This is a genomic window from Nocardioides imazamoxiresistens (assembly GCF_032378595.1).
GTDB lineage: Bacteria > Actinomycetota > Actinomycetes > Propionibacteriales > Nocardioidaceae > Nocardioides > Nocardioides imazamoxiresistens.
Map to the genome: position 1 here is coordinate 184367 of NZ_JAVYII010000003.1, position 222022 is coordinate 406388.

The window sequence follows — 222022 nt, forward strand, 5'->3', positions numbered from 1 at the left end:
GACCAGGACGCGCTGGCCGAGCTGCGCCAGCCCGGCGGCCAGGTTGACGGTCGACGTGGTCTTGCCGACGCCACCCTTCTGGTTCGCCACGACCATGATGCGGGTCGCCGGCGGACGGGGGAGCGACATGCGTCGCGCTCCGTCGCGCACCAGGATCTCCGCCTCGACCGCTCGCGCGAGCGGCGTGGTGTCGTCGTCGCTCGGAGGGGTGGTGTCCTCGAGATCGGCGACGGTCCGCACCCGGTACGGCACGGCCTCGCCGTCGGGCGTTTCACGTGAAACCACGTCGTGGCCTTTCGTCATAGCTTGTGGACGAAGAGCCCGATTCTGTGGAGAACCGGTCCCTCACCCGCACAACCGCGCGGTTTGCACCTGTGCACAACTCGATCGTCCCAGCGTTCCGTCGTGCCCCTGACGAGGCGACGGCAGCGCCGGCGAAGCCGCACGAGGGTCAAACCTAGTCACCTCAGCGCGTCCGCACCACTCGAACGAGCGTCGTCGGGGGATCGACGACCCCGGCCCCGACCTGCACGACCTCGGCCGGGCGGTCCGACCACTTCTTCAGCATCGTCCGCGCCCCGTCGATCTCCTCCTGCGCGCGGCCACCCTTCATCACCAGCAGCTCACCGCGCCGCCGCACGAGCGGCATGGACCACCGTGCGAGCTTGTCGAGCGCAGCGACCGCACGGGAGGTGACGACGTCGAACTGCTGGCGTCCGTGTACCTCGTCGGCGCGACCGCGCACCACGGTGACGTTCTCGAGGCCGAACGTCTCGACGACCTCGTCGAGGTACGTCGTCCGTCGCAGCAACGGCTCGATGAGCGTCACCTGCACATCCGGGCGAGCGATGGCCAGGACGAGCCCGGGGAGGCCGGCACCCGAGCCGATGTCGGCGAGCGTGACGTCGCGGGGGACTGCCTCGGTCATTACGGCGCAGTTCAGCAGGTGACGGTCCCACAGCCGGGGGACCTCGCGGGGTCCGATCAGGCCCCGCACGACACCATCGGTCGCGAGCGAGGCGGCGTACCGCTCGGCGAGCGGAAGCCGCTCGATGCCGAACACCCCCCGGGCCGACTCCGGCACGGGGGGTGTTTCACGTGAAACGTCCGACACGGGGTGTCCCGTCAGCCCGGGACCACCACGACGTGACGTCGCGGCTCGACGCCCTCGGACTCCGACGTCAGGCCGGCGGCGGCCACGGCGTCGTGCACGACCTTGCGCTCGAACGGCGACATCGCGTCGAGCGAGACCCGCTCGCCCGAGGCCTTGGCCTCCGCGACGGCATCCGCAGCGATCGCCTCGAGGCGCGTGCGACGCTCCGCACGGTGGCCCGCGACGTCCAGCATCAGCCGCGACCGCTCACCGGTCTCGCGGTAGACGGCCAGCCGCGTCAGCTCCTGGAGCGCGTCGAGGACCTCGCCCTTCGACCCGACCAGCTGCGACAGGTCGCCGCCGACGATCGAGACCGACGCCCGGTCGCCCTCCACGTCCATGTCGAGGTCGCCGTCCAGGTCGGCGATGTCCAGCAGCTCCTCCAGGTAGTCCGCCGCGATGTCGCCCTCCTGCTCGAGGCGCTCCACCCGGCTGTCCGTCTGGGGGGAGTCGGTCTTCTCGACCGTCTCCTGCTCCGTGGTGTCCGTCATCGGTGATCCCTTCGTCTGCCGTCGACCGCGCGTCAGCGCTTCTTGTTCGACTTGTTGGGCACGTTCTTCGAGCCGCCCTTGCCGCCCTGCCCGCTCTTGCCACCCTGCCCGGGCTTGCCGCTCTGGCCACCCTGCTGCTTGGCCCGCTGCGCCTTGGTCAGGCGCTGCGGCTGGGCCCGGGTCGCGCTCGGCTTGGGCTCCTCGACGACGGCCGTCGTGGTGTCGGAGTCGCCCTTGGTCAGGTCGAGGCCGGGGCCGCCCTTCTTGCGGGCCTTGGCCGCATCGCGCTCGGCCTTGGCCTTGGCGGCCGGCGTGCCCGGGGCAGGGTTGCGGCGGATCACGTAGAACTGCTGGCCCATCGTCCACAGGTTCGACGTCGTCCAGTAGAAGAGGACGCCGATCGGGAAGGCCACACCGCCGACGGCGAAGACCACCGGGAGGACGTAGAGGAGGATCTTCTGCTGCTGCGCGTAGGGGCCCGTGAGGGCCTCCGGGGGCATGTTCTTGCTCATCAGCTGCCGCTGCGTGAGGAAGGTCGTGGCCGTCATCGCGACCACCAGCACGGCGGCCAGGCCCATCACGGACGCGCCGTCACCGCTGAGGAACGTGCCGGCGATCGGGATGCCGAACAGCTCCGCGCCGCCGAAGTTGCTGGCGAGCTCCGGCGTCAGGAAGCCGTGCGCGGTGTTGTTCCGCGCGGCCTGGTCGATCAGGCGGAAGAGCGCGAAGAAGATCGGCATCTGCAGCAGGAGCGGCAGGCAGGAGGCGAACGGGTTGGTGCCCGCGTCCTTGTAGAGCGCCATCGTCTCCTGCGCGAGGCGTTCGCGGTCGTGCTTGTACTTCGCCTGCAGCTCGCGCACCTTCGGCTGCAGCAGCGCCATGTTCCGCGAGCTCTTGATCTGCTTGACGAACAGCGGGATCAGCGCCGCGCGGATCACGATCGTCAGGCCGACGATCGAGAGGATCCACGTCAGGCCGCTGTCCTCGGGGAGGAACAGGGAGAACACCTTGTGCCAGGCCAGCATCACCGCCGACACCGCGTAGTACAGCGGCGTCATGATGGCGCCGCCGATCGCGCCGAAGAAGTCGAACACGGACCTAGCTCCTCGTTCTCAGTAGCGCGTCGCCGGCCGGCGACGCTCGGGTACGGGGTCGTAGCCGCCCGCAGCCCACGGGTGACAGCGTGACAGACGCCGGGCCGCGAGCCAGGTGCCCCGCAGGCTCCCGTGCGTACGCACCGCGTCGAGCGCGTAGGCCGAGCAGGACGGGTGGTAGCGGCAGACCTGGCCGTAGAGCGGGCTGATGAGCAACCGGTAGAGGCGCAGGAAGCCGATGAGCACGTACTTCACGCCGCTGCCCCCGTCCGCCTGATGCCGCGCACCAGGTCCGACCGCAGGTCCGCCAGCTCCGCACCGGCCGCCGCGGGCAGCGCCCGCACGACCAGGAGGCCCTGCTCCCGCAACGCGTGGTCCGCCAGCAACAAGGCCACCTCGTGACGCAGCCGGCGCTTGACCCGGTTGCGGGTCACAGCAGGCCCGACGGCCTTGCTCACGACGAAGCCGACGCGGAGGGGATCCTCCGCGTCGGCCCAATGACACACCAGCGTCCGCGACCCTGCTCGTCGCCCGGAGCGGACGGCGACGGCGAAGTCATCACCGCGGCGCATCCGCTGCTCACGCGCGAGCACGGTCGCTCGACCCGCTGCCGGGTCAGACGGTCAGGTCCTTGCGGCCCTTGCGGCGACGCGAGTTCAGGATGGCGCGGCCGGCGCGCGTCCGCATACGCAGACGGAAGCCGTGCACCTTGTGACGACGACGGTTGTTCGGCTGGAACGTGCGCTTGCTCACGAGTCTCTCCGGGGATCGGGTGCGTTTCGGTGCTGTCCGTTGTCACCGGGAGCGAGCGGCTCGATGCCCTTCGGCTGGCACCGCCCACCCACGGCGAGACCCTCGCGGGCCGTTCCATGGACGTGCGGCGTCGGTCGAGACACTCCTGGCGACCTACGAACGGTACGCGCAGCCCGACCGGAGGGTCAAACCCTCGCGGCCCTGTGGACAGACGCGAGGGCCCAGCGGACCACGACGACACCGTCGAAGGCCAGTCGACGCCTCCGGCGACGGTCCGTCGCCGACCGAGCCCGGGGGTACGCCGGCCCGCCGGCGCCACGCGTACCTCCCTGACCTGCGCAGACCCGTGGCGAACCCGCGCCGGTGCGGCGGGCGACGCGCGAGGCGTACCCGGTCCCTCGTCCCTCACAACCTGTGGAGAAGGTTGTGGAATCCCCGGGGGGATGAGGCAGGATCAGCCCTCAGCGATCCCGATCGACGGCCCCCAGGAGGACCGAGATGGACAACGGCCCCACCGAGCTCGCAGCGGTCTGGCGTGCCGTGCTCGACGACCTCCAGGCGCACCAGCGGGCCTGGCTGCGCGCGAGCGAGCCGATGACGATCCACGAGACGACGGCGATCATCGCCGTGCCCAACGAGTTCACCCGCGGCCAGCTCGAGGGCCGGCTGCGCTCGCAGATCGAGGACGCCCTCACGGACGCGTTCGGCCACGAGGTGCGGATCGCGGTCACCGTCAACCCGGCGCTCGAGAACGCCGCGTCGGAGAGCGACGACCCCGAGGACGAAGAGGTCGAGTCCGAGGAGGTGTCTTTGTCGACAAAGACACAGGTCGACACGCCCGCCGATCCCGTCCGTACGTCCGCCGGCTCGTCGCTGGAGACCCGGCTCAACCCCAAGTACACCTTCGAGACCTTCGTCATCGGCTCGTCGAACCGCTTCCCCCACGCGGCCGCCGTCGCGGTCGCGGAGGCACCGGGCAAGGCGTACAACCCGCTGATGGTCTACGGGGAGTCCGGCCTCGGGAAGACCCACCTGCTGCACGCGATCGGCCATTACGTGCGCAGCCTCTACACCGGCGCGAAGGTCCGCTACGTCTCGTCGGAGGAGTTCACCAACGAGTTCATCAACGCGATCCGCGACGACCGGCAGGACCGGTTCAAGCGGAAGTACCGCGACGTGGACGTGCTCCTCATCGACGACATCCAGTTCCTGGAGGGCAAGACCCAGACCCAGGAGGAGTTCTTCCACACCTTCAACACGCTCCACAACGCCAACAAGCAGATCGTGCTGACCTCCGACCGCCCGCCGAAGCGGCTCGAGGCGCTGGAGGACCGGCTGCGCAACCGCTTCGAGTGGGGCCTCATCACCGACGTGCAGCCGCCGGACCTCGAGACCCGCATCGCGATCCTGCGCAAGAAGGCCGCGATGGACCGCCTCACGGCGCCGCCGGACGTCCTCGAGTTCATCGCCTCCAAGATCCAGACGAACATCCGCGAGCTCGAGGGCGCCCTCATCCGCGTGACGGCCTTCGCCAACCTGAACCGGCAGCAGGTCGACCTCACGCTCGCCGAGATCGTGCTGAAGGACCTGATCCCGGAGGGCGGCGAGCCCGAGATCACGCCGGCGGCGATCATCGCGCAGACGGCCGCCTACTTCGGTGTCTCGATCGAGGACCTGACCGGGCCGAGCCGCGGACGTCACCTCGTGCAGGGACGCCAGATCGCGATGTACCTGTGCCGCGAGCTGACCGAGCTCTCCCTGCCGAAGATCGGCGCGCAGTTCGGCAACCGCGACCACACGACGGTCATGTACGCCAACAACAAGATCAACCAGCTGCTCGCCGAGCGTCGCTCCGTCTACAACCAGGTCAGCGAGCTCACGAACCGGATCAAGATGCAGGCCAGGCAGTCCGGCTGAACCACACACATGTGGTTCGTCGCGCGACTTCGTCCCGTCGGCGGCGAACTACACGGATGTCAGATGTGGAGCCCGTGTTGACCCACCCCCCGATCTGTCCACACACCTTGTGGACACGTGGTGGGGAACCACCCAGGGCGCTCGCTGGGTCCACACGGGGCGTGTAGTTCGACCGGAGCTCCATCCACCGCTCCCCCACAGGCCGTCAAGCACCTGACCTGGGCGTACGCGAGTTATCCACACGTTCCACACCTCCTATGACACCTACCTCCTGACATTCGGGACCGATTTCCGACCGACGCCCTCCTGGGCCCCGACCTGGGGATGAACGCACTTCCTCGGCCCCGCTGCACGGGCTGGTGGGGACGTGGCAGGATGCGACTCCCAGCCGTCGCGCCCGTCGGAGCACTCCGTCGCGGTCCGTCGTCGACTGCACCTGACCGCCTCAGGAGGGCTCACCGTGAAGTTCCGCGTCGACCGCGACGTCCTCGCCGACGCCGTCGCCTGGGCTGCCCGCAGCCTCCCCGTGCGACCGAGCGTCCCCGTGCTGGCCGGCCTCCTCGTGGAGGCCAAGCGCGACGGGCTGGTGCTGTCCACCTTCGACTACGAGACCTCGGCGCGCGCCACGCTGTCGGCCGACGTGATCGACGAGGGCACCGTCCTCGTCAGCGGCCGCCTGCTGGCCGACATCACCCGCAGCCTCCCCAACAAGCCGGTGGAGCTCACGCTCGACGGCTCCCGGGTCTCGCTCGTGTGCGGCTCGGCCCGGTTCACGCTGCAGACGCTGCCGGTCGACGAGTACCCCTCGCTGCCCGAGATGCCGACGGCCACGGGCACCGTGCGCAGCGACGTCTTCGCCCACGCGGTCGCCCAGGCCGTGACCGCGGCCGGCCGCGACGACATGCTCCCGGTTCTGACCGGCGTCCGGATCGAGATCGACGGCTCGTCGATCTCGCTGCTGGCCACCGACCGCTTCCGCCTCTCGCACCGTGAGCTCGAGTGGGAGCCGAACACCCCGGACGTCTCGCACGCCGCGCTCGTGCCGGCCAAGGTGCTCGCCGACACGGCGAAGTCCCTGACCGCGGGCACCGACGTGACGATCGCGCTCTCCGCCGGCGGCGCCGGCGAGGGCATCATCGGTTTCGAGGGCGCCTCCAACGGCGGCGTGCGACGCACGACCACCCGCCTGCTCGACGGCGAGTTCCCCAAGGTCCGCAGCCTGTTCCCCAACGAGCACCTGACGGTCGCCACCCTCAGCAAGGCCGAGCTGATCGAGTCGGTCAAGCGCGTCTCCCTCGTGGCGGAGCGCAACACCGCGGTGCAGCTCGCCTTCGACGACGGGGTGCTGACCCTGGACGCGGGCTCGGGCGACGAGGCGCAGGCCTCGGAGTCGATCGAGGCGCAGATGACCGGCGGCGAGATCGTCACCGGCTTCAACCCGCAGTTCCTCCTCGACGGCCTGACCGCGATCGACCAGCCGAACGTGAAGCTGTCGTTCACGCAGGCCTCGAAGCCCGTGGTGATGAGCGGCGTCGCCGAGGGCGACGACGCCGACCCCGGGTTCCGCTACCTGCTGATGCCGCGGCGCCTGCTCTCCTGACCCGCCGGGCCCCCGGCACGTCGCGCGTCGAGGCGTACGCACGCGCGTTGGCCGCGGTGCGTACCGTCAGGCAGCGAGCACGTGCACAGCTGACCACCCTCGTCACCAGGAGCACTCATGGAGATCGGTCTCGTCGGACTCGGCAAGATGGGCGGCAACATGCGCGAGCGGTTGCGCCGCGGCGGCCACACGGTCGTCGGCTACGACCGCGACCCGGACCTCGCCGACGTGGGCAGCCTCGAGGAGCTCGTCGAGGCGCTCCCCTCGCCGCGCGTGGTGTGGGTGATGGTGCCGGCGGGAGGTCCGACCCACGACACGATCACCGCGCTGGGCGACCTGCTGGGCGGGGGCGACCTCGTCGTCGACGGCGGCAACTCGCGCTGGACCGACGACCAGGCGCACGCCGAGCAGCTCGGCGCGAAGGGCATCGGCTTCGTGGACTGCGGCGTCTCCGGTGGCGTCTGGGGCCTGGAGAACGGGTACGCGCTGATGTACGGCGGCAGCCCCGACGACGTCGCCAAGGTGCAGCCGGCCTTCGACACCCTCAAGCCGGAGAGCGACTTCGGCTCGGTGCACGCCGGCAAGGTCGGCGCCGGGCACTTCTCGAAGATGGTGCACAACGGCATCGAGTACGCGGTGATGCAGTCCTACGCCGAGGGCTGGGAGCTGCTCGAGAAGGTCGACATGGTCGAGAACGTGACCGAGGTCTTCCGCTCGTGGCGCGAGGGCACCGTGATCCGCTCGTGGCTGCTCGACCTGCTCGTCGCCGCGCTGGACGAGGACCCGAACCTGGGCTCGATCCGCGGGTACGCCGACGACTCCGGCGAGGGCCGGTGGACCGTCGAGGCGGGCATCGAGAACGCGGTGGCGACGCCGGCGATCACGGCTGCGCTGTACGCCCGCTTCGTCTCGCGCCAGGACGACTCCCCCGCGATGAAGGCGATCGCCGCGATGCGCAACCAGTTCGGCGGCCACGCCACGCACACCGCTCCCCCGCCCGGCGGCGACGTCAACCCCGACTGAGGTCGGGGGCGGGGCGGCCGACTCTGTGCCGTTCCGCTCGACCTGGGACCCGTTCAAACGGGGCCTAAGTCGAGCGTTACCCGGTGAACCGGGTAGTCCAGACGGTTCAGAACGCCAGCACGAGCCGCACCAGCGCCCACCCGAGCCATCCGGCGAGCACGACCTTCGCCACGGTGCTCCCGAGCAGCGCGTCGATCGAGATCGGCGCGCGCCTGCGCACGCGTCGTGCGATGGAGAGACCGGCGACGACGAGCACGAACGCCAGCAGCGGCAGGCCGAACGGGTGGGAGGCGAACGAGTCGCCCCACCAACCGTGCACGGCGTAGACCCACGAGCGGGTCAGGCCGCAGCCCGGGCAGGGCAGGCCGGTGAGCAGGCGGAACGGGCAGATGATCGGCCCGTCCTCGATCCCGGCCGGGTCCATCGCGACCGCCACCCCGACGGCGACGACCCCGCCGGCCGCGAGCCACTCGGTGGCCGCGATCGACGGGGTCGTGCGCCGCGCGGGCGGCGCGGTCGGTGCGGTCGTCACCCGTCCATGATGCCGGGTACGGCGACCGGCGGGGGTCACGGCAGGGGACGGCCCTGCGCGTCGGTGACCTTGCGCATCAGGATGAGGATGAAGTCGATCAGCGACCAGATGCCGATGCCGCCGCAGGTGATCAGCTTGAGGATGCCGAGGCCGGTGTAGCCGAGGAAGAAGCGGTCGACACCGAGGCCGCCGAGGAAGAACGAGAGCAGGACGGTGGTCAGCCACTCCCGGTTCGAGAACAGGCCGGGCACCTGCTTGGCCGGGAACGCGTTGGGGTTGTCGTGCGTGCGCACGAACGTGTCGCCCTTGACGTTGCCGGCCGCGACGGCCTGGCGGAGCTGGTTGAAGTCCAGCGGACCCTGCTCCTGGCCCATGACGGAGATGTAGAAGGCGGCCTGCTGCGGGGCGCCGTAGGGGGACTGGGGGTAGCTCATGGACGGAACCCTAGGCCGTGGCGGCCCCCTGCGAAGGTCACTCGCCGCGAGATCTCGGCCGCGGTCGGCCGGCGGCCGGCGCCCTCGTTAGGCTGGCTGCCCGCCCCACGCCCCGATCGCCCGCTCCCGGACAGGCCCCGCCCCCGTGCACGTCGCGCACCTCTCGCTCTTCGACTTCCGCTCCTACCCGAGCCTCGAGCTGCCGCTCGAGCCGGGCGTGACGGCGTTCGTGGGTCGCAACGGGCAGGGCAAGACCAACCTGGTCGAGGCGGTCGACTACCTCTCGCGGCTCTCCTCGCACCGCGTCGCCTCCGACGCTCCCCTGGTGCGCCACGGGGCGGAGCGCGCGGTGGTACGCGCCGCCGTGGTGCGCGAGGGACGCTCGGCCACGCTGGAGGTCGAGATCAACCCGGGCAAGGCGAACCGGGCCCGGGTCAACCGCGCCGCGCTCCCCCGCGCCCGCGAGCTGGTCGGCCTGGTGCGCACGGTGGTCTTCGCCCCCGACGACCTCGCCCTGGTCAAGGGCGACCCCACCGACCGGCGGCACTTCCTCGACGACCTGCTGGTGTTGCGGGCCCCGCGGTACGCGGGCGTCCGGGCGGACTACGAGCGGATCCTGCGCCAGCGCAACACCCTGCTCAAGACCGCGGGCGCGGCGCGCCGCGGCTCGGCGGAGGGTGCGCTGGCCACGCTGGAGGTCTGGGACGACCACCTGGTGGAGGTCGGCACGCAGCTGCTCGCCGCGCGGCTGGCGCTGGTCGCGGACCTGCGGCCCTACCTCGCGAAGGCGTACGCCGCCGTCGCCCGCGGGGCCGGCCGCGACGCCGCGGACATCGCGTACCGCTCGTCGTTCGAGCCCGACCCCGAGGGGAGCGGCGACACCGAGCGCCCGGCGGCGGCCGACCTCGCCGCGCCGTTCCGCGCCGCGCTGGCCGAGCGCCGCAAGGACGAGCTCGACCGCGGGCACTCGCTCGTGGGGCCGCACCGCGACGAGCTGCTGTGCACGCTGGCGTCGAGCGAGACGCGGCTACCGGTGAAGGGGTACGCCTCGCACGGCGAGTCCTGGTCCTTCGCCCTCGCGCTGCGGCTGGCCTCCTACGACCTGCTGCGCGACGACGGCGACGACCCGATCCTCGTGCTCGACGACGTGTTCGCCGAGCTGGACGCCGGGCGCCGCGACCAGCTGGCCGAGCTCGTGGCCGGCGCCGAGCAGGTGCTGGTCACTGCCGCGGTCGCCGAGGACGTCCCGGCCGCCCTGGCCGGCGCACGGTTCCGCGTCGCGGACGCCGGGGTCACGCGTGAGTGAGCAGGGCCCGGAGCCGGACCCGACCGAGGAGACGGCCGGGGAGACAAGGCAGGGCACCGAGCCGGACGAGCCCCACGACCCTGCCGGCCTCGACCTCGCCCGGGCGGCCGCCCGCGCGGCCGCGGCGGCGGGCGGCGACCCCGCGAAGGCCCGGCGCCACCCGCGGCGCGGCGGCCCGGGCGCCCTCGGATCCGCGGGCGAGGAGCAGGTACGCCGCTCCGGTCGCCGCCGCAGCCGGCTCTCCGGTCCGGGCCCCGACGAGCGCGACCCCCAGCCGCTCGAGGGCGTGGTCGCCCGGCTGATCGGCGCCCGCGGGTGGGAGATCGACCTGCGGGTGCACGCCGTGATCGGCCGCTGGGAGGCGCTGGTCGGTGCGGAGATCGCCGACCACTGCACGCCGGAGTCGTTCGTCGACGGCCGGCTGGTGGTGCGTACCGACTCCACCGCGTGGGCCACCCAGCTGAAGCTGCTCGCGCCCACGCTGCTGCGGCGGCTCAACGAGGAGGTGGGCGCCGGCACCGTGACGGCGCTCGACGTGCTCGGCCCGCAGGGTCCGTCGTGGAAGAAGGGGCCGCGCAGCGTGCGCGACGGCCGGGGTCCGCGCGACACCTACGGCTGACCGAGCGACCGTGCCGCGCGAGTCGCCGGAACGCACAGGCCGCCAGGAGACGTTCTGAGGGGTCGGCGGACGGGGTGGACCCCATCCGGACCCCTGCGCGTCCGTCCCTGATGCCTTCCGTGGACGCCTGGGGGCACGTCTGCGTCGAGATTCCCCTCCACAGGGAGGGTGGCGGGCGTGTCCGAGGGCCCTGGGACCGCTAGAATCGACGTCGGGTGGCCGCCCGCGTGCCGGGGCGGCCACGTGCGTGTCCGCCCGTTCGGGCCGCACGCCGGGTCGAGAGAAGAGGAGTCGCCTTGAGCGACGAGCAGGTCGATCAGACGCAGCAGGAAGCACTGGACGCGGCGGCGGCCCAGCAGCCGGCGGCCGGGAACGTGTCGTCGTCGCTCGTCGAGGAAGGGGCGTACGACGCCTCGGCCATCCAGGTCCTCGAGGGGCTCGAGGCGGTGCGCAAGCGTCCGGGCATGTACATCGGCTCGACCGGCGAGCGCGGCCTGCACCACCTGATCTGGGAGATCGTGGACAACGCGGTCGACGAGTCGCTCGCGGGCTACTGCGACACCGTGAAGGTCTGCCTGAACGCCGACGGCTCGGTCAGCGTCTCCGACAACGGTCGCGGCATCCCCACCGACACCGCCCCCGGCCAGGAGCTGCCGGCCGCGACGCTGGCCCTCACGGTCCTGCACGCCGGCGGCAAGTTCGGCGGCGGCGGCTACAAGGTCTCCGGCGGTCTGCACGGCGTGGGCTCGTCGGTGGTGAACGCGCTGTCGTCGACGCTGCGCCTGGAGATCAAGAACCGCGGCCAGCTGTGGGAGCAGGACTTCACGGCCGGCGTGCCCGACTACCCGCTGCGCGCCGTGCGCGCGCTGGAGGACGGCGAGCGGACAGGCACCACGGTGACGTGGTTCGCCTCGCCCGAGATCTTCGAGACCACGGAGTACACGCTCGAGACCATCTCCACCCGCTTCCGCGAGACCGCGTTCCTCAACAAGGGGCTGCGCATCGAGCTGCTCGACGCCCGGCCGCAGGCCGAGGACCTCGCCGAGGCGGTCGAGGACGGCACGGCGACCGAGGGCGGCGACGTCGCCGCGACGGCCGAGATCCACGTGGAGGAGGTCGACGGGCACAAGGCCGTCGAGCAGGTCTTCCAGTACGAGAACGGCCTCGCCGACTACGTCGACTTCCTCAACCGTCGCAAGACCCCCGTCAGCCCGATCATCGCCGCCGAGGCGGAGACGCCGGACGGCGCGCCGAACCCGATGAGCCTCGAGCTGGCGATGCAGTGGCAGGTCAGCTCCTACAACGAGTCGGTGCACACCTTCGCCAACACGATCAACACCCCGGAGGGCGGCACGCACGAGGAGGGCTTCCGTGCGGCGCTGACCACCCTGATGAACCGCTGGGGCGAGGAGTGGGGCCTGATCAAGAAGAAGGAGGACCGGCTCACGGGTGACGACATCCGCGAGGGTCTGACCGCGATCATCAGCCTCAAGCTCTCCAACCCGCAGTTCGAGGGCCAGACCAAGGCCAAGCTCGGCAACACCGAGGCCAAGGGCTTCGTGCAGACGGTCGTCAACGACCAGCTCGGCGCCTGGCTGGAGCAGAACCCGGCGCAGGGCAAGGAGATCGTGCGCAAGGCGCAGGCGGCGGCGACCGCGCGGCTCGCGGCCCGCAAGGCCCGCGACCTGGCTCGCAACCGCAAGGGCCTGCTGGGCGGCGGCGGTCTGCCGGGCAAGCTGCGCGACTGCAGCTCGCGCAACCCGGAGGAGTGCGAGGTCTTCATCGTCGAGGGCGACTCGGCCGGCGGCTCGGCCGTCATGGGCCGGGAGAACCGGATCCAGGCGATCCTGCCGATCCGCGGGAAGATCCTCAACGTCGAGAAGGCGCGCATCGACAAGGTCCTGGCCAACCAGGAGGTCCAGGCGATCATCTCGGCGCTCGGCACGGGCGTGCACGAGGAGTTCGACGTCGCCAAGCTGCGCTACCACAAGATCGTGCTGATGGCCGACGCCGACGTCGACGGCCACCACATCAACACGCTGCTGCTGACCCTGCTGTTCCGCTTCATGCGCCCGCTGATCGAGGGCGGGTACGTCTACTTGGCGCAGCCGCCGCTGTACCGGATCAAGTGGAACAAGCCCGCCGAGCACGAGTACGTCTACTCGGACGCTGAGCGCGACGCGGTGCTGCGCGACGGTCGCGCGAACGGCAAGAAGCTGCCCAAGGAAGCGCCGATCCAGCGGTACAAGGGTCTGGGCGAGATGAACGCCGACGAGCTGTGGGAGACCACGCTCGACCCGGACAACCGCGTGCTGCTGCAGGTGACACTGGAGGACGCGGCCCAGGCCGACGAGATCTTCTCGATCCTCATGGGCGAGGACGTCGAGCAGCGGCGCTCCTTCATCCAGCGCAACGCGAAGGACGTCCGCTTCCTCGACATCTAGGCGCTCTCGCGCCCTCTCGGCGCGTATCGCACGAGCCCTAGACATCGATAGACCCACGGAGAGAGAGCAATCGTGACCGAGACCCCCCAGGGACTCCCGGACGACACCGACGGCCCCGGCGGCGGCGCGGACGGCGGTGACGGCGACGGCACCGACCTGCGCGTACGCCCCGTCGACCTGCAGGAGTCGATGAAGCGGTCGTACATCGACTACGCGATGGCGGTCATCGTCGGCCGCGCGCTGCCGGACGTGCGTGACGGCCTCAAGCCGGTGCACCGGCGCGTGCTGTACGCGATGTACGACGGCGGCTACCGCCCCGACCGCGGCTTCAACAAGTGCGCCCGCGTCGTCGGCGACGTGATGGGTAACTACCACCCGCACGGCGACTCGGCGATCTACGACACCCTGGTGCGCCTCGCGCAGCAGTGGGTGATGCGCAACCCGCTGGTCAACGGCCAGGGCAACTTCGGCTCCGCGGGCAACGACCCCGCCGCGGCGATGCGGTACACCGAGTGCCGGATGGCGCCGCTGGCCATGGAGATGGTCCGGGACATCGACGAGGACACCGTCGACATGGTCCCGAACTACGACGGCAAGACGGAGGAGCCGTCGATCCTGCCGTCGCGCTTCCCGAACCTGCTGGTCAACGGCTCGGCCGGCATCGCGGTCGGCATGGCGACGAGCATCCCGCCGCACAACCTGCGCGAGGTCGCCGACGGCGCGACGTGGGCGCTGGAGCACCCCGACGCGACGCGCGAGGAGCTGCAGGAGGCGCTGCTCGAGCGGATCAAGGGCCCCGACTTCCCCAACGGCGCGCTCATCGTCGGCAAGGAGGGCATCGAGCAGGCCTACCGCACCGGCCGCGGGTCGATCACCCAGCGGGCGATCATCGAGGTCGACGAGGAGAAGTCGGGCCGCACGGTGCTCGTCATCACCGACCTGCCCTACATGGTCAACCCCGACAACCTGCTGATGAAGATCGCCGAGCTGGCCGACGCCGGCAAGGTGCAGGGCATCGCGGACGTGCGCAACGAGACGTCCTCGCGCGTGGGTCAGCGGATCGTCGTGGTGCTCAAGCGCGACGCGGTGGCCCGCGTGGTGCTCAACAACCTGCTCAAGCACACCGAGCTGCAGACGAACTTCAGCGCCAACATGCTGGCGCTGGTCGACGGCGTGCCGCGCACGCTGAGCATCGACCAGTTCATCAGCAACTGGGTGACGCACCAGATCGAGGTCATCCGCAGGCGCACGGAGTACCGGCTGCGCGAGGCGGAGAAGCGCGCCCACATCCTGCGCGGTTACGCGAAGGCCCTCGACATGCTCGACGAGGTCATCGCCCTGATCCGCAGCTCGCCCGAGGTGGACGACGCCCGGCGCGGGCTGATGGAGCTGCTGGACGTCGACGAGGTGCAGGCCATCGCGATCCTCGACCTGCAGTTGCGGCGCCTGGCCGCGCTGGAGCGGCAGAAGATCATCGACGACCTCACCAAGATCGAGGCGAACATCGCCGACCTCAAGGACATCCTCGCCTCCGAGACGCGGCAGCGCTCGATCATCGCCGAGGAGCTCGCCGGCATCGTCGAGAAGTACGGCGACGACCGCCGCACGCAGATCATCGCGGCGGCCGGCGACATGTCGATGGAGGACCTGATCCCGGACGAGGACCAGGTCGTCTCCATCACCCGCGGCGGCTACGCGAAGCGGACCCGCGCGGACCAGTACCGGCTGCAGAAGCGCGGCGGCAAGGGCGTACGCGGTGCGTCCCTGCGCGGCGACGACGTGGTGCAGCACTTCATCGCCACGACGAGCCACCAGTGGCTGCTGTTCTTCACGACGGCGGGGCGGGTCTACCGCACGAAGGTGTACCACCTGCCGGAGGCCAGCCGGGACGCCAAGGGCGGCCACGTGGCCGGCCTGCTGAGCTTCCAGCCCGACGAGGACATCGCACAGGTGCTGGCGATCCGGGACTACGACCAGGCGCCCTACCTGGTGCTCGCGACCCGCAACGGCCTGGTGAAGAAGACCCGCCTGGGCGACTACAACAGCCCGCGGCAGGCCGGCGTCATCGCGATCAACTTCCGCGAGGACGACGACGAGCTGATCGGCGCCGAGCTGGTCGACGACGCCGACGAGATCCTGCTGGTCTCCCGCAAGGGCCAGGCGATCCGGTTCGCGGCGGACGACACCCAGCTGCGCCCGATGGGCCGGGCGACGTCGGGCGTGACGGGCATGAAGTTCCGCACCGGCGACGACCTGCTGTCGATGTCGGTGATCCGCTCCTCGCAGGTCGAGGCCGAGGAGGCGGCGGAGGCCGCCGCGGCCGAGGCCGGGGAGTCCACCGCGCCGGGCGACCTGCCGGGCGTCCAGGAGCAGTACGTCTTCACCATCACCGACGGCGGCTTCGCGAAGCGCACGCGGATCAGCGAGTACCGCAGCCAGTCGCGCGGCGGCCTCGGGATCAAGGCGATGGCGCTGGCCAACGAGGACCGTGGGTCGCTCGTCGGCGCGTTCATCGTCGAGGAGGGCGACGAGATCCTCTCGATCACCCAGTCGGGCCAGGTCGTGCGCAGCCCCATCAACGAGGACTTCCGGGCGACCGGACGCTCCACGATGGGCGTGAAGTTCGTGACCCCCAAGGCCAAGGACGCGGTCGCCGTGGTCGCCCGCTCGGTCGAGGCCCGCGCCGAGGAGCTGCTCGAGGAGACGGGCGACCGGACGGGCGAGGACGTGGAGGTCGCGGGTGGGGATGCAACAATCGCCCCCGACGCCGCGGAGCCCACCGCGACGCCCATCGACGAGAACGACGCTGACGAAGGCGAGGCCTGATGAGCGACAAGGCCAGCACCACCGGCACTGCCGTCCGACCGAAGGCCGGCACGTCGCGCCCCCAGGGCGGCGGCAGCGGGTCGACCACGCAGTCGGGCGAGGTCCGCAAGCGGCGCGTCCGTCGCGCGCGCCTGCGCCTGACGCGCATCGACCCGTGGTCGGTCATGAAGACGGCGTTCCTGCTGGCGATCGCGTTCGCGATCGTCACGATCGTCGCGGTCTTCATCGTCTGGTCGGTCCTCGGCGTCGCCGGCGTCTGGGAGTCGATCAACTCGACGATCGCCGACGTGATCGGTGGCGACGGCGCGGGCGACTTCGACGTCGAGGACTACGTCGGCATGTCGCGGGTCATGGGCTTCACGATGCTGATCGCCGCGGTCAACGTCGTGCTGATCACCGCGATGGCCACGCTCGGCGCGTTCCTCTACAACCTGGCGGCGGCCCTGCTCGGCGGCGTCGAGGTGACGCTGGCGGAGGAGGACCGCTGAGCTGAGGAGGCTCCGGAACAGGAGAGCCCCCGCCGCGCTGCGTGAGCGCGACGGGGGCTCGTTCGTGTCCGGGGCCTAGTCGGCCGCGGGCGCGACGCCGCCGACGGGCAGCACCGCGAGGAGCAGCCGACGCCGGTCGCTCATCACGAGGGTCAGCTGACGGGTGTCGTCGGCGGGGAAGCAGCCGGTCTTGACGATCCGGCCGGCGACCTGGACGGCGCGGGGTCGGTCGTCCCAGTCGGGCGGGGAGTAGAGGATCCGCGAGACGTGGCCGGCGCTGGCGGGCCACGCGTCCATCAGGCGGGGGATGTCCTCGACCAGCGAGCGGCTGCCCTGCTGCCAGGTCCCGTCGTCGGGGAGGGCGTTGGAGGGCTCGGCTCGCAGGGTGAGCGGAGAGGTGGACGTCGTGACCATGGGGTCACCGCTTTCGATCGCCGCTGGGCCGGTGCCGTGGGTCCGGCGACGGAGTCGCCCGGGTGACCCGGCGCTCGCGGTCGTCCCGCCAGCGTACCCGCCCGGTCGCGGGGATGACGGCGCCGCGCGCGCCCGCTGCTACCTTGCGAGGGTTGGGTGGGCCTCGTGCCCTACGAGCGGCGACAGGTGCCGCTCCCACATCTCTTCGTCTCTTGGTCTTCAGCGCCGCTGGGCATCAGGTCGCCTCCAGATGTTCCAGCTGGCGACGGGCACCGCGCTCGCGTCGTAGCACCAGAAGGACGTATCGACATGACTCAGGGCACCGTGAAGTGGTTCAGCGACGAGAAGGGCTTCGGCTTCATCACGCCGGACGACGGCACCGGCGACGCGTTCGTCCACCACTCTGCGATCAGCGGCAACGGCTACAAGAGCCTGAGCGAGAACCAGCGCGTCGAGTTCGACGTCACCGCCGGCCCCAAGGGCCCGCAGGCGGAGAACGTCCGCGCGGTCTGATCCGACCCGCTTTTGGTGGTGCGCCGGGGGCTCTAGTAGTCTCTCGCCTCGGCGTACCGCCACCCGGGCCTATAGCTCAGACGGTTAGAGCGCTTCCCTGATAAGGAAGAGGTCACAGGTTCAAGTCCTGTTAGGCCCACCCACATCGAAGCCCCACGGATCTCCGTGGGGCTTCGGTCGTTCCCGGGGGTCGCGTCCTACGCTCGGCGCGTGGGCCGACCCTCCTGGAAGCCGGCGACGCCGGTGCGTTCCGACGAGTTCCCGCTGCCGATGCTGCCGGAGCCGCTCTTCCTGCAGGTGTACGCCCGCTCGCCCGCCGGGACCCCGGCCGGCTCGTTCCGCTACCGCCTCGAGCTGCGAGAGCGGCGCCGGGTGCTGGGCCTGCCGTGGTGGCCGCGGCTGGTCGCGCACGACGAGGTCGGGGCTGGGGCCGTGCGGGACGCCAAGGCGCGGCGGCGAGCCGTCGCCGCGTTCCTGCAGCGGCTGGTGGCGGAGGGCCACGTCGAGGTGACGGACCTGCCGGCGAGGTATCAGAGGCCGTCGAAGTAGATCTCGTCGTCGCGCTCGGCCCACGCGACGCCCTGCGGGGACGTGACCACGGCGCGTACGGCCCGGACGGTCAGCGCCAGCTCCACGCGCGCGCCGCCGGGCAGGGTCCATCGGCGGACCTGCGCGAGCGGGTCGTCGCGCTGCGACTCGCCCGCCGCGGAGGTGCCCCACCGTGCGGAGGCCTCGCGGACCGTCGCCGCGAAGGCGTCACCGAGGAACGCGGCCGCGGCGCGGGAGCGGTCGCGGGTCGCGTCGGTCGCCGTGAGCCGCACGTCGCTGAGCTGTCCCCGCCGGAACGCGACGCCGACGTCGCGCCGGTCGATGCCGGGGGAGGGGTGCACGACGTAGCGCCGCCCGTCCTCCACCTCGATCTCCCAGCCCAGGTCGCGGGTGGCGACGGCGTACGCGTCCTCCTCCGCGAGCGGCCACGAGCGGCGGGCCCAGACGTCGAGCGCGTCGCAGAGCGCGGCCGGGTCCATCGCCTTCCATGAGGCGACGGTCGCGGGGTCCGGTGCCGGCGTGGGCGTACGGCCGGGCTCGAGGTCGGGCAGGACCAGGGGGTCCTCACCGGGGTCGAGCGCCTCGAAGCGGGCCCGTGGCCAGGTGACTCCCGACGGCGCGACCTCGCGCTCGCGCCACGCGCGGTAGGCGAGGTCGTCGGGGGACCTGACGCCGTACGCCTCCCGCAGCGCGGCCACGCACCGGGCGACGAGCTCCGCGTGCTCGGCGGTGCTCGCCGCGCGGGGGAGCCGGCTGCGCCAGTTGACCTCGAGCGGGTGCGGCGGCTGCCAGCCCTGGTCCTCGAGCAGGTACGCCAGGGGCCCGGCGCCCGCGCCCGACGCCTCGGCGTCGACGGCGTCGGGGCCGCCGGCGAACTGGACGTACGCCAGGGGCCGCTCGCGCGCGGACGCGATCAGGAAGACCCGGTCCCCGACCGTGCGCAGCGCGGCGGTGAGGTCGTCGGCGTACTGCTCCCACCCGGTCACGCGGTCATTGTGGCGTGACCGGGTGGGGTCGCGTCAGAGGGCGGGGCCGTAGCCGGTGCAGGTGGGGCGGAAGTCGTCCGGTCCGCCGGCGAGGGCGTTCACGGTCAGCTGCAGGGTGGGCTCGTCGAGGAAGAGGCCGACGTGCCCGACGCGGTTGTCGGCGCAGAGGTCCTGGAGCACGACGTTGTTCGCGCCGGGGATGGACTGGGTCTCGTAGGGCGTGACGACGGTGTCGTAGCGGGTCTGGATGGTCGTGTAGTCGGGGCCGGCGGGCACGGCCGGGTCGGCGCGGAAGCCGTCCATGAAGCGGCTGCCGATGGCCTGGTCGGTGACACCGGGTGCCTGGAGCAGGCCGGCGAAGGCCTCGGCGAAGCCGAGCAGGTTGAGCGAGCGGCCGAGCGTCGCGATGCCGTTGAGGGTGGTGCCGTTCTGGCTGCCGCCCCAGGCGACGTAGTCGTCGACGGTGGCGGCGCCGCCGGCGGTCTTGATGTAGGCGTACGCGACCAGGCCGCCCTGGCTGTGGCCGACCACGTCGACCTTCTCGCTGCCGGTCGCGGTGCGTACCCGCTCGACGAACGCGGCAAGGCTGCGCACCGAGGTCGTGACGGAGCCGAGGCCGCCGACGCGGCCGAACGACGACCACGTCATGCCGTAGTTCTGCGCGTAGACGCAGTAGCCCTCGTTGAGCAGCCGCGGCGCGAGCTTCACGAAGTTCGACCCGAAGTTCACGAACGTCGCGTGCTGCAGGACGACCGGCTCGGGGTGCTCGGGGCTGGGCACGCAGTCCCAGTCGTTGACGCCGCGCAGGTAGGACGGGCTGAGGGCGAAGTTGGCGACGGCGGTGGCGAGGGTGCCCTCGCGGTACTGCGTCGTGGTGGCCGCCTGGGCGGTCGTGCCGGACCCGGCGACGACGAGGCCGAGACCGAGGGTGAGAGCGCACGCGACGGCGCGCAGCAGCTGCTTCATGAGGTGCTCCCGAGAGGTGTCCACAGCCGCGCACGCGGGTGTGACGCGGCACACAGAGGGTACGCCTCCCGCGCGCGGCCGGTAGCCGCCCGCGCGCGCCGTTGCGGTAACCTCCGCAGGAAGCTGACCGGGGAAGGGTGCGGAACGTTGAAGAAGATCATCATGGGTCTGATCGCCGTCGGCGGCGCGCTGCTGGTGAAGAAGAAGATGGACGAGAGCAAGGCCGAGCAGGCGCTCTGGGCCGAAGCGACCGACCCGGTCAGGAAGTAGCAGCACCACTCCGCGACGCCCCGGCGTCGCGACGCGGGGCCTTGGCGCAATTGGTAGCGCACCTGCTTTGCAAGCAGGGGGTTAGGGGTTCGAGTCCCCTAGGCTCCACTGGAGTACGTCCGTAAAAGCGATCGGCACTCGACGCACTTCGAGCCTTCCATCTTCTCGGGCAAAGCCCGTGATGGTACTAGCGGTTCTGGGGCCGGTAGCTTCTGCGCCTTGGAGCTGCGAAGCTGCGGCACGTGGATGGATACGCGCGCCACGTCAAGGTGAATGTTCTGGCGGGGCAGGCTGAGGAGTTGGCCGCTGTTGATCGCCTCGCGGCGAGACTTCTCGCGCACATCGAGGCGACTCAGGCCGAGATCGCGCTGCTTCACGTGCACGGCGCCTCAAGTAGGTCCATTCAAGATCACTTTGCCAAGTTGCTGCGCGAAGATCTCGGCTTCGGTGAGGAAGTCGTACTCACTCCGCAAACCGGTCTCGTCACCAGAGCCCGTCCCGATTTCTTCTACTCGCTCAGCGACGGACGCGGCATCATTGCCGAGGTCGAACGCGGTGGAACAACCACGAACAATCATGACCTGAAGGACCTTTGGAAGGCTCACGTGGCGCCAGACGCCCACCATCTGTTCCTGATGGTCCCTCACAACAATTGGAAGGGAGACGGCTCTCGGCGGGAGCGCGTTTTTCCACTTGTCGCGCGCCGACTAGGCGCCTTCTTCGGCGACCCACGCCGCGAGATCGACGTGCTCAGCGTGCACGTCTTCGCCTACTAGGGGCTGGGTTCACAACGGCGCCCACGCGGGCGCTGTCTCAACGCCGCGGTGACGAGAAGAAGGGACGCAGGTGCGAACGCAGCGCTTCGTCGCATACGTAGACGTAAGTCCCCGACATGCCACGTGTTAACAGGACCGCGTAGATGTTGCGGACAAGCGCCAGGATGTCGTCGTCGCTATAGGTGATGCCCAGTAGTTTGTTGTTCGTCGTTCCCCGCGGATCGAAGTACTGGCTGCGATCGAAGACTACGCGCCGTTGTTGTTGGTCGAAGCGCAGATCGCGGCCGACGACGACGCCTGCATAGTTGAGGTCGTAACCCTGAATTGTGTGAATCGATCCCACCTGCTGAAGCGAGCCTGGCGAGCTGACCCAGTCGACGTCCGTCCCGTTCCATTGCAGATCCAGACCGCCAAGGCGAATATCAACGGCCGAGCGGTCCTTTTTCGACGCGTACTTCCAGGCGAAACCTGCTAGGACTCGGGAGAGTCCGACCTCCGCGTCCCGAGCGAAGATCGCGCGGCGCATCTCAGAGAAGTCGTCGAAGAAGCGCAGGTCGTAGTCACCGAACGACTTGGGTTCCGTGACTGATCCGTCGAGCAGACCCCGGATGTACGCGACGTAGTCGTCGCCAGCTCTCACCCTCATTTGTGAAGTCAGGCGATATAGCCGCCGATCCATAGCGGCATCCTCCCGGAGCCGGGTCGTCGCTGCGAGCGGTAGATCTGCGGGGCGGATCGCTTGTGCGCCGTCGAGCAGGTAAATCTGGTGCTTGCTTTGAACGTTGATCCAGTCCAATTGCGTTCGTGTCGGGTCGTCCGAGCCGAACAGGCGACGGTTAATCGCAGCGAACATGGTGTTCAGCGGACCGGCAGCCTGCGCAGCACGTTGGTTCAGGCGGTGGGTCTCATCCACGACGAGCAGGTCGAAGGGGTGAGGCGAGTTTCCTACCTCGAACGGACTCAGGACTTGCGCAGGGCGGAGACCCGGCGTCTTCTTGAAGACACCTTTGATGGAGGTGCGAAGTGACTGCTGCGGTACGACGAGGCCCACGCGAAAGTTGCGCAACAACTCGGGGTACCCAGGAACGAAGAATTCGGCGAGCAACGCGTCCGTCTCTGGCGGTGCAGCAGGGTCGGCGTGCTGAATGTCGCTAAGGAGCTTCATCAGGAATATAGCCACTACGGTCTTGCCCGTTCCAGGCGAGCCGCTGATGACAATCCGACTGCCCGCGCCAGATTCAAGGTCGTCGAATAACCCCGAAAGGATGTCTTCGACAGCTATCGCCTGTTCCTGAGTCAGCGCTTTGAAAGGCGACAGTTTGAATAAGTCCGAGTTCTCGATCTCTTGAATCGGACGGGTGAAGGCGCCGCGATCCCTTAGCGCCTCGAAAATCTCGCCGAACGTGGTGCGATAAGCGTCTCGACCGAAGTAGTCGGCGTTCGTGATGCCATGGTTCCCATTAAGCACCTGATACTTTCCGTCACCAGCGAAAAGTCGGATGAGGTACGACTCGAGATCAAGGCACACGGACTTATTGAAGGTGTCATCAACGACCACGCGCGCGGCCCGGAGGTGGCGCCGGCCAGGTGACTCCAAGTGCTGCTTGAATCGTCCCGCTGCGTTGAGTGATTCGCCGACGTAGATGTCACGGCCGTCCGACAGGGTGTAGACGACCGGCCAGTTCCGGAACCTGGGTTCGAGACGCGACCAAGCACTGACCTCGGCAGCCCGGAACGTGACCTCCTCGATCCTAAAACTGGTCATACCTAGTGCTTCGCCCACGTGCGAGGTCAACGGGATACTTTTGGGCGGTCTCGATCAGCTTGTCGCGGACGATCTGATCCGGATCGAGACCGAGCTTTGCAGCGAGGAGATGGCAATAGGTCAGAACATCTGCCAACTCGCCAGCCACGCGGTCCGAGTCGGCGTCGTCGTCCCACTGGAAGCACTCCAGCAGTTCACCTGCTTCGATAGCCACGCTCTTGGCCAGATTTGCGGGCCTGTGGAACTGGTCCCAGTCGCGTTGAGCGACGAAGAGCCGAAGCACCTCTGCGAGTGAATCCATAGCGCCCACCCTAAGCACCCGTCGCGGTGTCCGGACGTCGATTAGACCCCGCGTCCTGCTCCGCCCGCCACCGCCGGTTCATAGCGATCACGCGATCCAACGACCCCAGTGTCTCCGTCAGCTCCGCGATGTGCGCCGCGAGCCGGTCCCGCTCGGCCGTCATCCGCTCGAACGCGTGGTCGTTGGTCTCGATGCTGGGGGCGTAGGTGCAGGGGAGCACCTCCGTGATGACGCTGCTGGTGAGGCCGGCGGCGTACAGGCGCTTGAGCAGCAGCACGCGCTCGACGGCGTACTCGTCGTAGTGCCGTTGCCCCGACGGGCTGCGCTGCGAGGTGAGCAGGCCCTGCTCCTCGTAGTAGCGCAGCGAGCGCACGCTCGCGCCCGCGCGTTCCGCCAGCTCGCCGATCCGCATCTGCCACCTCCATGACCCGGTTCACACGCCGAAGACTTGCCTCTGACGTCAGTGTCAGGTTCTAGCGTAACCGTCATGACCGAGAACCGCTCCCTGTTCGACCGCCACGAGATCGGCGGCCTCGCCCTGCCCAACCGCGTCGTCATGGCGCCGATGTCGCGTGTCCGCGGCACGGCCGAGGGCCTCGCCACCGAGGCGATGGCGACGTACTTCGCCCAGCGGGCCAGCGCCGGCCTGCTCATCTCCGACGGCATCCAGCCCAACCGCGTCGGCACCGCCAACCCCGGCGCGGCCGGTCTGCGCACCGACGCCGAGGCGGCGTCGTGGCGTCCGGTCACCGACGCGGTCCACGCCCAGGGTGGGCGCATCTTCGGCCAGCTCATGCACGGCGGGCGGATCGGCCACGAGTCGGTCAGCGGTCTGCAGCCGGTCGGGCCGTCGGCCGTGGCGGCCAACGCCCCGCTCTTCACGCTGGCCGGCCCGCAGCAGGCTCCCGTCCCGCGGGCGCTGACCCTCGACGAGGTGGGCGAGCAGGCGCGGTCGTACGCCGAGGCCGCGGTGCGCGCGGTCGGCGCCGGATTCGACGGCGTCGAGCTGCACGGCGCGAACGGCTACCTGATTAGCCAGTTCCTCTCCTCCAACGCCAACCTGCGTACCGACTCCTACGGGGGATCGATCGCGAACCGCATCCGCTTCGCCGTCGAGGCCGTCGAGGCCACCGCCGACGCGATCGGCGCGCACCGCGTCGGCATCCGCCTCTCGCCGGACGCCGGCATCTGGGACGTCGTCGAGGAGGACGTGCCCGAGCTGTACGCCGCGCTGCTCGCCGAGCTGGACCGGCTCGGCCTCGCGTACGTCCACCTGGAGGCCACCACCGACGAGGCGACGATGCTTGACCTGCGTCGCCGCTGGAGCGGCACGTTCATGGTCAACCCGAGCACGTGGACGCAGCGCGGTGGCGCGCCGTACGGCCCCGTGCCCACCAACCGCGAGTCCGCCGACCACTGGCTCGGCCTGGGCGCCGACCTGATCAGCTTCGGGCGGGCGTACATCGCCAACCCCGACCTGGTCGAGCGCCTGCGCCACGGGCTGCCGCTCGCGGAGGCCGACCTGGCGACGTTCTACGGCGGGGGGGAGGCCGGGTACGTCGACTTCCCGGCGTACCAGCAGACGGCCTGATCGAGGGGGGAGCACGCCCGGGCGCGGGCGGGGTGAGCTGGTACACGGAACAACCCGCCCGCCTCGGCTGCTGAGACCTGCATGGCTGATCTTTTCGACTCGCTGACCGTCGGCGCCTGGACGCTGCCGAACCGCCTCGTGATGGCGCCGCTGACCCGCAACCGCGCGAAGGGCACCGTGCCCGGCGACCTGGCGGTGGAATACTACTCGCAGCGCGCCTCCGCCGGTTTGATCATCACCGAGGGCAGCCAGCCCACGGCGGACGGCCAGGGCTACCTCGACACCCCCGGGTTCCACTCCGACGAGCAGCTGGCGGGCTGGCGCCGCGTCGCCGACGCCGTGCACGCCGACGGCGGCCGGATCGTCGCCCAGCTCATGCACGCCGGGCGCATCTCGCACCCGGACAACACCGGCGGGCAGCAGATCATCGCCCCCAGCGCGATCGCGGCGCCGAACGAGATGTTCACGGCCGAGGGGCCGAAGCCGCACCCGACCCCTCGGGCCCTCGAGCTCGACGAGATCCCCGGCGTCATCGAGGGCATCGTGCAGGCGGCGCGCAACGCCGTCGACGCTGGTCTCGACGGGGTCGAGGTCCACGCGGCCAACGGCTACCTCATCCACCAGTTCCTCGCGCCGGGCTCGAACCACCGCACGGACGAGTACGGAGGGTCGCCGGAGAACCGCGCCCGGTTCGCCATCGAGGTCACCCGCGCCGTCGCGGAGGCGATCGGCCCGGACCGGGTCGGCATCCGCATCTCTCCCGCCCACAACATCCAGGGCGCGACCGAGGAGGACCCCGCCGACGTCGCAGCCACCTACGGCCTGCTCGTCGACGCGCTCGCGCCGCTGGGGCTGGCGTACCTCAGCATCCTGGCCGACCCGAAGCTCGAGCTGGTGCAGGACCTGCGCCGCGCCTTCGGTGGCGTGGTCATCGCGAACGACGGCTTCGGCGAGATCACCACGCGCGAAGCGGCCCAGGAGATCCTGGACAAGGACCTCGCCGACGCCGTGGCGGTCGGGCGGCTGTTCCTCGCCAACCCCGACCTCCCGCGGCGCTGGGAGATCGGGGCGGAGCTGAACGAGCCCAACCCGGACACGTTCTACGGCGGCGGCGCCGAGGGGTACACGGACTACCCGGCGCTGGGTGACTGACGCGCTGACGCAGCTCGGTCTGCTCTAGCCGGCGTCGAGAAAGCGCTGGTACCGAGCATCGAGCAGGGTCCTGTCCGGGCGATGAGTTCGGCGCTCGGGCAGGACCATCAGCGGCTTGCCGTGGAACTCCTGGATGCCGTGGCGCAGCATCGGGCCGTCGACCTCTTCGAGCACGTCGCGGTTGACGCGGATCTCGTAGTCCGGGGTGATGCCGATGATCCGACGGTCGTAGGCGGCGTGGTGCATCTTGCACAGTGTCAGGCCGTTGGTGATGACGGGTAGCCCACCGGCTCCGTCCTCGTGAATGTGCGCGGCATCGAGCAGGTCGCTGTGGCGGAACGAGCAGATCGAGCACGAGGTCCGGTACGCCCGCAGCACGGCCGCCCGGAACGGGCGCTGGTGAAGTCGGATCTTGGCGAGTTGTTGCCGGTAGGACGGATCGAGCTCAAGGTCGACCGACGGCCAGACGATGTCAGGCTGGGGCACCGCTTCGATGTCCACGACGAACTGCATTTCGAGCGGCTCCTCGTTGATCAGGTAGATCGGATAGAGAGCGCTGTATCCACCGCCCTGGACTCCGAGCCACCAGATCAACGGGAGACGTTCGACCATCGCTGCGCGTAGCGCCCGGTTCTCGAAGTGGTTCGGATCGTCGCCGCGCATCTTGTATCGGTGGAACCCATCGGGATCGATGTTGTCGTCGTACGGCCGGTCCGTGCCCTCGGGGCGGTAGACCGTGCGGAAGGACAGCGCGGCCTCCAGCTGTCCCGGTTTCCAGATGCCCTGCTGCGTCGGCATCAGACGCAGGGTCTCGCCGCCGAGGGCGAGGCCGCTGGTGTCGGCTTGAGTGAAGGTCTCCTTGCCGGCGGCACGTTGGCGGTCGAGCCAGGCGAACGCTGCGTGCCGCAGGGCCAGCTCCCGCAGCCGCTCATCCGGAGTCACCGTCGGATCATCCCAGAGGGTGCGCTCGCATGACGGGCTATTGGCTGTGTCGGACGCTCACCTGACCGCCCCCACCACCGCGGCGCCGAACGCGGCGGCGGCACCACCGAGGCGTACGGCGTCGGCGACCGCCAGCCGCCGCAGCAGGGCGGCGCGGCGCGCCGGGTCGTCCGTGCACCCCAGCGCACCGTGGAGGGGCGCGCCCGCAAACGCGGTCGTTGCCACGACAAAACCCGACAGGCCCAGGGCCACCCCCTGCCAGACGTCGATCCCGTCGAACAGCACGGACACCCCGGCCAGGGCCAGCACGCCGTAGACCGCGACGACCAGCGGCGCGATCCGCCGCGAGTGCGCGTCGTGCACCGCCCGCCACCGCTCGGCGGGGGCGTCGCGCTCGACGCGCAGCGCCGGGTACACCACCAGCGTCACCACCGCCTGGAACCCCAGGTGCAGCGCGGTCGCCGCGAGCAGCAGCGCGGCGGCGAGGGTCACAGCGTCCGGGCGAGCGCGGCGCCCAGCTCGTGGCCCGAGCGCCACGCCGTCGCGACCCGCGGGGTCGGGCCCCAGCCGTCGCCGCAGACGCCGATGCTGCGGTCGTCGAGGAGGTACGCCTCGTCGCGCTCGCCCGTCGGCCGCGCCAGGCCCCAGCGCTTGACCAGGGACGACGCCGGCTCGGGGAGGTCGAGCACAGCGCGCAGCGCCGCGACCATCTCCGGGCCCGCCGCGTCCGGGTCCTCGAGGTGGCGGCGGGCGAAGTCCGGCGTCGAGTGCGCCACCAGCACCGGCGCGCCGTCCCCGCGGCGGCGCCCGTCGTCCGCGACGAACGAGAGCACCTCGGAGTCGTTGACGAACACCCCGTCGACCTCCCACGTCGACCGGTCCCACGACGCCACCAGCGCCAGCACCGGCTCCCACTCCCGGTCGAGCCGCGCCGCCACGTCGGCGAGCGAGTCGTCGAGCAGACGGACCGCCTGCGCGTCGGGCATGGCCAGCACGACGGCGCGGACGGTCGCGCCGCCGACGCGTACGCCCGAGGGGCCTGCACTCACCGCGGCGACCGCGCCGCGGCGTACGTCGAGACCCTCGGCCAGCTGCTCGACCAGCGAGCGCAGGGCGCCCGGCGCCGACCAGCGCACCGGCCCGTCCTTCGGCTCGAGCCCGTCCGCGGACGTGGCGTGGAAGCGTCGAGTCCACTCCCGAGCCAGCCCGGCCGCGCGCCAGGACTCGACCACGGCGGCGAAGGCGGGGTCGTCGTCGGGGACGGTGAAGTACGCCGCGCCCAGGTCGACCGGGCGGTCGTCGACGCGCTTCGAGGCCATCCGGCCGCCGACGCGGTAACCGCGATCGACCACGACGACCGGCACCCCGGCGTCGACCAGCGCCCGCGCGCACGCGATCCCGCTGATCCCGGCCCCGGCGACCAGCACGGCGTCCTCGGCGATGTCCTCCATGCTCACGATCCCGTCCCTCGTAGGTGCTCGAGTGCGGCCCGCGCCGCGCGGTGCCCGCCGACCAAGGCGCCCTGGATCGACGCGGTGTCGCGGTGGTCGCCCGCGACGAACAGCCCGTCGCCCAGCGCGACCGGACGTCGCAGCGACAGCGGCGGCGCCTGCGCCGGCAGCGCGTGCGGCACCTCGTCGCGCCGCAGCAGCTCCCAGCCGCCCGGGTCGCGCCCGAACAGCTCGCCCGCGTGGTTGCGCATCGCCGCGCTCGACGGCGACGGGCGCCCCGGCCCGAGCAGCGCGGACGCAGCCACCGTGTGCCGGCCCGGCGGGGCGTAGCTGGGCGCGGCGGCCGACATCACCGCCGCGTTGACCAACGGCCCCCTCGGGCGCGCGCGGCCGTCGACGTGCAGGATCCGGGCGCGGTCGGCGGGGGCTGGGGACGAGGGCGCGGAGTACCACTCCGTCACCACCCCGCGCCACGGCGGCGCCGCGATCCCGAGCAGCCGCTCGGCGGCCGTCGCGTCGCCGGCCACCACCACGGCACGGGCGATCACCTCGCCCGCGGAGGTCCGCACCCGGGCGGGCGCGCCGCCGGTGACCGACTCGACCTCGACCCCGGTGCGCACCGGCTCGCGCAGCCGCGCCGCCAGCTGCCGCGGCAGCGCCTCCATGCCCTCTCGCGGCAGCGCCGGGGTGTCCTCCACGAACGAGCTGACCAGCAGCCGCGCGAACTGCGCCGACGTCGCACCGGTGTCGTCGAGCACGACACCGGCGAGGAAACCGTCCAGCACCCGCCGCGGCAGGCCACCGACCCCGGCGGCGTCGAGGCTGTCGGCCAGCGCGGCGTCCGGGGCCGCAGCCAGCCGTTCCCCGAGCCCCGCGGTCGAGCGCCCGGGCACCGCCGTCGGCAGCACGGGCGCGACCCACCGCGCCAGGCGCAGCGCGTCCGGGACGCTGGTGGCCATCGCGGCGGCCGAGGCCGGCAGCAGCGCGGGGGCGTGCCAGGGGTGACCGAGGCGGCGTACGCCCGTCTCCCCGCGCACCGCGACCCCCGCGGTGAAGGCGTGCAGGTCGAGGGCGGCGACGTCGACCCAGCGCCGCACGGCGGGGTAGCCGGGGTTGAGCAGCTGGAAGCCGCGGTCGACGAGGTGCCCGTCGACGGTGTCGGTGCGGATCCGGCCGCCCACGGCGTCCGCGCGCTCGAGCACCACGACCCGCAGGCCCGCGTCCTCCAGCTCGCCGGCGCAGCGCAGCCCCGCCAGCCCGGCCCCGACCACGACGACGTCGGCCTCGTCCACCCCGCCCATGGGGGAAGGATGCTGGGGCGCGCCAAGCGGTCTCGACTCCCGAGGATCAGGCCGGCGTCGTCCACCCGTGGAAGCGCACCTCGCGCCGGGCGGTGAACCCCAGCCGCTCGTAGACCCCGAGCGCCGGGTTGTCGGCCGCCACGTGCAGGAACGCGCGCTCGCCGCGCGTCGCGACCCCGCGGACCAGCTCGGCCACCAGCGCCGTCGCCAGCCCCTGGCCCCGCGCCTCGGGCCGCGCGCAGACCGCGCTGACCTCGGTGAACCCGGGCGGGCGCAACCGCTCGCCGGCCATCGCGAGGAGCACGCCGTCGCGCCGGACGCCGACGTAGCGACCCATCCGCACCGTGCCCGCCCAGAACGGTCCGGGACGGGTGGCGGCGGCCAGCGCGAGCATGTCCGGCACGTCCGCGGCGCCCAGCTCGACGTGGCCCTCGGGCCGCGGGGTCCTGGGTGCGGAGATCGGGCCGACCATCTGCAGGCCGTCGAGCTCGAACACGGGCGCCCAGCCGTCGGGAGGCGTGGCCGGGTGGCTGAAGAGGTCCGCGAACGCGCCGGGGCTGAGCAGCCGGGCGAGGTCGGCCCAGTCGTCGGCGTCGGGCTGGTCGGGCGGCGCGCAGAAGGTCGCGACCTCGGGGGCGTACGCCACCGCGCTCCCGACCCGGCGCGCGAGCGGCGCGTGGGCGCCCAGCAGCGCGGCGCGGACGGGGTGGTCGAGGACGCTCACGTCGTTGCTCCGTGGACGTCGGTCGACGGCACGAGACCCCGCCGCAAGGCGTCGAGCCGTTCGGCGGCAAGCCGCCGCCCGACGGGGCTGCCGACCATCGCTTCCACCAGAGGCGTCGCGGCACGGGGCTCCAGCTGATCGGCGACGCGTCGCGTGACCGCCGCCGCGAAGTCGCGGCGGATGAGGGAACCGGTGCGGAACGGTCCGGCCAGGTCGGGCAGGTGGTCGCCCGCCGCCAGGGCCGTCTCGTCCGACCACACCTCCGCCTCGTAGCCGCCCTGGTGGCTGGCGTCGAGGAGCAACGCGAGGTCGCGGGCGTCACGCGTGCTCGTGCGACCCCGTGCCTGCCAGGCGATGATCTTGAGGACGACCTGCGCGTGCAGCGACGCGGACCGGATGACCAGGTCGGGAGCGAGGCGCACGTCGATCGTGGACCGGGCTGCGTCGGCGAGACCGGTGACGTCCAGGGTCGTCGACTCGTCGACGAGCTCGTCGCCCGGCGCCACACCGCCGTAGGCGATCACGTCGACCGCGTACCCCGCGGCTCGATGACGGATGCGGCCGCCACCGGACTTCCGCAGCGGGGCGACGATGCTGCGGTACGCCTCGTCGTCGGCCGCTGCGACGGCGATGTCGACGTCGTGGGTCACGGTCGATCGGGGCAGCCCGGCTGCCATGTGCACCACGACGTCGCGAGCGAACGCTCCGATGAGGAACCAGTCGGCCAGCGCGGCGTCGAGCTCGGCCAGCGCGGCGAGCGGCAGCTCGTCAGCCCACGCGGAAGCGTCGAAGATCGGCATGGTCCTCCCACATCTCCTCGGCGGCGGTGGCGACACGCGGGTCGTCGCCGCTGATCGCGTCGGCGTACACCAGCAGGGCGGGAGCGAGGTACGGGTCGTCGCAGAGCTCGGTGCTCCAGAACCGCTCGCGCAGCTCGACGTTCCAGGGCTCCTCGCGGCGCAGCCGGGCGTGGCGGCGGATCTCGGCCCACGGCGGCGTGCCGTAGACCAGGGCGACGGACGGCGTGACCGGCGCCCCGGCGCGGGCCAGGGCCGCGCCGCCGCTCAGGGCGACGTCGGGAGGTCCGGCCTGCTCCCGCCACCACTCGAGGTCGGGGCCGGCAGCGCGGGCCGACTGCAGGTGCGGCCGGATCGTGGTCTGGTACGTGGCCAGCCAGAGCTCGGCGAGGCGGGGCAGGTGGAGGAGTCGACCACCGTCCGAGGACAGGTGGCCCCCACGGCGCAGGTCGTCGAGGACGTGGCTCGTCGTGCCGATCGAGACGCCGCTCAGTGCGGCCAGCCGCCGCACGGGCGTCCCGGCCAGCTCGGGCCGGACCAGCAGCGCGAAGAGGACGCGCGCGCCCGACCGGGTGAACGCGCGACCGGTGACGGGGCGCGCCGGCGTCCGCCGGGGCCGTCCGCGGACGTCGAGGAGGAAGCCGGGTAGCCGGATGTACGCATTGCCGCTCGCATCGACGAAGAACCGCTCGTCCGCACGGAGGCGCTCCGCGGTCCTGGTCGCGATGTGCTCCGTGGCGATCACGTCGCCTGCGCCCGGACGCCGGCCGCGCGGGAGCTGTGACCTGACGTCGACGTGCAGCTCCTGCCCGCCGTCAGCCGTGGGGACCGTCACCGTCAGGTCCGACTCGCCATCGACCGCGATCTTCGTGGGGGGTAGGTCGAGGGAGGTGAGGACCTCGGCGACCCTGGCGAGGAGGTCGGGTTCGTTCAGGTCATCCACGCGTTCAGCCTACGTGAACATTGTCCCGTTGTGAACGTATGCACTCATCCCGCCGTTACAGACCGCGCACAGGGAACCCACAGCGGGGCGGCGGAGCGTACGGGCATGACGACCTCCACGCCCCTGCGCCGCCGGTTCCTCGGCGGCCTCTCCGCCCTCGCCCTGGCCGGCGCCGTCGCCCTCGGTGGCTGCGCGGCCGACTCCACGACGTCGACGACGTCCAGCACCTCCAGCACGTCGAGCACGGTGGCCGGCCTCGCCGACGCCAGCGCCGGCACGACCGACGCCACGACCACCGCCGAGACCATCTCCGACACCGCCGCGGCGGCCGAGGCCTTCCTCGCGACGCTGAGCGAGGAGCAGCGCGAGGCGGTGCTCTACGACTACGACGACGAGACCAAGACGACGTCGTGGTCGAACTTCCCCGTCACCTTCGTCGAGCGCGCCGGCGTCAACCTGGCCGACCTCACCGAGGAGCAGCAGGACGCTGCGATGGCGGTGCTGGAGGCGCTGCTGAGCGAGGAGGGCTACGAGACGGTCACCGGGATCATGGGCGGCGACGCGTACCTGGCCGAGAACAGCAGCAGCACCGAGGACTCGCTGGGGCAGTACTACATCGCCCTCTTCGGCGACCCGTCCGACACCGACGCCTGGGAGGTGCAGTTCGGCGGCCACCACCTCGGCATCAACGCCAGCCTCGACGGCGCCAGCGACGCGATCACCTTCGCGCCCACCCACCTCGGCGTGCAGCCGGCCGTGTGGACCGACGACGACGGCGAGGAGGTGCAGCCCTTCGACGGCATCTACACCGACGCGTTCGCGTTCTTCGACAGCCTGACCGAGGAGCAGCAGGCCACGCTCACCTCCGGCGAGGTCAGCATGTGCGCGCCCGGCGACACCTGCGACTTCGCCACCGGCTCCGGCCTGCAGGGCTCCGACCTCACCGACGAGCAGCGCGACCTGCTGCTCGAGCTCATCGCCAACTGGGCCGGCATGGCCGACGAGGAGACGACCGCGACCACGCTCGCCGAGATCGAGGCCACGCTCGGCGACACGTGGATCAGCTGGTCCGGCGAGACCACCTACGACATGACCAGCGGCGACGGGATCAACTTCTCCATCTCGGGCCCCGACGTCTACGTCGCGCTCCAGGCCCAGCAGGGCTCCGCCGGCGCCGACGTCGACGGCGTCACCACCTCCGGGTGGGGCCACGTGCACTCCATCTACCGCGACCCGAGCAACGACTACGCGGGCAGCGTCGAGCAGCAGGCCGGCAGCGGCGTGGGCGGGGGAGCGGGTACGCCTCCCGGCGGTGGCGCGGGTGGTACGCCCCCGGGTGGGACGCCGCCGTCGACGGAGGACTGAGGGTCAGGGGGTGGAGCGGGGACGCAGCAGGACGGTCATCACGAGGAATGCGGCGAACATGAGTGAGGCTGCCCCGAACTCGAGGGCCTCGTCGCGGTCCGACGCCTGTACGGCACGGACGAAGAAGTAGGACTGCAGTCCGAGCCCTACGACGAAGACGGCCACCTGGAAGCGGAACCATCCCCGGGTCGTGGAGCGCCGCGGATCCCAGCGGGGATCGACGAATCCGCTGAGGGTCGTCACGGTCAGGATCACCACGAGGAGCGTCACCGCCAGGCCCATCGCCGCCAGCCACGGGAGGCCGGCGAGGCCGAGCAACGCGCCGAGCGCCACACAGGCGACCGTGGTGACGCGGGTGAACAGCCGGGCTGACGCCGCTCGGTCGGAAGCCATGGTCGCCGACCTTGTCCGTCAGGGCCTCGCGCAAACCGGGGGTCTAGACCCCCGACCAGCACGGAAGTCGGAAAACCGAGCTCAGACCGGCCTCGAGGACCCCTTCCGACGCCCGTTTTCCGACTTCCGTGCTCGGGCCCCCCGCTCACACCAGCGCCACGATCCGCCGGTCCTCGCGCGCCGGCCCGTGCGCCACGGAGCCCAGCGGCACGCCGAGCTCGCGCGCGATCAGGTCGGCCGGGTCGTCGGCGTACTCCTCGACCACCGGGACCACGGACGCCAGCATCCGCGTGAGCCCCTCCTGGTGCGCGAGGTCGCGGAACGGGCCGGGGGCGACGGGGCCGTACGAGTCGACGACGCCCGCCGGGGCCAGGTCGAGGTGGCTGACGGCGAGGCGGTCGAGGCCGCCGTGGCGGCGGCACACCTCGGCGGCGTAGCGCAGCAGCACGAGGTCGAGGTGCCCGACGCGCCAGTCGCCCTGGTACTCGCCCGTGCCGTTGTGCGGCTCGGGCAGCGACCCGAGCAGCGCGGCCGCCTCCGAGGGGAACGGCCCGGCGCCGTGGCGGGTGGCGTACGCCCGCGTCGCCCCCCACACCTCGCAGCGGGTCAACCCGGCCGCCGCCAGCAGCTCCTGAGCGGGCGCGGGCGTGACCGTCGACCACGTCGTGTGCGGGTGGAAGCCGCGCCACTCGTCGAGCAGCACGCCCTGGGACCCCTCGAACACGAGCGACCCGCGGGCGGCAGCGGCGGTGAGGTACGCCGAGTCCGGCACGATCGCGACCGCCTGCGCGAACTCCAGCAGGTCGAGCGCCATCTCCCGCACGCTCGGCGCCTCGTGGCGACCCTGCGCCAGCAACGGCTCGTAGAACTCGACCAGCGCCACCAGCTTCGTCCGCAGCACCATCGGGTCGAGGCAGTCGCGCACCCGGATCGCCGCGGACCCGGCGCCCGCGCCGCCCTCGGCGACGGGCAGGGCGTACCACTGCGTCTCCCCGATCCCGAGCCCGCAGGAGCCGTGCCGCGCGTCGCCGCGCAGGTCCTCCCGCGTGCGGTTCGCGGCCCGGTGCACCGGGGTGACGACGAGGGCGTCCGGGCTGACGGCGACGAGTCCGAGCGGGTCCGCGACGCCCAGCGCCGCGAGCTCCTCGGCCTCCGCCGCCAGCCCGTCCGGGCTGACCAGCACGTGCCGGCTCAGGTAGGACGCCACCCCCGCGAGCGTCCCCGACCCGAACTGCCGGAACGTGTGGTGCACGCCGCCGGCGACCACGTTGTGCGCCGCCTGCCCGCCTCCCGAGAACCGCACCACCGCGGACACGCCGCCGGCCACGCAGAGGTGGTCGACCGTCGCCCCCTTGGCCTCGTCGCCGAAGCCGAGCCCGACGACGATCCGGTGCGGTTGTTCCACGGGAAACATCTCCTCTCGATCGTGCTGCTGGGACGAATGCCCAGGTCAGGCCAGGTCGTCGGCGTCCGCGGCGAGACCGCTGGCCACCGTGGCGGGCAGGCGTCCGGTCGCGCCGCGAGCGGCGGGCGTACGCGCGGGGGCACCGATCGTGGCCAGCGCCCGGCCCACCGAGGGACCGCTCGCGCTGCCCAGGTCGCGCAGGTCGTCGAGCCCCTCGTCGAGGTCGATCGAGTCCTCCAGCAGGCCCACCGTCAGGGCGATCAGGTCGCACACCGCGGCCGGGTCGTCGAGGCGCAGCAGCCGCTCGCCGAGCAGGTCGGCCCAGTGCTGGTTGACCGTCGGGTTGTCGTAGTGCGCCGTCTGGCGCGGCAGGACGAAGAAGACCTCCCAGCGCTCCTGCACCTCGCGCCACAGCGCCGCGGTGTCGAGGTCCTCGCCGACCCGGTCGCCGAGGATGCTGCGCACGTGCTTCGCCCTCAGCCGCGGCTTGCAGGTCTCGTCGCCGATGACGAAGAGGTAGCCCTTCCTCCCACGCTTCTCCCACGCGTCGGTCGCGGTGTGGCGGGCCATGAAGTACGCCGCGAGCTCGTAGGACTCGCTCATCTGCCCGCCGCCGTTGCCCTCGAGGAAGATCGAGCGCAGCTGCTCGTCCATGCGGTTGTCCGACTCGAACTGCCCGACCTGCAGCGGCACGTAGTCGGTGTCGGCGTCACCGATGGCGCCGAACATGATCTGCGGGTCCTCCGCGTAGCCCTTGCGCTGCAGCAGCCCGTGCAGCTTCGACAGCTCGGCCTGCATCTGCCGCGGCACCGAGCCCATCGAGCCGGTGACGTCGAAGAACACCGCGATCGGCGTGCTGTTCGGGTGCTCGGCCGAGTCGCGCGACTCGCGCACGCCGACGCCGAGGGGGTCGAGGTCGGCGTGCGCCTTCCACTGCGAGGTCGGCCGGCGCCGCAGGTCGTCGCTGTAGCCGAAGTCCGTCGCGCCGCTGCGCCGCCGGAAGGTCGCCGCCGCGGTGTACGCCCGGTCGCTCCATGCTCCGTTGCCCATCGTTCTCTCCTTCTCGCTCGGTGCGTCTGGGTGGGTCTGGGTAGGTCTGGGGGTGTCTCGGTAGGTATCGGATCTGCGCTAGACAGCCAGATCGAACGGTCGGAACCGTCGAGGGCCGTGGAGCCGCTCGAGCAGGTCGTCGTACTCCTCCAGCAGTCCCGCCGCCGTCGGCCGCATCCGCGGCTCCGCCTGGCGGCAGCCCTGGGCGAAGCGGCGCTGGGCGCGCTCGCCGGGGCGCAGCATCGTCAGCGCGAGGGCGCCGAGCATCGCCACGTCGGTCGCCGGGGTGACGAGGCCGTCGGTGGCCTCGGGCGGGTACGCCCCCGCCTGCGACCGCACGACGCCCTCGGCGCGGCGGCCGGGCCGGGTCGCGAACGACCAGCCGGCCAGCACGACGCCGTGCTCGCGGGGATGGATCAGCACGTTCTCGGGCAGCACCGCGCCGTGCACCAGCCCGGCGGCGTGCGCGCCGGCCAGCGCCCGCAGCAGCCGCCGCTGCATCCACGCCCAGTCGCGACCGTCGAGGCCGTCCGGCGCGGCGTCGCGCACCGCAGCCAGGCTGACGAAGCCGTCGGCCCGGCCCAGGGACCCGAGCACGTTCGCCTCGAGCACCTCCCCGCCGGCCTCGTCGGCCGCCGCGGTGGCGGTGTCGACGAGGCGCGGCACGTACGGCGCCAGCCAGGCCTCGGTCCCCGTCGCGTACCGCGCCAGCGTGCGCAGCGCCGCCCGCTCGTTGCGGACGAACCGGTTGGACCCGGGGCGCCGGACCAGCTTCACGACCGTGTCGGTGCCGGGCACCGCGTAGACGTTCGCCACCGTGCCCCGCGCCAGCAGCGGGCCGAGGCGGTGGGTGCCGCGGCTGCCCACGAGCACCTCGCCCCGGTCGTCCGTGTCGCCGCCACCGGTGCCGCCCGTCGGCCGCGACCACGCGGCGTACAGCGCCGTCGCCTTCGCGAACGCCGCCGCCGCGCGGGCGGAGTCGAGGCCCGCGGCCGGGCGGTCGGGGTGGAGGTGGAGGGCGAGCACCCGGTGGGTACGCCGTGCCCTCCGGACGCCGGCCGGGTCGCCGTCGGCGGGGCCGTAGAGGTCGGCCGGGGTGGTGGCGTCCTCGACCCTGCGGAGGAGGGCCTGTGCGGTGTCCATGATTAATAGTCTGCATGACAAGAAGTGGTGTGGCAAGGACTTAGTGTCAGATTGGCAATAAATCTTTCCGTGGACGACCGCCGGGGTTGTCGGTGGCGTCGCCTACGGTCGGAGCACGCTCACGAGCGACGGCGCGAAGCCCCCGGCTGGCCGTCCGGCAACCCCTCACGCGGTGGGTGCCCCGGGGAGAGAGCGGGCCGGCGACGCCCGTCGTCCGGCAAGCGGAGGCGCCTGCTCGGCGCCGGATCGGAGATCGTCATGCCCAGCACCACCGTCGTCGGCCTCGCCCACGACGCCACCCACCTCAGCCTGGTCGCGGACGACGCCGCGCTCACCGTGCCGCTCGACCCGGCGGGCGACGCGGAGCTGACGTCGTGGCTGCGCGAGCGCCGCCCGCGCACCCTCCACGTGCTCGACGCGGACCCGGAGGCGCTGCGCCGCGGCGTACCCCGCTCGGCCGGCGCGCTCGTCGACCACGTCGACCTGACCCCGTTGGTCGAGCGCCTCGACGCGCGGTTGCCCGACCGCAGTGACGAGCGGGCGCGGGTGGCGTACGACCTCGCGCGTCTCGTCCGGACCTTCCCGACGGACGCCGGCGAGCGCGACGCCGGGCGGCTGCCCGTGCAGCGGTTCGACGGGATCGGGCCGGCGCTCATCGGCTCCGAGCTGTGCCGGCTGACCGGGGTCGGCGCCGTGGAGCTGCACGAGGCGACCCGGCAGCGGCGGGTGCTCGGGGTGCAGGTCAGCGCGGTGCGCTGGGTCTACCCGCGCGCGCAGTTCCGCGACCCCGAGCGCCCGGCCGGGATCGCGCCGGCCGACCTCGTGCCGGACCTCGCGGCGACGCTGCAGCGGCTGGCCGGGCTGGGGCTGACGCCGCTTGAGCAGGCGCGCTGGTTGCGGCGGCGCTGAGCTGCCGCGGTCCGCAAGAAAACGCGGACGGCTCGCAGGAAAACGCGGACGCCGCCGGCTCGGGATCGGGTCGGCGTCCGCGTTCTCCCGCGGCCGGTCCGCGTTCTCCTCGGTCGCGCCCGGCGCGGGCACCGCATCTCGCCCGCCGAGAGATCCAGCAGTGCCGTCACGGCGTCGGTCCCGCCCCAGGCGGCGGGCACCCGGTCCTCGGTCACGCCCCGCGGCGCCACCGCCCTCCGCAGCTCGGCCCGGATGCCCTCGGCCTCGGCGCTGGGACGACCGTCGTCGCGACGCGCGTCACCGGAGCTCGACCCGCATGAGCTGGGCGAGGTCCTGGGCTGCGGACCGGGGGCTGACGTCACCCAGGTCGGTGTCGCCGCGCACCTGCTCCCACCGGTTCCACTGCTCGTCGCCCCACTGGTCCATCGGCAGCCGTCCGCCGTCGGGCGTGGCGAAGACGTTCACCTCGGTGCCGTCCTCCGCGACCTGGGTCAGCAGCTCCTCGGGCATGTGCTGGTACGCGGCGTTGTCCAGCACCGCGACGGCCGCGCCCTCGGTGTAGAGGACCTGGTCGCCGACCTGGGCGAGCACCTGGGCCGAGGTGTCGACGTCGTTCGCGCTGTTCAGCCCGCCCACGACCCCGTCGACCGCGGAGCCGATGGCCGGCGACAGGATCCCGCCGCCGGGCAGCATGCCCAGGCCGAACCCCGTCACCCCCTTGACGACCAGGCCGATGCCGCTGCGCGTCGAGTCGCCCCGAGCGCTCGCCGCGGCGTCCTCGGCGCTGCCGGTGTCGATGGCCGACTCGGCGCTGCCGTCGGCGACCAGCCCCAGGGCGTACCCGTAGGGGGTCGAGACGTGGGTGGAGGCGTTGCCCAGGTTCGTCAGGTACTGGTCCACCGGGTCGCGGCCGGGGTCGTACGCGTTCTGCGGGGCGTCCTCGTTGGCCTGCCCGCTGAGGTAGTAGTCGTACTCGCTGGCCGCGTAGGCGGTGAAGCTGCCGGTCAGGACGGCGGCGGCGTCGGGGTTCTCCGAGACGGCGGGGATCAGCAGCCTCAGGTCCTGGGCGGTGAGGCTCGCCGAGGTGCCCTCGCCGGGCTCACGGACCGGGCGCCCGTCCGTTCCCTCCTGGGCGACCGTCTCGATGCCGTCGAACACGTCGCCCGAGTACGCCCCGAGCATCGTCGCGAAGTCCTCCTGCAGGTAGTAGTTGAGCTGGGCGGCGTCCCCCTCGGCGCGCAGGTCGTCGGTGACGATCGCGACGGAGTGCTCGAGGATTCGCGCGCCGCGGTCGTCCGGCGGGTCCGCGGAGGGGTCGATGCCCTCGACCGTCGCGGCGACGAGAGCGTCCCCCAGGGCGTCCTGCCCGTCGTTCGCCTGCAGCTGACCGGAGAACCAGTCGCGCTCCGTGAGGTGGTACTCCAGCCGCGACGCGTCGCCGTCCGCGACGGCGAAGAACGTGCGCGCGGCCTCCGGGGAGTGCGAGAGCCCCCGCATGACGCCCTCCATCGGGTCGTACCGGTGCGACGGGTCGAGGGAGTACGCGCGGTCGAGGTCGGTGCCGGGGTGCGAGGGCCAGACGGACGACCCGCCGTTGGCGCGCTCGAACTCCTCGACGGCCGTCGCGACCTCGAGCACGAAGTGCGGGCCGTGGCCCGGCTCGCCGAGGAGCGGAGCCAGGATCTGGTAGCCGTACGGCAGCGCGCCGTCGGGCCCGACGTAGCTCCCCTGCTCCTCGCCGACGGCGAGGAAGTCCTGCACCCACTGCTCGTCGACCGAGGGGCCGGCCGGAGCGCCGTCCGCCGTCTCGACCCCGTACAGCTGCGTGCCGCCGGCGAGCACGGTGCCGAGCCCGCGCTGGAAGGCGGCGATCTGCTCGTCCGAGTACGCGCTGCCGTCGGCCGGCGCGACGCCCGAGAGGACCGTGCGTTGGGCGTCCACGAGGCCCTGGGGCCCGAGCCGCTCGAGCACGGTGGTGGCGACGCCGGGGTGCTCGCCGAACGCCAGCAGCTGCTCGGCCGTGAGCGCGACGTCGTCGCTGCTCGGTGGCACGCCCCCGCCACCGTAGACGTCGAAGGCCGCGTCGCTGAACACCTCGGCGTTGTCGGCGAGCTCCTCGCCGAGCAGGTCGAGCTGCCGCGGGGTGAGCAGGTCGAGGTAGGTCGAGGTCGCGGTGGGGTTGGCCAGCAGGTACTCGACCACCTCCTCGTCGTCGAGGCCTCGCAGCTCCTCGGGCAGGACGGCCTCCGACAGGTCGCCGGCCCCACCCCGGATCCGGTTCTCCCGGGCTGCCGCCAGCACCGCCTGGAGGTTCGCGTCCACCTCGGTCAACCCGCTGAGCGCGTCCTCCAGCTGGCTCACCCAGGCCGAGATGCGCAGGACGTCCAGGACCGACGAGGAGCTGTCGGGGGGTGCGGTGACGACGAAACCGGTGCCCGCAGGCGTGACGGAGAAGCCGTTCACCGCGATGTCGTCGAGGGTCCCGGTGAGCGCGGCGCCGTGGGTGCCCATGGCCTGTGCGGCGATGTCCAGCTCGGCGACCACCCGGCTCAGCTCGGAGATCTGGTCGGCCAGCGCGCTGCTGATGTCGGCGTGGGTCGCGCGGGCGGCGTTCGCGGTCATCCCGGTCCACGCGTCGTCGGGCGCGCCGGCCTCGAACTCGTCGACCAGGTCGAGCAGCTGCTTGCGCTTGGCCGCCAGCGCGTCGGAGGCGGCGGCGACCGCCTCCGGCGACCACGTCACGGCGTCCTGGAGGGTGACCATCACCAGGCCTCCGGGCCGGGTCCGTCGACCGGGGGCGGGGTGCCGTACGCCTCGGCCTCGGCGCCGTCGGTGACCTGGAACCCGGTGGCGGCGTCGTTCATCGACGCCACGTAGCCCTCGACGGCGGCAGCGAGCAGGGCGTTCTCCTCGTCCCACGCAGCGCCGAGCGCCGTGCTCTCCGGGCCCGAGACCGAGCCGGGCAGTGCGCCGGGCAGCGGTGACAGGTCGTGGCCGAGCAGCAGACCCGAGACGGTGCTGCCCAGCTCGCTCATGCCGGCGGCAGCCGCCTGCAGCTGGGACGGATCGACGCTGAGTGTCATGCGGTGGCTCCCCCGAGCGACGGAGGCGGTCACCCCGATGCGACCGCCGACGTGGCTTCGGGTATGTCCGGGATACAGCGGTCGGAAACCTGCTCGGTGGTCCGGCGCCGCGTCTCTGGACTACCCGGTGAACCGGGTAATCCAGAGGCAGGACCTCAGGCGCCGACGACGGCGTGGAACGCGCGCAGCGCGGCGGCGTACAGCTCGCCCAGGTCCGGCTCGGGTGCACCGGGGTCGTCGATCGCGGCGGCCCAGCGGTCGAGCGCGACGCGCACGACGGCGGTGGTGGTCTCGACGAGCAGGGCGGGCGTCGGGTCGTCCTCGGCCGCCCCGGTCAGCTCGCGCAGCGCGGCGACGAACCCGGCGCGGCGCTCGTCGTCCACCGCGACGGCGGCGGCCCGCAGCGCGGGCTCGACGCGAAGCAGCCGGTAGAGCGCCCGCAGCTGGACGCCCGAGGCGCTGCGTCCGTTGTCGTGGCGGCGCAGCACCTCCGTCCACAGCGCCTCGAGCTGGGGCAGCAGCGGCTCGGCGGGGCGCAGCGCGGCGACGCCCTCCTCGAAGGCATCCTCGATGTCGCCCTGCACCAGCAGCGCGGCGCGCTCCTTGGTCACGGCGTAGCGGTAGAAGGTACGCGCCGACACCCCGGCCGCCGCGGCGATGTCCTCGGAGGTGCAGCCAGCGACCCCGCGCTGCTCGAACAGCGCCAGGGCGGCAGTGCAGATGTCCTCCTCGGTCTGGCGCCGTCGGCGTCGCCGCAGCGAGTCCTCGCCCGGATCGCTCGTCATTCCCGTTCTCCTCGTCGCCGTCGTCACGTCCACGACAGTTTCCGCCATCTTGGCAGTGACTGCCACTATTACCGGGTCGAGAAAGGACCCGTGTGACCACCGAGCAGACCCTCCCCGAGAACAAGTCCGACGCGACGTCGTCGACCCCCGCCCTGCCGCGCGGGGTCGTGCCGCTCCTCGTCGTCTCCGCCTTCGTCGTCATCCTCAACGAGACGATCATGAGCGTGGCGCTGCCGCAGCTGATGGTCGACCTCGACATCTCCGCCGCCCGCGCGCAGTGGCTGACCTCCGCGTTCCTGCTGACGATGGCCGTCGTCATCCCGCTGACCGGGTGGCTGCTGCAGCGCCTCCACGTGCGTACCGTCTTCATCTTCGCCATGTCGACCTTCTCCGTCGGCACGCTGCTGGCCGCCGTCGCGCCCGGCTTCGAGGTGCTCGTCGTCGGCCGCGTCGTGCAGGCGGTGGGCACCGCGATCATGATGCCGCTGCTGATGACGACCATCCTGACCACGGTCGCGCCCGAGCGACGCGGCCGGATGATGGGCACGATCTCGATCGTCATCTCCGTGGCGCCGGCGCTCGGCCCCACGGTCTCCGGCCTGATCCTGCAGTCGCTCTCGTGGCGCTGGATGTTCTGGATCGTCCTGCCGATCGCCCTGGTCTCGCTGGCCCTGGGTGCGGTGTGGGTGCGCAACGTGACCCAGCCGGGCCGCCCCTCGCTCGACGTGCTCTCCGTCGTGCTCTCGGCGGTCGCGTTCTCCGGGCTGATCTTCGGCCTCTCGAGCATCGGCGAGTCCGCCGGCGGCCACGCCCCGGTGGCGCCGTGGATCCCGATCACCGTCGGCGCGCTCGCGCTCGTCGCCTTCGTGGCGCGGCAGCTGTCGCTGAAGGAACGGGCGCTGCTCGACCTGCGCACCTTCGCCACGCCGGCGTTCAGCATCGCGGTCAGCCTCGTCGTGGTCAGCATGATGGCGCTGTTCGGCACGCTGATCCTGCTGCCGATCTACCTGCAGAACGTGCTCGGCCGCTCCACCATCGAGACCGGCCTGGTGCTGCTGCCGGGCGGTCTGACCATGGGCCTGCTCGCGCCCTTCGTCGGCCGGCTCTTCGACCAGCACGGCCCGCGGCCCCTGGTCGCGCCCGGCGCGGTCGTCGCCTCCGTCGCGCTGTGGAGCATGTCCCTGCTCGGCCAGGACACCTCGATCGCCCTGGTCATCGGCATCCACGTGGTGCTCAGCGTCGGCCTGGCGCTGATGTTCACGCCGCTGCTGACCTCGGCGCTCGGGGCGTTGCCGCCGCAGCTGTACTCCCACGGCTCCGCCATCGTCGGCACCGTCCAGCAGGTCGCGGGCGCGGCTGGCACCGCCCTGTTCATCACGGTGATGACCCGGCGCTCGATCGCCGAGACCGAGGCCGGCGCGGACGTCGTGACCGCCACCGCCGAGGGCGTCCACGCGGCGCTGCTGTGGGGCGGCATCATCTCGGCGGTCGCCATCGCGGTGGCGTTGTTCGTACGCCGTCCCCCGGCCGCCGCGGACGGCCCCACGGTCCCCGCGGGGCACTGAGCCGCCTGGCCCGGGCCCGCGGGGCTCGGGGGGCTCAGGGCCCCTCGGGCCCCCGCTCCGGCTCGACCGGCACGGGGTCGGGCGCCGGGTCGCCGCGCCGCTCCGGCGGCGAGGACGGCTCGACGGTCGGGTCCGTGCCCGGCTCGGTCCCGGGGTCGGTGACGGGCTCGGTCGGCGTGGGCGAGGTGGGTACGGTCGTCATGGCCTCCCGGTACCCACCCTCACCCCAGCCGCAGCGTCACGTCGCCGCCGTCGGGGCGTACGCCCGCGAGCACCGTGCTCGGGACGCGGAAGACGCGACCGGGCGCGGCCGGCCACCACAGCCGACGCCGCTCCACGACCTGCCCGTCCTGCACGACCTCGACCACCGGCCGGTCGACCCAGGCGTCGGTCCACAGCAGGAGCCGGCCGCGGGCGGGTGCCGGGCCCGTCGGGTCGACGACCTGCGGGGCCACCCAGCGCAGCGGGGCGTCGACCCGCAGGCGTACGCCCGGCGGTGCGGCGGCGGGTGCCACCCCGGCGTCGAGCCAGTCCAGCACCGCGGTGGCCGCGTGCCGCCCGTCCAGGGCCGCGACGTCGGCGGTGTCGACGGGGTGCAGCAGGTTGCCGACCGCGAACACCCCGGGCCCGGACGTGCGCAGGCCCGCGTCGACGAGCGGACCCCGCGTGCCGCGGTCCAGCTCGATCCCGCCGCTGCGCACCAGCTCGTGGTCGGGGATCCAGTCGCCGGTGGTGACGACGAGGTCGCACGGCACGGTGCGACGGGCACCGTGGGCGTCCTCGACCACCACGCCGGTGACGCGGCCGCGGCCCTCGATCGCGACCACGCGGCTGCGGTGCAGGACCGGGGCGCGCAGCGCGAGGCGCCCGGCGAGGCGGAACGCGGCGTACGCCTCCGCCCGCTCGTGCTCGGTGACCATCGCGACCGTCCGGCACCCGGCCTCGCGCAGCGTCATCACCGCGGAGTAGCTGACCAGCTCGGCGCCGACCACGACGGCCCGCGTGCCGACGGGACGGTGGTGCAGGTGCACGAGGTTCTGCAGCTGCCCGGTGGTGAGCACGCCGTCGGGGCGGTCGCCGGGGATCACCCGGGCGGCCCGGGCGCGCTCGCGGGCGCCGGTCGCCAGCACCACCGCGTCTCCGGTGACCACGCGACGACCCGTCGGGGCGGTGATCTCGAGCGCTCGCTCGCCGGCCCACCCGGTCACCGTCGCCGAGGTCTCGACGACGACCCCGGCGGCCTCGGCGCGGGCCAGCAGGGCGCGGGCGTACGCCGGCCCCCGCAGCACGCGGCGCAGGTCGCGCATGCCGTAGCCGGTGTGGTCGCTGTGCCGCGGGATCCCGCCGGCGGTGCGCTCGCGGTCGAGGACCAGGACGGTCCCGCGCCCCGCGAGGCGTCCGGCCAGCTCGGTGGCGGCCGTCAGGCCCGCGGGCCCGGCGCCGACGACGACCACGGTGGCCCGGTCGAGGGGGACGGCGCTCATCGGTCGGCTCCCGCGAGCAGGCTGGTGCCGCGCGTCTCGAGGGCGACCTGGGCGTCGGCGCCGCAGTAGAACCCCTGGCAGCGGCCGTTCATCAGACGGGTGCGCCGGCGCAGCCCGTCGAGGTCGCGCGGCGGCACGGGCGAGGCGAACGCGTCGCGCACCTCGCCGGCGGTGACGCGCTCGCAGAAGCAGACGACCTGGCCGTACGCGGGGTCCGCGGCGATCGCGGCCGCGTCCTGGTAGGGCCGCACCCCGGCCTCGCCGATGTTCGGGATCCGGGGCGGGTCGGGCAGGTCCGGCCGCTCCGCGACCTCGAGCCCCGCGTCGGCGAGCAGGCCGGCCACGTGCTCGGCGAGCGCCAGGCACGCCGTCAGACCGGTGGACCGGATCCCGCCGACCAGCACGTAGCGGGCGTCGTCGTCGAGGTCGACGAGGTAGTCGCCGCCGGGAACGGCGGCGCGCAGCCCGGCGTACGTCGCCGTCACCTCCTCGTCGAAGAGGTCGGGCAGGATCCGGGCGCCCTTGCCGCGCAGGAACGCGAAGCCGGCCTCGGAGGTGCCGGTCGCGCTCTTGTCGTCGAGGTCCTCGGCGGTCGGGCCGAGCATCACGTTGCCGTAGACGGTGGGGCTCACCAGCACGCCCTTGCCGAGCGAGGAGGGCACCGGCAGCACGATCAGCGGCGCCAGCGGGCGCGCGAGCTTGTCGAAGACGAAGAGCTCGCCGCGCCGCGGCGTCACGGTGAACCGGTCGTGCCCGAAGAGCGCGTCGACGGTGTCGGCGTGCAGGCCCGCGGCGTTGACGACCCAGGTGGCGAGGACGTCGCCGCCCGAGGTGCGCAGCAGGGTGGCGCCCCCGACCGGCTCGACGGCCTCGACGCGGTGCTCGAGCAGCAGCGTGGTGCCGCGGGCCACCGCGTCGGTGGCCAGCGCGACGGTGGTCGACCAGGTGCAGATGATCGACTCGCCCGGCACGGTCAGGCCGCCGAGCGCGCCCGGCCCGAGGGCGGGCACCCGGGCGTACACCTCGTCGGCGCCGACGATCTCGCAGGCGTCGTAGCCGTTGCGCAGCGCCTTGTCGCGCAGGCCCGGCAGGGCGTCGAGCTCCTCCTCGGTCCACGCGACCAGCAGGGCGCCGGTGTGCTCGACGGGGATGCCGGTGGCCGCGGCGTAGGCGTCGAGCAGGTGGTAGCCCTCGGCGACCAGCCGCGACTCGAGCGTGCCGGGCGAGGCGTCGAAGCCGGTGTGCAGGATCGCGGTGTTGGCCTTGCTGGTGCCGTCGCCGACGTCGCAGCGCGCCTCCACCAGGGCGACGTCGAGGGCGCTGCCGGCCAGGCGACGGGCGATCGCCGAGCCGACGACGCCACCGCCGATCACGGCGACGTCGACGCGGCGGGGAGCGCTCGCGGGGGCGGGCGGGGTGGTCATCGAACCTCCGGGGTGGGGGTGGTCGGGGCGTCGGCGACCGCCTGGGCGGCCGCCGACCAGCGCGCGCCCTCGGCCTCGGCCCTCTCGGGCGACCAGCGGGGGAGCACGGGGGACGGGGAGTCGCCCTGCGGCAGCGCTGCCGCAGGGGTCAGGTCGGGGTCGAGCGCGAGGTGGGCCGCGACGGCGGCGCCGACGGCGGTGGTGTGCTCGGAGCGGTGCCGCTCGACGGGCACCTGGGTGCGGTCGGCAAGGGCCTGGACGAGCACGTCGGAGCGGGTCAGGCCGCCGTCGACGCGCAGGCTGCGGACCTCGGTGCCCTCCGCGCGCACGACCGCGAGCAGGTGGGCGACCGAGGCGGCCACGCCCTCGACCACGGCGCGCACGACCTCCGCGCGCCCGGTGCCGAGCCGCAGCCCGGTCAGCGACGCGGCGGCGTCGGGCTGCCACCACGGCGCCGCGAGCCCGGTCAGGGCGGGCACGAACTGCACGCCGCCGGCGTCCGGCGCCGCGACGGCGTCGATCTCCGCGGCGCTGCCGAGCACGCCGAGCCCCGCCAGCCAGTCGACCGCGGAGGCGGCGGTGTAGACCTGCCCGTCGACGCAGAACCGGGTCTCGTCGCGCAGCCGCCAGGCGGCGGACGTGGTCAGGCCGCCGGGCGAGAGCACCGGGGTGGTGCCGGTCTGCACGAGCAGGAACGCGCCGGTGCCGAACGTGCACTTGGCCGTGCCCGCCTCCCAGCAGCCCTGCGCGAGCAACGCGGCCTGCTGGTCGACCACGAGACCGGTGACGGCCAGGGTCGGCCCGAACACGTCGGTGGCGCCGACGACGTCGTCACCGGCCACGATCGCAGGCACGGGCTCGTCGGCCAGGCCGAAGGTGGCCAGCAGGTCGGCGTCCCAGCGCGTCGGGTCCTCGAGCGCGGTGAGCAGCGAGCGGCCGGCGGTGGAGACGTCGGTGACGAAGGCGCCGCACATCCGGTGCACGAGCCAGGCGTCGGTGGTGGTCACGACGCCCTCGGAGGTCACGTGGTCGCGCAGCCAGCGCAGCTTCGGGGCGGAGAAGTAGGGGTCGAGCACGAGACCGGTGCGGCGGGCGAGCGGCTCGGCGTACCCCTGCGCGCGCAGCGGGTCGGTGACCGTGACCGCCCGGCGGTCCTGCCACACGACGGCCTGCGAGAGCGGGCGCCCGGTGTCGCGGTCCCAGGCGAGGACGGTCTCGCCCTGGTTGGCGAGGGCGACGGCGCCGACGGCCCCGACCGGCAGGCCGGCCGCGGCGAGCGCGCGGCGGCCCGTGGCGACGACGGCGTCCCACAGCTGCTCCGGGTCGTGCTCCACTCCGCCGCCCGGCAGGTGGCGCGGTGCGTGGGCGACCTCCGCGGAGGACAGCACGGCCCCGGAGGCATCGACGACGACGGCCTTGGTGCCGGACGTCCCCTGGTCGACGGCGAGCACGTGCTGCATGGAACACCTCCTGGTCAGTTGGTATATACCATGCGCCCTAGGCCATGACCGGCGCAAGTGCTACGTTGCGCCGGTGCCCCGACCCGCCGTCCCCCGCTACGCCGAGATCGCCGCCGACCTGCGCGCGCGGATCCTCGGCGAGGAGCTGGCGCCGCACACCCTGCTGCCCTCCGAGCGCGAGCTCGGCGAGCAGCTGGGCGTCTCGCGGATGACGGCACGCCAGGCCCTGACGGTGCTGGCCCACGAGGGGTACGTCTACCGCCGCCCGCCCCGCGGCACCTTCGTCGCCGAGCAGCGCCACGTCTTCCGGATCGGCAGCTTCAGCCGCGAGGTCGAGCGCGGCGGCCGGGTGCCGGCCGCGGTCGTCCTGCGCGCCGAGGAGACCGCTGCCGACGCCGAGACCGCCGCCGCGCTCGGCCTCGAGGAGGGCGCGCCCGTGCACGTGGTGCACCGGCTGCGCAGCGCGGACCGCGAGCCGCTGGCCCTCGAGACCTCCGCGTTCCCGGTCGCGCTCACGCCCGGTCTGCTCGACCACGAGCTCACGGGGTCGCTGTGGACGCTGCTGGCCGACGCGTACGCCCTCGTGGTCACGACCGCGCGCGCCACCCTCGCCTCTGTCGTCCTCGACGACGAGTCGTGCCGGCGCCTCGACGCGCTCGCCGCGACCCCCGGGATGCGCCTCGTGCGCACCGCCCACGACGCCGACGGTCGCTGCGTCGAGTTCGCCCGCGACCTCTACCGCTCGGACCGTGCCGTGTTCGAGGTGGAGGCCGACGTCACCAGGTGAGGACGTGCACGTCCGGCCAGCGCCGCCGCGCAGCCGCGACGACCGGGCGCGAGGCGTTGACCAGGTAGCGGTGGCGGGCCGGCTCCAGCAGCGGGAAGTCCGAGGCCGCGTCGGTGTACGCGTGGTCCCACGACCGCAGGCCGCTCGCCGCGGCCCGCACCACCTTGGCCGGGCCGTAGGTGTGGTCGCCCAGCTGCGCCCCGCCGAGCGCGCCCGCGACCCGCGAGGCCACGACGCGCACGTCGGAGAGGCCGAGCTCGTCCAGGTACGCCCGCACCGTCGAGCCCAGGCCCGCCGACACGACGGTGACGTCGCCGTCGACGAGGTGCGCCCGCATCGCGCGTACGCCCGCGTCGACGCGCCAGCGGGGGTCGGCGGCCAGCGTCGCGCCGAGGAGCCGGCTCTCCTCCTCGACCGCCGCCCGCCGGGCGCCGAGCAGACCGGCCCGCACGACGACCCGGGCCGCCGGGGCCCGCAGGGGCGGCACCAGGCCGGTGGCCGCGTACGCCGTCAGCGGCCCGGCCGCCAGCGGCAGCAGGACGGGGTGGCGCCGGAACCGGCGGCGCAGCAGCTCGACGGTGGAGTCGCGACGCACGAGGACGCCGTCGAAGTCGAAGACGGCGTGGGGACGGGCCGGCGGGTCGGGCTGGTCGGGCACGCCGTGCACCGTACCGCCCGGCGCGCGGGCGCCCGGCGCGGCTGCGGAGACCGTCGACTCCATAAGCGCGCCGTGTGATGCTGCATGGATCTGCGCATCGAGGCCCGGGCGGCGGGTTCGTGTAACACGGAGGTGACCCGGCGTCCGTACCGTGCGGGAGGTGACCGTGTTCCGACAGACCCTCGGGCCGACGACCTACCGCTTCGAGCACCTCGTGGACCTCATGGCGAAGGCCTCGCCGCGCCGCTCGGGCGACGAGCTCGCCGGGTGCGCCGCCGCGACCGACGCCGAGCGGGCCGCCGCCCAGTGGGCGCTCGCCGAGGTGCCGCTCGACCTCTTCCTCACCGAGCTGCTCGTGCCCGGCGAGACCGACGACGTCACCCGCCTCATCCTCGACCAGCACGACCCGGCGGCCTTCGCCGAGATCTCCCACCTCACGGTGGGCGGCCTGCGCGACTGGCTGCTCGACGTCGTCGCCGGGCCCGAGCCGGCCGCCCGCCTCGCGGCCGTGCGCTGGGGCCTGACCCCCGAGATGGTCGCCGCCGTCAGCAAGCTGATGCGCAACCAGGACCTGGTGACGGTCGCGCGCGCCGTCGACGTCGTCACCGCGTTCCGCACCACCGTGGGCCTGCCCGGCCGGCTCTCGACGCGCCTGCAGCCCAACCACCCCACCGACGACCCCCGCGGGATCACCGCGGCGACCCTCGACGGCCTGCTGCTGGGCGCCGGCGACGCGGTGATCGGGATCAACCCCGCCACCGACTCCCCGCAGGCGGTCAGCGACCTGCTGCACCTGCTCGACGACGTGCGGCTGCGCTACGAGATCCCCACGCAGTCCTGCGTGCTCACCCACGTGACCACCGCGATCGGGCTGGTCGAGGCCGGGGCACCCGTCGACCTCGTCTTCCAGTCCATCGCCGGCACCCAGGGCGCCAACGAGGGCTTCGGGGTGACCCTCGACCTGCTCCGCGAGGGCAACGAGGCGGCGCGGTCGCTGCAGCGCGGCACCGTCGGCGAGAACGTCATGTACTTCGAGACCGGCCAGGGCTCGGCGCTCAGCGCCGACGCCCACCTCGGCACCGGCGGACGGCCCGTGGACCAGCAGACGCTGGAGACGCGGGCGTACGCCGTGGCCCGCGAGTTCGACCCGTTCCTCGTCAACACCGTCGTCGGCTTCATCGGCCCCGAGTACCTCTACGACGGCAAGCAGGTGGTCCGCGCGGGCCTGGAGGACCACTTCTGCGCCAAGCTGCTCGGTGTCCAGATGGGCGCGGACGTCTGCTACACCAACCACACCGAGGCCGACCAGGACGACATGGACGTCCTGCTGACCATGCTGACCGCCGCCCGGGTGGGCTTCGTCATCTGCGTGCCCGGCGCCGACGACGTGATGCTCGGCTACCAGAGCCTGTCGTTCCACGACGCGATGTACGCCCGCGACCTCTTCGGCGTGCGCCCGGCCCCCGAGTTCGAGGCGTGGCTCGCGCGGGTGGGCCTGATGTCGGAGACCGGGCGCGTGCTGCCCGTCGACCCGCGCACCTCGGCGCTGCGGTCCCTGGGCGCGGCGGGGGCGGGCGCATGAGCGATGCGGACTTCTGGGCGGCGATGCGTCGCACGACCCAGTCGCGGATCGGCCTCGGGCGCACGGGCGACACGCTCGCCCTCGGCGACGTGCTGGCCTTCCGGGCGGCGCACGCGCAGGCCCGCGACGCGGTGCACGTGCCCGTCGACGTCGACGCGCTGGTCGCGGACCTCGAGGGCCGCGGCCTCGGCACGCCCCACCGGGTGACCAGCCGGGTGCACGACCGGGGGGAGTACCTGCGTCGCCCCGACCTGGGCCGGCTGCCCCTGGACCTCGACGACGTGCCCGTCGACGTGGGCGCCGACGTGGGGATCGTGCTGGCCGACGGCCTCTCGGGCCAGGCGCTGACCGACCACGCGCCCGCGCTCGTCGAGGCGCTGCGCGACGCCCTGGTGCCCGCGTACTCCCTGGCGCCGCTCGTCGTCGCCACCAACGCGCGCGTGGCGCTCGGCGACCACGTGGGCGAGCGCCTCGGCGTCGAGACCCTCCTCGTCGTGGTGGGGGAGCGGCCCGGGCTGTCGGTGCCGAGCAGCCTCGGCATCTACCTGACCCACCGGCCCCGCCCCGGGCGGCGCGACGCCGAGCGCAACTGCGTCTCCAACGTGCACCCGCCGGACGGCCTCGACCACGCCGGCGCCGCGCGGATCGTGGCCGCGCTGGTGCGGGGCTCGCGCGAGCTCGGCGAGTCGGGCGTCCGGCTCAAGGACACCTCGCGCGCCCTCGCCGCCCCGGAGTGAGTCCCGCGTGGGGCCCGTGTGGGTCCCGCGCGAGTCCGCGATACGGACGGAACCGGCCTTCGCCCGCCCCGCCTGTGGCCGCGGTCACCGGCGTGGTGACGGCGGCCACAGCTGCGGCCACCGGCGCACCGGCGAGACCTGCCCCACACGGCTGACCTGCGCCGTTAACCCACGAGCACCGCACGAGGTGCTGTTCGGGTGTTCGTGTGTCACCCGAATTGCTTGCTCGTGACGGCTGGATTACATAAGCGAATGCTTATTCTGATGCGCAGTAGAACTATTGGACGCATATGTTGCGACCCCCGCATGATCCTCTCGACCCCCCGCCTGACGCTCGGTTCGAGGCGGTACCTCGCCGGTCCCCCCGCCGGCCTGGACACCTTGAGAGGACCCTCATGCGCACCACCTTCACGTCGCGGCTCCGCGCCGTCGCCCGTCCCACGGCCGCCCTCACGGCCGCCGCCGTCGCCTCCATGACCCTGGCCGCCTGCGGCGGTGGGAGCAGCGCGGCTTCCACCGACAACCTGCGCTTCGGCCTGTCCGCCGAGCCCGTCACGCTGACCACCGGCGTGTGGCAGGGCTCCGCCACGAACTTCGTGATGACCCTGATCCACCGCGGCCTGATGACCCTCGACGAGTCCGGCGAGCTGGTGCCCGGCCTGGCCGAGTCCTTCGAGACGCCCGACCCCACGACGTACGTCTTCACGCTGCGCGACGACCTCACGTTCTCGGACGGCTCGCCGCTCACGGGCGAGAACGTGAAGAGCTCGCTGGAGTACTACGCGAACCCGGACGCCGGCTCGACGCTGATCGCGGGCCTCTCGGACATCTCCGACATCACCGTCGACAGCGACACGCAGGTCACGATCACGCTCGCCGAGCCGAACAACGCGTTCCTGGAGTACCTCGCGGTCCCCACCGCCGCGATCGTCCCGGAGGCCAGCCTCAACGCGGAGACCCCCAACACCGTCGGTGCCGGTCCCTTCGTGCTCGAGGACCAGCAGGAGGGCGTCGGCATGACGCTCGACAAGTTCGACGACTTCTACGGCGCCGAGGACGTCGAGCTCGAGGGCATCGACGTCTCCTACTACGCCGACGGCGACGCCCGCGCGAACGCCCTCGTCAGCGGCGACGTCGACATGATCGACTACGTCACCTGGGAGAACTTCGACCGCGTCGGCAGCACCGACGGCGTCGAGCTGGCCGCCCAGCCCGGCCCGTTCCAGTACGTGCAGTTCAACACCACCGAGGGCCCCTTCGCCGACCCGCAGGTGCGCGAGGCGGTGGCGTACGCCATCAACCGCGAGAACGCGCTGACCGCGGCCTTCCAGAGCAACGGCGAGGAGCTCGCCGGCGTCGTCATGCCCGACGACGCCGCGCTGGAGGGCGTCGGCGACGACCTGTGGAGCTACGACCCCGACCGCGCGCAGGAGCTGCTCGCCGAGGCCGGCTACCCCGACGGCTTCGAGGCCACCCTGCTCGCCACGTCGCAGTACACGTTCCTCCAGGACACCGCCCTGTCGGTGCAGCAGGACCTCCAGGCGATCGGCATCGACGTCACGCTCGACGCCCCCGACTGGTCGGGCCGGCTCGAGAAGGGCGCGGCGGGCGACTACGACCTCGCCGTCTCCGGCGACGTGGGCATCGTGACCAACCCGTCCTACCTGCTCGGCTTCGTCGAGGGCCCGGACAACTTCAACCGCAGCTTCGGCTACTCCAGCCCGGAGATCACCGAGGCGCTGACCGCCGGTCTGCGCGCCACCGACGACGAGTCCCGCGTGGCGGCCTACGAGGAGGCCTTCGACCTGTTCGCCACCGACGTGCCGTTCGCGTCGATCGACACCCGCGACCAGGCCTGGGCCTACAGCGACGACGTCGAGGGCTTCACGAACCTGTCGGGCTTCCACACGTTCTTCAGCGGCTACACGCTGGTGAACACCTCGATCGAGCGCTGAGAAGGCCCGGGGAGGAACTGTCGTGTACTCCTACGTGCTGCGCAGGATCGGGGTGGGTGTCGGCCTCGTCCTGCTGGTCCTGACGCTGATCTTCCTGGCCCTGCACCTCGTGCCGGGCGACCCGGCGATGCTGCTGCTCTCGCAGGGTGACGGCGCCTCCGCGACGCCGGAGGCGGTGGCCCGGGTCAGGGCCCAGCTCGGGCTCGACGAGCCGCTGCTCACGCAGTACTGGCAGTTCCTCTCCGGCGCCCTCACCGGCGACCTGGGACAGTCGTTCCGCAACGGCCAGGAGGTCTCCACGGCCATCGGCGAGCGGCTGCCCCGCACGCTCGAGCTGGTCGGCCTGGCCACGCTGATCGCCGTCGTCGTGGGCGTCCCGTGGGGCGCGCTGGCGGCCCGCAAGGGCGGCTGGTTCGACTCCGTCACCTCCGTGCTCACCTCGATCGGCGTCGCGCTGCCGGTCTTCGTCTTCGGCTCGGTCCTGATCCTGGTCTTCTCGCTGCGGCTCGGGCTCCTGCCCGCCGGCGGCTACGCCGAGTGGGGCGTCGACCCCAACCGGCACACCCAGATCCTGGTGCTGCCGGCGGTCGCCCTGGCGGTCGGCTTCGCCTCCACGGTGGCCCGGATGACCCGGTCCGCGGTGCTGGAGATGCTGCACCAGGACTGGGTACGCACCGCGCGCTCGCTCGGGCTCTCCCGCCGTGCCGTCTTCCGCCGCTACGTGCTGCGCAACTCGCTCACGCCGGTCGTGACGACCGTCGGCATCGGCGTCGGCACCCTGCTCGGCTCGACCGTGCTCGTCGAGCGGGTCTTCAACTACCCCGGCCTCTCCAGCCTGCTGGTCGAGTCCGTCACCGCCCGCGACTACCCCGTCGTGCAGGGCGTGGTGATCACCATCGCCGTGCTCTTCGTGTCCATCAACATCCTCGTCGACGTGCTCTACGGCGTCCTCGACCCGAGAGTGAGGCGCTGACGTGCGACGTCGTCTGGCTCATGCCCTGACCCCGCTGCGGGTGGTCGCGCTCGCCTACGTCGGCCTCATGGTCGTCGTGCTGCTCGCCGCCCCGCTCGTCTCCCCGAGCGACCCCCTCGCCCAGGACGTCGCGAACCGGCTCGCCGGTCCCGGCGCCGCGCACCTGCTCGGCACCGACGAGCTGGGCCGCGACATCCTCAGCCGCGTCATCTACGGCGCGCGGGTCGAGCTGCTCATCGCGCTCGGCGCGACCGTCGTGGCGATGGTGCTCGGGACGGTCCTCGGTCTGCTCGGCGGCTACTTCGGCGGCATCGTCGAGGTGGTCACCATGCGGGTCGTCGTCGACGTGCTGCTCGCCTTCCCGCCGATCATCCTGGTGCTGCTGGCCGTGACCCTGCGTGGTCCGGGCACGGGCACGCTGATCGTCGCGATGGGCGTGCTGTTCGCCCCGACCTTCGCCCGCATCGCCTACGGCCAGGTGATCAGCGTGAAGCGCCTGGAGTTCGTCGAGGCGGCCACCGCCTTCGGCGCCCCGACACGCACGCGGCTGTTCGGCGTCATCCTGCCGAACATCTCCGCGCCGCTCATCGTGCAGGTCTCGCTGACGATCGCGACCGCGATCCTGCTCGAGTCCGGCCTGAGCTACCTCGGTCTCGGCGTCGTGCCGCCCACCCCGTCCTGGGGCTCGATGGTGGCCCAGGGCCAGCGCTACCTGTCCACCGACCCGCACGTCCTGCTCGTGCCCGGTGCCTTCGTGGTCCTGACCATCCTGGCCTTCGGCCTGGTCGGCGACGCGCTGCGCTCGGGGCTCGACCCGAAGTCGAGGAACGACCGATGACCCAGCCCCTGCTCGAGAAGGCCCCCGCGACCACCGCGCTGCTGGAGATCCGCGACGTCAGCGTCGAGTTCGGCGGCGGGCGGAGGTGGAAGGCGGTCACCCACGACGTCACCCTCTCCGTCGCCCCGGGCGAGACGGTCGCCCTCGTCGGCGAGTCCGGCTCCGGCAAGTCGGTCACGGCGATGGCGATCCTGGACCTGCTGCCGGCCAACGCGCGGCGTACCGGCTCGATCCTGCTCGACGGCGAGGAGCTCGTCGGCGCCGGCGAGAAGCGGCTGCGCCAGGTGCGCGGCAACGACGTGGCCGTGATCTTCCAGGAGCCGATGACGGCGCTGAACCCCGTCTACACGATCGGGCACCACCTGGTCGAGGCCATCCGCAGCCACCGCGACGTCAGCAAGGCGGACGCGGAGGTGCGCGCCGTCGAGCTGCTGCGCCAGGTGCACATGCCGGAGCCCGAGACCAAGGTGAAGCACTACCCGCACCAGCTCTCCGGCGGCCAGCGCCAGCGCGCGATGATCGCGATGGCGATGGCCTCCGAGCCCCGGCTGCTGATCGCCGACGAGCCGACCACCGCGCTCGACGTGACGGTGCAGGCCGAGATCCTCGACCTGGTGCGCGAGCTGCAGCAGCGCACCGGCATGAGCGTCCTGATCATCACCCACGACATGGGCGTCGTCGCCGACGTCGCCGACCGCGTCGTCGTGATGCGAGACGGACGCGTCGTCGAGAGCGCCCCGGCCCGCGAGCTGTTCGCGCGGCCGCGGCACGAGTACACCCAGGCGCTGCTGGCCGCCGTCCCGCGGCTCGGGTCGGGTGCGGCGAGCAAGGCCGTCGTCGACCGCGGGACGGAGCCGGTGCTGCGCCTCGAGGGCGTGGCGATCGAGTACCCCGGATCGTGGCGCAAGGCCGGCTTCCGCGCCGGCGACGACCTCGACATCAGCGTCGCCCCGGGCGAGATCGTCGGCCTCGTCGGCGAGTCGGGCTCCGGCAAGTCGACGATCGGCCGCCTCGCGATGGGCCTGCTGCCGGTCGCCGAGGGCCGGATGACGGTGGACGGTCGCGACGTCACGGGCGGTACGCGCGCCGACCTCGCCCACGTGCGGGGTGCGGTCTCGATGGTCTTCCAGGACCCGGCGTCCTCCCTCGACCCGCGGCGCACCATCGGCCAGTCGATCACCGACCCGCTGCGCTGGACCGGCGTCCTGCGCAGCACGAAGGCCTGCCGGTCACGGGCCCAGGAGCTCCTCGACGACGTGCGGCTGCCGAAGGACTGGGTGGACCGCTACCCCCACGAGCTCTCCGGCGGCCAGCGCCAGCGGGTCGGCATCGCCCGCGCCATGGCGACCCGGCCGCGCCTGCTCGTCGCGGACGAGCCCACCTCGGCGCTCGACGTCTCGGTGCAGGCCGCCGTGCTCGACCTGTTCTCCGAGCTGCAGCGCGAGCACGGGTTCTCCTGCCTCTTCATCACCCACGACCTCTCGGTCGTCGAGCAGCTCGCGACCTCGGTCGTCGTGCTGCAGAAGGGCCGGGTGGTCGAGCAGGGCAGCACGGCCCAGGTGCTCGCCGCCCCGCAGCAGGAGTACACGCGCCGGCTGATCGCAGCCGCGCCGGTGCCCGACCCCGACCTGCAGGCCCAGCGCCGCGCCGAGCGGCTGGCCGGCTGATGGAGACCCGACGGCTCGAGATGTACGTGTCGCTCGTGGACGCGCAGAGCTTCCGCACCGCCGCCGAGCAGCTGTTCATCAGCCAGCCCGCGCTGAGCCAGCAGATCATCCGGCTGGAGACCGACCTGGGCATCCAGCTGCTGGACCGCTCGACGCGTCCGTTCACCGTGACGGCCGCCGGTCGCGAGTTCTACCTGCGCTGCCGGGCGGTGCTCGAGCAGGTCCGCGACCTCGAGGGCCTGCTCAACGAGCTGCAGGCCGGGGAGCTGGGCCGGGTGCGCGTGGCGCTGACGCGTGCGCTCGTCTACGGCCACCTGCCCGCCGTGGTCAAGGAGTTCCGCGACGCCTCGCCGCGGGTAGACCTGCCGATCACCTACTCGACGACCGTGCAGATCCTCGAGGAGCTCGAGGGCGGGCGCCAGGACGTCGCGGTGCTCTTCACCCGGCACACCGACAAGGGCTTCGAGTGCGCGGAGCTGTTCCGCGAGCCCTACCTGCTCGCGCTGCCCGACGACCACCCGCTGGCCGACCGGGACGAGGTCTCGATCGCCGACCTGCGGCACGAGCAGATCATCTCGATCCCGCGCCACGCCGCGCCGGAGGTGCACGACGCCCTCGTCGTGGCCTGCATGAAGGCGGGCTTCTCGCCGCGTGGCCCGGTCGCGGCCGGCTCGTACCTCGACCACGTCGGCATGGTCTCCGCCGGCGCCGGCGTGTCGTTCCTGCCGCGCTCGCTGACGGGTACGCGGCTGCCCAACGTGGTCTACCGGCCCCTGGTCGAGCCGCGCCTCGACGCGACGGCGTACGTCATCTGGCACCCCGACCGCCTCACCCCCGAGGTGGCGCGCTTCCTCGAGGTCCTGGCCGCGGCGTACCGGCGTCCGGCCGACGAGACGCGGCCCTGGATGCCGGCCTACCAGGACGCCCTGGCCGCCGACGGCCTGCACAGCCACCGCGACGGCGCCGAGCCCTGGCTCGCCGCGCCGACGGACGCCCCCGTCCCCTTCCGCACCCGAGCCTCCCGAGAGGAGAACAGCGCATGAAGATCGCCCTCTGCCAGATGCTGACCACCGAGGACAAGGCGGCCAACCTCGCCGAGATGCGCCGCCTCGCCGAGGACGCGGTCGGCCGCGGAGCGGACCTCCTGGTCTTCCCCGAGTTCGCCATGTTCGAGCTCCCGCAGCTGACCCGCGCCTTCGTGGACGCCGCCGAGCCCCTCGACGGGCCGTTCGCGGGCCAGGTCGGCCAGCTCGCCAAGGAGCTGTCGGCGACCATCGTCTACGGCCTCGTCGAGACCTCGCCGGACCCGGACCGGGCGTACAACACGCTCCTGGTCGTCGGCCCCGACGGCGAGCGGGTCGCGGCGTACCGCAAGCAGCACCTCTACGACGCGTTCGGCTACCAGGAGTCCGCCTTCATCTGCCCCGGTGACCTGGACGCCCCGCAGACCTTCACCGTCGACGGCGTCGAGGTCGGCATGCTGACCTGCTACGACCTGCGCTTCCCCGAGCCGGCCCGCCGAGTCGTCGACGCGGGCGCCGAGGTGCTGCTCTACCCCGCCTCGTGGGTGCCCGGCCCCCGCAAGGAGTTCCACTGGAAGACGCTGCTGCTGGCCCGCGCCATCGAGAACACCGTCTTCGTCGCCGGCGTCTCCCAGGCGCCGCCGATGGGCGTCGGCTCGGCCCTGGCCGTCGACCCGATGGGCTCGACGATCGCCGAGCTGGCCGAGGCCGTCGACGTCGCCGTGTTCGACGTCGACACCTCGCGCATCGGCGTGGTGCGGGCCAGCAACCCCAGCCTCGCCAACCGCCGCTACACCGTCGGCGCCTGAGCGCCGCCCCCACTCTCCCCACCCCGAAAGGACACCGACCCACCATGACCACGACCCCGCAGCTGGGCGCCTGGCTCTCCGACTCCACCACCGCCGTCGCCGAGATCGTCGCCAAGATCGGCTACGACTTCGTCATCCTCGACATCGAGCACGGTCCGTTCGACCTCGAGACGCTGGAGCGGTTCATCCCCTTCGTGAAGGGGCTGGGGCTGAAGGTCCTCGCCAAGGTGCTGGTGCCCGAGCGCGGCCCCATCCAGCAGGCCCTCGACTTCGGCGCCGACGGCGTGATCATCCCGCACATCGAGAACCTCGAGCACGCGAAGCTGATCACCGGCTACGCCAAGTTCCCGCCCCTGGGCGACCGCAGCGCCGCCGGCGGCCGGACGGTCAACTACGGCGGGTTCTCGGAGGAGTGGTACCGCGACGCCGACGCCACGACGCTCGTCTTCCCGATGATCGAGGACGCGGGCGCGTTCGACGACGCCGAGGCGATCCTGGCGCTCGACACCGTCGACGGCGTCTTCGTCGGCCCCACCGACCTCTCGCTGCGTCGCGGCCGCGGCCACTACACGCGCAGCGAGGAGGACTTCGCCGACATCGCGCACATCGCGAAGCTCGCCGAGGCCGTCGACAAGCCGTGGGTGCTCCCGGCCTGGTCGGAGGAGGAGAAGCGCCTCGCGGTCGAGCACGGCGCGGCCTTCATCGCGCTGCAGATGGTGCACGGGGCGATCGTCGAGGGCTTCACGGGGCCCAAGGAGCTGATGGACTCCATCGTCGCCGGCTCCTGACTCCCGGCTCCTGACCCGGTCCCCGTCTCCCCGGCGCCCCTCGTGCCGGGGAGACGGTCCGGTCCAGGGCTCGGCCGGGCCGGGCTCAGCCCAGCACGGACGCCGGCTCGACGGCCTCGATCCCGACGGCCGCGCCGACGCCCGCGTTGGTCAGCGTCCCCGCGTGGGTGTTGAGGCCCTTCGCCAGCGTCGGGTCGGCGCGCAGCGCCTCGCGCCAGCCGTGCTCCGCGAGCGCGGTGACGTAGGGCAGCGTCGCGTTGGTCAGGGCGTACGTCGACGTCGTCGGCACGGCGCCCGGCATGTTCGCGACGCAGTAGAAGGTCGAGCCGTGCACCTGGTAGGTCGGGTCGGCGTGCGTGGTCGGGCGGGTGTCCTCGAAGCAGCCGCCCTGGTCGACGGCGATGTCGACGAGCACCGAACCCGGCTTCATCCGCGCGACCAGGTCGTTCGAGACCAGCTTGGGCGCGGCGGCGCCCGGGATCAGCACCGCGCCGATCACCAGGTCGGCCTCCAGCAGCTGCTGCTCCAGCACCAGCCGTGAGCTGGCCAGCCCGCGCACCCGGTTGTCGTAGCGCCAGAACGACATCCGCAGCTTGTCGAGGTCGGTGTCGAGCAGCGTGACGTCCGCGCCCATCCCGAGCGCGATGTTGGCGGCGTTCTGCCCCGAGACGCCCGCGCCGATGATGACGACCTTGGCGCTGGCCACGCCGCCGATCCCGCCCAGCAGCACGCCGCGGCCGCCCTGCGCCTTGAGCAGGGCGTGGGCGCCCACCTGCGGCGCGAGGCACCCCGCCACCTCCGACATCGGGTAGAGCAGCGGGAGCGCGCCCGAGGGCAGCTGCACGGTCTCGTACGCGACGGCCGTGGTGCCCGCGGCCAGCAGCGCCTCGGTGAGCGGCTTGTCGGCGGCCAGGTGCAGGTACGTGAACAGCGTCAGGTCGTCGCGCAGCCGGTGGTACTCCTCGGCCACGGGCTCCTTGACCTTCAGCACCAGCTCGGCCCCGGCCCACGTCGCGTCGGCGTCGTCGACGATGCGGGCGCCTGCCGCCGCGTACTCCTCGTCCTCGATGGCCGAGCCCGCCCCGGCGCCGGTCTCGACCAGCACCTCGTGCCCGTGGGAGGTCAGCTCGTGCACGCCGATCGGCGTCAGGGCGACGCGGTACTCGTGGTTCTTGACTTCCTTCGGCACGCCGACGCGCATGAGGTCTCCTCGGTGGTCACGGTCGCGGGTTGGGGCGACGAGTGTGCGCATTCGTGCGGCCCGGAGGGAAGGGCGTCGAAGAAAAGTTCGCGCCGGCGGTCGGATCCGTGACAGATTTCGACGATGGACGAGGAGAGGCCGGTCGCGGCGAACATGATTCGCCCGGCCGGCGAGGTCGCGCTCGACGACGTCGACCGTGCGATCGTCCGGATCCTCGCCGCGGACGCGCGTACGCCCAACAGCACCATCGCCCGACGGGTGGGCGTCGCGCCGTCCACCTGCCTCCTGCGCGTGCGGCGGCTCCAGGAGACGGGCGTCGTGCGCGGCTTCCACGCCGACCTCGGACCCGAGGCGCTCGGGCGACCGCTGCAGGCCCTCGTGTCCGTGCGGCTGCAGTCGCACGCCCGGGCGGCGCTCGGCTCGTTCGCCGAGCGGCTCGCGACGCTGCCCGGCGTGCTCAACGTCTTCTTCCTCGCGGGCGCCAACGACTTCCTCGTGCACGTCGCGTCGACGTCGCCGGAGGACCTGCGCGAGTTCGTGGTGCGCAACCTGAACGCCGCGCGCGAGGTCGCCTCGACCGAGACCAGCCTCGTGTTCGAGCACGTGCCGGGCCGCGGCCTGCAGCCGGACTGACCGGTCCGGCAGGGAAGCGGAGCGGTCAGCCGCCCATCCGGTAGCCGACGCCGCGGACCGTGTGGATCAGCCCCTTGTCGCCGGAGGCCTGCGTGAGCTTGCGGCGCAGGTTGCCGATGTGGACCTCGACGAGGTGCGCGTCGCCGACCCAGTCGTTGCCCCACACCGTGCGCAGCAGCGCCTCGCGGGTCCAGACCCGGGCGGGCGTGCGCATGAGGTGGGTGAGCAGGTCGAACTCGGTGCGGGTCAGCTCGACCTCGTCGTCGCTGACGAACGCGCGGCGCCCGTCGACGTCGACGCCCACGGGCCCGTGCACGAGCACCTCGTGGCCCTCGGGCACGGCGGAGCCGCCGAGCACGACGGACGACGACTCGCTGCCGGCGGTCGTCACCGTCGCGACCTCCCCGGCGCCGCGCGGACGCCGGAACATCGCGGTGACGCGGGCCTGGAGCTCGCGGGGGCTGAAGGGCTTCACGAGGAAGTCGTCGGCACCGGTCTGCAGCGCCATCAGGCGGTCTACCTCGTCCTGGCGCGCGGAGACGACGACGAGGTAGGCGTCGGAGAACTCACGCACCCGCCGGCACACCTCGAGGCCGTCGATCCCGGGCAGGCCCAGGTCAAGGGTGATGAGGTCGGGCTCCCACTCACGGGCCAGCTGCAACCCGTCGCGGCCGGTGGCCGCGGTGCGGATGACGAACCCCTGGGCTGACAACGTGAGGTCGATGAGAGACCGGATGTCGGCATCGTCCTCGACGACGAGGGCGCGACGATCCGGAGTCCCGTCTCCGGCGACACCTGGCTCCACGGAGGGGATTCTGTCAGACGCGGGCCCGCCTGGCCGGTAGCACGCTCCTACTTGTCCGTACGCTTGTCGCGTGGCCGCCCGCGATCTGCACCCCGCGCTGCGTCCGCGGGTGCTCCCGATCCACCTGCTCGGGGTGGTCGCGGTCGCCGTCGCCGTCGGTCTGGGCAACTGGCAGCTGGACGCCTGGCAGGCCCACCGCGACCTCGCCGCCGCCGAGGTCGTCGAGCGCGACCCCGTGCCGCTGTCCGACCTCCTCGAGCCCGGCGGGTCGTTCCCGGCCGCCGACGCCGGCGCCCCCGTCGAGGTCGCCGGCACCTGGGTGCCCGACCAGACCTTCTTCGTCGACGACCGGGTCGTCGACGGCGTCGACGGCTTCTGGGTCGTCACGCCGATCGCCCCGGACGGGGGCGACGGCACGCTGCTGCCCCTGGTGCGCGGCTGGACCCCGTCCCTCGACGCGGTGCCCGCCGACCCGACCGGCCGGGCCGAGGTCGTCGCCTGGCTGCAGCCGGGCGAGGGCACCGGCGCCGCCGATCCCGACGCCACCGACCGGGTGCTGCCGCAGGTGCGGCTCGCCGACGTCGTGCGTCTGCTCGACACGAGGATCTACGACGGGTACGCGGTCGTCGACGCCACCGGCGAGGCGGGCGCGGCGCCGGTCAACGGCGGCGCGGACGGCCTGGAGGCGGTCGACCCCGACCAGGTGCCGAGCCCGGGCTTCGGCACCGGTCTGCGCAACCTGCTCTACGCCATCGAGTGGTGGATCTTCGCCTCGTTCGCGGCCTTCGTCTGGTGGCGCTTCGTGCGCGACGAGGTGGAGCGGGCACGCGCCGCCGACGAGGTGGCCCGCTCGGAGTCCTCTCAGGAGGAATCGGTACCGTCGGCGCCGTGAGAGGCACCCTTCTGCGCTACCGCGTCATGGCCACGATCGTCGGCGTCCTGCTCATCGTGCTGATCCTGGTCGGCGTGCCGCTCGCCAACTTCGACGGCTCCTCCATGTGGGGCTTCATCCCGTCGACGCCGTCGCTCGTCGCGGAGGGCTCGACCGCACAGCAGGTGGGCGAGGGCATCACGCACTACCTGGGCGTCGCCCACGGCTGGCTCTACATGATCTTCCTGCTGACCGCGTTCCTGCTCGCCCGCAAGGCGCTGTGGGAGCCGGGCTTCACCATCGTGGTGCTGCTGTGCGGCACCATCCCGGTCCTGTCGTTCTGGGCCGAGCACCGCGCGACCGCCCGGGTCCGCAAGGAGTACGCCGCGGAGCTCGCGGCCCCGACCCCCGCGCGTACGCCCCCCGCCTGAGGGGTCCTCCCCGGGCTGTCGGAGTTCCCGGTCAACCGGGAACTTTCACTGTGTGCCCGTTTCGACGGGCACAGAGTGCAGGACTTCCCGGTTGACCGGGAAGTCCGGCGACGTCCGTCCCCGGACGCAGCGACGCCGGCCACCCCCGCGGGGTGGCCGGCGTCGTCGTGCGAGGGCCGGTGCTCAGGCCTTCTTGTCGTCCTCGATGTCGACGACCTCGGCCGGGTCGTCCGGGGTCGTGACGGGGTGCGGCTCCTCGGCGGAGTCCGCGATGGCCTCGCCCGGGGCGGCGCCCGCGGCCTCGTCGGCCTTGGCGGCCGTCGGCGGAGCCGGGGCGGGGGCCGGGGGCGGCGGCGGGGTGTAGGTCGACTGCCAGTTGTCGCCCTTGTCGGCCGTGAGCTTCTTGACGGCGAAGGCGGCGAGGCCGGCCAGCGCACCGAAGACCAGGACCTTGCGGAAGCGGCCCTTCTTCTTGGGGGGCTCGCTCTGGAGCGAGGCGACCTTGGCCTCGGCGGCGGACAGCCCGACGAGCGCCTTCGCGGCAGCCGCGTCACGGCCCTCGTTGAGCTTCTCCTTGGCCTCGGCGACGTAGGGGGCCGCCTTGTCGCGCGCGTCGGCGACGTAGGGCGCCGCCTTGTCGCGGGCGTCGGCGATCACCGGGCCGGACTTCTCCTTGGCCGTCGCGACGGCGGCCTCGATCTGGGGGCGGACGGTGTCGGCGAAGTCGCTGGCCTGCTCCTTCGCCTGGTCCAGGAGCGTCTTCTTCTTGCGGAAGCCCATCTCTGTCCTCTCTCGTGGCGTTGCCGACCATTCGACCACGCCGCGCCAAGCGGCGCGACGGCTGCGCGCCCTGCGGGACGCGGTACCCACCCCGAACCCGGCCCACACCTCTTCGCTCCGCGTGCGAGGATCGTCGGGGCGACACGCCAGTGCCGCCCACGGACCCACCGAAAGGCTGACATGGCTGACCTCCAGGCCACCCTGAAGACGAACCGCGGCGACATCGTGGTCACCCTCTTCCCGAACCACGCGCCGAAGACGGTCGACAACTTCGTCGGACTCGCCGAGGGCACCAAGGACTACACCGACGACGCCGGCCGCAGCGGCGTGAAGTACTTCGACGGCCTCGGCTTCCACCGGGTCATCGACAGCTTCATGATCCAGGGCGGGTGCCCCCTCGGCACCGGCACCGGCGGCCCCGGCTACACGTTCGACGACGAGATCCACCCCGAGCTCGTCTTCGACAAGCCGTACCTCCTCGCGATGGCCAACGCCGGCCAGCGCGGCGGCAAGGGCACCAACGGCTCGCAGTTCTTCATCACCGTCACGCCCACCGCGTGGCTGAACCGCAAGCACACCATCTTCGGCGAGGTCGTCGACGAGGCGTCGAAGAAGGTCGTCGACGCCATCGCCACGACGAAGACCGGCCCCGGCGACAAGCCCGTCGAGCCGGTGATCATCGAGTCCGTCGAGATCACCCGCCCGTGAGCCACCCCCCGGCCGGGGTGCCGGTCTGCTACCGGCACCCCGGGCGGGAGACGCACATCGCGTGCCAGCGGTGCGGACGACACATCTGCCCCGACTGCATGAACGAAGCCTCCGTCGGCTTCCAGTGCCCGGAGTGCCTCGCGGAGGGCCGCCGCACGGTGCGCGCCCCCCGCACGCCCTACGGCGGCGCCCGGGCCGGTCGGCCCGAGATCACGTCCTACGTCCTCATCGCGGTGAACCTGGCCGTGTACGCGGCCCTCGCGGCCGCCGGGGGCTCCGCCAGCGCCCTGGGCCGGGCGCTCCTGCTGACCCCCCGCGGCGCCTGCGAGCTCGGCGACGGCCGCGTCTACCTCAACGTCACCAGCGCGGACACGTGCGCCAGCCTCGGCAGCTGGACCGACGGCGTCGTCTCCGGCGCGCCGTGGCAGCTGTTGACCAGCGGGTTCGCGCACGTCGACCTGCTGCACATCGCCTTCAACATGCTGGCCCTCTACTTCCTCGGCCCCCAGGTCGAGCGCGTGATGGGTCGCTGGCGCTTCCTCGCCGTCTACGTCGTCTCGCTGCTGGCCGGCTCGGCCGCCGTGATGTGGCTGGCCGCGCCGTACTCCTCGACGCTCGGCGCCTCCGGCGCCATCTTCGGCCTCATCGGCGCCCTCATCGTCGTCGTGCTCAAGGTCGGCGGCGACCCGAAGCCGCTCGCGTTCTGGCTGGGCATCAACGTGCTCATCACCTTCACCGCGAGCTCGTCGATCTCCTGGCAGGGCCACCTCGGCGGTCTGCTCGGCGGCGTCGCGGCCGCGAGCGTGATCGTGCTGGCGCCGCGGGAGCGACGCGTACCGCTCCAGGTCGCCGGGCTGCTGCTCGTCAGCGCCGTCGTGCTCGGCCTGGTCGCGCTGCGCGCGCTCGAGCTGGCCTGAGCGCCTCGGACCGCTGGGACCGGTCTCCGCGCCGGCGTCTTACACCCGTGTAGTTCTCCACAGGGGTTATCCACAGTGTGGAGAACTCGGTCTCACGAGACCCCCGGGAACGGCGACGGCGCCGGCCCCCAGGGGGACCGGCGCCGTCGGCGACTCAGGAGCGGGCGTTCACTCCCACTTGGTGGCGTAGGAGAAGCCCACCGCCATGAACGCGATGCCCACGACGAGGTTCCACTGGCCGAGGGCGCCCAGCACCCAGATGTCGGTGATGTTGTCGGCGAACAGGTAGAACGTGCAGATCCACAGCAGGCCGATGCCGAAGCAGGCGAGCATGCCGACGACGACACCGTTGCCCCGGCCGAGCGGGGTGGAGCGGTGCGCGCCGATGATGAGGCCGACGAGGATCGCGCCGAAGCCGATCGCGTAGTTCCACAGGTCGAGCTCCCAGACCCAGCGTCGGGTCTTGGGCTCCTCGAGCGCGTCGTAGAGCGACCAGGTCTCCAGCGGGGTCGCGCCGAGGGCGCGCCAGGTCATCACGATGTACGCGACGCCGGCCACGATCAGCGCCACCATGATCACGAAGCGCGGCGTGATGAGGGAGGGGCGCTCGCCGTACGCCCGGTCGCCGGAGCCGAGGCGGCCCCGCAGCGCGGACCTCGTGCCGGCCGAGGCGGACTTGTCCTTGGCGCCGACCTTGCCCTTGCTGCTCGGCTTGTCCTTCGTCACCGTCTTCCCGGCCGCCTTCCTCGTGGTCGCGGCGGCGCTCGACTTCTTCGCGGCGGAGGACGAGGCCTTGCCGGACGAGGTCGCGGAGGACTCCTCGGTCGACTTCGCGGTCGACTCCTCGTCGGCGGTGTTCTCCGGCTCGGACGGGGTCTTGCTCACGACATCTCCTCGACGCAGGGAGGCGGTGGGCGTTCGCACCGCCGCGGGTTAGCGTAGTCGTCGTGTCACCAGGTTCCCACGCGAGTCCTTCCGAGCCGGGCCCCGACGCCCCGCGCCGGCGCCCCGGGTGGCTGCGGCGTGCCGGTGGATCGGGCGGATCGCCCTGGCGCTGGGGCACCCCGACCGTGCTCCTGCTCAGCGGCGGCCTGTTCGTCACCAGCGCGATCAGCAGCGCGGGCACGGACCTGCGCCCCGGTCGCTACCAGGACCTCTCGGCCATCGTCGCCGCCGAGGGCGCCCAGGCCGAGTCGCTGACCGACCGGGTCGCCCGGCTGGACGAGGAGGTCGCGGGCCTCTCCGAGAACCTCGGGGACGCCGACGTCGACGACCTCCAGGACCAGGTGGAGGAGCTGTCGGCGACCGCGGGCCTCACCGAGGTCTCCGGCGAGGGCCTCACGATCACCCTCAGCGACTCGCCCGCCGAGGTGCGCGAGGCCTCCGACCGCAACCAGAACCTCTTCGTCGTGCACCAGCAGGACATCCAGGTGATCGTGAACGCCCTGTGGGCCGGCGGCGCCGAGGCGGTCACCATCCAGGGCCAGCGCGTCGTGACCACGACCGGCATCAAGTGCCAGGGCAACGTGATCTTCCTGCAGGGACTGCCCTACCCGCAGCCCTACGAGATCTCCGCCATCGGCGACGCCGACGCGCTCCAGGACGCCATCGACGCGGACCGCCGGATCGGCACCTACCGCGAGCAGGCGGCCGACCCCGAGATCGCGATCGGCTGGGACCTCGACGAGGAGCCCGCGCTCACGGCCCCGGCGTACCGCGGTCTCCTCGACCTGCAGTACGCCGAGCCCATGGGCTCCTGACCGGCCGCACCCTCCGAGGGGCTCGGCGTCAGGGGAGCAGGCCCCCGCCGTCGCCGCCCCCGGGCTCGCCGCCCGGGTTCTCCGGGTCCTCCGGGTCGGTCGGCGGCGGCTCGGTGGTCTCCGGCGGCGTCGTCGGCTCCACGTAGTCGTTGTAGACGATCGTGATCGTGTTGCCCTGCTGCAGGGTGCGCTGACCGTCGCCCTGGGGCTGCTGCTCCAGCACGATGTCCGTCGGCTGCGAGGGGTCGGTGCGCGGCAGCGCGTACGGCTCGAAGCCGGCGTCGCGGATGGCCTGCTCCGCCTGCGCGCGGGACTGGCCGACGACGTTCGGCACCAGCTCGGGGCCGCGGGAGACCTGCAGGGTGATGGTGGTCTCCGGGGCGTACTCGCCGCCGACACCGCCCTCCGGGCGCATCCCGACCACGGTGCCCTGCGGCTCGTCGCTGTCGACCTGCTCGGCGTCGGCGACCACGAACCCGAGCTCCGTCAGGGTCGCGGACGCCTCGTCGAAGGGGTCGCCGACGACGTCGGGCAGCTCGATGGTGTCGGGTCCGGCCGAGACGGTGAGCGTGATCGTGGTGCCGGGCAGCAGGAAGCTGTCGGTGGGGTCGGTGCGGATCACGCGTCCGGCCTCGACGGTGTCGCTGGTCTCCGACTCCGCGTTCGGCGCGACGTCGAAGCCGGCGTCGGCGAGCTCGGTGCGGGCGTCCTGCTCGGCCATCCCGACGACGTCGGGCACCCGCACGTCGTCCGGCGGGCTCTCGAACAGGTCGACGCTGCGGGCCAGGACGACGAGCGCGACGATGAGGCCGATCAGGAGCACCGCGATCGCGACGATCCACGGTGCGCGCGACGACTTCTTCTCCGGCTCGACGACCTCCTCGGTGACCGCGCGGGTCGGCGGGGCCGTGGTGGTCACCGCGGTCGCGTCCTCCGGGGCCGCGACGACGGCGGGCGCCTCGACGGGACGCCCGGCGAGGTAGCGCTCGATGTCGGCGCGCATCTGCGCGGCGCTCTGGTAGCGGTCCTGCACGCGCTTGGCGAGGGACTGCATGACGATCTGGTCGATCTCGGGCGACAGCGACGGGTCGATGTCGGACGGCGGCGCCGCCTGCTCGCGCACGTGCTGGTACGCCACCGCCACGGGGCTGTCGCCCACGAACGGCGGGCGGCCGGTCAGGAGCTCGTAGAGCTGGCAGCCGGCCGAGTAGACGTCGGAGCGGGAGTCGACGGTCTCGCCGCGGGCCTGCTCGGGCGAGAGGTACTGCGCCGTGCCGACCACCGCGGCGGTCTGGGTCATCGTCGAGGAGGCCTCGGAGACGGCGCGGGCGATGCCGAAGTCCATCACCTTGACGTCGCCGCTGGGCGTCAGCATGACGTTGCCCGGCTTGATGTCGCGGTGGATGATCCCGGCGCGGTGGCTGTAGTCGAGCGCCGAGAGCACGCCGGAGGTGATCTCCAGCGCCCGCTCCGGCAGGATCTTGCGACCCTCCTTGAGCACGTCGCGCAGGGTGCGGCCCGCGACGTACTCCATCACGATGTAGGGCTGCGCGATCCCGTCGGGACCGATCTCCTCGCCGGTGTCGTAGACCGACACGATCGAGGGGTGGTTCAGCGACGCGGACGACTGCGCCTCGCGGCGGAAGCGGGCCTGGAACGTCGCGTCGCTGGCGAGGTCGGTGCGCAGCCGCTTGACGGCCACCACGCGTCCCAGCCGGGTGTCGGTGCCCTTGCGGACCTCGGCCATGCCGCCACGGCCGAGCAGCTCGCCCAGCTCGTAGCGTCCCCCGACGAGCGTCCTGCTCTCGGAGTCGGTCATCGCTCTCCCTCCGCGAGGTGAGCGCCCGCGCGGGGCGTCACCCTCGGGTCGGCGGTCATGGCGGTCGTCGGGCTCACGGCTGCGTCGTGGTCTCGGTGTCGGTCGGGAGCTCGGACGGCAGCCCGGTGGTGGGCTCCGACGACGGCGGCGCGTCCGTGGTCGGGTCCGGGGTCGGCTCGGGCTCGGGCTCCGGCTCGGGCTCCGGGCCCCAGTAGTCGACGGTGACGCTGTCGCCGGCGGTCAGACCCGAGGTCGGGCTGACGTCCTCGACGGTGCTCGGCACCTCGCCGCCGTCGTTCGTCAGCTCGTTCGGCCGCACGGACAGGCCGTAGTCGTCCTCGAGCGTGCGCGTCACGTCGTCGAGCGTCAGGCCGCGGAACTCGCCCGGGTCCAGGTCGAACGTCGTCGGCTCCGAGGTCTCGGAGGTCGGCGGCGGCTCGCTGGTCTCCGTCGTCGGCGGGGGCTCGGAGGTCGCGGACGTGGTCGGGTCGTCGTTCGCGTCGTCGGTGTCGTCGCCCGGACCGGTCGCCACGAACAGGTAGATCAGCAGACCGACGAGCAGCAGCGCCAGCGCACCGGCGACCCACGGCAGCACCGGGCGCTTCTTCGGCTCGTCCTCGGGGTCCACAGGGGCGACGGGCCCGGTGGGCTCGGGGTCGCGCTGCGGCACGGGCACCGGGGCGGGGACGGGCGCGCCGACCCCGGTCATCACCTGGGTGCTGTCGTCCGCTCCGGCGGCGCCCATGGCCCCGGTGGCCCCCGCCGCACCGGCGGCCGAGGGGTCGCGCAGGGCCCGGGCGAACGCGGCGCCGTCGGCGTACCGGTCCTCGGGCTTCTTCTGGAGCGCGCGCACGACCACGGCGGCCAGCGGTGCGGGGACCGTCGGGGGCAGGTCCGGCACCGGCTCGCGCAGGTGGGCGAGCGCGGTGGCCACCGCGGTCTCCGCCACGAACGGCCGGCGCCCGGCGAGGCACTCGTAGGCCACGACGCCGAGGGAGTAGATGTCGGCGGCCGGGCCGGCGGTCATGCCCTGGGCCTGCTCGGGGGAGATGTACTGCGGCGTCCCCATCACCATGCCGGTCTGGGTCAACGCGACGTTGTCGCCGGCGCGCGCGATGCCGAAGTCGGTGATCTTGAGCGTGCGGTCGCGCGTCACCAGCAGGTTGGCCGGCTTGATGTCGCGGTGCACGATCCCGGCGCGGTGGGCCGCCCCGATGCCGTCGGCCGCCTGGGCCATGAGGTCCGAGACGATCTGGGGGTCCATCGGCTCGCCCGCGCGCAGGAGCGCGGACAGCGGCTGGCCCTCGACGAGCTCCATCACCAGGTACGGCCGCGGGGTCGCGGAGCCGTCCGTCGACGTCGACTGGCCGAAGTCGAAGATGCCCGCCACGTTCGGGTGGTGCAGGGCCGCGGCGTTGCGCGCCTCGGTCTCGAAGCGGCTGCGGAACGTCGCGTCGTCGGCGTACTCCGCCTTGAGGATCTTCACGGCGACGGTGCGACCGAGCACGGTGTCGGTCGCGCTCCACACCTCGCCCATGCCGCCGGTCGCGATGCGCGCGGCGAGGCGGTAGCGCTGCGCGTCGTCGGCGAACCGCTCGGGGCCGTCGGGGCTGGTCGGATCCGTCATCAGTCTCCCACTCCCAGGGCTTCGGCCATCACGGCTCGGGCGATCGGCCCTCCCAGGCCACCGCCGGAGATCGTGACGTTCTCGGGCACGTTCTGCAGCATCACGGCGACGGCCACCTGCTCGCCGTCGCGCTCCGCGAAGGACACGAACCAGGCGTACGGGCGGCAGTCCTCGCAGTTCTCGGCGGTGCCGGTCTTGCCGCCCACGGTGACGCCCTCGATGCGCGCCTGCGACGCGGTGCCGTCGTTCACCGTGTTGACCAGCAGGTCCTGCAGCACCTCGGCGGTGCGGGGGCTGGTCGCCTCCCCGATCTCCTCCGGGTCGGTGCGCTCGACGACGTCGCCGTTGGGCGAGCGCACCTGGTCGATGAGGTAGGGCTGCATCAGCACGCCGTCGTTCGCGATCGCGCCGACCACCATGGCCATCTCCAGCGGCGTGGCCCGCACGTCGCGCTGCCCGATGCCGGAGACCGCGAGCGCGTCGTCGCCCTCGTTGTCGGGGTACGCCGACGCCACCGCGCCCGGGTAGTCCTCGATCGGCGTCTCGTTGAAGCCGAACGCCTCCGCCGTGCGGGTCATGTCCTCCTGGCCGACGTCCACCGCGAGCTGCAGGAACGTCGTGTTGCAGGAGTTCTCCATGGCCTGGGTCAGCGAGACCGTCGAGTCGCCGCAGGCGCGGCCGCCGTTGGCGATGGAGGTGCGGGTGCCCGGCAGCTGGTAGCTGTCGCCGCCCGGCACCTGCGAGTCCGCGGTGATGTCGGGGTTGTCCTCGAGGTACGCCGCGGCCGTGACCAGCTTGAAGGTCGAGCCGGGCGGCAGGGTCGTCTCGGTGGCCCGGTTCGTCAGCGGCCGCGCCTCCGCGGTGTCGAGGATCTCGTAGTTCTCCTGTACCTGCCCGACGTCGCGCAGCGCGAGGTCGTTGGGGTTGTAGGAGGGCAGCGACACCGACGCCAGCACCTCGCCGGTCGTCGGACGCAGCGCGACGACCGCGCCCTGCACGTCCCCGCCGCCCGCGAGCGCGGACAGCTGCTCGTACGCGACCTGCTGGACCCCCGGGTCGATCGTCAGGCGCACGTCGCTGCCGGCCGGGGTGCGGTTGTCGATGAGGTCCGAGAGCTGGTTGATGAACAGGCTCGGGTCGTCCCCGGACAGCAGCGAGTTCTGCGAGCGCTCCAGACGCGTCTGGTTGCCGTAGTAGAACCAGCCGGTCAGGTGCGCGTACTGCTGCGGGTAGGGGTACGTCCGCTGGTACTGGTAGCGGTCGTCGACGGGCTCGCTCACGGCGACCTCGAGGTCGCCGGCCAGGATCGAGCCGCGCTCGGCCGCGAACCGGGTCTCCAGCACGCGCCGGTTGTCGGCGCGGTCGTAGTAGCCCCCGGCCTGGAAGAACTGGACGTTCGTCGCCTGTGCCAGCAGGGCGACGAACAGGATCAGGCAGAACACGCTGACCGTGCGGATCGGCTTGTTCACGGCTTCACCACCTTCACGACCTGGGTGGCCTCGTCGTCGGCGCCCGTGCCGTCGTCGTAGGACGACGGCGTGCCCGGCAGCGGCCGGCGGGCCTGGTCGGAGATGCGGAGGAGCAGGGCCACGAGCACCCAGTTGGCCACGAGCGAGGAGCCTCCGTAGGACAGGAACGGCGTGGTCAGACCGGTCAGCGGGATCAGCGTGGTCACGCCGCCGATGACGACGAACACCTGCAGCGCGACGATGCTCGCCAGGCCGGTGGCGACGAGCTTGCCGAAGCCGTCACGGCAGATCAGCGCGGCCCGCAGGCCCCGCTCGACGATGATCCCGTAGCACAGGATCACGGCCATGACGCCGGTCAGGCCGAGCTCCTCGCCGATCGCGCCGAGGATGAAGTCGGACTCGGCGTAGGGGATCCGCCAGGGCTGGCCCTCGCCGAACCCACGACCGAGCACGCCGCCCCAGCCCATGCCGTACAACGACTCCACCAGCTGCCCGCTGCCGGGCGTGCGGTCGATGTAGTCGAACGGGCTGAGCCAGATCTCGAAGCGGTTCCGCACGTGGCTGAACGCCTGGTAGCCCATGAACGCGCCCGCAGCGAAGAGGGTGCCGCCCACCACGAGCCAGCCCGGTCGCTCGGTGGCGACGTAGAGCAGCACGAGGAAGACGCCGAAGAACATCAGCGACGACCCGAGGTCGCGCTGGAAGACCAGGATGCCGAGGCTGATCAGCCACATGCCCAGCACCGGACCGAGGTCGCGACCGCGGGGCAGGTCGACGAAGAGCAGGCGCCGGCCGGCCAGGGCCAGCGCGTCGCGGTGCAGCACCAGGTAGCCGGAGAACGCGATGACCAGCAGCAGCTTGGCGACCTCGCCGGGCTGGAAGCTGAAGCCGGCGACGTTGATCCAGATCCGCGCGCCGTTGACCGTGTTGCCGATGACCGGCAGCAGCGGCAGGAGCAGCAGGCCGATCGCGACGAGGCCGGAGGTGTAGGTGAAGCGCTGCAGCACGCGGTGGTCGCGCAGGAACGCCACCGTCAGCACGAAGAGGGTGACCCCGAGGGTCATCCAGATCAGCTGCTGGCGCGCGAAGTCGGTGTCGCGGGCCAGGTCGAGCCGGTGGATCACGGCGAGACCGAGCCCGTTCAGGGCGGCGACGACCGGCAGGAGGATGGGGTCGGCGTACTGCGCCGTCATCCGGATCGCGATGTGCGCGACGATCATGAGCGCCGCGAGCCAGCCGCTGTAGGCGATCATGTCGGCCGGCACCTCGCCCTCGATGCCGATCCCGACGGCCGCGTAGGCGCCCGCGCCGACCGCGAGGGCGAGGAGGAGCAGGAAGAGCTCCGCCCCCCGCCGGGAGCGGTGGACGAACAGGGCCTGCACGGGAGCCTGGGTCATGACCGCGCGGCTCCGTCGTCGGACTTGGTCGGCTCGGCGGACGGGGCGTCCGACGGGGACATCTCGCGGTCGCTGCTGCCGGTGGTCGGCCCCTCGGCCGGGTCCTCGGCGGCGAGGCTGTCGTCCAGGTCCTGGCGCGCGTCGGCGGCCGAGTCGTGGTACTCCAGCCCGTTCTCGATCCGGTCCGCGAGCGACTCGTCGACCTCGCGCACGTCGGCGAGGTCGAGGCCGCTGTCGGCGATCGGCGTGTACAGGTCCAGGCCGAGCAGCGAGTAGTCGAAGCCGCGGTAGACCAGGACGTTCTCGTCCGCGTCGGCCTTCACGAAGTAGCGCTGCTGGGTCCAGGCGTACACGGCACCGCCCGCCGCGGCCAGGATGCCGACGACCAGGAGCAGGGTGAAGATCCGCCGCAGCCACAGGAAGCGGCGCGGCGGCAGCGGGGCGTACCGCTGGGCCTCGGGGTCGACCGGGTCGTTGGGGACCGCGAACCCGACCGACGGCGGGATCTCGGCGGGCACCGGGTCCAGCTCGCCGGTGTCGCCGGAGCGGTGGCCGCGGAACAGGCCCGTCGCGCCCGCGCCGCCGCCCGCGCCGCGCGGCAGGTCGGAGGCGGCGCCGACCAGGAGCGGCTCGATGCTCGCGGTCGAGCTGCGGGTCACGTCGGCGACCACGCAGGTCACGTTGTCCGTGCTGCCGGCCTCGAGGCTGGCGCGGACGAGCTCGACCGCCGCGAAGTCGGGGGTGCCGTCGGACAGGATCGAGGCGAGCCGGTCGTCGTCGAGGACGCCGCACGCGCCGTCGCTGCACAGCAGCAGGCGGTCGCCGTCCGCCACGTCGACGGTGAACAGGTCGGGGTCGGTCTCGTGGACGCCGTCGAGCGCCTTGAGGATGAGGTTGCGGTGCGGGTGGGTCCGCGCCTCCTCCTCGGTGATCCGGCCCTCGTCGATGAGGCTCTGCACGAAGGTGTGGTCCTTCGTGAGCTGGGTGATCTCGCCGTCGCGGAAGAGGTACGCCCGGCTGTCGCCCACGTGGGCGATCCCGAGCCGGTCGCCGTCGAAGAGCGCGACCGTGGCGGTGGTGCTCGTGCCGTTGAGGCTCGGGTCCTCGTCGACGATCTCGCCGATCCGGGTGTGGGCGCGCAGCAGCCCGCCGGCCACGTGGCCCAGGAGGTCCTCGCCGGGCTGCGCGTCGAGCCGGCGCAGCTGGGAGATGGCGGTGCTGGACGCGACGTCGCCGCGGGCCGCGCCGCCGACGCCGTCGCAGACGGCGAGCAGGTGGGCACCCGCGTACCCCGAGTCCTGGTTGTCCTTCCGGACCCGGCCGACGTCGGAGACCGCCGAGAAGTCCAGGTGCAGGCGCCCGGTCACGGGCGGGACCTCGCCGGTCGTCTCGTTCGGGTCGAGCTCGGTGTAGCCGAGGTCGTCCGACGCCTCGTCCACCTCGATCCGCGGGCGCGGCCGGGTGTCGTCGTCGCTCTCCGGCGCCGGCGGCGTCGGCGGAGCGGTGATCGTCGGGACCTCGCGCGTGTCCTCGACGTCGGGCGTCGGGGCGGCCTGGGGGTCCTGGGGATCGCGGGGATCGCGGGGATCGCGGGGGGAGCCCGCGCCGGGGTCGTCGGTCGTCACGCCGCGGCCTACTTCCTGAGCTCGAGAATCGTCTTGCCGATCCGCACCTGGGTGCCCAGGGTCAACGTCGTCGGCTGCGAGACGCGGGCCGAGCCCACGTAGGTGCCGTTGGTGGAGCCGAGGTCCTCGACGAACCACTGCTCGCCCGAGGGCACGATGCGTGCGTGCCGCGTCGAGGCGTAGTCGTCGTCGAGGCGGATCGCTGCGTCGGTGCCGCGGCCGATCAGGATCGGACGGCCGTCGAGCTCCGCCCGGGCGCCCGCGTTGGTGCCCTGCACGACCAGCACGTGCGTCGGCGAGCCGCGGCGGCGGGCGGGCTGCTGCTTGGGCTGCTTCTTCGACGGCTTCGTCGCGGCCCCGGACGGCGCCCGGGCGCCGAACATGTCGGCGCGCACGACGGAGACCGCCGCGAGCACGAAGATCCAGAGGATGGCGAGGTAGCCGATCCGGATGAGGAAGAGGGTCAGCTCGCTCATCACACCCCCTCGGGCACGAGACGGACGGTCATCGTGGTGTTGCCGATGCGGACGGTGGAGCCGTCGTCGAGCGGGGACTGCGCCACCTTCTGGCCGTCGACGAGCATGCCGTTGGTGGAGCCGAGGTCGCGGACCGAGACCTGCAGCGGGTAGCCGTCCTCCGGGCGACCGTGCGCCACGCGGAACTCGATGTGGCGGCGGCTGACGCCCGGGTCGTTGATCCGCACGTCGGCGTCGGTGCCGCGACCGACGACGACGCCGGGGGTCGTCAGCGGGTGCCGGGTGCCGTTGATGTCGAGGTACGCCGTGGCCCGGCCGGCCTGGGTGTGCGTCGCGTTGCTCGTGACCTTCGCCTGGGCGCGGCTGCGCACGCGCAGGCGACCGGTCGGCAGGTCGTCGGCGAGCTCGAAGCTGATCCGCACCGGCCCCGGGAAGACGTACGACTGCTGGTCGGCGTGGTCGCGCAGCGCGTCGGACATCTCCTGCGCGAGCGTCGAGGTGTAGGGCCCGAGCCGCTCGAGGTCGGAGCGGGAGAGCTCGACGTTGAAGTCGTTGGGCACGAGGCGACGGTCGCGGCTGAGGATCTGCGCGTTGTTGTCGACCTCGCGCTGCAGGGCCGCGGAGATCTCGACCGGCTGGACGGCGCTGCGGAAGGCACGGGCGAACACGCCGGAGATCATGGACTCCAGCCGGTTCTCGAAACGTTGGAACCCGCCGCTCATCCGCACCTCCTCCTCGCTGGCCGCCCGGTCGGCGTCTCGGTCACGCTCGGTCGGTGGACGCGCGGGACGACGGCGCGGCACACCGGCCCGCGGCGCGGGCTCCTGCCCGATCGTAACCATGCGGGCCCGTCCCGCGCGGGCGCGGCACGACGCGGCGGCCGGGCCACCGGGCGTGCCGCGGGGCTCCGGCAGGGTCCCGGTTTGGGGAACGCGAGGGGTGCGGGGTACGTTTGCCCGGCTTCACGCGCGAGTGGCGGAATAGGCAGACGCGCACGGTTCAGGTCCGTGTGTCCGAAAGGACGTGGGGGTTCAACTCCCCCCTCGCGCACGTCGGAGCACGAGGCCCCGGGTCACCCCCGGGGCCTCGTCGCATTTGCGGACGTGGTCTCCCTGGATCACCCGGTTCACCGGGTAACGCTCGACCCAGACCCTGTTCGAACGGGGCCCAGGTCGAGCGTTCCGGCACATGGTCGCCGCCGATATCGTGTCGGCGTCCGCGTCGTCGCCTCGCTCGGGAGTTCATCGATGTCGTCTCTTCCGCCCCCGCCCGGTCCTGCCGCGAGGCCGGGGGGTACGCGTCGCTGGCTGGTCGTCGGCGCCGTCGCCGTGGTGCTGGTGCTGGTCGTCGGGGTCGTGGCGGCGCTGTCGTTCGGTCGCGGCGGCGACGACACGGCGGATCCGCGCCCGTCCGACCCGACCTCCGCAGGCAGCGAGGACGCGACGGACGAGTCGTCGGGGCCGACGGACGAGCCCGAGACCGAGGAGCCCCGCGACGAGCTGGTGCTGGCCGACCTGTACGGGGCGGAGAGCTACGGGCCGATCTGCGAGGGGACCGCGGTCATCACGGACGCCCAGCCCTACCCCGAGGACCCGCAGCAGCTGTCCGACCTGGTGCTCGAGGTCGCCTGGGGCGTCCCGCAGACCGACCCGCCCATCGACGCGACCTGGGTGCACGGCGCGCCGCCGACCGAGGTGACGCCGCCGACGGGGCTCGCCGGACTCAACGCCTTCGTCTGCGTGGTGCCGGTCGACGGCACCGTCGAGCTGCGGGAGTCGTGCGTCGACGGCACGCGGGTCGACGGCACCCGCGGCTCGTGGGACGTCTACTCCTCCGACTACGAGATCTTCACCGTCGACCCGACCACCGGGGAGGTCGTGCGCGAGGCCGAGCGATTCTCCAGCCTCGACCTCCCGAACTACGGGGAGGGCTGCGAGAACGGCCCGGCGGGGATCCTCGGCGAGCCCCCTGCCGTCGCCACCGACGTCACGCTCCCCGACACCTCGGCCGTGCTCGGGCCCTACGTCGAGGAGCTCGTGGCGTCCTGAGGAACGCAGCACGGCCCCGGGCGCTCGCCCGGGGCCGTGCTGTCGTCGGTCCGTCCGCGCCGCGCGTTCAGCGCAGGACGGACGGACCCGACGGCTCGTCGTCGATCCAGTCGTCCGACTCGTACAGCTCGATCTTCTGCGGCTTCTCGTCCTCCTGGCTCCCGCCGCCACGCCGGCCGCCGAGCGCCCCGGCGCCCAGCGACGTGCGCGTGCCGCGCGAGCCGGAGACGCCGTTGGCGCCCTTGCCCTTCGCGGTCCCGCCCGCGCCGCCCGCGCCGCCCTTGCCGCCGGCCGCTGCCGCGCCACCGCGACCAGCCGCGCCGGCCCCGCCGGCCGCGCCACCCGGGCGGGAGGCCGCGGGGCTCTGTCCGCCGAGCGAGGTGCGCGTGCCGCGGCTGCCGGACGGCGCTGCCGCCCCCTTGCCGGCCGCTGCGCTGCGGCCGGCGGCAGGCGCGCCCGCACCCCGGCCCGCGCCCGCGCCACCGGCCGAACGACCGCCCGTCACGGGGTTGCCGCCCAGAGAGCTGCGCGTTCCGCGGCTGCCGGAGACCGGTGCACCCGGACCGCGGCCGAGGGCCCCGTTGCGGCCGACGCCGGTGCCCCCACCGCCGCGCCCGGCCTGCGAGGGCGGCACGCTCGCGCCGCCGGAGCGGCCCAGCGCGCCGCGGGTCAGCGCGCTGCCGCGGCCCGCGGTCGCGGGAGCGGCTCCGCCCAACGAGCCGTTGCGCAGCGCGCGCACCAGCCCGAGACCGGCCGCGATGCCGGCCGCTCCGGCACCGATGCCGCTGACGAGGCCTCCGCCGCCACCCACGCCGGGCTGGATGCCCGCCTCGATCGGCCCCACCGGGGTGGTCGGGCCGGGTCCGCCGTCCCAGTCGGGCGGGGGGATGGTCGGATCGATCGGAGCGGTCGGCTCGGTCGGCTGCCCGGGGTCGCGGTCGATCCCGACGACGTCGGCCCGCCCGCCCCCGACCTCGTAGCCGCTGAGGCTCGCCCGCGAGCTCGCGGGCGCGATGGAGCCGGACGAGCCGGACGACCCGGACGACCCGCCGGGCGACGAGCTCGCGGGGATGCGGGGGTCGATCTGGGCGTACTTCTCGGCCGAGAGGTACATGCCCTCCTCGAACGCCAGCACGCGCTGGCGGAAGTACTCCTCGCGCTCGGCGACGGAGGTGTTGTACGCGGTGCGGCCCGAACGCCAGGCCGCCTCGCGGGCGGCGGTGTCCTCGACCTCCTCGCCGGCGATCGTCTCGAACGTGCCGGGGTCCTCCGCCAGGCCGGGTGCGCCGGCACCCGAGCCGCGCAGGGTGGTAATGGCGGTGGTGGCCAGCCCGGCGGCGTCCCGGCCCGTCTGGAAGGCGACCGCCCGCGCCGCGACGGCGTCGCGGAACTGGCCGATGGCCTGCAGGAAGGCCCCGTGGCTCATGGTTCCGAGCAGGGTGGTCGAGGAGACCCGCTGGTAGGAGTTCTCGGCGTTCGACCGGGCCTGCTCGAGGGCGCGGTGCCCGTCCAGCCAGGCCGTCTCCTCGCCGCTCGTTGTGCTCTCGTTGGCGCTCGCGAGGATCTCGCCGTGGCGCTGCTCCCAGTAGCCCATGTCAGACCGCCTGCGGACCGTTGCCGGGGCGGATGTACGTCGCCGCCGCTGCGCCCGGGTTGAAGACGGCCGAGACGGTGTTCACCGCCTGCTGGATCGCGTACGCGATCGCCTCGTCGGTGCGGCCGAACTCCTCGACCGTGCCGCGGAAGGCGGCGAGCACGCCCTGGGTGTCGACGTCGATCGTCTGGAGCAGGTCGGTCTCGGCGACGTGGGCGCCGTCCCGGTGGTAGCGGGCGACCTGCGCCGCGGCGGTCGGCCCGAAGACACCGCTCGATGCGCCGCCGGCCGCAGCGGTGGCGGCGGCGACGTCGGAGAGCAGCTGCGCCAGCTCGCGCTCGACCTGGTCGATCACGAACTGCTCGACGGCGATGTTCGGCTCGCCGCTCATCGCGCACCCCCCGTCGGGTGGGCGCGGAACGCGGCAGGGGGACGCGGCACGGGGCACGCGCCGGTCAGGACACCCGCGACAGGCATGGCAACACTCCCGGTAGTGGCGGACTCGGGCCTCGCCCGACCACGATAGGCGGGCCGGGCGGGACGCTGAAGACTGCTGGCGGAGGTACCCGCCACCCCCGGGGGTGAAACACCGACCCGGCCGGGAAACCGCGACGGACCCTCAGACCCGCACCGCGATCTCGGCCCCCAGGGCGGCCCCGCCGGTGAGCTCGAGGTCGTCGCCGGACCAGAACTTGCCGGGGTCGTAGTAGTTCGTCGGTCGCTGCCCGTCGAGCAGCCCCATGGCCTGGTAGGTCGCCGCGACCACCTCGGCGCAGTAGGTCTCCTCGACGCGCGCGGCGCGGCGTACCCGGCCCCTCGCCCAGCGACCCGCCAGCGCCACGGTCGCGGGGAAGGGGGTGCCGTCGAGTCGCGCGACGGTACGCAGCACGGCGGCCTCCTGCTCGGCCGTCACGCCGCTGGCCCCGGCGCCGGGGACGCTGAGCTGGCGCAGCCACGCCGACTGCTCGTAGCGGCCGCACCACTGCACCACCGCCTCGCGCAGGTCGTGCAGCTGCACGCCGCGGTGGTGGGTGCCGGTCCACACGTCGAGGAGGCCCTTGCCGAGCTCGGCGTGCCACATCAGCGGCGGCAGGTCGTCGAGCACGACGGCCATGCCGACGTGGTTGACGGGCGCGTTGGTCACCGCCCGGATCGCGCGGTCGGCCCCGGAGCGGCCGCGGAACAGCCAGAGGTCGCCGGTGCGGGTGAGGTCGACGGCGTCGGACAGACTGAGGCTCGAACCGGTCATCGGATGAGGAGGTCCTCTCGTGAAGCTGTGGAAGGTGCTCGGCGTCGCCGGGCTCGCCGGTGTGGCGGCCACCGGGGTCATCATCGCGCGCGACCAGCGTGCCCGGACCCAGCTGACGCCCGACGAGGTGAAGGGTCGGCTGCACGAGCGGCTGGCGCAGGCGGACGAGCAGCGGGCGGACGACGCCTGATCGGCGCGTCCCGACCAGTCCGGACCGGACGCGTTTGACCGCGCCGCCGCCGGGCATCCGCACCCGGGTGCCTCCGTCGGGGAGGCGGGTCCGAGGAGGAACGCAGTGCCGATCTCGCTGAGCAAGGGTGGCAACGTCTCGCTGACGAAGGAGGCCCCGGGCCTCACCGCCGTCGACGTCGGCCTCGGCTGGGACGTCAGCACGTTCTCCGGCGGCGACTTCGACCTCGACTCCTCCGCGATCGTGGTCGGCGGCGACGGCAAGGTGTTCTCGAACGGCCACTTCGTCTTCTTCAACAACCTGTCCTCGCCCGAGGGCGCGGTCACGCACGCGGGCGACAACCGCACGGGCGCCGGCGAGGGCGACGACGAGGTGATCAAGGTCGACCTCGCCACGGTGCCCGCAGGCGCGGAGAAGATCGTCGTGGCGGTCTCGATCTACGACGCCGACTCCCGGGGGCAGAACTTCGGCAGCGTCCGCAACGCGTACATCCGCGTCGTCAACCAGGCCGACGGCACCGAGATCGCCCGCTACGACCTCTCCGAGGACGCCTCGGTGGAGACGGCGATGGTCTTCGGCGAGCTCTACCGCCACGGCAGCGACTGGAAGTTCAAGGCCGTGGGCCAGGGGTACGCCTCGGGGCTGGTCGGCATCGCGTCCGACTTCGGCGTCGACGTCTGAGGCGCGCCCGCGCCGTTCAGTCGAGGCGCTGGCCGCGCAGCACGGGCAGCATCGAGCCCAGCAGCACCGCGATCGCGACCAGCGCCACCGACGCGCCACCGACCGCCGCGACGCCGAGCACCGACGGCACCACGATCTGACCGGCCCGGTTGCCCGCCAGGCGCAGCGCCACGGCCTGCGCCTTCTGCTCCGCGGGCGCCCGCCGCGTCAGCCACGCCATCGTCAGCGGCTGGCCCACCCCGAGGCCGAGCCCGACGACGGCCAGCACGACGAACATCGCGGGCACCGGGAGCGGCAGGGCCAGCACCGCGAGGCCGAGCGACGAGGCGACGAGGCTGGTGACCAGGACCGGGCCGCGGCCGAACCGAGCCGTCAGGCGCCCCAGCCCGATCCGGGACACCATCGAGAAGACCGCGCGCACCGTCAGGAGCGCACCGACCGTGCCGGCGCCCAGGCCGCGCTCGGCCCCGAGCGCGGGCAGGTAGACCAGGGTCAGGTCCACGGCGGCGATCACGACCGCGCTGGTCAGCAGCGCCTGGCCCAGCCCGGGCAGGCGGAGCAGGGAGCGCAGGCCGCCGCGGGCGCCGGCGTCGGGCGTACGCGGTCGGGGCCGCAGGCCCAGCGCGGGCGCGGCCGCCACCAGCAGCAGCGACAGCCCCGACGCGGCCAGGAAGATCAGCGCGGTGTCGGGGGTCGCGGCCGCGCCGCCGACCACCGCGATCAACGCGGGGCCGACCGCCTGGCCGAGCGAGGCGGCGAACGTGTAGTAGCCGTAGGCCGCGTCGAGGCGCTCGGAGGCGAAGTGGTGGGCGACGTACGTCTGCTGGCCCACGATGCAGGCCAGGTGACCGGCCCCCATCAGCGCGTTGCCGAGCACGAGGGTCAGCGGCGTCGTCGGCGCGAGCAGCAGCACCAGGCAGGCGCCGGCGAGCACGAGCCCGCCGACCAGCTGCAGGGCGCCCTCGCCGATCCGGTCGGCGAAGGTGCCCAGGGGCACGGCGAGCAGCAGGGGCGCGAGGGCGAAGGCGGCGCCGATCGCGCCGAGGGCGGCGGCGGGCACGCCGACATCGATGGCGGCGTACGTGCTCGCCGGGCGGGCCAGGAAGACGGTGGCCTGCACGACGAGCGACGAGGCCAGCAGCAGCCACAGGCGCAGCGACGGCACACGGGGACTCACGGGCGGTTCACGCGGCGCTCGGGCTCCTCGGGATCGGGCGGACGTCAGCGACCACGAGCCTATAGGCTCGTCCGATCGCCGACGGCGACGGGCCGCCCGTCAGCGCAGCCCGGAGCCCGGTCGGCGACCCAGGAAGCACAGCAGCCGCTCCGACGGTGTGCTCGACCACGCCGGGTTCGGGCGGGCGAACCGGCTCGGACGGTCCTCGGGGGCGATCGTCGCCTCGGCGACGGGCAGCAGCTGCAGGGCGAGCGCGCCCGGCAGGACCGAGTCACCGTCACCGGGACCGGCGAGGGCGGACGCGACGTCCCACCCGTGCACGGCGATCTCCAGCGCGGCGGCCGCGACGAGCACCCGGGCCGGCAGCACCGCCGACCCGGTGCGCACGAGCGGCACGACGGGCCGGGTCCACGAGCCCAGCAGGGCGCCGGCCTTCGCCTGCAGCACCGGGACGCGCGCGACCGGGTGCTGCACGAGCCGGGCCGGGGGCAGCGGCACGACGAACCCGGCCGCGGCCTCGGCGAACGCGTCGAGCGAGTCCTCCATGTGGGCCAGCAGCGCCCGCAGGTCCCAGTCCTCGCAGGGCGTGGTCCGGTCGAGGTCGGCGGGCCGCACGCGGGCGAGGTGGCCGCAGGTCCAGGCCAGGGCCCGCTCGAGGAGCGCGACCTCGGGCAGGGCCCCGGCGGGTCCGGGCGCCGGGTCGGCGCCCACCGCTCACACCGTCCCGGGCCCGGCGCCCGCGGCGGCCGGGGTCGGCGCGTAGTCCGCCGGCAGCGTCGCGGGGAGCCCGAACTTCTCGAAGAGCCGCACGTCGAAGAACGCGCTGACGTGGCGCACCCGGTCGCCCTCGAGGTCGAGGACCTGGAGGTGGAAGGGCTCGAAGTGGCCGGCCGGGGTGCGCATGTAGAGGCCGAACGCGGGGGCGCCGTTGGCCGTCGTCGGCACCATCGGCATGTCGAACTCCTGGCCCGGGCACTTGGTGCCGATGAGCTCGGCGACGACCTCGGCCCCGACGTACCAGCCGGTGAACGGGGGCATCTCCCAGCTCGCCTCCGTGGTCAGCAGGTGCACGATCTCGGAGACGTCCTTGCGCCAGAAGGCGTCGACGTACCGCTCCAGCAGCCGCTGCTGCGCGGGGTTCAGGGTGTCCTCGACCGTCTCGTCGGTCAGCGCCTGCGACCCCATCTGCGCGTGTGCCCGCTGCAGCGCCGAGTTCACCGCCGCCACGGTGGTCTCCAGGGCCTCCGCCGTCTCCTTCGCGCTCCAGCGCAGCACGTCGCGCAGGATCAGCACGGCGCGCTGGCGGGCCGGCAGGTGCTGCAGGGCGGCCACGAACGCCAGCCGGATCGAGTCGCGCTCCGCGACGACGACCGCCGCGTCGGGCACCGGCTCCAGCCACGGCACCTCGGGCTGCGGGTCGAGCTCGCCGACGGTGGCCTCCGGCGTGCCGATCGCGCTGGGCAGCGGCCGCTTCGGCTTGTTCTCCAGGTTGGTCAGGCAGACGTTGGTGGCGATGCGGTAGAGCCAGGTGCGCACCGAGCTGCGGCCCTCGAAGCTCCGCGACGCCTTCCAGGCCCGCAGGAACGTCTCCTGCACCAGGTCCTCCGCCTCGTGGGTGGAGCCGCTCATCCGGTAGCAGTGCGCGAGGAGCTCGCGTCGGTAGCGCTCGGTGAGCGCGTCGAAGTCGTCCAGCTCGGTGGAGGTGGTCGGGGTCGGGCCGTCGAGCGTGGTCACCGTTCGTTCTCCTGGAGGCGCGGGCGGTCCCTGGCGGGCGTACGGCCATCATGACCCCGGTCGCCCCCCGGACTCATCGGTCGGACGGAGGAAAGTTCGCGGCCGCTCGGACCGATGAGTTCCGTGGTGGGACCCGGTCGATGCACTCGACCACCGCAACGAGCGCTCGAGGAGCCCGCCATGACCACCACCGAGACCACCAGCCCCGCCCCCTCCGCCGCGACCACCGAGCGGATGCTGTTCGTGAACCTGCCGGTCTCCGACCCGGCCGCGACCCGCAGCTTCTGGAGCGGCCTCGGGTTCGCCATCAACGAGGGCTTCTGCGACGCCAACGCCACCTCGGTGCAGCTCAACCCGCTGACGTCGGTGATGTTCCTCGAGCACGACTACTTCCACTCGTTCCACGGCACGACCGCGCCGACGTCCGGCACCGGTGCCCTCTACTGCCTCTCCGCGCCCTCGCGCGACGACGTCACGGCCCTGTGCGAGGCGGCCTTCGCGGCCGGGGCGACCCGTTCGGCGGACCCGACCGACCAGGGCCCGATGTTCGGCTGGTCGTTCGTCGACCCGGACGGCCACCTGTGGGAGGTCATGTGGATGGACCCGGCCGCGATGGGCTGAACCGACCCGGGCCGCTCACCCATCCGATCGGCCCGCGGCTCCGAACGCCCACACGACGAGCTCCGTGTCACCCCGGGGTGTGACGCGACGCTCGTCCGCGTCCCGCAGCCGCCAGGCGTCTCCCTCCCGGAGGCCCGGCGCTGCGGGATCCGCGCGTCCGGGCCCGCGCCCCTCCGGTCCGCCCGCTGCCTCGAGTCCCTCGACGTCGACGCCGCCACGCGCCACGTACAGGTGCACCAGCGGCGCCCGGGGCAGCAGCAGCGGTACGCCGTCGCGCGGCCGCCCGACGTACAGCGCGGCGCCCCGCACCCCCACCGGCAGCCCGCCGGGCCCGGCGACGAGCGCGAGACCGTCCGTGTCGGCGAGGTCGGGCAGCGTCCGCTCCGTGCGGGGCACGGACCCCGGCGTGTCGGGGCGCAGCCAGACCTGCAGGAACCGGGTGGGCCCGGCGCCCGGCGCGACCAGCTCGCTGTGCCGGATCCCGCTGCCCGCGCTGGTGACCTGCACGGTGCCGGCGCCGAGGTCGACGCCCGGGCCGGCTCCCGGGCCGGCCCCCGCGGAGGTGTCGGTGTGCGTGAGGGTCCCCTCCAGCACCCAGGTGACGATCTCGAGGTCCGTGTGCGGGTGGTCGGGGTAGCCGCCGCCCGGGCGCACGTGGTCGTCGTTGTGGCAGACCATCGGCCCGAAGCCGAGGTTGGTCGGGTCGTAGTGCGACCCGAAGGAGAACGCGTGCACCGTGGTGCGTCCGTCGGTGACGGTGCGCGGGGCGGCCGCGCCGCGGCGTACCTCCGCGCTCACGCGCCGAGACCCCGCGCGATGCGCACCACCAGCTGCTCGAGCCGCTCCGGGGTGGTCGCGACGTTGAGCCGCACGTGGCCGTCGAGACCGGGGGCGTAGTCGTGGCCGGGGGCGGGCCAGGCGCCGGCGGCGCGGGCGGCCGCGGCGGGGTCGGCGACGCCGTACGCCCGCAGGTCCAGCCAGGCGAGGTACGTCGCCTCGAACGGCCGCCACCGCGCCTGCGGCAGGTGGGCGGCCAGCAGGTCGCCCAGCTGGGTGCGCTGCGCGTCCAGGCGCACCAGCAGCGCGTCGAGCCACGCGTCCCCGTGGGTGAACGCGGCCTCGGCCGCGGCCACCCCGAGTCGGGACGGTCCGTCGTTCTCGGCGGTCGGCAGGGCCCGCAGGCGGGCGGTGTCGCCGTCGGCCGGCGCCGACACGAACGCGCAGCGCAGGCCCGGCACGTTGAACGTCTTGGACGCGCTGCCCACGGCGACCCCGCGCGGGTCGACGTCGAGGTAGGGCGTGAAGGTGGCCCCGGGCAGCGTCAGCGGGCCGTGCACCTCGTCGGCGACGACGCGGGCGCCGTGGCGTTCGGCCAGGCGGGCCAGGTCGGTCAGCTCGCCCCGCGTCCACGCCCGTCCGAGCGGGTTGTGCGGCGAGCAGAGGAGCAGGCCGCGGGCCCCGGCGGCGAAGGCGGCCTCGACGCGGTCGAGGTCGAGCCCGACCCGGGTCGCGTCGGGGTCGGTCGGGATCGTCACGACCTCGCGGCCGACCAGGTCGAGGAAGGCCAGGAACGGCGGGTAGCAGGGGGTCGGCACCACGACCGGCCCCGCGGGCACGAGGTGGCGGAACACGATCCGCAGCGCGGCGGTGACGTCACCGGCCAGGGTGGTGGCGGCGGTCGTGGGGGTCCAGCCGAGCGAGGCCGGGTCGCCGGACGGCCAGCGGCGGGCGGCGAAGCCGGCGAAGGCGCGGGCGACCACGTCGGTGTCGGAGCCGTCGCCCTCGGCGTCGGTCGCCGAGGTGTGGGCGTAGGCAGTGCGCCCGGCGCGTACCGCCGCGACGACGGCGTCGGTGACCTGCTGCGGCGGTGCGTAGTCCATCTCCGCCACCCAGGCGGGGATCGCGCCCGGCGGCACGGCGGCCCACTTCAGCAGCGCGGCCCGGGCCTCGTCGTCGGTGAGGTCGCGGAGGAGGTCGGCGGTCACGCGCCCGAACCTACGCCGGGGGCCGTGCCGGGTCCGGGCGCAGCCAGGCCGAGGTGACGACCTCCTGGCCGTCGACGATGTCGAGGGGCAGGGCGGGCGAGTCGATCGCGACGCCGACGCCCGGCCCGTCGGAGGTGCCGTCCGGCACCACCTGCAGCCACCCGGTCAGCTCGTCGCGGTACTGCTGCCCGTCCCAGGTGCCGACCTGGTCGCCGCGCCAGCCGACGAGCACGACCGCCGCCGCGCTCGGCGCGAGCTCGACGGTGCGCGCCGTGCCGTCGGCCGGGTCGTTCCAGCTGCCGTCGGTGCGGACCAGGTCGAGGTCGGTGCCGTCGACGCCGGTCGCGTCCACGCCGGCGAACCCGTCGAGGGTGCAGGCCAGGTCGGAGGTGTTGGTGACCGTGACGTCGACCTGCCGGTAGCCCGTCGCCGCGTCCACGACGCCGGCCACCGCCGAGAGCTGCGAGGGCTGGCACGGCGCGCCCGCGGTCGGCGTCGCACCGTCCGGGTCGGAGATCGGCTCGGAGAAGGTCGGGACGCTCGTCGGCTCCTCGGTCGGCTCGGTGGGCTCGGTCGCGGAGGCGACGACCTCGGGCGTGGGCCCGCCGTCGGCGCCGTCCGTCTGGTCCCCGGCCCCGCAGCCCGCCAGCGCGAGGGCCAGCAGGGCGGCGAGCGCCGGCGTACGCCCTCGCGGCGCAGCCGCCGCACGTCCCCCGTCGATCACGTCCCGCACCCTAGGCGCCGGCTCAGCCCGCGAGGCCGGCGACGGTGCGCGTCGCCTGCTCGATCGCGCGCTTGGCGTCGAGCTCCGCGGCGACGTCGGCTCCGCCGACGAGGTGCACCGTGGCTCCGCCGACGAGGTGGGCCGGGGCGCGGAGCCCGTCGTACACCTCGCGCACCGACTCCTGGCCGGCGCACACGACGACGTGGTCGACGGCGTACAGACGCTGCTCGCCGTCGACGGTCACCCACAGCCCCTCGTCGTCGACGCGGTCGTAGGTCACGCCCGAGACCTGCACGACCCCGGACTGCTTCAGCACGGCGCGGTGTGCCCAGCCCGAGGTCTTGCCGAGGCCGACGCCGATCGGCGTGGTCTTGCGCTGCAGCAGGTAGACCTCGCGCGCCACCGAGCGCGGCTTCGGCTCGCGCAGCCCGCCGCGGTCCAGCGCCGGGTCGCCGACCCCCCAGTGGTCCTTCCACGTCTCGACGTCGTCGGCCGCCTCGGCCGGGTCGTGGGTGAGGAAGTGGGCCACGTCGACACCGATGCCGCCGGCGCCGATCACCGCGACGCGGCGGCCGCACTCGACGCGGCGGGCGAGCACGTCGGCGTACGAGACGGTCTTCGGGTGGTCGATGCCCTCGATCAGGGGCACGCGCGGGGCGACGCCGGTGGCGACGACGACCTCGTCGAAGGCCGCGAGGTCGTCGGGCGTCGCAATCGTGCCGAGCCGGACCTCGACGCCGAGCACCTCGAGGCGGCGCGCGTAGTAGCGCAGCGTCTCGGCGAACTCCTCCTTGCCCGGGATCTGCATGGCCAGCCGGAACTGGCCGCCCAGGTGCGGGTCGCGCTCGAAGAGGGTCACTGCGAAGCCCCGCTCGGCGGCGCTGGTCGCGGCGGCCAGCCCGGCCGGGCCGGCACCCACGACCGCGACGCTGCGACGGCGGCGGGTGGGGGCGAGCACCAGGGTCGTCTCGCGGCAGGCGCGCGGGTTGACCAGGCACGACGAGCGCTGGTTGGCGAAGATGTGGTCGAGGCAGGCCTGGTTGCAGGCGATGCACGTGTTGATCTCGTCGGCGCGCTCCTCGGCGGCCTTGCGCACGAGGTCGGGGTCGGCGAGGAACGGCCGGGCCATGGAGACCAGGTCGGCGTCGCCGGCGGCGAGGATCTCCTCGGCGACCTCGGGGGTGTTGATCCGGTTCGAGGCGCAGACCGGGACGTCCAGGCCCGCGGCCCGCAGGCTCGCGCGCAGCCGCGCGGTCGAGTCGCGCCAGGCGGCCCGCGGCACCTGGGTGATGATCGTCGGGACCCGGGCCTCGTGCCAGCCGATGCCGGTGTTGAAGACGTCCACGCCGGCCTCGACGAGCGCCAGCGCGAGCTCCTCGGTCTCCTCCCACGTCTGGCCGTCCTCGACCAGGTCGAGCAGGGAGATCCGGTAGTCGACGAGGAAGTCCGGCCCGACCAGCTCGCGGGTGCGACGCACGACCTCGATCGGGAACCGCATCCGCTTCGCCGCGCTGCCGCCCCAGCGGTCGGTGCGGTCGTTGGTGCGGGCGGCCAGGAACTGGTTGATCAGGTAGCCCTCGGAGCCCATGATCTCGACGCCGTCGTAGCCGGCGCGCTGCGCCAGCCGCGCCGCCTGCGCGAAGTGCGTGGCGGTGGCGTCGACCCCGCGGGTGCTCAGCGCGCGGGGGCGGAACGGCGTGATCGGGCTCTTGCGGCTCGAGGCGCCGACGTTGAACGGGTGGTAGCCGTAGCGCCCCGCGTGCACGAGCTGCAGCGCGATCGCGCCCCCGTGCTCGTGCACCGCGTCGGTGACCTGCACGTGGCGGGCGGCCTGCAGCCGCGTCGTCATCTCCGAGCCGAACGGCTTCAGCCAGCCGCGCTTGTCGGGGGCGTAGCCGCCCGTCACGATCAGCCCGACGCCGCCCGCGGCGCGCTCGGCGAAGTAGGCCGCCAGCTTCTGGATGTTCCAGAACCCGTCCTCGAGCCCGGTGTGCATCGACCCCATCACGCTGCGGTTGCGCAGCGTGATGCTGCCGGGGGTGCCGGTGGTGCGGCCCGTGGTCAGCGTGATCGGGGAGAGGAAGTGCGGGTACGCGGTCACGAGGGCTCCTCGGTGGGCTCGTCGGTCTGCGGGTCGGTCCGGGGGTCGGTCCGGGGGTCGGCCCGGGGCGGGAGGGCGCCGTGCGCGGCCAGGTAGTCGCCCAGCCAGGCGATCCAGAACTGCTCCATCAGCACGCCGCCGCGCAGCACCAGCCAGCGGTCGCGGGCGGCCTCGCCCAGGGCGGCGGGGTCGGGGAACTGCTCGCGCTCCATGGCGCGGTACGCCTGCAGCCGGGCGCGGTGGTCGGCCAACCGCGTCGTGAGCTCGGCGAGGAGGGCGCCCCGGTCGCCGTAGGAGGCGCCGCGCATCTTCACGGCGATCTCCGTGCGCAGCCGCTCGGGCGGGCTGGGGGTGGCGAGCCACTCCGCGAGCACCTTCGCGCCGAGGGGCGAGACCGCGTACACCTTCTTGTCCGGCCGCCCCGCCTGCGCGACCGTCTCCACCTCGACCCAGCCGTCGTCGGCCATCCGGCCCAGCGTGCGGTAGATCTGCTGGTGGCTGGCCTGCCAGAAGAACCCGATGGTGCGCTCGAAGCGGCGCGTCAGCTCGAGTCCGGAGCCGCCGCGCTCACGCAGAGCGACGAGGAGGACGTGCTCGAGGGCCATGCCGGGAGAGTGGCATGCAACTGGTTGCATTGCAACCCGTTGCACAGCCCGTGCGGCTCACCAGTCCCGCGTGACGGAGTCCAGCGCGTCGACGATGCCGTGCTGCCAGCACAGCCAGGAGTGCTGGCCGTGGAACTCGGCGTACCCCGTGTCGTAGCCCTTCGCGAGCAGCACGTCACGCAGGTGACGGTTGACCGGCACCTGGTCGCCCTCGAGCAGCCCGACCTCCAGGTGCACCCGCAGCGGCAGCCGGGGTCGGGTCGCGATCTCGTGCATCAGCGCGCCGTGCCCGCCGTGGAACTCCGGTCCGGTGCCGAAGTCCGGGCCCCACCAGAACGACCCGGACTGGGCGATCACGTTGCCGACGACGTCGGGGTGCCGCAGGCCCGTGAACAGGGCGTTCAGCGCTCCCCAGCTCTGGCCCGCGACGATCGTGCGTGCCGGGTCGTCGATCACGTTCCACCGCGCGCGGACGCCCGGCAGCAGCTCCTCGACCACCGAGCGGGTGAACTCCTCGCCGCACCCGAGGTCGCCGGGCAGGTCGCGGCGGCTCTCCACCGCGACGAGCACGAGCGGCGCCGCCCCGGCGGCCACGCGCCGGTCGAGCGTGCCGGCCACGTCGGTGTGCGCCATCCAGTGCTGGCCGTCGTGCAGCACGAGGACGCCCAGCGGCGGCCCGTCGGCCGCGTACCCCTCCGGCACGTGCACCCACACCCGCCGCGTCGAGGGGAAAAGGACGCTGGTGAACGACTCCTCGTGGGTACGCCCGGACAGCGGGCCGCCGCGCAGGCTCGCCCGCCGCGGGGCGTCGGGGAGCTCGACGACGGACTCGGGCACCGTGTACGCCGCGTCGCCCACCGGCACGCGCGCCGGTGGCGGGAAGCGGTCCGGGTTCAGCGGGTCCACGTGCGCGTCGAACGTGCCGATCGAGGCCCGCGGCGCCGCGGGGTCGCCGGTCAGCTCGCGCAGCTGGTAGACGGTGCGCAGGTCGGCGCGCACCCGCAGGGTCGCGGCCCACACGTCGCTGGCACCGATGCGCCGCAGCGGCATGCTCGCGCCGGTGTGGTCGGCCATCAGGCCGCTGGTCAGGGCGGTCGCGTGGACGTGGCGTGGCAGCGGGACGACCTCGACGCCGTGGGCGTCGGGCGCCTGCTGGCGCCACACGAAGGTGAGCAGCCGGTGGGTCGCGGACGTCGGGTCGCGCTCCACCAGCGGGGTACGCGTCGTGCGCGCCCAGAACGCCTCGACCGCGGCCGGGTCGTCGGCGACGGCTCGCAGCGCCTCGATCGTCGGGCTCGGCGGCGGGTCGCCGACACCGTGCGCGGCCAGCCAGCGCCGCGCCATCTCCTGGTCCACCGGACCTCCTCGCCCGTCGGGTCAGGCAACCCTAACGAGCGTCGGGACGCTCAGTGCGCGAGCTTCAGGCCGATCACGCAGGCGACGATGCCGAGCAGCAGGAGGGCCTTCACGGCGGAGAAGGCCTCGGCGCCGCTCGCCATGGCGTACCCGGCCGTCAGCGCCGCGCCGATGCCGACCCACACCGCGTACGAGGTGCCCACCGGCAGCGTCCGCATCGCCCACGCCAGGCCGAGCATGCTCGCGACGACGGAGACGCCGAAGACGAGCGACGGGGTCAGCCGCGTCAGGCCCTCCGACCGTGACAGCGCGGTCGCCCAGACCGCCTCGAGACACCCGGACACGACCAGCACCACCCACGCCATGGGCCCATCGTGGCGCACCCCGATGACGATCGGATGACGGCCGTCTCACGGACGGTGGATCGACCCTCGCGACCGTGACAGCAGTTCTGTCATGATCCGCGCATGCCACTCTCGCTGGGACAGGGAACGGGGCCGCTCAAGGGCCTCAAGGTCGTCGAGCTCGCCGGGATCGGACCCGGCCCGCACGCCTGCATGCTGCTGGCGGACCTGGGCGCCGACGTGATCCGGGTCGACCGGCCGGGCGGCGGGGCGCTCGCCGTGGTGCCGAACCCCGAGCACGACCTGCTCACCCGCGGCCGCCCGAGCGTCGCGGCCAACCTCAAGGACCCCGTCGCCCGCGACACGGTGCTCGACCTCGTGGCCGAGGCCGACGTGCTCGTCGAGGGGCTGCGGCCCGGCGTGACGGAACGGCTGGGGCTGGGGCCCGACGAGTGCCTGGCGCGCAACCCCCGGCTGGTCTACGGCCGCATGACCGGCTGGGGCCAGCACGGGCCGCTGGCCGCGCGGGCCGGTCACGACGTCGGGTACGTCGCGGTCGCCGGCGCCCTGCACGGCTCGGGGCAGGACCCGACGCGGCCGCACTTCGCGAGCAACCTGGTGGGCGACTTCGGCGGCGGGTCGACGTACCTGGTGATCGGGATCCTCGCCGCGCTGCTCGAGCGCGGGGTCAGCGGGCGCGGCCAGGTGGTCGACGCGGCCATCGTCGACGGCACCGCCCACCTCAACACGATGGCGGCCGCGATGCTCGCCGGCGGGGCGCTGCAGGAGCGGCGCGCGGCGAACGCCCTCGACGGCGGGCTGCCCTACTACGACCTGTACGCCACCTCCGACGGCGAGCACATGGCCGTCGGTGCCCTGGAGCCGCAGTTCTTCGCCGAGCTCGTGCGGGTCCTGGAGCTGGACGAGTCGGCGCCCGGCCAGGTCGACCTGGACCGCTACGACGACCTGCGCGACCTGCTGACGACCACGTTCGCGTCCCGCACGCGCGACGAGTGGACCGCCGCCTTCGAGGGCACCGACGCCTGCGTCGCCCCGGTGCTGCGGCTCAGCGAGGCCGCCGACCACCCGCACCTGCGCGAGCGCGGCGTCTTCGTCGAGCGCGACGGCGTCGTGCAGCCCGCCCCCGCGCCGCGGTTCTCCCGCACGGAGCCGACCCTGACGATGCGCCCGTCCCGGGCGGGCGAGCACACCCGCGACGCGCTCGAGGCGTGGGGCGTGGCCGACGTGGACCGGCTGATCGCGTCGGGCGCGTTCGTCCAGGCCTAGTCCGGCGGGCTCGGCGGACCGGGTGACCTCCGCCCGGCCTGGCACGCTGTGCCGGTGATCCTCTCCGCCGTGCTCGCCGCGGCCGCGTGCCTGGTCGCGGCGGTGGCGCTGCAGGGCTGGCGGCAGCTGGCCGTCGGCGTGCTCGCGGCCGGCGCCGCCGTGGTCTCGGGCGCCGTCGACCCGCCCCGTGCGTGGGACGCGGTCACGGGGCTGCTGCCGGTGGTCGGCTACCTCGTCGCGATCCTCCTGCTCGCCACCCTCGCGCAGCGCGCCGGTGTGTTCGCCTGGCTCGGCGCGGCGGTGGCGCGGGGCGCGCGCGGCAGCACGTCGCGGCTGCTCGGGCTCGGCGTCGCGGCCGCCGCGGTGGTCACCGTGCTCCTCACCCTCGACGCGACGGTCGTGCTGCTCGTCCCGGTGCTCGTCCTCGCCGCCCGCGCGCTGGCCGCCGACCCGTGGCCGCTCGACCTCGCGTCCGTGCGCCTCGCCAACAGTGCGTCGATCCTGCTGCCGGTCTCGAACCTCACGAACCTCGTGGCCTTCACCGCCTCCGGCCTGACTTTCGCGACGTTCACGCTGCTGATGGCGCCGGCGTGGCTGCTCGCCGTCGCGGTGGAGTACGCCGTGGTGCGGGCCGCCGCACGCCGGCGCCCGGCCGCCGCGCCGTCCGCGGGCCCCGAGCCGGACCTGCCGCAGCCGGCGCCGGACCGGCTCACCCTGGTCGTCCTCGCGGCCGCCCTGGTCGCGATCGTCGTCGCCGGCGAGCTGCACGTCGAGCCGGTCTGGCCGGCGCTGGTCGCCGCGCTCGTGCTGGCCGCGCGGGCGGTGACCACCCGGCGTACCGACCTGCACCTGGCGCCCCGCGCCGTGCTCGCCGCCGCCCACCTGCCCTTCGCCGTCTTCGTGCTGTGCTGGTCGGTGGCGGTCGCGGCGCTGGCGGAGCGCGGCGGCGCCGACCTGCTCGCGCGGCTCCTGCCCGACGGCACGTCGGCGCCGGCGCTGGTGGGCATCGCCCTCGTCGCGACCCTCGCGGCGAACGTCGTCAACAACCTGCCCGCCACGCTGCTGCTGGTCCCGCTCGTGGCGCCACTGGGGTCGGTGGCGGTGCTCGCGGCGCTGATCGGCGTCGGGGTGGGCGCGGGGGCGACGTACGCCGGATCGCTCGCCAACCTGCTCTGGCTGCGCAACCCCGGCGTCGCCCACCCGGCCGACGTCGGGCGACGCTTCCACGTCGTCGGGCTGGCGGTCTCGCCGCTGCTGGTCGTGGCCGCGACGCTCGTGCTGGCGGCGACGGCGCACCTCGCCGCCGGCGCCGGGCTGGCGGTGCCCTGACCGAGCCGCCCGTTTCCCGCCGCGCCCGCGCGGGCAGACCGGGGCCCGTGCCCGTCGAGCTGCTGCGCCCCGTGACCGACGACGACCTGCGCGGCCTCGCCGAGTGGACCTGGCTGGAGGGGATCACCGCGCTGCGGCCGTGGCTCGTCACCGCGTGCGCCGACGTCCTGCTGCAGGACGACGACGGCGGGGTCTGGTTCCTGTCGACCACGCTCGGCACCCTCGAGCGGCACTGGGACGACGTCGACGCCCTGCGCGCGGCGCTCGGCGACCAGGAGCAGGCCGACGAGTTCCTCTCCGCCTGGCTGGTCGAGGGCGCGGCGCGCCGCGGCCTGGAGCCCGGTCCCGGCCAGGCGCTGGTCCTGGTGCCCGCGCCCGCGGTGGGTGGGGCGTACGCCGTCGACAACCTCGCCATCTATGACACCGTCGTGGCCCTCTCCCTGGCGGGCCAGCTGCACCGGCAGCTGCAGCACGGACCTGCCGCGGGCTGATCCGCGCGGCAGTGCCTACGCTGTGCGGCATGTACCGGCTGCGCAACGGTGTCCAGAACTACTCGTGGGGCTCGCCCGACGCGATCCCGCGCTTCCTGGGGGAGCGGCCCGACGGCACCCCGGTCGCCGAGGTCTGGATCGGCACCCACGCCCTGCAGCCGTCGACCGTGGTCGACCCCGCGGGCGAGGCCACCGCGCTCTCCGAGCTCTCCGGCGACCTGCCGTTCATGCTCAAGGTGCTCGCCGCCGACCAGCCCCTGTCGCTGCAGGTGCACCCCAGCAAGTCGCAGGCCGAGGACGGCTACGCCGACGAGGAGCGCGCCGGCATCCCGCTGGATGCCCCGAACCGGGTCTACAAGGACGCCAACCACAAGCCGGAGATGGTCTACGCGCTGACCACCTTCGACAGCCTCATCGGTTTCCGGCCCACCGTCGAGATCCTGCGCGTCCTGGCGCCCCTCGAGACGCCGCTGACCCAGCGGCTGGCCGAGGACCTGCGCGCCGACCCCGGCTTCGCCGGCATCGTGCGGCGCGTCGAGTGGCTGCTGTCGTCGGAGGTCAGCGCCGCGCAGGTCGGCGAGGTCGTGGGCGCGTGCCGGGCGCTGGGCAAGCTCGGGATGGACATCAAGCGGGCGTACTCCACCGCCGTCGAGATCGCCGAGCACTACCCCGACGACGTCGGCGTCGTGATCTCGCTGATGCTCAACCGGATGACGCTGCAGCCGGGCGAGGCCGCCTACCTGGGCGCGGGGATCATCCACGCGCACCTCAAGGGCCTGTGCCTCGAGGTGATGGCCTCGTCCGACAACGTGCTGCGCGCCGGCCTGACCAAGAAGCACGTCGACCCGCGCGGCCTGGTGACCTGCCTCGGCACGACCGGCATGGCGCGGATCGCGCGCGTCAACCCCGAGTTCGTGCTGGCCGACACCGAGGTGTTCAGCCCGGCCGACGTCGAGTTCGCGCTGGCGGTCACGCAGGTCTCCCACGCCGAGCCCGAGGGCGTGGCCGTGGTCGACGCCAAGCAGTCGCTGCTGATCTGCACCGGCGGCGAGGTCGAGGTGCGCAACGGCGCGGGGGAGCGGGTCGCGCTCGCGCGTGGCGAGTCGGTCTACCTCGGCCCCGACGACCACGAGTGCGTCGTCGTCGGACTGGGCGAGGTCGCCCAGGCCTTCGAGCCCGCCCGCCGCGCCGTGCACTCGCGCCTCGTGGACGTCGTCTGAGCGGCCGCCCGAGCGGCTCCCCGACGGCGTACTACGCCGTCGAGGCGGCCCACGACCCCGACGACCTGGCCGACGTCGACGCCGTCGACGACTGGTGGCCGCTGGATCCCGCCGAGGTGGCTTGGGTCCGCTCGCTCGGCTCTCCGCAGGCGCGGGCCGACGCCGCCGGCGTGCGCGCCGGGCTGCGCTGGTTGGTGGCCGACGTCCGGGGCGACGACGCGCCCGAGGACGTCGAGGTACGCCGGGAGTGCCCGCGCTGCGCCCGCGCGCACGGCCCGGCCGTGCTCCCCGCCCTGGGCTGGGCCTCCTCGGTGAGCCACGGCGGGGGACTGGTCGCCGCCGCGGCCGCGACGCACGGGCCGGTCGGGATCGACGTCGAGCACCGCGACGTGGAGGTCGTGGGCTGGGCCCTGGCTCCCGCCGAGCGGGCCCTCGTGGCGATGCGCCCGGAGCTGTTCGCCCGGATCTGGACCGCCAAGGAGGCCCTGCTCAAGGCCAGTGGCGAAGGGCTCGACGGCGACCCGGCCTCGCTCGAGGTGGACCCCGTCGCGCTGACCTGGAGCGACCGCCGTCGGCGGCCTCGGCTGCGGGGCGTACGCCTGCACGCGCTCGAGGGGCCGCAGGCCCCGTGGCCGTACGTCGCCACCCTCGCGACCACCGCCGACGCCGCGCGGGTGCACCGCCGGCACCCCTGAGGGCGCGCGGCCGGCGGGCGTGCGTCAGGCGTTCGGGTCGGGCTCGCCGCGCAGCTCGGCGGGCGTCTTGCGGTCGCGGGTGTGCGGGACGTCGTCGGGCAGGGCCGGGTTGGCCCCGGCCGGGCCGTCGGGCCCCTCGGCCCCGTGCGAGTCCTGCAGCGGGGCGGCGGCCGCGACCTCCCGGTCGACGCTCTCGTTGAGGTAGCGGAAGACCTCCGCGACGATCGCCGCGACGGGCACGGCGAGGAACGCGCCGGTGATGCCGAAGATGGTCGAGCCCGCGGTCACCGACATCAGCACGATGCCCGCGTGCAGGTTCATCGACTTGCCCTGCAGCCACGGCGAGAGCAGGTTCCCCTCGATCTGCTGCACCGCGATGATGAGGACCAGCACGATGAGCGCGTCCGTCGGTCCGTTCGTCACGAGCGCGACCAGCACGGCGATCGCCCCCGCGCTGATGGCTCCGACGATCGGGATGAAGCCCGCGAAGAACGTCAGGATCGCCAGCGGGATCGCCAGCGGCACCCCGATGATCACCAGGCCGATGCCGATGAAGAGCGCGTCGATGAACGACACGAGCGCCTGGGTGCGGATGAACCCGCCCAGGGTGTTCCAGGCCCGCGAGATGACCTCGACGAAGTGGCCGCCCACGCGCTGGCCGCCGATGGCCGAGACCCACGGCAGGAAGCGGTGGCCGTCCTTGATGAAGAAGAACGTCAGCAGCAGCATCAGCACCAGGTTGATCAGGATGTTCGTGATCGTCGTGATGCCGGTGACCACGCCGGCGCTGATGTCGGAGGCGCGCGCCGCCAGCTCGTCCTGGACCGTCTCGAACGCGGAGGTGATCTGCCCGTCGCTGATCTGCAGCGGCCCCTCCTGCAGCCACGTGCGCACCTCGCCGACACCGGTGACGGCGCTGTCGGCGATGTCGTTCGACTGGCCGGCGACCTGCGGGGCGAGGAGGTAGACCGTCAGCGCGATGCTGCCGAGGAACCCCAGCATCACGACGACCGCGGCCAGGGCGGAGGGGAAGCCGCGCTTGCGCAGGAAGGTCGCCGGGGGAGCCAGCAGCGTCGACAGCACGAGCGCCAGCGCGATCGGGAACCAAACGACCCACGTGTGGCCGATGATCCAGCCGAGGATGTAGAGCGCGATCGTCCCGACGATCAGCCGGATGCCCCAGACGTTGACCCGGGCCAGGCCCTTGTCGATGACGTCGGCGCGGTCGGGGGTGGCGCGTCCGGGGCCGTGCGTCGGGGAGGTCACGGGCCCCACCCTAGGTCTCGGGCCCGACGGGCGCGGCGGCACCGGGGCCCGCACCGCTTTGTTACTCGCCGGTCAACAAAATGCGGGGTCGCTGTTCCCACGTTGACAGTGATGGTGTCACAATCGGCGAGGACCGGGTCTCCCGGAGGCGCCGACGCGGCGCCCCGACCCACGCACACCCTCGAGGCAGGCAAGGACCGACATGGCAGAAGCATTCCTGTACGACCACGTCCGCACCCCGCGCGGCAAGGGCAAGAAGAACGGCACACTCCACGAGGTGAAGCCGATCGACCTGGTCGTCGGCCTGATCGAGGAGACCCGCAAGCGTCACCCCGAGCTCGACCCCGCGCAGATCGACGACGTCGTGCTCGGCGTCGTCAGCCCGGTCGGCGACCAGGGTGGCGACATCGCCAAGACCGCCGCGCTGAAGGCCGGCCTGCCCGAGACCGTGGCCGGCGTCCAGCTCAACCGCTTCTGCGCCTCGGGCCTCGAGGCCGTCAACCAGGCCGCCTCCCGCATCCGCGGTGGCTTCGAGGACCTCATCCTCGCCGGCGGCGTCGAGTCGATGAGCCGCGTCCCGATGGCCTCCGACGGCGGCTCGTGGGCGATGGACCCCGCGACCGCGCTCGTCACCGACTTCGTCCCGCAGGGCATCGGCGCCGACCTCATCGCGACGGTCGAGGGCTGGAGCCGCGAGGACGTCGACGCGTACGCCGCGGAGTCCAACGCCCGCGCCGCCCGCGCCTGGGAGGCCGGCTACTTCAAGGACTCGGTCATCCCCGTCGTCGACGGCAACGGGCTGACCGTGCTCGACCACGACGAGTTCATCCGTCCCGGCACGACCGTCGAGAGCCTCTCGAAGCTCAAGGCCTCCTTCGCCGACATCGGCAAGGGCGCGGGCTTCGACGACGTGGCGCTCGAGAAGTACCACTGGGTCGAGAAGATCGACCACGTCCACCACGCCGGCAACAGCTCCGGCATCGTCGACGGCGCCGCGATCGTCGCGATCGGCTCCGAGGAGGCGGGCCGCCGGGCCGGCCTGACCCCCCGCGCCCGCATCGTCTCCGCGGCCGTCTCGGGCGCGGACCCGGTGATCATGCTGACGGGCCCGGCGCCGGCCGCGCGCAAGGCGCTCGCCAAGGCCGGCCTCACGGTCGACGACATCGACCTCTTCGAGATCAACGAGGCGTTCGCCGCCGTCGCGATGCGCTTCATGCGCGACATGGGCATCAGCCACGAGATCACCAACGTCAACGGCGGCGCCATCGCGATGGGTCACCCGCTCGGCGCCACCGGCGCCATGATCCTCGGCACGCTCGTCGACGAGCTGGAGCGCCGGGAGCTCAAGCGCGGCCTCGCGACGCTCTGCGTCGGCGGCGGCATGGGCATCGCCACCATCGTCGAGCTCGTCTGAGCGCCCGGAACGGACAGGAGAGAGACACCAGCATGAGCGAGCAGCAGACCGCCGTCCGGTACGACAAGGACGCCGACGGGATCGTCACCCTGACCCTCGACGACCCGAACCAGAGCGCCAACACCATGAACGACCTCTACCGCAGCTCGATGACGGCCGCGGTGGAGCAGCTGTACGCCGAGCCCGAGGGCGCCGTGAAGGGCGTCGTGATCGCCAGCGCCAAGAAGACCTTCTTCGCCGGCGGGGACCTCAAGTCGATGGTGCTGGCCCGCCAGGAGAACGCGGGCGAGGTCTTCGCGATGGTCGAGGACGTCAAGGCCGCCCTGCGCAAGCTGGAGCTGCACCCCGCGCCCGTCGTCGCCGCGATCAACGGCGCCGCCCTGGGTGGCGGCCTCGAGATCGCCCTCGCGGCCAACCACCGCGTCGCGTGGGACAGCCCGAAGGTGCAGATCGGCCTGCCCGAGGTGCAGCTCGGCCTGCTGCCCGGCGGCGGTGGCGTGACCCGCACCGTGCGCATGCTCGGCCTGCAGACCGCCCTCATGGACGTGCTGCTGCAGGGCACGCGGTTCAAGGCCGCCCAGGCGAAGGAGAAGGGCCTGGTCGACGAGGTCGTCGCCGAGCTCGACGAGCTCGTGCCCGCCGCGAAGGCGTGGCTGGCCTCGGTCGCCGACGACGAGTCCGCGGGCCAGCAGCCGTGGGACCGCCCCGGCTACAAGATCCCCGGCGGCACGCCGTCGTCGCCGAAGCTCGCGCAGTTCCTCCCCGCCTTTCCGGCGCTGCTGCGCCAGCAGATCAAGGGCGCGCCCTACAAGGCGCCGCGCGCGATCCTGTCGGCCGCGGTCGAGGGCTCGCAGGTCGACTTCGACACCGCCTCGCGCATCGAGTCGCGCTACCTGACCGGCCTCGTGGTCGGCCAGCAGAGCAAGAACATGATCCAGGCGTTCTTCTTCGACCTCCAGGCGATCAACGGCGGCTCGCTGCGCCCCGACGGGCACGAGAAGTTCACGGGCCAGAAGGTCGGCGTCCTGGGCGCGGGCATGATGGGCGCGGGCATCGCGTACGTCTTCGCGAAGTCCGGCGCGCAGGTGGTGCTCAAGGACGTCTCCACCGAGGCGGCCGAGCGCGGCAAGGCGTACTCGGCGAAGCTGCTCGACAAGGCGATCTCGCGGGGTCGGGAGACCGAGGAGGGCAAGGCCGCCTTCCTCGACCGCATCCACGCCACGGGCGACCCGGCGGACTTCGCCGGCGTCGACGTCGTCGTCGAGGCCGTCTTCGAGGACCCGTCGCTCAAGCACAAGGTGTTCGCGGAGATCGCCGAGCACGTCAACCCCGACGCGCTGCTGTGCTCGAACACCTCGACGCTGCCGATCACCGAGCTGGCCTCGGGCGTCGACCGCCCGGCCGACTTCATCGGCCTGCACTTCTTCTCGCCCGTCGACAAGATGCCGCTGGTCGAGATCATCCGCGGCAAGGACACCGACGACGCGGCGCTGGCCAAGGCGTACGACCTGGTCCAGCAGATCAAGAAGACCCCGATCGTCGTCAACGACAGCCGCGGCTTCTACACCTCGCGCGTCATCGGCTTCATGGTCAACGAGGGCCTGCAGCTGCTCGCCGAGGGCGTGCACCCGCAGACGCTGGAGCGCGCCGCGACGCAGGCGGGCTACCCCGTCGGCACGCTGCAGCTCTCCGACGAGCTCAACCTCGAGCTGATGAAGAAGATCGCGAAGGCCACGGCCGACGCCGCGGAGCGCGACGGTCTGGCGTACGAGCCGCACCCCGGCCTCGCCGTGGTCGACCGGATGGTCGAGCTCGGCCGCTCGGGCAAGCTCAAGGGCGCGGGCTTCTACGAGTACGACGAGTCCGGCAAGCGCCTGGGCCTGTGGAGCGGCCTGGCCGACCTCTACCCGGTGGCCGACGAGCCGATCCCCTTCGGCGACGTGCAGGACCGGATCCTCGTGCTCGAGGCGCTCGAGACGGCCAAGACCTTCGAGGAGGAGGTCGTCACCTCGGCGGCCGCCGCCAACATCGGCTCGATCATGGGCATCGGCTTCCCGCCCCACACGGGCGGTGCCGCGCAGTACATGACGGGCTTCGAGGGGGCCGACGGCGAGATCGGCCTCGGTGCGTTCGTGAAGCGCGCCGACGAGCTGGCCGACCAGTACGGCGAGCGCTTCCGCCCGACGGAGTACCTGCGCAAGCTCGTGGCCAACGGGGAGTCCTTCCCGGCCTGAGCGCCCCACCACCGGTCACGACGGAGCCGGCGTCCCCGCGGGGGCGCCGGCTCCGGTCGTTCCAGGGTGCTGCGCTCAGGGGCTCGCGTCAGGCGTTCGCGTCAGGCACTGCGGCGCCGGGTGCGCAGGTGGCCCGCGGCCAGCATCGACAGACCGCCCAGCAGGGTCGCCGCGCCCGCCAGCAGGACGGCCCGCTGGGGTGCTCCGGTCGCGGGCAGCGCACCGGGCCCGGTCGCTCCGGTGCCCGTGCCACCCGTGCCGCCCGTCCCGGGCCCACCGGTCGCCGGGGGATCGGTCGGGTCGGTCGGGTCGGTCGGCTCCACGGGGTCCGTCGGGGGGTCGGTCGGGTCGACGGGGTCGGGTGCCGGCGCCAGTCGGAAGTCGAGGCCGCCGACGATCTCCCCGGCCGCGGTGATGGTGGCCGTCGCCGTCGCGGGCCCGTCGACGACGGTGCCGTCGGCCGGGCTCACGGTCACCTCGTAGGTGCCGGCGTCCAGCCCGTCGACGAACCAGCCGCCGTCCTCGTCCGTCACGGCCGCGACGTCCTCGTTCCCGCCGCTCACGGTCAGGCCGACACCCCCGACGGGCTCGTCGTCCGGTCCGACCACCCGTCCGCCGACGGCCCCCGGCCGGCTCAGCGCCACGTCCTGGTCCTCGAGGTCGTCGGCGCCGACCGTGAGGCTGCGCGCGGGCGGGGCCGTGTAGCCGTCGGGCGCCTCCACCTCGAGGGTGTAGGTCCCGCCGGGGACGCCGTCGACGCGGTAGCCGCCGTCCCCGTCCGTGACGCGGGTGATCGCCGGCCCGCCGTCGGCGGGGACGAGGCGCACGGGCACGCCGCCGAGGCCGCGGCCGCCGCCGGTCACGGTGCCGCTGACCGTGGGCAGGGCGTCGACCACGAAGTCCTGGTCGACCACGGGGCCGTTGGTGACGTCGACGTCGTCGATGGTGTCGCCGTCGGGTCCGGCCACGTACCCGGCCGGCACGCCGATCGAGATCGCGTACCCGTCGCCCGTGTCGTTGTCGTCGAAGAGGTACGTGCCGTCCGCGCGGGTCGTGGTGGTCAGCGTGCCCCCGGTCGGCTGGGCCAGGGTGACCGTCACGCCGGCGACCGGGGCGCCGTCGGTGTCGCGGACGGTGCCGCTGATCGGGAACGGGACCACCGCCCGGACCTCGAACCGGGCACGCGAGGCGGGGTCGCCGTCGTTGCCGACGTTGGAGACCGTGGCCTGGGCGGGCCCGACCACCGCGCACCCGGGCGCGGCGTCGAGACGCACGGTGTAGCCCGACTGGGTGGCGAACTCCCCGAGCTCGTAGGTCCCGTCGGCCGCGGGGGAGGTGGTCGCCAGCTCCTCGCCGAACGGCGAGAGCAGGGTCAGCGTGCTCCCGGTGACGGGGCAGGAGCCCGCGGTCGAGCGGTCCTCCACCGTGCCGCCGATCGGGCGGGCGCGGCTGACGAACCAGGTCTGGTACACCGGGAACCCGGCCCGCCGGGTGAAGGTGAGGGTGAGGCTGCGCAGGCGTACCTCGGGCTCGAACCAGCCGGACGCGCCGTCCGTGTCCACGGCGCCCGGGTTGCCCACGAGGGTCGAGGTGGCGGCGTCCCAGCGCGGCTGGTCCGACCCGCCGGAGTGGTTGAACGTCCCGCGGAACCAGGAGTCGATCTCGCCCGCGGGCACGGTGGAGCCGGCGGCGTCCACGGCGGAGACCCGCACCTGGTCGGCGTCGACGTCGCCGAGCACGAACGCCCAGCCGATGTCCGGGGTGGGCTGGTCGAACGTGTAGGTCGTGGTCGACGGAGCGGTCGGGGTGTCGGCACGCGGCCGGAGCACGAGGTAGCGCTGGTCGCGGCTCGAGCCGTACTTCGCCCCGGGCGGGGTGTCGGCGCCGAGGAACGTCGACGAGCCGCCGGGGAGCTGGACGTTCCCGCGGGAGTCCGTCGCGACCGCGGCGGTCGGGAAGCCGGCCGACGCGGGGCGCAGGGTCGTGGAGTACGCGTTGGAGGTCCCCGCCACCGGGTCCCAGGCGGCCCAGCCGTCGCTGACGGCGTGGGCGGGAGCGGTCGTGGTGGCCACCAGCGTGGTGGCGGCGAGAGCGGTCGCGGCCACGAGGGCCGCCACGACCCTCGCTCCCCCGAGGATGCGATTCATGAGCAGGATCGTGCCAGCGCATCCCGCGCGGCGGAACCGTTCGGACCTCGCGAAGTTCTTGAACGCCGTGCCTACCGTGGGGTAGGACGTCACCGACCACGAAGAGGAGCAGTCATGAGCTTTGCGGACAAGGCCAAGAACACCGCCGAGGACCTCAAGGGCAAGGCCAAGGAGGCTCTCGGCGACGCCAAGAACGACGACCAGCTGAAGACCGAGGGCCAGGCGGACCAGAAGAAGGCCTCCGCCAAGCAGGCCGGCGAGAACGTCAAGGACGTCTTCAAGGGCTGAATCCCGCCCATCCGCACGTGCCCCGGTGTCGAAGCACCGGGGCACGGTGCTGTCCAGGCGCCGTACCGTCGCTGCCACCCCACCCCGGAGGACGAGCATGAGCACCCTGACCGACTTCAGCGCCACCCGCCTCGACGGCACGGAGGAGTCGCTGGAGCAGTACGCCGGGCAGGTCGCCCTGGTCGTCAACACGGCGAGCCAGTGCGGGTTCACCCCGCAGTTCGCCGGTCTGGAGGAGCTGTTCGAGACCTACGGCGAGCGCGGCCTGGTGGTCCTCGGCTTCCCCTGCAACCAGTTCGGTGGCCAGGAGCCGGGTGACGCCGAGCAGATCGGCTCCTTCTGCCAGCGCAACTACGGCGTCAGCTTCCCGATGTTCGAGAAGGTCGACGTCAACGGCCCCCAGGCGCACCCGGTCTTCGCCTGGCTGCGCGGCGAGAAGGGCGGCCTGCTGGGCGGGAAGATCAAGTGGAACTTCACGAAGTTCCTCGTCGACCGCGACGGCCGCGTCGTGCGGCGCTACGGCCCCACGACGAAGCCGGAGAAGATCGCCGGGGACATCGAGAAGCTCCTCTGAGCCCGTGGCGCTGCGGCGGATCTCGCAGGAGCAGGCCCGACGCGTCGCCGTGCGCGCGCAGCTCCTCGACCGCCCGCGCCCGGTCGACCCCCTCGCCGTCGTCCGACGGCTGACGCTCCTGCAGGTCGACCTCACCGCCGCCGTCGCCACCAACGCCGGCCTCGTCCTGTGGTCCCGCCTCGGGTCGGCCGCCTTCCGCGCCGCCGACCTCGACGCGGCGCTCGGCGACGGCTCGCTCGTCGAGGTCCGGGGCGTGCTGCGCCCCGTCGAGGACGTCGCCCTCTTCCGGGCCGAGATGGCGGCCTGGCGTGCGGGCGTACCGCTCGAGGACTGGCAGGTGGGTGCGCAGGCGTGGGTGGCCGCCAACGCCGCGGCCCGACGCGACCTCCTCGGCGAGCTGCGCCGCGAGGGCCCCCTGCCGGCCCGCGCGCTGCCGGACACCTGCGAGGTGCCGTGGCGCTCGACCGGCTGGACCGACGGCAAGAACGTGATGAAGATGCTGGAGGTCCTCGAGGCGCGCGGCGAGGTCGCGGTCGCCTCCCGGGCCGGCCGCGAGCGCAGCTGGGACCTCGCGGAGCGTGTCTGGTCCGACGACCCGGACGCCGCGCCGGGGCTCGAGGAGGCCGCGGCGGAGCGGTCCCGCCGTACGCTCGCCGCCCTCGGCCTGCAGCGCCGCGCGCCGTCGCGGCCCGTGCCCCCGGGGGCCGAGGAGGTCGAGGTCGAGGGCGTCCGGGGGACGTGGTCCGTCGACCCGGACCTCCTCGCCGAGCTCGACGCGCCGTTCGCCGGGCGCTGCGCCCTCCTGTCGCCCCTCGACCGACTGGTCGTCGACCGCCGGCGGACCGAGGAGCTGTTCGGCTACGAGTACCAGCTGGAGATGTACAAGCCCGCCGCGCGGCGGCGGTGGGGCTACTGGGCGCTGCCCGTCCTGCACGGCGACCGCCTGGTCGGCAAGGTCGACGCCGCCGCTGACCGCCGGGGCGGGGCGCTGCGGCTGAGGGCCGTGCACCGCGACGCCGGGTTCACCGCCGCGACCGCCCGGGCCGTGGACCACGAACTGGCCGACCTCGCCGCGTACCTCGACCTCGTGCTGGTGGACGAGCGCGACTGAGTCTCAGTCGGCGCTCTCGGTGGGCTCGTCCTGCTTCCCGCGGGCGGTGCGGGGGTCCGGGAACATCCACACGCTCAGGACGACCGCCAGTGTCGAGACCATGAGGAAGAAGTAGTCGCCCTGGTCGCGATCGCCCTCGAGGATGCCGATCACGTTCACCACGGTCATCGTGGCGAATGCGACGACCTGGACGCACGCCAGGTTGCGCGGATTCCTCAGCCACCGCCTCACGCACCCGACCCTAGGCGGCACCGGGCGCACGCCGTGCGAAAACCCGTTTGAACAGCCACTACCGCAGGCGTACGCTCGCGATATATCGCGACAGTCCGCCGACAGATCGACATCACCGACCCGTCTCGCCGGACCGCCGCCCGATCGAGGGAGCACTCCATGTGGGACAAGTACGACGACAACGACGAGACGAACGACGACGAGCGCCGCGGTCGGGGGCCGCGCCGCGACCCGTCCGACTGGTCCTCGCTGGGCGAGGCGATCGGAGGGGGCTTCGCGGCCGGCTTCGGGCCCGGACGTCGACCGCACCCCGGCGGTCGTGGTGGCGGGCGAGCGCGCCGCGGGCAGCCGGTCCCGCCGTGGGTGGCGGACATGCTCGGCTTCGACGCCCCGCCGCAGCGGGGCCGGGGCGGTGGCCCGAAGGTGCGGCGCGGCGATGTCCGCTCGGCGATCCTCGACGTGCTGGCCGCCGAGCCGCGCAACGGCTACCAGGTGATCAGCGAGATCGCTGAGCGCTCGCACGGCGAGTGGAAGCCGTCGCCGGGCTCGGTCTACCCGACCATCCAGCAGCTCGAGGACGAGGGCCTCGTGGTCGCCGACGAGTCGCTCGGGCGCCGGGCGCTGCGGCTGACGGACGAGGGTCGGGCCTACGTCGAGGAGCACGCCGACGAGATCGCGGCCGTGTGGGCGCCGTTCGCGCCGCGCGAGGAGGACGGCCCCCAGGGCGCCCTGCCGGAGATCGGCCAGGTCATGAACGCGCTGTGGCAGATCGTCGCGACGGGCACGGACGCGCAGCGGCGCGAGGCGCTCACCGTGCTCGCCGACACCCGGCGTCGGCTCTACGGCATCCTCGCCGAGGGCGAGCGGTGAGCGAGCCTGCGGAGATCAGGCTGTCCGACGCCGAGCGGGCCGAGGCCGCGCAGGTCCTGCAGGACCACCTCGCCGACGGCCGGCTCGACGTGGACGAGCACGCGGAGCGCTCGGTGCTGGTCTGGCAGGCGCGGTACGCCCGGGAGCTGCGGCCGCTGTTCGCCGACCTGCCCGCGCCGCACCCGGAGGTCCTGGCGCCGCGCCCGCCGCGGGACTGGAACCGCCGCCCGTCGGGCCTGGTCGAGCAGCCGCGCCGGCGACCGGGCCTCGTGGGCCCGGTCGGCTGGGCGGGCTCCGGGGTGCTGGTGGTGCTGGCCGTCCTGGCCACGCCCTTCCTCGCGGTGGTCGCGGGCCTCGACGTGGTGATCGTCGTGCTCGCGCTGTCCATGCTGTGGGCGTTCCTCTTCGCCCGCCGGCGGCGCTGAGCGAGCGGTCGCGGCGACGCCGGGGACGTCGAGGAGGTCGTGGGACGGGCGACGCCCCCGCCCACCGGATGACCGGTGGACGGGGGCGTCGTCGGACGTGCTGGGCGTGCCGGGCCTCGCCCGGCTGCCTCGCCTGGATCGGGACTGATCAGGCGGTCTGGATCGCGGAGACGTCGAACTCGAGCTTCGCCTTCTCCGAGATGAGCACGCCGCCGGTCTCGAGCGCGGCGTTGTAGGTCAGGCCCCAGTCCTTGCGGTTGATGGTGGCCGCGCCCTCGAAGCCGATGCGCAGGTTGCCGAACGGGTCGCGCGCCGAGCCGGTCTGCTCGAACTCGACCGTGACGGGCTTGGTGACCTCCTTGATCGTCAGGTCGCCCGTGACGAGCCAGGTGTCGGCGTCCTGGCGCTCCACCTTCGTCGAGGTGAAGGTGATGTCGGGGTAGGCGCCGGCCTCGAAGAAGTCGCCGGTCTGCAGGTGGCCGTCGCGGTCGGCGTTGTTGGTGTCGATGCTGGCCGCCTTGATGACGATCCGCACCGAGGAGTTGGCCGGGTTGGCGGTGTCGACCTTGGCGGTGCCCTCGAACTCCTTGAAGGAGCCGCGCACCGTCGTCACCATCGCGTGGCGCACGGAGAAGCCGAGGCGCGTGTGCGTGACGTCGAGGGTGTAGTCGCCGCTGATGTCGTCGACGGCGGTGGTCGGAGCGTCGAAGGACGCCTCGGTGGACTCGGTCTTGCTGCGGTTGAAGATGCCCATGGTGGCCTCCGGTGACGTGTTGATTGAAGATTCAACGGAAAGCGTACTCCGGTCCGTTTCCGAGGTCAACACTCCGGGCGCAACGCAGCAGGAGCCGCCGCCCCGGTGGGGGCGGCGGCTCCTGCGAAGAGGGTTGCGGTGCGGTCAGGCAGCGAGCTGCTGGACGACGGCGGCGGCCGCCGGCATCCAGCGGGCCTCCATGCGCTGACGACCGGACGCGTCGACGACCTTGACCCAGGTGAGGGTCAGGGAAGGGCCGTGCTGGTGCGTGTAGTCGGGCATTGGGCACCTCCTGTTCACTTTCTGTTCACTCAAGGTAGCCCATGGACCCAAGGTGGGGAAGTCCTCGCCGGTCGCGGACCGGCAAAATCACCTCGAACAGGCGGTCGTCGCCCCACTGGCGCCCTTCTTTGGAGGCCTGGGCGACCCTCCTCCTCCACCTGCCTCGACCCGGCGCGGGTGAACAGGAGGTGAATCCGCGAGCGGCCGATCGACCCTGGCGCGTTCGCCGCGGATCGGCCTACGGTGGTCGAGGTGCCGCTCGGGCGCCACCGTTCTCGCCATTCATTCTCGGGAGGAACCATGGCGATCCACACCGTCCGCACGCCTGCGCGCCGCGCAGGCCTCCATCTCGCCGCCGTGTCGGCCGCTGCCGTGCTCGGCGTCGTCTCCGCCGCCGGCCCCGCCTCGGCGGACCCCGTCTCCGGCTCCACCGGGGACGAGCCCTCCGACGTCTCCGGGTCCACCTCGGTCGAGCCGGGCGTCTCGGGCTCCACCTCGGTCGAGCCCGCCGTCTCCGGCTCCACCGGGGTCGCGGCCGGTGAGGCGTACGTCGCCCTCGGCGACTCCTACTCCTCGGGCACCGGCACCCGCAGCTACATCGACGACGGCACCGAGTGCCTCCGCTCGACCGCGGCGTTCCCGTCGCTCGTCGCGGCGGCCGGCGGCTACGACCTCGACTTCCGCGCCTGCTCCGGCGCGGTGGTCGCCGACGTGCAAGCCAACCAGCTGCAGGCCCTGTCCGCCGACACCGACCTGGTCACCCTCACCATCGGCGGCAACGACGCCGACTTCACCGGCGTCATCACCGAGTGCGCGCTGCCCGGGTGGGCGAGCAACTGCGACGGGGCGATCGACACGGCGACGAGCTTCATCGACGGCACGCTGGGCTCGCGACTGTCGGGCCTGTACGCGCAGGTCCGCGCGGCCGCCCCGAACGCCGAGGTCGTCGTGGCCGGCTACCCGCGCCTGTTCATGGGCGAGGACTGCGACGTCCTGACCTTCATCTCCCCGGAGGAGATGACGCGGCTGAACGCCACCGCCGACCTGCTGAACCGCACGACGTCGTCCGCGGCAGCGTCGGCCGGCTTCCGCTTCGTCGACCCGACCGCCGCCTTCGTCGGCCACGCGGTCTGCGACGACCCCGAGTGGCTCAACGGCCTGTCCAACCCGGTCGTCGAGAGCTACCACCCCAACACCCTCGGGCACGCCCAGGGCTACACCCCGCTCGTGAGCGCCGCCCTCGGCAGCGCCGCGACCGCGACCTCCGAGGTGGTCGCCGAGGCGGCCTCCCGCGCGGACGAGTACGCCGCCCAGCAGGCGCCGTACGCCGCGTACGACCGCACCATCGCCCCGAGCACGGTCGACGTCGCCGCGCTGCAGGAGGCCCGCAGCGCCATCGACGCGGGAACCGCGCCCGCCGAGTGATACCCGGGACCCCCGGGTGTGATGCGCGCCGCGCATCACCCCGGGGGAACTAGGTCCGGTGCATGATCGTTGAGCAGTCAGGACGCCGCCCGCCGGGTCGGCGGACCAGCACGCCCTTCGTCATCGACCCGCTAGGAGCAAGTCCATGGAGGTTTCCCCTCTCGTCTGGGGCCTCACGATCGCCGTCATCGCCGGTCTGCTGGCGTTCGACTTCTTCTTCCACGTGCGCAAGGCGCACATCCCGACGCTGAAGGAAGCCGCCATCTGGTCGGCGATCTACGTCGGTCTCGCGATCGTGTTCGGCTTCTTCGTGCTCGCGAACTGGGGCGGGACGTACGGCGGTGAGTACTTCGCCGGCTACATCACGGAGAAGGCGCTCAGCGTCGACAACCTCTTCGTGTTCCTCATCATCATGGCGAGCTTCAAGGTGCCGCGGGAGGACCAGCAGAAGGTCCTGCTGTTCGGCATCGTCTTCGCGCTCTTCGCGCGCAGCGCGTTCATCTTCGTGGGCGCCGCGGCCATCAACAACTTCTCCTGGGTCTTCTACCTCTTCGGCGCGATCCTCATCTACACGGCGCTCTCACTGCTGAAGGAAGAGGACGAGGAGGAGGGCGAGATCGACAACTTCGTCATCCGCCTGGCGAAGCGCTGGTTCCACACCTCCGACGAGTACGACGGCGACAAGATGTTCACGGTCGTCAACGGCAAGCGGATGCTGACGCCGATGCTGCTCGTGATGATCGCGATCGGCGGCACCGACCTGCTCTTCGCGCTCGACTCGATCCCGGCCATCTTCGGCCTGACGCAGGAGTCGTACATCGTCTTCACGGCGACCGCGTTCTCGCTCATGGGTCTGCGCCAGCTGTTCTTCCTCATCGACGGTCTGCTCGACCGCCTCGTGTTCCTGTCCTACGGCCTCGCCGTGATCCTCGGCTTCATCGGCGTGAAGCTGTTCATCCACGCCCTGCACGAGAACGAGCTGCCGTTCATCAACGGCGGCGAGCACGTGACGGCCATCCCGGAGGTCTCGATCACCGTGTCGCTGAGCGTGATCGTGGGTGTCCTGGCGCTCACCGTGATCGCGTCGCTGCTGAGCCCCCGCGGCAAGGCGGAGTCGACCGTCAAGGCGGCCAAGGCCAACGCCGAGCATTACCTCGACGGCAGCTACACCCACGACCCCGAGGAGCACCAGCGCCTCTACTCCGTCGTGGCGGCCAAGGAGCAGCAGATCCAGGACCTCCCGGAGAAGTTCCGCCCGGAGGGCAAGGAGAAGGCCGAGCTCGACGAGCTCTTCGCCCGGGTGCACGCGGCCCACGACGACGTGGCGCCCGGGGGCAAGAACCTCTGAGCGGCACCCGCCCGCACGCGTGACGGGGCCGGGACGACCTGCGGGTCGTCCCGGCCCCGTCTGCTTCCCCGGCTCGGGACGGGCTCAGATCCAGCCGCGGTCGCGGGCCAGCCGCGCGGCCTCCACCCGGGTCGCCGTGCCGGTCTTGCCGATCGCCGACGACAGGTAGTTGCGCACCGTGCCCGCGGACAGGTGCACGCGCTCGGCGATCCGGGCGACCGGCACTCCGTCCAGCGCGACGCGCAGCACCTCGGCCTCCCGCTCGGTCAGCGGGTTCGCGCCGCCCGCGAGCGACTCGCCGGCCAGCAGCGGGTCGACCACCCGCAGCCCGGCGTGCACCCGCCGCACCGCGTCGGCCAGCTCGGGCGCCGGGGTGTCCTTGACGACGAACCCCGACGCGCCGGCCTCGAGCGCGCGCCGCAGATAGCCGGGGCGCCCGAACGTGGTCACCATCAGCGACCGTACGCCCGGGGCGTCGCGCCGCAGGGCGGCCGCGGCGGCGATGCCATCGGGCACCTCCGAGCTGCCGGGCATCTCGATGTCGAGCAGGCAGACGTCGGCGTGGTTGCCCACCGCCGCCGCGACCACGTCGTCGGCGCGGCCCACCTCCGCGACCACGAGCAGGTCGGGCTCGAGGGCGAGCAGGGCGGCGAGCGCGCCGCGTACCAGGGCCTGGTCGTCGGCCAGGAGCAGCCGGATCGGGCTCACCACGTCACCTCCAGCCGGGTCCCGCCGCCCGGCGCCTCGTCGACGGTCAGGGTGCCGCCGGCGGCGCGGACCCGCTCGCCGACCCCGCGCAACCCGTTGCCGGGCGGGTGCGGGCCGCCGCGGCCGTCGTCGGAGACGGTCAGGCGGTCGCTGTCCAGGTCGACGGTGCAGCGTCGTGCGCCGCTGTGGCGCACCACGTTGGTGACCGCCTCGCGCAGCACCCAGGCCAGCACGATCCGCCGACGGGGGTCGACGGCCGCCGGGTCGTCGGGCACGTCGCCCTCGATGCCGGCGGCGGCGAGGGCGGCCGACGCGGCGGCCAGCTCGTCGCCCAGCCGGGCCACCCGCAGGCCCGCGACGGTGGCGCGTACCTCCCCCAGCGCCTCTCGGCTCAGCGAGCGGATCTCGGCGAGCTCGGTGCGGGCGCGCTGCGGGTCGAGGTCCAGGAGCCGCTCGGCGAGCTCGGCCTTCGCGACGACGACGGTGAGGCTGTGGCCCAGCACGTCGTGCACGTCGCGGGCCACGCGCTCGCGCTCGGCGACCAGCGCCATCTCCTCGGCCATCACCTGCGAGACCTCCCGCCGGTCCTCCAGCACGCGGGTCGCCGTCAGGGTGACGATGGTCGCGATCAGCACCGGCAGGAAGAACTGGCCGCCGTCGAAGCGCTCGACGAGGGTGGTGAGCGCCGCGGTGGCACCGACCAGGACGCCGACGGTCACGACCGCCAGCCGCATCGGCGTCAGCAGCATCGCGTACGCCGACGTGTAGATGACCAGGCCCATCGCGGCGGTGCCCTGCAGGGCGATCGCCGCCGCGGTCAGGGCGATCTCGGCCGCCAGGCCCGCCAGCGGCCACCAGTCGGGCAGCCGGCGGGCGTGCCGGGGACGGTCGGAGATCACGAAGCCGTGGACGTAGACGGCGGTGAAGACGACGATCATCGTGGCCCCGAGCGCCACCTGCCAGGCCGGTCGCGGCGTCTGCACCAGGTCGAGCACCGGGAAGACCATGAAGACGAGCCACACGGTCGCGAGCAGCCACGCCCAGCGGATCCACGGGTCCAGCTCGACGGCGTCGGCGGTCTCGGCGGGGGCGGCGGTCGTCGCGGCGGAGCCCTCCGCAGCCGTCGTGCGGCTCACTGGCGGCTCCGGCCCCGACGCACCAGGAGGGTGGCGACGACGCCGAGCAGCAGGGCCCAGACGCCGATGTTGAGCAGCGGCACCCACAGCGCCTCGGTGCCGAGGTCGCGCCCGTCGTTCGAGATGAGTCGGCCCTCCGTGACGGGGTAACGGGCCAGGGCCACGTACCCGTAGAGCGGGGTGAACTTCGCGATGGTCAGCAGCACCCCGCTGAGGGGCACGAAGATGTTGCCGAGGAACGCGAGGATCACGACCATACCGCTGGCCGCGGACACCGCGGCCTCCGTCCGGAACGCCAGCGCCGCGCACAGGCCGAACAGGGCGAAGACGGTCGAGCCGACCGCGACGGCCAGCATGCTGAGGGCCCAGGCCGTCACGGTGCCCTCGGCCCCGGTGACCAGGCCGACCACGGCGATCAACGTCACCGGCAGCAGCGCGACGAGCACCGCCAGGGCCGCCTTGACGGTGACGAAGGTCCGGTCCGGCAGCGGGGTCAGCCCCAGCTGTCGTCCCCAGCCCTGGAGGCGCTCGACGGCGGCCATGCCGCCGACGCCGACGGTCGCGGTGACGGCGCCGTACGCCGCCATCGAGACCAGGATGTAAAGGCCCACGTTGCCGTTGCCGATCCGCGCGTCGGTGTACTCCTGCGTGGCGCCGAAGATGACGAACAGGAACGCGGGCAGCACGACGACGAAGAACAGGTTCGCGCGGTCGCGGGCGAAGCGACGCAGCTCCAGGCCCAGGTAGGTGGCGTTCATCGGGCGTCCTCCTCGATCGGGTCGGTGGTGTCGCTGGTGCCGGTCAGGGCGACGAAGGCCTCGTCGAGGGAGCCCGTGACGACCTCGAGGTCGTGGCCGCCGAGGTCGACGAGGATGGTCCTCGCCACGGCGTCGGAGTCGGTCGCGATGACGCTGACGCGGTCGCCCTGCACGCGTACGTCGGCAGCCCCCGGGTGCGCGAGCAACCGGTTCACCGCGGCGCCGCGGCCCGCGGCCGGGAGCGTCGCGTGCACGGTGCGGCCCGAGGCCCGCGAGCGGATCTCCGCGGTCGTGCCGTCGGCGATGACCCGCCCCTGCGCGACCACCACGATGCGGTCGGCGAAGGCGTCGGCCTCCTCCAGGTAGTGCGTCGCGAAGACCACGGTCCGTCCGCGGGCGGCCTCGAGGTGCATCGTGCGCCAGAACTCGCGGCGCGCCGTGACGTCCATGCCGGCGGTGGGCTCGTCCAGCACCAGCAGCGCCGGATCGGGCAGCAGCGCCAGCGCGAACCGCAGCCGCTGCTGCTCGCCGCCCGAGCACTTCGAGACCAGGCGTCCCTGCAGCTCGGTGAGGCCCGTGCGTGCGAGGACGTCGTCGACGTCCGTCGGCGCGGCGTACGTCGAGGCGATCAGGCGCACGGTCTCGCGCACGGTGAGGTCGTGCAGCAGGCCACCGGTCTGCAGGATGGCGGCGAGGCGGCCCTCGGCGACGGCCCGGCGCGGAGGACGACCGAACACCTCGACGGTGCCGGAGGACGGCTCCGTGAGGCCGAGGACGACGTCGAGGGTCGTGGTCTTGCCGGCGCCGTTGGGGCCGAGCACGGCGACGACCTCGCCCGGCGTGATCGTCAGGTCGATGCCACGCACGGCGTGGACCTCGCCCGCCTTCGTGCGGAACGACTTGGTCAGCCCGCGCAGCGCGACGGCGGGGGCTCCGGTGGGCTCGAGGGGGGCCGCAGGCTCCTGCGACGGACTGGTCGTGGTCATGGCCCCGAGCCTGCCGCCGCGAGCGGGTCCGGCGCCGTCCCCGGCTGTCACCCGTTGCCCGTGACACCTGTCATCCGCAGGTCGCCCGCGGGCTGGAGCGCGGTGGCACGCTGGCCCCATGAGCGCACTTCCCGACGGACTCCTGACCCCGCGGCTCCTCATCGGTGGCGAGTGGCGTGACGCCGACGAGGGCGACACGTTCGACGTGCTCGACCCCGCCGACGAGTCGGTGCTCGCCACCGTCGCCGACGGCACGGTCGACGACGCCGTGGCCGCCCTCGACGCGGCGGTCGCCGCGCAGGAGGAGTGGTCCCGCACCGCCCCGCGCGAGCGCGGGGAGATCCTGCGCGCCGCCTTCGACCTCATCACCGAGCGCACGGACGACTTCGCGCGCCTGATCAGCCTGGAGATGGGCAAGCCGCTGAAGGAGGCCGCGGGGGAGGTGGCGTACGGCGCCGAGTTCCTGCGCTGGTTCGCCGAGGAGGCCGTGCGCGTGCACGGCCGCTGGATGAACGCCCCGGCCGGGGGGTCGCGGCTGCTGACGGTGAAGAAGCCGGTCGGACCCTGCCTGCTGATCACCCCGTGGAACTTCCCGATCGCGATGGCCACCCGCAAGATCGCCCCGGCGATCGCTGCCGGCTGCACGATGGTGGTCAAGCCCGCCGCGCTGACGCCGCTCACGACCCTGGCGGTGGCGCAGGTCCTCGAGGAGGTCGGCCTCCCGGCCGGGGTGCTCAACGTCGTCACCTCGTCGCACTCGTCGGCGATCTCGAAGACGCTGATGGCCGACGAGCGCCTGCGCAAGGTGTCCTTCACCGGCTCGACCCCGGTCGGCAAGAAGCTCGTCGAGCAGTCCAGCGAGCAGCTGCAGCGCCTGTCGATGGAGCTCGGCGGCAACGCGCCGTTCCTCGTCTTCGAGGACGCCGACCTCGACGCCGCGGTCGAGGGCGCGGTGCTGGCCAAGATGCGCAACATGGGCGAGGCGTGCACGGCGGCCAACCGGTTCCTCGTCCACGAGAGCGTCGCCGACGAGTTCGCATCGCGCCTCGCGGAGCGGCTGGGCGCGATGCGCGTCGGCCGCGGTCAGGACGAGGGCGTGGAGGTCGGCCCGCTGGTGCAGGCCTCGGCGGTCGAGGAGATCGACCAGCTCGTCACCGACGCCGTGCACGACGGCGCGACCGTGCTCACGGGCGGCGCGGTGCCCGACGGCCCCGGCTACTTCTACCCGCCGACCGTGCTCTCCGGCGTCCCGCACGAGGCGGCGCTGGTCAACAACGAGATCTTCGGCCCGGTCGCGCCGGTGTCCACCTTCGCCGACGAGGACGAGGCGGTGCGTCGGGCCAACGCGACGGAGTACGGCCTGGCGTCGTACGCCTTCACCCGCGACCTCGACCGCGCCGTCCGGCTCGCGGAGCGCCTCGACTACGGCATGGTCGGGATCAACACGGGCCTGCTGTCCAACCCGGCGGCCCCGTTCGGCGGCGTGAAGCAGTCCGGGTTCGGCCGCGAGGGCGGGTTCGAGGGCATCGAGGAGTACCTCGAGACGACGTACGTCGGGATCGCCGTCAAGGAGTGACGCGGGCGGGCCGGGCCTCGATGCGGCCCGGTCGGAAAACGCGGACCCGGGACGGGAAAACGCGGACCCAGCCTCGGCCGGAGGCGGGCTGGGTCCGCGTTCTCTTCGCACCTGTCCGCGTATTCTTCGGGACCCGGATCGACCGAGACCGGGACCAGGGCCGGCCTGACCCGGGTGTCGGTCCGACCCGGCCGGACCCGGGCTCAGTGCCCAGCGCCGAGCGCGGCCATCTCCTCGCCCAGCAGCTCCTGGATCGCGCCGGAGGCGGCCATCTGCCCGGCCGCGGTCGCGGCCACGACGGACGGCATCGGCATCGGGAACGACGCCCGGTGGGCGAGGTCGCCGCCGGCGAAGACGCCCGGCACGCTGGTGCGCCCGAAGTCGTCCACCTCGATGCAGCCGGACTCGAGCAGCCGCAGGCCCAGCTGCTCGGCGAAGGGCGCCGACTGGCGGTAGGTCGGTCGCAGCAGGACCCCGACGGCGTCGAGGTCGGTGCCGTCGGCGAGCACGACGCGTACGCCCTCGCCCGCCCGCTCGAACCGCTCCACCTTCGTCTCCACCACCGCCGCGCCCAGCGCGTCGAACAGCCGGCGGGCCTCGGGCTCGACCGCGGCGCCGTCGGCCAGCAGGGTCATCCGGCCGGCGACGGGCCGCATCAGGCCGACGAGGTGCGCGTGCTGCGGCGTGGCGCCGAGGAGCACGACGTGGCCGCCGGCGAACTCGTGCCCGTGGCAGAACGGGCACTGCGCGGCGAGGGTGCCCCACAGGTCCGCGAGGCCGGGCACCTCGGGCAGGTCGTCGCTCAACCCGGTGGCGAGGACCACGCGGCGGGCCCGGAGCGTACGCCCGTCGTCCAGCGTCGCGGTGAAGCCCGCGGCGACGTCGCCGGCGATGGTCGCGACGCGACCCTCGTGCACCTCGACGTCGTAGGGCGCGAGCTGATCGCGCGCCGCGGCGCGGAAGTCGGCGGGCGCGCGCCCGTCGTGGGTGAGGACGTTGTGCATGTGGTCGACGGTGGCGTTGCGGTAGTCGCCGGAGTCGACGAGCGCGACGCTGCGGTGGATGCGGCCGACGGTCAGCGCGGCCTGCAGGCCGGCGGGGCCGCCGCCGACGACGAGGACGTCGCGGGCCGGTGCGGTGGTCGGTGCGGTGGTGCTCACGGGATGCTCCTTCACGAGGTGGTGTCGCTTGCGCAGGTCACCAGCGTGTGACTTCATGTCGACATGAAGTCAAGTACCTGGAGCATCGGTGACGCGGCGGCCCGCTTCGGCCTGGAGACCCACGTGCTGCGGCACTGGGAGGACGAAGGTCTGGTCACGCCGGGGCGCGACGCCGGGGGACGCCGGCGCTACGCCGAGCCGGACGTCGTGCGGATCGCCGCGATCGTGCGCAACAAGGCGGCCGGGATGAGCCTGGAACAGATCAGGGTGCTCCTCGACAGCGACGCGCCCGGCCGCCAGGCGCTCCTGCAGGCGCACCTCGACGACATCGCCGAGCGGATGCGCTCCATGGAGCTGTGGCAGGAGATGACGGAGCACGCGCTGCGGTGCCGCGCGCACGACGTGACGAACTGCCCGCGCTACAAGGCGTTCCTCTCGGACCTCCTGGACACCGAACGGCCGCGCCCCCCGCTCCCGCCGGAGGCGGTGGAGTGGAGGGCGCGGCCGTCGGACGCGTGAGGCTCAGGCGTTCTCGGACGCCTCGCCCGGCACGGTGTCGCCCAGGCCCAGCTTGTCGGTCGCGGAGCCGACCGAGCGCTTGATGAGGGCGTCCAGGTCGAGCCCGGTCGACGTCTTGAGCATGTCGAGGGTCTGCACCAGGTTCTGCGTGACCTGCTTGGGCAGCGCGCCCGCGCCGTCGGTCGAGACCACCGTCAGCTTGTCGATCGCGCCGATCGGGGCGGCGACCTCCTTGGCGATCTGCGGCAGCACCTCGATCAGCATCTGCAGCACCGCTGCGTCGTTGTAGTGCGCGAACGCCTCGGCGCGCTTGTCCATGGCCTCGGCCTCGGCCTGGCCGACCGCGAGCACCGCGGCCGCCTTGGCCTCACCCTCGGCGCGCACCGCGTCCGCCTCGGCGGTACGCCGCGCGCGCTCGGCCGCACCGCGACGCTCACCCTCGATGGCCTCCGCCTCGGCGAGGGCCGCACGGCGGGACTTCTCGGCCTCACCGGAGAGCCGGGCCTCCTGCGCCTTGGCCTCGGCGCCGGCGATGGTCGAGGCCTTGCGGGCCTCGGCCGCCGCGATCTCGGAGTTGCGGCGCGCCTCGGCCTCCTGCTCGACGCGGTAGCGCTCGGCGTCGGCGGGCTTCTTGACCTCGGTCTCGAGCTTCCGCTCGGTCAGCGCCGCCTGGCGCACGGCCACCTTCTCCTGCTCGGTGAGGATGGCCTGGTCCTGGTCGGCCTGCGCGAGCGGGCCGGCAGCGGAGGCGCGCGCCTGGGCGGCGTCCGTCTCGATCTTGATCTCGGACTGGCGCAGGGCGAGGGCACGCTGCGCGACCGCGATCTCCTCCTCGGCCGCGATCCGGGCCTGCTCCGCCGCACGGCGGGCGTTCGCCTCCGCGATCGAGGCCTCCTGCTGCAGGCGGGCGGCCTCGGGGCGACCGAGGTCGGCGAGGTAGGTGCCGTCGTCGGTGACGTCCTGGATCTGGAAGGTGTCGAGGATGAGGCCCTGACCCGTCAGGGAGTTCTCCGACTCGTCGGCCACGCGCTGCGCGAACGCGGCGCGGTCGCGGATGATCTGCTCGACCGTCAGGCCACCGACGATGGAGCGCAGCGCACCGGCGAGCACCTCCTGGGTGAAGGGCTCGATGTCGCCCTGCTGCGAGAGGAAGCGCTGCGCGGCCAGACGGATCTGGTCGGCGTTGCCGCCCACCTTGACGATGGCGACGCCCTCGACGTTGAGCTTGACGCCCTGGCCGGACACGGCGCCGCGGATCTGCACCGAGATGCGGCGCGAGGACAGGTCGAGGTTGCCGAGCTTCTGCACGAACGGGATGACGAAGACGCCACCGCCCATGACGACCTTCTGGCCCGAGAGGTCCGTGGTGAGCTCACCCGTCTCGGGGTTGATCACCGCCTTCCCCTTGCGGCCCGTGACGATGAACGCCTCGTTGGGGCCGGCGACCTTGTAGCGGCTCGTCACGAGGAGGACGAGGAGGACGAGCAGGACGACGAAGCCGATGATCGGCGTCAGAACCGGGTCCATGGGATGGGCCTTTCGGTCGGTTTCTCTTCTTCTCGGGCGGTGCGGGGGAGCTGGGTCGCACGGGCGACCCGGTGGGGGAGACCCGGCTCAGAGGAGCTCGGGGTACGTCGCCGCGACCGTCACCGCGGTGGGTGAGAGGACGCCGGTGACGTGGACCGCGGTGCCGGCGGGGAGCTCCCGTTCGGCCTTCGCGTTGAGACGGACGGTGTGACCGCCGCGGCGCACGGTGATCGCGCCGTAGCCGTCGGCGGGGACGTCGCTGACGACGGTGGCGTCCCAGCCGAGCATGTCCTGCGGGGTGGGCGTGGAGTCGGTGCCGGCGTTCTTCACCCAGCGGGTCAGCCAGGCGGCGAACCAGCCCACGAGGACGCCGGAACCCACCCCGACGAGGGAGGCGACGAGCTGGGGGGCGCCGAGCGCCTGCGCGGTCGCGCCGCCGAAGCCGAGCGCGGAGACGAAGCCCCCGAGCGCCGCGGTGGAGAACCAGTCGCCGGCCAGGGCTTCGAGGTCGAAGAGCTCGCCGAAGACCAGCGAGACCAGCAGCACCGCGACACCGCAGATCCCGATGATGAGGAAGGGGTCCATTACGGCTCCTCGCGCTCGGGCGGACGGGGGTCGGGTCCACCCTCTCCCATTCCGCTCCGTCTGACACCATCCGGATCCGTTCCGCGGCCGTGGGGGAGACGTACGAGACGTCCGCGGGCCCTGTCCTGTCGCCCACCGCGTGGCAGGGTGGGAGGCATGGCGAGCGCCCACCCCCACGGCACCCCCGGCCCCCCGACCACCGTCGTCCTGTTCGGCGCGACGGGCGACCTGTCGCGCCGCAAGCTGCTGCCCGGACTGCTGCACCTGCAGCGCTCCGGCCTCCTGCCCGACGTCCGGGTCGTGGGCACCTCGCTGGAGGAGCACACCCGCGAGACGTTCGTGGAGTTCGCGCACGCGGCGATCAAGCAGTTCGCGCCCGACGTGACCGAGCGGGAGTGGGACGACTTCGCCACGTGCCTCTACTGGGCCCCCGGCAGCACGGCCGACTCGCTGCGGGCGGCCGTCGCCGACGCCGAGTCGGCGTGCACGGGCCCGCAGCGTCGCCTGCACTACCTCTCCGTGCCGCCCAAGGCCGCGATGGCGGTCATCCACACGCTGCGCGACGCCGACCTCGTCGAGGGCTCGCGCGTGATCATGGAGAAGCCGTTCGGCACCGACCTGGCCAGCGCCAAGGAGTTGAACTCAGCGGTCCACGAGGTCTTCGACGAGTCGCAGGTCTTCCGGATCGACCACTTCCTGGGCAAGGAGGCGGCGCTGAACATCCTGGCGTTCCGCTTCGCCAACGGCCTCTTCGAGCCGGTGTGGAACCGCAACATGATCGACCACGTGCAGATCGACGTGCCCGAGCAGTTGGGCCTCGAGCAGCGGGCGTCGTTCTACGAGTCCACCGGCGCCTACCGCGACATGGTCGTCACCCACCTCTTCCAGGTGCTCGCGTTCACCGCGATGGAGGCCCCCACCGCCCTGGACCCGCAGTCGATCACAGAGGAGAAGTTCAAGGTCTTCCGCTCGATGCTGCCGATCCACCCCGAGGACGTCGTGCGGGGGCAGTACCTCGGCTACCGCGAGGAGGCCGGCGTCGACCCCGAGTCGGAGACCGAGACCTTCATCGCCCTGCGCTGCTTCGTCGACAACTGGCGCTGGGCGGGCGTGCCGTTCTACCTGCGCACCGGCAAGAAGCTGGCCCAGGGCCAGCGGATCATCTCGGTGGCCTTCAAGGAGCCCCCGAAGTCGATGTTCCCCGAGGGTTCCGGGATCGGGCAGCACGGCCCCGACCACCTGACCTTCGACCTGGCCGACCAGGCCCGGATGTCGCTGTCGTTCTACGGCAAGCGCCCCGGCCCCGGCTTCCGCCTCGACAAGCTGTCGATGCAGTTCTCCGTCGAGGACACCGGCTGGGCGGGATCGGTGCTCGAGGCGTACGAGCGGCTGATCCTCGAGGCCACCAAGGGCAACCACACGCTCTTCACGACGGCCGAGGGCGTCGAGCGGCTCTGGGAGATCTCGACCGCGCTGCTGGAGGACCCGCCGCCGGTGCGGCCCTACGAGCCCGGTTCCTGGGGGCCCAACCAGATCCACCAGCTCATCGCGCCGCGCGGGTGGCGGCTGCCGTTCGAGCGCAAGTGGCGCGACAAGCCCTCGCAGGACCCGCTGGCCTGAACCGGCCGACGGGCGGTGAGCGGGAGGCGTACGCCTCAGTCGAGCGGCGTCGCCTGCCAGGTCGTGCCGTCGGGGCCGTCGGTCAGCGTGACGCCCAGGCCCGCGAGATGGTCGCGGAGCCGGTCGGCCTCGGCCCAGTCGCGCTCCGCGCGCGCCGTGGTGCGGGCCGCGACGAGCCGGTCGACCTCCTCGGCCGGCACGGCGAGCTCGACGGCCGGACGGTCGAGCTCGGCGGGGTCGGTCGTGCCGAGCCCGAGGCCGAGGAGCAGCTCGACGGTGCCGACGAGCACCTCGCGGTCGGCCTCCGAGATCGTGTCGTCGCGCAGCAGCACGTTCAGCTGCGCGAGCACGCGCGGGGTGTTGAGGTCGTCGCTGATCGCCTCGTCGACGGCGTCGAGGTGGGCGATCGCGGCCGGGGTGGTGAGCGCTGCGTACGCCTCGGCGTACGTGGCGGGCGCGGGCGCGGCGTACCCGGCCGTGCGGCCCAGCAGGCGGCGGTAGGAGGCCGACGCGTTGCGCACGCCGGACTCGTTGAACTCCAGCTGGCTGCCGTAGTGGGCCGTGAGGAGGAAGAGGCGGTAGGCCAGCGGGTGGTGGCCGTCGGCGACGAGGTCGTCGAGCACGGGGACGCGGCCGCTCGACTTGGCCATCTTGGCCGAGCCGAGGGTGATGAACTCGTTGTGCAGCCACACGGGCACCCAGGGCAGACCGTCGCCGAGGTACGCCTCCGACTGCGCGATCTCGTTGACGTGGTGGATCTGGCGGTGGTCCACGCCGCCGGTGTGGACGTCGAAGTGCTGGCCGAGCAGCTCGATCGCCATCACCGAGCATTCGAGGTGCCAGCCCGGCACGCCCGGGCCCCAGGGCGAGTCCCAGTGCACGAGCCGCTTCTGCTCACCGACCTCGGCGCGCCACAGCGCGAAGTCGGCCGGCTGGCGCTTGCCCTCGACCGTCTCCAGCCGGTGCACGTCGTCGTCCCCGCTGCCGCGCAGCGCGAGGCGGCCGTAGCCCTCCGAGCGGGCGGTGTCGAAGTAGAGCCCCGACGGGATCCGGTAGGCGAAGCCCTTGCGCTCGAGCTCCTCGGCGAAGGCGATCATCTGCGGCACGTACGCACTGGCCCGCGGGCTGTGCGTGTGCTCGCGGATGTTCAGCAGCCGGAGGTTCTCGAAGAAGTCCTCGGTGTAGCGCTCGGTGACCGCCCACACGGACTCCTGCGCGGCGCGGGCCGCGACCTCGACCTTGTCCTCGCCGAGGTCGCCGTCGCCGACCGCGTGACCGACGTCGGTGATGTTGACGACCTGGGTGACCCGGGCGCCCTTCCACTCCAGCGCGCGGCGCAGCGTGTCCGAGAAGACGTAGGGGCGCAGGTTGCCCAGGTGGGGGCGCGCGTAGACCGTGGGGCCGCAGGTGTAGAGCCGCACGTGCCCGGGCTCGGCGGGACGCAACGGGGTCGCGACCCGTCCCAGCGAGTTCTGGACGACGGGCTCCCGGCCTTGGAACACGCACACTCCTGACGGTCGTGGGACGGCCCAGGGCCGCGGTCGTCGCGAGTCTACGCAGGCTCAGGCGAGGCCGCGGACGGCGCGCGCCGGTGGACGGCGCCCCGCGATCGTCCAAGCCATGTCCACGACCTGGCGGGTCTCGGCCACCTCGTGGACGCGGTAGATCCGGGCGCCGGCCTGTGCGCAGATCGCCGTGGCGGCCAGCGTGCCGAGCAGCCGCTCGCCCACGGGCCGGTCGAGCGTCTCCCCCACGAAGTCCTTGTTGGACAGGCTCACCAGCACGGGCCAGCCGGTCGCGACCATCTCGCCGAGCCGGCGGGTGACCTCGAGGGAGTGGAAGGTGTTCTTGCCGAAGTCGTGGGCGGGGTCGATGACGATGGACTCGCGGGCCACGCCGGCGGCGAGCGCGCGGGAGGCGTACGCCGTCGTGTCGGCGATCGCGGCGGCCACGACGTCGGCGTACTCGATGCGGAACGGGCGCGTGCGCGGCGTGACGCCGCCGGTGTGCGTGCAGATGATCGCGGCGCCGTGCTCGGCGGCCGCGTCGACCAGCGCAGGGTCGGCGCCGCCCCAGGCGTCGTTGAGCACGTCCGCGCCCTCCGCGCACACCGCGCGGCCCACCGAGGCGCGCCAGGTGTCGACGGAGATGACGAGGTCGGGGTACGCCGAGCGCACCCGCGCCACGAACGACACCACGCGGCGCCGCTCCTCGGCCTCGTCGATCTCGGCCCCGGGGGCCGCCTTGATGCCGCCGATGTCGACGATCTCGGCGCCCTCGTCCACGACCCGGGCGACCCGGTCGAACGCGGCGTCCTCCGCCCACGTGGCGCCCTTGTCGTAGAACGAGTCGGGCGTGCGGTTGACGATCGCCATCATCAGCGTCGCGTCGTCGGCGAACTCGTGGCGGCCCAGGCGCAGCGTCATCGCGGCCCTCCCGTCGCTCGGGGGTCGGTGGTCTCGAGGGAGCCGTGCGGCGGCCGCTCGTCGACCGCGACGCCGCGCACGCGCGGCGAGGCCCCGCCGCCGCTCTGGTCGAACTGCTGCAGCGCGACGGTGTCGACGCCCGCGACCTGGCCGGTTCGCCGGGCTGCCGCGGCGAGGATCTGCGTCGCCATCGCGCCGAGGTCCGCCAGCGCCTGGTGGCGGTGCGAGCGGCGGCCCAGGTCGACCTGGGCGATGGCGTCGGCCCCGCGGGCGCGGAGCGTGTCGACCAGGGCGGTGAGCTCCACGGCGTACCCGGTCGGGACGCTGAGCGACGCGAACAGCTCGCGGCGCACCGCCCACTCGCCGGCGAGCGGCTGCACCAGGCCGGCCAGCTCGGGGAACGCGAGCGCGATCAGCGGGCGGGCGACCAGCTCGGTGACGCGCCCGCCGTCGTAGGGGCCGCCGCCCTCGACGTCCAGCGGTCGCTCGTAGAAGCCCTTGACCAGCGCGACCCGCGGGTCGGTGAGCAGGGGGCCGAGCAGGCCGGGAACGAAGTGGGTGTCCCACTCGCGCAGGTCGGCGTCCATGAAGACCAGCAGGTCGCCGCGGGTGACGAACAGCGACTTCCACATCGCCTCGCCCTTGCCCGGCGCCCAGCCGAGGTCGGGGCGGATCTCGGAGGCGCGGTGCACCACCGCTCCGGCCCGGGTGGCGGCCTCGGCGGTGCCGTCGGTGGAGTCCGAGTCGATGACGACCACCTCGTCGACCAGCGCCGCGGTCTCGACGAGCCGCTCGCGGACGCGGGTGACGACGTCGCCGACGGTCGCGGCCTCGTTGCGCGCGGGCACGACGAGGCTGACGGTGGTGGGTCCCTTCGCGGTCAGCAGGTCGTCGAGGGAGCGGTCGCGCCAGTGGTGGGTACGGCGCGCCCAGCCGTCGTCGTCCGGGGCCGGGATCACCGGGTCAGCCTAGACAGGCGGGGGTCGCGGAGGCGGGGGGTGGTTGCGTGGTGGATCGCTGAGCAGACGGGTGACCGCGATCCGACACACAGGCGGGACGGGGCCCGACCTGCGGCTCGGCTGCAGCTCGACGCGTCAGCCGGAGAAGGGCCACTCCTCGACGATGCGCCCGCTCAGGGTCGTCTCGAGCCAGGCCGTCTCCTCGTAGGCGTTGGTGACCCAGATGTCCACGGTCGGCAGCTCGTCGATCACGTCGAGCCCCACGCTGATCCGCTGCAGCACGGCGTCCTCGACGTCGAGGTCCGCGAGCGCGTGCTCGACGTTGTCCCACAGCCGCTTCAGGTCGAGGTCGCCCAGGTCCATCACGGGGGCGTTGCGCGCCGGCTGCGACGCGTGGAAGAGCGTCGCCGGGCCGGTCCCGCGGTAGTGCCACTGCTCGTCGCGGGGCAGCGTCGCCGCGACGGGCACGGTGACCTGGGCCCAGTCGTCCCACAGGCCGAGCTCGGTGAAGTACGGCGACCGCTCGGACCAGGCCGCCACGAACCGACCGACGGACTCCTCGTCCAGCGCCCAGCGGCCCGCCCCGTCGAGCTGCGTCTCGCTGCGGTCGGGCGACTCGGCGAGCAGCGACACGTCGTCGCGGCCCACGACCTGGGCCGACTGCTCCGTCACGACCTCGTCGACGTCGCCCCAGCTGACGCCTGAATCGCCGGTGGCGTGGTTCACCACCGCGAACGTCCCGGCGACCGCGACGGCGGTCGCCACGATCGCGATCCGCGCCCTCGTGACCAGGACCCGGTCGCGATCGGCGCGGGAGGGCGGCGGCGGAGCCGTCCGGCGGGGCGCGGGGGCCGGGGGCTCGACCAGCCGGCGGGCGCGCTCGACCTGCTCGCCGCGCAGGTCGCCCAGGAGGCCACGCAGGTCGGAGAGCCGCACGGCGGCCAGCGCAGCGGAGGTGCGCTCGCCGTGCTCGACGGCGGTCAGCTGCCCGTCGGCGTACGCCTCACCCAGCGCGTCCGCGACCGCCGCCCGTTCCGCATCCCGTGCTCGCACCGCCACGGGCGTACCGTCTCACGGCTACCGTGGAGGTCATGAGCGTTCCCGCCACCCGACCCGCGCAGGAGCCGGTGCGCGACGCCGCCACCCTCGTCGGCGGGTTCGTGGCGCTGCTGTGGGTGCTCGAGATCGTCGACACGGTGCTGGGCGGCAGCCTGGACCAGTACGGCGTGCGGCCCCGCAGCGACGAGGGCCTGCTGGGCATCCTGTTCGCGCCCCTGCTGCACGGTGGCTTCGGCCACCTCGTGTCCAACACGCTGCCGCTGCTGGTGCTCGGCTTCCTGGTCGCGCTGTCCGGGATCGGGCAGGCGCTCGCGGCGACCGGGATCGTCTGGCTCGTCGGCGGCGCGGGAACGTGGCTCGTCGCGCCCAGCAGCACCGTGCACATCGGCGCGTCCGTGCTGGTGTTCGGCTTCATCACCTACCTGGTGCTGCGCGGCTGGTTCGCCCGCCGCTTCGGCCAGATCGCACTCGGCGTCCTGGTGCTGCTCGTCTACGGCGGCGCCCTGTGGGGCGTGCTCCCCGGCGACCCGGGCATCTCCTGGCAGGGACACCTCTTCGGCGCGGTCGGGGGCGTCGTCGCCGCCGTCGTGCTCGCGCCGCGTCGCGCGGCGCCCGCGGCCCCGGCGTACTGACACCGCCGCCCCGTCTGGCCCCCGCTGGCACGATCGGCGCCATGGCGACCTTCACGACCACCAAGCACTCCACGGCCCGGCTGCCGGTGCCGCGCGAGCGGATCTGGGCCGTGCTCTCCGACCCCGCGCTGCTCGCCGAGCTGACCCCGCTGCTGACGAGCATCGAGGCCGACGGCGACCTGTGGCACTGGCGGATGGCGAAGGTGCCGGGGCTGGCGATCGCGGTGCGCCCGGAGTTCACCGAGCGGATGAGCTTCGACGAGCCCGCGCGGATCGACTTCGTGCACGAGCCGCAGGGCGACGAGGACGCGGGGGCGGAGGGCTGGTACGTCCTCACGGACGTCGGCACCGACGACGCCCCGGCCACGGACCTCGAGATCAGCCTGACCATCCACGTCGACCTGCCCCTGCCGCGGATCTCGGCGCCGGCGGTGCAGACCGCCATGAAGGGCGTCGTCGCGTCGATGGGCAACGGGTTCGCCGAGAACCTCGAGAAGCACCTCGGGATCTAGGGCAGCCCGCGGCCCCGGCGCGAGTGCCGCCGCCACGGCCCTGCCCCCGCAGCGGAGGCAGGGCCGGCGGCTCAGGCCGGCACGTAGTCGAACGTGTCGGGGTTCGGGCCCGTGCGGCCGTCCTCGCCCTTGTCCAGACCGGAGATGCGCTGCACCTCGTCGTCGGTGAGCGCGAAGTCGAAGATCGCGAAGTTCTCCTCGATCCGCGCCGGGGTCACCGACTTCGGGAAGATGATGTCGCCCCGCTCGACGTGCCAGCGCAGCGTGACCTGGGCGGGCGTCTTGCCGTACTTCTCGGCCAGCTCGACCAGCACGGCGTCGTCGAGCACGGCGCCCTGGGCGATCGGCGACCACGCCTCCACCGCCACGTTCAGCCGGTGGCTGGCGGCGCGCGCCTCCTCGTTCGTCAGGTAGGGGTGCACCTCGATCTGGTTCACGGCCGGCACGACGCCGGTCTCGTCGACGATGCGGCGCAGGTGGTCGGGCTGGAAGTTGGAGACGCCGACGGCCTTCGAGGCGCCGGAGGCGGCCAGCTCGGTCAAGGCCTGCCAGGTGGCGACGAAGTCGCCGCCGTAGCGGGTGGGCAGCGGCCAGTGGATGAGGAACAGGTCGACGTGGTCGAGGTCGAGCTCGCGCAGGGACTGGGCGAACGCGGCCTTGGCGGCGGCCGGCTCGTGGGCGCCGTTGTTGAGCTTGGTGGTCACGAAGATCTCGTCGCGGGGGATGCCGGACGCCTTGATGGCGCGGCCGACGCCGGCCTCGTTCTGGTACATCTGCGCCGTGTCGATGTGGCGGTAGCCGATCTCCAGGGCGGCGCTGACGGCGCGCTCGGTGTCGGCCGGAGGGACCTGGTAGACGCCGAACCCGAGCTGCGGGATCGACGTGCCGTTGTTGAGGCTGACGGTGGGGACGTTGGTAGCCATACGTAGAAGAGGTCACCGCCGGCGCGATTCATTCCCGAGGGGGATGGGTAGACGCCTCGGCCTCGGCCCCGACCTCACATGTGATTCACAGAGTCTCCTCACGGGCCGTGTAGCCGACGGAGGTGCACTGGTTGCCATGAACGACATGCGTCCGCTGCCTCCGCAGCCCGGTGAGCCCGGTCGCCCCGGCCACCAGCAGGCCGGCCACGCCGGCGGCTTCCCGCCGCCCGGCCCCCAGCAGCACTCCCCGCAGCAGTCCCCGCAGCAGCCACAGCCGCACGACACCGCGGCCCTGCCGGTCTACGGCGCCCCGCCGCCGGGGGCGTACGCCTCGGCGCAGCCCGGTGCGTACCCCGGCCAGCCGGGTCCTAGCGGTCCCGGCGGCCCGCAGGCGTACGGGGCGTACCCCGGCTACGGCGGGCAGTACCCGCCGCAGCAGCCCCCGCGCAAGCGGCGTGGCGGCTGGCTCGCCGCGGTCGGCGGCGGTCTGGCCGGCGCGGCCCTCGGTGTCGCGGTCGCGGTCCCGGTCGTCCTGCACGCGCAGGACGACACGCAGCAGACGTCCGGCGGCTCGGGCGAGACCAGTCCCGGCAGCGGCACCGACATCGACGACCTGATCGACCGCGGCTCCGGCAGCACCGAGGACACCTCGGACGGGGGCGAGGTCTCCGACGCCGGCGTGCTGCTCGTGCAGACCGCGGTCGCCGGCGGCGAGGGCGCGGGCACCGCGATGGTGCTGACCGACGACGGGCTGGCGCTGACGAACTACCACGTCGTCGACGGCTCCGAGGAGGTGCAGGTGATCGTCGCGGCCACGGAGGAGGAGTACACGGCCGACGTGGTCGGCTACGACGCCACCGCGGACGTCGCGGTGCTGCAGCTCGAGGACGCGAGCGGGCTCGACACCGTCACCATCGACGACGACGGCGGTGTCGAGATCGGCGACCAGGTCGCGGCGCTGGGCAACGCGGGCGGCCAGGGCTTCCTGTCCGAGGTGCGCGGCGAGGTCACCGGCCTCGACGAGGACATCACCACCACGGACCAGTACAACGGCAACCGCACCGAGATCACCGGCCTGATCGAGACCGACGCGGCCGTCGTCCCGGGCTACTCCGGCGGCCCGATGTTCGACGAGGACGGTGAGGTGCTCGGCATCAGCACCGCGGCGGCGGCCACCAACGGCGGTGGCGGCGGCCCGACCTCGGCGACCCCCGCGCAGGCGGTCGAGGAGGGCGGCGGCACGAGCTACGCCCGACCGATCGACGAGGCGCTCGACATCGTCCAGCGGGTGCTCGACGGCGAGGAGGGCGACGGCGTCGTGATCGGCCCCTCCGCGTACCTCGGCGTGGGCATCGACCCCTCCGGTGGCGAGGCGCTCGTCGTCCGTGCGGACGAGGGCACCCCGGCCGCCGAGGCCGGGCTCCAGGAGGGCGACGTGATCACGTCCGTCGACGGCGAGACCGTGCGGACGTACGACGACCTCGCCGCCGCGGTCGCCGCGAACGAGCCGGGCGACCAGGTCGAGATCACCTGGGAGCGCAACGGCGAGGAGCAGAGCGCCACCGTCGAGCTCGCGGAGTCCCCGACGAACTGACGCGCACCACACACGAGCGCCCCGGACCCAGCAGGGTCCGGGGCGCTCGTGCGTACCGGTGGTGCGGCCGGTCGGTCAGACCCCGGCCGGGGTGCGCTCCTCGACGCGGTGCGGGTCGGGCCCGCGCTCCAGGCTCTCGCCCTCGACGTCGACGCGGGGCAGGATCCGGTCCAGCCACGACGGCAGCCACCAGGCCTTCTCGCCCATGAGGTACATCAGCGCCGGGATCAGCGTCATCCGCACGACGAAGGCGTCGATGAAGACCGCGGTCGCCAGCGCGAAGCCCATCGCCTTGATGAACGACATGTCCATGAGCATGAAGGCCGCGAAGACCGCCATCATGATGACCGCGGCGGCGGCCACGACGCGGGCCGAGTTGCGGAACCCGTCGATCACCGCCTCCACGGAGTCGGCGCCGTGCACGTGCGCCTCGCGGATCCGCGTCACCAGGAACACCTGGTAGTCCATCGCCAGGCCGAACACCACGCCGACCAGGAAGATCGGCATGAAGCTGACCAGCGGCTGGCCCTCGACCAGGCCGAGCGCACCCTCCTGGAAGACCAGCACCGTGACGCCCAGCGTCGCGAGGACCGTCAGCAGGAAGCCGAGCGTGGCGGTCAGCGGCACGAGCAGCGAGCGGAACACCAGCACCAGCAGCAGGAACGCCAGGCCGATGACGACGACGAGGTAGACGGGCAGCGCGTCGTCGAGCCGGTCGGAGACGTCGACGGCGATCGCGGTCATGCCGGTCACGCCGAGCTCGAGCCCGGTCTCCGACTCCACCCCGCCCTGCGAGTCGCGCAGGTCGGTCAGCAGCTGCTGGGTGGCCGGGTCCTCGGCGCCGGACTCCGGCGTGATGAGGATCGTCGCGCCGGTCGCGGCCGCGGGGTCGCCCTCCGGCGCGGCGTTGGTGCCGACGATCTGGGCGTGCTGCACGTCGTCCTGCGACTGGGCCCAGGCGACGACCTCGCCGAACGCGGCCTGCCGCTCGGCGTCGTCCGCGACGTCGCGGCCGTCGGCGACCACGAGCAGCGGGGCCTGGCGGCCCTCGCCGAACGCGCCGCTGATCATGTCCGAGGCCTGGCGCTGCGTCGTGCTGCTCGGGCTGGTCGAGTCGCTCGGCAGGGCGAGCTGCAGGTTCTGCATCGGGATCGCCAGCGCGCCCAGCGCCACCACGACCAGGGCGACCGCGGCGATCGGCGAGCGGCCGACCAGTCGGGCCCACCGCACGCCGTTGTTGACGATCCGGCCCTGCTCGTCGCGGGTCGGGTCGTAGCGGCGGACCACGCCGCCGAACGCCTTCGCCTTGAGCATCCCCAGCACGGCGGGCAGCAGCGTGAGGGCGACGAGCACGGCGAGCGCGACGCCGATGGCGGCGGCGACACCCATCGCGGTGAGGAAGGGGATGCGCACGACGGCGAGCGCCGCGAGGGCGATGAGCACCGTGAGCCCGGCGAACACGACGGCGGACCCGGCCGTGCCGACCGCGATGCCCGTCGCCTCCTCCCGGTCGTCGGTGCGCTGCAGCTCGCTGCGGTAGCGGGCGAGGATGAACAGGGCGTAGTCGATGCCGACCGCCAGACCGATCATCACCGCGAGGATCGGCGTCATGTCGCTGATGTCGGTGAACGCCGTCATGGCGGTGACGCCCAGCGACGTCAGCGCGACGCCGATGATCGCCGTGACGATCGGGAGGCCGGCGGCGACCAGCGAGCCGAAGGTCAGCACGAGCACGACGAGCGCGACCGCGATGCCGATCAGCTCGGACGCGGCGCTGAACTCCATCAGCTGCAGGCCCGGGCCGTTGGCCTCGACCTGCAGGCCGTCGCCCGCGGCGTCCTCGATGATGTCGAAGATCGCCTCCTGGCTGGCCGGCTCGATGTCGGTGGGCTGGTCGACGTCGAACTCGAAGGTGATGAGGCCGACCCGGCCGTCGGGGTCGACCGGCGAGAGCGCGGCGACGTCCTCGGGCGACGCGCCGCCGGCGGCCAGGGCCTCCTCCTGCGCGGCCGCGGCGGTGGTCGGGTCGAGCACCGGGGCGGCCTCGTCGACCAGCACCTGCGGGCTCGCCGCGATGTCCTCGACGAGCGCCGCGATGCGGTCCGCGTACGCCGGGTCGGTGAGCTGCTCGCCCTCCGGCACGGCCACCGCGACGGTCACCGAGGTGTCGTTCATGGCGTCGTCGGCGTCGGTGAACAGCTCCTGCTGGAGCTCGCTCGCCCGCTCGGACGGGATGCCCGGGATGGTGAACGTGCTGCTGGTCGGCTTCGAGATCGCCAGCGCGGTGGCGCCGACCGCGACGAGCGCGACGACCCAGACGCCGATGAAGACCGGCCACCGCCGGAAGGCGGTCTTTCCGAGCCGGTAGAGGAGGTTGGCCATCGAGGTGCTCCTGTCGGGGTGCTGCGAGGTGGGCGGGCGGGTCGGTCGGGCGGGTCGGTCAGGCGGATCGGTCAGGCGAGCAGCGACCGGGCGGTCGCGAGGTAGCGCGAGAAGAGGTCCGGCAGCGGGGTGTCGTCGCCGGCGATGCTGGCGTCGAGGGCGGTGTCGAAGACGAGCACCAGGAGGCGCACGGCGAGCAGCGCGGTCGCCGGGTCGGTCGGCTGTCCGCCGTCGCGCTCCTGCATCGCGTCCTGCAGCTCGCCGGCCAGCTCGACGAAGCGCTCGTGGGAGGCCTCGACGAGGCGGGGGATCTGGAAGAGCCGACGGTGCAGCAGGAGCTCGTCGCGGCTGGGCTGCTCGTAGGTGAGCACGGCGCGGGCCACGTGCTCGAGGTCGGTGCTCAGCACGCCGGTCGGCCCTCCGGCCCGGAACGCCGCGACGGCCTCCTCGGGCAGGCCCAGCGGCGGGCCCAGGCAGGCGTCGACCTTCGACGGGAAGTAGTTGAACAGCGTGCGCCGGGAGACCCCCGCCGCGTCGGCGAGCTCGTCCATGGTGAAGCCGTCGAGACCACGGTCGGCGGCGAGCTGCTGCGCCGCGAGCATGATCCGGGTCGCGGTCTCCTCGCGCTTGCCGGCGCGACCGGAGGACGTGGGGTTGTCTGCACTCGGGCTCACAAAGTGCAAGTTTGCACTACGAATCCAAGAGTGCAAAACGATCGGTCTGTGACCTCCGCCGCATCGGCCGCCCCGGGCTCGGTACTCGGGCCCCGGATGCGCACAATCGGACCTATGACCACGACGCAGGAGACCCTCGTCCGCGCCCCCCGCCCCGGCGCCGAGCTGATCGCCGAGCCGATGCGCTCGCGCTGGAGCCCGGCCGTGTTCGACACCGAGCGGCCGGTCGGGTCCGACGTGCTCGACGGCCTGCTCGCGGCCGCCGCCTGGGCGCCGTCGACCGGCAACAGCCAGCCGTGGGCGTACGTCGTCGTCCGCCGCGGCACGCCCGCCCACGACGTCGTGCGCGACGCGCTGAGCCGCGGCAACTCCGGGTGGGTCCCGACCGCGCCGGTCGTCGTCGTCGCCGCGACGCTCGTCGAGGAGTGGGAGGGTCGCAAGCCGATGGGCGACTTCGCGCTCTACGACCTCGGCCAGTCCGTCGCGCACCTGACGCTGCAGGCGCAGGCCAGCGGCCTGCACACCCACCAGTTCGCCGGCTTCGACCACGACGCGGTGGCCCGCGGGCTGGGCTTCCCGCCCGCGTACCGCGTCATGACCGGGATCGCGATCGGCTACGTCGCGGGCGACGAGCTCGTCGCCGAGGCCGACGAGGACCTGCAGGGCCGCCACGCCAAGGAGCGGGTGCGCCACGGCGTGGGCGAGGTGGCGTACGCGGGCGAGTTCGGCACGCCGTACGCCGGCTGAGCCCGGCCGCCGGCCGCCCGGCTCAGTCGAAGCTCGTCGGCATCGGGTCGGGCGGGGCGGAGCCGTCGCGTCGCTCGCGGCGGCGCCGGGCCTCGTCGAGCGTCTCGTAGCGGTGCCGCCCCACCCACAGGGAGATCGCCACGGCGACGCCGCCGACCAGCACGATCGCCCCGAGCACGATCAGCAGCATGATCAGGTCGTCCATCGGCCCTCCTCGCCTCGCGTCCGGCGGCCAGTGTGCGCCCGGGGCGGGGCGGCCAAACCCGGGCGTATGCGGGGATGCCGGGCGCACCCGCGGGCACCCGGGCAGAGCACCGGAAGAAAACGCGGACCCGGCGGCGCTCAGGGGGCGACCCGGTCCGCGTTCTCCGGTCGACGGTCCGCGTCTTCTCCCGGGTGTGGGTCCGGACGCCTCAGGCGCGCTCGACCGGCAGCCAGAGCCGGGCGGCGGCGCGCGGTGCGGACCGGTCCGACCAGTCGTACTCGGCGGCCAGCAGGGACGGCCCGGGGCGCTGGCGGTAGGGCTGCGAGGGAAACCACTCGGTGGCGGTACGCGCCCACACGTCCTGCAGGGCGTCGGGGAACGGTCCGGACGACGCGAACACCGCCCACGTCCCGGCCGGCACGTCGATGGCCTCGATCACGACGGAGCCCGGCGGACCCGGCAGGTCGGTGACCTCGGCGGGCGTACCCGCGGGCACCGCGATGCCGTGCTGGTAGGTCAGCATCGACCCCTCGGTGCCGTCCGGGTCGACGCCGTCACTGACGGCGAGGGTGCCGGTCGGGCCGTCCGGGACGCCGCCGTGCTGCGCCCCCGCGGCGGCCAGCGCGGCGTCGGTGCCGCGGGGCAGCGACTCGAGGAACGCGGCGATGTGCGGGTTGACCCCGTGGTGGATCAGCGGCACGCGGACCGTGGGTCCGAGCAGCCGGAACGCGGGCAGGTCGTGGACGTGGACGTCCATGGGCTCGCTCCCTTCGACGGTGAGGTGGAAGCGGAGGCGGGACTGGGCGCGCACCGGACCGCCGTCGCGGCGTACGTCCGCCGGCCGGGCCCCGTGCACGGCACGGAAGGCGCGACCGAAGGCCTCGGTGGAGCCGTACCCGTGACGCACCGCGACCGTCAGCAGGTCGTCGGTGCCTCCCGTGAGGTCGGCCGCGGCCAGGGTCATCCGCCGGCGGCGGACGTACTCCGAGAGCGGCAGGCCCGCGAGCGAGGAGAACATCCGGCGCAGGTGGTACTCGGTGGTGTGCACCTCGCGCGCCAGCGCCGCGACGTCCAGCTCGCCGCCGGGCACCGCGATCAGCTCCTCGACGCGGTCCAGCACGGTGCCGAGCTCGGCGATCATGCGCTCTCCCTCCTCCGGCCCGTCGGAGGACCCGACGGACGTCACCGACGGTAGGAGGCCGAGGGCGCGCCGGACCCGACCGATCGTGCCCGATGCGGTCGGATCGGGCGCTGCCGGATTCAGCGGTCGCCGGCCGGGTGGCCGGCGGAGGGGCGGCGTCCGGAAGAAAACGCGGACCGGTCGAGAGAGAACGCGGACCGGGGAGCGTCAGGTGGGTCTCCCGGTCCGCGTTCTCTCGGCGGCGGTCCGCGTTTTCTTCCGGGTGTGGGTCCGGGTGGGGATGTGGGTCTGGGTGTGGTCCGGCCCCGGCCCGTCGCGCCGGTCAGGACAGCGCGGCGACCTCGTCCGCGCTCAGCTCGAGCGTGAACGCCTCGAGCAGGGCGGGCAGCTGCTCGGTGCTGCGGGCGCTGGCGATCGGGGCGGAGACCACGGGCTGGGCGCGCAGCCAGGCGAGGGCGACGGCGCTCGGCGTCACGCCGTGGGCGGCCGCGATCTCGGCCTGCGCCGCGACGACGCGTGCGGCCTCGGGCTTCTCGGCGTACCGCCCGGCCGCGCCCGCGCGGGGCGAGTCGACCGTGGCGCCGGGGGCGTACTTGCCGGTGAGGAAGCCGCTGGCGAGCGCCGAGTACGGGGACTCCGTGATGCCGAGCTCGGTCAGCGTCGGCACGAGGTCGGTCTCGATCTCGCGGGCCAGCAGGTTCCAGCGGTCCTGGCTGACGGTGAAGGTCGCGACGCCCTGGTCGGCGGCCAGCGCGACGGCGGAGCGCAGGCGCTCGGCCGAGAAGTTCGAGGCGCCCAGGTGCAGGGCCTTGCCCTCGGCGACGAGGGCGCCGAACGCGGCGACGTACTCCTCCTGCGGCACGGTCTCGTCGTCGACGTGGGCGTAGTAGAGGTCCACCCGGTCGGTGCGCAGCCGCTCCAGCGACTCCTCGAGCGCGGTGCGGACGTTGGCCGGGGCCAGGCCCTCGCGCCCCTCGCCCTGGCCGACCTTGGTGGCGATGACGACCTGGTCGCGCACGCCGCGGTCGGCGACCCACTCGCCGATGATCCGCTCCGAGTCGCCGATGGAGCGGCCGTCCACCCACTGGGGGTACATGTCCGCGGTGTCGATCGAGCGGCCGCCGGCGGCCAGCCACGCGTCGAGCACGGCGAACGAGGCGTCGCGGTCGGCGGTCCAGGCGAACACGTTGCCGCCCAGGGTCACGGGGCCGAGGTCGAGCGGGGAGGTCGTCACAGGTGCTCCTTCGTCGGTGTCCAGTTCCGTCCGGTCCCAACGCCACGGCGCCCGAGGCATTCCGCGCGGCCTCGGACGCCGGTCTCGGACGCCGGTCTCCGACACCGGGGGTGGACGTCCGCCTCAGGCCGCGACGAGCGCGCGCCCGTCGTGCAGGGAGCGGTACGCCCCGCGCGCCGCCATCAGCTCGTCGTGCGTGCCGTGCTCCACGACGCGGCCGGCGTCCAGGACGACGATCCGGTCGGCGTCGCGCACCGTGGAGAGCCGGTGCGCGATGACCAGGCAGGTGCGCCCCGCCCGCAGCTCGGCGAGCGCTCCCTGGACGACCCGCTCGGTGCGGCTGTCGACGGACGAGGTCGCCTCGTCGAGCACCATCACGTCGGGATCGGCGAGGAACGCCCGGGCGATCGCGACCAGCTGGCGCTGGCCGGCGGAGAGCCGGGAGCCGTCCGTGCCCACCTCGGTCGCGAGACCGTCGGGCAGGGTGTCGGCGAACGAGTCGACGCCGGCACGGCGGGCGGCCTCGGCCACCTCCGCCTCGGTCGCGCCCTCGCGGCCGTAGGCGATGTTGGCGGCGATGGTGTCGTCGCTGAGCCAGGTGTCCTGCAGCACGGTGCCGAAGCGGCTGCGCAGGTCGGCCAGGGACAGGTCGGCCGTGTCGCGCCCGTCGAGCAGCACGCGGCCGGCGTCGGGCTCGCGGAAGCGGAGCAGCAGGTCGACCAGCGTCGACTTGCCGGCACCGCTGGGACCGACCAGCGCCACGGTCTCGCCGGGCGCCAGGCGCAGGTCGACATGCGCGAGGACCGGCGTCTCGCCGTAGCCGAACGACACGTCCTCCACGACGATCTCGCCCTCGGTCTCCCAGTCACCGACCTCGCCCGCGTCCTCCTCCTCGGCGTCGAGCAGCTCCGCGATCCGCAGGGCGGATGCGACGCCCGACTGCAGCTCGTTGAGCAGGCCGGAGATCTCGGCGACGGGGGTGGAGAACTGGCGGCCGTACTGCACGAACGCCTGCACCGAGCCCACCGTCATCTGCCCGCTCGCGACCCGCAGGCCACCGACCAGGCAGATGGCGACGTAGCCGAGGTTGCCGACGAACGAGGCCAGCGGGGTGGCCAGGCCGCTCACGGTCTGCGCGCTCGCGGTCTCCGTGGCGAGACGGTCGTTGACCTGCTCGAACGTCGCGACCCGGTCGTCGACGTCGTCGAAGGCGACGACCACGTCGTGGCCGCTGATCGAGTCCTCCATGTGGTTGGTCAGCGCGCCGAGCTCCTGCCACTGCGCCACGAAGCGCGGCTGCGAGCGACGGATCAGGGCGCGGGTCGCGAGCCCGACCAGCGGCAGGGTCGCGACCACCGTCAGGGTCAGCAGCGGCGAGAGGTGCAGCATCGCGGCGAGCACCGCGAGGATCGTCGTGGCCGAGGTCAGCAGCGGGCCGAGCGTCTGGGTCATCGACGAGGTCACGTTGTCGACGTCGTTGGTGACCCGGGAGAGCAGGTCGCCGCGGGCCGCGCCGTCGGCGGCGCGCACCGGCATGCGCTGCACCTTCTGCTCCGCGCGGCGACGCAGGTCGTGGATGACCTGGTGGATCGCACGGTTCACGCCGAAGCCGGCGCTCAGCTGCAGCAGCGCGGCGGACAGGTAGAGCACGGCGGCCAGGGACAGCTCGCGGGCCACGGCGCCCAGGTCGATGCCCTGCCCGGGCACGGCGTCGGACGCCGAGACCACGGAGGCGAAGGTGCCCTGGCCGGAGTCGCGCAGGCCCTCGACCACCTCGGCCCGGCTCATCCCGGCCGGCAGCTGCGAGCCCAGGAAGCCGTCGAAGAGCAGGTCGGTGGCCCGGGCGAGCGCCAGTGGGCCGAGCACCGTCAGGGCGACCGCCGCCAGCGTCAGCGCGACGACGACGGTGACCTGCAGGCGTACCGGGCGCAGCAGCGACAGCAGCGGCCCGTACCGCTCGCGGACCCCGACGCGCGGGGCCGGCGGGCCCGCCTCGGCCGCGGGGGCGGTGCGACGGCTCAGGATGCGCTTCATACGAGTTCCTCCTGCAGCGGGTGGGCGCCGAGCAGGTCGGCGTAGACGGGGTCGTCGGCCAGCAGGGCGTCGTGGTGGCCGCGGGCCACGACGCGGCCGCGGTCGAGCACGAGGACCTCGTCGGCGTCGCGGGCCAGCGGGACGCGGCTGGTGACGCTGAGGACGGCCGCCCCCTCGGTACGCGCGGCGAGGCCGTCGCGCAGCAGCGTGGCCGTGCCGGCGTCGACCGCGGAGTCGACGTCGTCGAGCAGGTAGACGTCGGCGCGCACGAGCAGCGCGCGGGCGAGCGCCAGGCGCTGGCGCTGGCCGCCGGAGAGGTTGGCGCCGCCGGGCAGCACCACGGTGTCGAGCCCCTCGGGCATCGCGGCGACCACGTCGTCCGCGGCCGCGGCGGCCAGCGCCTCGTGGAGCTCGGCGTCGGGGGTGCTCGCGGTGTCCCGGCCGCCCAGGCGGGCGCCGAGGAGCAGGTTGTCGCGGACGGTCCCGGTGAACAGGCGCGCCTGCTGGGGCACCAGCACGACGCGGCGGCGCACCTCGGAGCGCGGGAGGTCGGCCAGGTCGGTGCCGTCCAGGCGTACCGATCCGGAGGTCGGCGCGAGGTGGCGCGCCAGCAGGGCCAGCAGGGTCGACTTCCCCGAGCCCGTCGGTCCCACCAGCGCGACCCGGCGCCCGGGCGCCAGGGTGAGGTCGACGTCGGCGACGACCGGCTCGCGGGCGCCGTCGAGGGTGTGGGTGAGGCCCGTGGCCCGCAGGCCGGGCGCGGCGGTGGCGCCGGGCGTACGCACCGGGCGCACGGGGGCCGCGGCCTGCGCGGCGGCACGCGCCTCGGCGGCCACGTCGAGCGCCGGGCGGGTGCCGAGGAGCTCGCGGATCCGGGTGAGGCTGACGCGACCGCGGGGCAGCAGCATCACGATCGACGACGCCATCATGACGGCGGACATGAGCTGCAGGAGGTACGCGACGATCGCGGTCACCGAGCCGACCCCGAGCGAGCCGTCGCTGACGCGGTGCCCGCCCCACCAGACCACCAGGACGGCGGCGGCGTTCATCGTCAGCATGACGACGGGGCCGAGCGAGAGGTAGAGGATGCCGACGCGGCGCGAGGTGGCGATGAGGTCGTCGTGGACCTCGTCGAAGCGGCGCTGCTCGTGCTCCTGGCGACCGAAGACGCGGGTCGAGCGCAGGCCGACGAGCTGCTCGCGCAGGACGCCGTTGACCTTGTCGATGAGGGGCTGCAGGCGGCGGAAGCCGGGCATCGCGACGATCGCGAAGAGGCTCACGACCAGCAGCAGGGCGGGGGCGGCGATCGCCATCACGCCGAGCATCTGCGGGTCCTCGCGGGCGGCGAGGACGACGGCGCCGGCGGCGGTCAGGGGGACCACCACGACCACGGTGCACAGGGCGAGCAGCAGCACCTGGACCTGCATCACGTCGTTGCTGCAGCGCGTGAGCAGGGAACCGGGGCCGAAGCGCCGCAGCTCGGCGGCGCCGAGCCGCATGGTGTGCGCGAACGTCCGCGAGCGCAGGTCGGAGGCGATGCCGGTCGAGATCCGGGCGGCCAGGGCGACGGCGACGCCGGCGATCAGCAGCTGCCCGACCCCGAGGGCCAGCATCAGCGCGCCCGCCTGCCAGATCGCGCCGATGTCGCCCTCGGCGACACCCTCGTCGATCAGCCGGGCGTTCAGCAGCGGCAGCGCGAGGTTGCCGGCGACGCTGAGCGCCTGCAGCGCGCCGAGCAGGGCGATCAGCCCGGCCCGGTCGCGCAGCAGCGGACGGAGCACGGCGACGCGGTCGCGCCGGCGCTCGCGGACGTTCGTGGCGGACATGATCAGGGCTGTCCCGGCGTGAGGGGCGAGATCCACGACGTGCTGGGCATGGTCGGCGTGGGGACCGGGACGGTCGTCGGGGTGATCCGGCCGGGGCCGGACGCCTCGGCCGAGATGGCGCCGGGGTCGGCGTACGCCGCGTAGCCGGCGATGAGCTGCTGGGTGCTCATGGTTCCTCCTGGTGCGGTGCGATGGGGTTCTCCCGGCCGGTCGACCGGACGACGTCCACGCTAGGAATCACGGCCGGCGGGGGCGTCGCCTGCGGCGGCGATCCTGGGTGGTCGGCCGTGCCGCCGACGCCCTCCGCCCTGCGGCGGAGACGGGCGTACGCCTGCGCCGTTGCTCCGTGTCGCGCCCGAAATGCCACCGAGGGCGACCCCCGCCGTAGCGGGGATCGCCCTCGAGGAGCGAGCCGGATCGGCCGACCGGGTGGTCAGCAGCCGTGCTCGATGGTGTTGTCCACCGACGCGGCCGAGATGGCCGAGGCGCTCGCGGCGCAGAACGTCGACGACGTGGTGACCGTCGTGGTCGGCGTGATCGCGGGGGCGTCGCCCGCCTGGCCGAGCTCGGCGGCCTCGGTGTACGCGGCGTAGCCGGCGATCAGGTCGCGGGTGCTCATCGGAGCCCCGCTCAGCAGCCGTGGTCGAACGTGTTGTCGACCGAGGCGCTGATGACCGCGGCGGACGTCGCGACGCAGAACGACGACGAGGTCGTGGCGGTCGTGGTGGGGGTGATCGCGGCGGCGTCGTCGGCGTGGCCGAGCTCGGCGGCGTCGGTGTAGGCGGCGTAACCGGCGATCAGGTCCTTGGTGCTCATGGTGGTTCTCCCTCGTGTGAGTGTGTGTGAGTTGGGGTGGTGCTGGGTGCTGCTGGGTCCTGCTGTTCGTGCCGGTCTCGCCGGCTCTGCGTTACGAGAAGGACGTTAGGAAGCGGCGGCGTCGCTCCCCATCGCCCGAGCGGCCGATCTGCGAGGTTCGTCCGCGCCGCCGATCCGCGTGTCGGTCGCCCGGCCGATGCGGGTCGAGGGACAGCTGTTCAGCGTGCGTTCGCCGCTGCTCGTGCTGTTCGTCCGGTACGCCTCGACCCGGGGCGGCACGCTTCCTCCGGGACGGGTCGGACACGAGGGGGCGCCATGCGCGGGGGACGACGACTGCTCGCGGCGTCCGCGTGCCTGGCCCTCGTCGCGTGCACCCCGGGGAACGAGTCGCCGGACTACGAGGACGGGCCGCAGCCGCTCCCGCTGCTGGTGTACTCCGACGAGCACCTGGCCGCGGCGGTCGATGCGGTCATCGAGAGCTCCGAGGGTGAGCGGATCGGGATCGTCAGTGTCGGGCCACGGGCCGACCGGTCCGGCATCTGGGTGGAGCTCGAGGCTCCGGGCGTGCCCCCGACGGTCCGGCGCGCCCTCGAAGCGCACGCCGAGCTGCCCCGGGACGCGATCACGTACATCCCGGACGTCGAGGCCTTGGTCGACCTGCCGCACCGGGGCTGACGCCCGCGCGTAACCCGGGCAGAGAAAACGCGGACCGAGGACGGGAGAACGCGGACGGCGACAGCCCGGGGGACCGCCTCCGTCCGCGTTTTCTCCGAGCGGGTCCGCGTTTTCTTTCCCGCGCGGGCGCCGGCGGCCAGCCGCCGCCCCACCCCGAGCACGTCGAAGGGCCCCGGGCGGATCGCCCGGGGCCCTTCGACGGGGATGTCGTGGTGCTGCGGTCAGCAGCCCTTCGACACCGTGAAGTAGATCGACGCGCCGACGCTCGCGGCGCAGCCGGCCGACGACGTGGTGGCGGTGGTGGGGGTGACGGCGGCGGCGTCGTCGGCGTGGCCGAGCTCGGAGGCCTCGGTGTAGGCGGCGTAGCCGGCGATCAGGTCGTGGGTGCTCATGGTGCTCTCCTTCGGTGGGTGGGGTGGGGGTTCAGCAGGCGGCGTCGACGGTGAACGCGACGGACGCGGCGAGGCCCGCTGCGCAGGGGGCCGAGGACGTGACGGTCGGCGTGACGGCGGCGGCGTCGTCGACGGGGCCGAGCTCGGCGGCGTCGGTGTACGCGGCGTAGCCCGCGACCAGGTCCTGGGTGCTCATCGCCGGCCCGTTCAGCAGGCGTCCTTGATGGTCAGCGCGATCGAGGCGGTCGCGCTGGCGACGCTGGCGGCGCACGGCGCCGACGAGGCGGTGGAGGTGGTGGGGGTGATCGCGGCGGCGTCGTCGACCTGGCCGAGCTCGGCGGCGTCGGTGTAGGCGGCGTACCCGGCGATGAGGTCCTGCGTCGTCATGATGTCGTCCTTCCGGTTCGGTTCGGCGGACCCCTGCGGCCCGACATCCAGAACGTTAGGGACGCGAGGCCTCGCCGGGCCTCGGGCCAGCGACCGATCAGCGATCTCCGTCGGAGGTGGGAGAGACCACCTCCACCCGCACCTCCGCACGGAGGTGTCGCGCGGCCACCGCGGCCACGTCGGCCGAGGTCAGCGCCCGTGCGCGGGCCGCGTGCCGCTCCCACATCCCGAGGTCGTCGCCGCCGAGGACCACCGCCGAGCCCGCCGAGGCGAGGGCGGCCGGGCTGGAGATGCCGACGGTCGCGGCGTTGGTGGAGTACGCCGTCGCGGCGGCCAGCTCGGCCGGCGTCGGGCCGTGGGTCACGAGGTCGTCGAGGGTGGCGTGCACCTCGCTGCGCACGCCGTCCATCCGGTCGTCGGTGCAGTCGAGCGAGAGCACGAGGCTGGCCGCGTCGGCGAGCACCTCGAAGCCGCAGCTGACGCCGTACACGTAGCCGCGGCGCTCCCGCAGCTCCCGGTTGAGCCGTGAGCCGAAGTAGCCGCCCAGCACCATCCCGGCCGCCAGCGCCGCCGGGTGGTCGGGGTCCTGGCGCACGGGCGCGGGGGTGACGACCCGCAGCAGCCCGGTGGCGCCGGGGGAGGCGGGGAGCCGCTCGTGGCCGGGATCGGGCCGGGCGGCGGGCAGCGGGGGCAGCGGCCGCGGCGGCGGGGCCTGCTCGAGCACGGCGACGAGCCGGGCGGCGAGGTCGGCGGGGTCCGTGCCGGCGGCGCCGAGGTCGCCGACCACCAGCACGGTCGCGCCGTGCAGGGTGACGGCCTGCTCCGCGGCGGGGCCGGCCAGGTCCTCGACCAGGTCGTCGACCGCGAGGTCCGCCAGCATCGCGGGCCGCAGGACGCCGTGGGCGTACGGGTGCTCCGCGCCCCACCGTCGCCGCGCGACGGCCGCCTGCACGTCGACCTCGCGGTAGCCCGCGACCTGCTGCTGCAGCGTCAGCTCCGCCCGCAGCAGCCCCGCGACGGCCTCGGGCCGCCACGTCCGGCGCCGCACCCGGTCCACGACGTCGGCCACCGTCGCGACCACGCCGTCGGCGGGCACGGTCGCGGCCACGGTCACCCGGTCCACGAGCGGGGTGGTGCCGAGCCGTCCGCCGGCCCGCAGCATCCGCTCCGTGGCGGCGCCCGCGTCGGCGTCGTCGGGGTGCAGCGCCAGCAGCCGGCCGGTCAGGTGGGCGAGTGCGGTGGTGCGCGCGTCGGTGCGTCGCGAGGGCAGCACGAGGCGCAGTTCGGCGAAGGGCGCGCCCGGCCAGTCGACGGCCACGACGTCGACGCTGCCGGAGGCCGCCGAGGTCCGCCGGGCGTGGTGGTCGGGGATCCTCACGAGTCGCCTCCGGGTGTCGTGGCGGGGGAGCCGGCGGGGCCGGGCGTCACGAGCACGGTGCCCGCGTGCTGGTCGAGCAGGTACGCCGCCGCCTCGCCCAGCAGGTCGCGGTCGAGGCAGGTGGTGGGGTCGGCGCTCGCGAGGACGTCGGTGCTGCCGAGCAGGAGCGTGGCGGCCCCGAGGCGGCGGGCGCGGTGCGCGAGCCGCTCGCCGCGGGCGTACTCGCCCAGGGCCAGCCGTGTGCGGGCCGTGCCGAGCAGCGCGGGCGTCGCGGCCCCGGGCGCCCACGCGGCGAGGAGGTCGCGCATCGCGGCGAGCAGCGGCGCGCCGTCGACGCCGGGCCGCGGGTGGGTGGAGAGCACCAGCACGTCGGGGTCGCGGGCGTCGAGGGGCACGCCGTACCAGCCGCTGCGCGCCGAGACCCGCAGCGCGGGCTCCTGGGCGGGCAGCAGGCCGGCGAGCGCCGTGCACGCGCCGTGCAGCCGCGGCGAGAGCGCGGGGTCGGGCAGCCGGAAGCCGGCCGCCCACACGGGGGCCGGGACGTTCGCGGCGGCGACCTCGAGGTGGCGGTCGGCCGCGAGGGCGGGCTCGGCGAGCGGCGTCGCGGGCGGCACGGCGCGGGCGGGCAGGGCGGAGAGCAGCTCGCGCGTACGCCCGACGTCGAGGTGGTCGAGGTCCCCCTCGACGGTGACGACCAGGTTCCCCGGCGCCCACCAGTGGTCGAAGAAGGCGGCGGCGTCGTCCACCCCGACGCGGCGCAGCGCGGCGACGTCGCCGTAGCCGTCGCGCACGTGCGGGGAGGTGTCGAACATCGCGGGCGGCAGGTGGCGCCACGGGAACCCGCCGTAGGGCACGCCGTCGACCTGCTGGGCGATCTCCGCGCGGATCACCTCGACCTGGGTGGCCAGGGTCGCCGGGTCGAGGCGCGGGCCGGCCAGGCGGTCGACCTCGAGGCGCACGACCTCGTCGACCGCGTGGGCGGGCACGACCTCGAACAGCTCGGTGTAGTCGTGGCGGGTGTGACCGCCGACCGCGCCGCCCACGGCTTCGACGGCGGCGAAGTGGCCGCCCGGCTCCACGCCCGCGCTGCCCGCGAACATCAGGTGCTCGAACAGGTGCGCCAGCCCCGAGGAGTCCGCCGGCTCGCCGCGGAACCCGACGCCCGCGTGGACCGCGACCGCCGTCGTGCCGGCGGTCGTCGCCGGCGCGAGCAGCAGCCGCAGCCCGTTGGGGAGCGTCTCGAGGGTGGCGCCCGCCCCCGCCGGGCTCACTCGCTGATCGTCGAGGTGTAGACGACCGTGACCAGGGCCAGGTCGAGCGCGCTCATCGTCGGCTCGGGGAACGGGCCGTCCGCGGCCTTCTTCGCGATCGCGGTCAGCTCGCGGCGCTCCTCGGTGGTGATCCCGTGGCGCCGGTGCAGGTGCGAGCGCGCCAGGATGCTGGCCAGGGCCTGCGAGCGCGGGTCCTCGGGGGTGGCGAGCACGGTGGCCAGCAGGCGTTCGCGCACCCCGGGCTCGACGTCGTGGCGGTCGTAGCCGAAGCCCAGCAGCCGGCCACGGCCCTCGGTCATCAGGCCTCGCTCGACGGCCGCGGCCTGCTGGACCGCGAGCGCGTCGCGACCGCGCAGCCACGTGCGTACCTTCACGGGCCCGCGGGCGAGCTCCGCGGTGACGTCGCCGATCCAGGCGCGGGCGGACTCGCCCGGGCCGCCGTCGGTCGGGGCGTCGGCGGCGACGTGGTCGTCCTCGAGGCGCACGGCGCCGCGCGCGGCCAGCTCGCTGAGCTCGGCGGCCGCGGCGAGCGCGTCGGGCTTGGCGCTGCGGTACGGCTGACCGCCGTCGGTGTGGAGGAAGGGCATCAGTGCCTCGGGCAGGGTGAGTCCGAGATCGGCCAGGGTGCGGGCCGAGGTGCTGCGAGTCATGGTGGTCTCCTCTCGTGCGGTGGGTTCGGTGCCTGCGGGCGGACCGGTCAGTCGTCGCGCTGGTGGCGCAGCTGCCAGGTCAGCAGGTACGAGGGCAGCGCCGCCCCGGCGACGAGCGCCGAGAAGACCAGCCCGGGGGCGGTGCGGAGCAGGGCGTCGTCGCCGCCGTCGGCCAGGTTCACCGCGACAGTCAGCACGACGAACACGACGGCGCCGAGCAGGAGCGTCGCGGTGTAGCCGACGTTGCGGGCCCGGTCGCGCTGCTCCAGCTCGTACTCGTCCACGGCGCCGCGGCGCTTCTCGGCGATGTCGCCGATGAGGAAGCGCGAGCCGAGCCAGCAGGCGCAGAAGACGAGCGTGGCCAGCGTGGCCGCCCACGACCAGGGGCCGAGCGCGCTCAGCGTGGCCAGCGTGAGCCACGACAGCGCGCCGGCGCCGACGACGGCGACCGCCAGCGGGGCCCGGTCGGCCGGACCTCGGGTGGTGGGGGCGGTCATCGGGCGTCTCCTGTCGTCGGGTCGGTGCGGCGGTAGGCCGCCGTGATCGAGCGGAACGGCTCGCGGCTGAAGACCGCCTCGATCGGGAGGTCGAAGACCTCGCAGATGCTCATCGCCAGCTGGAGGCTGGGGTAGTGGTCGCCGCGCTCGAGGGCGCCGATCGTCTGCGGGTTCACGCCGACCTGGGCGGCCAGGTCGGCACGTGACATCCCGGTCTCGACGCGGACGAGGTTGACGCGGTTGTAGATCCGCTTCCCCTCGTCGCGCTCCTGGGTCTTCCTGGCCATGTGACGAACTTACGCACAGCTCCGTCGGGAGATCAAGACATTCCCGAAGATGATTCCGACAAAGTGTTGTGTAAACCCAACGATCGTTGTTAGCGTCCTGACATCTCGGGTGGCCGACCGGTCGCCGACACCGATGGCCCGGACCGGGCCGGGGAGGAGGGCCGCGATGCTCCGGCTGAGCGGGATCACCAAGAGCTACGGGCAGCGCCGCGTGCTCGAGGACGTGAGCCTCGAGGTGCGCCGCGGCGAGCTGCTGGGCTACGTCGGCGGCAACGGCGCCGGCAAGACCACGTCGATGCGGATCGTCCTCGGCGTCACCGAGCCGGACAGCGGCTCCGTCACCGTCGACGGCGAGGGCGTCACCGCCGCCCACCGGGCCCGCATGGGCTACATGCCCGAGGAGCGCGGCCTCTACGACACGATGCGGCTGCACCAGCAGCTGGCGTACTTCGCGGAGCTGCACGGCGTCGACCGCCGCACGGCCGCCCGCTCGGCCGACTACTGGCTCGACCGCCTCGGCCTCCACGAGCGCCGCGACAACCGGCTCGAGGACCTCAGCCTGGGCAACCAGCAGCGGGTCCAGCTGGCCGCCGCCCTCGTCCACGCCCCCGACGTGCTGGTGCTCGACGAGCCGTTCTCGGGCCTCGACCCGCTCGCCGTCGACGTGATGGCCGAGGTGCTGCGCGACGAGGCGGGCCGCGGAGTGCCCGTCGTCTTCTCCAGCCACCAGCTCGACCTCGTCGAGCGCCTCTGCGACCGGGTCTGCGTCCTCAAGGACGGTCGGGTCGTGGCGGCCGGCACCGTCGCCGAGCTGACCGGCGACGAGCGTCAGCAGCACCTGCTGCGCACCACGGCGCCGGAGTCGGCGTGGGCCTACCTCGCCACCGACATCGACCACCGCACCGACGGCACCGTCGTGACCCTCGCGCCGACCGCCCGCCTCGACGACCTCGTCGACGCGGTCCGCGCGGCCGGCGAGCTGCACGAGCTGCGCCCGTGGCGCCCGTCGCTGACCGACGTCTACCGCGACGTCGCGGCGCCCGCCGCCGGCGCGGCCACCCCCACCGGCACCAGCCCCACCGGCACCACCTCGACCGAGAAGGAGCAGGCGGCATGAGCACCTCGACCCCCACGACCACCGAGCGGCCCGAGCGGCCCGAGCGGCCCGAGGTCACCAGCGACCCCCGCCGGGTCGCGGGCTTCGGAGGCGTACGCCTCGTCATCCGCCGCGAGCTGGCGACCAAGCTCGTCACCGGCGCCTTCTTCTTCAGCACCTTCCTCTTCGGCCTGATGGCCTTCGCCGGTCCGTTCGTCACCGGCAGCGGAGGCGACGACGACCTCACGCTCGGCCACAGCGCCGCCACCAGCGGGCTCGCCGACGGGGTCGCCGAGGTCGCCGAGCGCGGCGAGGGCGCCGGCGTCTCCCTGCGGGAGGTCGCCGACCGCGACGAGGCGACCGCCCTGCTCGCCGACGGCGACGTCGACGCCGTGGTGCTCGAGCAGGACGGCGCGCTGACCGTGCTCGTCGAGGACGACCTGGCGCCGACGCTGGGCACCTACCTGTCGTCGGTCGCCGGCGACGAGGCGCTGCTCGACGCCGCCACCGAGGCGGGCGTGGACCCGTCGGTGCTCGCCGAGGCGGCCGCGGGTGCGGCGCTGCAGGTGGAGCAGGTCGGCGAAGCGTTCCCGATCGGCGACGCCATGCTCGGCCTGTCGGTCGGCGCGATCGGCCTGGCGCTGGTGCTGCTGTGGGGCATCCCGCTGGCCACCGACGTGATGCAGGAGAAGGTCTCGCGCGTCGTGGAGATCCTGCTCTCCAGCGTCCGTCCGTGGCAGCTGCTGGCCGGCAAGGTGCTGGCCACGACCGTGATCGCGCTGGTCCAGCTGTCGGTCGTGCTGGTCGGCACCGGCCTGGCGATGGCGATCCGCGGGTCGCTGCCCAGCCTGGAGTCGCTGAACTGGACCGTGCTCGGCGTCGGCGTGGTGTGCCTCGTGCTCAGCATCGTCACCTGCAGCACGCTGATGGCCGGGCTCGCGGCCCGGGTCGAGCGCCAGGAGGAGCTGAGCAGCGTGCTGCAGCCGGCCTTCGCGGTGGTGTTGCTGCCAATCGTCGCGGCCGTCTACCTGACCTTCTCGTTCACCGACTCGATCTGGTTCGACGTCGCCTCGCTCGTGCCGTTCTTCAACACCTTCGCCCTCCCGGCCCGCCTCGCGGTCGAGACCGTGCCGGTGTGGCAGGTCGCCCTGTCGCTGGCCGTCGCGGCCGGCACCGCGGTCGCCGCGTTCGCGGTCGGCGGCCGGGTCTACGGCGGTGCGGTGCTCCGCGCCGGCGGCCGGGTCTCGCTGCTCGAGGCGCTGCGCTCGCGGTGAGCCACGGGCGTACGCCCGGTGTGTGAGACGCCGCCGCCACCCCCGGTCCGGGGGTGGCGGCGGTGGGGTGCTGTCCCGGGGTGCGGGCCGTGCTGCGGATCAGGCCGGCTCGAGCAGCTCCTGGTCGTCGACCAGCTCGGTCGACAGGGTCTTGTAGCCGTTCTCCTCGAACAGCACCGTCGTCTGGTGCTCGTCGGCCTCGACGACCACGCCGGTGCCGAAGCTGGCGTGGACCACGCGCTCGCCGCGCCGCTCGTCGTCGACCTCGGGCGCGTCGGCGGCGCTGCCGGAGCGGCACGTGTCGCAGGAGGTGCACGGCTCGGCCGACTGCCCGTAGTACCCGAGCAACCAGGCGGACCGGCAGCGGCGGGTCTCGGCGTACTCCCGCATCATCTCCACGCGCGACTGCTCCAGGCGCCGTCGCTCGCGTGCGACCTCGCGGACGGCCTCGACGCCGGCGTCGTCGCCCGCCAGCTCGGCGAGGTTGAGCACGCGGGTGGCGGACGCGGTGCCGATCCCCGCCTCCTCGGCGACCTCTCGCGGCTCCCGGCTGCCGCAGCGACGGGCGGCGGCGAGCACCGAGCGCACGGTCGCCTTGCGGGGCACGCCCGCGGAGAAGAAGCGGCCGAGCGCGCGGTCCTCGGGGCGGTGCAGGAGCACGACGTCGGCGGGCTCGCCGTCGCGGCCCGCGCGGCCGATCTCCTGGAAGTAGTCGTCTACCGAGGCCGGTGCGCCGGCGTGCACGACGAGGCGGACGTCCGGCTTGTCGATGCCCATGCCGAACGCCGAGGTCGCCACGAGCACGTCGAGCTCGCCGCCGTCGAAGCGCTCGTGCACGGCCTCGCGGTCGGCGCGGCGCAGGCCGGCGTGGTACGCGGCGGCGCGGCGTCCGCGGTCCGCCAGCGCGGTGGCCAGCTGCTCGGCGTGCTTGCGGGTGCGGACGTAGACGAGGGCCAGGCCGTCGGCGTCGCCCCGGTCGGCGAGCTCGAGCGCCCGCTCGTCGAGCCGGTCGCCGTCGGGCACCTGCTCGACGTCGAGCCGCAGGTTGGGGCGCGCCAGGTCCGAGGTGACCACGGCGGCGTCGCCGAGACCGAGCCGCGCGGTGATCGACTCCAGCACGGGGGCCGCCGCGGTGGCCGTGGTCGCGATGCGTACCGCCCGGTGCCCCGCCCCGTCGAGCCGGTCCAGCAGCACGCCCAAGCGCAGGTAGTCGGGGCGGAAGTCGTGGCCCCACTCGGAGACGCAGTGGGCCTCGTCGACGGCGACCAGGGCGGGCGGGCAGGCGGCGAGCGCCTCGGCGACCTCGGCGTTGGCGAGCTGCTCGGGCGCCAGGAACACGAGGTCGACCTCGCACCGGCCGACGGCCTCCAGCACCTCGGCGCGGCGCCTCTTGGCCAGGGTGGAGTCGATGCTCTCGACGCGGACCTCGGCCTCCTCGAGGTGCGCGACCTGGTCGCGCTGGAGCGCCAGCAGGGGCGAGACCACGAGCGTCCAGCCGCCGACGAGGCGGCTGGCGGCGAGGTACACCAGCGACTTGCCGGACCCCGTCGGCGCCAGCACGACCGCGTCGCGACCGTCGAGGACCGCCGTCAGCGCCTCGCGCTGCCAGTCGGTCGGGCGGTCGACGCCGAACGCGCTCGCTGCCGTGTCGATCCGCTCGTCCGTCGTCGCGTCCGCCGTCATGCAAGGAGCCTAGGGAGGGCCCCGGTAATGGGAGGGTGGTCGACGACGGACGGGTACGCCTGCGCGAAGGGTGTAGAAGGCGACTCCTCGCTCTGACCGGCAGGGCCACTCGCCTCCTCGGGTCAGCCACGTGGAGGTCAGCGGTGCTCAGGCGGAGTGGGTGACCCAGGTGCAGGCGGCCCAGATCGCGGAGTGTTCGGTCGTGACGATCGATTGGCGTGGTCGCCAGCCCGGCACCCTGCTGCGCACCCGCCCGCGGATCGGGTCCGGGTGCCTTGGATCAGGCGCGACAGGAGCGCTCTCCGCCGTCGGGCGTCTGCCTCCGACCTGCAGTCAGGAGTAGGCCAGGCAGTAGAGCGCTGCGGGGCGCCGGAGGAATCCGCTGCGGCTGTTGGTCGCCAGTGCGGCCAGTCGCCTGAGGTCGGCGACGTGTTGAGGCGCTGCGGCGGGGTCGGCGAGTCTGACGCTCTCTCCCCATTGCTCGGCCATATCCGCGATCTTCGTCTCCGGCAGATCGGCGAGCGCGCTGATGAGTTCTGTCGGCGTTCGGGAAAGGACCACCGTCTGACCTGCCTCGCGCCGCAGCAGACCGCCGGCGGCATCTTCCAGGTCCACCCCTCGACCCGCGACCGGGCGGGCGAGCACCGCTAGTTCGTAGGTGAACTCGGGCCCTCGGACCGGAGCGGCGAGCACGAGGTCTCGTGCGACCTCCGAGGACGGGCCACCCGGGTGGTTGATGGCGGCGACTGCGTCCGAGTCTCGGCTCGCGGGAAAGTACCAGGTCTCCATGATCGGAACGTTCTCCGATCAGATCGTGTCAGAAACATGTGGGTACTCGACGGGTCGACGATCAGAGCATCAGCCGCCCCTGGGGAAGCGAGAGGCTCGGAGGACCCGTTGTCCGGTCCCAGACCGGTCGCACTTGCAGCGCGCGACGAGCGGGCAGGCTCGCAAACGGTCGTTAGTGAGCCGCCGCTCCTAGTGGTCAATGAGGCGGTTCAAAACTCTCGTTCGGTTGCCGGGAGGTTTTGAGCCGGTTTGATTCCGGTCTTGGGTTTCGAACCTGGACGTCGAGTGCGGCGTCCGGAGCCGTGCCACGTCGGACGTCGTCGGACGTCGCTAAAGCGCGAGGTGTGCGGCTCTCGTCGCGTTCGCGACGGGCCAGTAGTAGACCCAGGTGCCCCGGCGCTCGCAGTCGATGAGGCCGGCTTCGCGGAGCTTGCGGAGGTGGTGGGACACGGTGGGTTGCGAGACGCCGACGTCGTCGATGTCGCACACACATACGGCTTCGGAGGCGCCGGCGATCCGCGAGTAGAGCCGGAGGCGCACCGGGTCAGACAGTGCCTTGAAGATCCCCGCAGCGTTGGTTGCCTGCTCGGCGCTGAGGCCAGCGGCGGTCTCGGCGGCCTCGTCGGGCTCGCAGCACAAACTCGTCGTGGCGCGCGAGGTATCCGACTCCTCCACGAGCGGTGCGGTGAGGTTCACCCGAGACATATTGACAGACGCCGAATCAGTGCGCCAGTGTCTCCTGCATCGACGGACGTCGAACTAACCCGGACGGTCCTCGGTCCCGGTTGGGATCCAGTCCGCGTGTGGAAACTGAGTTGGAGGCCGAGATGTCAGAGCAGCAGATGTCGGACCAGGTGTCGGATCGGTCGTCGGCAGAGACGCTGCGGGAGACGGTGCGGGCTCGGTACGCCGAGGCTGCGCGGTCGAAGCAGGCTCACGCTAGTTGCTGTGGACCGAACCCGGCGCTGTCGACGGAGGACAACGTCTACCGCGGCAACGAGCGCGACGGAGCCACGGTGTTCGGTGCCGGGCTCTACGACGGCGACGAGGCCAGCGGGCCCGCGATCGAGGCCTCGCTCGGCTGTGGAGTCCCGACTGCTGTGGCCGCTCTCGACGAGGGCGAGACCGTGCTGGACCTGGGATCGGGCGCCGGCGGAGACGTGCTGATCTCGGCACGCCGCGTCGGGCCGAGCGGCAAGGTCTACGGGCTAGACATGACCACCGAGATGCTCGAGCTCGCACGTGCGAACGCGGCCGAGGCGGGCGCGGAGAACGTCGAGTTCGTCGAGGGCTACCTTGAGGACATCCCGTTGCCCGACGCCACGGTCGACGTCGTCGTCTCCAACTGCGTCATCAACCTGGCCGCCGACAAGAACCTCGTGCTCCGCGAGGCGGCACGCGTGACCCGCCCCGGCGGACGGCTCGCCGTCTCGGACGTGGTCGCCGACGAAGAGATGGACGAGGCCACGCGTGCCGACATGGCCGCCTACACCGGCTGCATCGCCGGCGCGCTCACCGAGGCCGAGTACCGCGAGGCTCTCGCCGCCAACGGCTGGGAGCAGATCACCCTCGAGACGACCCACCGCGTGCACGACCAGGCTTCCGCGGCCATCATCCGGGCCACCCGCACCCGCACCCTCACCCCCACGCGAACGGAAACGGCATGAGCGCCGCGCCCCACACGCCCCAGTCCACACCCCCGTCCGCCTCTGAGCACACGGACGCCGCGGCCGAGGCGCCCGTCATGCGGAAGCTCTCGACGCTGGATCGCTTCTTGCCGGTGTGGATCATCGCCGCGATGGCCCTCGGCCTGGTGCTCGGACGGTCCATCGACGGCCTCGACGAGGCGCTCGAAGCCGTCGAGATCGGATCGGTCTCACTGCCTATCGCGATCGGGCTGCTGCTGATGATGTACCCGGTGCTCGCCAAGGTCCGCTACTCCGAGACCTCCCGCGTCACGGGTGACCGGCGACTGCTCGTCTCCTCGCTGGTGCTCAACTGGATCCTCGGCCCGGCGTTGATGTTCGCGCTGGCGTGGCTGCTGCTGCCCGACCTGCCCGAGTACCGCACCGGCCTGATCATCGTGGGCCTGGCGCGGTGCATCGCGATGGTGCTGATCTGGAACGACCTCGCCTGCGGCGACCGCGAGGCCGCCGCCGTGCTCGTCGCAATCAACTCGGTGTTCCAGATCGTGGCCTTCGCCGCCCTGGGCTGGTTCTACCTGCAGACCCTGCCCGGCTGGCTGGGCCTGGAGACCACGTCCGCAGAGTTCTCGATCGGCGCGATCGCCATCAGCGTCCTGATCTTCCTCGGCATCCCGCTCGTTGCCGGGTTCCTCACACGACTCATCGGCGAGCGCACCAAGGGCCGCGGGTGGTACGAGGACCGGTTCCTGCCCAAGATCGGCCCCGTGGCCCTCTACGGGCTGCTGTTCACGATCGTGATGCTGTTCGCGCTCCAGGGCGACGCGATCACCTCCCAGCCCTGGGACGTTGCCCGCATCGCGGTGCCGCTGCTGGCCTACTTCGTGCTCATGTTCTCGCTCTCGTGGGCCGTGGGAGCACGATTGGGACTGGGGTACGCCAAGACCTCGACCCTGGCGTTCACCGCAGCGGGCAACAACTTCGAGCTCGCGATCGCCGTGGCGATCGGCACCTTTGGCGTGACCTCGGGCCAGGCCCTCGCCGGCGTCGTCGGACCCCTGATCGAGGTTCCCGTTCTCGTCGCCCTGGTCTACGTCGCCCTCTGGCTCCGCGATCGGCGCGGCCGGGGCGCGGCTGAGCCCACGACCACTCCGAGCAACTCCTGAGCACACCGGCCAAACGCCGGTCAGACGGATCGAGGAGCACACCGCCCATGAGCCAGCCCGACGCGCCCGTGATGCCGGGCGTCAGGAACCCCCACGACCTGCTCCACGCAGCTGCGCAACGGCTCGGATCGCAGTTCGCCGGCCACTTCGCCGAAGAGACCATCGAGCGGTACCTCTTCGAGTCCTACATCGCGCTGAAGCGGACGGCGAAGATCGCCGCCTACCTGCCCACCCTGGCCGAGACCTTCGCACAGGACCGTCTCACCGCCCTGGCGCAGTCGCGCGGCACCCTCGACCACGAGGTCCCGGAAGTACTCCTCGTGTGCGTGCAGAACGCCGGCCGCTCCCAGATGGCGGCCGCGCTGATCGAGCACCACGCCCAGGGCCGCATCCACGTCCGCTCGGCCGGCTCACGCCCCGCACCCGAACTGGAACCCACGGTGCTCGAGGTGATGGCCGAGGTCGACCTCGACCTGTCCGCGCAGTTCCCCAAGCCGCTGACCGACGACGTCGTCCGCGCAGCCGATGTCGTCATCACCATGGGCTGCGGCGACGCCTGCCCGATCTACCCCGGCAAGACCTACCTCGACTGGGCACTCGAGGACCCCGAGGGCAAAACCCTCAACGAAGTTCGCCGCATCCGCGACGAGATCGAGACCCGAGCGCGGGCACTCGTCGACGAGCTCACCCAGCGCAACGCCTGACCCCCGCCACCCTCACCAGGAGTCCTCGAGCATGACCACCACGACAGCCCCCGACGCCTCCAAGACCCCTCAGGTCGTCTACGCCTGCCGCGCCAACGGCGGCCGCTCGGTCGCCTCCCGGCTGCTGACGGAGCACTACGCCGGCGGCCGCGTCATCGCGATCTCCGCCGGCACCGAGCCCGGCGAGCACATCCACCCCGAGGTCGCGCGCGTGCTCGAGTCCCTCGGGCTCGACACCTCCCGGGAGTCCCCGAAGCTGCTGACCACAGAGATGATCGCGGAGAGCGACCTGGCCATCACCCAGGGCTGCGGGGAGAACTGCCCCTACGTCCCCGGCGCCCGCTACCGCGACTGGCCGCTGGACGACCCCAAGGGACAGGACGAGACCGAGGTACGACGGATCGTCGCCGACATCGACGGCCGCGTCCGCGACCTGATCGTCGAGCTCGTCCCCGACATCGACCTCCCGCCCAGCCTCCTCGGCTGAACCACGACCGGCCAGCTCACGCAAGACAGGAGCACCCCCATGACCGACAACAGCAGCACCGCCACCGAGCCGCGCAACGTCATCGTGATCGGGTCGGGCCCGTCGGGCTACACCGCGGCGGTGTACGCCGCGCGGGCGAGCCTCAAGCCGCTGGTGTTCGAGGGTTCGGTGACCGCCGGTGGCGCCCTGATGAACACCACCGAGGTCGAGAACTTCCCCGGCTTCCGCGACGGCATCATGGGCCCCGCCCTGATGGACGAGATGCGCGCCCAGGCCGAGCGCTTCGGCGCCGAGCTCATCCCCGACGACGTCGTGTCCGTCGACCTGAGCGGCGACCTCAAGGTCGTGCGCACCGAGACCGAGACCTACACGGCCCGCTCGGTCGTGCTCGCGATGGGCTCCGGCTACCGCCGCCTCGGCCTCGACGGCGAGGACCTGTACTCCGGCAAAGGCGTCTCGTGGTGCGCGACCTGCGACGGGTTCTTCTTCCGCGACCAGGAGATCGCCGTCGTCGGCGGCGGCGACTCCGCCGTCGAGGAGGCCACCTTCCTGACCCGCTTCGCGAAGAAGGTGTACCTGATCCACCGCCGCGACGAGCTGCGCGCCTCCGCGATCATGGTCGAGCGCGCCCGCGCCGACGAGAAGCTGGAGTTCGTGTGGAACTCCGAGGTCACCGAGATCCAGGGCGGCGACAAGCTCGAGGGCGTCACGCTGCGCGACACCGTCACCGGCGACACCCGGCAGCTGCCGGTCACCGGCCTGTTCATCGCGATCGGCCACGACCCGCGCTCGGAGCTCCTGACCGGCCAGGTCGACCTCGACGACGAGGGCTACGTTCAGGTGCGCCACCCCTCCACGGCGACGAACGTCCCCGGCGTCTTCGCGGCCGGCGACCTGGTGGACCACCACTACCGCCAGGCCATCACGGCTGCGGGCACCGGCTGCGCCGCCGCCCTCGACGCCGAGCGCTACATCGCCGACCTCGACCACACCGCGGCCACCGCGCAGGAGGCGCAGGACGCCGTCGCGACCGAGGCCGCCGTCACCGAGGTCGTGCAGACCGCCGGTCTCTGACGGGCCGCGGACTCTTCGGCGCAAAGCCCTTATCTCATCTGTGCGATAGAGCTGCCTCAGTTCGCAACCGGTCGTTTCTGGCCTGCGCCGGGCCTTGCCCCGGTGTGCGGCTCAGAACCGTGTCCCCAATTGGACCCAGTTCTGAGCCGCCGCAGATGATCGAGGGTTGTGAGCCGGGCGTTGAGGCGGAGACGTGGAGGCGTCGGAGACGCCGTGGCGGCCAACCAGCGCGTCGAGGTGCGCGCCGCTAGTCGGAGCCATGACGACGTCCCCCGTGGACGTGCCCACATTGCGTCGGGACTCACGCTCGCTGCGTTCAGTCAGCGGATGGGCGCTGTGATCGGCCGCCTTGCCGAGGGAGTTCCCAAGTCGGCCCACTTGTCAGGCGCGCTATCCACGCAGGTAGGTGTCGCTGATCTCATGAAGGGCTGGCGGTCCCCAGAGGTAGATGTCGATGGTGTTCGGGTCGTCGATGAACCACGCCAGCTGTACGACGCCGATATCGGTGTCCAATATGACCGCGTCTTCGTCCTCTTGCGGAGCGCGGGCAATAACCGCAAGCGCGGCTCTTCCTATGGGCCCGGCGAAGTCGCCGCGCAACTCTCGGCGGAGCATTGCGGCGAACCTCTTCCATTCGCTCCGGTCAAACGAACTGGACCATTCGGTCGCATCTTCCCCCAGCTCTAGGGCGACGGGCCGTGCGTCGAGTGCCTTCCTCAGCCGTCTAGCAGCTGAGGCGTGCGCGCGCTGCGTCTGCTGTTCGGACCGTTCGGCGAGCCAGCCCACCCACGGCATGACCTCGGTGCCTGGCGAGGCGTTCAAGTGATGCTGCACGCTGGGGAGAAACTCGTTGGGCCTGGCCCATTCGAACGCCGAAGGCGAGAACAACTCACGGACCGCGGTATCGAGCGGGCTCCCCGGTCGGCTGTCGGCGCCCCACGGGTCCGCCCCGGAACGGATGAGCACGCCAGCCCCGGGGAGAGCGTATGCGCCCGGAAGGGCGGTCAGTTCCGGGCGGAACGTCTTCAGAGCCGTGCCGAAATAGGTCAGCCAGAAGACACCTCGCAACGCGGTCTGTGGGTCCGAGTGCAGGTCTTGCGGTCGACGTTGAGGGTCGTTGGACACTACGTAGCCGTACGACGCGTCCATCGCCAGTGCGAGGTCCTCGAACAACCCGGCAAGGTCCTCGAGTGCGCCAGGCTCGTGGACAGTGTCTGCGTTCCACGAGTGCTCCACCTGATGGGGGAGGAGGCTGAACTCCCATTGACCGTCGTCGCAAGAGCCGATGAACCCTCCCCGGCCGCTGAAGAGGTTGAACTGCCCGAACTCGCAGGTGGACACATCAGAGCTCTTGCGTCGCTCGGTCAACCACTCAACCGGTAGGCCAGCCTTTTCGACGACGGCCTCCATGGACGGCCTCACGGCAATTCTCGCCGGGTCGCCTCCAACCTTGACCGGACGCAATCCCGGGTGCGCGTCGAAGGCCCGCGCCACGTCACGCGCTCGCGCGGGAGTCATGTCGGCGTAGGAACTGATTGTGAGTGCGACACCGAACACTGGGTGGTCCCTCCTGCGCAGGGTTCCGACGCTCAATGGCCGGATTGTGGCACGAGCGAGGAAGGGCAAGGACTCGGATCGGGCCCAGTGCCCCGACGCCGTAGGCGGGCCCGCAGTTTTGTTGGGTTCCAACAAGCTGGGTGACCGGCTCTCGATCGGTCGTTTCCGAGCCGATCGTCGGCGACCGTCTCGGTGCCCCCAGATCGCGGGTCAGAACTCATGACCAGAATCAACGGCTCACTAGTTCCCGAACCATAGCCCTTGTCGCGGAGGACGTAGCCTGTGCCGTTTTCGATGGCCTCGATGGCGACCTACCCGTGGCGGCGGCGGACGAGGTTCTGGAGGACCTCCGCCGTGCCGGCGCGAGCGGCGCGATCGGAGAGAACGCGGACGGTGGCGGCCTCACGGACCGTCGCGGTCCGCGTTTTCTCCAGCGCGGTCCGCGTTTTCTCGCAGGCGAGGTGGCGTCGGACGTCGAGCGAAGGGGCGACCGGCGCAGCTACGGCGCCATCCGGGCCAGCTCGGCGATGCGGGCGACGCGGCGGGGGAGCTGGTCGTCCCAGCCGACGTAGGCGGTGAAGTCGTGCAGGTGCACGACCCAGCGCAGCAGGGCGGCGCGGGCCAGCGCGTCGGGGTCCGGCGGCGGCGCGACGGCGGCGTACCGCTCCAGCACCGCCTGCGCGATCGGGTGCTCGTGCACGGGACGCGGCGCGGGCGCGTGGTCGGGGTCGTTGACGAGCTCGAGCAGCTCGCCGAGCAGCCAGCCGAGGTCCCACACCGGGGGCGCGCTCGCGACCTCGTCGGTCACGAGCACGACCGTGCGGGCACCGTCGGGGTGCGGGTAGAGCGCACCCAGCCCGGGTGCCCCGAGGGAGTACGCCCGCGGCGCGCCCACCAGGTCGTCGGCCCAGGCCCGCAGGTCCGGACGCAGGCCGTGCTCGTCGAGCAGCTCCCGCAGCCGCCGCGACTCCGCGGTCGGGGTCGCGGCCCCGGACAGCCAGCGCCGCAGCCGGCGCAGGCCCGAGGGCGCGGGGCGGGCGGGCGCCTCCAGGCGGGCGGCGTGGGCGAGGGCGGCACCGACCGGCGCCACCATCCGCAGCACCGCGGAGCCCGGCACGCCGCCGAGCAGCAGCGCCGCCGCGGACAGCGGCCCGGGCACGACGTGCCCGCCGTCGGCGTCCGGCAGGCTCCACGCCACCTCGGTCGACGTCACGGGCAGCGCCCGCGGCGGGGCCGCGAGCACGTCGGCGCGCAGGCTGCCGGGCGTACGCACCACGCGGTGCACGTCGCCCACGCAGGTCGTGACGGTCTCGACGTACCCCGTCGCCGTCCGGCGCAGCTCCTCGATCTCGGTGGGGGCCTCGACGACGGGCCCGACGGCGCTCACGACTCCTCGCGGCCGCGCAGCTCCTGGCCGAGCACGCCGAGCGCCAGCGAGAACTGGGCGGGCGGCAGGGCGTCCTGGCGGCCGGTGGTGACGCTGCGACCGCGCCCGGGCGGCAGCAGGACGACGTCGGTGCGCTCCTTCAGCGCCGCCTCGTGGCGCTGGTACGCCGGGGCGTCGAGCGTGCCGGGCGGCAGGGCGGGGCACACGACCTTGGGGGCCGACGAGGTCTGCAGCGCCAGCTGCGCCGGGGTGTCGGCCAGGCCGGTGGCGATCCGACCGAGGTAGGAGAACGTGCAGGGGTGCACGAGGAACCCGTCGGCCCACTCGGCCAGCTCGACGTGCGGAGCGTGGTCGACGGCCTCGTCGCCGGGCCACGCGTCGCTCTCGACCGGCCGCCCGAGCAGCGCGGAGACCGCGGTCGGGCTGACCATCGTGGTCGCGGTGCGGGTCAGCAGCACCCGCAGCTCGGGGTGCGTGTCGGCGCCGGAGAGGTAGGTCAGCCAGTACGGCAGGTAGGCGGCCGACAGCGACCCCGTGACGACCAGCGCCACACGCCTCCCGTCCAGCCCGTGCATGGCGTCGGCGAGCTGGGCCTCGAAGGTCTCGGCGCTCGGGGCGCCCGGGCCGCTCATGCCAGCGCCCGTGCGATCTCGTCGAGGTCGCGCAGCGCCTCGAGACCGCCCTGCGTGAGGTACACGCCGCCGGGGTTGATGAGGATCTCGTCGACGCCGGCGTCGCGGTAGTCGCGCAGCCGCTCGGCGATCTCCTCGGGCGTGCCGTAGACGTAGAGCCCCTGGTCGACGATCTCGCGCGCGTTGTGCTCGCGGTCGCCGATCCGGACGTCGAAACCGGCCTTGGTCAGCGCGTCGCCGTAGTGCGGCGCCGCGAGGTGGTTGCCCAGCCCGGCCAGCGCCAGCTCGACGGGGTCGCGGCCCGGGCGGGCCACGGCGACGTTGACGACGGTGGCCAGGCGCGGCACGACGTCGCGGCCCCGGGCACCGTGCGCCAGGGCGGGCAGCAGCTGGTCGCGGCAGTACGACGCCGGGGTCAGCCAGGAGATGCCGAGGTCGGCGACCTCGCCCGCCAGCTCGGTCATCCGGGGGCGCAGCACCCCGAGGGCCAGCTCGACCTCGGCCGGCAGCTCGGCGGGCAGCGCGGCGTGCACGGAGAAGTACCGGCCGTCGAGCTCCACCCGACCGCCGTCGAGCAGCTGCCGCACCACGGAGGCGTACTCGCGCACGTAGGTCAGGGGGCTCGCGGGCCACGAGCCCGTCATGGCCTCGTTGAAGTGCCGCGAGCCGAGCCCGAGGCCGGCCACGTAGGACTGCCCGGAGAAGAGCGCGAGCTCGCGGGCGTGCAGCGCGGCCGTGAAGGGGTGGCGCAGCGCCATCAGGGTCACCGCCGTGCCGAGCGGGGTGCGGCAGCCGTCGGCGACCAGGCGGGCGAACGTCGTGTGCGGCTCGAAGACCGCCGACTGGCCGCAGTAGAGCCGGCGCATCCCGGACAGCTCCACGAACGAGGCGAAGGTCTTCAGCTCGACCGGGTCCACCGGCGTCGCCGGGAACATCACCGAGCAGTCGGAGACCCGGACGCGGCCGGCGTCGCCGTCCGCCTGCGGAGCGGTCGTGGGCGGGTGCTGGAGCGTCGTCATCTCGGTTCCTCTCGTGGGTGGGTCAGGCGGTGATGCCGTGCATCTCGCCGGGGCGGACGACGCCGCTCTCGTAGGCGAGGGAGACGGCCTGCACGCGGTCGCGCACGCCCGTCTTGGTGAGGATGTGCGAGACGTGGGTCTTCGCGGTGGACTCGCTGACCACCAGCTCGGCGGCGATCTCGGCGTTCGAGAGCCCCCGGGCGATGAGGCCTAGCACGTCGCGCTCGCGGGCGGTCAGCGTGTCGACCAGGCGGGGCTGGAACGCCCCGCCCGTGGTGCGCGAGGTGAAGTGCGTCAGCACGGTGGCCGTCACGTCCGGCGACATGAGCGACCCGCCGGCGTCGACCGCGCGGATGGCCTCGACGAGCGCCTCGCCGTCGCTGACCTTGAGGACGTACCCGCTGGCGCCGGCCTGCAGCGCCGGGAACACGGTGGCCTCGTCGTCGAAGGTGGTCAGCACGATGACCCGGCACTCCGAGGCGGCCACGATCCGGCGGGTGGCCTCGATGCCGTCGAAGTCGCCCGGCATCTGGATGTCCATCAGCACGACGTCGGGCTGCAGCTCCGCGGCGGCGGCCAGCGCCGAGGGACCGTCGGAGGCGTGCCCGACGACGCGCATGTCGTCCTCGTGCTCCACGATCATCGCCACGCCGCGGCGCACGAGGTCCTGGTCGTCGACCAGCAGCACGCGCACCGGGTCCTCCGGGCCGCGGCGGCACGGGCCGGTCACGACCGGTCCCGTCCGGCGACGCGGTAGCGCGACACGTGGCGCACGCTGGCGGCCGTGTGCGGCGTGCCCGCGTAGTCCTCGGAGCGCTCGACCAGCTCGAGGCCGGCGAGGCGGGCCATCAGGTCCAGCTCGGAGGGGAACGCGTAGCGCACGATCTCCTTGACCGTCTCGAACCGCGCGCCCTCGCCGATCGTGGTGTGGCTGACGACGATGATCTGGAAGGTGCGGTCGACGACCGTCGTGTCGATCATCAGCGACCCGTCGGGGAACGGGTGCGTGTCGGTGCGCGCGCCCTCGAGCGCGTGGTAGTCCTTCGGGTCGAACGCCTCGACCACGACGTGGCCGTCGTCGGCGACCTGCTCGCGCATCAGCTGCATGGTGCGCAGCTGCGCGGCCTGGGTGCGGCCCACGAAGAAGGTGGACAGCGGCACGTAGACGACGTCGTACGTCCGCCCCGTGCTCTCGGCGGTGAAGTCGAGCAGCTGCGTCTCGACGCCCGAGTCCGGGTGCCGCTCGTGCAGCGTGTCGAGCATCTTCTGCGAGGCGTCGACGCCGGTCACCTGCACGCCGGCGGCCGCCGTGTGCACGGCGACGCGGCCCGTGCCGACGCCCAGCTCGAGCGCCGTGCCACCGGGGCCGGCGAGGCGGCCGACGTACTCGCCCGCCATCTGCGCGTCGGGGCTCGGCGGGTACATGAAGTCGTACACGGCGGCCAGGCCGTCGCCGTAGACGTTCTCCCCGAAGGCGTTCTCGGGGCTGCGGGTCTCTGCGGTCTCTGCGGTCACGGTCGGGTCCTCTCTCGTGGTGGTCCGGGGCGGGTGTCAGGCGGCTGCGTCCGCGGCGGACGCGGGCGCGTTGAAGGCGGGCGTCGCGGGCAGCACGCCCGCGCGGTCGCACTCCTCGGCGAAGATCGCGGCCAGGTCGCTCGCCGGGTCGGCGGCGTCGGCGCGGCGCACGACGGCGGTCGCGGCGATGCTGGCGCGGTGCTCGCCGAAGCTGAGCTCGCGGTACTGCGGCCGCGGGTCGGCCGGGTCGTCGGCGATCGCGACGCCCGGGGCGAGGCGCTCGGCGAACAGGGACGTGTCGTCCGCGATCCTCGGCAGGCCGGCGACGGCCTCGGCGACGACGCCGGCGAGGTCCGCGGCGGCGGCCGGCAGGTAGACGACGATCGCGTCGCGGCGTGGGTAGCCGTCGCGGTGCGACAGGGTCTTGGTGCGGTACGGCGCGTCCACCGCGTTGAGCGCCGTCATCGCGCGGCGCCATGCCGTCGCGGCGGCGTCGTGGTCGACGGCGTGCACGTAGACGCGCCGCAGGCCGTCGGCGGCCCGCGGCATGCCCAGCGGCCCGTCCACCATGAAGAAGCCGTGGGAGAGGGCGGGGCGGCCCGCGGGCAGGTCGAGGACGCGCACCTCGCCGACCTCCCAGCCCGCGGGGACGACGGCGGCGGGGACACGGACGCGCACGTCGCCGAGGTCGACGACGGCGTCGCCGGTGCTGCCCGGGTCGGCACTCGGGTCGGCGCCGTCGGCCGGGTCGAGGTGGCGCACCAGCCGGGCCGCGCGGGGCGAGGTGGGGTGCGGGATCGCGGCGGCGAGCACCTGCTCGACGTCGTGCTCGCGCAGCACCCGGCCGAGGTCCTTCTCCTCGGCGCGGCCGGCGTGCAGCACCTCGTAGAGCACGGCCACCAGGTGGGCGCGCAGGTCGCGGGGGCTGCCGCCGGGCACGTCGCGCGTCCCGACGCGGGCGGTCCAGGTCGCGGTGTCGATCGCGACCTCGTCCAGCGCTGCGAGGAGCGCGGCGGGCGGGGTGACGGGCGGAGCGAGGGGCGGGGCGGTGAGGGTGCTCATGCGGCGGCCTTTCGCTGGTCGGAGTGGTCGGGCAGGCCGAGCGCCGGGGCTGCGGCGCGCGGCGCGAGCAGGGCCTGGCGCCCGATGCCGGCGGCCGCCCAGTGCAGGGCGGAGACCCGCGAGGTGTGCTCGGCGACCGCGATGAGGCGGTCGAACATGTGCCAGCCCGCGAAGCGGGTGACGCGGTCGACGAACGCGGGGTCGTCGACCCAGGCGGCGTCGGGTCCGCAGGAGGTGCGGTACGCCTCGAAGAAGCGCTGGATGACCGGGCGGCGACGGTCGAGGGCGGCGGCGCCGTTGGCGACGACCTCGTCGTGGGTGAGCTCGAGGTCGGCCACGGCGGCGACGGCGTCCTGCTCGCCGACCAGGTCGAGGGTCGCCCGGTGCAGCCACTCGCCGACCATCGAGCCGACGTCGCGGGCCGGGTCGCCGAGGCGGAACTCCTCGAGGTCGATGAGGCGCAGCCGGCCCTCGCGGTCCAGCAGGAACTGGTCGAGGCGCACGTCGCCGTGGATCGCGACCGGGTGCTGCTCCACGGCGTACGCCTCGTCCGCGCGCAGCGCGCGCAGGGTGCCGGCGGCGTCCGGGTCGTTCTGGAGGCGGTTCCAGATCCGCAGGCACGGGGCCGTGAGGTTCTGGTAGCTCTCCCAGGTCAGGTGGTCCAGCGGCTGGATCGGGGGCAGCCGCGGCGCCTCGGCGCGCGGCGGCACACCCGCGGGGTCGAGGGCGTGGACCGCCGCGAGCAGCCGACCGAGGTCCTCGGCGAAGTCCTCCGGATCGCGGGTCCCGGCGTCCCCCTCGTCGGCGTCCGCGTCGTCCTTCGGCTGGCGGCCGAGCTCGGCGAGGCTGGTGGAGCCGGGGAGTGCGACGTACGCCAGGAAGCCCAGGTCGGCGTCCGAGGCCAGCAGCGGCGCGGTGCCCAGCGTGCGCTGGATGGCGGGGTCCTCGCGGCGCAGCTCCTCGAACGCGACGCACGCGGCGTGGCGCTCGGCGGCGTCCCGCGACCCCGTCGCGATGCGCTTGACGAAGACCGGGGTGTCGGTGGTCGTGACGACCAGGAAGTTGGCGTTGCGGCCGTTGAGCTCCTTCGCCGTCTCCGGACGGTGGCGGCCGAGGCCCTGGGCCTCGAGGAAGTCGTCGAGCCGGGGATCGATGCGCATGGGTCCTCGCCTTCGGGTTCGCGACGAGCCGCTCGGTGGCGGCCGGTGATGTCGTCAACCCTCGCCCGGCGGGACCGTGCGGCGCATCGGGCGGGCGACGGAACCTGGGCCGCGCCCTGCCCCCCGCCCGGCGGAGGGGCGCAGGGGTGCGATCTCCCCCGCGAGGGGGAGGCGGTCCTACGCGTCCGCGAGCGCCCAGCAGTGCTCGACGAGGCGCTTGGCGATCTCGAGGTCGAGCCCCGCGTCGGCGGGGTCGGTGCGCGCGGCGGAGCGGCCGGCGACGCGCAGGGCCGCTGCGCGGTAGACGTCGAGGTCGGCGGCGGGTTCGGGGCCGCCGGTGATGCCGCGGTAGCCGGTGAGGAAGGCGGTGAGCAGACGCTGGTACGCCGCCGGGTCGCGGCCCTCGCCCCGCGAGCGGTGGGTGAGCTCCACGAGGTCGCCGACCACGCCGCCCACGTCCACCGAGGGGTCCGCGGTGGCCAGTCCGCCGGGGGCGGGCACGACGAGGGCGGGGGAGCCGTCGTCGGCCGACTCGACCAGGACGCCGTCGAGCCCGAGGCGGCCGTGCGCGACGGCCCCACCCTCGGCGAGCCGGGCGGCCCACTCGTGCAGCGAGGTCCAGTGCAGGCGGTCGATGGGATCGCCGTCGGTGCCCCCGAGGCGCTCCTCGAGCAGCACCCGGACCTCCTCGAGGAGGGTGACGGGGCCGTCGCCGGCGGGCGCCTGCGCGGGCCGGTCCGGGTTGTCGTGGATGCCGCGCAACCACCGGCCCAGGTGCCACAGGTGTTCCACGCCCTCGCGCGCCTCCCAGCCGTGGGAGGGGTCGGGCCAGATCAGCTGCTCCACGCTCGGGGCGGACAGCGGCGCCCGTGCCACCAGGCGTACGGGCTCGGGACCCTGCGTCATCGCGGTCCTCCTCGCCCTCGGTGCCGGTGTCGTCGATGTGGTCGGTGCCCTCCCCCGACACCGGTCGACGAGGCCGGGGGAGGGGCTCGTCACGACTGTAGGGCGGCGCAGGGCGCGCCCACATGGGCCGCAGGGCGGATCTTCGCGCCTCCCCCGCACGCGGGAGGGAGGCGGACCGGACGGACCGGAGTGGCGGTCCTCAGGCCTCGTCGACGAGGCCGCTCTCGTGGGCGAAGACGGCGGCCTGCACGCGGTCGCGCAGGGCGAGCTTGGCCAGGCACGCCGACACGTGGGACTTGACCGTGGCCTCGCCGACGACGAGGTGCGCCGCGATCTCGGCGTTCGACATGGCCCGCGCGACCAGCACCAGCACCTCGCGCTCGCGCTCCGTCAGCTGGGCGATCATCCGCGCCTGCTCGGGATCCCGCGCCGGGCGGCGGGCCCCCGCGCCGACGCCGCGGTCGATGATCTGGGTGGTGACCTCGGGCGCCAGGATGGCGTGCCCGTCGGCGACCGTGTGGATGGCGCGGACGATGTCGTCGGGGTCCGCGTTCTTCAGCATGAAGCCGCTGGCTCCGGCCTGGAGCGCCTCGAAGACGTAGTCCTCCTCGCCGAACGTGGTCAGGATGACCACCTTCGCGCAGTGCTCGGCGACGATCCGGCGGGTCGCCTCGATCCCGTCGAGCACGGGCATCTGCACGTCCATCAGCACGACGTCGGGCTGCAGCGCCGCGGTCAGGCGTACGGCCTCCTCGCCGTTCTCAGCCTCCCCGACGACCTCCAGACCCTCCTCGTCGCCGAAGATCCGGCTGAAGCCGGTGCGGACCAGGTGCTGGTCGTCGACCAGCAGCACCCGCAGCGGCTGGCGTCCCCCGAGATTCATCGCTCCCCCTCCGACCACGTCAACGTCGCGTCCACCACGAACCCCCCGTCGGGGCCCGTCGAGGTGGTGACCGTGCCCCCGTGCAGCGCGGCCCGTTCCTGCATCCCCACGATCCCGACCGAGCTCCCGCTCGTGCCGCCCCGCGGGCGGCCGTTGTCGGCGACCCGCACCTCCGCGCGCGAGGGGGTGTCGTCGGTGCGCACCGCCACCGTGACCTGCACGCGGTCCGCCGTCGAGTGCCGGGTCACGTTGGTGACCGACTCCTTGACGATCCGGTCGAGCGCGAGCCCCACGGCGGCAGGCACCCGGTCGGTGTCGCCGCACAGCTCCAGCTCGACGTCCAGGTCGAGCGTGTCGAACCCGGCGACCGTCGAGCGCAGCGCCCGGTCCACCGGGTGCGGGCCGCTGTCGCCCGCCTTCGTCGTCGTCTCGTTCATCCGCAGCGCCTCCAGCAGGCGGCGCAGGTCCACGGTCGCGTCGCGCGCCGACCCCTCGACCTGCAGCATCGCGGTCGTCGCCTCCTCCGGGTCGCGGGTCAGCTTGCGCCGAGCCACCCCGGAGTGGATGCCGATCACCGCGAGGTGGTGGCCCACGACGTCGTGCAGCTCGCGAGCCACCCGTAGCCGCTCCTCTCCCAACGCCTTCTCCCGCAGCTGCTCGCCCTGCTCGGCGATCGTGCGCGCCAGCCCGCGCGCCTCGGCCTCGCGCTGGGCGCTCCACCAGTTCAGCGAGCCGCCGAGCAGCGCGGCGGCCAGGAAGACGGCCGTCGAGAGCAGGATCTGGAGCACCGCGGCCTCGGTCGCGTCGAACCAGCCGAGCTGCGGCAGCAGGCCCAGCGTCTCGAGCCCGTCGCGGGCGGTCAGGTCGTAGACGATCCAGCCGAGGACGACGGCGACGAAGACCGCGGTGGCGCCGACGAGCCTGCGGCGGTCGCGCGCCCAGGCGATGGCGGTGAACAGCGCGAAGAAGTAGTAGACCTGCGCGGCGAAGACCGGCGAGAGCGTCGGCTCCCACAGGGCCGTGAAGGAGAGGTGGGCGGCGGCGAAGAGGGCCACCGTGATCGGCATCAGCCGGCGGACCACCAGGGAGACGGCGGGCAGCGCGATCCACACCCACTGCGCGGTGCGCGAGACCTCGACCTCGGCCAGGCTGCCGAGGCTGCGGGCGGTCTCCAGGGACAGGACCGCGCACACGCCGTAGACCGCGGCGACGAGCACGTCGCCGGCGACGACGCGACGCACCGGGACGGGACGCACCCAGTCGGCGTCGATCCCGAAGAACCGGCGGACGCCGCCCGGCAGCGCGCTCACGACGCCCTCACCATGCCGACAGACTTCCCCGCACCTGCTCCGCCTCCCTCTCGACGTCCTCGACGCTCAGCCCGCGGACCGCGCGTACGCACTGCTCCAGGGGAGCGGCGACGGCGCGCGCGCCGGTGGTCCCTCCCCGACCGTCCAGGACGGTCGTACCCCGCAGCGGGACGGAGAAACTGGGCAGGTCCCCGTCGGTCAGCTGGAGCACCTCCGAGTCGAGCAGCGCGGGCGGCGTGCGGGGGGCGAGGACGGCGAGGCGGGCCAGCGCCCGGTGTCGGTCGCGGTGGGTGGCGAACGCCGGGTGCGTGGCCATCCGCAGCACCTGGGCGTACGACATCGTCGGCCGGTGGATGTACCGGACCTCCCCGGACTCGAAGCAGCGCTCGATCGCCGCGGCCACGGCCTCGCGGTCGGCCAGCACCCCGTCGACCGCCTGCTCGTACGCCGACGCGAGCGCCTCCGCGGCCCGCAGGTCCCGCTCGACGCCGGCCGGCACGGGGCTCTCGGCCTCGACGCGCACCGGCGTCATCTCGAGGCGCATGTCGTCGCGTCCGGGGTTCACGGCGCGCCAGCTGCTGTACGGCGAGCGGCCACCGGCCCGGTAGCCCAGGGCGCCCGGGTCGAGCAGGTCGGCGGTCCCCTCGGCTCCCTCGACGCCCTCGGCCACCTCCCGGCGCAGCGAGAGCATCCCGGTCGCCACGACGCCCAGCAGGCCCTCGGCGGGGCGGTCGGTGCCCACGAGGGCGGGGGTGAACAGCGACTCGGCGTCGATGACGACCGGCAGACCGCTGGGGTCGGGCACGAGGTTCTCGTAGTGCATGTCCGTGGCGCGCAGGAGGTGCAGCGCTGCGAGCAGGGTGCCCGCGGTGCGCAGGTAGTCGGGGTGGCTGCGGGAGCGGTCGGACGCGACGAACTCCACCCACCCCCGACGCCCCGAGGTCCACGACGCCGGGGCCGGCAGGGGTACGCCCGTCCGCTCGCCGAACCAGCCGGTGAACCGGGCGAAGCCCTGCTCGACGGCGAGCGAGCGGGGCTTGGTGACGACCCGGGCGCCGGAGGCCAGCTCGAGGATCGCGACGGCGGCGCCGCCGCCATGGGTGTCCCCGGCCCCGGGGGACAGGTCGACGACGCGGTCGCGGGCGTCCAGGCCGGGCAGCGTGCGCGTCAGCGCGTCCCACTCGCGGGTGGTCGCGCCCAGCGCCTCGACGAGCGCGGTGGTGCGCAGGCGGGTGACGTGGCGCAGCCAGGCGACCAGGTCGGGCAGGTCGTCGGCGAGCGCGGCGCGACCCTGCGGCGAGGCAGCGTGGTCGACGAAGTCGGCGAAGCGCTCCTCGGGCGTCGTCCCGCGCAGCCGGCCCTCGCGGCGCTCGGCGTCGAGGCGGCGCAGGAGGAACCGGGCGCCGAGCGTGGTGGCCTGCCGCACGGCGTGGGTGCGGATGCGCGCCGAGACCCGGTCGGGGGCGCCGAGGGGCAGCGCCCGCAGGTCGGCGTCGGTGCGGTCCAGGACGTCGGCGACCAGCGGTGCCACGACGTCGCCGAAGATCGTGCCGCGGGCCGCGTCGGCGTGGTCGCCGGCGGGTGCGTGGACGTCGAACGGCTCCCCGTCCGCGCCGACACCCTCCGTGAGGGTGTCGACCCAGTCGAGGAGCCGTGCGAGCTCCGGTGCGTCCAGCTCGGGGAAGATCGTCGCGAGAGCACCGCCCATGGGGCTCACTCTAGGGACGGGTCACATGGTCGGGAGGTACTCCTCGTCGGCGCTCACCGTCAGGCAGTGCACGGTCGAGAGCCCGGGCATCCCGGTCAGCACCGCGACCTCCTGGCCGATCTGCTGCTGGGCCAGCTCGGCCCCGAGGTCACCGGCCACGTCCAGGGAGTCGAGCACGTCGAGGTCTGCGGGCCGGGTGAGCGTTGCGGTCATGTCGTGTACCTCCGAGAGCAGTGCCGAGATGGGTGGGGTGAGCGGTGCTGCGGGTGCTGGGTGCTGGGGGTGCTGCGCGTGCTGGGGGAGCTCAGGCGCGGGCCGGGTCCTTGCGGGCGCGGTCGGCCTTCGTCCAGATGCGGGCGACCACGACGCCGAGCGCCGGGCCGATCGCGAGGCTTGGGACCCCGAGGGGGTCGTTGTCGAACACGATGCCGAGCGCTACGCCGATGCCGACGCAGATGGCGAGCTTCATCATGTCGAAGGTCTTCTCGGACCTCTGCGGCCTCGTTGCCATGTCGTGCCTCCGTCCGTCCGGTGAAGTGGTCTCAACCTAGGACGGCGCGAGGGTGGCCCGCATCGGCCGCGCAGCGGAACCGCTCCTCCCCCGTGAGGGGGAGACGGGGGCGGCGCGAGGTGGAGCGGCGGTCGGGACCCGCTTCGTCAGAGCACGTCGCGCGCGGCCGCCGTCGCACCGTCGACGGGCCAGTAGTAGACCCACGTGCCGCGGCGCTCGCAGTCGATGAGCCCCGCCTCGCGGAGCTTGCGCAGGTGGTGCGACACGGTCGGTTGGGAGACGCCGACGTCGTCGATGTCGCAGACGCACACCGCATCGACGGCGGCCGCGATCCGGGAGTACAGACGGAGCCGCACGGGGTCGGCCAGGGCCTTCAGCACCGCGGCGGTGGCGACGGCCTGCTGCTCGCTCAGCCCGGCCGTCCGCGCTCCGTCGGACGGGCAGCAGGCGGCCGAGGTCTGACCGAGCCCGGGGGCCCCGGCGGGTCCGGAGGGGGCGGGGGTCGCGATGGCCATGCTGCCATATTGACAGACGTCGAACCAGTGCGCCACGGTTCTGCATCGACGGACATCGAACCAAGTGGGCGGAGGGGCGTGCGATGAGCGGGCAGCAGGTGCAGAGCCGTGCCGACGAGGGGCGCGTGGCCGCTCGGCTCTCGCTCCTCGACCGCTTCCTGCCCGTCTGGATCGTGGCGTCGATGGCCCTCGGGCTGGCGCTGGGGCGGCTGGTGCCCGGCATCGACGAGGTGCTGGAGGCGGTCGAGATCGGCTCCGTGTCGCTGCCGATCGCCATCGGGCTGCTGCTGATGATGTACCCGGTGCTGGCGAAGGTCCGCTACTCCGAGACCTCTCGCGTCACCTCCGACCGCCGGCTCCTGGTCGCGTCGCTGGCGCTGAACTGGCTGCTCGGTCCGGCGCTCATGTTCACCCTCGCCTGGCTGCTGCTGCCGGACCTGCCCGAGTACCGCACCGGCCTGATCATCGTCGGCCTCGCGCGCTGCATCGCGATGGTCCTGATCTGGAACGACCTCGCGTGCGGAGACCGGGAGGCGGCCGCGGTGCTGGTCGCGCTCAACTCCGTCTTCCAGATCGTCGCCTTCGCCGCGCTCGGCTGGTTCTACCTCCAGACCCTCCCCGGCTGGCTCGGCCTGGCCACCACCTCGGCGGAGTTCTCCATCGGCGCCATCACGATCAGCGTCCTGGTCTTCCTGGGCATCCCGCTGGCCGCAGGCTTCCTCACCCGGCTCGTCGGCGAACGCACCCGGGGCCGCGAGTGGTACGAGCAGCGGTTCCTGCCGCGCATCGGCCCCGTGGCCCTCTACGGCCTGCTGTTCACCATCGTGGTGCTGTTCGCGCTCCAGGGCGAGGCCATCACCTCGCAGCCGTGGGACGTCGCCCGCATCGCGCTGCCGCTGCTGGCGTACTTCCTGCTCATGTTCGCGGTCTCGTGGGTGGTCGGGTCGCGCCTGCGGCTGGGCTACGCGAAGACGTCCACGCTCGCCTTCACCGCCGCCGGCAACAACTTCGAGCTGGCCATCGCGGTGGCGATCGGCACCTTCGGCGCCGCCTCGGGCCAGGCCCTCGCCGGTGTCGTCGGCCCGCTCATCGAGGTGCCGGTCCTCGTCGCCCTCGTCCATGTCGCGCTGCGACTGCGCGACCGCAGCCCCACCGCCGCAGGAGGAACCCCGTCGTGACCACCCCGCCCCGGAGCGCCGCCCCGGCCGGCCACGTCCCGCAGGTCGTCTTCGCCTGCCGCGCCAACGGCGGCCGCTCGGTCGCCTCGCGCCTGCTCACCGAGCACTACGCCGGCGGCCGCGTGGTCGCCGTGTCGGCGGGCACCGAGCCCGGCGAGCACGTCCACCCCGAGGTCGCCCGCGTCCTCGAGTCCCTCGGTCTCGACACCTCGCGCGAGTCCCCGACGCTGCTCACCGCCGAGACCATCGCGGCCAGCGACCTGACGATCACGCAGGGCTGCGGCGAGAACTGCCCCTACGTCCCCGGCGCCCGCTACCGCGACTGGCCCCTCGACGACCCGAAGGGCAGGGACGAGACCGAGGTGCGCCGCATCGTCGCGGACATCGACGCCCGTGTGCGCGAGCTCCTCGTCGAGCTCGTGCCCGACATCGAGCTGCCCGACAGTCTGGTGCAGCGGGCCTGATCAGCCCTCCAGGTCGAACTCGGCGCGCCGCTCGGCGGGCACGAGGTCGAGGTGCTCGGGGTGCTTGCGGACGTAGCCGGAGAAGAACGGGCAGTAGGGCAGCAGCGCGCGCCCGCCCGCGCGCAGGTCCTCGAGGACGCCGACGGCGAGCTGCTTGGCGAGCCCGCGCCCGGCGTACGCGTCGTCGATCTCGGTGTGCGTGACGGCGACGGTGCGGCCCTGGTCGCGCAGGCGGTACTCCGCGAAGCCCGCGAGGGCCCCGTCGACGTGGATCTCGAAGCGGGACGCGTCGGTGGCGTCGGTGACGGTGATGGCCTCGGTCATGGTGGAGAACCTACGCCGCGGCGTGGTCGCCGAGGGCCTGTGCCAGCAGGCGGGCGGCCCGCGGGTACGCCGACGGGTCGCTGCCCGCGAAGCTGAGCCGCACGTGGGGCGCGGCGTCCTCGGCGGGGTACCACGCCGAACCGGGCGCGACGACCAGCCCGAGCCGCTCGCAGTCGTCGACGAGGCGGGCGACGTCGGTGCCGCGCGGCAGCCGGGCCCACAGGTTCAGCCCGCCGGCCGGCACGTGCTCGACGGAGACCTGCGGCGCGTGCTCGCGCAGCGAGGCGACGAGCAGGTCGCGCCGCGAGCGCAGCTGCTCGCGCAGACCTCGCAGGTGGGTGCGCCAGCCCGGGTCGGTGACCACCTCGAGCGCGGCGGACTGCAGGAGGCCGCTGACGTACATCCCCTCCGCGGCCCGGTCGGCCAGGATGCGGTCGCGCACGGGGCCGCGGGCGATCGCGGCGGCCACCCGCAGCGCCGGCGAGACGCTCTTGGTCAGGGAGCGGACGTAGATGACGTGGCCCGCCTCGTCGAGCGCCGCGACCGGGCTCGCGCTCGTGGTGATCCCGAAGTCGTGGGCCCAGTCGTCCTCGACGAGGAAGGCGCCGTGACCGCGCACGACCTCCAGCACGGCGCGCTGCAGCTCCGGCGGCCACTGCGCGCCGGTCGGGTTGGCGTAGCTGGGCTGGGCGTAGAACAGCCGCGCCCCGGTCTCCTCGAACGCGCGCGCGAGCTCGTCGGGGTCGACGCCGTGGGGGCCCGTGGGCACGGGCACCAGGCGTACGCCCGCGGTGCGCGCGGCCACGATCGCTCCCCAGTAGGTCGGCGACTCGACGAGCAGCGGGCGGCCCGCGCCGATCAGCGAGCGGAAGATCGAGCCGAGCCCGCTCTGGCTGCCCGGCAGCACGACCACGTCGCTCGCGGCGACCGGGCTGACGCCGACCGGCGTCGCGGCCCCGAGCTCGCGCGCGAACCACGACTGCAGTGCCGGCAGGCCGGAGGCGGGCGCCCGACCCAGGGCGGCGTCGCCGCGGGCGGCGCGGCCGAGCGCGGCGCGTACCAACCGCTCGGGCAGCAGGTCGCGGTCGGGGTAGCCGGAGTGCAGGCTGATCACGTCGTTGGGGAGGTGGCGCAGCGGGGGCGACGGGGGCGGCAGCGGGCGCGTCTCCGCCGAGCGCAGCGCCGCGGTCTGCCAGCCGTGGTCGACGGGCCGGGCGGTCCGCACCGCGCGGACGAACGTCCCGACCCCCGGTCTCGTCTCCACCAGGCCCTCGGCGTCCAGGGCGCGCAGCGCCTGCTGCACCGTCACCGGGCTGACCTGGTGCTCCGCCACGAGCGAGCGGGTGGACGGCAGCCGTGCGCCCGGGGCCGCGGTCGCCACCCAGGCGCGGAGGTCGGCCGCGATCCGAGCACTGCTACTGTCGTGCATGGAGAACAACGATAGCGCTATCGCCCCGAACGGCCGACCGGTATCGACCGGCACCACCCGCGTCAAGCGCGGCATGGCGGAGATGCTCAAGGGCGGCGTGATCATGGACGTCGTCACGCCCGACCAGGCCAGGATCGCCGAGGACGCCGGCGCGGTAGCGGTGATGGCGCTCGAGCGGGTGCCCGCCGACATCCGCGCCCAGGGCGGGGTCTCGCGGATGAGCGATCCCGACATGATCGACGGCATCGTCGCCGCGGTCTCGATCCCCGTGATGGCCAAGGCCCGCATCGGCCACCTCGTCGAGGCACAGGTGCTGCAGAGCCTCGGCGTGGACTACGTGGACGAGTCCGAGGTGCTGACGCCCGCCGACTACGCCCACCACATCGACAAGTGGGCCTTCACGGTCCCGTTCGTGTGCGGGGCGACCAACCTGGGCGAGGCGCTGCGGCGCATCGGCGAGGGCGCGGCGATGATCCGCTCGAAGGGCGAGGCCGGCACGGGCGACGTCTCGAACGCGGTGACGCACCTGCGCACCATCCGCGCCGAGGTGCGCCGTCTTGGCGGTCTGGCGCCGGACGAGCTCTACGTCGCGGCCAAGGAGCTGCAGGCCCCGTACGACCTCGTCGCCGAGGTCGCCCGCACCGGCGCCCTGCCCGTCGTGCTGTTCAGCGCGGGCGGCGTCGCGACGCCGGCCGACGCGGCGCTGATGATGCAGCTCGGCGCCCAGGGCGTGTTCGTCGGGTCCGGCATCTTCAAGTCGGGTGACCCGGCGCGGCGCGCGGCCGCGATCGTCCGCGCCACCACCTTCTTCGACGACCCCGACGAGATCGCCGCGGCCTCCCGCGGGCTGGGCGAGGCGATGGTGGGGATCAACGTGGACGACCTCCCCGTCTCCCACCGGCTCGCCGAGCGCGGCTGGTGAGGGCTGGCCGTCGAGGGGCTGACCGGTGAGGGTCGGCGTCCTCGCCCTGCAGGGCGACGTCCGCGAGCACCTCGCGGTCCTCTCCGGGCTCGGCGTCGAGGCGTCGCGCGTGCGGCGCGTCGCCGAGCTCGACCGGTGCGACGCCCTGGTGCTGCCGGGCGGCGAGTCCACGACGATCGCCCGGCAGGCCGGGCTCGTGGGACTGCTCGAGCCGCTGCGCGTGCGGATCGCAGCCGGGCTGCCGGTGCTCGGCACGTGCGCCGGGATGGTGCTGCTCGCCGACCGGCTCCTCGACGGGGCGCCCGGCCAGCCGACGCTGGGCGGCCTCGACGTGACGGTGCGCCGCAACGCGTTCGGCCGGCAGGTCGACTCGTTCGAGACGGACCTCGCGGTGGCGGGCCTGGCGGATCCCGTGCACGCCGTGTTCATCCGGGCGCCGTGGGTCGAGGAGGTCGGCCCGGGCGTCGAGGTGCTGGCGACGGCCGCGGGCCACCCGGTCGCGGTACGCCGCGGCGCGGTGCTCGCGACCGCGTTCCACCCCGAGGTCGACGGGGACGGGAGGATCCACGAGCTGTTCCTGCAGGGCGTACCGGTGTGACGGCGGTGACGTTTCGGTCGTTGCGGTCGGAGGTGACTTGCCCGTAACCACGGGGGCGCAGGAGGCTGCTGCCCATGGCAGCCACCACGCCCCCGACCACGTCGTCGTACTCCATCACCATGCGCCTGCACACGACGCCGGACAACAGCCACATCGGCACGGTGGCGACGGCGATCTCGGAGGCCGGCGGCATCGTCACCGCGATCGACATCGCCGAGTCGCGCCACGACCGCGTGACCCTCGACGTCACCTGCTCGGCGCGCAACTCCGACCACTCCCACCAGCTGGTCGAGGCGGTCAACGCGCTCGAGGGCGTCGCGGTGCACAAGGTCTCCGACCGCACCTTCCTGCTCCACCTCGGCGGCAAGATCGAGGTCTCCTCGAAGGTCGCGCTGCGCACCCGTGACGACCTGTCGATGGCGTACACCCCCGGCGTCGGCCGCGTGTCGAAGGCGCTGGCGGAGAACCCCGAGGACGTGCCGCGCCTGACGATCAAGGGCAACTCGGTCGCGGTCGTGACCGACGGCTCCGCGGTCCTGGGCCTCGGCAACATCGGCCCCGGCGCGGCGCTGCCCGTCATGGAGGGCAAGGCGGCGCTGTTCAAGCGCTTCGCCGACATCGACGCGTGGCCGATCTGCCTGGCCACCCAGGACACCGACGAGATCGTCAAGGCCGTCGAGATGATCGCCCCCGGCTTCGGCGGCATCAACCTCGAGGACATCTCCGCGCCCCGCTGCTTCGAGATCGAGGCCCGCCTGCGCGAGAAGCTCGACATCCCCGTCTTCCACGACGACCAGCACGGCACGGCCATCGTCGTGCTCGCCGCGCTGACCAACGCGCTGCGCGTCGTCGACAAGAAGCTCGAGACCGTCAAGGTCGTCGTCTCCGGCGCCGGCGCCGCGGGCACCGCGATCGTGGGCCTGCTGCTCGCGGCCGGCGTCAGCGACATCGTGGTCTCCGACAAGGTCGGCTGCCTCGTCGGCGACGACGAGACCCTCCCGCCGGCGCAGCTCGACCTCGCCCGCCGCACCAACCCGCGCAAGGTCCGCGGCACGCTGCAGGACGCGCTGGTCGGCGCCGACGTCTTCATCGGCGTCTCGGCCCCCAACATCCTCAAGGCCGAGTGGATCCCGGCGATGGGCCGCGACCCGGTCGTCTTCGCGCTGGCGAACCCCGACCCGGAGATCGACCCCAACGTGGCGGGGCAGTACGCCAAGGTCGTCGCCTCGGGCCGCTCGGACTACCCGAACCAGATCAACAACGTGCTCGCCTTCCCCGGCGTGTTCCGCGGCCTGCTCGACGCCCGCGCCACCGAGGTCACCCAGGAGGCGCTGCTGCGCGCCGCCGAGGCGATCGCCCTCGTGGTCAGCGACGAGGAGCTCAACCCGAGCTTCATCATCCCGAGCGTCTTCGACCCCGCCGTCCCGAAGGCCGTCGCCGCGGCCATCGCGGGCGAGGAGCACACGAAGATCTGAGGCCGACGCCGCGCGGGGTCACAGGCCGACGGCCGTGACCCCGGCGGCGACGACGGCCGCGGCGGCGAGCCGCGGCGCGAGGCGCCCCTCGCGCAGCAGGACGCAGGCGCCCACCGCGCCGATCACGACGCTGGTCGCACGCAGCGGCGCGACGACGGAGAGCGGCGCCATCGTCATCGCGAACAGCACCAGCAGGTAGGACGTCGGCACCAGCAGCCCGACACCGACCACGGCGAGCGGGGTGGTGCGGACGACCTCCCGCACGCGGCGGGCGCGCCCCGCGCCGCTCACGGCGAGCAGCACGAGCAGCTGCACCAGGCCGGTGACGAGGTAGTACGCGACGGGGTCGGCGCCCCGGTCGCCCACGGCGTGGGCGTCCCACACCGTGTAGGCCGCGACGGCCGTCCCGACGACGAGGCCGCCGACCAGACCCGCCCCCGCGCTCCCGACCGCCGGTCCGGCCGAGCCGGCGTCCCCCGGGCCCACCGGCGCCGATCGCTGCTCCTCGGCGGCCGCGACGGCGACCCCGGTGAGCACCAGCCCCACCCCGGCCGCGTGCACGCCCGTGACGGCCTCCGAGAACAGGACCCAGCCGGCGACGACCGCGAGCAGGGGCCCGACACCGCGGGCGACGGGGTAGACGACGCCGACGTCGCCGTGGCGGTAGGCGACCTGCAGCGAGAGGGCGTACGCGGTGTGCAGCAGGCCGGAGACCGCCCCCAGGACGAGGGCGCCCCGCAGGTCGGCGAGCGCGGTGCCGCCGGCCGCGAGCCGCACGATCGCGAGCGGCGCGCACGCGGCGAGCGCGACCAGGGTGGCGGCGAGCAGGAACCCCCGCGGGTCGGTGCGGCCGGCGACGGCCAGCAGGTTCCAGGCCGCGTGGGCGCAGGAGCCGACCAGGACCAGCACGACCGCGAGGGTCACGGCCGCGCGTTCCTCACTGCGGCGGCGCCGTGCGCAGCGCCAGCATCGCCACGTCGTCGTCCTCGTACGGGGCGAGCGCGGCGAGCACGTGGTCGCACAGCGCCTCGGGCGCCAGGTCGGTGCGGCCGGCGACCGCGGCGCGGACCCGGTCGATGCCCTCGTCGAGCAGCTGCTTGCGGCGCTCGACCAGCCCGTCGGTGTACATCAGCAGCGTCGAACCGGGAGCGAGCAGGACCTCGTGGTCGGTGCGGTGCAGCCGGTGGTCCATCCCGAGCAGCGGGTCGGAGCCCTCGAGCGTCGTGACGCTGCCGTCGGGCAGGAGCAGGACGGGGGGCGGGTGCCCGGCGCTCGACCAGCGCAGCCGGTGCCCACCCTCCTCGGCGTGGAGCGTCGCCAGCACGCAGGTGGTGACGGTGCCGACGCGGAAGGCGTACGTCGCCGCGTCGAGGTGCTCGAGGACCTGGGCGGGGCCCGGCAGGTCCGGGTCGTCGAGGACGCCGGGCCCGGTCGCGGCCTGGTGCGCGATGCCCCGGGTCAGGTTCCGCACCTGCGCCATGACCCCGGCAGCGTGGCGGTCGTGGCCGGCGACGTCGCCCACCGCGACCATCAGCCGGCCGCCGGGCAGGCAGAACGCGTCGTGCCAGTCGCCGCCCACCTGCTCCCGGCTCGCCGCGGGCTCGTAGCGCACGGCCAGCTCCACGCCGTCGAGGTCCGTGGCCGCGACCGGAGAGGTCAGCAGCGAGCGCTGCAGCTCCAGGGACATCGCCCGGTCGCCGGCCGCCTGGTCGCGCTCGCGCTGCAGCGCCCCGATCCGGGCGAACGCCTGGGTGAGGGTGTGCGCGACCAGCCGCAGGAACTGGCGGTACGCGACGTCGAGGCCGATCGACGGGCTGACCTCGCAGATGACGACCGCCTGGTCGGTCGGCGCGAGCGGTCCCCGCACCGGCTCGACGTCGCCCAGGTGCGGCCCGGCCAGGGACTGCCACGCCACCAGGCCCGTGGGCCCGGCGGTGGCCGCGGGGTGGGCGGAGCGGTCGAACCAGAGCCCGGGCCGCTCGGGGTCGTAGCCCTCGGGCCGGTCGCGCTGGGCGTCGCTCGGCGTGACGCCCGGCAGGCGGATGTCGACGACCGGCAGCTCGGGCACGCGGTCGCGCAGCAGCCTCAGCGCGGTCCGGCTGAGCTCCTCGAGGTCCTGGACGTCGGCGAGCGCCTCCGCGAGCTCGCCGAGGACCTGGAGCCGACGCCGCACCCGCACCTGGTCCGTCGTCTCGACCGAGATCTCGAGGACGCCCGCGATGCGTCCGTCCTCGGCCACGACGGGCGAGTGCGAGGCGCTGAAGAAGCTCTCCTCGAGGAAGCCGCGTCGGTCCAGCGGGATGGCCGCGTCCTGGAGCGACGAGCTCTCGCCGGCGCTCATCGCGCGCTGGACGAGCGGACCCACCGCGCCCCACGCCTCGGGGAAGACGGCGGGGGCCGGGCGGCCCAGGGCGGCGGGGTGCTTCGCGCCGACCCGCGCCGCGTACGCCTCGTTGTAGAGCAGCACCAGCTCCTCGCCCCAGACCAGCGAGGCGGGGAAGCGGGTGCGCAGCACGAGGTCGAGCGTCGAGCGCAGCAACGGCGACCAGGCGTCACGCGGGCCCAGCGGGGTGGCAGCCCAGTCGACCTGGTCGTAGTGCGTCGCGATCGGGCGTCGCGGGGCGCGGTCCCTCTCCACGCGGGAGATTCTAGGAGCCGCGCCCCGCGACGGGCGGGCCATGCGTCAGGCCGTGCGCCGGGGCCACCAGAAGCGGTCACCCAGGATCCGGATGATCGCCGGCACCACCACGGTGCGCACCAGCAGCGTGTCGAGCAGGACGCCGATGCAGATCACGACGCCGAGCTGGGCGAGCACCACGAGCGGCAGCACGCCGAGCACCGCGAAGACCGCGGCGAGCAGGATGCCGGCGCTGGTGATCACGCCGCCCGTCGCGCCGAGCGCCCGCAGCACCCCCTCGCGGATCCCGTGCGAGCGCGCCTCCTCGCGGGTCCGGGTGACGAGGAAGATGTTGTAGTCGATGCCCAGCGCCACCAGGAACAGGAAGGCGAACAGCGGCACGTTCCCGGCGAGGTTCTCGAACCCGAGGAGCCCGGTGAAGATCCACCAGGACACGCCGAGCGCGGCGGCGTACGTCGCGACCACCGTCGCCCCCAGGATCAGCGGGGCGAGCACGGAGCGCAGCAGCAGCCCGAGCACCAGCAGGACGAGCCCCAGGATCATCGGCAGGATGACCAGCCGGTCGCGGGCGTTGGCGTCGGTCTCGTCGAGCGCGTCGGCACCCGCGCCGCCGACGTGGGTGTCGGGATAGGTGGCGAGCGCGGAGCGCAGGTCCTCGACCGCGCGGTCGCCCGCGGCGCTGCCCGGCGTGGAGTCGAGGGTGACGTCGATCTGCGTGACGCCCCCGCCCTCGGCGCTCGGGCGGGCGGAGACGATGCCGGGCACGTCCTCGACGGCCGCGAGCACCTCGTCGGGGTCGGCGCGGGTGAGCACCTGGGTGGGCTCGGCCGTGCCGGCGGGGAAGGACTCGCCGATCCGCTCGCTCGCGGTGATCGCCTCGGGGGTGTCGAGGAACTGCTCGGCGGTGTCGAGGCCGGCCGAGATCTGCGTGGTGCCCGCCGCCATCGCGGCGAGCAGGACGGTCGACCCGGCGACATACGCCCAGGGCTTGCGCGCCACGGCGTCACCGACGCGGCGCCACGCCGAGCGGGTGTCCACGAGGGCGGCGTCGCCGTGGTGGGGGACCTTCGGCCAGAAGATCCAGCGGCCGAACCCGACGAGGGCGGCGGGCAGCACGACGAGCACGAACGCGGCCGCCACGAGGATGCCGACGCCGCAGGCGAGGCCGAGGCCGCGGGTGGTCGGGGTGAGGGAGAGCAGCAGGGTGAGCACGCCGGCGACGACGGTGAAGGCGCTGGTCAGCACGGCCTCGGCGGTGTGCCGCAGCGCGACCGCCATCGCCTCGCGGCGGTCCTCCCGGGTCCTCAGCTCGTCGCGGTAGCGACTGATGAGGAGCAGGGCGTAGTTCGACCCCGCTCCGAAGACCAGCACCGAGAGGATGCCGATGGTCGACTCGTCCCAGGCGACGTCGAAGAAGGCGAGCACGTGGGTGGCCAGCACGGCGGCGAGCCGGTCGGCCACGCCGACCACGGTGAGCGGCACGACCCACAGCACGGGGCTGCGGTAGGTGATCACGAGCAGCAGCGCGACGACGATCGCGGTGACCGCGAGGAGGCGGAAGTTGGCGCCCTCGAACACGGCGGCCAGGTCGGCCTCGATGCCCGCGGGGCCGGTCACCTGCGCCTCGACGCCGTCCGGCACGTCACTCGCGAGCCGGTCGCGCAGCTCGGTGACCTGCTCGCCCACCTCCGTCGCCGACGACGCGTCGACGGGCACGACCGCGATCGCGGCGGTGTCGTCCTCGGCGACCTGCAGCGTGGGAGCGCCACCGGTCAGCTCGCTCGTGAGCTGTTCGAGGGCGCCCTGCTCGTCGGCGATGCTGTCGGCGGTGAAGAGGACGACCGCCACGCTCCCGTCGCTCTCGGGCAGCTCCTCGGCGAGCTCGGCGGCGTACGTGCTGTCCAGGCCGGCCGGCAGGCCGTCCAGGGGGGTGCGCTCACGCTCGCCCTCGCCGACGAGACCGATCAGCAGGCCGGCGAGGAGGAGGGGCAGCAGGGCGACGAGCCATGCCGTGCGTCGTCCGACGACGATGGCACGGAATCCGGCCGATGCCTGGACCATGGGGACTCCTGGGTGTCAGAGTGGGACAAGTACTTCAGATCGTGAATGATTAAGTAGGTGAATCAAAATGTCCAGTCCGCGGGGATGGGCGGAGTCGTCGTCGCTGGTCGCGCTGCGCCGGGTGCTGGCCCGGGGCGCGACGGTACGCCGCGTGGTCGCCCGCCGCGCCGGCCTCAGCGACCACGAGCTGTCGGCCCTGGAGATGCTCTCGAGGGACGCCACCGGGCCCGGTGAGCTGGCCGGGGCCCTCGACGTCACGCGGCCGGCCGCGACCGGGATCGTCGACCGGCTGGTGGCGCGCGGACACGCCGAGCGGCGCGCGCACCCGGCCGACCGGCGCCGCACCGAGGTGGTCGTCACCGACTCCGGGCGCGGTGAGGCCCGCACCCACCTGCTGCCGATGTTCCTCGCGCTGGCCGAGCTCGACGCGTCGTTCGACGACGCGGAGCGTGAGGTGGTGGCCCGCTACCTCGAGGGCGTCGTCGCGGCGCTCGACGCCGTGGCGGCGGAGCCGACGGACGGTTAGGCGCGGCTGGCGGCCAGCGCGGCGCCGACGATGCCGGCCGAGTTGCGCAGGGCGGCGGGCACCAGGGGCACCGACGTGCGCACCAGGTGCAGGAACTTGTCCGCCTTCTTGCTGACCCCGCCGCCCACCACCACGAGGTCGGGGGAGAAGAGGCGTTCGAGGGTGGCGTAGTAGACGCTGAGCCGCTCGGCCCACTCCTCCCAGCCCAGGTCCTCCCGCTCGCGGGCGCTGTTGGCCGCCCAGCTCTCGGCGTGCACGGCGCGCGGCTCGGCACCCTCGCCCAGGTCGAGCCACAGGTGGCCCAGCTCGGCGTTCGGCACGAGCGTGCCGTCGTGCACGATCGCGGCGCCGATGCCGGTGCCGAGGGTGGTCACCACGACGAGGCCGGTGTGGCCGCGCGCGGCGCCGTACGCCACCTCCGCCAGCCCCGCCGCGTCCGCGTCGTTGAGCACGTGCACCGGGCGACCCAGCGCGGAGCCGAAGACCTGCGCGGCGTCCGTGCCGATCCAGCTGTCGTCGATGTTGGCCGCGGAGCCGATCACGCCGTGGCGCACGACGCCGGGCACCGTCACGCCGACGGGTCCGTCGCCGGACCGGGGGTACGCCGCCGCGAGCTCGCCCAGGACCGCCGCGACGTTGTCGGGGGTCGAGGCCCGGGGCGTGGGGATCCGGACCCGCTCCGCGGCGAACTCGCCGCGGTCGAGGTCCACCGGGGCCGCCTTGATTCCGCTGCCGCCGAAGTCGATGCCGAGGGGGTGAGCCATGGCGCGATCGTAGGAGGCGCGCCGATGAGTCCGGCGCGCGGCGCGGGTCCCTCTGTCGCGACGACCGGGTCGAAAAGCGCTCGACCCCGGCCGACGCCGGGCGCTTCACTGGGCCCGAGGGCGACGGAGACGAGGAGATCCCATGATCGAGGCACGAGGGCTCGTGCAGACCTTCCTGACGGGGCAGGGCAGGAAGAAGACCGAGGTGCACGCCGTCGCCGGCGTCGACCTCGACGTCGCGGAGGGCGAGGTCGTCGGGTTCCTGGGGCCGAACGGCGCCGGGAAGACGACCACCCTGCGGATGCTCACCACGCTGCTGCGACCGACGGCGGGCACCGCCCGGGTCGCCGGCTACGACGTGGCGACCCAGGCGGTGCAGGTGCGCCGCGCGATCGGCTACGTCTCGCAGGTCGGCTCCACCTTCTCCGGGGCCTTCGCCGGCGACGAGGTCGTCGACCACGCCATGCTCTACGGCATGACCCGCCGCTCGGCGGTGGCCAAGGGTCAGGAGCTGTTCGAGCAGCTCGACCTGGAGGGGCTGTGGCGGCGGATGCCCAAGAACATGTCGGGCGGCCAGAAGCGTCGCCTCGACATCGTGATGGGCCTGGTCCACGAGCCCGGGCTCGTCTTCCTCGACGAGCCGACCACCGGTCTCGACCCGCAGGCGCGTGCCAACCTGTGGGAGCACATCCGCGGCCTGCGCGAGCGTCGCGGTGCGACGGTCTTCCTGACGACCCACTACCTCGACGAGGCCGACGCCCTCGCCGACCGGATCGTCATCATCGACAAGGGCCGCATCGTCGCCTCCGACACGGCCGACAACCTCAAGGCGCAGGTCGCCGGTGACCTGGTCGACCTCGAGGTGGCCGCCGCCGAGCAGGTCGCGGTCGCGGCCGAGCGGCTCGGGGCCATCGGCGAGGGTCTCGAGGTCGACGAGCGGCACGTGCGGGCACGGGTGCGCCGGGCCGGGCGCGCCGTGCCCGGGCTCCTGCGCGACCTCGACGCCTCCGGCGTCTCGCTCGACTCGATCGAGGTCCTGCGCCCGACCCTCGACGACGTGTTCCTGACCCTGACGGGCCGCTCGCTGCGCGACGCGCAGGCGGACGCTGAGGCCGACGGGGACCCCGACGGCGGGGACCCCCGGACCGGCACTCCCGACGACACCCAGCTGGAAGGAGCGGGCCGATGACCGCGACCACCACCCCCGGACGGGCCGGCGCCACGCCGGCCACGCCGACGGTCGACCCGCTGCAGCCCAACGGGCTGCTGCGCGACACCTCGATCGTGTTCCGCCGCCAGATCCGGATGAACCTGCGCAACCCGGCGTGGGTGCTGATCGGGATCATGCAGCCGGTGCTCTACCTGGTGCTGTTCGGTCCGCTGTTGCGTCCGCTGGTGAGCTCGTTCGACCTGCCCACCGACAACCCGTACACGTTCCTCGTGCCCGGCCTGCTCGTGCAGCTCGGCATGTTCGGGGCGTTCTTCGCCGGTTTCGGGCTGATCGCGGAGTGGCGCGAGGGCGTGGTCGAGGCCGAGCGGGTCACGCCGGCGAGCCGGGCGGCCCTGCTGCTCGGGCGCCTGACCCGCGACCTCACGCTGCTGCTGGTCCAGGCGCTGATCCTGGTCGGCCTCGGCTACTGGATGGGCATGCGCGGCGACGTGCTCGGCGTGGTGGCCGGCATCGTCATCACGCTGGCCGTCGGCGGCGCGTGCGCGGCCGCCTCGAACGCGCTCGCGCTGACCACCAAGAGCGAGGACGTGATGGCCCCGCTGATCAACATGGTGATGATGCCGGTCCTGCTGCTCAGCGGGATCATGCTGCCGATGACGCTGGGGCCGGCGTGGCTGGAGACGACCAGCGACTTCATGCCGTTCCGCTGGATCACCGACGCGGTGCGCGGCACCTTCGTCGGCGACTTCGGCTCCAGCGGGGTCGCGTGGGGCGTGGCCTGGGCGCTCGCCCTGCTCGCCCTCGGTCTGTGGTGGGGCACGTCCGTGTTCCGCAAGGAGAACTCCTGACGTTCCCTCACGCCACGGGGTCGCGGTACCTCCGATAGTCCTCGACTATCGGAGGTACCGCGACCCAGGGGGGCGGCCGGAGGGGCGGCCGGAGGGGCCGGCCGGGGCTCAGGCCGCGAACGCGGCGCGCACGGAGGCGTCGTCGGCGCCCGAGGCGACGAGGGCCGCCAGCAGGATCCGGGCCTGGCCGGGGCGCAGGACGCGCGCGTGCACGGCGCCGGCCGCGGCGAGGTCGTGGCCGCCGCCACCCCCGCCGTACGACGGCGTGAGCACGCCCTCGGGCACCCGGCTGGAGACCACGACGGGCACGCCCGCGTCGCGGCAGCGGCGTACGCCCGCGACGACCTCGGCCGTGGCGTTGCCCGCCCCGAGCCCGGCCAGCACGACGCCGTGGGCGCCGGCGGCCAGGCTCGCGTCGAGGTGGGTGGCGTCCACGCCGGGGTGCACGGCCACGACGTCGACGCGTACGCCGTCCACCCGCGCGGCCAGGTGCGGCAACGCCCCGACGGCCTCGCTCGCGAACGCGTCCGGGGCGTCCGCGCTGCGCTTGGTCAGCCCCGGCGCCTCGAAGAGCCGCCCGCCGAAGGCCACCCGGACCCCGGGCCGGCCGACGGTGACCTCCGCGAGCGCCGCCGCCAGGTTCGCCGGGCCGTCGCTGTCGGGCGAGTCGGCGGTACGCATCGCGCCCGTCAGCACGACGGGCGCGGCGGGCCGCAGCTGCAGGTGCAGCAGCAGGGCGGTCTCCTCCAGGCTGTCCGTGCCGTGCAGCACGACGACGCCGCGGGTGCCGGGCGTACCCAGCTGCTCCGCGACGGCGTCGCTGATGCGCTGCATGTCCGCGAGCGTCAGCGCCGAGGAGTCCTTGGCGAGCAGGTCGACGACGCGGAGGTCGGCGGCCGCGACCTCGCCGCGCGCCACCGCCCCCGCGAGCACGTCGGCCGCCCCGAGGACCGGGGAGCTGGCGCCGTCGGGCGCGCGGACGCTGGCGATCGTGCCGCCGGTGGTGACCAGGGCGAGGGTCACGCAGGCTCCTCTCCGGAGCGGGTGTCGGGGGCCGCGAGCGCGGCGATGCGGTCGCGGCAGCAGAACCATCCCACCACGAGCGCCGGCCCGATGACGGCGATGGAGGCCACCGTCCACGTCCCGACGGGCCGGTCGAACGCCATCAGGACCACCACGGCCAGCAGGAAGACGAGGGTGAGGACGCCGGTCCAGGGGGCGCCGAACATGCGGAAGTCGGGGCGCTCCAGCAGGCCGTCGCGCGCGAGCTGCCACAGCCGCAGCTGGCACAGGATGATGACGGCCCAGGCGCTGATGATGCCGAGCGCGGACAGGTTGAGGGCGATCTCGAACGCCGAGGCGGGCACGACGGCGTTCAGCGCGACGCCGAGGGCCGTGACGACGGCGGTGACGAGGATGCCGCCGTAGGGCACGCCGGCGCGGTTGACCTTCCCGAGCGCGGCGGGCGCCGATCCCGAGTGCGCCATCGAGTGCAGGATCCGCCCGGTGGAGTACAGGCCCGCGTTCAGCGAGGACAGCACCGCCGTCAGCACGACGAGGTTCATCACGACGTCGGCGCCCTCGACCCCGATCGATCCGAAGAAGGTCACGAAGGGGCTCTCGCCGGCGTTGTACGCCGTGCTCGGCAGCAGCAGGGTCAGCAGCAGGACGGAGCCGACGTAGAAGACGGCGAGGCGGAAGATGACGGTGCGGATCGCGCGGGGCATCACCTCGCGCGCGTTCTCCGTCTCGCCCGCCGCGGTGCCGACCAGCTCGATGGAGGCGTACGCGAAGACGACGCCCTGCATGACGACGAACGCGGGGAGCACGCCGTTCGGGAACAGGCCGCCGTGGTCGGTGATGAGCGAGAGGCCGGGCTGGTGCCCGTCGACCGGCGTGCCGAGCACGACGAACGCGATGCCGACGACGAGGAAGGTGACGAGGGCCAGCACCTTCACCAGCGCGAACCAGAACTCCAGCTCGCCGAAGACCTTCACCGACAGCAGGTTCATCCCGAGCACCAGGACGAGGGCCACGAGAGCGAAGACCCACTGGTCGACCGCCGCGAGCGCGGGGGAGTACTGCTTGAAGAAGTTCATGTAGAGCGCGACGGCGGTGACGTCCGCGACCGAGGTCATCGCCCAGTTCAGCCAGTACAGCCAGCCGGCGGTGAACGCCATCTTCTCGCCGTAGAACTCGCGGGCGTAGGAGACGAACGAGCCGGAGCTCGGCCGGTGCAGGATCAGCTCGCCCAGCGCGCGGAGCACGAGGAACGCGAAGAACGCGCAGATCGCGTAGGTCAGCACGAGGGCCGGGCCGGCGTCGGCGAGCCGGCCGCCCGCGCCCATGAAGAGGCCCGTGCCGATCGCTCCGCCGATGGCGATCATCTGGATCTGTCGGGGGCGCAGCTCCTTGCGGAAGCCGTTCTCCTCGGTCGGGACGACGTGCCCGGGCACACCGGTGGTGGGGTCGGTCTTCATCTCACCTGCTCCTTCGCGCTGCCCGGCCGCGGCAGGTGCTCGCGGTCGGGGTGAGGGAGGTCTGCATACCTGTCAACCTGTATGACAGATCACATTCGCCGAGGAGGGTGGCACGGGCGTCCGGGAGGCGTCAAGAGGGCGCGAGGCGTTGACCGCGAGGTGCCCGCGTGCGACGCTGATCTGTAAGACAGCCTGACAGAACGCGGCACCGCCGCACCGAGAGGAACCGTCCGTGGCCGAGACCACCACGCCCGCAGCCCCCACCGCCGACCCGGCCGGCCCGCCCGTCGACCTCCCCCGCACCACCCGCACCGAGCGCGACCTCCTCGGCGAGCTGGAGGTGCCGGTGTCCGCGTACTGGGGCGTGCACACCGCCCGCGCGGTTGCGAACTTCCAGGTCACCGGCATCCCGATCGGCCACCACGCCGACCTGGTCGCGGCCCTCGCGGTCGTCAAGCAGGCCTCGGCCGCCGCGAACCACGAGCTCGGGCTGCTCGACGACGCCCGCTACGAGGCCATCGTCTCGACCTGCCGCGAGATCCGCGGCGGCGCGCTGCACGAGGAGTTCGTCGTCGACATGATCCAGGGCGGCGCCGGCACGTCGACGAACATGAACGCGAACGAGGTGATCGCGAACCGGGCGCTCGAGCTGCTCGGCCACCCGCGGGGGGCGTACGCGCACCTGCACCCCAACGACCACGTCAACCTCAGCCAGTCGACCAACGACGCGTACCCGACCGCGGTCAACGTCGCACTGGTCTCGGCGCTCGACGGCCTGCTGTCCTCGATGGTCCGTCTCGAGGACGCGTTCGGCCGCAAGGCCGCCGAGTTCGCCCGGATGGTGAAGGTCGGGCGCACCCAGCTGCAGGACGCCGTGCCGATGACCCTGGGCCAGGAGTTCTCCGCCTTCGAGGTGATGGTCGGCGAGGACCGGGCGCGGCTCTCGGAGGCGGCCACGCTGCTGCTCGAGATCAACCTCGGCGCCACCGCGATCGGCACCGGCCTCAACGCGCCGGAGGGGTACGCGGCGCTGGCCTGCGCGCACCTGGGTCGGCTCACGGGCAGGCCCTTCGTCACGGCGGCCAACCTCGTCGAGGCGACCCAGGACCCGGGCGCCTTCGTGCACCTGTCCGGCGTGCTCAAGCGGGTCGCGGTGAAGCTGTCGAAGACGTGCAACGACCTGCGGCTGCTGTCGTCGGGTCCGCGCGCCGGGCTCGGGGAGATCACCCTCCCGCCGATGCAGGCCGGGTCGAGCATCATGCCGGGGAAGGTGAACCCGGTGATCCCCGAGATGGTGAGCCAGGTGGCGTACGCCGTCATCGGCCACGACGTCACGGTGACCATGGCGGCCGAGGCCGGCCAGCTGCAGCTCAACGCGTTCGAGCCGGTGATCGTGCACGCCCTGCTGCAGAGCATCACGCAGCTCTCCGCGGCCTGCCGCACGCTCGCGGACCGCTGCGTCGACGGCATCGTCGCCAACGCCGACGTGATGGCCGCGCGGGTGCGGGAGTCGATCGGCCTGGCGACCGCGCTCAACCCGCTGATCGGCTACTACGCCGCGACGGAGGTCGCGCAGGAGGCGTTGGTCTCGGGGCGGACGGTGCCCGAGATCGTGCTCGAGCGGGGTCTGCTCGACGCCGCCGCGCTGGCCGAGGCCCTGCGCCCGGAGCGGCTCGCCGCCATCCCCGTCACGCCCGAGGCCGTCGCGCGGCCGTGAGGCCGTCGAGCACCTGCGCGACCTCGCTCAGGTGCTCGGCCATCCGCGTGCGGGCGCCGTCGCCGTCGCCGGCGTCGATGGCGTCGAGGATGCGCCGGTGCTCCGCGTTGGAGGCCTCGCGCCGGTGGGCGACGAGGTTGATCAGCTCGGACTGGTGCGTCAGTGCGTCACGGGCGTCCGCGACGACCTTCGCGAAGAGGTTGTTGCCCGAGGCCTCCGCGATGGCGGAGTGGAAGCGGGAGTCCAGCTCGACCCAGGCGTGCGGGTCGAGCTCGGCGTCCATCTCGTCGGCGATCGCGACCAGTCCGGCGAGCTGCTCGGGGCTGCGGCGCTCGGCCGCCCACCCGGCGGCCGGCACCTCGATGAACGGCCGCGCCTCGACGAGGTCGCGCGCCGAGTAGGTGCCGTAGGTGGGCGCGGGGGCCGCGGCGACGACGTACGTCCCGCTGCCGGTGCGGGTCTGGGTCAGCCCCAGGGCCTGGGTGGAGCGGAGCGCCTCGCGCACGACGGGCCGGCTCACGCCGTAGCGCGACGCCAGGCTGGCCTCGGCCGGCAGTCGTGACCCGACGGCGAGCTCGCCCGCCTCGATCGCGGCGCGCAGGTCGTCGAAGACCGCCTCGGCGGCGCCCTTGCGGCTGATCGTCGCCGGGCGCTCGAACCAGCCGTCCCCCTCGCCCATGGGCTCCCTTCCCGTCGGTGCGCGCCACCCTAGGCCATCGCCGCGCGACGACCCGGCGCGGCCGAACCCTTGCCACTGCTTTACATCGGCCCTACTTTTGTCAAACGGTCGGTGTGACCGGCGACACGGTCGGGCGCGAGAGGCGGGGCGATGGGCGAGACGGTGCGGGTGGCCGGGACGGTGCCGGAGGGCTCGACGGAGCAGTGGCGCGACCGCAAGCGGCGGCTGTGGCTGATCGGCCTCGTGGTGCCGTCGCTGGCCTTCGTCGCCATCGCCGGCTGGGCGCTGACCGGCTGGGGCGCCTGGCTGTGGCTCGGCCCCCTCGTGATCCTGGTGATCGTCCCGGCGATCGACCTCACCACCGGCCTCGACCGCTCCAACCCGCCCGACGACGTGATCGAGCAGCTGGAGGAGGACCGCTACTACCGCTGGATCACCTACCTCTTCCTGCCGATCCAGTACGCGGGGTTCGTCGCCGCGATGTGGATGGTCGCCGGCGGTGAGGTGCTGGGCGGGACGCTCGAGACCTGGGAGAAGGTCGGCATCGCGATCTCCATCGGCTGCATCGGCGGGATCGGCATCAACACCGCGCACGAGCTCGGCCACAAGAAGGAGTCCCACGAGCGCTGGCTCAGCAAGGTCGCGCTCGCGCAGAGCTTCTACGGCCACTTCTACATCGAGCACAACCGCGGTCACCACGTGCGCGTCGCGACCCCGCAGGACCCGGCGTCGAGTCGGATGGGCGAGAGCCTCTACCGTTTCTGGCCGCGCACGGTCGCGGGCTCCCTGCGCAGCGCGTGGGCGCTGGAGGTGAAGCGGTACGCCCGCCGCGACCGCCACGCGTACCGGCTCGGCAACGACGTCCTCAACGCCTGGCTGATGTCGGCGGTGCTCTGGGGCGCCCTGGTGGCGTGGCTGGGCGTCGGGATCCTGCCCTACCTGGTGGTGCAGGCCGTCGTCGGCTTCACGCTGCTGGAGGTCGTGAACTACCTCGAGCACTACGGCATGCTGCGCCGTCGGGTCGGGCGACCGGGGCGCGAGCGCTACGAGCGCGTGCTGCCCGAGCACTCGTGGAACTCGAACAACATCGCCACCAACGTGCTGCTCTACCACCTGCAGCGCCACAGCGACCACCACGCGAACCCGACCCGGCGCTACCAGACGCTGCGCGACTTCGAGGAGTCGCCGGTGCTGCCGACCGGGTACGCCGGGATGATCGTGCTGGCCGCCGTGCCGCCCCTGTGGCGCCGCGTGATGGACCCCCGCGTGCTGCGCCACGTCGACGGCGACCTCGACCGGATCAACATCCAGCCCGGTCGTCGCGCGGCGATCGAGCGGCGCTACGGCGCCCTGGCCGCCGAGCTGCGTCGTGCCCGGGCGCAGGCGGATGCCGCGGCCGTCGACGACAGCCGCGTCGAGATCGCGGCCCTCGACGACGTGGTGGCGGCGCGGTGCCCCGGCTGCGGGTACGTCTACGAGGTCGCGGCCGGCGAGGAGCGCGAGGGGTTCGCGGCGGGCACGGCCTGGCGCGACGTGCCGGACGACTGGACCTGCCCGGACTGCGGGGTCCGGGACAAGGTCGACTTCGTGCCGCTGACCTCCGAGGCCGCCCCCTAGGATCGGGGGCGTGACGGAGGGGACGGACGCGCGCAGCCTGCGCGACCAGATCGTCGAGGCCGCCGGGCGCCTCACCGCGTCGCAGGGGTGGGCGCGCGTGACGATGGCGCGGCTCGCGGCCGACGTCGGCGTCAGCCGGCAGACCGTCTACAACGAGGTCGGCACCAAGAACGCGCTGGCCGAGGCCATGGTCCTGGGCGAGCTGGCCCGCTTCCTCGCCGTCGTCGACACGGCCTTCGACGCCCACCCCGACGACATCCTCGCCGCCCTGCGCGCCGCCGTGCGCGGGGTGCTGGAGGTCGCGCACGACAACGAGCTCCTGCACGCGGTGGTCTCGGCGACGCACGGCGCGGACACCGAGCTGCTGCCCCTGCTGACCACCCACGCCGACTCCCTGCTCGACGTCGCCAAGTCGCGGCTGCGCGAGCGCACCGCCCCCTACGACCTCGGCCTCACCCCCGAGCAGACCGACGTCGTGGTCGACGTCGTCGTGCGCACCGTGCTCAGCCACGCGATGCAGCCCAGCGGCACCCCGGAGGGCACCGCGGAGGACCTGGCGTGGGTCGCGGCCCGCGTGCTGGGCGCGGGGGTGGCGTCGTGAGTGGTGAGGTGAGCGGCGCCCGCGCCGTCCTGGTCACCGGCTTCGCGCCCTTCGCCGGCGACGCGGTGAACCCGTCGGGCGACGTGCTGCCGCTCGTGGAGGAGATGTGGCCCGGGCCGGAGCGGCTCGTGACCGCGGTGCTGCCGGTGGCGTTCGGCGCCGCGGGCGACCGGGTCGCCGAGCTCGTTGCCGCCCACCGGCCCGACGTCGTGGTCGCCCTCGGGCTGGCCGCGGGGCGCCCGGGCGTCACGCCGGAGCGGGTCGCGGTCAACCTCGACGACGCGCGGATCCCGGACAACGACGGCGCCCAGCCGCTCGACGCGCCGGTGGTCGCCGGTGCGCCGGCGGCGTACTTCTCCACCCTGCCCGTCAAGGCCGCCGTCGCGGCCCTGCTGGCGGACGGCGTGCCGGCCGCGCTGTCGCACACCGCCGGCAGCTTCGTGTGCAACCACGTCTTCTACCGGCTCCAGCACGACCTGGCGGGTAGCGACGTGCGCTCGGGGTTCGTGCACGTGCCCGGGTACGACGTCGTCGCCCGGCCCGACCTGGCCCGCGGCGTCGTGACGCTGCTGCGCACCGTGCTCGACGTGCGCGACGACCTCGGCAGCGTCGGCGGCATCGTGGCCTGACGCCCGGTTCGGGCTGTGCGGTGGGGGTTGCGCCGGTACGCTCCGGATCCGGGGAGGAGGGCGTCGTGGGACCGTTGGGTACGCCTCGATCGCGGCGCCGCGTGCGTCGCGGCCTGGTCGGCGTCGCGCTCGGCGCGCTGCTGCTGGCCGGCCTGTCCGCCTGCAGCGACGCGGACCCCGAGACCTCCGACGACACCGCCCCCGCCGCCGCGGACGCCGCCGACGACACTGGGGCCGCCGGTCCCGGTCCGGCGGCGGACCCACGGCTCGAGGCGAGGGACGCCCACGCGGTGGAGGCCCCCGGCGCGCTGACCGACCCGCTGCTCGGCGCCGACCTCCTGGTCTCGACCCAGTCGGCGCTCGACGAGGAGACCATCGACGCGATCCGGCAGGTGACGGGCGTCGAGGTCGCCGAGCCGATCGGCCTGTCGCAGATCCCGGTGCAGGACCAGGTGCTGACCGTCGCCTCGGTCGACCCCGCCGGCTACCGCCGCTTCGCGCCCGCCGAGAGCGCCCAGCTGCTCGACGTCTGGACACGGGTCGCCGCCGGCGAGATCGCCGTGCAGTCCGACCTCGGCGAGCAGCTGCGCGACGGCGACGGCTACCTGCGCCTCGGCAACGAGGACGACGCCCCGCAGCTGCACGTCGGCGCGCTCGCGCCCCAGGTCAGCCGCGTCCAGGCCGTCGTCAACAAGCGCTGGGGCGAGACGCTGGGGGTGCCGGGCGACAACGCCGCCCTCGTCGCGACCGGCATCGCCTCGCCGCAGGAGGTGCGTCCCCGGATCGAGGAGCTGCTCGGCGACGGCGCGTCGGTGCAGATCCTCGGTCCCGACCTCGACGTCACCGCCCAGCAGACCGCGGTGCTCACCGGCGGGTCCGTGGCCGCGGCGGTCGGCACCTTCAGCTACAGCGTGCTCGACGGCGGCCGGATCGCCCCCGACCAGGGCTGGGTGAGCGAGAACATCCGCACCCAGCAGGTGCCGATCCTCGGCGACGTCACCTGCCACAAGGTGATGCTGCCGCAGCTCGAGGCGGCCCTGCGGGAGGTCAGCGAGCGGGGTCTGGCCGACCGGATCGACCCGACCGAGTTCGGCGGTTGCTACTACCCCCGCTTCATCGCGAACACCACCCAGCCGTCGCTGCACTCCTTCGGCATCGCCGTCGACCTCAACGTGCCGGGCAACGGCCGCGGCACGGTGGGCGAGATCGACCGGACGGTCGTCGACATCTTCAAGAAGTGGGGCTTCGCCTGGGGCGGCGACTGGAGCTGGACCGACCCGATGCACTTCGAGCTCGCGCGGTTGGTCGAGGCGCGCTGAGGGTGCCCGTCAGCGCGCGAGAGGAAGCCGGCGGCCGTGTGGCTTGAGCTCGTCGTGGCGGCGCTCGTCGAGCTGGCGACCTGGCCGACGAGGCGGACGATGCCCGATCCGGTCCGACGTGCGTACGAGGAGGGCCTCCGGATGGTCGACGCGGGTCAGGTGCACCGTGGCGATGCGCTGGTGCTGTCGGAGCTGTTGGAGAAGCACGGCGCACCGGTCGAGTTCGGGAACCGCCGGAGCGTGCAGGGCAACGCCCTGTACTGCAGCTGGCAGCGTCGGGATCCTCCGCGAGAAGCCCGCCGGCGGCTCCGTCGCGACCTGCGCCGGTCGGCGCGTGGTGAGTGGGAGAAGCCGCACCCCCGGTAGCGGGGCGATCCGGCGGTGGGCGGCGCGAGCCGGTCGACGCGCGCCGCCCGGAGACGGTCACGCGGTGACGCTGAAGCTCCACGTGACGCCGAAGCGGTCGGTGAGCATGCCGAAGCCGGCGCTCCAGGCCGACGCGGCGAGCGGCTCGACGATCGCGGCGTCGACGGCGAGGGCGTCCCAGTAGGCCCGGAGCTCGTCGAGGGTGTCCGCGCCGACGGAGACGAAGAGGGCCTGGTCGGTGACGGTGGTGCCGTTCTCGCGTCGCGTCGATCCGCCGCCGGTGATCGGGCCGTCGCTCTGCCCGGGGATGTCGTAGCCCATGATCCGGAACCCGTTCTCCGCCACGACGAGGCCGAAGACGACCTTGTCGGAGCCGGGCGCATCGGCCGGCATCCCGAAGTCCGCGTAGGTGTTGACGACGACGTGGCCGCCGAACACGGACCGGTAGAGCTCCAGCGCTGCGCGGGCGTCGCCGCGGAAGTTGAGGTGGGTGGTCGTCTGGATGGTCATGCCTGCTCCTTCACAATGACCGGGTCCGTCCGACCCGGTGGGACCACCTTCTCGCTCGTGTAGGTCTGGTCCTGTCCTACATCGGTCGTAGGTTCCGGACATGACCACGACGACGCGTCTGCTCAACCTGCTCTCGTTGCTGCAGACGCGGCGGGACTGGCCGGGCCCGCTGCTGGCGGACCGGCTCGGGACCAGCCCGCGCACGGTCCGGCGCGACGTGGAGCGTCTGCGCGAGATGGGGTACAGCATCCGCGCCACCATGGGTCCCGACGGCGGATACCGCCTCGATGCCGGGAGCGAGCTGCCACCACTGCTGTTCGACGACGACCAGACCATCGCCATCGCCGTCGCGCTGCGGGTCGCGCCGGCGATCGGTGCCGGGCTCGGCGAGGCGGCGATCCGTGCCCTCGGGACGATCCGGCAGGTCATGCCGTCCCGGTTGCGGCACCGCCTCGACGCGCTGGAGGTCACGGCGGTCGGCCGCGCCGGGGACACGTCCGCGACGGACGTCCCGCTGGAGGTGCTCGTGCTCCTCGCCGACGCGATCCGCGCCCGCGAGGTGCTGCGCTTCGACTACGCCGCACGCGGCGCCGACGGCGACGAGAGCCCCGTCCCGGCTCGCCGCACCGAGCCGGCACACCTGGTCACCTCGCACGGTCGGTGGTACCTCCTCGGCTGGGACCTCGACCGGGAGGACTGGCGCCTGTACAGCGTCGACCGGGTCCGTCCGCGAACGCCGAACGGGCCGCGCTTCGCCCCGCGCGTGGTGCCCGGCGGGGACGTGCGGGACTTCGTGTCCGCCCGCTTCAAGGGCTCCGACACCAACGCGTGGCCCTGCCACGGCACCGTCGTCCTCGACCTCCCGGCCCGCGAGGTGCTCCCCTTCGCCGGCGACGGGACCGTCACCCCGGTCGACGACCACCGGTCCGCGCTCACGATCGGGTCCTGGTCGTGGGGCGCCCTCGCCGCCTCGTTCGGGCGGTTCGAGGTCGCGATGGAGGTCGTCGGACCGCCCGAGCTCGCCGACGCGTTCCGCACGGTCGCCGAGCGGTACGCGGCAGCCGCACGCGACTAGGGCTGCTCGCAGAACGGCGCGCCGTCGCCACCGACCTGCAGGTCGCAGACGCGGGCCACGGTGCGGCCCTCCACCCGCTCGGCGGTCTCCACGGCGTCGATCGCCTCCTGCAGGTCGAGCTCCTCGGCGGAGACGACGACCACGCCTGAGTCGATGCTGACGGCGATCGCCGTCTCGCCCGGCTCCTGCACCACCGTGCTGCCGTCCGGGCCGGGTGTGCAGCGGTCGCTGCTGGACCCGGCCAGCAGCTGACAGGGGTCACCGGTGCCGTGCAGCTCCACGCGGGCGTACCGGTTCTGCTCCGTGGTGTGCTCGTACGTCAGCGCGACGTACGACCCGCTCTCCTGCGACCTGACGGCCACGTCGTACGCCTCGTGGTCGGGCAGGTCGGGAACCCGCAGGGGCACCGCGGTCGCGCTCACCTGCGTGGCCAGCTCGTCGAGCCGATCGGCGCGCTCCTGGGCCGGGGCGCTGAGGGGGATGACGATGCCGGCCGCCGCGGCGGCGAGGCCCAGCACGCACGCCGTGCGCCCCAGCTGGGTGCGCCGGTCGGGGTCGGGGGCCCCGGCGGTGCCCTGCGTCAGGCGCGGTGCCTCCACCGCCGCGAGCGCCACGGCCGGCAGGGCGGTCAGCAGCGCCGCCTGTGCCGGGCTCGTGTCGGTCAGGAGCACGAGCGCCATCGTCAGCAGGTAGGACTGCAGGAGGCCGAGGGCGTACCCCGTCGCGGCCGTGACCTCGGCCCGCGGCACCTCGAGCCGACGCGCGTGCAGCCCGGCCACCGCGACGAGCCCGGCGCTCAGCGCCACGACGACCGCTCCGCCCGGGAACCCGAGGGGGACGCCGATCGCGACGGCCGCGGGCGCGAGGGCGGCGCCGGCCGCGGCGACCACGAGCCGTACACCGGTCTGGCCCGGCCCGGCGGGTTCGATGGTGGTCACGGCAGGCGTCGTACCCGACGGCGCGGCGGCAAAAACTCGGGCCGTCGCCCGCCGGACCTGCCCAACCTGCCCGGTGCCACCGTCGGGGGGTCGTGGCAGGGTGGGACGCGTGACGATGCTCGATGCCGCCCGCGAGGGCATGGACCTGTCCGTCCGTGCCACCGACGACCTCTTCGGCCACGTGAACGGCACGTGGTTGGCGACGACCCCGATCCCGGACGACCGGTCGAGCTGGGGTCCGTTCGTCGCGCTCGCGGAGGAGGCGCAGGTCCAGGTGCGGGCCATCGTCGAGGAGCACGCGGCGGCCGACCCCGCGACGCTGGGCGAGGACGAGCGCCGGATCGCGGCGCTCTACCGCTCGTTCCTCGACACGGACACGATCGCCGAGCGGGGCATCACGCCGATCGAGCCCTACCTGCACGCGGTGGCGGGGCTGCGGGACCTGCGCGAGCTGGCCGCGCTGGTCGGCGAGCTCGAGCGCGTCGGCGGCACCGGCTTCTTCGGCTCCTACGTCAGCACCGACGCCAAGGACTCCGACCGCTACCTGTTCCAGGTCTACCAGGGCGGGCTGGGCCTGCCCGACGAGTCGTACTACCGCGAGGAGCGCTTCGCGGAGGTGGTGGAGAAGTACCGGGCGTACCTGGTGCGCCTGCTCGGCCTGGTCGGCCAGGACGACCCGGAGGCGGCGGCCGACACCGTCCTCGCCCTCGACCGGCGGCTCGCGGAGGGTCACTGGGAGCGCGCCGAGACGCGTGACGTCCAGAAGACCTACAACCTGCTGACGCTCGAGGAGCTCGTCGAGCTGTGCCCCGCCTTCGACTGGGAGGTGTACGCCCGCAACCTCGCGGGCGCCACGCTCGACGCGTCGGACGTCCTCGGCGAGGTCGTGGTGCGCCAGCCGTCCTACTTCGCGCACCTCTCGCAGGTGCTGGGCGACGTGCCCGTCGAGAGCTGGCGCACGTGGCTGGTCTCCCGGGTGCTGCGCGCCTTCGCGCCCTACCTGACCGACGAGCTCGTCGAGACCAACTTCGACTTCTACGGCCGCACGCTGTCGGGCACGCCGGAGCTGCGCGCACGCTGGAAGCGGGCCATCTCGTTCGTGGAGAACGCGGTCGGTGAGGCCGTCGGGCGCGCGTACGTCGAGCGGCACTTCCCGCCGGTCGCCAAGGAGAAGATGGACGCGCTGGTCGAGAACCTGGTGGAGGCGTACCGCCGCTCCATCCGTGGTCTCGACTGGATGACCGAGGAGACGAAGGAGCGGGCGCTGGAGAAGCTCGGCCAGTTCGTCCCGAAGATCGGCTACCCCGACCGGTGGCGCGACTACTCGGGCCTCGTCGCGGTGCCCGACGACCTGGTCGACAACGTCGCGGCGGCCTCCGCCTTCGAGACCGACCGCCAGCTCGGCAAGCTGGGCGGACCCGTCGACCGCGACGAGTGGCTGATGCTGCCGCAGACGGTGAACGCGTACTACAACCCCGGCACCAACGAGATCTGCTTCCCGGCGGCGATCCTTCACCCGCCGTTCTTCTCGCCGGACGCCGACCCGGCCGAGAACTACGGCGGCATCGGCGCCGTGATCGGCCACGAGATCGGTCACGGGTTCGACGACCAGGGCTCGCAGTACGACGGTCGCGGCAACCTCGAGAACTGGTGGAGCGAGGCCGACCGCGCGGCGTTCGAGGTCAAGCGGGACGCGCTGGTGGAGCAGTACGACGGCTTCAGCCCCCGCAACCTGCCGGGCGAGACGGTCAACGGCTCGCTGACCGTCGGGGAGAACATCGGCGACCTCGGCGGCCTGACGATCGCGCACAAGGCGTACCTGATCTCGCTCGGCCTCGACCCCGACGGCGGTCCGACGACCACGGCGGACGAGGACGGACTGACCGGTTCGCAGCGGCTGTTCCTGTCGTGGGGGCACGTGTGGCGCACGAAGCGTCGTCTCGAGCAGGAGCGGCAGTTCCTGGCCATCGACCCACACAGCCCCAGCGAGTTCCGCGCCAACATCGTGCGCAACCTCGACGAGTTCCACGCCGCGTTCGGCACCGCGCCGGGCGACGGACTGTGGGTCGACCCGGAGCGTCGCGTCCGGATCTGGTGACCCGGCAGCGCCGCGGCCGGCTCAGGCGGTCGCGGCCGCGATCAGCCCGGCGGTGCGCTCCATCGTGGCGCGCGCCCGCGTCGGGTCCTCGGTGAGGAAGTAGTGGTCGACGCCCGGCGTCGTGTCGTGCCAGCGCAGCAGGCCTGCGGCGTCGAGGCGGGCGGCGTACGCGTCCCCCTCGCGGCGCAGCGTGTCGCGCTCGGCGGTCAGCACCACGGCCGGCGCGAGCCCCTCGACGGACTCCGCGCGCAGGGGTGAGGCGTACGCCTCGGCGCGGCGGGCCTCGTCGGGGAAGTACGCCCGCCGCACGAACGCCCGCAGGTCGGCCGAGATCATCCCCGGCCCGGGGTCCGGGTCGCCGGCGATGTCGAGGGCGGGCACGCCCAGGACCTGCAGCGCCGGGGAGAACGAGCCGCGGTCGCGGGCCTGCAGGCACACCGAGGCTGCCAGGCCCCCGCCCGAGCTGAAGCCCCCGACCGCGACGCGGTCGCGCGCGACGGCCCGGTCGGCCAGCCCGCCGTCGGCGACCCAGGCCGCCACGTCGTGGCACTGCTCCTGCGCGACCGGGTAGGCGGCCCGCGGCGCCACCGCGAAGTCGACGTTGACGACCGTGACGCCCGCCCGGGCCGCGACGAAGCGGCACCACCAGTCGTCCATCCGCGCGTGCCGCATCAGGAAGGCGCCGCCGTGGAGGTGCACGTACGCCCCGCGGGCGCCCGTCGGGCCGGCGGGCGAGGCGTACACGTGCACCGGCACGCGCCCGTGCCGGGTGGGTACGCGCAGCCGCTCGGGTTGAGGGAGCTCGCTGCCGGCGAACCGGAGGCCCTCGCCGTAGCGCACGGTCAGCGGCGCGAGGAGCTGGCCGAGGCGGAGGCGGAGGCGGTCGTCGGGGCGCACGCGGGTGGTTCGGCGCGGGCCGGACGCCGGATGGTCGGGGCTCAGCCCGCGGGCGTCTCCTGGGCGGCGAGCTCGAGGGACAGCTCCATGCACCGCAGGCGGGCGGGGGAGAAGTCGTAGGGCACCATCGTCAGGGCCTCGCGCATGCCGACCCGCCGCCGGCCGGGATCGGTGTCGGCGCCGTCGGCCTCGCGCTGCGCGATCCAGGAGTCGAGCAGCGCCTCGTCCTCGCGGCCCAGACCCGACTCCTCGACGACGGTCTGCAACCTCGCCTCGAAGGCGTACCGCTCGGCCGCGACCTGCGCGACGCGCGGGTCGTCGACGGCCACCGTGTCGTCGAGCGCCTCCTCGGCGGCCTCGATGCGGTCGGACTCCTCGCGCAGGTCCGGGTCGGTGGTCAGGGTGATGAAGCGGGAGGCCTGGACGGCGGCGACGCCCGCGCCCAGGAGGCGCTCGGTGACCAGCAGGCTGTCCAGGTCCGCCGTGCGCAACGAGCCGGCCGGCAGGTGCGCGAGACGGTCGGCGACGACGTCGGACAGGAGACCCACCCGGCTGCCCTGGGCGCGCATCCGCTGCACGGCGGCCTGCTGGCGGCGCAGCTCCTCCTGCTGCTCGACCAGGCTGCGCTCCAGCCGGTCCAGGACGTCGCCCACCTGCTGCTCGCCGGTGCCGTCGGCCGGGCCCGCGTCGCTGAACGCGACTGCGATGTCGTCCAGGGCGATCCCGGCCTCGGCCGTGCGGCGGATCCACAGCAGCCGGATCACGTCGTCGTAGCCGTAAAGGCGGTTGCCGTCGCCGCCGCGCTCGGGCTCGGGCAGCAGGCCGATCTCATGGTAGTGCCGGATGGCCCGCGGGGTGGTCCCGACGAACGTCGCCGCGTCGCCGATCCGGACGTGGCGCGGGATGGAGGACAAGTGCATGGTCGGGCCTTCCTCGGTGGGGCGGTCGTGGCTCCACCGGACCACATGACGCTACGGGAGGTGCAAGCCCTCGGGGGGTCGGGACGGATCTGAGTACGCGGACTCGGGCGGGCGGCCCCGAACTGGCGCGAGGCTCGTGCCATGACGCTGCGACTGACCCGCACCCCGCGCCGGCCGTGGGCCCGGCTCCTCGCGGTGCTGCTCCTGCACGGCGTGGTGATGGCGGTGGTCGCGTACGCCTTCATCGCCGAGGCGGCTCTGACCGACGGGGTGGAGGCCGACCCGTTCTTCGCCGGCGTGCGACCCGGCGTCGGCTTCGCCATGTTCGTCGCCTCGTGGGGCATCGTGGCGTTCGCGGCGCAGGTCGCGTGCGCCGTGGCGAGGCGGGGAGCGGACGTCTGGGTGCCGGCCGCGGTCGGTGCGACGGCCCTGACCGCCGCGCTGCAGGGGTGGATCGTCTTCCTCGTGCTCGCCCGGCGGCTCCTGGGCGGCAACGCGCCGGTGCCGGAGGACGCGCTCGGCAACGCCGTCGTCGTCGTGCTGCAGGTCTTAGCGGGTCACGCCTTCGCCGTGCTCCTCGCCGTCGCCCTCGTCCACGCCTGCGGCGGGGTGGAACAGGACGTCCCCATCGACGAGGCGACCTGAACGACCGCCGCGTGGGTACCGGCGCCCTGACGTGCGGGCGTACCCAAGAATTCAACACAACGTAGAGGTCCTTGTTGAGTTCTTGGGGTCGCCTGGCACGGTGGTAGTCCCAAGGCCCCCAGCCCGCCGGCCACCGCCGACGGCGCGAGCGAGGAGGAACCCCGCATGACCGTGAAGTACACCGTCCCCGGCCTCTCGACCGACCAGGTCAACGAGCTCATCGGCTCGCTGCAGGGTCGCCTGTCGGCCTACAACGACCTGCACCTGACGCTCAAGCACGTGCACTGGAACGTCGTGGGCCCGCACTTCATCGCGGTGCACGAGATGATCGACCCGCAGGTCGAGCTCGTCCGCGGCTACGCCGACGACGTGGCGGAGCGCATCGCGACGCTCGGCGGCTCGCCCAAGGGCACGCCCGGCTCCGTGATCGCCGACCGCACGTGGGAGGACTACTCCATCGGTCGCGACACCGCGATCGCCCACCTCGGCGCCCTCGACCTCGTCTACAACGGCGTGGTGGAGGACAACCGCAAGGCCATCGAGCTCGCCGGCGAGCTCGACCCGGTCACCGAGGACCTCATCATCGGCCAGACGGCCGAGCTCGAGAAGTTCCAGTGGTTCGTGCGCGCGCACCTCGAGGACATCGGCGGCCGGCTCTCGACCGGCGGCGCCTCCTCGGAGGCCGCTGCCTCCGACGCCGCGCGCGTCGAGGGCTGACCGGGATGGAGATCACCCGGACCTTCGAGGTCGACGCCTCGCGCGACGCGCTGCGGGCGTACCTCGCCGACTTCTCCAACGCCGAGCAGTGGGACCCGGGCACCGTGCGGTGCACGCCGCGCACGCCCGGGCAGCCCGTCCAGGTCGGCGCCCAGTGGGACAACACGTCCAAGCTGGCCGGCATCGAGACCGACCTGGTCTACGAGCTCGTCACCCTCGCGGACGACCACGTCGTCCTGCGTGGGGAGAACGAGTCGGCGACCGCCGAGGACGACCTGCACCTGCGGGACCTCGGCGGCGGGCGCACCGAGCTGACCTACCACGCCACCATCACGTTCAAGGGCATCAAGAAGATCGCCGACCCGGCGGCCAAGCTGCTCTTCACGAAGGTGGCCGACGAGGTCGTCGAGAACCTGACCCGCGAGGGCGCGCGCCTCTGACGCACGTCCGAGACGGCAGAGGCGATCCCGAGGCCGACCGCACGAGGCTCACCGCCTCAGCGGTCGGCCTCGTGGTCTGCGCGGGTCATGGCGGCGAGGCGGTCGTTGTACGCCCGCAGCTCGGCGTCGTCGCTGGCGTCCTCGCGGCGGTCGTGACGGCGCGACTCGGCGCGGTCGTAGCGGAACCACTGACCGAGCAGGAGCAGCGCGACCATGAGGATCGGGATCTCGCCGACGGCCCACGACAGGGAGCCGCCGAGGTACTGGTCGGCCGCCAGGTCCTGCGCGAACGGGCGGTCGAGCTGGGCGTAGAACGACTCGCCCACCGGCTGCGTGCTCGACATCAGCGCGATCGAGAAGAACGCGTGGAACGGCGCGACGAGCAGCAGCAGCCCCAGCCGCGCGAGGTGCGAGAGCCGGTGCGGCACGGGCGCGATGCCCACGAGCGACTCGTAGAACAGGTAGCCGGTGATCAGGAAGTGGATCTCCATCCACGCGTGCCCGAGGTGGTTCTCCATCAGCCACCCGAACGCGCCGGTGAAGTAGACGCCGTAGAGGCTGCCGACGAACAGCACGGCCGCGACCACCGGGTGCGAGAGCACGGCGGCCGGCCGGCTCTGCAGAGCGGCGGCGAGGATCTGGCGCGGGCCCTGGCCGCCGCGCACGTCGCTGCCCGGCAGGGCGTTGAGCGCGAGGTTCACGGGCCCGCCGGCGACGAGCAGGATCGGCGCGACCATCGACAGCAGCATGTGGCTGACCATGTGCGCGCTGAACATGACGTGGGAGTACACGCCCAGCCCGCCCAGCGTCGTGTAGCCGATGATCGCGATGCCGGCGACGAACGAGACCGTGCGCAGCACCGGCCACCGGTCGCCGCGACGGTGCAGGGTCCGCAGGCCCACGGCGTACGCACTCAGCCCGCCGATCACCACCAGCAGGCCCACGCCCGACGCGTTGACGCCGAGCAGCAGGTTCTCGAACGAGGGCGCGGGCGGCATCGGGCCGCCGAGCAGCTCCTCGGCGCCGCTGGCGTAGGGCTCCCCGACCGGCGGCGGCGTGCGCGAGAGCGCGACGCCCAGGCCGATCGCCACGCTCATCCACAGCAGCTCGGCGCCGGTGAGGAGCAGGAAGGTACGCACGGGCAGCTTCGCCGCCGCGTCCGTCTGCTCGCCGGTCCCGTCGTCGAGGCCCGCGGCGAGGCGCCGGCGCAGCTGCCAGGCCAGCACGCCGAGCACGACGAGGGTGACGGCCTTGACGATGGTGCCGCGCCCGTACGCGCTGGTCAGCAGGCCGTCGAGGCCACCGGCGCGGACCCAGGCGTTGATGACGCCCGACAGCGCGGTCGCGGCGAAGCACCACGTCGCGATCGCCGAGAAGCGGCGCACGGCGCGGGCCCGCGAGCGCGGCGCGTCGAGCAGGCGCCACCACAGCGCCAGCACGCCGCCGACCCACAGCACGGCGGGCAGCACGTGGACGACCATGCTGACGATCGCGAGGTCGTGGGAGCCCGAGCTGGCGGAGTGGCCCACCAGCACCGGCGGCACCAGCGCGACCATCGTGACGCCGAGCAGCCACGCGGCCTCCCGCGCGGTGGCGACCCAGCGCGTCACGGTCGCGACGAGGAGCACCAGGACGACCTGCACGATCGACGCCTGGCCCTGGCCGCTCTCGAAGAGCTGCTGGCGCAGGGTGTCGTAGGGCAGGTCGAGGACCGGGATGGCCCACGCGTCGGAGGTCTCGAACACCGCGCTGACCAGCACGGAGACGGCCCAGACGAGCGCGGCCCACGTGGCCGTGCGGGTCGCGCGGCGGCTCACGCCGCCCAGGTCGTCGCCCAGGCGCTTGACGATGAGCAGCGGCACCAGCAGGCAGCCGACGACGACCACCGCGGCCGCGTCGGCGACGAACCCGAGCACCGGGATGGCCCACAGCGTGGTGGACCCCGGGTCGACCCCCGCCTCCTGCAGCGCCTCCGGCGCGGTGCCGTCGGCGCCCCCGCCGAGCACCAGCATCAGCCAGCTGGCCGCGAGGCCCACCAGCAGCACGGCGGCCAGCACGGCCGCGACCTGGGAGCCCGCCAGCGCGGGGCGCCGGTCGGGACGGCCGGCGTCCTCGGCGGTGCCGGAAGTGGGGCCGGAGGTGGGCCCGGGGGAGGTGGGGGTCGTGGTCACGCCGGGTTCCTCCGCAGGGCGCCGTAGAGCAGGCCGCCGGCCACGACGAACAGCCCGCCGAAGATGAGCACGTGGTCGCCGTGGCGCGACCACCAGCCCTGCTCGCCGCCGGCCGCCTCGTCGGCGGCACCCGACTCGATGGTCTCGCCGTCGACCTGCGGGTCGCCGGCACCGTCGTCCGTGGCGCCGTCCGCGGCCCCGGAGCCCTCGGAGCCCCCGGCGGAGCCGGTGCCCTCCGTGATCTCGAACGGGATCTCCCCGCTGACCGGGTGGCCGTCGGCGGAGACGACGCGGTAGGCGATCGTGTACGTCCCGGCCGCGCCGGGCGTCACGGCCTGGGTGACCGTCGTGCCGTCGATGGTCGGGTCGCCGTCGGCGGCCTCCCCGTCGGGGCCGGTGACGAGCACGTACGCCGGACCCCGCATCTCCTGGTTGAACGTCAGGCTGACCTCCTCGGGCAGCTGGGCCACGGACGAGTCCGCCGCGGGGTCGGACGAGCTGAGCGTCGCGTGCGCCTGCGCCGGGGCGAACGCCCCGCCCAGCGCCAGCACGCCGGCGAGCGCCGGGAGCAGGGCGAGGGCCAGGGCGGCCAGCCCACGGGCGGTGCCGCGGGTCGTCGGGCGGGTCATGCGCGTCCTCCGGTTCGGTTCCCGGCCCCGGCCTGCTCGGCCGCGGTCGGTGGGGGCAGGTTCAGCATCTCGCGGCCCACGAAGTCGCCCTCCACGCACCCCGGGGGCACGGCGTACACCGCCGAGCCGATGGTGGTCACCCACTCGTTGAGCAGGTCGAGCTCGTCGAGCCGCTGCTGCACGGGCACGAACTGGCGCTCGACGTCCGCGGCGTACGCCACGAACAGCAGGCCGGACTCGCCGGTCGGCATGGCGTAGTTGTACGCCCGGCGCAGGAACCGCTCGTCGGTGTTCTCGCTGCGCGAGCGCGCGACGTGGCTGGCGGGGTCGATGACCGGGAACCCGACGGCGTCGGTGGCCTCGAAGTCCGGCTCGTCGAACTCGGCGTCGCCGGTCAGCGGGGCTCCGTCGGAGAGCCGGCGCCCGACGGTGAACTCGCGGGCCACCCGGTCGGTGCGGTCCCAGTCGACCATGTCCATCTCGATGCGGCGCAGCACCAGGAAGGTGCCCCCGTCGAACGCGGCGGCCGCGCCCTCGCTCCACAGCAGGCGGGCGTGGTCCTCGACGGGCAGGTTGACGGTCCCGTCGACCTGGCCCATCAGGTTGCGCATCGTGGTGCCGGCCCGCTCGGTGCCCCGGGCGCGGCGGAAGCCCTCCTGGACCCACCGCGTCGTGGCGAACGGGGAGGCGTCCTTGAGCAGCATCCGGCGGGCGTGGGCCACCGTGACCGGGTCCTCGGCACAGACCTGGACCAGCACGTCCGTCTGGCCCCAGGCGGGGTCGAGCCGGTCGAGCGAGAACGCGGGCAGCTCCTGCAGGCCGGGGTCGAAGGCGGGGCGCAGCATCCGCAGCACCCGTGGCCCGAACCCGAAGGTGACGGTGAGGCGGGCGGGGCTGACGGCCAGCTCGGGCTCGGTGTCGGCGAGGGCGCCCGTGCCGCTGGTCAGGCGCGCGGCGTCGTCGCTGAGCAGCCGCATCATGCGCGTCAGGTCCTCCGTGCCGGCGCCGTCGACCAGGTCGAGCCCGAGCAGGCTGGTGTGCGCCTGCGGCGGCGTCACGACGCCGGCCTGGTGCACGCCGTGGAACGGCTCGGTCTCGCCGCCGGTGACGGCCTCCCCGGCCGCCACAGCGGCCGGGGAGGTCTCTTCGGAGCGGAGCCCGCGCGTGCCCCACCCGACCGCGGTGCCGCCGATCGCGGCGGCGCCCCCGGCCAGGAGGTGACGTCGGTGCATCCCGGTCACTGGTCCGAGTGCTCCTCGTGGCCCGAGTGGTCGCCGTGGCCCTCGTGGCCCTCGTGGTCGGAGTGGTCCTCGGACGACTCGTCGCCGCCGTGACCGCCCCCGGCGTACTCCTCGTCCGCGCCCGTGAACGGCTTGACCAGCGCGGTGAAGTCGACGGTCGAGCCGTCCTCGAGCTCGAGGCTCACGGCGACCTCGTCGCCCGAGACGAGCGCGGACGACAGCTCCATCAGCATGATGTGGTCGCCGCCGGCGACCAGGTCGTGGCTGCCGCCGGCGGGCACCACGAAACCACCCTCCTTGGGCTGCATGAGCATCCCGCCGGAGCCGTCGGAGACGACCTCGTGCAGCTCGACGACACCGGCGGCCTCGGTCGAGGCGCCGACCACCGTGATGTCGGCGTCGGTGTCGTTGACGATCGTGCCGAACGCGGCGGTCATGTCCTCGCCCTCGGCGGTGGCCTTGATCCACGGGTCGACGAGGGTCAGGGAGGCGTCGGCGGCCTCGGCGGAGGCGGAGTCGGAGGCCGCGGGGGTGCTGTCGTCCTCGGACGACGAGCCGCAGGCGGCGAGGACGGTCGAGAGGCCGAGCACGCCGACGACGAGCGCGGAGCGCACGGCGAGCACGGTGTGGGCGGTGGGCAGGTGCATGGGGTCTCCTGGAGGAGGGCGCGCGGCCGCGCGCGGTGGCCCGAACGACGCCGGGCCGGCGCGCTCAGGGGAGGACGGGGAGGGGCATCCGTCCGCCGGGTGGGCCACGTGGGGCGCGCACGACGACGTCCACGCCGCCGGCGGGGCGCCGGGTCGTGACGGCGAGGGGTGCGCGCCGCGAGCGGGGGGCGTACGCCTGCACCTGCGGCGGCAGGAGCCGCTCCAGCGCGCTGTCGACCAGCGCCCACCAGGCGCGCTCCACACCGAGCGCGACGCCGATGGTGACCGCACCCGCGACGAGGTGGCCCAGCAGCATCGCCGTGCCGCCGTGGTCGACGAGCGGGTCGTGGACCATGAAGCCGAGGTGGAACGTGCCCTGCGCGAGCAGGGCCACGGCGCCCGCGCCGAACCCGTCGAGACGGCGGCGGCACAGCGGCAGCGCGACGAGGGCGCCGACGGCGGTGGCCAGCACGACCAGCCACAGCGGGGGCGTCGAGCCGCCGGCGACGTGGTGGGCGACGACCGCGCCGAGGCCGCACACCGCGCCGGTGCTGAGCGCCCGGCGCGTGCGGAGGGGAGCGGGGGCCGTCGCACGCATGACCCGCCCACTCTACGACGACCTGTAGTGGATCGCCGCGTCGCCGTTGTCGGCCCCCGCTGCTAGGAAGGACCCATGAGCGCCGCGACCGACGAGACGCCCCCCGCCCCTGCGACCGGGGGCGCCGACCGCGACGCCGTGCGCGCGGAGGCCGAGGAGCACCTGCGCGCGATCGTCGGGCGCGACGACGCGCGGCTCCACGACGACCAGTGGGACGCGATCGCGGCCCTGGCCCTCGACCGGCGGCGCGCGCTGGTCGTGCAGCGCACGGGCTGGGGCAAGTCGGCGGTGTACTTCGTGGCGACCGCCCTGCTGCGCGCCCGGGGCGCCGGCCCGACGGTGATCGTCTCGCCGCTGCTGGCGCTGATGCGCAACCAGATCGAGGCGGCGGCCCGCGCCGGGATCCGCGCGGCGACGATCAACTCGACCAACCTCGAGCAGTGGGAGGAGATCCACGCGGCGGTCGGCGCCGGGGAGATCGACGTGCTGCTCGTCTCGCCCGAGCGGCTCAACAACCCCGGCTTCCGCGACGAGGTGCTGCCGCGGCTCTCGGCGACCACCGGCCTGCTGGTGGTCGACGAGGCGCACTGCATCTCCGACTGGGGCCACGACTTCCGCCCGGACTACCGGCGCATCCGCACGCTGCTGACCGAGCTGCCGCGCGGGGTGCCGGTGCTGGCGACGACAGCCACGGCCAACGAGCGGGTGACCCACGACGTCGCCGAGCAGCTCGGCGTCGACGGCGAGCAGGTGCTGGTGCGCCGCGGCTCCCTCGACCGGGAGTCGCTGCACCTGGGCGTGGTGCGCCTGCGCACCAACGAGCAGCGGCTGGCGTGGCTGGCCGAGCACCTCGGCGAGCTGCACGGGTCGGGCATCGTCTACTGCCTGACCGTCGCGGCGACCCAGGAGGTGGCGCAGCACCTGCGCGACCACGGGCACGCGGTGGCGGCGTACTCCGGCCAGACCGACCCCACCGAGCGCCAGGCGCTCGAGGCCTCCCTGGTGGCGGGCGAGGTCAAGGCCCTCGTCGCGACGAGCGCGCTGGGCATGGGCTTCGACGCGACCCTCGGCTTCGTGGTGAACCTCGGGGCGCCGAGCTCGCCGGTCAGCTACTACCAGCAGGTCGGCCGCGCCGGCCGTGGCGCCGACCGCGCCGACGTGGTGCTCCTGCCGGGTCGGGAGGACCGGGACATCTGGGCGTACTTCTCCTCCCTCGCCTTCCCGCCCGAGCGACTGGTGCGCCAGACCATCGACGTGCTCGCCGAGGCGGGGCGGCCGCTGTCCACCGCCACCCTCGAGACCGATGTCGAGCTCGGCCGCAACCGGCTGGAGACGATGCTCAAGGTGCTCGACGTCGACGGCGCGGTGCGCCGGGTCAAGGGCGGCTGGGAGGCGACGGGCCGCGAGTGGTCCTACGACGCGGAGCGGTACGCCCGGGTGGCTGAGGCCCGCGAGCGCGAGCAGGCGGCGATGCTCGCCTACCTGGAGACCGACGAGTGCCGGATGCGGTTCCTGCGCACGCAGCTCGACGACCCGGTCGTCGCCGGCCCCGAGGGCGACTGCGGACGCTGCGACAACTGCGGCGGCCTGCGCGTCTCGACCGACGTCGACGAGGCGTCGGTGGCCCAGGCCCGGGAGCGGCTCGACCGGCCCGGCGTCGTGGTCGAGCCGCGCAAGATGTGGCCGAGCGGGCTCGACCGGCTCGGGATCGGGCTCAAGGGCCGGATCGGTTCGCCGGCCGGCGAGGGGCGGGCGGTGGCCCGGCTGACCGACCTCGGGCACGGGCAGGCGCTGCGCGAGCTGTTCCGCAACGGTCCCGAGGGGCCCTACGACGGCGCCGTGCCGATCCCGCTCGTGCGCGCCGTCGTCGACGTGCTCGGCGAGTGGCGACCGGGCGTCGACGGGATCGTGCTGGTCGAGTCGACCACCCGCCCCGAGCTCGTGCAGGACCTCGCCTCCGGCCTGTCCCGGTTCCTCGGCGTCGACGTCGTCGGCGCCTGGAGCGTCGCCGACCCGTCCGTCCCGCCCGGCGCCGGCTCGGCGAACTCGGCCCAGCGCGTCGCCGCCGTGCGCCGCCGGGGCCAGCTCGTGCTCGACGACCCGTCCTCGCCCCCGCGCCGCGTGCTCCTCGTCGACGACCGCGTCGGGACGGGCTGGACGCTCACCGTCGCCGCCGCCGCACTGCGCGAGGCCGGCGTCGAGGACGTGCTGCCCCTCGCCCTCGCCGTCGACTCCTGAGCGCGCCGCGGGTTCGGACCCGGTCCGGCCTCGTGGCGGGCCGCCTGCGGCTCGGAGGAGAATACGCGGACTGGTGCAGAGAAAACGCGGACGCGGACCCGCTCGGGCCGTGCCCCGGTCCGCGTTCTCCCGAGGCGGGTCCGCGTTTTCTTCGGACGTCGACCGACGCGATCCATCCGCTGCGCCGAAGCGCCGGCCCAGCTCCGCTCCGAGGTGCGCCCGCCGCGCGGCACCCGGCACGGGACGAGAAAACGCGGACGGGGGCGGAGAAAACGCGGACGCGGACCCGCTCGGGCGGTGCCCCGGTCCGCGTTTTCTCGGGGCGGGTCCGCGTTTTCTTCCGGTCGCCGCCGCCGCCCGCTCGCGCCCCCGACCCAGCCTCAGGCAGCCGACTCGCGGGCGGCGACGGGGCGCAGCCGTCGCGTCTCGCTCGGAGCCTGCTCCGCATCGCCGGCGTCCGCCGCATCGGCGTCGCCGGGCCGCTCCGGCCGCCCCGACCGGTCACCCTCGCGCCGCGAGCGCCGCTGCGGGGCCTCGTCGGGCAGGTGCGGGTAGTAGTTGCGGGCCTTGCCGCGCTTGTCGACGGTCGCGAGCATCTGCACGCCGATGAGCTCGACGGTCCGGGAGCTGACCCAGGCGAGGAAGATCGTCGGGATCGCCACGAGGATCGAGGTGATCCAGAACCAGTGCCCGGGGCGCGGGTCGCCGAGGATCCCCATGCTGGCCACCCACCGCATCACGGGCTCGTGGATCAGGTAGATGCCGTAGCCGAGGCCGCCGAGCCAGGCCAGCGGCCCCCACGACAGGGCGCGCGGCCACGGGCCGTCGTGGAGCACGATCGAGGCCATGAAGACGGCGACCGCGAGGGCGTACGCGGGGTGCCACCACTCCTGCTCCAGCGTGTCGATCGGCCGCTCCAGCACGAGCGCCAGCACGGCGGCGACGCCGACGATCGCGCAGGCGGCGCGGGCCGGCCGCGAGAGCCGGATGCCGGCGACGGTGCAGACCGCGAGCACCATCCCGATGCCGAAGTCCGCGGCCTTGCCGATCGGCGAGAAGATCATCGACCAGTTGGTCCAGTCGGGGCGGGCGACCTGGGTGACGTAGGCGATGTAGGTGATGCCGACGACGATCAGCAGCACCGGCACGCCCAGGGCGAGCGCCAGGCGCTCGTCGCGGGTCGTCGCGCGCACCGCGGCGCGGTGCAGGAACGGGGTCAGCAGGGCGATCAGGACGTAGAAGTGGAACTCCACCGCCAGCGTCCAGGCCGGACCGTTGGTCCAGAAGATGTAGGTGTCCGAGTAGACGTGCGTGAACGTCAGGTGCAGCAGCAGGTCCTGCCAGTGCCCGGGCAGCTCCGGGTTGCTCCAGGCCCACACGATGATCGTGAGCAGGAAGTAGAGCGGCAGGATCCGCGCGAGCCGCTTGGCCAGGGTCAGCGCACCCGAGCGGCCCTGCCGCCCGCTGAGCGCAGCGGCCGCCAGCGGCAGCCACATCACGAACCCGGACAGCACGAAGAACATGTCGACGAACATGTCGACGCCGTACATCAGCTGGTGGGGGATGCCGTCGTAGGGCCAGGTCTTGAAGGGCCCGGTGCGGTTCCACATGTACGCGTGGACCACGACCACCATGAGCGCCGCGACGCCCCGCAGCCAGCCGAGCGGGTACATGGCCCGCCCGCCGCCGCTGGTGCCGCGGGTCTTGCCGATGCCGGCGGACGCGTCGGCCTTGTCGAAGGTGCCGGTGACGCCGGTGACGGCGCTGCTGGGCCGGGCGGGGCCCGTCGTCGTGGTGGTCTGGTCGCTCATCGGGTCGCTCCGGTGTCGAGGTCGGTCGCCACGTGGACGGGGGCGCTGGCCGACCGGGCGGTCACGACCCACTGCCGCTCGCCGCGCACCTGCTTGAGGTGGGCGACGCGGTTCACCAGGTTCTTCGCCCCGGTGTAGAAGAAGACGTTCGCGATGGCGTACCGCACGAACCACGTGCGCTGACGGCGGATCTCCGGCACGGCCACGCGCCAGGCCACCAGGGTCTGCACGGCTCCGGAGCTGACGATGTAGAGCGTCAGGAAGGCGAAGATCGGCGAGAGCAGGTCGAGGCCCTGGTCGCGCCAGGCGAGGAACACCATCAGCGGCCAGACCAGCTGCACCAGCCAGGGGTAGAGCTCGCGCCAGGCCAGCAGGAACGCGACGCCGAGCCGGCGCCGGAAGCCCATGCCCTTCTTCACCATCAGCGGCCACAGGTGTCGCAGGGAGACCTGGAACCAGCCCTGCGCCCAGCGCAGCCGCTGGCGCCACCACCCCGTGACGGTCGCGGGCGCCAGCTCGCGGCTGACCAGACCCGGGTCGTTGACGATCCGGCCGTCGTCGAGCAGCAGCCGCATCGACGACTCGATGTCCTCGGTCAGGTAGGAGCCGCGCAGCCGCAGCTTCTCGAGGGTGTCGCGGCGCCAGTAGCCGTTCGAGCCGCCGAAGATCCCGAACGTGTGCAGGATCGTGCGGCCGGGGTGCGCCACGGCGTACAGCTGCTCGAACTCGACCGCGACCAGCTGCGACAGCAGGGTGTCGGCGTCACGGATGACGCAGTGGCCCTGCACGACGTCGACGCCGTCGGCGATCCAGTGCCAGGCGCGCGCGAACGCGCCGGGCATCGGGTGGTGGTCGGCGTCGAAGATGCCGACGAAGTGGCCGGTCGCGATCCGCAGGGCCGCGTTGACGTTCTGGGCCTTCGAGGTGCTGTCGTCGACCCGCAGCGCGACGAGGTTCGGGTGCTGGGCGGCGAGGACCGCGAGCTCGCGCTCGACCGGCAGGTCGGTGGGCGTGTTGTAGGCGACGATCACCTGCAGGCGGCCGGCGTACTCCTGCTCCAGGAACGAGTCGATCGTGTCGAGGATGGTCTCGGCCTCGTTGGGCAGGTACGCCGCGATGATCGCGGTCGCCGGCGGCGGCTCGCCCTCGGGTCCCTCGGGCAGCGGCGGTGGGGGAGTCGGGTCGAGGGAGGCGAAGCACTCCGCCCAGATCGCGGTCGCGGTGATCGTCAGCGCGCCGACCACGACCCAGTAGACGACCCCGGAGATGTCGAGCCCGAGCCCGTACGCCAGGAACAGCAGCGCCAGCGGCACCACGAAGGCGCCGACCGAGGCGATGAGGATCTGCGCGACGAAGGTGCCGCGCGAGATCACGGCCTCGCGGGCGTCGGGGTGGCGGCGCACGGGCTGGAAGTCGCGCTCCCGCACCGAGTGGGCCGCGCCGTCGGCGGCCATCCGGCGGGCCCGCTCGGCGTCGGTGCGGCTGGTGATCGGCGCCCAGCCGACGCCCAGCTCCAGCCGCTCGACCGTTCCGAGCCGGGCGAGCGCGGCCTGGGTGTGGTACGCCATGTCCTGCACCCGCACCGGTCGCGCGCCGTGCCCGGTGTGGTGCAGGCGCAGCACGAGCAGGCCGTCGTCGGTGGCCTCGACGCTCTCGCCGTCGAGCAGGTGCACCTCGAGCCGCTCGCGCACCTGCTCCAGCACGCTGCGCGCGGCGTGCAGCCGCGCCGACGACGTGCCGGGGGTGATCCACACCGGCTCGATCACCGCGACCAGGTCCATGCCGGCGCGTCGCCAGGGGATGCCGGGGACGTGGTCGAGCCAGCGGGGCGCGTGGTCGGGCCGCGGCTCGGGGGCCTCCTCGCCGACCAGCACCGCCAGGTGCTGGCGCAGCCGCGCCTCCGCGTACGCCTGCCTGCCGGGGCCGCCCTCGTCGGCCCGCCGCGTGTCGGTGTCGATGCTCACCGCGGTCCCTCGTCCCTCGTCTCGGCGGGGCCGGGGCCCCTCGTCGTCGGGGCGCCCGGCTCCCCCCGGGCCACGTCGTCGTGGCTCAGCACCCCCGCTGACAGTGCAACGGAGAAGTGCCGGAGAAGTTGCGGCTTCCTTGAGAAACGGGAGGGCCCGGTCTAGACCTCCCGGCCCAGGTGGGCGTAGTAGTCCCGTCGGCGTCCGTCCGCCTCGATCAAGGCGAGCAGGTCCGCACCGGCCGCCTCCACCGTGCGCGAGCTCAGCCAGGCCAGCGCCACGGTGGGCACCGCGACGACGGCTGCCGTGACGACGAACACCAGGCCCGCCGCCGGCTCGGGCAGCAGCCCGAGCCAGCCGAGCAGGCGCATCACCGGCTCGTGGATGAGGTAGATCCCGTAGCCGAGGCCGCCCAGCCACGCGAGCGGGCCCCAGCTCATCCACGTCGGCCACGGGCCGTCGTGGAGCACGATCGCGGCCAGCGCCGCGGTGATCGCCAGGGCGTACGCGGGGTGCCACCACAGCCCGTCGACGTCGTGCGGTCGCGACGCGGCGAGCAGCACGAGCGCTGCCACGCCGGCCACCGCGAGGAGGCCGCGGGCGCCGGCGCGCAGGCGTACCCCGGCGGCGGCCGCGACCGCCAGCAGCATCCCGACGCCGAAGTCGGCGGCCTTGCCGACCGGCGAGAACAGCACGGACCAGTCGGTCGGGTCCGGGTGCAGCACCTGGGTGACCCACCACGTGTAGCCGACGCCCACCGCGACCAGCAGCGCCGGCAGGGCGGAGGTGAGCAGCAGCCGCTGGCCCCGTTCGTGGGCCCGGCGGGCGAGGCGGCGCACCACGGGGATCGCGAGGGCGACGAGCACGTAGAAGTGGAACTCGACCGCCAGCGACCACGCGGGGCCGTTGGTCCAGAAGATGTAGGTGTCGGAGTAGACGTGCGTGAAGGTCAGGTGGAGGACCAGGTCCTGCCAGTGGCCGGGCAGCGACGGGTTGGTGGCCGCCCAGACGACCAGCACCACGGTCACGTAGAGCGGCAGCAGCCGCGCCAGCCGGCGCACCAGGACCACCCAGCCGGGCCGCCCGTCGGCGCCGTCGAGCACGGCGCGCGCCACCGGCACCCACAGGACGAACCCGGAGAGCACGAAGAACAGGTCGACGAACAGGTCGGTGCCCGTCATCAGCTGGTGCAGCCCGCCCCCGAGGGGCCAGGTGCCCTCGGGGCCGGTGCGGTTCCACTGGTACGCGTGGAAGGTCACGACGCTGAGCGCCGCCAGGGCCCGCAGCCACCCGAGCGGGTAGCGCACGGCGCCGGGCGCGGTGGTCCCCTGGCGGGGAGCGGTGGTGGTCGGGGTGCTCACGCGACCGCCTCCTTCCCGCCGGTCGGGGCCGTGCGGGGCGTGACGACCCACTGGTGCTCGCCGCGCAGCTGCTTGAGGTGCGCGACGCGGTTCACGAGGTTCTTCAGCTCGGTGTAGAAGACGAGGTTGAGCACCAGCGCGCTGAGGAACCAGCGCGGGTGGCGGCGCACCTCGGGGGCCGCGAGGCGGTAGGCCGCCGCGGTCTGCAGCGGACCGGAGGCGAGGACGTACAGCGTGACCAGGCCGAACAGCGGCGACGTGAGGTCGAGCCCGCCGTCGCGCCAGACCAGGAAGCCGAGCAGGGGCCAGCTCATCAGCGCGATCCACGGGTACACCTCGCGCCAGGCCAGCAGGTAGGTCGCGCCTGCCTTCTGCCGCAGCGTCAGGTCGGGCGCGCGCAGCAGCGCCGAGAGGTGGCGGCAGGAGACCTGGAACCAGCCCTGGGCCCAGCGCATCCGCTGCTTCCACAGCGCGCCCAGGGTGGTCGGGGCCAGCTCGCGGCTGACGAGCCCGGGGTCGTTGACGATCCGACCGCCGGCGGCCAGGACGCGCATGGAGGCCTCGATGTCCTCGGTCAGGAACGAGCCGCGCAGCCGGATCCGCTCCAGGGCGCTGGCGCGCCAGTAGCCGTTCGACCCGCCGAAGATCCCGAAGCCGTGCACGCGGGCGCGGCCGGGGTGGGCGACGGCGTAGATCTGCTCGAACTCGACGGCGACGAGCCGGGTGAGGCGGTTCTCCTCGCCGTTGCGGATCACGCAGTGGCCCTGCACGACGTCGGCGTCGTCGGCCAGCCAGCGCCAGGCGCGGTCGAACGAGCCGGGCGCCGGGTGGTGGTCGGCGTCGAAGATCCCGACGAACTCGCCGTCGGCGACCCGCAGCGCGGCGTTGACGTTCTGGGCCTTGGAGGTGCTGTCCGGCACCTTGAGCACGACGAGGTCGGGGTCGCCCTCGGCGAGCGCCGCGAGCTCCGCCTCGACCGCCATCGGGGTCGGGGTGTTGTAGGCGAGCACGACCTGCAGCCCGCCGGAGTACGCGTGGGAGCGGAAGACCTCGAGGGTCTCCAGGACCGTGTCGGCCTCGTTCGGCAGGTAGGCCGCGATCACCGCGGAGGCCCGTGGCGCCGGCCGGTCCGTGGCCGGGGGCGTGATCGGCCGGAACGCCGCGCTGGCCTCCGCCCAGATCCCGCCGGCGGTCATGAGCAGCGCCGCGACGAGCACCCAGTAGAGGCCGTCGGCGACGTCGAGGCCGACGGAGTGCAGCGCGACGAGACCGAGGAAGGGCAGCGCGATGCTGCCGACGGTGGCCAGCAGGACCTGGCGGCTGGCGGACCAGCGCGAGATGGAGGGCGTACGCCGTCGCGCGGCGTCCGCGGTCAGCCGCGGCTGCAGGTCGCGCTGCCGCACGGACTCCTCGGCGGCCTGCGCGGCCTGGCGCAGGGCGGCCTCGGGGTCGCGCTGGCGACCGACCGGGGCCCACCCGACGCCGAGGTCGACGACCCCGGCCCGGAAGCCGAGCGAGTCGAGGACCTCGAGCGCGTGGTACGCCATCTGCTGCAGCCGCACGGGCCGCGCGGCGCGGTCCTCGTGCCGCAGCCGCAGCGCCAGGCGGCCGTCGGGCATCGGCACGACGAGCTCGCCGGGGCTGAGGAAGACGGTGAGGCGACGGGCCGCGTCGGCCACGAGCTCGGCCGGCGCGCGCACCGAGGCGGTGGCGTCGTCGCCGTCGGCCCAGGTGGGTTCCAGGACGGCGACGATCTCGCGACGACGCGACCGGTTCAGGCGCGGGGGGCGGGGCGGCGCGAGCAGCTGCTCGGGCGTCCCGACGGATCCGGTCGGCGTCAGCGACAGCCGGTCGTCGGGGTGGGCGAGGGACGTCGCGGACGGGGGTCCGGACGCTTCGGAGGGGGACACGGAGAGGGACACCGCTGCTCCTTTCGGGCAGGGGCCTCCCGGGAGGCGAGCGCGCAGGGTGAGGCGCCGGCGCGACCGGTCGGCGTTCGGGCGCGACCGGTCCCCGGGGGACCCGTGAGGGGACGGAGGGAGTGCGGTCCACAGGGCCGACGTGCGGCGTGCGCACGGGCGTGGACGGGCGTGGACGGGCGGCGCGCTGCGTGAGGCACCGGGTCGCCGGTGGGCGACCCCCGTGGTGGTGCGCGGTTCGTGCCTGGTTCGGTCACAGCCGGCGACGTCGAACCACCGTGACAAGCCCTCCGCCGCGGATCAAGCCCGGGGCGGTGTGGGTCGACTCACGCGCGGCGGGCGCGTGGGTCGACCGGGCGGCCGTGGTCCGGCCGCCCCGGCGGTCGGGCGCCTCAGCCGACGGCGCCCTGGACGGCCGCGACGAGCGCGGGGTCGTCGGGCGTCGTCGTGGGGGCGAAGCGGGCGAGCACCGTGCCGTCGGCGCCGACGAGGAACTTCTCGAAGTTCCACTGCACGTCGCCCGGCTCGGGGTTCTTCTTGAAGCCGCCCTCGTCGGCGTAGGGCGCGGTGACGAGCTCGTCGTAGACGGCGTGGCGACCGGGGCCGTTGACCTCGATCTTCTCGCTCATCGGGAAGGTGACGCCGTAGGTCGCGGAGCAGAACGTCGCGATCTCCTCGGACGAGCCGGGCTCCTGCTCGCCGAACTGGTTGCACGGGAGGCCGACGACGGTGAGCTGGTCGGCGTACGCCTCGGCCAGCTGCTCGAGGCCCTCGTACTGCGGCGTCAGGCCGCACTTGCTCGCCACGTTCACCAGCAGTGCGGGGCGCCCGCCGGTCAGCTCGCCGAGGGTGGCGGGGGTGCCGTCGAGACGCGCGATCGGGGTGTCGAGGAGGCTCATGGGTCGCAGCGTACGGGGCCGTGCGGAGCGTGGAGCAGCGCGGCCGACGCACCCGGTCGGGAGCGTCGGCCGCGCGGGTCGTCCTCCGGTCAGGCGGTGACCTTCACCGGGACGTCCGCCTTCAGGTCGGAGGCGTGCAGGAGGTCGCGGCCGCGGGTCTCGGGCATCGTCATCAGGGTCAGCGCACCGACCAGGCCGACGACCATCAGGGCGAACGCGGGCACGAGCTCGTTGCCGGTCCGGCCGATCAGCCACGTGACGACGTAGGGCAGGGTGCCGGCGAAGAACGCGCCGGCGACGCTGTAGGCCATCGACAGGCCGCTCTGGCGCGTGCGGGTGGGGAACAGCTCGGCGACGGTGGACGCGTGGGTGCCGAGGATGATCGCCAGGACGAAGGCCAGACCGAAGGTGGCGGCGAAGCCGGCGCCGAGCGTGCCGTTGCGCATGAGGGCGAACAGCGGCACGGAGCCGACGACGAGCAGGGCCGCCGCGGTGAAGAGGACGGGCTTGCGGCCGACGCGGTCCGACACGATGCCCGACAGGGGGATCACGCCGATGGCGACGAGGGACGCCGCCGTGGACAGCAGGGCCGCCTGGGTCGACGAGAAGCCGACGATCTCCTCCTGGTAGGTGATCAGGTAGACCAGCACGACGTAGAAGGTGCAGTTCATGAACGTCTCGATGCCGACGGTCTGGGCGAACTGGCGTCCGTTGGAGCGGAACACCTCACGGACGGGCTGCGACGCGACGGTCTCCATCTCCTCGAGCGCCCGGTACTCCGGGGTGTCCTCGATCTTGAGGCGGATGTAGAGACCCACGAACGCCATCGGGACGGTGAGGAGGAACGGGATGCGCCAGCCCCACTCCAGCACCTGGGTCTCCGTGAGGACCGTGTGGAGCAGCCACACCGCGAAGGACGCGGCGAGGAAGCCCAGGACGGAGCCGAACTCGATCCACGAGCAGCCGAACCCACGCTTGCGCGCGGGGGAGTACTCGGCGAGGAAGGCGGCGGCCGAGCCGAACTCCCCGCCGGCGGCGATGCCCTGGATGATCCGCGCCACCACCAGCAGGACGGGGGCGAGCAGGCCGGCGGTCTCGTAGGACGGCAGGAGGCCGAGCATCAGCGTTCCCGCCGCCATCGTCACGATGACGATCGACAGCGTCTTCTTCCGGCCGTACCGGTCGCCGACGTAGCCGAAGAGCACGGACCCGATCGGACGCACGAAGAACGCGATCGCGAAGACGGCGAACACCGACAGCAGCGCGGCGTTGCCGTCCTGCTCGGGGAAGAAGATCTGCGCCATGGTCGTGGCCAGGTAGGCGTACACGGCCCAGTCGAACCAGTGCACGAACACGCCGATCGAGCCGGCGACCAGGCTCTTGCGAAGGCCCTTCTGGGTCTCGTCGGTCTCCAGGCGGTCATGGGTCGTCATTGCAGCTCCCTGAGGGATGAGGGGCGATGGGTCCACCGAGCCGGGGGCGGCTGGCGCAGCGAGCGCGTCGTCGGCCGGCTGCCACGTCGTCGTGTCGGCCGGGTCGTCCGGGCACCGCCGGAGGGGTCTGGGACCCCTGCGGTCGCCGGTCGGCGGTGAGCCGGCGACCGCTGGGATGTCCTAGATCACACCCCCTCCCCTCCGCCCCGGGCAAGGGGAAGGGGACGCGAATAGGCGATGGCAGTCATCTGTCCAGCGGAAGACCACGGCGCGGTGCGCGGCCCGTGTTGCGACGCCCGGGCGGGCGATCCATGCTGTGCCGGGACTCGTGAAGGGGGTCAGGTGATGAAGCTGCCCGCGTTCACCCTCGTGCAGCTGCGCTACTTCGCGGCGGCGGCCGAGGAGGGCAGCATGACGTCGGCGGCCCGTCGGCTCGTGGTCTCGCAGTCGGCGGTCTCGACCGCGGTCGCCCAGCTCGAGCGGGAGCTGGGGGTGCAGCTGCTGATCCGCCACCACGCGCGCGGCCTCACCCTCACCCCGGCCGGGCGGGCCTTCCACGCCGAGCTGCGGGCCTTCCTCGCGCACAGCCAGGAGCTGGCCGAGGCGGCCACGAGCGCGGGCACCGACCTCGCCGGCAGCCTCCACGTGGGGTGCTTCGAGACCATCGCGCCGTTCTGGCTGCCCGAGATCGTCACGACGTGCGCCCAGCGCCACCCGCGGGTCGAGCTGTCGATCCGGGAGGGCGAGCACGCCGCGCTCAAGCGCGGCCTCCGCGAGGGCGACCTCGAGGCGGCCGTGATGTACGCGTACGACCTCGAGCCCGACCTCGAGGCGACCGTCGTCGGGAGCGCGACGCCCTACGTGATGGTGGCGGCCGACCACCCGTTCGCGGAGCGCGGGTCGGTCGCGCTCGCGGAGCTGGCCGACGACCCGCTGGTGATGCTCGACCTGCCGCACACGAGCAACTACTTCCACTCGCTCTTCGAGATCGCCCAGGTCAACCCGCGGGTGCGGCACCGTTCCCGCGGCTACGAGACCGTGCGGGCCATGGTCGCGGCCGGACACGGGTACGCCGTGCTGAACCAGCGCCCCGCCCACGCGCTCACCTACGGCGGCGCCGTCGTCGTCACCCTCCCGATCGAGGAGCGGCTCCCGGCGCTCGACATCGTCACGGTGCGGGTCGGTGGCACGCGCCCGACCCGGAAGGCGGCGGCCTTCGTGCGCCTGTGCGCCGCGGTCGGCGAGCGGCTCGGCGTGGGCGGGTCGGCGGAGCCCACCTCGTAGCCATCGGAGGATCCGATGCAGGAGGCCGCAAACATCTGTTGGACAGGTGATCGAGGCCACCGCAGGATCGGAAGGGCGCCGGCTCCGCTGCCGGGACCGGCG

General features: G+C 73.5%; 221 protein-coding genes, 3 tRNA genes and 1 riboswitch. Of the genes, 89 read left to right on the forward strand and 135 right to left on the reverse strand.

The window, feature by feature from the left end; genetic code table 11:
* From RDV89_RS07795 to rpmH, 7 genes are all read right to left on the reverse strand, one after another.
* The coding region (locus RDV89_RS07795; RefSeq protein WP_315732397.1) for an AAA family ATPase at positions 1 to 285 on the reverse strand (285 nt) is incomplete at its 3' end.
* Between the two features lie 181 nt (positions 286 to 466).
* Positions 467 to 1084, reverse strand: coding sequence for a 16S rRNA (guanine(527)-N(7))-methyltransferase RsmG (rsmG, locus tag RDV89_RS07800; protein WP_315732398.1), 618 nt, complete (start codon positions 1082 to 1084; stop codon positions 467 to 469).
* A gap of 41 nt (positions 1085 to 1125) precedes the next feature.
* Positions 1126 to 1644 carry a Jag family protein gene (locus RDV89_RS07805; RefSeq protein ID WP_315732399.1) on the reverse strand — a complete coding sequence of 173 codons (519 nt, stop codon included), beginning with the start codon at positions 1642 to 1644 and terminating at the stop codon, positions 1126 to 1128.
* A gap of 32 nt (positions 1645 to 1676) precedes the next feature.
* The gene (gene yidC / locus RDV89_RS07810; protein WP_315732400.1) at positions 1677 to 2738 is read right to left on the reverse strand and encodes a membrane protein insertase YidC; all 1062 of its coding nucleotides are present in this window, start codon (positions 2736 to 2738) and stop codon (positions 1677 to 1679) included.
* Between the two features lie 18 nt (positions 2739 to 2756).
* Positions 2757 to 2993 carry a membrane protein insertion efficiency factor YidD gene (yidD, locus tag RDV89_RS07815; protein WP_315732401.1) on the reverse strand — a complete coding sequence of 79 codons (237 nt, stop codon included), beginning with the start codon at positions 2991 to 2993 and terminating at the stop codon, positions 2757 to 2759.
* Entirely contained in the window at positions 2990 to 3331 is a 342-nt protein-coding gene (gene rnpA / locus RDV89_RS07820) for a ribonuclease P protein component (protein ID WP_315732402.1), read from the reverse strand. Before rnpA ends, yidD begins: the two co-directional genes overlap by 4 nt.
* Positions 3332 to 3353: 22 nt before the next feature.
* Complete coding sequence (gene rpmH, locus RDV89_RS07825; protein ID WP_315732403.1) at positions 3354 to 3491, reverse strand: 50S ribosomal protein L34; 138 nt, start codon at positions 3489 to 3491, stop codon at positions 3354 to 3356.
* Between the two features lie 498 nt (positions 3492 to 3989).
* Here rpmH and dnaA point away from each other — a divergent pair, with 498 nt between their 5' ends.
* The 3 genes from dnaA to gnd all read left to right on the forward strand — a co-directional run bounded on the left by dnaA (position 3990) and on the right by gnd (position 8031).
* Positions 3990 to 5408: a chromosomal replication initiator protein DnaA gene (gene dnaA / locus RDV89_RS07830; protein WP_315732404.1), complete on the forward strand. Its 1419-nt coding sequence runs from the start codon at positions 3990 to 3992 to the stop codon at positions 5406 to 5408.
* Positions 5409 to 5868: 460 nt separating this feature from the next.
* On the forward strand, positions 5869 to 7008 hold the full coding sequence (dnaN, locus tag RDV89_RS07835) for a DNA polymerase III subunit beta (RefSeq protein ID WP_315732405.1): 1140 nt from the start codon (positions 5869 to 5871) through the stop codon (positions 7006 to 7008).
* A 117-nt stretch (positions 7009 to 7125) separates the two neighbouring features.
* Complete coding sequence (gene gnd, locus RDV89_RS07840; RefSeq protein ID WP_315732406.1) at positions 7126 to 8031, forward strand: phosphogluconate dehydrogenase (NAD(+)-dependent, decarboxylating); 906 nt, start codon at positions 7126 to 7128, stop codon at positions 8029 to 8031.
* A gap of 106 nt (positions 8032 to 8137) precedes the next feature.
* Here gnd and RDV89_RS07845 read toward each other — a convergent pair whose 3' ends face one another.
* Positions 8138 to 8563, reverse strand: coding sequence for a DUF2752 domain-containing protein (locus RDV89_RS07845; RefSeq protein WP_315732407.1), 426 nt, complete (start codon positions 8561 to 8563; stop codon positions 8138 to 8140).
* A gap of 35 nt (positions 8564 to 8598) precedes the next feature.
* Positions 8599 to 8997 carry an NINE protein gene (locus tag RDV89_RS07850; protein WP_315732408.1) on the reverse strand — a complete coding sequence of 133 codons (399 nt, stop codon included), beginning with the start codon at positions 8995 to 8997 and terminating at the stop codon, positions 8599 to 8601.
* Between the two features lie 145 nt (positions 8998 to 9142).
* On the opposite strand from RDV89_RS07850, the gene recF reads away from it, so the two are divergent.
* From recF to RDV89_RS07875, 5 genes are all read left to right on the forward strand, one after another.
* The gene (recF, locus tag RDV89_RS07855) at positions 9143 to 10303 is read left to right on the forward strand and encodes a DNA replication/repair protein RecF (protein ID WP_315732409.1); all 1161 of its coding nucleotides are present in this window, start codon (positions 9143 to 9145) and stop codon (positions 10301 to 10303) included.
* A complete protein-coding gene (locus RDV89_RS07860; protein ID WP_315732410.1) occupies positions 10296 to 10922 on the forward strand; it encodes a DciA family protein in 627 nt (208 codons plus the stop codon). The genes recF and RDV89_RS07860 overlap by 8 nt, the downstream gene beginning before the upstream one ends.
* A gap of 296 nt (positions 10923 to 11218) precedes the next feature.
* On the forward strand, positions 11219 to 13366 hold the full coding sequence (gene gyrB, locus RDV89_RS07865) for a DNA topoisomerase (ATP-hydrolyzing) subunit B (RefSeq protein WP_438823263.1): 2148 nt from the start codon (positions 11219 to 11221) through the stop codon (positions 13364 to 13366).
* Positions 13367 to 13438: 72 nt separating this feature from the next.
* Positions 13439 to 16192, forward strand: a complete 2754-nt coding sequence (gyrA, locus tag RDV89_RS07870) for a DNA gyrase subunit A (RefSeq protein WP_438823264.1) — start codon at positions 13439 to 13441, stop codon at positions 16190 to 16192.
* Positions 16192 to 16680, forward strand: coding sequence for a DUF3566 domain-containing protein (locus tag RDV89_RS07875; protein ID WP_315732411.1), 489 nt, complete (start codon positions 16192 to 16194; stop codon positions 16678 to 16680). The genes gyrA and RDV89_RS07875 overlap by 1 nt, the downstream gene beginning before the upstream one ends.
* Before the next feature lie 75 nt (positions 16681 to 16755).
* Here RDV89_RS07875 and RDV89_RS07880 read toward each other — a convergent pair whose 3' ends face one another.
* Entirely contained in the window at positions 16756 to 17094 is a 339-nt protein-coding gene (locus tag RDV89_RS07880) for a DUF5994 family protein (RefSeq protein WP_315732412.1), read from the reverse strand.
* A 309-nt stretch (positions 17095 to 17403) separates the two neighbouring features.
* On the opposite strand from RDV89_RS07880, the gene RDV89_RS07885 reads away from it, so the two are divergent.
* From RDV89_RS07885 to RDV89_RS07895, 3 genes are all read left to right on the forward strand, one after another.
* Positions 17404 to 17607, forward strand: coding sequence for a cold-shock protein (locus RDV89_RS07885; protein ID WP_315732413.1), 204 nt, complete (start codon positions 17404 to 17406; stop codon positions 17605 to 17607).
* Positions 17608 to 17672: 65 nt separating this feature from the next.
* Positions 17673 to 17746: transfer RNA gene (locus RDV89_RS07890), tRNA-Ile, on the forward strand.
* 71 nt (positions 17747 to 17817) lie between these two features.
* Positions 17818 to 18156 carry a hypothetical protein gene (locus RDV89_RS07895; RefSeq protein ID WP_315732414.1) on the forward strand — a complete coding sequence of 113 codons (339 nt, stop codon included), beginning with the start codon at positions 17818 to 17820 and terminating at the stop codon, positions 18154 to 18156.
* Here RDV89_RS07895 and RDV89_RS07900 read toward each other — a convergent pair.
* On the reverse strand, positions 18138 to 19142 hold the full coding sequence (locus RDV89_RS07900; protein WP_315732415.1) for a DUF6301 family protein: 1005 nt from the start codon (positions 19140 to 19142) through the stop codon (positions 18138 to 18140). The two genes, RDV89_RS07895 and RDV89_RS07900, sit on opposite strands and share 19 nt — an antisense overlap.
* 33 nt (positions 19143 to 19175) lie before the next feature.
* Positions 19176 to 20108 carry an esterase/lipase family protein gene (locus RDV89_RS07905; RefSeq protein WP_315732416.1) on the reverse strand — a complete coding sequence of 311 codons (933 nt, stop codon included), beginning with the start codon at positions 20106 to 20108 and terminating at the stop codon, positions 19176 to 19178.
* Positions 20109 to 20255: 147 nt separating this feature from the next.
* Between RDV89_RS07905 and RDV89_RS07910 the strand changes: the two genes are divergently transcribed.
* From RDV89_RS07910 to RDV89_RS07920, 3 genes are all read left to right on the forward strand, one after another.
* Complete coding sequence (locus tag RDV89_RS07910) at positions 20256 to 20378, forward strand: DLW-39 family protein (RefSeq protein WP_315732417.1); 123 nt, start codon at positions 20256 to 20258, stop codon at positions 20376 to 20378.
* Between the two features lie 35 nt (positions 20379 to 20413).
* Positions 20414 to 20486, forward strand: a tRNA-Ala gene (locus tag RDV89_RS07915).
* A gap of 134 nt (positions 20487 to 20620) precedes the next feature.
* Positions 20621 to 21154, forward strand: a complete 534-nt coding sequence (locus RDV89_RS07920) for a hypothetical protein (protein WP_315732418.1) — start codon at positions 20621 to 20623, stop codon at positions 21152 to 21154.
* A gap of 37 nt (positions 21155 to 21191) precedes the next feature.
* Here the strand turns inward: RDV89_RS07920 and RDV89_RS07925 are convergent, their stop codons facing one another.
* From RDV89_RS07925 to RDV89_RS07935, 3 genes are read right to left on the reverse strand one after another with little or no spacing between them, the layout of a single operon-like run.
* Positions 21192 to 22949 carry a DNA/RNA helicase domain-containing protein gene (locus RDV89_RS07925; RefSeq protein ID WP_315732419.1) on the reverse strand — a complete coding sequence of 586 codons (1758 nt, stop codon included), beginning with the start codon at positions 22947 to 22949 and terminating at the stop codon, positions 21192 to 21194.
* Positions 22906 to 23220: a nucleotide pyrophosphohydrolase gene (locus RDV89_RS07930; RefSeq protein WP_315732420.1), complete on the reverse strand. Its 315-nt coding sequence runs from the start codon at positions 23218 to 23220 to the stop codon at positions 22906 to 22908. Before RDV89_RS07930 ends, RDV89_RS07925 begins: the two co-directional genes overlap by 44 nt.
* A gap of 10 nt (positions 23221 to 23230) precedes the next feature.
* A complete protein-coding gene (locus RDV89_RS07935; RefSeq protein WP_315732421.1) occupies positions 23231 to 23632 on the reverse strand; it encodes a MerR family transcriptional regulator in 402 nt (133 codons plus the stop codon).
* A gap of 75 nt (positions 23633 to 23707) precedes the next feature.
* Here RDV89_RS07935 and RDV89_RS07940 point away from each other — a divergent pair, with 75 nt between their 5' ends.
* Together RDV89_RS07940 and RDV89_RS07945 are read left to right on the forward strand one after the other, a co-directional pair.
* Entirely contained in the window at positions 23708 to 24811 is a 1104-nt protein-coding gene (locus RDV89_RS07940) for an alkene reductase (protein ID WP_315732422.1), read from the forward strand.
* Positions 24812 to 24892: 81 nt separating this feature from the next.
* Positions 24893 to 25963: an alkene reductase gene (locus RDV89_RS07945; RefSeq protein ID WP_315732423.1), complete on the forward strand. Its 1071-nt coding sequence runs from the start codon at positions 24893 to 24895 to the stop codon at positions 25961 to 25963.
* Positions 25964 to 25987: 24 nt separating this feature from the next.
* Here RDV89_RS07945 and RDV89_RS07950 read toward each other — a convergent pair whose 3' ends face one another.
* Genes RDV89_RS07950 through RDV89_RS07980 form a run of 7 tightly spaced genes read right to left on the reverse strand, consistent with a single transcriptional unit; the run spans position 25988 to position 32121 of the window.
* Entirely contained in the window at positions 25988 to 26905 is a 918-nt protein-coding gene (locus tag RDV89_RS07950) for an HNH endonuclease (RefSeq protein ID WP_315732424.1), read from the reverse strand.
* A 57-nt stretch (positions 26906 to 26962) separates the two neighbouring features.
* On the reverse strand, positions 26963 to 27397 hold the full coding sequence (locus tag RDV89_RS07955; RefSeq protein ID WP_315732425.1) for a hypothetical protein: 435 nt from the start codon (positions 27395 to 27397) through the stop codon (positions 26963 to 26965).
* Positions 27394 to 28356: an NAD(P)/FAD-dependent oxidoreductase gene (locus tag RDV89_RS07960; RefSeq protein ID WP_315732711.1), complete on the reverse strand. Its 963-nt coding sequence runs from the start codon at positions 28354 to 28356 to the stop codon at positions 27394 to 27396. Before RDV89_RS07960 ends, RDV89_RS07955 begins: the two co-directional genes overlap by 4 nt.
* Positions 28357 to 28358: 2 nt before the next feature.
* On the reverse strand, positions 28359 to 29657 hold the full coding sequence (locus RDV89_RS07965; RefSeq protein WP_315732426.1) for an FAD-dependent oxidoreductase: 1299 nt from the start codon (positions 29655 to 29657) through the stop codon (positions 28359 to 28361).
* 46 nt (positions 29658 to 29703) lie between these two features.
* The gene (locus RDV89_RS07970) at positions 29704 to 30381 is read right to left on the reverse strand and encodes a GNAT family N-acetyltransferase (protein ID WP_315732427.1); all 678 of its coding nucleotides are present in this window, start codon (positions 30379 to 30381) and stop codon (positions 29704 to 29706) included.
* A complete protein-coding gene (locus tag RDV89_RS07975) occupies positions 30378 to 31181 on the reverse strand; it encodes a hypothetical protein (protein WP_315732428.1) in 804 nt (267 codons plus the stop codon). The genes RDV89_RS07970 and RDV89_RS07975 overlap by 4 nt, the downstream gene beginning before the upstream one ends.
* Complete coding sequence (locus RDV89_RS07980) at positions 31150 to 32121, reverse strand: type IV toxin-antitoxin system AbiEi family antitoxin (RefSeq protein WP_315732429.1); 972 nt, start codon at positions 32119 to 32121, stop codon at positions 31150 to 31152. Before RDV89_RS07980 ends, RDV89_RS07975 begins: the two co-directional genes overlap by 32 nt.
* 105 nt (positions 32122 to 32226) lie before the next feature.
* Here RDV89_RS07980 and RDV89_RS07985 point away from each other — a divergent pair, with 105 nt between their 5' ends.
* On the forward strand, positions 32227 to 33486 hold the full coding sequence (locus tag RDV89_RS07985; protein ID WP_315732430.1) for a DUF3500 domain-containing protein: 1260 nt from the start codon (positions 32227 to 32229) through the stop codon (positions 33484 to 33486).
* Positions 33487 to 33489: 3 nt separating this feature from the next.
* On the opposite strand, the gene RDV89_RS07990 is transcribed toward RDV89_RS07985, so the two are convergent.
* From RDV89_RS07990 to RDV89_RS08005, 4 genes are all read right to left on the reverse strand, one after another.
* Entirely contained in the window at positions 33490 to 33879 is a 390-nt protein-coding gene (locus tag RDV89_RS07990; RefSeq protein WP_315732431.1) for a hypothetical protein, read from the reverse strand.
* A gap of 145 nt (positions 33880 to 34024) precedes the next feature.
* Positions 34025 to 35284, reverse strand: a complete 1260-nt coding sequence (locus RDV89_RS07995) for an adenylosuccinate synthetase (protein WP_315732432.1) — start codon at positions 35282 to 35284, stop codon at positions 34025 to 34027.
* A gap of 45 nt (positions 35285 to 35329) precedes the next feature.
* The gene (locus RDV89_RS08000) at positions 35330 to 36334 is read right to left on the reverse strand and encodes a hypothetical protein (protein WP_315732433.1); all 1005 of its coding nucleotides are present in this window, start codon (positions 36332 to 36334) and stop codon (positions 35330 to 35332) included.
* Positions 36335 to 36412: 78 nt separating this feature from the next.
* The gene (locus tag RDV89_RS08005) at positions 36413 to 37477 is read right to left on the reverse strand and encodes a protein kinase family protein (RefSeq protein ID WP_315732434.1); all 1065 of its coding nucleotides are present in this window, start codon (positions 37475 to 37477) and stop codon (positions 36413 to 36415) included.
* 117 nt (positions 37478 to 37594) lie between these two features.
* Positions 37595 to 37707, forward strand: a riboswitch (SAM riboswitch).
* 28 nt (positions 37708 to 37735) lie between these two features.
* Here RDV89_RS08005 and RDV89_RS08010 point away from each other — a divergent pair.
* The gene (locus RDV89_RS08010) at positions 37736 to 38386 is read left to right on the forward strand and encodes a hypothetical protein (RefSeq protein ID WP_315732435.1); all 651 of its coding nucleotides are present in this window, start codon (positions 37736 to 37738) and stop codon (positions 38384 to 38386) included.
* A gap of 297 nt (positions 38387 to 38683) precedes the next feature.
* On the opposite strand, the gene RDV89_RS08015 is transcribed toward RDV89_RS08010, so the two are convergent.
* From RDV89_RS08015 to RDV89_RS08025, 3 genes are all read right to left on the reverse strand, one after another.
* A complete protein-coding gene (locus RDV89_RS08015; RefSeq protein WP_315732436.1) occupies positions 38684 to 41149 on the reverse strand; it encodes a DUF6571 family protein in 2466 nt (821 codons plus the stop codon).
* Complete coding sequence (locus RDV89_RS08020; RefSeq protein ID WP_315732437.1) at positions 41149 to 41469, reverse strand: hypothetical protein; 321 nt, start codon at positions 41467 to 41469, stop codon at positions 41149 to 41151. The genes RDV89_RS08015 and RDV89_RS08020 overlap by 1 nt, the downstream gene beginning before the upstream one ends.
* 155 nt (positions 41470 to 41624) lie before the next feature.
* Positions 41625 to 42254 (reverse strand): TetR/AcrR family transcriptional regulator, encoded by a 630-nt coding sequence (locus RDV89_RS08025; protein WP_315732438.1) that lies wholly within the window; start codon positions 42252 to 42254, stop codon positions 41625 to 41627.
* Positions 42255 to 42346: 92 nt separating this feature from the next.
* Here RDV89_RS08025 and RDV89_RS08030 point away from each other — a divergent pair, with 92 nt between their 5' ends.
* Positions 42347 to 43819: a DHA2 family efflux MFS transporter permease subunit gene (locus tag RDV89_RS08030; RefSeq protein WP_315732439.1), complete on the forward strand. Its 1473-nt coding sequence runs from the start codon at positions 42347 to 42349 to the stop codon at positions 43817 to 43819.
* A 34-nt stretch (positions 43820 to 43853) separates the two neighbouring features.
* Here RDV89_RS08030 and RDV89_RS08035 read toward each other — a convergent pair whose 3' ends face one another.
* Genes RDV89_RS08035 through RDV89_RS08050 form a run of 4 tightly spaced genes read right to left on the reverse strand, consistent with a single transcriptional unit; the run spans position 43854 to position 48187 of the window.
* Positions 43854 to 44021, reverse strand: a complete 168-nt coding sequence (locus RDV89_RS08035; protein ID WP_315732440.1) for a hypothetical protein — start codon at positions 44019 to 44021, stop codon at positions 43854 to 43856.
* Between the two features lie 19 nt (positions 44022 to 44040).
* On the reverse strand, positions 44041 to 45303 hold the full coding sequence (locus RDV89_RS08040) for an NAD(P)/FAD-dependent oxidoreductase (RefSeq protein WP_315732441.1): 1263 nt from the start codon (positions 45301 to 45303) through the stop codon (positions 44041 to 44043).
* Positions 45300 to 46727: an NAD(P)/FAD-dependent oxidoreductase gene (locus RDV89_RS08045; protein WP_315732442.1), complete on the reverse strand. Its 1428-nt coding sequence runs from the start codon at positions 46725 to 46727 to the stop codon at positions 45300 to 45302. Before RDV89_RS08045 ends, RDV89_RS08040 begins: the two co-directional genes overlap by 4 nt.
* Positions 46724 to 48187, reverse strand: a complete 1464-nt coding sequence (locus tag RDV89_RS08050) for an FGGY family carbohydrate kinase (RefSeq protein WP_315732443.1) — start codon at positions 48185 to 48187, stop codon at positions 46724 to 46726. Before RDV89_RS08050 ends, RDV89_RS08045 begins: the two co-directional genes overlap by 4 nt.
* Positions 48188 to 48260: 73 nt before the next feature.
* Between RDV89_RS08050 and RDV89_RS08055 the strand changes: the two genes are divergently transcribed.
* On the forward strand, positions 48261 to 48974 hold the full coding sequence (locus RDV89_RS08055) for a GntR family transcriptional regulator (RefSeq protein ID WP_315732444.1): 714 nt from the start codon (positions 48261 to 48263) through the stop codon (positions 48972 to 48974).
* Here the strand turns inward: RDV89_RS08055 and RDV89_RS08060 are convergent.
* Positions 48964 to 49632, reverse strand: coding sequence for a haloacid dehalogenase-like hydrolase (locus tag RDV89_RS08060; protein WP_315732445.1), 669 nt, complete (start codon positions 49630 to 49632; stop codon positions 48964 to 48966). The genes RDV89_RS08055 and RDV89_RS08060 overlap by 11 nt on opposite strands.
* 160 nt (positions 49633 to 49792) lie before the next feature.
* Here RDV89_RS08060 and RDV89_RS08065 point away from each other — a divergent pair, with 160 nt between their 5' ends.
* The 9 genes from RDV89_RS08065 (at position 49793) to RDV89_RS08105 (ending at position 60003) form a co-directional block, all read left to right on the forward strand.
* On the forward strand, positions 49793 to 51214 hold the full coding sequence (locus RDV89_RS08065) for an ethanolamine ammonia-lyase subunit EutB (RefSeq protein ID WP_315732446.1): 1422 nt from the start codon (positions 49793 to 49795) through the stop codon (positions 51212 to 51214).
* Positions 51211 to 51951 carry an ethanolamine ammonia-lyase subunit EutC gene (gene eutC, locus RDV89_RS08070; RefSeq protein WP_315732447.1) on the forward strand — a complete coding sequence of 247 codons (741 nt, stop codon included), beginning with the start codon at positions 51211 to 51213 and terminating at the stop codon, positions 51949 to 51951. The genes RDV89_RS08065 and eutC overlap by 4 nt, the downstream gene beginning before the upstream one ends.
* Before the next feature lie 395 nt (positions 51952 to 52346).
* Positions 52347 to 53906: an ABC transporter substrate-binding protein gene (locus RDV89_RS08075; RefSeq protein ID WP_315732448.1), complete on the forward strand. Its 1560-nt coding sequence runs from the start codon at positions 52347 to 52349 to the stop codon at positions 53904 to 53906.
* A gap of 22 nt (positions 53907 to 53928) precedes the next feature.
* Entirely contained in the window at positions 53929 to 54879 is a 951-nt protein-coding gene (locus RDV89_RS08080) for an ABC transporter permease (protein ID WP_315732449.1), read from the forward strand.
* A gap of 1 nt (position 54880) precedes the next feature.
* Positions 54881 to 55717, forward strand: coding sequence for an ABC transporter permease (locus RDV89_RS08085; RefSeq protein WP_315732450.1), 837 nt, complete (start codon positions 54881 to 54883; stop codon positions 55715 to 55717).
* Complete coding sequence (locus tag RDV89_RS08090) at positions 55714 to 57384, forward strand: ABC transporter ATP-binding protein (protein WP_315732451.1); 1671 nt, start codon at positions 55714 to 55716, stop codon at positions 57382 to 57384. Before RDV89_RS08085 ends, RDV89_RS08090 begins: the two co-directional genes overlap by 4 nt.
* Positions 57384 to 58427, forward strand: a complete 1044-nt coding sequence (locus tag RDV89_RS08095) for a LysR family transcriptional regulator (RefSeq protein WP_315732452.1) — start codon at positions 57384 to 57386, stop codon at positions 58425 to 58427. Before RDV89_RS08090 ends, RDV89_RS08095 begins: the two co-directional genes overlap by 1 nt.
* Positions 58424 to 59215 carry a carbon-nitrogen hydrolase family protein gene (locus RDV89_RS08100; protein ID WP_315732453.1) on the forward strand — a complete coding sequence of 264 codons (792 nt, stop codon included), beginning with the start codon at positions 58424 to 58426 and terminating at the stop codon, positions 59213 to 59215. The genes RDV89_RS08095 and RDV89_RS08100 overlap by 4 nt, the downstream gene beginning before the upstream one ends.
* Positions 59216 to 59259: 44 nt before the next feature.
* The gene (locus RDV89_RS08105) at positions 59260 to 60003 is read left to right on the forward strand and encodes an HpcH/HpaI aldolase family protein (RefSeq protein WP_315732454.1); all 744 of its coding nucleotides are present in this window, start codon (positions 59260 to 59262) and stop codon (positions 60001 to 60003) included.
* Between the two features lie 85 nt (positions 60004 to 60088).
* Here the strand turns inward: RDV89_RS08105 and ald are convergent, their stop codons facing one another.
* Complete coding sequence (gene ald, locus RDV89_RS08110) at positions 60089 to 61204, reverse strand: alanine dehydrogenase (RefSeq protein WP_315732455.1); 1116 nt, start codon at positions 61202 to 61204, stop codon at positions 60089 to 60091.
* 123 nt (positions 61205 to 61327) lie between these two features.
* Here ald and RDV89_RS08115 point away from each other — a divergent pair, with 123 nt between their 5' ends.
* Positions 61328 to 61837 carry an Lrp/AsnC family transcriptional regulator gene (locus tag RDV89_RS08115; RefSeq protein ID WP_315732456.1) on the forward strand — a complete coding sequence of 170 codons (510 nt, stop codon included), beginning with the start codon at positions 61328 to 61330 and terminating at the stop codon, positions 61835 to 61837.
* A 25-nt stretch (positions 61838 to 61862) separates the two neighbouring features.
* Here the strand turns inward: RDV89_RS08115 and RDV89_RS08120 are convergent, their stop codons facing one another.
* A complete protein-coding gene (locus tag RDV89_RS08120) occupies positions 61863 to 62642 on the reverse strand; it encodes a response regulator transcription factor (RefSeq protein ID WP_315732457.1) in 780 nt (259 codons plus the stop codon).
* Positions 62643 to 62712: 70 nt separating this feature from the next.
* On the opposite strand from RDV89_RS08120, the gene RDV89_RS08125 reads away from it, so the two are divergent.
* Positions 62713 to 63534, forward strand: coding sequence for an SURF1 family protein (locus RDV89_RS08125; RefSeq protein ID WP_315732458.1), 822 nt, complete (start codon positions 62713 to 62715; stop codon positions 63532 to 63534).
* Positions 63531 to 63944 (forward strand): DUF3817 domain-containing protein, encoded by a 414-nt coding sequence (locus RDV89_RS08130; RefSeq protein WP_315732459.1) that lies wholly within the window; start codon positions 63531 to 63533, stop codon positions 63942 to 63944. The genes RDV89_RS08125 and RDV89_RS08130 overlap by 4 nt, the downstream gene beginning before the upstream one ends.
* 183 nt (positions 63945 to 64127) lie before the next feature.
* On the opposite strand, the gene RDV89_RS08135 is transcribed toward RDV89_RS08130, so the two are convergent.
* Positions 64128 to 64724, reverse strand: a complete 597-nt coding sequence (locus RDV89_RS08135) for a hypothetical protein (protein ID WP_315732460.1) — start codon at positions 64722 to 64724, stop codon at positions 64128 to 64130.
* Between the two features lie 180 nt (positions 64725 to 64904).
* Here RDV89_RS08135 and RDV89_RS08140 point away from each other — a divergent pair, with 180 nt between their 5' ends.
* Complete coding sequence (locus RDV89_RS08140) at positions 64905 to 65432, forward strand: peptidylprolyl isomerase (RefSeq protein ID WP_315732461.1); 528 nt, start codon at positions 64905 to 64907, stop codon at positions 65430 to 65432.
* A 98-nt stretch (positions 65433 to 65530) separates the two neighbouring features.
* On the forward strand, positions 65531 to 66349 hold the full coding sequence (locus RDV89_RS08145; protein ID WP_315732462.1) for a rhomboid family intramembrane serine protease: 819 nt from the start codon (positions 65531 to 65533) through the stop codon (positions 66347 to 66349).
* Between the two features lie 168 nt (positions 66350 to 66517).
* Here the strand turns inward: RDV89_RS08145 and RDV89_RS08150 are convergent, their stop codons facing one another.
* Complete coding sequence (locus RDV89_RS08150; protein WP_315732463.1) at positions 66518 to 67234, reverse strand: cell division protein CrgA; 717 nt, start codon at positions 67232 to 67234, stop codon at positions 66518 to 66520.
* Positions 67235 to 67296: 62 nt separating this feature from the next.
* Here RDV89_RS08150 and RDV89_RS08155 point away from each other — a divergent pair, with 62 nt between their 5' ends.
* Positions 67297 to 68109 (forward strand): DUF881 domain-containing protein, encoded by an 813-nt coding sequence (locus tag RDV89_RS08155; protein ID WP_315732464.1) that lies wholly within the window; start codon positions 67297 to 67299, stop codon positions 68107 to 68109.
* A 28-nt stretch (positions 68110 to 68137) separates the two neighbouring features.
* On the opposite strand, the gene pknB is transcribed toward RDV89_RS08155, so the two are convergent.
* The 7 genes from pknB to RDV89_RS08190 all read right to left on the reverse strand — a co-directional run bounded on the left by pknB (position 68138) and on the right by RDV89_RS08190 (position 77244).
* A complete protein-coding gene (gene pknB, locus RDV89_RS08160; protein WP_315732465.1) occupies positions 68138 to 69928 on the reverse strand; it encodes a Stk1 family PASTA domain-containing Ser/Thr kinase in 1791 nt (596 codons plus the stop codon).
* Positions 69929 to 70001: 73 nt separating this feature from the next.
* Positions 70002 to 71555 (reverse strand): serine/threonine-protein kinase, encoded by a 1554-nt coding sequence (locus tag RDV89_RS08165; RefSeq protein ID WP_315732466.1) that lies wholly within the window; start codon positions 71553 to 71555, stop codon positions 70002 to 70004.
* Positions 71555 to 73024, reverse strand: coding sequence for a peptidoglycan D,D-transpeptidase FtsI family protein (locus RDV89_RS08170; protein ID WP_315732467.1), 1470 nt, complete (start codon positions 73022 to 73024; stop codon positions 71555 to 71557). Before RDV89_RS08170 ends, RDV89_RS08165 begins: the two co-directional genes overlap by 1 nt.
* Positions 73021 to 74421, reverse strand: coding sequence for an FtsW/RodA/SpoVE family cell cycle protein (locus tag RDV89_RS08175; protein WP_315732468.1), 1401 nt, complete (start codon positions 74419 to 74421; stop codon positions 73021 to 73023). The genes RDV89_RS08170 and RDV89_RS08175 overlap by 4 nt, the downstream gene beginning before the upstream one ends.
* Complete coding sequence (locus RDV89_RS08180; protein ID WP_315732469.1) at positions 74418 to 76046, reverse strand: PP2C family protein-serine/threonine phosphatase; 1629 nt, start codon at positions 76044 to 76046, stop codon at positions 74418 to 74420. Before RDV89_RS08180 ends, RDV89_RS08175 begins: the two co-directional genes overlap by 4 nt.
* A gap of 8 nt (positions 76047 to 76054) precedes the next feature.
* Positions 76055 to 76522: an FHA domain-containing protein FhaB/FipA gene (locus tag RDV89_RS08185; protein WP_315732470.1), complete on the reverse strand. Its 468-nt coding sequence runs from the start codon at positions 76520 to 76522 to the stop codon at positions 76055 to 76057.
* Complete coding sequence (locus tag RDV89_RS08190; protein ID WP_315732471.1) at positions 76522 to 77244, reverse strand: FHA domain-containing protein; 723 nt, start codon at positions 77242 to 77244, stop codon at positions 76522 to 76524. The genes RDV89_RS08185 and RDV89_RS08190 overlap by 1 nt, the downstream gene beginning before the upstream one ends.
* A 244-nt stretch (positions 77245 to 77488) precedes the next feature.
* On the opposite strand from RDV89_RS08190, the gene RDV89_RS08195 reads away from it, so the two are divergent.
* Positions 77489 to 77572, forward strand: a tRNA-Leu gene (locus RDV89_RS08195).
* A gap of 197 nt (positions 77573 to 77769) precedes the next feature.
* Positions 77770 to 78570 (forward strand): hypothetical protein, encoded by an 801-nt coding sequence (locus RDV89_RS08200; protein WP_315732472.1) that lies wholly within the window; start codon positions 77770 to 77772, stop codon positions 78568 to 78570.
* Between the two features lie 67 nt (positions 78571 to 78637).
* On the opposite strand, the gene RDV89_RS08205 is transcribed toward RDV89_RS08200, so the two are convergent.
* The 3 genes from RDV89_RS08205 to RDV89_RS08215 form a co-directional block, all read right to left on the reverse strand.
* Positions 78638 to 80164, reverse strand: a complete 1527-nt coding sequence (locus RDV89_RS08205; protein ID WP_315732473.1) for a hypothetical protein — start codon at positions 80162 to 80164, stop codon at positions 78638 to 78640.
* 1 nt (position 80165) lies between these two features.
* Positions 80166 to 80555: a hypothetical protein gene (locus RDV89_RS08210; protein ID WP_315732474.1), complete on the reverse strand. Its 390-nt coding sequence runs from the start codon at positions 80553 to 80555 to the stop codon at positions 80166 to 80168.
* Positions 80556 to 80783: 228 nt separating this feature from the next.
* Complete coding sequence (locus tag RDV89_RS08215) at positions 80784 to 81413, reverse strand: hypothetical protein (protein ID WP_315732475.1); 630 nt, start codon at positions 81411 to 81413, stop codon at positions 80784 to 80786.
* 19 nt (positions 81414 to 81432) lie between these two features.
* Between RDV89_RS08215 and RDV89_RS08220 the strand changes: the two genes are divergently transcribed.
* Together RDV89_RS08220 and RDV89_RS08225 are read left to right on the forward strand one after the other, a co-directional pair.
* Positions 81433 to 81603 carry a hypothetical protein gene (locus tag RDV89_RS08220; protein WP_315732476.1) on the forward strand — a complete coding sequence of 57 codons (171 nt, stop codon included), beginning with the start codon at positions 81433 to 81435 and terminating at the stop codon, positions 81601 to 81603.
* 105 nt (positions 81604 to 81708) lie between these two features.
* On the forward strand, positions 81709 to 82284 hold the full coding sequence (locus tag RDV89_RS08225) for a TerD family protein (RefSeq protein ID WP_315732477.1): 576 nt from the start codon (positions 81709 to 81711) through the stop codon (positions 82282 to 82284).
* 16 nt (positions 82285 to 82300) lie between these two features.
* On the opposite strand, the gene RDV89_RS08230 is transcribed toward RDV89_RS08225, so the two are convergent.
* The 3 genes from RDV89_RS08230 to RDV89_RS08240 all read right to left on the reverse strand — a co-directional run bounded on the left by RDV89_RS08230 (position 82301) and on the right by RDV89_RS08240 (position 85195).
* A complete protein-coding gene (locus RDV89_RS08230) occupies positions 82301 to 83461 on the reverse strand; it encodes an MFS transporter (protein WP_315732478.1) in 1161 nt (386 codons plus the stop codon).
* Between the two features lie 99 nt (positions 83462 to 83560).
* Positions 83561 to 84172: a TIGR03086 family metal-binding protein gene (locus RDV89_RS08235; protein WP_315732479.1), complete on the reverse strand. Its 612-nt coding sequence runs from the start codon at positions 84170 to 84172 to the stop codon at positions 83561 to 83563.
* Between the two features lie 3 nt (positions 84173 to 84175).
* Complete coding sequence (locus RDV89_RS08240) at positions 84176 to 85195, reverse strand: sigma-70 family RNA polymerase sigma factor (RefSeq protein WP_315732480.1); 1020 nt, start codon at positions 85193 to 85195, stop codon at positions 84176 to 84178.
* Positions 85196 to 85375: 180 nt separating this feature from the next.
* Here RDV89_RS08240 and RDV89_RS08245 point away from each other — a divergent pair, with 180 nt between their 5' ends.
* Complete coding sequence (locus RDV89_RS08245) at positions 85376 to 85816, forward strand: VOC family protein (RefSeq protein ID WP_315732481.1); 441 nt, start codon at positions 85376 to 85378, stop codon at positions 85814 to 85816.
* Between the two features lie 15 nt (positions 85817 to 85831).
* On the opposite strand, the gene RDV89_RS08250 is transcribed toward RDV89_RS08245, so the two are convergent.
* Genes RDV89_RS08250 through RDV89_RS08280 form a run of 7 tightly spaced genes read right to left on the reverse strand, consistent with a single transcriptional unit; the run spans position 85832 to position 92952 of the window.
* On the reverse strand, positions 85832 to 86614 hold the full coding sequence (locus RDV89_RS08250) for a pirin family protein (protein ID WP_315732482.1): 783 nt from the start codon (positions 86612 to 86614) through the stop codon (positions 85832 to 85834).
* Positions 86611 to 87801 (reverse strand): aminotransferase class I/II-fold pyridoxal phosphate-dependent enzyme, encoded by a 1191-nt coding sequence (locus RDV89_RS08255; RefSeq protein WP_315732483.1) that lies wholly within the window; start codon positions 87799 to 87801, stop codon positions 86611 to 86613. Before RDV89_RS08255 ends, RDV89_RS08250 begins: the two co-directional genes overlap by 4 nt.
* 10 nt (positions 87802 to 87811) lie before the next feature.
* Entirely contained in the window at positions 87812 to 88525 is a 714-nt protein-coding gene (locus RDV89_RS08260) for a DUF4232 domain-containing protein (protein ID WP_315732484.1), read from the reverse strand.
* A gap of 22 nt (positions 88526 to 88547) precedes the next feature.
* A complete protein-coding gene (locus RDV89_RS08265) occupies positions 88548 to 90626 on the reverse strand; it encodes an FAD-dependent oxidoreductase (RefSeq protein WP_438823265.1) in 2079 nt (692 codons plus the stop codon).
* Positions 90623 to 91231: a PadR family transcriptional regulator gene (locus tag RDV89_RS08270; RefSeq protein ID WP_315732485.1), complete on the reverse strand. Its 609-nt coding sequence runs from the start codon at positions 91229 to 91231 to the stop codon at positions 90623 to 90625. The genes RDV89_RS08265 and RDV89_RS08270 overlap by 4 nt, the downstream gene beginning before the upstream one ends.
* 57 nt (positions 91232 to 91288) lie before the next feature.
* On the reverse strand, positions 91289 to 92587 hold the full coding sequence (locus RDV89_RS08275; protein WP_315732486.1) for an alpha/beta hydrolase-fold protein: 1299 nt from the start codon (positions 92585 to 92587) through the stop codon (positions 91289 to 91291).
* Between the two features lie 50 nt (positions 92588 to 92637).
* Positions 92638 to 92952 carry a DMT family transporter gene (locus RDV89_RS08280; RefSeq protein WP_315732487.1) on the reverse strand — a complete coding sequence of 105 codons (315 nt, stop codon included), beginning with the start codon at positions 92950 to 92952 and terminating at the stop codon, positions 92638 to 92640.
* A 102-nt stretch (positions 92953 to 93054) separates the two neighbouring features.
* On the opposite strand from RDV89_RS08280, the gene RDV89_RS08285 reads away from it, so the two are divergent.
* The 5 genes from RDV89_RS08285 to RDV89_RS08305 all read left to right on the forward strand — a co-directional run bounded on the left by RDV89_RS08285 (position 93055) and on the right by RDV89_RS08305 (position 97953).
* Entirely contained in the window at positions 93055 to 94218 is a 1164-nt protein-coding gene (locus RDV89_RS08285; protein ID WP_315732488.1) for a CaiB/BaiF CoA transferase family protein, read from the forward strand.
* Positions 94219 to 94272: 54 nt separating this feature from the next.
* Positions 94273 to 95547 carry an SLC13 family permease gene (locus RDV89_RS08290; RefSeq protein WP_315732489.1) on the forward strand — a complete coding sequence of 425 codons (1275 nt, stop codon included), beginning with the start codon at positions 94273 to 94275 and terminating at the stop codon, positions 95545 to 95547.
* A 47-nt stretch (positions 95548 to 95594) separates the two neighbouring features.
* The gene (locus RDV89_RS08295; protein WP_315732490.1) at positions 95595 to 96038 is read left to right on the forward strand and encodes a T6SS immunity protein Tdi1 domain-containing protein; all 444 of its coding nucleotides are present in this window, start codon (positions 95595 to 95597) and stop codon (positions 96036 to 96038) included.
* A gap of 29 nt (positions 96039 to 96067) precedes the next feature.
* A complete protein-coding gene (gene manA / locus RDV89_RS08300) occupies positions 96068 to 97258 on the forward strand; it encodes a mannose-6-phosphate isomerase, class I (protein ID WP_315732491.1) in 1191 nt (396 codons plus the stop codon).
* Positions 97259 to 97374: 116 nt separating this feature from the next.
* On the forward strand, positions 97375 to 97953 hold the full coding sequence (locus tag RDV89_RS08305) for a 4'-phosphopantetheinyl transferase family protein (RefSeq protein WP_315732492.1): 579 nt from the start codon (positions 97375 to 97377) through the stop codon (positions 97951 to 97953).
* 24 nt (positions 97954 to 97977) lie between these two features.
* Here RDV89_RS08305 and RDV89_RS08310 read toward each other — a convergent pair whose 3' ends face one another.
* On the reverse strand, positions 97978 to 99219 hold the full coding sequence (locus RDV89_RS08310; protein WP_315732493.1) for an AI-2E family transporter: 1242 nt from the start codon (positions 99217 to 99219) through the stop codon (positions 97978 to 97980).
* 202 nt (positions 99220 to 99421) lie between these two features.
* On the opposite strand from RDV89_RS08310, the gene RDV89_RS08315 reads away from it, so the two are divergent.
* Both RDV89_RS08315 and RDV89_RS08320 read left to right on the forward strand, forming a co-directional pair.
* On the forward strand, positions 99422 to 100633 hold the full coding sequence (locus RDV89_RS08315; protein ID WP_315732494.1) for an acetyl-CoA C-acetyltransferase: 1212 nt from the start codon (positions 99422 to 99424) through the stop codon (positions 100631 to 100633).
* A 32-nt stretch (positions 100634 to 100665) separates the two neighbouring features.
* On the forward strand, positions 100666 to 102867 hold the full coding sequence (locus RDV89_RS08320) for a 3-hydroxyacyl-CoA dehydrogenase NAD-binding domain-containing protein (RefSeq protein ID WP_315732495.1): 2202 nt from the start codon (positions 100666 to 100668) through the stop codon (positions 102865 to 102867).
* A 101-nt stretch (positions 102868 to 102968) separates the two neighbouring features.
* Here RDV89_RS08320 and RDV89_RS08325 read toward each other — a convergent pair whose 3' ends face one another.
* Entirely contained in the window at positions 102969 to 105014 is a 2046-nt protein-coding gene (locus tag RDV89_RS08325; protein WP_315732496.1) for an MSCRAMM family protein, read from the reverse strand.
* Between the two features lie 114 nt (positions 105015 to 105128).
* Here RDV89_RS08325 and RDV89_RS08330 point away from each other — a divergent pair, with 114 nt between their 5' ends.
* From RDV89_RS08330 to RDV89_RS08340, 3 genes are all read left to right on the forward strand, one after another.
* Entirely contained in the window at positions 105129 to 105302 is a 174-nt protein-coding gene (locus RDV89_RS08330) for a CsbD family protein (RefSeq protein WP_315732497.1), read from the forward strand.
* Between the two features lie 97 nt (positions 105303 to 105399).
* On the forward strand, positions 105400 to 105876 hold the full coding sequence (locus RDV89_RS08335; protein WP_315732498.1) for a glutathione peroxidase: 477 nt from the start codon (positions 105400 to 105402) through the stop codon (positions 105874 to 105876).
* A 4-nt stretch (positions 105877 to 105880) separates the two neighbouring features.
* On the forward strand, positions 105881 to 106987 hold the full coding sequence (locus tag RDV89_RS08340) for a DNA glycosylase AlkZ-like family protein (RefSeq protein ID WP_315732499.1): 1107 nt from the start codon (positions 105881 to 105883) through the stop codon (positions 106985 to 106987).
* 3 nt (positions 106988 to 106990) lie between these two features.
* Here the strand turns inward: RDV89_RS08340 and RDV89_RS08345 are convergent, their stop codons facing one another.
* Positions 106991 to 107218, reverse strand: a complete 228-nt coding sequence (locus RDV89_RS08345; protein WP_315732500.1) for a hypothetical protein — start codon at positions 107216 to 107218, stop codon at positions 106991 to 106993.
* A gap of 159 nt (positions 107219 to 107377) precedes the next feature.
* Here RDV89_RS08345 and RDV89_RS08350 point away from each other — a divergent pair, with 159 nt between their 5' ends.
* Positions 107378 to 108088 (forward strand): PadR family transcriptional regulator, encoded by a 711-nt coding sequence (locus RDV89_RS08350; RefSeq protein ID WP_315732501.1) that lies wholly within the window; start codon positions 107378 to 107380, stop codon positions 108086 to 108088.
* A complete protein-coding gene (locus RDV89_RS08355) occupies positions 108085 to 108513 on the forward strand; it encodes a DUF1707 SHOCT-like domain-containing protein (RefSeq protein ID WP_315732502.1) in 429 nt (142 codons plus the stop codon). The genes RDV89_RS08350 and RDV89_RS08355 overlap by 4 nt, the downstream gene beginning before the upstream one ends.
* Positions 108514 to 108661: 148 nt before the next feature.
* Here RDV89_RS08355 and RDV89_RS08360 read toward each other — a convergent pair whose 3' ends face one another.
* Positions 108662 to 109267, reverse strand: a complete 606-nt coding sequence (locus RDV89_RS08360; RefSeq protein ID WP_315732503.1) for a YceI family protein — start codon at positions 109265 to 109267, stop codon at positions 108662 to 108664.
* 144 nt (positions 109268 to 109411) lie between these two features.
* Positions 109412 to 109549 carry a hypothetical protein gene (locus RDV89_RS08365; RefSeq protein ID WP_315732504.1) on the reverse strand — a complete coding sequence of 46 codons (138 nt, stop codon included), beginning with the start codon at positions 109547 to 109549 and terminating at the stop codon, positions 109412 to 109414.
* A gap of 300 nt (positions 109550 to 109849) precedes the next feature.
* Between RDV89_RS08365 and RDV89_RS08370 the strand changes: the two genes are divergently transcribed.
* Positions 109850 to 110974: an SGNH/GDSL hydrolase family protein gene (locus tag RDV89_RS08370; protein ID WP_315732505.1), complete on the forward strand. Its 1125-nt coding sequence runs from the start codon at positions 109850 to 109852 to the stop codon at positions 110972 to 110974.
* 145 nt (positions 110975 to 111119) lie between these two features.
* Positions 111120 to 112322, forward strand: coding sequence for a TerC family protein (locus RDV89_RS08375; RefSeq protein WP_315732506.1), 1203 nt, complete (start codon positions 111120 to 111122; stop codon positions 112320 to 112322).
* A gap of 84 nt (positions 112323 to 112406) precedes the next feature.
* Here RDV89_RS08375 and RDV89_RS08380 read toward each other — a convergent pair whose 3' ends face one another.
* The 4 genes from RDV89_RS08380 to RDV89_RS08395 are packed head-to-tail and all read right to left on the reverse strand — an operon-like array spanning position 112407 to position 115910.
* Entirely contained in the window at positions 112407 to 113033 is a 627-nt protein-coding gene (locus tag RDV89_RS08380; RefSeq protein ID WP_315732507.1) for a response regulator transcription factor, read from the reverse strand.
* Positions 113027 to 114166, reverse strand: a complete 1140-nt coding sequence (locus RDV89_RS08385; RefSeq protein WP_315732508.1) for a sensor histidine kinase — start codon at positions 114164 to 114166, stop codon at positions 113027 to 113029. Before RDV89_RS08385 ends, RDV89_RS08380 begins: the two co-directional genes overlap by 7 nt.
* Positions 114163 to 114924 (reverse strand): ABC transporter permease, encoded by a 762-nt coding sequence (locus RDV89_RS08390; RefSeq protein WP_315732509.1) that lies wholly within the window; start codon positions 114922 to 114924, stop codon positions 114163 to 114165. The genes RDV89_RS08385 and RDV89_RS08390 overlap by 4 nt, the downstream gene beginning before the upstream one ends.
* Complete coding sequence (locus tag RDV89_RS08395) at positions 114921 to 115910, reverse strand: ABC transporter ATP-binding protein (RefSeq protein ID WP_315732510.1); 990 nt, start codon at positions 115908 to 115910, stop codon at positions 114921 to 114923. Before RDV89_RS08395 ends, RDV89_RS08390 begins: the two co-directional genes overlap by 4 nt.
* A gap of 118 nt (positions 115911 to 116028) precedes the next feature.
* Here RDV89_RS08395 and RDV89_RS08400 point away from each other — a divergent pair, with 118 nt between their 5' ends.
* Positions 116029 to 117486 (forward strand): NAD-dependent succinate-semialdehyde dehydrogenase, encoded by a 1458-nt coding sequence (locus RDV89_RS08400; RefSeq protein WP_315732511.1) that lies wholly within the window; start codon positions 116029 to 116031, stop codon positions 117484 to 117486.
* A 203-nt stretch (positions 117487 to 117689) separates the two neighbouring features.
* Here RDV89_RS08400 and RDV89_RS08405 read toward each other — a convergent pair whose 3' ends face one another.
* Complete coding sequence (locus RDV89_RS08405; protein WP_369012404.1) at positions 117690 to 118646, reverse strand: NAD(P)/FAD-dependent oxidoreductase; 957 nt, start codon at positions 118644 to 118646, stop codon at positions 117690 to 117692.
* A gap of 63 nt (positions 118647 to 118709) precedes the next feature.
* Here RDV89_RS08405 and RDV89_RS08410 point away from each other — a divergent pair, with 63 nt between their 5' ends.
* The gene (locus RDV89_RS08410; protein ID WP_315732513.1) at positions 118710 to 119165 is read left to right on the forward strand and encodes a MerR family transcriptional regulator; all 456 of its coding nucleotides are present in this window, start codon (positions 118710 to 118712) and stop codon (positions 119163 to 119165) included.
* A 3-nt stretch (positions 119166 to 119168) separates the two neighbouring features.
* Here RDV89_RS08410 and RDV89_RS08415 read toward each other — a convergent pair whose 3' ends face one another.
* Together RDV89_RS08415 and RDV89_RS08420 are read right to left on the reverse strand one after the other, a co-directional pair.
* The gene (locus RDV89_RS08415; RefSeq protein ID WP_315732514.1) at positions 119169 to 120692 is read right to left on the reverse strand and encodes a flotillin family protein; all 1524 of its coding nucleotides are present in this window, start codon (positions 120690 to 120692) and stop codon (positions 119169 to 119171) included.
* Between the two features lie 87 nt (positions 120693 to 120779).
* On the reverse strand, positions 120780 to 121277 hold the full coding sequence (locus RDV89_RS08420) for an NfeD C-terminal domain-containing protein (RefSeq protein WP_315732515.1): 498 nt from the start codon (positions 121275 to 121277) through the stop codon (positions 120780 to 120782).
* Between the two features lie 156 nt (positions 121278 to 121433).
* Between RDV89_RS08420 and zwf the strand changes: the two genes are divergently transcribed.
* Positions 121434 to 122897: a glucose-6-phosphate dehydrogenase gene (gene zwf, locus RDV89_RS08425; RefSeq protein ID WP_315732516.1), complete on the forward strand. Its 1464-nt coding sequence runs from the start codon at positions 121434 to 121436 to the stop codon at positions 122895 to 122897.
* Between the two features lie 35 nt (positions 122898 to 122932).
* Here zwf and cysS read toward each other — a convergent pair whose 3' ends face one another.
* The 4 genes from cysS to RDV89_RS08445 form a co-directional block, all read right to left on the reverse strand.
* Positions 122933 to 124399 (reverse strand): cysteine--tRNA ligase, encoded by a 1467-nt coding sequence (gene cysS, locus RDV89_RS08430; protein ID WP_315732517.1) that lies wholly within the window; start codon positions 124397 to 124399, stop codon positions 122933 to 122935.
* 60 nt (positions 124400 to 124459) lie between these two features.
* Positions 124460 to 125323: a dihydropteroate synthase gene (folP, locus tag RDV89_RS08435; RefSeq protein WP_315732518.1), complete on the reverse strand. Its 864-nt coding sequence runs from the start codon at positions 125321 to 125323 to the stop codon at positions 124460 to 124462.
* Positions 125320 to 126282 carry a glucosyl-3-phosphoglycerate synthase gene (locus RDV89_RS08440; protein ID WP_315732519.1) on the reverse strand — a complete coding sequence of 321 codons (963 nt, stop codon included), beginning with the start codon at positions 126280 to 126282 and terminating at the stop codon, positions 125320 to 125322. The genes folP and RDV89_RS08440 overlap by 4 nt, the downstream gene beginning before the upstream one ends.
* A gap of 135 nt (positions 126283 to 126417) precedes the next feature.
* Entirely contained in the window at positions 126418 to 127335 is a 918-nt protein-coding gene (locus RDV89_RS08445; RefSeq protein WP_315732520.1) for a DUF1707 SHOCT-like domain-containing protein, read from the reverse strand.
* 38 nt (positions 127336 to 127373) lie between these two features.
* On the opposite strand from RDV89_RS08445, the gene RDV89_RS08450 reads away from it, so the two are divergent.
* Both RDV89_RS08450 and RDV89_RS08455 read left to right on the forward strand, forming a co-directional pair.
* Complete coding sequence (locus RDV89_RS08450; RefSeq protein WP_315732521.1) at positions 127374 to 127973, forward strand: rhomboid family intramembrane serine protease; 600 nt, start codon at positions 127374 to 127376, stop codon at positions 127971 to 127973.
* A 41-nt stretch (positions 127974 to 128014) separates the two neighbouring features.
* Positions 128015 to 128485, forward strand: coding sequence for an SRPBCC family protein (locus RDV89_RS08455; protein WP_315732522.1), 471 nt, complete (start codon positions 128015 to 128017; stop codon positions 128483 to 128485).
* A 71-nt stretch (positions 128486 to 128556) separates the two neighbouring features.
* Here the strand turns inward: RDV89_RS08455 and RDV89_RS08460 are convergent, their stop codons facing one another.
* A complete protein-coding gene (locus RDV89_RS08460) occupies positions 128557 to 129408 on the reverse strand; it encodes an aldo/keto reductase (RefSeq protein ID WP_315732523.1) in 852 nt (283 codons plus the stop codon).
* A gap of 136 nt (positions 129409 to 129544) precedes the next feature.
* On the opposite strand from RDV89_RS08460, the gene RDV89_RS08465 reads away from it, so the two are divergent.
* Positions 129545 to 131002: a S1C family serine protease gene (locus RDV89_RS08465; protein WP_315732524.1), complete on the forward strand. Its 1458-nt coding sequence runs from the start codon at positions 129545 to 129547 to the stop codon at positions 131000 to 131002.
* 75 nt (positions 131003 to 131077) lie between these two features.
* On the opposite strand, the gene RDV89_RS08470 is transcribed toward RDV89_RS08465, so the two are convergent.
* Together RDV89_RS08470 and RDV89_RS08475 are read right to left on the reverse strand one after the other, a co-directional pair.
* Complete coding sequence (locus RDV89_RS08470) at positions 131078 to 133384, reverse strand: MMPL family transporter (RefSeq protein ID WP_315732525.1); 2307 nt, start codon at positions 133382 to 133384, stop codon at positions 131078 to 131080.
* Positions 133385 to 133455: 71 nt separating this feature from the next.
* Entirely contained in the window at positions 133456 to 134058 is a 603-nt protein-coding gene (locus RDV89_RS08475) for a TetR/AcrR family transcriptional regulator (RefSeq protein WP_315732526.1), read from the reverse strand.
* A 114-nt stretch (positions 134059 to 134172) separates the two neighbouring features.
* Between RDV89_RS08475 and RDV89_RS08480 the strand changes: the two genes are divergently transcribed.
* On the forward strand, positions 134173 to 134805 hold the full coding sequence (locus tag RDV89_RS08480) for a nitroreductase family protein (protein WP_315732527.1): 633 nt from the start codon (positions 134173 to 134175) through the stop codon (positions 134803 to 134805).
* A 22-nt stretch (positions 134806 to 134827) separates the two neighbouring features.
* Here RDV89_RS08480 and RDV89_RS08485 read toward each other — a convergent pair whose 3' ends face one another.
* The 8 genes from RDV89_RS08485 to RDV89_RS08520 all read right to left on the reverse strand — a co-directional run bounded on the left by RDV89_RS08485 (position 134828) and on the right by RDV89_RS08520 (position 142061).
* A complete protein-coding gene (locus tag RDV89_RS08485; protein ID WP_315732528.1) occupies positions 134828 to 135010 on the reverse strand; it encodes a hypothetical protein in 183 nt (60 codons plus the stop codon).
* Between the two features lie 208 nt (positions 135011 to 135218).
* The gene (locus tag RDV89_RS08490; protein ID WP_315732529.1) at positions 135219 to 136151 is read right to left on the reverse strand and encodes an AraC family transcriptional regulator; all 933 of its coding nucleotides are present in this window, start codon (positions 136149 to 136151) and stop codon (positions 135219 to 135221) included.
* 322 nt (positions 136152 to 136473) lie between these two features.
* Positions 136474 to 137385, reverse strand: a complete 912-nt coding sequence (locus tag RDV89_RS08495; protein WP_315732530.1) for an aldo/keto reductase — start codon at positions 137383 to 137385, stop codon at positions 136474 to 136476.
* Between the two features lie 123 nt (positions 137386 to 137508).
* Positions 137509 to 139419, reverse strand: a complete 1911-nt coding sequence (locus tag RDV89_RS08500) for an ABC transporter ATP-binding protein (protein ID WP_315732531.1) — start codon at positions 139417 to 139419, stop codon at positions 137509 to 137511.
* On the reverse strand, positions 139416 to 141245 hold the full coding sequence (locus tag RDV89_RS08505) for an ABC transporter ATP-binding protein (protein WP_315732532.1): 1830 nt from the start codon (positions 141243 to 141245) through the stop codon (positions 139416 to 139418). Before RDV89_RS08505 ends, RDV89_RS08500 begins: the two co-directional genes overlap by 4 nt.
* 2 nt (positions 141246 to 141247) lie before the next feature.
* On the reverse strand, positions 141248 to 141415 hold the full coding sequence (locus tag RDV89_RS08510) for an LxmA leader domain family RiPP (RefSeq protein WP_315732533.1): 168 nt from the start codon (positions 141413 to 141415) through the stop codon (positions 141248 to 141250).
* A gap of 263 nt (positions 141416 to 141678) precedes the next feature.
* Positions 141679 to 141864: an LxmA leader domain family RiPP gene (locus RDV89_RS08515; protein WP_315732534.1), complete on the reverse strand. Its 186-nt coding sequence runs from the start codon at positions 141862 to 141864 to the stop codon at positions 141679 to 141681.
* Positions 141865 to 141875: 11 nt separating this feature from the next.
* Positions 141876 to 142061, reverse strand: coding sequence for an LxmA leader domain family RiPP (locus RDV89_RS08520; protein ID WP_315732535.1), 186 nt, complete (start codon positions 142059 to 142061; stop codon positions 141876 to 141878).
* A 315-nt stretch (positions 142062 to 142376) separates the two neighbouring features.
* Between RDV89_RS08520 and RDV89_RS08525 the strand changes: the two genes are divergently transcribed.
* Positions 142377 to 142736 carry a hypothetical protein gene (locus tag RDV89_RS08525; protein ID WP_315732536.1) on the forward strand — a complete coding sequence of 120 codons (360 nt, stop codon included), beginning with the start codon at positions 142377 to 142379 and terminating at the stop codon, positions 142734 to 142736.
* 221 nt (positions 142737 to 142957) lie between these two features.
* On the opposite strand, the gene RDV89_RS08530 is transcribed toward RDV89_RS08525, so the two are convergent.
* The 8 genes from RDV89_RS08530 to RDV89_RS08565 form a co-directional block, all read right to left on the reverse strand.
* Positions 142958 to 143128: an LxmA leader domain family RiPP gene (locus RDV89_RS08530; protein WP_315732537.1), complete on the reverse strand. Its 171-nt coding sequence runs from the start codon at positions 143126 to 143128 to the stop codon at positions 142958 to 142960.
* A 31-nt stretch (positions 143129 to 143159) separates the two neighbouring features.
* Positions 143160 to 143324, reverse strand: coding sequence for an LxmA leader domain family RiPP (locus tag RDV89_RS08535; protein ID WP_315732538.1), 165 nt, complete (start codon positions 143322 to 143324; stop codon positions 143160 to 143162).
* 11 nt (positions 143325 to 143335) lie between these two features.
* Complete coding sequence (locus RDV89_RS08540; RefSeq protein ID WP_315732539.1) at positions 143336 to 143515, reverse strand: LxmA leader domain family RiPP; 180 nt, start codon at positions 143513 to 143515, stop codon at positions 143336 to 143338.
* Between the two features lie 97 nt (positions 143516 to 143612).
* On the reverse strand, positions 143613 to 144893 hold the full coding sequence (locus tag RDV89_RS08545) for a M16 family metallopeptidase (protein ID WP_315732540.1): 1281 nt from the start codon (positions 144891 to 144893) through the stop codon (positions 143613 to 143615).
* A complete protein-coding gene (locus tag RDV89_RS08550; RefSeq protein WP_315732541.1) occupies positions 144890 to 146164 on the reverse strand; it encodes a M16 family metallopeptidase in 1275 nt (424 codons plus the stop codon). The genes RDV89_RS08545 and RDV89_RS08550 overlap by 4 nt, the downstream gene beginning before the upstream one ends.
* Positions 146161 to 146814, reverse strand: a complete 654-nt coding sequence (locus RDV89_RS08555) for a GPP34 family phosphoprotein (protein WP_315732542.1) — start codon at positions 146812 to 146814, stop codon at positions 146161 to 146163. Before RDV89_RS08555 ends, RDV89_RS08550 begins: the two co-directional genes overlap by 4 nt.
* Before the next feature lie 47 nt (positions 146815 to 146861).
* On the reverse strand, positions 146862 to 147311 hold the full coding sequence (locus tag RDV89_RS08560; protein ID WP_315732543.1) for a hypothetical protein: 450 nt from the start codon (positions 147309 to 147311) through the stop codon (positions 146862 to 146864).
* Complete coding sequence (locus RDV89_RS08565) at positions 147308 to 147598, reverse strand: helix-turn-helix transcriptional regulator (protein WP_315732544.1); 291 nt, start codon at positions 147596 to 147598, stop codon at positions 147308 to 147310. The genes RDV89_RS08560 and RDV89_RS08565 overlap by 4 nt, the downstream gene beginning before the upstream one ends.
* 166 nt (positions 147599 to 147764) lie before the next feature.
* On the opposite strand from RDV89_RS08565, the gene RDV89_RS08570 reads away from it, so the two are divergent.
* Positions 147765 to 148715 carry an ABC transporter ATP-binding protein gene (locus tag RDV89_RS08570; RefSeq protein WP_315732545.1) on the forward strand — a complete coding sequence of 317 codons (951 nt, stop codon included), beginning with the start codon at positions 147765 to 147767 and terminating at the stop codon, positions 148713 to 148715.
* A complete protein-coding gene (locus RDV89_RS08575; protein ID WP_315732546.1) occupies positions 148712 to 149968 on the forward strand; it encodes an ABC transporter permease in 1257 nt (418 codons plus the stop codon). The genes RDV89_RS08570 and RDV89_RS08575 overlap by 4 nt, the downstream gene beginning before the upstream one ends.
* 99 nt (positions 149969 to 150067) lie before the next feature.
* Here the strand turns inward: RDV89_RS08575 and RDV89_RS08580 are convergent, their stop codons facing one another.
* The 3 genes from RDV89_RS08580 to RDV89_RS08590 all read right to left on the reverse strand — a co-directional run bounded on the left by RDV89_RS08580 (position 150068) and on the right by RDV89_RS08590 (position 153136).
* On the reverse strand, positions 150068 to 151651 hold the full coding sequence (locus tag RDV89_RS08580; RefSeq protein WP_315732547.1) for a RecQ family ATP-dependent DNA helicase: 1584 nt from the start codon (positions 151649 to 151651) through the stop codon (positions 150068 to 150070).
* Positions 151652 to 151984: 333 nt separating this feature from the next.
* The gene (locus RDV89_RS08585; RefSeq protein WP_315732548.1) at positions 151985 to 152440 is read right to left on the reverse strand and encodes a hypothetical protein; all 456 of its coding nucleotides are present in this window, start codon (positions 152438 to 152440) and stop codon (positions 151985 to 151987) included.
* A gap of 330 nt (positions 152441 to 152770) precedes the next feature.
* Positions 152771 to 153136 carry an ArsR/SmtB family transcription factor gene (locus RDV89_RS08590; protein ID WP_315732549.1) on the reverse strand — a complete coding sequence of 122 codons (366 nt, stop codon included), beginning with the start codon at positions 153134 to 153136 and terminating at the stop codon, positions 152771 to 152773.
* A gap of 89 nt (positions 153137 to 153225) precedes the next feature.
* Between RDV89_RS08590 and arsM the strand changes: the two genes are divergently transcribed.
* The 5 genes from arsM (at position 153226) to trxB (ending at position 157514) form a co-directional block, all read left to right on the forward strand.
* Positions 153226 to 154107 carry an arsenite methyltransferase gene (gene arsM / locus RDV89_RS08595; protein WP_315732550.1) on the forward strand — a complete coding sequence of 294 codons (882 nt, stop codon included), beginning with the start codon at positions 153226 to 153228 and terminating at the stop codon, positions 154105 to 154107.
* A 77-nt stretch (positions 154108 to 154184) separates the two neighbouring features.
* Positions 154185 to 155249: an ACR3 family arsenite efflux transporter gene (gene arsB, locus RDV89_RS08600; RefSeq protein WP_315732551.1), complete on the forward strand. Its 1065-nt coding sequence runs from the start codon at positions 154185 to 154187 to the stop codon at positions 155247 to 155249.
* A gap of 47 nt (positions 155250 to 155296) precedes the next feature.
* Entirely contained in the window at positions 155297 to 155953 is a 657-nt protein-coding gene (locus RDV89_RS08605) for an arsenate reductase ArsC (RefSeq protein ID WP_315732552.1), read from the forward strand.
* Between the two features lie 31 nt (positions 155954 to 155984).
* Positions 155985 to 156440: an arsenate-mycothiol transferase ArsC gene (locus RDV89_RS08610; protein ID WP_315732553.1), complete on the forward strand. Its 456-nt coding sequence runs from the start codon at positions 155985 to 155987 to the stop codon at positions 156438 to 156440.
* A 39-nt stretch (positions 156441 to 156479) separates the two neighbouring features.
* A complete protein-coding gene (gene trxB, locus RDV89_RS08615; protein WP_315732554.1) occupies positions 156480 to 157514 on the forward strand; it encodes a thioredoxin-disulfide reductase in 1035 nt (344 codons plus the stop codon).
* 390 nt (positions 157515 to 157904) lie between these two features.
* Here trxB and RDV89_RS08620 read toward each other — a convergent pair whose 3' ends face one another.
* From RDV89_RS08620 to RDV89_RS08690, 15 genes are all read right to left on the reverse strand, one after another.
* Positions 157905 to 159107, reverse strand: coding sequence for a hypothetical protein (locus RDV89_RS08620; RefSeq protein ID WP_315732555.1), 1203 nt, complete (start codon positions 159105 to 159107; stop codon positions 157905 to 157907).
* 463 nt (positions 159108 to 159570) lie between these two features.
* A complete protein-coding gene (locus tag RDV89_RS08625; RefSeq protein WP_315732556.1) occupies positions 159571 to 160458 on the reverse strand; it encodes a hypothetical protein in 888 nt (295 codons plus the stop codon).
* On the reverse strand, positions 160455 to 161090 hold the full coding sequence (locus RDV89_RS08630) for a flavoprotein (protein WP_315732557.1): 636 nt from the start codon (positions 161088 to 161090) through the stop codon (positions 160455 to 160457). The genes RDV89_RS08625 and RDV89_RS08630 overlap by 4 nt, the downstream gene beginning before the upstream one ends.
* Positions 161087 to 162109 carry an LLM class flavin-dependent oxidoreductase gene (locus RDV89_RS08635; RefSeq protein ID WP_315732558.1) on the reverse strand — a complete coding sequence of 341 codons (1023 nt, stop codon included), beginning with the start codon at positions 162107 to 162109 and terminating at the stop codon, positions 161087 to 161089. Before RDV89_RS08635 ends, RDV89_RS08630 begins: the two co-directional genes overlap by 4 nt.
* Before the next feature lie 22 nt (positions 162110 to 162131).
* Complete coding sequence (locus RDV89_RS08640) at positions 162132 to 162839, reverse strand: response regulator (protein ID WP_315732559.1); 708 nt, start codon at positions 162837 to 162839, stop codon at positions 162132 to 162134.
* Positions 162836 to 163624 (reverse strand): class I SAM-dependent methyltransferase, encoded by a 789-nt coding sequence (locus RDV89_RS08645; RefSeq protein WP_315732561.1) that lies wholly within the window; start codon positions 163622 to 163624, stop codon positions 162836 to 162838. The genes RDV89_RS08640 and RDV89_RS08645 overlap by 4 nt, the downstream gene beginning before the upstream one ends.
* A 36-nt stretch (positions 163625 to 163660) precedes the next feature.
* Positions 163661 to 164686, reverse strand: coding sequence for a T3SS effector HopA1 family protein (locus tag RDV89_RS08650; RefSeq protein WP_315732563.1), 1026 nt, complete (start codon positions 164684 to 164686; stop codon positions 163661 to 163663).
* Complete coding sequence (gene lxmK, locus RDV89_RS08655; RefSeq protein ID WP_315732564.1) at positions 164683 to 165846, reverse strand: class V lanthionine synthetase subunit LxmK; 1164 nt, start codon at positions 165844 to 165846, stop codon at positions 164683 to 164685. Before lxmK ends, RDV89_RS08650 begins: the two co-directional genes overlap by 4 nt.
* A gap of 177 nt (positions 165847 to 166023) precedes the next feature.
* Entirely contained in the window at positions 166024 to 166752 is a 729-nt protein-coding gene (locus tag RDV89_RS08660) for a hypothetical protein (RefSeq protein WP_315732565.1), read from the reverse strand.
* A 199-nt stretch (positions 166753 to 166951) separates the two neighbouring features.
* Positions 166952 to 167635, reverse strand: coding sequence for a response regulator (locus tag RDV89_RS08665; RefSeq protein WP_315732566.1), 684 nt, complete (start codon positions 167633 to 167635; stop codon positions 166952 to 166954).
* A complete protein-coding gene (locus RDV89_RS08670; protein WP_315732567.1) occupies positions 167632 to 168945 on the reverse strand; it encodes a sensor histidine kinase in 1314 nt (437 codons plus the stop codon). The genes RDV89_RS08665 and RDV89_RS08670 overlap by 4 nt, the downstream gene beginning before the upstream one ends.
* A 7-nt stretch (positions 168946 to 168952) precedes the next feature.
* Positions 168953 to 170653: a DUF4135 domain-containing protein gene (locus RDV89_RS08675; RefSeq protein ID WP_315732568.1), complete on the reverse strand. Its 1701-nt coding sequence runs from the start codon at positions 170651 to 170653 to the stop codon at positions 168953 to 168955.
* Between the two features lie 21 nt (positions 170654 to 170674).
* Positions 170675 to 170866 (reverse strand): hypothetical protein, encoded by a 192-nt coding sequence (locus RDV89_RS08680; RefSeq protein WP_315732569.1) that lies wholly within the window; start codon positions 170864 to 170866, stop codon positions 170675 to 170677.
* A gap of 91 nt (positions 170867 to 170957) precedes the next feature.
* Entirely contained in the window at positions 170958 to 171164 is a 207-nt protein-coding gene (locus RDV89_RS08685) for a hypothetical protein (protein ID WP_315732570.1), read from the reverse strand.
* Between the two features lie 146 nt (positions 171165 to 171310).
* Entirely contained in the window at positions 171311 to 171679 is a 369-nt protein-coding gene (locus RDV89_RS08690) for an ArsR/SmtB family transcription factor (protein WP_315732572.1), read from the reverse strand.
* A gap of 83 nt (positions 171680 to 171762) precedes the next feature.
* Between RDV89_RS08690 and arsB (RDV89_RS08695) the strand changes: the two genes are divergently transcribed.
* Both arsB (RDV89_RS08695) and RDV89_RS08700 read left to right on the forward strand, forming a co-directional pair.
* Complete coding sequence (gene arsB, locus RDV89_RS08695; protein ID WP_315732573.1) at positions 171763 to 172857, forward strand: ACR3 family arsenite efflux transporter; 1095 nt, start codon at positions 171763 to 171765, stop codon at positions 172855 to 172857.
* A complete protein-coding gene (locus RDV89_RS08700; protein ID WP_315732575.1) occupies positions 172854 to 173321 on the forward strand; it encodes an arsenate-mycothiol transferase ArsC in 468 nt (155 codons plus the stop codon). Before arsB (RDV89_RS08695) ends, RDV89_RS08700 begins: the two co-directional genes overlap by 4 nt.
* Here the strand turns inward: RDV89_RS08700 and RDV89_RS08705 are convergent, their stop codons facing one another.
* The gene (locus RDV89_RS08705; RefSeq protein WP_315732577.1) at positions 173322 to 173645 is read right to left on the reverse strand and encodes a GNAT family N-acetyltransferase; all 324 of its coding nucleotides are present in this window, start codon (positions 173643 to 173645) and stop codon (positions 173322 to 173324) included.
* 10 nt (positions 173646 to 173655) lie between these two features.
* A complete protein-coding gene (locus tag RDV89_RS08710; RefSeq protein ID WP_315732578.1) occupies positions 173656 to 175074 on the reverse strand; it encodes an aminotransferase-like domain-containing protein in 1419 nt (472 codons plus the stop codon).
* On the opposite strand from RDV89_RS08710, the gene pdxS reads away from it, so the two are divergent.
* From pdxS to RDV89_RS08725, 3 genes are all read left to right on the forward strand, one after another.
* Complete coding sequence (gene pdxS, locus RDV89_RS08715) at positions 175073 to 175996, forward strand: pyridoxal 5'-phosphate synthase lyase subunit PdxS (protein WP_315732579.1); 924 nt, start codon at positions 175073 to 175075, stop codon at positions 175994 to 175996. The genes RDV89_RS08710 and pdxS overlap by 2 nt on opposite strands.
* Before the next feature lie 25 nt (positions 175997 to 176021).
* A complete protein-coding gene (gene pdxT / locus RDV89_RS08720; protein WP_315732580.1) occupies positions 176022 to 176594 on the forward strand; it encodes a pyridoxal 5'-phosphate synthase glutaminase subunit PdxT in 573 nt (190 codons plus the stop codon).
* Positions 176595 to 176668: 74 nt separating this feature from the next.
* Positions 176669 to 178069 (forward strand): NAD-dependent malic enzyme, encoded by a 1401-nt coding sequence (locus tag RDV89_RS08725; protein WP_315732581.1) that lies wholly within the window; start codon positions 176669 to 176671, stop codon positions 178067 to 178069.
* 18 nt (positions 178070 to 178087) lie between these two features.
* Here RDV89_RS08725 and RDV89_RS08730 read toward each other — a convergent pair whose 3' ends face one another.
* The 3 genes from RDV89_RS08730 to RDV89_RS08740 are packed head-to-tail and all read right to left on the reverse strand — an operon-like array spanning position 178088 to position 182768.
* The gene (locus tag RDV89_RS08730; RefSeq protein ID WP_315732582.1) at positions 178088 to 178993 is read right to left on the reverse strand and encodes a DMT family transporter; all 906 of its coding nucleotides are present in this window, start codon (positions 178991 to 178993) and stop codon (positions 178088 to 178090) included.
* A gap of 13 nt (positions 178994 to 179006) precedes the next feature.
* Positions 179007 to 180707: a SpoIIE family protein phosphatase gene (locus RDV89_RS08735; protein WP_315732583.1), complete on the reverse strand. Its 1701-nt coding sequence runs from the start codon at positions 180705 to 180707 to the stop codon at positions 179007 to 179009.
* 45 nt (positions 180708 to 180752) lie between these two features.
* A complete protein-coding gene (locus RDV89_RS08740) occupies positions 180753 to 182768 on the reverse strand; it encodes an MMPL family transporter (RefSeq protein WP_315732585.1) in 2016 nt (671 codons plus the stop codon).
* A 67-nt stretch (positions 182769 to 182835) separates the two neighbouring features.
* Here RDV89_RS08740 and RDV89_RS08745 point away from each other — a divergent pair, with 67 nt between their 5' ends.
* On the forward strand, positions 182836 to 183294 hold the full coding sequence (locus RDV89_RS08745) for a MarR family winged helix-turn-helix transcriptional regulator (RefSeq protein ID WP_315732586.1): 459 nt from the start codon (positions 182836 to 182838) through the stop codon (positions 183292 to 183294).
* Here the strand turns inward: RDV89_RS08745 and ppgK are convergent.
* A complete protein-coding gene (gene ppgK, locus RDV89_RS08750; RefSeq protein ID WP_315732587.1) occupies positions 183291 to 184058 on the reverse strand; it encodes a polyphosphate--glucose phosphotransferase in 768 nt (255 codons plus the stop codon). The genes RDV89_RS08745 and ppgK overlap by 4 nt on opposite strands.
* Before the next feature lie 142 nt (positions 184059 to 184200).
* On the opposite strand from ppgK, the gene RDV89_RS08755 reads away from it, so the two are divergent.
* Positions 184201 to 185247 carry an ATP-binding cassette domain-containing protein gene (locus tag RDV89_RS08755; RefSeq protein WP_315732588.1) on the forward strand — a complete coding sequence of 349 codons (1047 nt, stop codon included), beginning with the start codon at positions 184201 to 184203 and terminating at the stop codon, positions 185245 to 185247.
* Positions 185244 to 186077, forward strand: coding sequence for an ABC transporter permease (locus tag RDV89_RS08760; RefSeq protein WP_315732589.1), 834 nt, complete (start codon positions 185244 to 185246; stop codon positions 186075 to 186077). The genes RDV89_RS08755 and RDV89_RS08760 overlap by 4 nt, the downstream gene beginning before the upstream one ends.
* Positions 186078 to 186185: 108 nt before the next feature.
* Here RDV89_RS08760 and RDV89_RS08765 read toward each other — a convergent pair whose 3' ends face one another.
* Entirely contained in the window at positions 186186 to 187100 is a 915-nt protein-coding gene (locus tag RDV89_RS08765; protein WP_315732590.1) for an asparaginase domain-containing protein, read from the reverse strand.
* Complete coding sequence (locus tag RDV89_RS08770; RefSeq protein ID WP_315732591.1) at positions 187097 to 188557, reverse strand: amino acid permease; 1461 nt, start codon at positions 188555 to 188557, stop codon at positions 187097 to 187099. Before RDV89_RS08770 ends, RDV89_RS08765 begins: the two co-directional genes overlap by 4 nt.
* A 232-nt stretch (positions 188558 to 188789) precedes the next feature.
* Here RDV89_RS08770 and RDV89_RS08775 point away from each other — a divergent pair, with 232 nt between their 5' ends.
* Positions 188790 to 190274, forward strand: a complete 1485-nt coding sequence (locus tag RDV89_RS08775) for an aspartate ammonia-lyase (protein WP_315732592.1) — start codon at positions 188790 to 188792, stop codon at positions 190272 to 190274.
* Here RDV89_RS08775 and RDV89_RS08780 read toward each other — a convergent pair.
* Positions 190246 to 190953, reverse strand: coding sequence for a FadR/GntR family transcriptional regulator (locus RDV89_RS08780; RefSeq protein WP_315732593.1), 708 nt, complete (start codon positions 190951 to 190953; stop codon positions 190246 to 190248). The two genes, RDV89_RS08775 and RDV89_RS08780, sit on opposite strands and share 29 nt — an antisense overlap.
* A gap of 150 nt (positions 190954 to 191103) precedes the next feature.
* Between RDV89_RS08780 and RDV89_RS20230 the strand changes: the two genes are divergently transcribed.
* The 4 genes from RDV89_RS20230 to RDV89_RS08805 all read left to right on the forward strand — a co-directional run bounded on the left by RDV89_RS20230 (position 191104) and on the right by RDV89_RS08805 (position 195119).
* Positions 191104 to 192570 carry a fatty acid desaturase gene (locus RDV89_RS20230; RefSeq protein WP_369012405.1) on the forward strand — a complete coding sequence of 489 codons (1467 nt, stop codon included), beginning with the start codon at positions 191104 to 191106 and terminating at the stop codon, positions 192568 to 192570.
* A 10-nt stretch (positions 192571 to 192580) separates the two neighbouring features.
* The gene (locus RDV89_RS08795; RefSeq protein WP_315732594.1) at positions 192581 to 193171 is read left to right on the forward strand and encodes a TetR/AcrR family transcriptional regulator; all 591 of its coding nucleotides are present in this window, start codon (positions 192581 to 192583) and stop codon (positions 193169 to 193171) included.
* Positions 193168 to 193800: a pyroglutamyl-peptidase I gene (locus RDV89_RS08800; RefSeq protein WP_315732595.1), complete on the forward strand. Its 633-nt coding sequence runs from the start codon at positions 193168 to 193170 to the stop codon at positions 193798 to 193800. The genes RDV89_RS08795 and RDV89_RS08800 overlap by 4 nt, the downstream gene beginning before the upstream one ends.
* 65 nt (positions 193801 to 193865) lie before the next feature.
* Positions 193866 to 195119, forward strand: coding sequence for a M15 family metallopeptidase (locus RDV89_RS08805; RefSeq protein ID WP_315732596.1), 1254 nt, complete (start codon positions 193866 to 193868; stop codon positions 195117 to 195119).
* 423 nt (positions 195120 to 195542) lie between these two features.
* Here the strand turns inward: RDV89_RS08805 and RDV89_RS08810 are convergent, their stop codons facing one another.
* A complete protein-coding gene (locus tag RDV89_RS08810; protein WP_315732597.1) occupies positions 195543 to 195995 on the reverse strand; it encodes a VOC family protein in 453 nt (150 codons plus the stop codon).
* 100 nt (positions 195996 to 196095) lie between these two features.
* Between RDV89_RS08810 and RDV89_RS08815 the strand changes: the two genes are divergently transcribed.
* The gene (locus tag RDV89_RS08815; RefSeq protein WP_315732598.1) at positions 196096 to 197070 is read left to right on the forward strand and encodes a helix-turn-helix transcriptional regulator; all 975 of its coding nucleotides are present in this window, start codon (positions 196096 to 196098) and stop codon (positions 197068 to 197070) included.
* On the opposite strand, the gene RDV89_RS08820 is transcribed toward RDV89_RS08815, so the two are convergent.
* Positions 197067 to 198008: a hypothetical protein gene (locus tag RDV89_RS08820; protein ID WP_315732599.1), complete on the reverse strand. Its 942-nt coding sequence runs from the start codon at positions 198006 to 198008 to the stop codon at positions 197067 to 197069. The genes RDV89_RS08815 and RDV89_RS08820 overlap by 4 nt on opposite strands.
* 115 nt (positions 198009 to 198123) lie before the next feature.
* On the opposite strand from RDV89_RS08820, the gene RDV89_RS08825 reads away from it, so the two are divergent.
* On the forward strand, positions 198124 to 200106 hold the full coding sequence (locus RDV89_RS08825; RefSeq protein ID WP_315732714.1) for a M13 family metallopeptidase: 1983 nt from the start codon (positions 198124 to 198126) through the stop codon (positions 200104 to 200106).
* A gap of 21 nt (positions 200107 to 200127) precedes the next feature.
* Here RDV89_RS08825 and RDV89_RS08830 read toward each other — a convergent pair whose 3' ends face one another.
* Together RDV89_RS08830 and RDV89_RS08835 are read right to left on the reverse strand one after the other, a co-directional pair.
* On the reverse strand, positions 200128 to 201003 hold the full coding sequence (locus RDV89_RS08830; RefSeq protein WP_315732600.1) for an alpha/beta hydrolase: 876 nt from the start codon (positions 201001 to 201003) through the stop codon (positions 200128 to 200130).
* A 41-nt stretch (positions 201004 to 201044) separates the two neighbouring features.
* On the reverse strand, positions 201045 to 201923 hold the full coding sequence (locus RDV89_RS08835; protein WP_315732601.1) for a MerR family transcriptional regulator: 879 nt from the start codon (positions 201921 to 201923) through the stop codon (positions 201045 to 201047).
* Positions 201924 to 202064: 141 nt separating this feature from the next.
* Between RDV89_RS08835 and RDV89_RS08840 the strand changes: the two genes are divergently transcribed.
* From RDV89_RS08840 to RDV89_RS08850, 3 genes are all read left to right on the forward strand, one after another.
* Complete coding sequence (locus RDV89_RS08840; RefSeq protein WP_315732602.1) at positions 202065 to 202568, forward strand: hypothetical protein; 504 nt, start codon at positions 202065 to 202067, stop codon at positions 202566 to 202568.
* Positions 202569 to 202733: 165 nt separating this feature from the next.
* Complete coding sequence (locus RDV89_RS08845) at positions 202734 to 203285, forward strand: Dps family protein (protein WP_315732603.1); 552 nt, start codon at positions 202734 to 202736, stop codon at positions 203283 to 203285.
* Positions 203286 to 203290: 5 nt separating this feature from the next.
* Positions 203291 to 203725: an SRPBCC family protein gene (locus RDV89_RS08850; protein ID WP_315732605.1), complete on the forward strand. Its 435-nt coding sequence runs from the start codon at positions 203291 to 203293 to the stop codon at positions 203723 to 203725.
* Between the two features lie 56 nt (positions 203726 to 203781).
* Here RDV89_RS08850 and RDV89_RS08855 read toward each other — a convergent pair whose 3' ends face one another.
* The 5 genes from RDV89_RS08855 to RDV89_RS08875 form a co-directional block, all read right to left on the reverse strand.
* Positions 203782 to 205896 carry a bifunctional copper resistance protein CopD/cytochrome c oxidase assembly protein gene (locus tag RDV89_RS08855; RefSeq protein WP_315732607.1) on the reverse strand — a complete coding sequence of 705 codons (2115 nt, stop codon included), beginning with the start codon at positions 205894 to 205896 and terminating at the stop codon, positions 203782 to 203784.
* Positions 205893 to 206525 carry a copper resistance CopC family protein gene (locus tag RDV89_RS08860; protein ID WP_315732609.1) on the reverse strand — a complete coding sequence of 211 codons (633 nt, stop codon included), beginning with the start codon at positions 206523 to 206525 and terminating at the stop codon, positions 205893 to 205895. Before RDV89_RS08860 ends, RDV89_RS08855 begins: the two co-directional genes overlap by 4 nt.
* On the reverse strand, positions 206522 to 207757 hold the full coding sequence (locus tag RDV89_RS08865; protein WP_315732715.1) for a Dyp-type peroxidase: 1236 nt from the start codon (positions 207755 to 207757) through the stop codon (positions 206522 to 206524). The genes RDV89_RS08860 and RDV89_RS08865 overlap by 4 nt, the downstream gene beginning before the upstream one ends.
* A gap of 5 nt (positions 207758 to 207762) precedes the next feature.
* Positions 207763 to 208413, reverse strand: coding sequence for a copper chaperone PCu(A)C (locus tag RDV89_RS08870; RefSeq protein WP_315732610.1), 651 nt, complete (start codon positions 208411 to 208413; stop codon positions 207763 to 207765).
* Between the two features lie 64 nt (positions 208414 to 208477).
* Positions 208478 to 209011, reverse strand: a complete 534-nt coding sequence (locus RDV89_RS08875) for a hypothetical protein (RefSeq protein ID WP_315732611.1) — start codon at positions 209009 to 209011, stop codon at positions 208478 to 208480.
* Between the two features lie 75 nt (positions 209012 to 209086).
* On the opposite strand from RDV89_RS08875, the gene RDV89_RS08880 reads away from it, so the two are divergent.
* On the forward strand, positions 209087 to 211249 hold the full coding sequence (locus tag RDV89_RS08880) for a RecQ family ATP-dependent DNA helicase (RefSeq protein ID WP_315732612.1): 2163 nt from the start codon (positions 209087 to 209089) through the stop codon (positions 211247 to 211249).
* 380 nt (positions 211250 to 211629) lie between these two features.
* On the opposite strand, the gene RDV89_RS08885 is transcribed toward RDV89_RS08880, so the two are convergent.
* The 6 genes from RDV89_RS08885 to RDV89_RS08910 form a co-directional block, all read right to left on the reverse strand.
* Positions 211630 to 213060 (reverse strand): acyltransferase family protein, encoded by a 1431-nt coding sequence (locus tag RDV89_RS08885; RefSeq protein WP_315732613.1) that lies wholly within the window; start codon positions 213058 to 213060, stop codon positions 211630 to 211632.
* The gene (locus RDV89_RS08890; protein ID WP_315732615.1) at positions 213057 to 215024 is read right to left on the reverse strand and encodes a glycosyltransferase family 2 protein; all 1968 of its coding nucleotides are present in this window, start codon (positions 215022 to 215024) and stop codon (positions 213057 to 213059) included. Before RDV89_RS08890 ends, RDV89_RS08885 begins: the two co-directional genes overlap by 4 nt.
* 161 nt (positions 215025 to 215185) lie before the next feature.
* Positions 215186 to 216385, reverse strand: coding sequence for an acyltransferase family protein (locus tag RDV89_RS08895; protein WP_315732616.1), 1200 nt, complete (start codon positions 216383 to 216385; stop codon positions 215186 to 215188).
* Positions 216382 to 218307, reverse strand: a complete 1926-nt coding sequence (locus RDV89_RS08900) for a glycosyltransferase family 2 protein (protein WP_315732617.1) — start codon at positions 218305 to 218307, stop codon at positions 216382 to 216384. Before RDV89_RS08900 ends, RDV89_RS08895 begins: the two co-directional genes overlap by 4 nt.
* A gap of 389 nt (positions 218308 to 218696) precedes the next feature.
* Positions 218697 to 219203: a glutathione peroxidase gene (locus tag RDV89_RS08905; RefSeq protein ID WP_315732618.1), complete on the reverse strand. Its 507-nt coding sequence runs from the start codon at positions 219201 to 219203 to the stop codon at positions 218697 to 218699.
* 89 nt (positions 219204 to 219292) lie between these two features.
* Positions 219293 to 220636, reverse strand: a complete 1344-nt coding sequence (locus RDV89_RS08910) for an MFS transporter (RefSeq protein WP_315732619.1) — start codon at positions 220634 to 220636, stop codon at positions 219293 to 219295.
* Positions 220637 to 220981: 345 nt separating this feature from the next.
* Between RDV89_RS08910 and RDV89_RS08915 the strand changes: the two genes are divergently transcribed.
* On the forward strand, positions 220982 to 221920 hold the full coding sequence (locus RDV89_RS08915; protein WP_315732716.1) for a LysR family transcriptional regulator: 939 nt from the start codon (positions 220982 to 220984) through the stop codon (positions 221918 to 221920).
* Positions 221921 to 222022: the final 102 nt, after the last annotated feature.

Bases quoted from the DNA above. Each gene is read 5' to 3' on its own strand.
- RDV89_RS07805 (WP_315732399.1), bottom strand. From the start codon at position 1,644: ATGACGGACACCACGGAGCAGGAGACGGTCGAGAAGACCGACTCCCCC.
- dnaA (WP_315732404.1), top strand. From the start codon at position 3,990: ATGGACAACGGCCCCACCGAGCTCGCAGCGGTCTGGCGTGCCGTGCTC.
- gnd (WP_315732406.1), top strand. From the start codon at position 7,126: ATGGAGATCGGTCTCGTCGGACTCGGCAAGATGGGCGGCAACATGCGC.
- RDV89_RS07850 (WP_315732408.1), bottom strand. From the start codon at position 8,997: ATGAGCTACCCCCAGTCCCCCTACGGCGCCCCGCAGCAGGCCGCCTTC.
- RDV89_RS07875 (WP_315732411.1), top strand. From the start codon at position 16,192: ATGAGCGACAAGGCCAGCACCACCGGCACTGCCGTCCGACCGAAGGCC.
- RDV89_RS07880 (WP_315732412.1), bottom strand. From the start codon at position 17,094: ATGGTCACGACGTCCACCTCTCCGCTCACCCTGCGAGCCGAGCCCTCC.
- RDV89_RS07885 (WP_315732413.1), top strand. From the start codon at position 17,404: ATGACTCAGGGCACCGTGAAGTGGTTCAGCGACGAGAAGGGCTTCGGC.
- RDV89_RS07905 (WP_315732416.1), bottom strand. From the start codon at position 20,108: ATGAAGCAGCTGCTGCGCGCCGTCGCGTGCGCTCTCACCCTCGGTCTC.
- RDV89_RS07930 (WP_315732420.1), bottom strand. From the start codon at position 23,220: ATGGATTCACTCGCAGAGGTGCTTCGGCTCTTCGTCGCTCAACGCGAC.
- RDV89_RS07935 (WP_315732421.1), bottom strand. From the start codon at position 23,632: ATGCGGATCGGCGAGCTGGCGGAACGCGCGGGCGCGAGCGTGCGCTCG.
- RDV89_RS07940 (WP_315732422.1), top strand. From the start codon at position 23,708: ATGACCGAGAACCGCTCCCTGTTCGACCGCCACGAGATCGGCGGCCTC.
- RDV89_RS07945 (WP_315732423.1), top strand. From the start codon at position 24,893: ATGGCTGATCTTTTCGACTCGCTGACCGTCGGCGCCTGGACGCTGCCG.
- RDV89_RS07960 (WP_315732711.1), bottom strand. From the start codon at position 28,356: ATGGAGGACATCGCCGAGGACGCCGTGCTGGTCGCCGGGGCCGGGATC.
- RDV89_RS07965 (WP_315732426.1), bottom strand. From the start codon at position 29,657: ATGGGCGGGGTGGACGAGGCCGACGTCGTCGTGGTCGGGGCCGGGCTG.
- RDV89_RS07975 (WP_315732428.1), bottom strand. From the start codon at position 31,181: ATGCCGATCTTCGACGCTTCCGCGTGGGCTGACGAGCTGCCGCTCGCC.
- RDV89_RS07985 (WP_315732430.1), top strand. From the start codon at position 32,227: ATGACGACCTCCACGCCCCTGCGCCGCCGGTTCCTCGGCGGCCTCTCC.
- RDV89_RS07990 (WP_315732431.1), bottom strand. From the start codon at position 33,879: ATGGCTTCCGACCGAGCGGCGTCAGCCCGGCTGTTCACCCGCGTCACC.
- RDV89_RS08000 (WP_315732433.1), bottom strand. From the start codon at position 36,334: ATGGGCAACGGAGCATGGAGCGACCGGGCGTACACCGCGGCGGCGACC.
- RDV89_RS08005 (WP_315732434.1), bottom strand. From the start codon at position 37,477: ATGGACACCGCACAGGCCCTCCTCCGCAGGGTCGAGGACGCCACCACC.
- RDV89_RS08010 (WP_315732435.1), top strand. From the start codon at position 37,736: ATGCCCAGCACCACCGTCGTCGGCCTCGCCCACGACGCCACCCACCTC.
- RDV89_RS08015 (WP_315732436.1), bottom strand. From the start codon at position 41,149: ATGGTCACCCTCCAGGACGCCGTGACGTGGTCGCCGGAGGCGGTCGCC.
- RDV89_RS08020 (WP_315732437.1), bottom strand. From the start codon at position 41,469: ATGACACTCAGCGTCGATCCGTCCCAGCTGCAGGCGGCTGCCGCCGGC.
- RDV89_RS08025 (WP_315732438.1), bottom strand. From the start codon at position 42,254: ATGACGAGCGATCCGGGCGAGGACTCGCTGCGGCGACGCCGACGGCGC.
- RDV89_RS08035 (WP_315732440.1), bottom strand. From the start codon at position 44,021: ATGACGACCGTACCCACCTCGCCCACGCCGACCGAGCCCGTCACCGAC.
- RDV89_RS08040 (WP_315732441.1), bottom strand. From the start codon at position 45,303: ATGAGCGCCGTCCCCCTCGACCGGGCCACCGTGGTCGTCGTCGGCGCC.
- RDV89_RS08045 (WP_315732442.1), bottom strand. From the start codon at position 46,727: ATGACCACCCCGCCCGCCCCCGCGAGCGCTCCCCGCCGCGTCGACGTC.
- RDV89_RS08050 (WP_315732443.1), bottom strand. From the start codon at position 48,187: ATGCAGCACGTGCTCGCCGTCGACCAGGGGACGTCCGGCACCAAGGCC.
- eutC (WP_315732447.1), top strand. From the start codon at position 51,211: ATGAGCGATGCGGACTTCTGGGCGGCGATGCGTCGCACGACCCAGTCG.
- RDV89_RS08075 (WP_315732448.1), top strand. From the start codon at position 52,347: ATGCGCACCACCTTCACGTCGCGGCTCCGCGCCGTCGCCCGTCCCACG.
- RDV89_RS08090 (WP_315732451.1), top strand. From the start codon at position 55,714: ATGACCCAGCCCCTGCTCGAGAAGGCCCCCGCGACCACCGCGCTGCTG.
- RDV89_RS08095 (WP_315732452.1), top strand. From the start codon at position 57,384: ATGGAGACCCGACGGCTCGAGATGTACGTGTCGCTCGTGGACGCGCAG.
- RDV89_RS08100 (WP_315732453.1), top strand. From the start codon at position 58,424: ATGAAGATCGCCCTCTGCCAGATGCTGACCACCGAGGACAAGGCGGCC.
- RDV89_RS08105 (WP_315732454.1), top strand. From the start codon at position 59,260: ATGACCACGACCCCGCAGCTGGGCGCCTGGCTCTCCGACTCCACCACC.
- ald (WP_315732455.1), bottom strand. From the start codon at position 61,204: ATGCGCGTCGGCGTGCCGAAGGAAGTCAAGAACCACGAGTACCGCGTC.
- RDV89_RS08115 (WP_315732456.1), top strand. From the start codon at position 61,328: ATGGACGAGGAGAGGCCGGTCGCGGCGAACATGATTCGCCCGGCCGGC.
- RDV89_RS08135 (WP_315732460.1), bottom strand. From the start codon at position 64,724: ATGGGCTTCCGCAAGAAGAAGACGCTCCTGGACCAGGCGAAGGAGCAG.
- RDV89_RS08140 (WP_315732461.1), top strand. From the start codon at position 64,905: ATGGCTGACCTCCAGGCCACCCTGAAGACGAACCGCGGCGACATCGTG.
- RDV89_RS08145 (WP_315732462.1), top strand. From the start codon at position 65,531: ATGAACGAAGCCTCCGTCGGCTTCCAGTGCCCGGAGTGCCTCGCGGAG.
- pknB (WP_315732465.1), bottom strand. From the start codon at position 69,928: ATGACCGACTCCGAGAGCAGGACGCTCGTCGGGGGACGCTACGAGCTG.
- RDV89_RS08165 (WP_315732466.1), bottom strand. From the start codon at position 71,555: ATGACGGATCCGACCAGCCCCGACGGCCCCGAGCGGTTCGCCGACGAC.
- RDV89_RS08175 (WP_315732468.1), bottom strand. From the start codon at position 74,421: ATGACCCAGGCTCCCGTGCAGGCCCTGTTCGTCCACCGCTCCCGGCGG.
- RDV89_RS08185 (WP_315732470.1), bottom strand. From the start codon at position 76,522: ATGAGCGAGCTGACCCTCTTCCTCATCCGGATCGGCTACCTCGCCATC.
- RDV89_RS08190 (WP_315732471.1), bottom strand. From the start codon at position 77,244: ATGAGCGGCGGGTTCCAACGTTTCGAGAACCGGCTGGAGTCCATGATC.
- RDV89_RS08200 (WP_315732472.1), top strand. From the start codon at position 77,770: ATGTCGTCTCTTCCGCCCCCGCCCGGTCCTGCCGCGAGGCCGGGGGGT.
- RDV89_RS08205 (WP_315732473.1), bottom strand. From the start codon at position 80,164: ATGGGCTACTGGGAGCAGCGCCACGGCGAGATCCTCGCGAGCGCCAAC.
- RDV89_RS08210 (WP_315732474.1), bottom strand. From the start codon at position 80,555: ATGAGCGGCGAGCCGAACATCGCCGTCGAGCAGTTCGTGATCGACCAG.
- RDV89_RS08215 (WP_315732475.1), bottom strand. From the start codon at position 81,413: ATGACCGGTTCGAGCCTCAGTCTGTCCGACGCCGTCGACCTCACCCGC.
- RDV89_RS08245 (WP_315732481.1), top strand. From the start codon at position 85,376: ATGACCACCACCGAGACCACCAGCCCCGCCCCCTCCGCCGCGACCACC.
- RDV89_RS08270 (WP_315732485.1), bottom strand. From the start codon at position 91,231: ATGGCCCTCGAGCACGTCCTCCTCGTCGCTCTGCGTGAGCGCGGCGGC.
- RDV89_RS08280 (WP_315732487.1), bottom strand. From the start codon at position 92,952: ATGGCGTGGGTGGTGCTGGTCGTGTCCGGGTGTCTCGAGGCGGTCTGG.
- RDV89_RS08285 (WP_315732488.1), top strand. From the start codon at position 93,055: ATGCCACTCTCGCTGGGACAGGGAACGGGGCCGCTCAAGGGCCTCAAG.
- manA (WP_315732491.1), top strand. From the start codon at position 96,068: ATGTACCGGCTGCGCAACGGTGTCCAGAACTACTCGTGGGGCTCGCCC.
- RDV89_RS08315 (WP_315732494.1), top strand. From the start codon at position 99,422: ATGGCAGAAGCATTCCTGTACGACCACGTCCGCACCCCGCGCGGCAAG.
- RDV89_RS08320 (WP_315732495.1), top strand. From the start codon at position 100,666: ATGAGCGAGCAGCAGACCGCCGTCCGGTACGACAAGGACGCCGACGGG.
- RDV89_RS08325 (WP_315732496.1), bottom strand. From the start codon at position 105,014: ATGAATCGCATCCTCGGGGGAGCGAGGGTCGTGGCGGCCCTCGTGGCC.
- RDV89_RS08330 (WP_315732497.1), top strand. From the start codon at position 105,129: ATGAGCTTTGCGGACAAGGCCAAGAACACCGCCGAGGACCTCAAGGGC.
- RDV89_RS08335 (WP_315732498.1), top strand. From the start codon at position 105,400: ATGAGCACCCTGACCGACTTCAGCGCCACCCGCCTCGACGGCACGGAG.
- RDV89_RS08350 (WP_315732501.1), top strand. From the start codon at position 107,378: ATGTGGGACAAGTACGACGACAACGACGAGACGAACGACGACGAGCGC.
- RDV89_RS08360 (WP_315732503.1), bottom strand. From the start codon at position 109,267: ATGGGCATCTTCAACCGCAGCAAGACCGAGTCCACCGAGGCGTCCTTC.
- RDV89_RS08365 (WP_315732504.1), bottom strand. From the start codon at position 109,549: ATGCCCGACTACACGCACCAGCACGGCCCTTCCCTGACCCTCACCTGG.
- RDV89_RS08370 (WP_315732505.1), top strand. From the start codon at position 109,850: ATGGCGATCCACACCGTCCGCACGCCTGCGCGCCGCGCAGGCCTCCAT.
- RDV89_RS08375 (WP_315732506.1), top strand. From the start codon at position 111,120: ATGGAGGTTTCCCCTCTCGTCTGGGGCCTCACGATCGCCGTCATCGCC.
- RDV89_RS08390 (WP_315732509.1), bottom strand. From the start codon at position 114,924: ATGAACGCCACCTACCTGGGCCTGGAGCTGCGTCGCTTCGCCCGCGAC.
- RDV89_RS08395 (WP_315732510.1), bottom strand. From the start codon at position 115,910: ATGACCACGACCAGTCCGTCGCAGGAGCCTGCGGCCCCCCTCGAGCCC.
- RDV89_RS08400 (WP_315732511.1), top strand. From the start codon at position 116,029: ATGAGCGCACTTCCCGACGGACTCCTGACCCCGCGGCTCCTCATCGGT.
- RDV89_RS08410 (WP_315732513.1), top strand. From the start codon at position 118,710: ATGAAGTCAAGTACCTGGAGCATCGGTGACGCGGCGGCCCGCTTCGGC.
- RDV89_RS08415 (WP_315732514.1), bottom strand. From the start codon at position 120,692: ATGGACCCGGTTCTGACGCCGATCATCGGCTTCGTCGTCCTGCTCGTC.
- RDV89_RS08420 (WP_315732515.1), bottom strand. From the start codon at position 121,277: ATGGACCCCTTCCTCATCATCGGGATCTGCGGTGTCGCGGTGCTGCTG.
- zwf (WP_315732516.1), top strand. From the start codon at position 121,434: ATGGCGAGCGCCCACCCCCACGGCACCCCCGGCCCCCCGACCACCGTC.
- folP (WP_315732518.1), bottom strand. From the start codon at position 125,323: ATGACGCTGCGCCTGGGCCGCCACGAGTTCGCCGACGACGCGACGCTG.
- RDV89_RS08450 (WP_315732521.1), top strand. From the start codon at position 127,374: ATGAGCGTTCCCGCCACCCGACCCGCGCAGGAGCCGGTGCGCGACGCC.
- RDV89_RS08455 (WP_315732522.1), top strand. From the start codon at position 128,015: ATGGCGACCTTCACGACCACCAAGCACTCCACGGCCCGGCTGCCGGTG.
- RDV89_RS08460 (WP_315732523.1), bottom strand. From the start codon at position 129,408: ATGGCTACCAACGTCCCCACCGTCAGCCTCAACAACGGCACGTCGATC.
- RDV89_RS08465 (WP_315732524.1), top strand. From the start codon at position 129,545: ATGAACGACATGCGTCCGCTGCCTCCGCAGCCCGGTGAGCCCGGTCGC.
- RDV89_RS08470 (WP_315732525.1), bottom strand. From the start codon at position 133,384: ATGGCCAACCTCCTCTACCGGCTCGGAAAGACCGCCTTCCGGCGGTGG.
- RDV89_RS08480 (WP_315732527.1), top strand. From the start codon at position 134,173: ATGACCACGACGCAGGAGACCCTCGTCCGCGCCCCCCGCCCCGGCGCC.
- RDV89_RS08485 (WP_315732528.1), bottom strand. From the start codon at position 135,010: ATGGACGACCTGATCATGCTGCTGATCGTGCTCGGGGCGATCGTGCTG.
- RDV89_RS08490 (WP_315732529.1), bottom strand. From the start codon at position 136,151: ATGATCGCCGAGCTCGGCACCGTGCTGGACCGCGTCGAGGAGCTGATC.
- RDV89_RS08500 (WP_315732531.1), bottom strand. From the start codon at position 139,419: ATGAAGCGCATCCTGAGCCGTCGCACCGCCCCCGCGGCCGAGGCGGGC.
- RDV89_RS08505 (WP_315732532.1), bottom strand. From the start codon at position 141,245: ATGTCCGCCACGAACGTCCGCGAGCGCCGGCGCGACCGCGTCGCCGTG.
- RDV89_RS08510 (WP_315732533.1), bottom strand. From the start codon at position 141,415: ATGAGCACCCAGCAGCTCATCGCCGGCTACGCGGCGTACGCCGACCCC.
- RDV89_RS08515 (WP_315732534.1), bottom strand. From the start codon at position 141,864: ATGAGCACCCGCGACCTGATCGCCGGCTACGCCGCGTACACCGAGGCC.
- RDV89_RS08520 (WP_315732535.1), bottom strand. From the start codon at position 142,061: ATGAGCACCAAGGACCTGATCGCCGGTTACGCCGCCTACACCGACGCC.
- RDV89_RS08525 (WP_315732536.1), top strand. From the start codon at position 142,377: ATGCGCGGGGGACGACGACTGCTCGCGGCGTCCGCGTGCCTGGCCCTC.
- RDV89_RS08530 (WP_315732537.1), bottom strand. From the start codon at position 143,128: ATGAGCACCCACGACCTGATCGCCGGCTACGCCGCCTACACCGAGGCC.
- RDV89_RS08535 (WP_315732538.1), bottom strand. From the start codon at position 143,324: ATGAGCACCCAGGACCTGGTCGCGGGCTACGCCGCGTACACCGACGCC.
- RDV89_RS08540 (WP_315732539.1), bottom strand. From the start codon at position 143,515: ATGACGACGCAGGACCTCATCGCCGGGTACGCCGCCTACACCGACGCC.
- RDV89_RS08555 (WP_315732542.1), bottom strand. From the start codon at position 146,814: ATGACTCGCAGCACCTCGGCCCGCACCCTGGCCGATCTCGGACTCACC.
- RDV89_RS08560 (WP_315732543.1), bottom strand. From the start codon at position 147,311: ATGACCGCCCCCACCACCCGAGGTCCGGCCGACCGGGCCCCGCTGGCG.
- RDV89_RS08565 (WP_315732544.1), bottom strand. From the start codon at position 147,598: ATGGCCAGGAAGACCCAGGAGCGCGACGAGGGGAAGCGGATCTACAAC.
- RDV89_RS08570 (WP_315732545.1), top strand. From the start codon at position 147,765: ATGCTCCGGCTGAGCGGGATCACCAAGAGCTACGGGCAGCGCCGCGTG.
- RDV89_RS08575 (WP_315732546.1), top strand. From the start codon at position 148,712: ATGAGCACCTCGACCCCCACGACCACCGAGCGGCCCGAGCGGCCCGAG.
- RDV89_RS08580 (WP_315732547.1), bottom strand. From the start codon at position 151,651: ATGACGGCGGACGCGACGACGGACGAGCGGATCGACACGGCAGCGAGC.
- RDV89_RS08585 (WP_315732548.1), bottom strand. From the start codon at position 152,440: ATGGAGACCTGGTACTTTCCCGCGAGCCGAGACTCGGACGCAGTCGCC.
- arsB (WP_315732551.1), top strand. From the start codon at position 154,185: ATGCGGAAGCTCTCGACGCTGGATCGCTTCTTGCCGGTGTGGATCATC.
- RDV89_RS08605 (WP_315732552.1), top strand. From the start codon at position 155,297: ATGAGCCAGCCCGACGCGCCCGTGATGCCGGGCGTCAGGAACCCCCAC.
- RDV89_RS08610 (WP_315732553.1), top strand. From the start codon at position 155,985: ATGACCACCACGACAGCCCCCGACGCCTCCAAGACCCCTCAGGTCGTC.
- trxB (WP_315732554.1), top strand. From the start codon at position 156,480: ATGACCGACAACAGCAGCACCGCCACCGAGCCGCGCAACGTCATCGTG.
- RDV89_RS08630 (WP_315732557.1), bottom strand. From the start codon at position 161,090: ATGAGCGGCCCGGGCGCCCCGAGCGCCGAGACCTTCGAGGCCCAGCTC.
- RDV89_RS08635 (WP_315732558.1), bottom strand. From the start codon at position 162,109: ATGACGACGCTCCAGCACCCGCCCACGACCGCTCCGCAGGCGGACGGC.
- RDV89_RS08650 (WP_315732563.1), bottom strand. From the start codon at position 164,686: ATGAGCACCCTCACCGCCCCGCCCCTCGCTCCGCCCGTCACCCCGCCC.
- lxmK (WP_315732564.1), bottom strand. From the start codon at position 165,846: ATGCGCATCGATCCCCGGCTCGACGACTTCCTCGAGGCCCAGGGCCTC.
- RDV89_RS08660 (WP_315732565.1), bottom strand. From the start codon at position 166,752: ATGACGCAGGGTCCCGAGCCCGTACGCCTGGTGGCACGGGCGCCGCTG.
- RDV89_RS08665 (WP_315732566.1), bottom strand. From the start codon at position 167,635: ATGAATCTCGGGGGACGCCAGCCGCTGCGGGTGCTGCTGGTCGACGAC.
- RDV89_RS08675 (WP_315732568.1), bottom strand. From the start codon at position 170,653: ATGGGCGGTGCTCTCGCGACGATCTTCCCCGAGCTGGACGCACCGGAG.
- RDV89_RS08680 (WP_315732569.1), bottom strand. From the start codon at position 170,866: ATGACCGCAACGCTCACCCGGCCCGCAGACCTCGACGTGCTCGACTCC.
- RDV89_RS08685 (WP_315732570.1), bottom strand. From the start codon at position 171,164: ATGGCAACGAGGCCGCAGAGGTCCGAGAAGACCTTCGACATGATGAAG.
- RDV89_RS08690 (WP_315732572.1), bottom strand. From the start codon at position 171,679: ATGGCCATCGCGACCCCCGCCCCCTCCGGACCCGCCGGGGCCCCCGGG.
- arsB (WP_315732573.1), top strand. From the start codon at position 171,763: ATGAGCGGGCAGCAGGTGCAGAGCCGTGCCGACGAGGGGCGCGTGGCC.
- RDV89_RS08705 (WP_315732577.1), bottom strand. From the start codon at position 173,645: ATGACCGAGGCCATCACCGTCACCGACGCCACCGACGCGTCCCGCTTC.
- pdxS (WP_315732579.1), top strand. From the start codon at position 175,073: ATGGAGAACAACGATAGCGCTATCGCCCCGAACGGCCGACCGGTATCG.
- RDV89_RS08710 (WP_315732578.1), bottom strand. From the start codon at position 175,074: ATGCACGACAGTAGCAGTGCTCGGATCGCGGCCGACCTCCGCGCCTGG.
- RDV89_RS08725 (WP_315732581.1), top strand. From the start codon at position 176,669: ATGGCAGCCACCACGCCCCCGACCACGTCGTCGTACTCCATCACCATG.
- RDV89_RS08740 (WP_315732585.1), bottom strand. From the start codon at position 182,768: ATGGTCCAGGCATCGGCCGGATTCCGTGCCATCGTCGTCGGACGACGC.
- RDV89_RS08745 (WP_315732586.1), top strand. From the start codon at position 182,836: ATGTCCAGTCCGCGGGGATGGGCGGAGTCGTCGTCGCTGGTCGCGCTG.
- ppgK (WP_315732587.1), bottom strand. From the start codon at position 184,058: ATGGCTCACCCCCTCGGCATCGACTTCGGCGGCAGCGGAATCAAGGCG.
- RDV89_RS08755 (WP_315732588.1), top strand. From the start codon at position 184,201: ATGATCGAGGCACGAGGGCTCGTGCAGACCTTCCTGACGGGGCAGGGC.
- RDV89_RS08760 (WP_315732589.1), top strand. From the start codon at position 185,244: ATGACCGCGACCACCACCCCCGGACGGGCCGGCGCCACGCCGGCCACG.
- RDV89_RS08770 (WP_315732591.1), bottom strand. From the start codon at position 188,557: ATGAAGACCGACCCCACCACCGGTGTGCCCGGGCACGTCGTCCCGACC.
- RDV89_RS08780 (WP_315732593.1), bottom strand. From the start codon at position 190,953: ATGGGCGAGGGGGACGGCTGGTTCGAGCGCCCGGCGACGATCAGCCGC.
- RDV89_RS20230 (WP_369012405.1), top strand. From the start codon at position 191,104: ATGGGCGAGACGGTGCGGGTGGCCGGGACGGTGCCGGAGGGCTCGACG.
- RDV89_RS08810 (WP_315732597.1), bottom strand. From the start codon at position 195,995: ATGACCATCCAGACGACCACCCACCTCAACTTCCGCGGCGACGCCCGC.
- RDV89_RS08815 (WP_315732598.1), top strand. From the start codon at position 196,096: ATGACCACGACGACGCGTCTGCTCAACCTGCTCTCGTTGCTGCAGACG.
- RDV89_RS08825 (WP_315732714.1), top strand. From the start codon at position 198,124: ATGCTCGATGCCGCCCGCGAGGGCATGGACCTGTCCGTCCGTGCCACC.
- RDV89_RS08835 (WP_315732601.1), bottom strand. From the start codon at position 201,923: ATGCACTTGTCCTCCATCCCGCGCCACGTCCGGATCGGCGACGCGGCG.
- RDV89_RS08840 (WP_315732602.1), top strand. From the start codon at position 202,065: ATGACGCTGCGACTGACCCGCACCCCGCGCCGGCCGTGGGCCCGGCTC.
- RDV89_RS08845 (WP_315732603.1), top strand. From the start codon at position 202,734: ATGACCGTGAAGTACACCGTCCCCGGCCTCTCGACCGACCAGGTCAAC.
- RDV89_RS08850 (WP_315732605.1), top strand. From the start codon at position 203,291: ATGGAGATCACCCGGACCTTCGAGGTCGACGCCTCGCGCGACGCGCTG.
- RDV89_RS08860 (WP_315732609.1), bottom strand. From the start codon at position 206,525: ATGACCCGCCCGACGACCCGCGGCACCGCCCGTGGGCTGGCCGCCCTG.
- RDV89_RS08865 (WP_315732715.1), bottom strand. From the start codon at position 207,757: ATGCACCGACGTCACCTCCTGGCCGGGGGCGCCGCCGCGATCGGCGGC.
- RDV89_RS08870 (WP_315732610.1), bottom strand. From the start codon at position 208,413: ATGCACCTGCCCACCGCCCACACCGTGCTCGCCGTGCGCTCCGCGCTC.
- RDV89_RS08875 (WP_315732611.1), bottom strand. From the start codon at position 209,011: ATGCGTGCGACGGCCCCCGCTCCCCTCCGCACGCGCCGGGCGCTCAGC.
- RDV89_RS08880 (WP_315732612.1), top strand. From the start codon at position 209,087: ATGAGCGCCGCGACCGACGAGACGCCCCCCGCCCCTGCGACCGGGGGC.
- RDV89_RS08885 (WP_315732613.1), bottom strand. From the start codon at position 213,060: ATGAGCGACCAGACCACCACGACGACGGGCCCCGCCCGGCCCAGCAGC.
- RDV89_RS08905 (WP_315732618.1), bottom strand. From the start codon at position 219,203: ATGAGCCTCCTCGACACCCCGATCGCGCGTCTCGACGGCACCCCCGCC.
- RDV89_RS08910 (WP_315732619.1), bottom strand. From the start codon at position 220,636: ATGACGACCCATGACCGCCTGGAGACCGACGAGACCCAGAAGGGCCTT.
- RDV89_RS08915 (WP_315732716.1), top strand. From the start codon at position 220,982: ATGAAGCTGCCCGCGTTCACCCTCGTGCAGCTGCGCTACTTCGCGGCG.